At 37.7% G+C, this 230,686-nt stretch carries 205 protein-coding genes, 9 pseudogenes and 3 riboswitches (1 of these 217 cut by a window edge); of the genes and pseudogenes, 66 read left to right on the top strand and 148 right to left on the bottom strand.

Annotated features, from left to right (window positions below; genetic code table 11):
- On the bottom strand, nucleotides 1–240 hold the 5' portion of the coding sequence (locus tag H1D32_RS08375; RefSeq protein WP_261177820.1) for a spore coat protein. It extends 102 nt beyond the left edge of the window; 240 of the gene's 342 nt are visible here — the first part of the coding sequence; it begins with the start codon at nucleotides 238–240; its stop codon lies off the left edge, out of view.
- Nucleotides 241–251: 11 nt separating this feature from the next.
- On the bottom strand, nucleotides 252–527 hold the full coding sequence (locus H1D32_RS08370; protein WP_261177821.1) for a hypothetical protein: 276 nt from the start codon (nucleotides 525–527) through the stop codon (nucleotides 252–254).
- A 351-nt stretch (nucleotides 528–878) separates the two neighbouring features.
- Between H1D32_RS08370 and H1D32_RS08365 the strand changes: the two are divergent.
- Nucleotides 879–3,217, top strand: a pseudogene (locus H1D32_RS08365) (3-hydroxyacyl-CoA dehydrogenase/enoyl-CoA hydratase family protein).
- A 30-nt stretch (nucleotides 3,218–3,247) separates the two neighbouring features.
- Nucleotides 3,248–4,423: pseudogene (locus tag H1D32_RS08360) on the top strand (acetyl-CoA C-acetyltransferase).
- Here H1D32_RS08360 and H1D32_RS08355 read toward each other — a convergent pair.
- Both H1D32_RS08355 and H1D32_RS08350 read right to left on the bottom strand, forming a co-directional pair.
- Nucleotides 4,327–5,508, bottom strand: coding sequence for an acetyl-CoA C-acetyltransferase (locus H1D32_RS08355; RefSeq protein WP_261177822.1), 1,182 nt, complete (start codon nucleotides 5,506–5,508; stop codon nucleotides 4,327–4,329). The pseudogene H1D32_RS08360 and the gene H1D32_RS08355 overlap by 97 nt on opposite strands.
- Nucleotides 5,509–5,538: 30 nt before the next feature.
- Nucleotides 5,539–7,934: pseudogene (locus H1D32_RS08350) on the bottom strand (3-hydroxyacyl-CoA dehydrogenase/enoyl-CoA hydratase family protein).
- A gap of 308 nt (nucleotides 7,935–8,242) precedes the next feature.
- Between H1D32_RS08350 and H1D32_RS08345 the strand changes: the two are divergent.
- From H1D32_RS08345 to H1D32_RS08330, 4 genes are all read left to right on the top strand, one after another.
- Nucleotides 8,243–8,518 (top strand): hypothetical protein, encoded by a 276-nt coding sequence (locus H1D32_RS08345; RefSeq protein ID WP_261177821.1) that lies wholly within the window; start codon nucleotides 8,243–8,245, stop codon nucleotides 8,516–8,518.
- Between the two features lie 11 nt (nucleotides 8,519–8,529).
- A complete protein-coding gene (locus tag H1D32_RS08340) occupies nucleotides 8,530–8,871 on the top strand; it encodes a spore coat protein (RefSeq protein WP_261177820.1) in 342 nt (113 codons plus the stop codon).
- A 329-nt stretch (nucleotides 8,872–9,200) separates the two neighbouring features.
- The gene (locus H1D32_RS08335) at nucleotides 9,201–9,476 is read left to right on the top strand and encodes a hypothetical protein (protein WP_261177819.1); all 276 of its coding nucleotides are present in this window, start codon (nucleotides 9,201–9,203) and stop codon (nucleotides 9,474–9,476) included.
- A 96-nt stretch (nucleotides 9,477–9,572) separates the two neighbouring features.
- Nucleotides 9,573–10,145, top strand: coding sequence for a methyltransferase family protein (locus tag H1D32_RS08330; protein ID WP_261177818.1), 573 nt, complete (start codon nucleotides 9,573–9,575; stop codon nucleotides 10,143–10,145).
- 318 nt (nucleotides 10,146–10,463) lie between these two features.
- Here the strand turns inward: H1D32_RS08330 and H1D32_RS08325 are convergent, their stop codons facing one another.
- The 12 genes from H1D32_RS08325 to H1D32_RS08275 form a co-directional block, all read right to left on the bottom strand.
- Nucleotides 10,464–10,904, bottom strand: a complete 441-nt coding sequence (locus H1D32_RS08325; RefSeq protein ID WP_261177817.1) for a hypothetical protein — start codon at nucleotides 10,902–10,904, stop codon at nucleotides 10,464–10,466.
- A 180-nt stretch (nucleotides 10,905–11,084) separates the two neighbouring features.
- Nucleotides 11,085–11,249, bottom strand: a complete 165-nt coding sequence (locus H1D32_RS25645) for an anti-sigma-I factor RsgI family protein (protein WP_483861126.1) — start codon at nucleotides 11,247–11,249, stop codon at nucleotides 11,085–11,087.
- 673 nt (nucleotides 11,250–11,922) lie between these two features.
- Nucleotides 11,923–12,222 (bottom strand): sigma factor, encoded by a 300-nt coding sequence (locus tag H1D32_RS08320; RefSeq protein ID WP_261177816.1) that lies wholly within the window; start codon nucleotides 12,220–12,222, stop codon nucleotides 11,923–11,925.
- A 322-nt stretch (nucleotides 12,223–12,544) separates the two neighbouring features.
- The gene (locus tag H1D32_RS08315; protein WP_261177815.1) at nucleotides 12,545–12,679 is read right to left on the bottom strand and encodes a hypothetical protein; all 135 of its coding nucleotides are present in this window, start codon (nucleotides 12,677–12,679) and stop codon (nucleotides 12,545–12,547) included.
- Between the two features lie 50 nt (nucleotides 12,680–12,729).
- Nucleotides 12,730–13,311 (bottom strand): DUF5667 domain-containing protein, encoded by a 582-nt coding sequence (locus H1D32_RS08310; RefSeq protein ID WP_261177814.1) that lies wholly within the window; start codon nucleotides 13,309–13,311, stop codon nucleotides 12,730–12,732.
- A 150-nt stretch (nucleotides 13,312–13,461) separates the two neighbouring features.
- The gene (locus tag H1D32_RS08305; RefSeq protein WP_261177813.1) at nucleotides 13,462–13,827 is read right to left on the bottom strand and encodes a hypothetical protein; all 366 of its coding nucleotides are present in this window, start codon (nucleotides 13,825–13,827) and stop codon (nucleotides 13,462–13,464) included.
- Between the two features lie 29 nt (nucleotides 13,828–13,856).
- Nucleotides 13,857–13,939: riboswitch (cyclic di-GMP riboswitch) on the bottom strand.
- A gap of 469 nt (nucleotides 13,940–14,408) precedes the next feature.
- Nucleotides 14,409–14,663 (bottom strand): hypothetical protein, encoded by a 255-nt coding sequence (locus H1D32_RS08300; RefSeq protein ID WP_261177812.1) that lies wholly within the window; start codon nucleotides 14,661–14,663, stop codon nucleotides 14,409–14,411.
- Nucleotides 14,664–14,944: 281 nt separating this feature from the next.
- The gene (locus tag H1D32_RS08295; protein ID WP_261177811.1) at nucleotides 14,945–15,448 is read right to left on the bottom strand and encodes a hypothetical protein; all 504 of its coding nucleotides are present in this window, start codon (nucleotides 15,446–15,448) and stop codon (nucleotides 14,945–14,947) included.
- Between the two features lie 178 nt (nucleotides 15,449–15,626).
- Nucleotides 15,627–16,736 (bottom strand): cytochrome D1 domain-containing protein, encoded by a 1,110-nt coding sequence (locus tag H1D32_RS08290; protein WP_261177810.1) that lies wholly within the window; start codon nucleotides 16,734–16,736, stop codon nucleotides 15,627–15,629.
- 1,586 nt (nucleotides 16,737–18,322) lie between these two features.
- On the bottom strand, nucleotides 18,323–19,264 hold the full coding sequence (locus H1D32_RS08285; RefSeq protein WP_261177809.1) for a F510_1955 family glycosylhydrolase: 942 nt from the start codon (nucleotides 19,262–19,264) through the stop codon (nucleotides 18,323–18,325).
- 104 nt (nucleotides 19,265–19,368) lie between these two features.
- Nucleotides 19,369–20,718, bottom strand: coding sequence for a sensor histidine kinase (locus H1D32_RS08280; RefSeq protein WP_261177808.1), 1,350 nt, complete (start codon nucleotides 20,716–20,718; stop codon nucleotides 19,369–19,371).
- A complete protein-coding gene (locus H1D32_RS08275) occupies nucleotides 20,696–21,406 on the bottom strand; it encodes a response regulator transcription factor (protein WP_261177807.1) in 711 nt (236 codons plus the stop codon). The genes H1D32_RS08280 and H1D32_RS08275 overlap by 23 nt, the downstream gene beginning before the upstream one ends.
- Before the next feature lie 147 nt (nucleotides 21,407–21,553).
- Here H1D32_RS08275 and H1D32_RS08270 point away from each other — a divergent pair, with 147 nt between their 5' ends.
- Together H1D32_RS08270 and H1D32_RS08265 are read left to right on the top strand one after the other, a co-directional pair.
- Entirely contained in the window at nucleotides 21,554–21,859 is a 306-nt protein-coding gene (locus tag H1D32_RS08270) for a hypothetical protein (protein ID WP_261177806.1), read from the top strand.
- A 111-nt stretch (nucleotides 21,860–21,970) separates the two neighbouring features.
- A complete protein-coding gene (locus H1D32_RS08265; protein ID WP_261177805.1) occupies nucleotides 21,971–22,489 on the top strand; it encodes a ferritin-like domain-containing protein in 519 nt (172 codons plus the stop codon).
- A 45-nt stretch (nucleotides 22,490–22,534) separates the two neighbouring features.
- Here H1D32_RS08265 and H1D32_RS08260 read toward each other — a convergent pair whose 3' ends face one another.
- Both H1D32_RS08260 and H1D32_RS08255 read right to left on the bottom strand, forming a co-directional pair.
- On the bottom strand, nucleotides 22,535–22,903 hold the full coding sequence (locus H1D32_RS08260; RefSeq protein ID WP_261177804.1) for a response regulator transcription factor: 369 nt from the start codon (nucleotides 22,901–22,903) through the stop codon (nucleotides 22,535–22,537).
- A gap of 299 nt (nucleotides 22,904–23,202) precedes the next feature.
- Nucleotides 23,203–25,661 (bottom strand): annotated as a pseudogene (locus H1D32_RS08255) (heavy metal translocating P-type ATPase).
- A 354-nt stretch (nucleotides 25,662–26,015) separates the two neighbouring features.
- Here H1D32_RS08255 and H1D32_RS08250 point away from each other — a divergent pair.
- Complete coding sequence (locus H1D32_RS08250; protein ID WP_261177803.1) at nucleotides 26,016–26,486, top strand: hypothetical protein; 471 nt, start codon at nucleotides 26,016–26,018, stop codon at nucleotides 26,484–26,486.
- 210 nt (nucleotides 26,487–26,696) lie between these two features.
- On the opposite strand, the gene H1D32_RS08245 is transcribed toward H1D32_RS08250, so the two are convergent.
- The 5 genes from H1D32_RS08245 to H1D32_RS08225 form a co-directional block, all read right to left on the bottom strand.
- The gene (locus tag H1D32_RS08245) at nucleotides 26,697–27,248 is read right to left on the bottom strand and encodes a TVP38/TMEM64 family protein (protein ID WP_261177802.1); all 552 of its coding nucleotides are present in this window, start codon (nucleotides 27,246–27,248) and stop codon (nucleotides 26,697–26,699) included.
- 32 nt (nucleotides 27,249–27,280) lie between these two features.
- Nucleotides 27,281–27,490 carry a hypothetical protein gene (locus H1D32_RS08240; protein ID WP_261177801.1) on the bottom strand — a complete coding sequence of 70 codons (210 nt, stop codon included), beginning with the start codon at nucleotides 27,488–27,490 and terminating at the stop codon, nucleotides 27,281–27,283.
- A 20-nt stretch (nucleotides 27,491–27,510) separates the two neighbouring features.
- On the bottom strand, nucleotides 27,511–27,741 hold the full coding sequence (locus H1D32_RS08235; RefSeq protein WP_261177800.1) for a hypothetical protein: 231 nt from the start codon (nucleotides 27,739–27,741) through the stop codon (nucleotides 27,511–27,513).
- 33 nt (nucleotides 27,742–27,774) lie between these two features.
- Nucleotides 27,775–27,978, bottom strand: a complete 204-nt coding sequence (locus H1D32_RS08230; protein ID WP_261177799.1) for a hypothetical protein — start codon at nucleotides 27,976–27,978, stop codon at nucleotides 27,775–27,777.
- 809 nt (nucleotides 27,979–28,787) lie between these two features.
- Entirely contained in the window at nucleotides 28,788–30,158 is a 1,371-nt protein-coding gene (locus H1D32_RS08225; protein WP_261177798.1) for a 4Fe-4S binding protein, read from the bottom strand.
- Between the two features lie 143 nt (nucleotides 30,159–30,301).
- On the opposite strand from H1D32_RS08225, the gene H1D32_RS08220 reads away from it, so the two are divergent.
- Nucleotides 30,302–30,574: a hypothetical protein gene (locus tag H1D32_RS08220; protein WP_261177797.1), complete on the top strand. Its 273-nt coding sequence runs from the start codon at nucleotides 30,302–30,304 to the stop codon at nucleotides 30,572–30,574.
- Nucleotides 30,575–30,936: 362 nt separating this feature from the next.
- Here the strand turns inward: H1D32_RS08220 and lgt are convergent, their stop codons facing one another.
- The 8 genes from lgt to H1D32_RS08180 form a co-directional block, all read right to left on the bottom strand.
- Entirely contained in the window at nucleotides 30,937–31,764 is an 828-nt protein-coding gene (gene lgt / locus H1D32_RS08215; protein WP_261177796.1) for a prolipoprotein diacylglyceryl transferase, read from the bottom strand.
- 274 nt (nucleotides 31,765–32,038) lie between these two features.
- Nucleotides 32,039–32,665, bottom strand: coding sequence for an NAD(P)/FAD-dependent oxidoreductase (locus H1D32_RS08210; RefSeq protein ID WP_261177795.1), 627 nt, complete (start codon nucleotides 32,663–32,665; stop codon nucleotides 32,039–32,041).
- A 206-nt stretch (nucleotides 32,666–32,871) separates the two neighbouring features.
- Nucleotides 32,872–33,291, bottom strand: a complete 420-nt coding sequence (locus tag H1D32_RS08205; protein WP_261177794.1) for a disulfide oxidoreductase — start codon at nucleotides 33,289–33,291, stop codon at nucleotides 32,872–32,874.
- Nucleotides 33,291–33,974, bottom strand: a complete 684-nt coding sequence (locus H1D32_RS08200) for a DsbA family protein (protein WP_261177793.1) — start codon at nucleotides 33,972–33,974, stop codon at nucleotides 33,291–33,293. Before H1D32_RS08200 ends, H1D32_RS08205 begins: the two co-directional genes overlap by 1 nt.
- A 312-nt stretch (nucleotides 33,975–34,286) precedes the next feature.
- Nucleotides 34,287–35,720 carry a UDP-N-acetylmuramoyl-L-alanyl-D-glutamate--2,6-diaminopimelate ligase gene (locus tag H1D32_RS08195; RefSeq protein WP_261177792.1) on the bottom strand — a complete coding sequence of 478 codons (1,434 nt, stop codon included), beginning with the start codon at nucleotides 35,718–35,720 and terminating at the stop codon, nucleotides 34,287–34,289.
- A 147-nt stretch (nucleotides 35,721–35,867) separates the two neighbouring features.
- Entirely contained in the window at nucleotides 35,868–36,341 is a 474-nt protein-coding gene (locus H1D32_RS08190; RefSeq protein ID WP_314733375.1) for a class D sortase, read from the bottom strand.
- A 185-nt stretch (nucleotides 36,342–36,526) separates the two neighbouring features.
- The gene (locus H1D32_RS08185) at nucleotides 36,527–37,879 is read right to left on the bottom strand and encodes a penicillin-binding transpeptidase domain-containing protein (protein WP_261177791.1); all 1,353 of its coding nucleotides are present in this window, start codon (nucleotides 37,877–37,879) and stop codon (nucleotides 36,527–36,529) included.
- Nucleotides 37,880–37,908: 29 nt separating this feature from the next.
- The gene (locus tag H1D32_RS08180; RefSeq protein ID WP_261177790.1) at nucleotides 37,909–38,586 is read right to left on the bottom strand and encodes an NTF2-like N-terminal transpeptidase domain-containing protein; all 678 of its coding nucleotides are present in this window, start codon (nucleotides 38,584–38,586) and stop codon (nucleotides 37,909–37,911) included.
- 538 nt (nucleotides 38,587–39,124) lie between these two features.
- Here H1D32_RS08180 and H1D32_RS08175 point away from each other — a divergent pair.
- On the top strand, nucleotides 39,125–40,213 hold the full coding sequence (locus H1D32_RS08175; protein ID WP_261177789.1) for a YjgB family protein: 1,089 nt from the start codon (nucleotides 39,125–39,127) through the stop codon (nucleotides 40,211–40,213).
- 85 nt (nucleotides 40,214–40,298) lie between these two features.
- Here the strand turns inward: H1D32_RS08175 and H1D32_RS08170 are convergent, their stop codons facing one another.
- The 7 genes from H1D32_RS08170 to H1D32_RS08140 all read right to left on the bottom strand — a co-directional run bounded on the left by H1D32_RS08170 (nucleotide 40,299) and on the right by H1D32_RS08140 (nucleotide 48,265).
- Nucleotides 40,299–42,461: an Ig-like domain-containing protein gene (locus H1D32_RS08170; RefSeq protein ID WP_261177788.1), complete on the bottom strand. Its 2,163-nt coding sequence runs from the start codon at nucleotides 42,459–42,461 to the stop codon at nucleotides 40,299–40,301.
- Nucleotides 42,462–42,659: 198 nt separating this feature from the next.
- A complete protein-coding gene (locus H1D32_RS08165) occupies nucleotides 42,660–43,979 on the bottom strand; it encodes a cytochrome c3 family protein (protein ID WP_261177787.1) in 1,320 nt (439 codons plus the stop codon).
- 131 nt (nucleotides 43,980–44,110) lie between these two features.
- Complete coding sequence (locus H1D32_RS08160) at nucleotides 44,111–45,079, bottom strand: 6-bladed beta-propeller (RefSeq protein ID WP_261177786.1); 969 nt, start codon at nucleotides 45,077–45,079, stop codon at nucleotides 44,111–44,113.
- Nucleotides 45,072–45,809: a tetratricopeptide repeat protein gene (locus H1D32_RS08155; RefSeq protein WP_261177785.1), complete on the bottom strand. Its 738-nt coding sequence runs from the start codon at nucleotides 45,807–45,809 to the stop codon at nucleotides 45,072–45,074. Before H1D32_RS08155 ends, H1D32_RS08160 begins: the two co-directional genes overlap by 8 nt.
- A gap of 17 nt (nucleotides 45,810–45,826) precedes the next feature.
- A complete protein-coding gene (locus H1D32_RS08150) occupies nucleotides 45,827–47,026 on the bottom strand; it encodes a NapC/NirT family cytochrome c (protein ID WP_261177784.1) in 1,200 nt (399 codons plus the stop codon).
- A gap of 136 nt (nucleotides 47,027–47,162) precedes the next feature.
- Entirely contained in the window at nucleotides 47,163–47,495 is a 333-nt protein-coding gene (locus H1D32_RS08145) for a hypothetical protein (RefSeq protein WP_261177783.1), read from the bottom strand.
- 95 nt (nucleotides 47,496–47,590) lie between these two features.
- Nucleotides 47,591–48,265, bottom strand: a complete 675-nt coding sequence (locus H1D32_RS08140) for a cytochrome c3 family protein (protein ID WP_261177846.1) — start codon at nucleotides 48,263–48,265, stop codon at nucleotides 47,591–47,593.
- 543 nt (nucleotides 48,266–48,808) lie between these two features.
- Between H1D32_RS08140 and H1D32_RS08135 the strand changes: the two genes are divergently transcribed.
- The 9 genes from H1D32_RS08135 to H1D32_RS08095 all read left to right on the top strand — a co-directional run bounded on the left by H1D32_RS08135 (nucleotide 48,809) and on the right by H1D32_RS08095 (nucleotide 59,860).
- Nucleotides 48,809–49,093: a hypothetical protein gene (locus tag H1D32_RS08135; RefSeq protein ID WP_261177782.1), complete on the top strand. Its 285-nt coding sequence runs from the start codon at nucleotides 48,809–48,811 to the stop codon at nucleotides 49,091–49,093.
- 299 nt (nucleotides 49,094–49,392) lie between these two features.
- Complete coding sequence (locus H1D32_RS08130; RefSeq protein WP_261177781.1) at nucleotides 49,393–51,042, top strand: two-component system sensor histidine kinase NtrB; 1,650 nt, start codon at nucleotides 49,393–49,395, stop codon at nucleotides 51,040–51,042.
- A gap of 484 nt (nucleotides 51,043–51,526) precedes the next feature.
- Complete coding sequence (locus H1D32_RS08125) at nucleotides 51,527–53,281, top strand: two-component system sensor histidine kinase NtrB (RefSeq protein ID WP_261177780.1); 1,755 nt, start codon at nucleotides 51,527–51,529, stop codon at nucleotides 53,279–53,281.
- 410 nt (nucleotides 53,282–53,691) lie between these two features.
- Nucleotides 53,692–54,285 carry a DUF5317 domain-containing protein gene (locus tag H1D32_RS08120; protein ID WP_261177779.1) on the top strand — a complete coding sequence of 198 codons (594 nt, stop codon included), beginning with the start codon at nucleotides 53,692–53,694 and terminating at the stop codon, nucleotides 54,283–54,285.
- 338 nt (nucleotides 54,286–54,623) lie between these two features.
- The gene (locus H1D32_RS08115; protein WP_261177778.1) at nucleotides 54,624–56,267 is read left to right on the top strand and encodes a bifunctional diguanylate cyclase/phosphohydrolase; all 1,644 of its coding nucleotides are present in this window, start codon (nucleotides 54,624–54,626) and stop codon (nucleotides 56,265–56,267) included.
- 287 nt (nucleotides 56,268–56,554) lie between these two features.
- Entirely contained in the window at nucleotides 56,555–57,130 is a 576-nt protein-coding gene (locus H1D32_RS08110) for a sigma factor (protein WP_261177777.1), read from the top strand.
- A 451-nt stretch (nucleotides 57,131–57,581) separates the two neighbouring features.
- A riboswitch (cyclic di-GMP riboswitch) is annotated at nucleotides 57,582–57,666 on the bottom strand.
- 215 nt (nucleotides 57,667–57,881) lie between these two features.
- Complete coding sequence (locus tag H1D32_RS08105; protein ID WP_261177776.1) at nucleotides 57,882–58,034, top strand: hypothetical protein; 153 nt, start codon at nucleotides 57,882–57,884, stop codon at nucleotides 58,032–58,034.
- Nucleotides 58,035–58,206: 172 nt separating this feature from the next.
- Nucleotides 58,207–59,226 carry a 4Fe-4S binding protein gene (locus tag H1D32_RS08100; RefSeq protein WP_261177775.1) on the top strand — a complete coding sequence of 340 codons (1,020 nt, stop codon included), beginning with the start codon at nucleotides 58,207–58,209 and terminating at the stop codon, nucleotides 59,224–59,226.
- A gap of 418 nt (nucleotides 59,227–59,644) precedes the next feature.
- Nucleotides 59,645–59,860, top strand: a complete 216-nt coding sequence (locus H1D32_RS08095; RefSeq protein ID WP_261177774.1) for an acyltransferase — start codon at nucleotides 59,645–59,647, stop codon at nucleotides 59,858–59,860.
- Between the two features lie 79 nt (nucleotides 59,861–59,939).
- Here the strand turns inward: H1D32_RS08095 and H1D32_RS08090 are convergent, their stop codons facing one another.
- The 9 genes from H1D32_RS08090 to H1D32_RS08055 all read right to left on the bottom strand — a co-directional run bounded on the left by H1D32_RS08090 (nucleotide 59,940) and on the right by H1D32_RS08055 (nucleotide 67,208).
- Complete coding sequence (locus H1D32_RS08090; protein WP_261177773.1) at nucleotides 59,940–60,530, bottom strand: TetR/AcrR family transcriptional regulator; 591 nt, start codon at nucleotides 60,528–60,530, stop codon at nucleotides 59,940–59,942.
- Nucleotides 60,531–60,709: 179 nt separating this feature from the next.
- On the bottom strand, nucleotides 60,710–61,204 hold the full coding sequence (locus tag H1D32_RS08085) for a DoxX family protein (RefSeq protein ID WP_261177772.1): 495 nt from the start codon (nucleotides 61,202–61,204) through the stop codon (nucleotides 60,710–60,712).
- A gap of 285 nt (nucleotides 61,205–61,489) precedes the next feature.
- Complete coding sequence (locus tag H1D32_RS08080; RefSeq protein WP_261177771.1) at nucleotides 61,490–62,044, bottom strand: transposase; 555 nt, start codon at nucleotides 62,042–62,044, stop codon at nucleotides 61,490–61,492.
- A gap of 386 nt (nucleotides 62,045–62,430) precedes the next feature.
- Nucleotides 62,431–62,940, bottom strand: a complete 510-nt coding sequence (locus H1D32_RS08075; RefSeq protein WP_261177769.1) for a DoxX family protein — start codon at nucleotides 62,938–62,940, stop codon at nucleotides 62,431–62,433.
- 412 nt (nucleotides 62,941–63,352) lie between these two features.
- On the bottom strand, nucleotides 63,353–64,471 hold the full coding sequence (locus H1D32_RS08070; RefSeq protein WP_261177768.1) for a S1C family serine protease: 1,119 nt from the start codon (nucleotides 64,469–64,471) through the stop codon (nucleotides 63,353–63,355).
- Between the two features lie 12 nt (nucleotides 64,472–64,483).
- The gene (locus H1D32_RS08065) at nucleotides 64,484–65,527 is read right to left on the bottom strand and encodes an FxLYD domain-containing protein (protein WP_261177767.1); all 1,044 of its coding nucleotides are present in this window, start codon (nucleotides 65,525–65,527) and stop codon (nucleotides 64,484–64,486) included.
- Nucleotides 65,467–65,643 carry a zinc-ribbon domain-containing protein gene (locus H1D32_RS25340; protein WP_396126161.1) on the bottom strand — a complete coding sequence of 59 codons (177 nt, stop codon included), beginning with the start codon at nucleotides 65,641–65,643 and terminating at the stop codon, nucleotides 65,467–65,469. Before H1D32_RS25340 ends, H1D32_RS08065 begins: the two co-directional genes overlap by 61 nt.
- A 184-nt stretch (nucleotides 65,644–65,827) precedes the next feature.
- Nucleotides 65,828–66,343 (bottom strand): DoxX family protein, encoded by a 516-nt coding sequence (locus H1D32_RS08060; protein ID WP_261177766.1) that lies wholly within the window; start codon nucleotides 66,341–66,343, stop codon nucleotides 65,828–65,830.
- A gap of 349 nt (nucleotides 66,344–66,692) precedes the next feature.
- The gene (locus tag H1D32_RS08055; RefSeq protein WP_261177765.1) at nucleotides 66,693–67,208 is read right to left on the bottom strand and encodes a DoxX family protein; all 516 of its coding nucleotides are present in this window, start codon (nucleotides 67,206–67,208) and stop codon (nucleotides 66,693–66,695) included.
- Between the two features lie 596 nt (nucleotides 67,209–67,804).
- On the opposite strand from H1D32_RS08055, the gene H1D32_RS08050 reads away from it, so the two are divergent.
- From H1D32_RS08050 to H1D32_RS08040, 3 genes are all read left to right on the top strand, one after another.
- Nucleotides 67,805–68,554 (top strand): ZIP family metal transporter, encoded by a 750-nt coding sequence (locus tag H1D32_RS08050; protein WP_261177764.1) that lies wholly within the window; start codon nucleotides 67,805–67,807, stop codon nucleotides 68,552–68,554.
- 308 nt (nucleotides 68,555–68,862) lie between these two features.
- Entirely contained in the window at nucleotides 68,863–70,065 is a 1,203-nt protein-coding gene (locus H1D32_RS08045) for an IS4 family transposase (RefSeq protein WP_261177763.1), read from the top strand.
- A 327-nt stretch (nucleotides 70,066–70,392) separates the two neighbouring features.
- Nucleotides 70,393–71,850 (top strand): D-alanyl-D-alanine carboxypeptidase family protein, encoded by a 1,458-nt coding sequence (locus H1D32_RS08040; protein ID WP_261177762.1) that lies wholly within the window; start codon nucleotides 70,393–70,395, stop codon nucleotides 71,848–71,850.
- 36 nt (nucleotides 71,851–71,886) lie between these two features.
- On the opposite strand, the gene H1D32_RS08035 is transcribed toward H1D32_RS08040, so the two are convergent.
- The 8 genes from H1D32_RS08035 to H1D32_RS08000 all read right to left on the bottom strand — a co-directional run bounded on the left by H1D32_RS08035 (nucleotide 71,887) and on the right by H1D32_RS08000 (nucleotide 77,794).
- Complete coding sequence (locus H1D32_RS08035) at nucleotides 71,887–72,288, bottom strand: hypothetical protein (protein WP_261177761.1); 402 nt, start codon at nucleotides 72,286–72,288, stop codon at nucleotides 71,887–71,889.
- A 93-nt stretch (nucleotides 72,289–72,381) separates the two neighbouring features.
- On the bottom strand, nucleotides 72,382–73,266 hold the full coding sequence (locus H1D32_RS08030; protein ID WP_261177760.1) for a peptidoglycan recognition protein family protein: 885 nt from the start codon (nucleotides 73,264–73,266) through the stop codon (nucleotides 72,382–72,384).
- A gap of 318 nt (nucleotides 73,267–73,584) precedes the next feature.
- Nucleotides 73,585–74,397, bottom strand: a complete 813-nt coding sequence (locus tag H1D32_RS08025; protein WP_261177757.1) for an SGNH/GDSL hydrolase family protein — start codon at nucleotides 74,395–74,397, stop codon at nucleotides 73,585–73,587.
- Nucleotides 74,397–74,891: a VanZ family protein gene (locus H1D32_RS08020; protein WP_261177756.1), complete on the bottom strand. Its 495-nt coding sequence runs from the start codon at nucleotides 74,889–74,891 to the stop codon at nucleotides 74,397–74,399. The genes H1D32_RS08025 and H1D32_RS08020 overlap by 1 nt, the downstream gene beginning before the upstream one ends.
- Before the next feature lie 183 nt (nucleotides 74,892–75,074).
- Nucleotides 75,075–75,302, bottom strand: a complete 228-nt coding sequence (locus tag H1D32_RS08015; protein WP_261177755.1) for a hypothetical protein — start codon at nucleotides 75,300–75,302, stop codon at nucleotides 75,075–75,077.
- Between the two features lie 289 nt (nucleotides 75,303–75,591).
- Nucleotides 75,592–76,359, bottom strand: a complete 768-nt coding sequence (locus H1D32_RS08010) for an SGNH/GDSL hydrolase family protein (protein ID WP_261177754.1) — start codon at nucleotides 76,357–76,359, stop codon at nucleotides 75,592–75,594.
- A gap of 20 nt (nucleotides 76,360–76,379) precedes the next feature.
- On the bottom strand, nucleotides 76,380–77,216 hold the full coding sequence (locus H1D32_RS08005) for a hypothetical protein (protein WP_261177753.1): 837 nt from the start codon (nucleotides 77,214–77,216) through the stop codon (nucleotides 76,380–76,382).
- Nucleotides 77,217–77,353: 137 nt separating this feature from the next.
- Nucleotides 77,354–77,794, bottom strand: coding sequence for an SRPBCC family protein (locus H1D32_RS08000; RefSeq protein WP_261177752.1), 441 nt, complete (start codon nucleotides 77,792–77,794; stop codon nucleotides 77,354–77,356).
- A gap of 223 nt (nucleotides 77,795–78,017) precedes the next feature.
- Here H1D32_RS08000 and H1D32_RS07995 point away from each other — a divergent pair, with 223 nt between their 5' ends.
- The 6 genes from H1D32_RS07995 (at nucleotide 78,018) to H1D32_RS07970 (ending at nucleotide 85,086) form a co-directional block, all read left to right on the top strand.
- A complete protein-coding gene (locus H1D32_RS07995) occupies nucleotides 78,018–78,998 on the top strand; it encodes a L,D-transpeptidase family protein (protein WP_261177751.1) in 981 nt (326 codons plus the stop codon).
- A gap of 414 nt (nucleotides 78,999–79,412) precedes the next feature.
- A complete protein-coding gene (locus H1D32_RS07990; protein ID WP_261177750.1) occupies nucleotides 79,413–79,913 on the top strand; it encodes a VanZ family protein in 501 nt (166 codons plus the stop codon).
- A 268-nt stretch (nucleotides 79,914–80,181) separates the two neighbouring features.
- On the top strand, nucleotides 80,182–82,095 hold the full coding sequence (gene asnB / locus H1D32_RS07985) for an asparagine synthase (glutamine-hydrolyzing) (protein WP_261177749.1): 1,914 nt from the start codon (nucleotides 80,182–80,184) through the stop codon (nucleotides 82,093–82,095).
- A 157-nt stretch (nucleotides 82,096–82,252) separates the two neighbouring features.
- A complete protein-coding gene (locus H1D32_RS07980; protein WP_261177748.1) occupies nucleotides 82,253–83,524 on the top strand; it encodes an IS4 family transposase in 1,272 nt (423 codons plus the stop codon).
- 370 nt (nucleotides 83,525–83,894) lie between these two features.
- Entirely contained in the window at nucleotides 83,895–84,452 is a 558-nt protein-coding gene (locus H1D32_RS07975) for a hypothetical protein (RefSeq protein ID WP_261177747.1), read from the top strand.
- Nucleotides 84,424–85,086, top strand: a complete 663-nt coding sequence (locus H1D32_RS07970) for a transposase (RefSeq protein WP_261177746.1) — start codon at nucleotides 84,424–84,426, stop codon at nucleotides 85,084–85,086. The genes H1D32_RS07975 and H1D32_RS07970 overlap by 29 nt, the downstream gene beginning before the upstream one ends.
- A 446-nt stretch (nucleotides 85,087–85,532) precedes the next feature.
- On the opposite strand, the gene H1D32_RS25335 is transcribed toward H1D32_RS07970, so the two are convergent.
- The 10 genes and pseudogenes from H1D32_RS25335 to H1D32_RS07925 form a co-directional block, all read right to left on the bottom strand.
- On the bottom strand, nucleotides 85,533–85,640 hold the full coding sequence (locus H1D32_RS25335) for a putative holin-like toxin (RefSeq protein WP_396126165.1): 108 nt from the start codon (nucleotides 85,638–85,640) through the stop codon (nucleotides 85,533–85,535).
- Nucleotides 85,641–86,069: 429 nt separating this feature from the next.
- Nucleotides 86,070–87,475 (bottom strand): annotated as a pseudogene (locus H1D32_RS07965) (alanine/glycine:cation symporter family protein).
- A gap of 352 nt (nucleotides 87,476–87,827) precedes the next feature.
- Nucleotides 87,828–90,014: a P-loop NTPase family protein gene (locus H1D32_RS07960; protein ID WP_261177745.1), complete on the bottom strand. Its 2,187-nt coding sequence runs from the start codon at nucleotides 90,012–90,014 to the stop codon at nucleotides 87,828–87,830.
- Nucleotides 89,987–90,550: a tetratricopeptide repeat protein gene (locus tag H1D32_RS07955; protein ID WP_261177743.1), complete on the bottom strand. Its 564-nt coding sequence runs from the start codon at nucleotides 90,548–90,550 to the stop codon at nucleotides 89,987–89,989. Before H1D32_RS07955 ends, H1D32_RS07960 begins: the two co-directional genes overlap by 28 nt.
- Nucleotides 90,551–90,933: 383 nt before the next feature.
- Nucleotides 90,934–92,718: a dynamin family protein gene (locus H1D32_RS07950; RefSeq protein ID WP_261177741.1), complete on the bottom strand. Its 1,785-nt coding sequence runs from the start codon at nucleotides 92,716–92,718 to the stop codon at nucleotides 90,934–90,936.
- A gap of 14 nt (nucleotides 92,719–92,732) precedes the next feature.
- Entirely contained in the window at nucleotides 92,733–94,721 is a 1,989-nt protein-coding gene (locus H1D32_RS07945; RefSeq protein WP_261177739.1) for a dynamin family protein, read from the bottom strand.
- 15 nt (nucleotides 94,722–94,736) lie between these two features.
- Nucleotides 94,737–95,246: a hypothetical protein gene (locus tag H1D32_RS07940; protein WP_261177738.1), complete on the bottom strand. Its 510-nt coding sequence runs from the start codon at nucleotides 95,244–95,246 to the stop codon at nucleotides 94,737–94,739.
- Between the two features lie 20 nt (nucleotides 95,247–95,266).
- Entirely contained in the window at nucleotides 95,267–95,686 is a 420-nt protein-coding gene (locus H1D32_RS07935) for an SMI1/KNR4 family protein (RefSeq protein WP_261177737.1), read from the bottom strand.
- Nucleotides 95,676–96,680: an HNH endonuclease gene (locus H1D32_RS07930; protein WP_261177736.1), complete on the bottom strand. Its 1,005-nt coding sequence runs from the start codon at nucleotides 96,678–96,680 to the stop codon at nucleotides 95,676–95,678. The genes H1D32_RS07935 and H1D32_RS07930 overlap by 11 nt, the downstream gene beginning before the upstream one ends.
- 666 nt (nucleotides 96,681–97,346) lie before the next feature.
- On the bottom strand, nucleotides 97,347–97,502 hold the full coding sequence (locus H1D32_RS07925; protein ID WP_261177735.1) for a hypothetical protein: 156 nt from the start codon (nucleotides 97,500–97,502) through the stop codon (nucleotides 97,347–97,349).
- 310 nt (nucleotides 97,503–97,812) lie between these two features.
- Between H1D32_RS07925 and H1D32_RS07920 the strand changes: the two genes are divergently transcribed.
- The gene (locus H1D32_RS07920; protein ID WP_261177733.1) at nucleotides 97,813–98,811 is read left to right on the top strand and encodes a processed acidic surface protein; all 999 of its coding nucleotides are present in this window, start codon (nucleotides 97,813–97,815) and stop codon (nucleotides 98,809–98,811) included.
- A 32-nt stretch (nucleotides 98,812–98,843) separates the two neighbouring features.
- Nucleotides 98,844–99,434 carry a class D sortase gene (locus H1D32_RS07915; RefSeq protein WP_396126160.1) on the top strand — a complete coding sequence of 197 codons (591 nt, stop codon included), beginning with the start codon at nucleotides 98,844–98,846 and terminating at the stop codon, nucleotides 99,432–99,434.
- Nucleotides 99,435–99,555: 121 nt separating this feature from the next.
- Here the strand turns inward: H1D32_RS07915 and H1D32_RS07910 are convergent, their stop codons facing one another.
- The 3 genes from H1D32_RS07910 to H1D32_RS07900 all read right to left on the bottom strand — a co-directional run bounded on the left by H1D32_RS07910 (nucleotide 99,556) and on the right by H1D32_RS07900 (nucleotide 102,188).
- Entirely contained in the window at nucleotides 99,556–99,741 is a 186-nt protein-coding gene (locus H1D32_RS07910; protein WP_261177731.1) for a hypothetical protein, read from the bottom strand.
- Nucleotides 99,742–100,029: 288 nt separating this feature from the next.
- Nucleotides 100,030–100,710 carry a hypothetical protein gene (locus tag H1D32_RS07905; protein ID WP_261177730.1) on the bottom strand — a complete coding sequence of 227 codons (681 nt, stop codon included), beginning with the start codon at nucleotides 100,708–100,710 and terminating at the stop codon, nucleotides 100,030–100,032.
- 1,016 nt (nucleotides 100,711–101,726) lie between these two features.
- Nucleotides 101,727–102,188 (bottom strand): hypothetical protein, encoded by a 462-nt coding sequence (locus tag H1D32_RS07900; RefSeq protein ID WP_261177729.1) that lies wholly within the window; start codon nucleotides 102,186–102,188, stop codon nucleotides 101,727–101,729.
- 137 nt (nucleotides 102,189–102,325) lie between these two features.
- Between H1D32_RS07900 and H1D32_RS07895 the strand changes: the two genes are divergently transcribed.
- From H1D32_RS07895 to H1D32_RS07875, 5 genes are all read left to right on the top strand, one after another.
- Nucleotides 102,326–102,523 (top strand): hypothetical protein, encoded by a 198-nt coding sequence (locus H1D32_RS07895; RefSeq protein ID WP_261177728.1) that lies wholly within the window; start codon nucleotides 102,326–102,328, stop codon nucleotides 102,521–102,523.
- A gap of 567 nt (nucleotides 102,524–103,090) precedes the next feature.
- Entirely contained in the window at nucleotides 103,091–104,380 is a 1,290-nt protein-coding gene (locus H1D32_RS07890) for an SGNH/GDSL hydrolase family protein (protein ID WP_261177727.1), read from the top strand.
- A 415-nt stretch (nucleotides 104,381–104,795) separates the two neighbouring features.
- Nucleotides 104,796–105,572 carry a hypothetical protein gene (locus H1D32_RS07885; protein WP_261177726.1) on the top strand — a complete coding sequence of 259 codons (777 nt, stop codon included), beginning with the start codon at nucleotides 104,796–104,798 and terminating at the stop codon, nucleotides 105,570–105,572.
- 235 nt (nucleotides 105,573–105,807) lie between these two features.
- A riboswitch (cyclic di-GMP riboswitch) is annotated at nucleotides 105,808–105,893 on the top strand.
- Nucleotides 105,894–105,966: 73 nt separating this feature from the next.
- Nucleotides 105,967–109,182, top strand: coding sequence for an EAL domain-containing protein (locus tag H1D32_RS07880; protein WP_261177725.1), 3,216 nt, complete (start codon nucleotides 105,967–105,969; stop codon nucleotides 109,180–109,182).
- 85 nt (nucleotides 109,183–109,267) lie between these two features.
- Nucleotides 109,268–110,323: an endonuclease/exonuclease/phosphatase family protein gene (locus tag H1D32_RS07875; RefSeq protein ID WP_261177724.1), complete on the top strand. Its 1,056-nt coding sequence runs from the start codon at nucleotides 109,268–109,270 to the stop codon at nucleotides 110,321–110,323.
- 410 nt (nucleotides 110,324–110,733) lie between these two features.
- Here H1D32_RS07875 and H1D32_RS07870 read toward each other — a convergent pair whose 3' ends face one another.
- Together H1D32_RS07870 and H1D32_RS07865 are read right to left on the bottom strand one after the other, a co-directional pair.
- Nucleotides 110,734–111,162: a hypothetical protein gene (locus tag H1D32_RS07870; protein ID WP_261177723.1), complete on the bottom strand. Its 429-nt coding sequence runs from the start codon at nucleotides 111,160–111,162 to the stop codon at nucleotides 110,734–110,736.
- Complete coding sequence (locus H1D32_RS07865) at nucleotides 111,159–111,941, bottom strand: DUF5667 domain-containing protein (protein WP_261177722.1); 783 nt, start codon at nucleotides 111,939–111,941, stop codon at nucleotides 111,159–111,161. The genes H1D32_RS07870 and H1D32_RS07865 overlap by 4 nt, the downstream gene beginning before the upstream one ends.
- A gap of 522 nt (nucleotides 111,942–112,463) precedes the next feature.
- Here H1D32_RS07865 and H1D32_RS07860 point away from each other — a divergent pair.
- The 4 genes from H1D32_RS07860 (at nucleotide 112,464) to H1D32_RS07845 (ending at nucleotide 115,308) form a co-directional block, all read left to right on the top strand.
- Nucleotides 112,464–112,889 (top strand): N-acetylmuramoyl-L-alanine amidase family protein, encoded by a 426-nt coding sequence (locus H1D32_RS07860; RefSeq protein ID WP_261177721.1) that lies wholly within the window; start codon nucleotides 112,464–112,466, stop codon nucleotides 112,887–112,889.
- A 32-nt stretch (nucleotides 112,890–112,921) separates the two neighbouring features.
- Entirely contained in the window at nucleotides 112,922–113,215 is a 294-nt protein-coding gene (locus H1D32_RS07855) for an N-acetylmuramoyl-L-alanine amidase family protein (protein WP_261177720.1), read from the top strand.
- 86 nt (nucleotides 113,216–113,301) lie between these two features.
- Nucleotides 113,302–114,552, top strand: coding sequence for a cell wall-binding repeat-containing protein (locus H1D32_RS07850; RefSeq protein WP_261177719.1), 1,251 nt, complete (start codon nucleotides 113,302–113,304; stop codon nucleotides 114,550–114,552).
- 54 nt (nucleotides 114,553–114,606) lie between these two features.
- Nucleotides 114,607–115,308 carry a hypothetical protein gene (locus tag H1D32_RS07845; protein WP_261177718.1) on the top strand — a complete coding sequence of 234 codons (702 nt, stop codon included), beginning with the start codon at nucleotides 114,607–114,609 and terminating at the stop codon, nucleotides 115,306–115,308.
- 245 nt (nucleotides 115,309–115,553) lie between these two features.
- Here the strand turns inward: H1D32_RS07845 and H1D32_RS07840 are convergent, their stop codons facing one another.
- Both H1D32_RS07840 and H1D32_RS07835 read right to left on the bottom strand, forming a co-directional pair.
- The gene (locus H1D32_RS07840; protein ID WP_261177717.1) at nucleotides 115,554–116,678 is read right to left on the bottom strand and encodes a heparan-alpha-glucosaminide N-acetyltransferase domain-containing protein; all 1,125 of its coding nucleotides are present in this window, start codon (nucleotides 116,676–116,678) and stop codon (nucleotides 115,554–115,556) included.
- A 23-nt stretch (nucleotides 116,679–116,701) separates the two neighbouring features.
- Nucleotides 116,702–117,454, bottom strand: coding sequence for a PIG-L deacetylase family protein (locus tag H1D32_RS07835; RefSeq protein WP_261177716.1), 753 nt, complete (start codon nucleotides 117,452–117,454; stop codon nucleotides 116,702–116,704).
- A 344-nt stretch (nucleotides 117,455–117,798) separates the two neighbouring features.
- Here H1D32_RS07835 and H1D32_RS24920 point away from each other — a divergent pair, with 344 nt between their 5' ends.
- The 3 genes from H1D32_RS24920 (at nucleotide 117,799) to H1D32_RS07820 (ending at nucleotide 120,409) form a co-directional block, all read left to right on the top strand.
- A complete protein-coding gene (locus H1D32_RS24920) occupies nucleotides 117,799–118,212 on the top strand; it encodes an ureidoglycolate lyase (RefSeq protein ID WP_314733377.1) in 414 nt (137 codons plus the stop codon).
- Nucleotides 118,213–118,261: 49 nt separating this feature from the next.
- Nucleotides 118,262–118,852: a fumarylacetoacetate hydrolase family protein gene (locus H1D32_RS07825; RefSeq protein ID WP_261177715.1), complete on the top strand. Its 591-nt coding sequence runs from the start codon at nucleotides 118,262–118,264 to the stop codon at nucleotides 118,850–118,852.
- Between the two features lie 495 nt (nucleotides 118,853–119,347).
- Nucleotides 119,348–120,409 (top strand): endonuclease/exonuclease/phosphatase family protein, encoded by a 1,062-nt coding sequence (locus H1D32_RS07820; protein ID WP_261177714.1) that lies wholly within the window; start codon nucleotides 119,348–119,350, stop codon nucleotides 120,407–120,409.
- 862 nt (nucleotides 120,410–121,271) lie between these two features.
- Here H1D32_RS07820 and H1D32_RS07815 read toward each other — a convergent pair.
- The 5 genes from H1D32_RS07815 to H1D32_RS07795 form a co-directional block, all read right to left on the bottom strand.
- Complete coding sequence (locus H1D32_RS07815; protein WP_261177713.1) at nucleotides 121,272–122,339, bottom strand: SPFH domain-containing protein; 1,068 nt, start codon at nucleotides 122,337–122,339, stop codon at nucleotides 121,272–121,274.
- 21 nt (nucleotides 122,340–122,360) lie between these two features.
- The gene (locus H1D32_RS07810; protein WP_261177712.1) at nucleotides 122,361–123,212 is read right to left on the bottom strand and encodes a TPM domain-containing protein; all 852 of its coding nucleotides are present in this window, start codon (nucleotides 123,210–123,212) and stop codon (nucleotides 122,361–122,363) included.
- Nucleotides 123,212–124,237 (bottom strand): TFIIB-type zinc ribbon-containing protein, encoded by a 1,026-nt coding sequence (locus H1D32_RS07805; protein WP_261177711.1) that lies wholly within the window; start codon nucleotides 124,235–124,237, stop codon nucleotides 123,212–123,214. The genes H1D32_RS07810 and H1D32_RS07805 overlap by 1 nt, the downstream gene beginning before the upstream one ends.
- A gap of 360 nt (nucleotides 124,238–124,597) precedes the next feature.
- Entirely contained in the window at nucleotides 124,598–125,269 is a 672-nt protein-coding gene (locus H1D32_RS07800; RefSeq protein ID WP_261177710.1) for a PspA/IM30 family protein, read from the bottom strand.
- A 288-nt stretch (nucleotides 125,270–125,557) separates the two neighbouring features.
- A complete protein-coding gene (locus tag H1D32_RS07795) occupies nucleotides 125,558–127,066 on the bottom strand; it encodes an LA2681 family HEPN domain-containing protein (protein WP_261177709.1) in 1,509 nt (502 codons plus the stop codon).
- Nucleotides 127,067–127,382: 316 nt separating this feature from the next.
- Between H1D32_RS07795 and H1D32_RS07790 the strand changes: the two genes are divergently transcribed.
- Nucleotides 127,383–129,230 carry a sialate O-acetylesterase gene (locus H1D32_RS07790; RefSeq protein WP_261177708.1) on the top strand — a complete coding sequence of 616 codons (1,848 nt, stop codon included), beginning with the start codon at nucleotides 127,383–127,385 and terminating at the stop codon, nucleotides 129,228–129,230.
- A gap of 204 nt (nucleotides 129,231–129,434) precedes the next feature.
- On the opposite strand, the gene H1D32_RS07785 is transcribed toward H1D32_RS07790, so the two are convergent.
- Nucleotides 129,435–130,211 (bottom strand): transposase, encoded by a 777-nt coding sequence (locus H1D32_RS07785; RefSeq protein ID WP_261177707.1) that lies wholly within the window; start codon nucleotides 130,209–130,211, stop codon nucleotides 129,435–129,437.
- A 524-nt stretch (nucleotides 130,212–130,735) separates the two neighbouring features.
- Here H1D32_RS07785 and H1D32_RS07780 point away from each other — a divergent pair.
- On the top strand, nucleotides 130,736–130,900 hold the full coding sequence (locus H1D32_RS07780) for an acyltransferase (RefSeq protein ID WP_261177706.1): 165 nt from the start codon (nucleotides 130,736–130,738) through the stop codon (nucleotides 130,898–130,900).
- Between the two features lie 164 nt (nucleotides 130,901–131,064).
- Here the strand turns inward: H1D32_RS07780 and H1D32_RS07775 are convergent, their stop codons facing one another.
- The 11 genes from H1D32_RS07775 to H1D32_RS07725 form a co-directional block, all read right to left on the bottom strand.
- The gene (locus H1D32_RS07775) at nucleotides 131,065–133,419 is read right to left on the bottom strand and encodes a putative bifunctional diguanylate cyclase/phosphodiesterase (RefSeq protein ID WP_261177705.1); all 2,355 of its coding nucleotides are present in this window, start codon (nucleotides 133,417–133,419) and stop codon (nucleotides 131,065–131,067) included.
- 10 nt (nucleotides 133,420–133,429) lie between these two features.
- Complete coding sequence (locus H1D32_RS07770; protein WP_261177704.1) at nucleotides 133,430–134,008, bottom strand: hypothetical protein; 579 nt, start codon at nucleotides 134,006–134,008, stop codon at nucleotides 133,430–133,432.
- 1,194 nt (nucleotides 134,009–135,202) lie between these two features.
- The gene (gene cysI, locus H1D32_RS07765) at nucleotides 135,203–136,921 is read right to left on the bottom strand and encodes an assimilatory sulfite reductase (NADPH) hemoprotein subunit (RefSeq protein WP_261177703.1); all 1,719 of its coding nucleotides are present in this window, start codon (nucleotides 136,919–136,921) and stop codon (nucleotides 135,203–135,205) included.
- 18 nt (nucleotides 136,922–136,939) lie between these two features.
- On the bottom strand, nucleotides 136,940–138,661 hold the full coding sequence (locus tag H1D32_RS07760; RefSeq protein WP_261177842.1) for an assimilatory sulfite reductase (NADPH) flavoprotein subunit: 1,722 nt from the start codon (nucleotides 138,659–138,661) through the stop codon (nucleotides 136,940–136,942).
- A gap of 10 nt (nucleotides 138,662–138,671) precedes the next feature.
- A complete protein-coding gene (locus H1D32_RS07755) occupies nucleotides 138,672–139,391 on the bottom strand; it encodes a sirohydrochlorin chelatase (protein ID WP_261177702.1) in 720 nt (239 codons plus the stop codon).
- Entirely contained in the window at nucleotides 139,388–140,164 is a 777-nt protein-coding gene (gene cobA / locus H1D32_RS07750) for a uroporphyrinogen-III C-methyltransferase (protein ID WP_261177701.1), read from the bottom strand. Before cobA ends, H1D32_RS07755 begins: the two co-directional genes overlap by 4 nt.
- A gap of 128 nt (nucleotides 140,165–140,292) precedes the next feature.
- On the bottom strand, nucleotides 140,293–140,892 hold the full coding sequence (cysC, locus tag H1D32_RS07745) for an adenylyl-sulfate kinase (RefSeq protein ID WP_261177700.1): 600 nt from the start codon (nucleotides 140,890–140,892) through the stop codon (nucleotides 140,293–140,295).
- A gap of 12 nt (nucleotides 140,893–140,904) precedes the next feature.
- Nucleotides 140,905–142,053: a sulfate adenylyltransferase gene (gene sat / locus H1D32_RS07740; RefSeq protein ID WP_261177698.1), complete on the bottom strand. Its 1,149-nt coding sequence runs from the start codon at nucleotides 142,051–142,053 to the stop codon at nucleotides 140,905–140,907.
- Nucleotides 142,054–142,058: 5 nt separating this feature from the next.
- Entirely contained in the window at nucleotides 142,059–143,117 is a 1,059-nt protein-coding gene (locus H1D32_RS07735) for a sulfate permease (RefSeq protein WP_314733374.1), read from the bottom strand.
- A 15-nt stretch (nucleotides 143,118–143,132) separates the two neighbouring features.
- Nucleotides 143,133–143,849, bottom strand: coding sequence for a phosphoadenylyl-sulfate reductase (locus tag H1D32_RS07730; RefSeq protein WP_261177697.1), 717 nt, complete (start codon nucleotides 143,847–143,849; stop codon nucleotides 143,133–143,135).
- A gap of 79 nt (nucleotides 143,850–143,928) precedes the next feature.
- Nucleotides 143,929–144,099, bottom strand: a complete 171-nt coding sequence (locus tag H1D32_RS07725) for a YezD family protein (protein WP_261177696.1) — start codon at nucleotides 144,097–144,099, stop codon at nucleotides 143,929–143,931.
- 227 nt (nucleotides 144,100–144,326) lie between these two features.
- On the opposite strand from H1D32_RS07725, the gene H1D32_RS07720 reads away from it, so the two are divergent.
- Entirely contained in the window at nucleotides 144,327–145,091 is a 765-nt protein-coding gene (locus H1D32_RS07720; RefSeq protein WP_261177695.1) for a glucose 1-dehydrogenase, read from the top strand.
- Nucleotides 145,092–145,165: 74 nt separating this feature from the next.
- On the opposite strand, the gene H1D32_RS07715 is transcribed toward H1D32_RS07720, so the two are convergent.
- Nucleotides 145,166–145,765: an NAD(P)-binding protein gene (locus tag H1D32_RS07715; protein WP_261177694.1), complete on the bottom strand. Its 600-nt coding sequence runs from the start codon at nucleotides 145,763–145,765 to the stop codon at nucleotides 145,166–145,168.
- A gap of 602 nt (nucleotides 145,766–146,367) precedes the next feature.
- On the opposite strand from H1D32_RS07715, the gene H1D32_RS07710 reads away from it, so the two are divergent.
- A complete protein-coding gene (locus tag H1D32_RS07710) occupies nucleotides 146,368–147,807 on the top strand; it encodes a L,D-transpeptidase family protein (protein WP_261177693.1) in 1,440 nt (479 codons plus the stop codon).
- A gap of 276 nt (nucleotides 147,808–148,083) precedes the next feature.
- On the opposite strand, the gene H1D32_RS07705 is transcribed toward H1D32_RS07710, so the two are convergent.
- The 9 genes from H1D32_RS07705 to H1D32_RS07670 form a co-directional block, all read right to left on the bottom strand.
- Nucleotides 148,084–148,197: a YjcZ family sporulation protein gene (locus tag H1D32_RS07705; protein ID WP_261177840.1), complete on the bottom strand. Its 114-nt coding sequence runs from the start codon at nucleotides 148,195–148,197 to the stop codon at nucleotides 148,084–148,086.
- A gap of 249 nt (nucleotides 148,198–148,446) precedes the next feature.
- Complete coding sequence (locus tag H1D32_RS07700; protein ID WP_261177692.1) at nucleotides 148,447–149,271, bottom strand: protein-glutamine gamma-glutamyltransferase; 825 nt, start codon at nucleotides 149,269–149,271, stop codon at nucleotides 148,447–148,449.
- 333 nt (nucleotides 149,272–149,604) lie between these two features.
- Entirely contained in the window at nucleotides 149,605–150,819 is a 1,215-nt protein-coding gene (locus H1D32_RS07695; RefSeq protein ID WP_261177691.1) for an acyltransferase family protein, read from the bottom strand.
- A gap of 427 nt (nucleotides 150,820–151,246) precedes the next feature.
- The gene (locus H1D32_RS07690; RefSeq protein ID WP_261177690.1) at nucleotides 151,247–152,131 is read right to left on the bottom strand and encodes a glycosyltransferase family 2 protein; all 885 of its coding nucleotides are present in this window, start codon (nucleotides 152,129–152,131) and stop codon (nucleotides 151,247–151,249) included.
- The gene (locus H1D32_RS07685) at nucleotides 152,128–152,718 is read right to left on the bottom strand and encodes a glycosyltransferase family 8 protein (RefSeq protein WP_396126164.1); all 591 of its coding nucleotides are present in this window, start codon (nucleotides 152,716–152,718) and stop codon (nucleotides 152,128–152,130) included. The genes H1D32_RS07690 and H1D32_RS07685 overlap by 4 nt, the downstream gene beginning before the upstream one ends.
- Nucleotides 152,715–152,915 carry a glycosyltransferase gene (locus tag H1D32_RS25330; protein ID WP_396126163.1) on the bottom strand — a complete coding sequence of 67 codons (201 nt, stop codon included), beginning with the start codon at nucleotides 152,913–152,915 and terminating at the stop codon, nucleotides 152,715–152,717. Before H1D32_RS25330 ends, H1D32_RS07685 begins: the two co-directional genes overlap by 4 nt.
- Before the next feature lie 361 nt (nucleotides 152,916–153,276).
- Nucleotides 153,277–154,743 carry a glycoside hydrolase family 32 protein gene (locus tag H1D32_RS07680; RefSeq protein ID WP_261177689.1) on the bottom strand — a complete coding sequence of 489 codons (1,467 nt, stop codon included), beginning with the start codon at nucleotides 154,741–154,743 and terminating at the stop codon, nucleotides 153,277–153,279.
- Nucleotides 154,744–154,763: 20 nt separating this feature from the next.
- Complete coding sequence (locus tag H1D32_RS07675) at nucleotides 154,764–156,143, bottom strand: sucrose-specific PTS transporter subunit IIBC (RefSeq protein ID WP_261177688.1); 1,380 nt, start codon at nucleotides 156,141–156,143, stop codon at nucleotides 154,764–154,766.
- 261 nt (nucleotides 156,144–156,404) lie between these two features.
- Entirely contained in the window at nucleotides 156,405–157,226 is an 822-nt protein-coding gene (locus tag H1D32_RS07670) for a PRD domain-containing protein (RefSeq protein ID WP_261177687.1), read from the bottom strand.
- Between the two features lie 214 nt (nucleotides 157,227–157,440).
- Between H1D32_RS07670 and H1D32_RS07665 the strand changes: the two genes are divergently transcribed.
- Nucleotides 157,441–158,649 carry a glycosyltransferase family 2 protein gene (locus H1D32_RS07665; protein ID WP_261177686.1) on the top strand — a complete coding sequence of 403 codons (1,209 nt, stop codon included), beginning with the start codon at nucleotides 157,441–157,443 and terminating at the stop codon, nucleotides 158,647–158,649.
- Nucleotides 158,650–158,711: 62 nt separating this feature from the next.
- On the opposite strand, the gene H1D32_RS07660 is transcribed toward H1D32_RS07665, so the two are convergent.
- The 4 genes from H1D32_RS07660 to H1D32_RS07645 all read right to left on the bottom strand — a co-directional run bounded on the left by H1D32_RS07660 (nucleotide 158,712) and on the right by H1D32_RS07645 (nucleotide 163,449).
- Nucleotides 158,712–160,217 carry a glycosyltransferase gene (locus tag H1D32_RS07660; protein WP_261177685.1) on the bottom strand — a complete coding sequence of 502 codons (1,506 nt, stop codon included), beginning with the start codon at nucleotides 160,215–160,217 and terminating at the stop codon, nucleotides 158,712–158,714.
- A gap of 61 nt (nucleotides 160,218–160,278) precedes the next feature.
- A complete protein-coding gene (galE, locus tag H1D32_RS07655) occupies nucleotides 160,279–161,292 on the bottom strand; it encodes a UDP-glucose 4-epimerase GalE (protein ID WP_261177684.1) in 1,014 nt (337 codons plus the stop codon).
- Between the two features lie 450 nt (nucleotides 161,293–161,742).
- Nucleotides 161,743–162,993: an MFS transporter gene (locus tag H1D32_RS07650; protein WP_261177683.1), complete on the bottom strand. Its 1,251-nt coding sequence runs from the start codon at nucleotides 162,991–162,993 to the stop codon at nucleotides 161,743–161,745.
- Between the two features lie 84 nt (nucleotides 162,994–163,077).
- Complete coding sequence (locus tag H1D32_RS07645; protein WP_261177682.1) at nucleotides 163,078–163,449, bottom strand: VOC family protein; 372 nt, start codon at nucleotides 163,447–163,449, stop codon at nucleotides 163,078–163,080.
- Nucleotides 163,450–163,771: 322 nt separating this feature from the next.
- Here H1D32_RS07645 and H1D32_RS07640 point away from each other — a divergent pair, with 322 nt between their 5' ends.
- Nucleotides 163,772–165,346, top strand: a complete 1,575-nt coding sequence (locus H1D32_RS07640; RefSeq protein ID WP_261177681.1) for a M2 family metallopeptidase — start codon at nucleotides 163,772–163,774, stop codon at nucleotides 165,344–165,346.
- A gap of 397 nt (nucleotides 165,347–165,743) precedes the next feature.
- Here the strand turns inward: H1D32_RS07640 and H1D32_RS07635 are convergent, their stop codons facing one another.
- On the bottom strand, nucleotides 165,744–165,857 hold the full coding sequence (locus H1D32_RS07635; RefSeq protein WP_261177680.1) for a putative holin-like toxin: 114 nt from the start codon (nucleotides 165,855–165,857) through the stop codon (nucleotides 165,744–165,746).
- A 461-nt stretch (nucleotides 165,858–166,318) separates the two neighbouring features.
- On the opposite strand from H1D32_RS07635, the gene H1D32_RS07630 reads away from it, so the two are divergent.
- Together H1D32_RS07630 and H1D32_RS07625 are read left to right on the top strand one after the other, a co-directional pair.
- Nucleotides 166,319–166,555, top strand: a complete 237-nt coding sequence (locus H1D32_RS07630; RefSeq protein WP_261177679.1) for a hypothetical protein — start codon at nucleotides 166,319–166,321, stop codon at nucleotides 166,553–166,555.
- A 38-nt stretch (nucleotides 166,556–166,593) separates the two neighbouring features.
- Entirely contained in the window at nucleotides 166,594–166,989 is a 396-nt protein-coding gene (locus tag H1D32_RS07625) for a hypothetical protein (protein WP_261177678.1), read from the top strand.
- 253 nt (nucleotides 166,990–167,242) lie between these two features.
- Here H1D32_RS07625 and H1D32_RS07620 read toward each other — a convergent pair whose 3' ends face one another.
- Nucleotides 167,243–167,923 carry a hypothetical protein gene (locus tag H1D32_RS07620; protein ID WP_261177677.1) on the bottom strand — a complete coding sequence of 227 codons (681 nt, stop codon included), beginning with the start codon at nucleotides 167,921–167,923 and terminating at the stop codon, nucleotides 167,243–167,245.
- Between the two features lie 231 nt (nucleotides 167,924–168,154).
- On the opposite strand from H1D32_RS07620, the gene H1D32_RS07615 reads away from it, so the two are divergent.
- Together H1D32_RS07615 and H1D32_RS07610 are read left to right on the top strand one after the other, a co-directional pair.
- Complete coding sequence (locus H1D32_RS07615; RefSeq protein ID WP_261177676.1) at nucleotides 168,155–168,853, top strand: hypothetical protein; 699 nt, start codon at nucleotides 168,155–168,157, stop codon at nucleotides 168,851–168,853.
- Nucleotides 168,853–169,590, top strand: coding sequence for a hypothetical protein (locus H1D32_RS07610; protein WP_261177675.1), 738 nt, complete (start codon nucleotides 168,853–168,855; stop codon nucleotides 169,588–169,590). Before H1D32_RS07615 ends, H1D32_RS07610 begins: the two co-directional genes overlap by 1 nt.
- Before the next feature lie 100 nt (nucleotides 169,591–169,690).
- On the opposite strand, the gene H1D32_RS07605 is transcribed toward H1D32_RS07610, so the two are convergent.
- On the bottom strand, nucleotides 169,691–169,972 hold the full coding sequence (locus H1D32_RS07605; protein ID WP_261177674.1) for a hypothetical protein: 282 nt from the start codon (nucleotides 169,970–169,972) through the stop codon (nucleotides 169,691–169,693).
- A 360-nt stretch (nucleotides 169,973–170,332) separates the two neighbouring features.
- Nucleotides 170,333–173,650, bottom strand: coding sequence for an InlB B-repeat-containing protein (locus H1D32_RS07600; protein ID WP_261177673.1), 3,318 nt, complete (start codon nucleotides 173,648–173,650; stop codon nucleotides 170,333–170,335).
- 307 nt (nucleotides 173,651–173,957) lie between these two features.
- Here H1D32_RS07600 and H1D32_RS07595 point away from each other — a divergent pair, with 307 nt between their 5' ends.
- Complete coding sequence (locus H1D32_RS07595) at nucleotides 173,958–175,877, top strand: WD40 domain-containing protein (protein ID WP_261177672.1); 1,920 nt, start codon at nucleotides 173,958–173,960, stop codon at nucleotides 175,875–175,877.
- Nucleotides 175,878–176,289: 412 nt separating this feature from the next.
- Here the strand turns inward: H1D32_RS07595 and H1D32_RS07590 are convergent, their stop codons facing one another.
- The 11 genes from H1D32_RS07590 to H1D32_RS07540 all read right to left on the bottom strand — a co-directional run bounded on the left by H1D32_RS07590 (nucleotide 176,290) and on the right by H1D32_RS07540 (nucleotide 189,068).
- The gene (locus H1D32_RS07590; RefSeq protein WP_261177671.1) at nucleotides 176,290–176,685 is read right to left on the bottom strand and encodes an SMI1/KNR4 family protein; all 396 of its coding nucleotides are present in this window, start codon (nucleotides 176,683–176,685) and stop codon (nucleotides 176,290–176,292) included.
- Nucleotides 176,682–177,245 carry an HNH/ENDO VII family nuclease gene (locus H1D32_RS07585; RefSeq protein WP_261177670.1) on the bottom strand — a complete coding sequence of 188 codons (564 nt, stop codon included), beginning with the start codon at nucleotides 177,243–177,245 and terminating at the stop codon, nucleotides 176,682–176,684. The genes H1D32_RS07590 and H1D32_RS07585 overlap by 4 nt, the downstream gene beginning before the upstream one ends.
- Nucleotides 177,242–180,493 carry an ATP-binding protein gene (locus tag H1D32_RS07580; protein WP_261177668.1) on the bottom strand — a complete coding sequence of 1,084 codons (3,252 nt, stop codon included), beginning with the start codon at nucleotides 180,491–180,493 and terminating at the stop codon, nucleotides 177,242–177,244. The genes H1D32_RS07585 and H1D32_RS07580 overlap by 4 nt, the downstream gene beginning before the upstream one ends.
- 18 nt (nucleotides 180,494–180,511) lie before the next feature.
- Nucleotides 180,512–181,096 (bottom strand): hypothetical protein, encoded by a 585-nt coding sequence (locus H1D32_RS07575; RefSeq protein WP_261177667.1) that lies wholly within the window; start codon nucleotides 181,094–181,096, stop codon nucleotides 180,512–180,514.
- Nucleotides 181,083–183,386 (bottom strand): dynamin family protein, encoded by a 2,304-nt coding sequence (locus H1D32_RS07570; protein ID WP_261177666.1) that lies wholly within the window; start codon nucleotides 183,384–183,386, stop codon nucleotides 181,083–181,085. The genes H1D32_RS07575 and H1D32_RS07570 overlap by 14 nt, the downstream gene beginning before the upstream one ends.
- 2 nt (nucleotides 183,387–183,388) lie before the next feature.
- Complete coding sequence (locus H1D32_RS07565) at nucleotides 183,389–184,171, bottom strand: dynamin family protein (protein WP_261177665.1); 783 nt, start codon at nucleotides 184,169–184,171, stop codon at nucleotides 183,389–183,391.
- Between the two features lie 14 nt (nucleotides 184,172–184,185).
- Nucleotides 184,186–184,557, bottom strand: a complete 372-nt coding sequence (locus H1D32_RS07560; RefSeq protein WP_261177664.1) for a hypothetical protein — start codon at nucleotides 184,555–184,557, stop codon at nucleotides 184,186–184,188.
- Between the two features lie 1,429 nt (nucleotides 184,558–185,986).
- Nucleotides 185,987–187,711: a methyl-accepting chemotaxis protein gene (locus H1D32_RS07555; RefSeq protein WP_261177663.1), complete on the bottom strand. Its 1,725-nt coding sequence runs from the start codon at nucleotides 187,709–187,711 to the stop codon at nucleotides 185,987–185,989.
- A gap of 259 nt (nucleotides 187,712–187,970) precedes the next feature.
- On the bottom strand, nucleotides 187,971–188,468 hold the full coding sequence (locus tag H1D32_RS07550) for a hypothetical protein (protein WP_261177662.1): 498 nt from the start codon (nucleotides 188,466–188,468) through the stop codon (nucleotides 187,971–187,973).
- Nucleotides 188,469–188,557: 89 nt separating this feature from the next.
- On the bottom strand, nucleotides 188,558–188,707 hold the full coding sequence (locus H1D32_RS07545) for a DUF7713 domain-containing protein (protein ID WP_261177661.1): 150 nt from the start codon (nucleotides 188,705–188,707) through the stop codon (nucleotides 188,558–188,560).
- 55 nt (nucleotides 188,708–188,762) lie between these two features.
- Nucleotides 188,763–189,068 (bottom strand): DUF7686 domain-containing protein, encoded by a 306-nt coding sequence (locus H1D32_RS07540; RefSeq protein WP_261177660.1) that lies wholly within the window; start codon nucleotides 189,066–189,068, stop codon nucleotides 188,763–188,765.
- Between the two features lie 183 nt (nucleotides 189,069–189,251).
- Between H1D32_RS07540 and H1D32_RS07535 the strand changes: the two genes are divergently transcribed.
- From H1D32_RS07535 to H1D32_RS07525, 3 genes are all read left to right on the top strand, one after another.
- On the top strand, nucleotides 189,252–189,464 hold the full coding sequence (locus tag H1D32_RS07535) for a DUF1659 domain-containing protein (protein WP_261177659.1): 213 nt from the start codon (nucleotides 189,252–189,254) through the stop codon (nucleotides 189,462–189,464).
- Between the two features lie 37 nt (nucleotides 189,465–189,501).
- Complete coding sequence (locus tag H1D32_RS07530) at nucleotides 189,502–189,717, top strand: DUF2922 domain-containing protein (protein ID WP_261177633.1); 216 nt, start codon at nucleotides 189,502–189,504, stop codon at nucleotides 189,715–189,717.
- A gap of 79 nt (nucleotides 189,718–189,796) precedes the next feature.
- Nucleotides 189,797–189,979, top strand: a complete 183-nt coding sequence (locus H1D32_RS07525; protein WP_261177658.1) for a YvrJ family protein — start codon at nucleotides 189,797–189,799, stop codon at nucleotides 189,977–189,979.
- Between the two features lie 369 nt (nucleotides 189,980–190,348).
- Here the strand turns inward: H1D32_RS07525 and H1D32_RS07520 are convergent, their stop codons facing one another.
- From H1D32_RS07520 to H1D32_RS07460, 13 genes are all read right to left on the bottom strand, one after another.
- On the bottom strand, nucleotides 190,349–191,431 hold the full coding sequence (locus H1D32_RS07520; protein WP_261177657.1) for an MFS transporter: 1,083 nt from the start codon (nucleotides 191,429–191,431) through the stop codon (nucleotides 190,349–190,351).
- A 71-nt stretch (nucleotides 191,432–191,502) separates the two neighbouring features.
- Nucleotides 191,503–194,853 carry a GH36-type glycosyl hydrolase domain-containing protein gene (locus H1D32_RS07515; RefSeq protein ID WP_261177656.1) on the bottom strand — a complete coding sequence of 1,117 codons (3,351 nt, stop codon included), beginning with the start codon at nucleotides 194,851–194,853 and terminating at the stop codon, nucleotides 191,503–191,505.
- Nucleotides 194,854–194,856: 3 nt separating this feature from the next.
- Complete coding sequence (locus tag H1D32_RS07510) at nucleotides 194,857–197,022, bottom strand: glycoside hydrolase family 3 N-terminal domain-containing protein (RefSeq protein ID WP_261177655.1); 2,166 nt, start codon at nucleotides 197,020–197,022, stop codon at nucleotides 194,857–194,859.
- Nucleotides 197,023–197,470: 448 nt separating this feature from the next.
- Complete coding sequence (locus H1D32_RS07505; RefSeq protein ID WP_261177654.1) at nucleotides 197,471–198,079, bottom strand: YesL family protein; 609 nt, start codon at nucleotides 198,077–198,079, stop codon at nucleotides 197,471–197,473.
- A gap of 33 nt (nucleotides 198,080–198,112) precedes the next feature.
- Nucleotides 198,113–198,634, bottom strand: coding sequence for a hypothetical protein (locus H1D32_RS07500; protein ID WP_261177653.1), 522 nt, complete (start codon nucleotides 198,632–198,634; stop codon nucleotides 198,113–198,115).
- Between the two features lie 12 nt (nucleotides 198,635–198,646).
- Nucleotides 198,647–199,486 (bottom strand): carbohydrate ABC transporter permease, encoded by an 840-nt coding sequence (locus H1D32_RS07495; protein ID WP_261177652.1) that lies wholly within the window; start codon nucleotides 199,484–199,486, stop codon nucleotides 198,647–198,649.
- 14 nt (nucleotides 199,487–199,500) lie between these two features.
- The gene (locus H1D32_RS07490) at nucleotides 199,501–200,391 is read right to left on the bottom strand and encodes a carbohydrate ABC transporter permease (RefSeq protein WP_261177651.1); all 891 of its coding nucleotides are present in this window, start codon (nucleotides 200,389–200,391) and stop codon (nucleotides 199,501–199,503) included.
- A gap of 206 nt (nucleotides 200,392–200,597) precedes the next feature.
- A complete protein-coding gene (locus H1D32_RS07485) occupies nucleotides 200,598–201,938 on the bottom strand; it encodes an extracellular solute-binding protein (RefSeq protein ID WP_261177650.1) in 1,341 nt (446 codons plus the stop codon).
- A gap of 53 nt (nucleotides 201,939–201,991) precedes the next feature.
- A complete protein-coding gene (locus H1D32_RS07480; RefSeq protein WP_261177649.1) occupies nucleotides 201,992–202,999 on the bottom strand; it encodes a LacI family DNA-binding transcriptional regulator in 1,008 nt (335 codons plus the stop codon).
- Between the two features lie 219 nt (nucleotides 203,000–203,218).
- On the bottom strand, nucleotides 203,219–203,392 hold the full coding sequence (locus H1D32_RS07475) for a hypothetical protein (RefSeq protein ID WP_261177648.1): 174 nt from the start codon (nucleotides 203,390–203,392) through the stop codon (nucleotides 203,219–203,221).
- A gap of 475 nt (nucleotides 203,393–203,867) precedes the next feature.
- The gene (locus H1D32_RS07470) at nucleotides 203,868–204,008 is read right to left on the bottom strand and encodes a hypothetical protein (protein ID WP_261177647.1); all 141 of its coding nucleotides are present in this window, start codon (nucleotides 204,006–204,008) and stop codon (nucleotides 203,868–203,870) included.
- A 548-nt stretch (nucleotides 204,009–204,556) separates the two neighbouring features.
- Entirely contained in the window at nucleotides 204,557–204,931 is a 375-nt protein-coding gene (locus H1D32_RS07465; RefSeq protein ID WP_261177646.1) for a hypothetical protein, read from the bottom strand.
- A complete protein-coding gene (locus H1D32_RS07460) occupies nucleotides 204,931–205,713 on the bottom strand; it encodes a hypothetical protein (protein ID WP_261177645.1) in 783 nt (260 codons plus the stop codon). Before H1D32_RS07460 ends, H1D32_RS07465 begins: the two co-directional genes overlap by 1 nt.
- 544 nt (nucleotides 205,714–206,257) lie before the next feature.
- Here H1D32_RS07460 and H1D32_RS07455 point away from each other — a divergent pair.
- The gene (locus tag H1D32_RS07455; RefSeq protein WP_261177837.1) at nucleotides 206,258–206,419 is read left to right on the top strand and encodes a YvrJ family protein; all 162 of its coding nucleotides are present in this window, start codon (nucleotides 206,258–206,260) and stop codon (nucleotides 206,417–206,419) included.
- Between the two features lie 115 nt (nucleotides 206,420–206,534).
- Here the strand turns inward: H1D32_RS07455 and H1D32_RS07450 are convergent, their stop codons facing one another.
- From H1D32_RS07450 to H1D32_RS07410, 10 genes are all read right to left on the bottom strand, one after another.
- Complete coding sequence (locus tag H1D32_RS07450) at nucleotides 206,535–208,133, bottom strand: xylulokinase (RefSeq protein ID WP_261177644.1); 1,599 nt, start codon at nucleotides 208,131–208,133, stop codon at nucleotides 206,535–206,537.
- 69 nt (nucleotides 208,134–208,202) lie between these two features.
- Nucleotides 208,203–208,898: an L-ribulose-5-phosphate 4-epimerase gene (gene araD / locus H1D32_RS07445; protein WP_261177642.1), complete on the bottom strand. Its 696-nt coding sequence runs from the start codon at nucleotides 208,896–208,898 to the stop codon at nucleotides 208,203–208,205.
- Nucleotides 208,899–209,509: 611 nt separating this feature from the next.
- Complete coding sequence (locus H1D32_RS07440; protein ID WP_261177641.1) at nucleotides 209,510–210,049, bottom strand: D-lyxose/D-mannose family sugar isomerase; 540 nt, start codon at nucleotides 210,047–210,049, stop codon at nucleotides 209,510–209,512.
- Nucleotides 210,050–210,060: 11 nt separating this feature from the next.
- Nucleotides 210,061–210,948, bottom strand: a complete 888-nt coding sequence (locus tag H1D32_RS07435) for a class II fructose-bisphosphate aldolase (protein WP_261177640.1) — start codon at nucleotides 210,946–210,948, stop codon at nucleotides 210,061–210,063.
- 16 nt (nucleotides 210,949–210,964) lie between these two features.
- Nucleotides 210,965–211,978, bottom strand: a complete 1,014-nt coding sequence (locus tag H1D32_RS07430; protein ID WP_261177639.1) for a carbohydrate kinase family protein — start codon at nucleotides 211,976–211,978, stop codon at nucleotides 210,965–210,967.
- A gap of 32 nt (nucleotides 211,979–212,010) precedes the next feature.
- Nucleotides 212,011–212,184 carry a hypothetical protein gene (locus tag H1D32_RS25640; protein WP_314733373.1) on the bottom strand — a complete coding sequence of 58 codons (174 nt, stop codon included), beginning with the start codon at nucleotides 212,182–212,184 and terminating at the stop codon, nucleotides 212,011–212,013.
- The gene (locus tag H1D32_RS07425) at nucleotides 212,165–213,025 is read right to left on the bottom strand and encodes an ABC transporter permease subunit (protein ID WP_314733372.1); all 861 of its coding nucleotides are present in this window, start codon (nucleotides 213,023–213,025) and stop codon (nucleotides 212,165–212,167) included. Before H1D32_RS07425 ends, H1D32_RS25640 begins: the two co-directional genes overlap by 20 nt.
- The gene (locus H1D32_RS07420) at nucleotides 213,012–214,517 is read right to left on the bottom strand and encodes a sugar ABC transporter ATP-binding protein (protein ID WP_261177836.1); all 1,506 of its coding nucleotides are present in this window, start codon (nucleotides 214,515–214,517) and stop codon (nucleotides 213,012–213,014) included. Before H1D32_RS07420 ends, H1D32_RS07425 begins: the two co-directional genes overlap by 14 nt.
- A 159-nt stretch (nucleotides 214,518–214,676) precedes the next feature.
- Nucleotides 214,677–215,624 carry a sugar ABC transporter substrate-binding protein gene (locus tag H1D32_RS07415; protein WP_261177638.1) on the bottom strand — a complete coding sequence of 316 codons (948 nt, stop codon included), beginning with the start codon at nucleotides 215,622–215,624 and terminating at the stop codon, nucleotides 214,677–214,679.
- Nucleotides 215,625–215,759: 135 nt separating this feature from the next.
- Complete coding sequence (locus H1D32_RS07410; protein ID WP_261177637.1) at nucleotides 215,760–216,530, bottom strand: DeoR/GlpR family DNA-binding transcription regulator; 771 nt, start codon at nucleotides 216,528–216,530, stop codon at nucleotides 215,760–215,762.
- 1,233 nt (nucleotides 216,531–217,763) lie between these two features.
- Here H1D32_RS07410 and H1D32_RS07405 point away from each other — a divergent pair.
- The 3 genes and pseudogenes from H1D32_RS07405 (at nucleotide 217,764) to H1D32_RS07395 (ending at nucleotide 219,376) form a co-directional block, all read left to right on the top strand.
- Complete coding sequence (locus H1D32_RS07405; protein WP_261177636.1) at nucleotides 217,764–218,162, top strand: cell wall hydrolase; 399 nt, start codon at nucleotides 217,764–217,766, stop codon at nucleotides 218,160–218,162.
- Between the two features lie 100 nt (nucleotides 218,163–218,262).
- Entirely contained in the window at nucleotides 218,263–218,727 is a 465-nt protein-coding gene (gene gerQ, locus H1D32_RS07400) for a spore coat protein GerQ (protein WP_261177635.1), read from the top strand.
- A gap of 158 nt (nucleotides 218,728–218,885) precedes the next feature.
- A pseudogene (locus tag H1D32_RS07395) lies at nucleotides 218,886–219,376 on the top strand (hypothetical protein).
- Between the two features lie 171 nt (nucleotides 219,377–219,547).
- Here H1D32_RS07395 and H1D32_RS07390 read toward each other — a convergent pair.
- Nucleotides 219,548–220,164 (bottom strand): annotated as a pseudogene (locus tag H1D32_RS07390) (NUDIX hydrolase).
- 367 nt (nucleotides 220,165–220,531) lie between these two features.
- Between H1D32_RS07390 and H1D32_RS07385 the strand changes: the two are divergent.
- The 5 genes and pseudogenes from H1D32_RS07385 to H1D32_RS25325 all read left to right on the top strand — a co-directional run bounded on the left by H1D32_RS07385 (nucleotide 220,532) and on the right by H1D32_RS25325 (nucleotide 223,268).
- Nucleotides 220,532–220,750 carry a DUF1659 domain-containing protein gene (locus tag H1D32_RS07385; protein WP_261177634.1) on the top strand — a complete coding sequence of 73 codons (219 nt, stop codon included), beginning with the start codon at nucleotides 220,532–220,534 and terminating at the stop codon, nucleotides 220,748–220,750.
- Nucleotides 220,751–220,782: 32 nt separating this feature from the next.
- Nucleotides 220,783–220,998 (top strand): DUF2922 domain-containing protein, encoded by a 216-nt coding sequence (locus H1D32_RS07380; protein ID WP_261177633.1) that lies wholly within the window; start codon nucleotides 220,783–220,785, stop codon nucleotides 220,996–220,998.
- A gap of 77 nt (nucleotides 220,999–221,075) precedes the next feature.
- Nucleotides 221,076–221,258 (top strand): YvrJ family protein, encoded by a 183-nt coding sequence (locus tag H1D32_RS07375; protein ID WP_261177632.1) that lies wholly within the window; start codon nucleotides 221,076–221,078, stop codon nucleotides 221,256–221,258.
- A gap of 620 nt (nucleotides 221,259–221,878) precedes the next feature.
- Nucleotides 221,879–222,646, top strand: a complete 768-nt coding sequence (locus tag H1D32_RS07370; protein WP_261177631.1) for a Na+/H+ antiporter NhaC family protein — start codon at nucleotides 221,879–221,881, stop codon at nucleotides 222,644–222,646.
- Nucleotides 222,598–223,268: pseudogene (locus tag H1D32_RS25325) on the top strand (Na+/H+ antiporter NhaC family protein). Before H1D32_RS07370 ends, H1D32_RS25325 begins: the two are co-directional and overlap by 49 nt.
- 346 nt (nucleotides 223,269–223,614) lie before the next feature.
- Here H1D32_RS25325 and H1D32_RS25320 read toward each other — a convergent pair.
- From H1D32_RS25320 to H1D32_RS07335, 6 genes and pseudogenes are all read right to left on the bottom strand, one after another.
- Nucleotides 223,615–224,033, bottom strand: a pseudogene (locus H1D32_RS25320) (M15 family metallopeptidase).
- A gap of 317 nt (nucleotides 224,034–224,350) precedes the next feature.
- Nucleotides 224,351–225,373, bottom strand: a complete 1,023-nt coding sequence (locus H1D32_RS07350) for an Ig-like domain-containing protein (RefSeq protein WP_261177628.1) — start codon at nucleotides 225,371–225,373, stop codon at nucleotides 224,351–224,353.
- 690 nt (nucleotides 225,374–226,063) lie between these two features.
- Nucleotides 226,064–226,351 carry a TcaA NTF2-like domain-containing protein gene (locus H1D32_RS25315; RefSeq protein ID WP_396126162.1) on the bottom strand — a complete coding sequence of 96 codons (288 nt, stop codon included), beginning with the start codon at nucleotides 226,349–226,351 and terminating at the stop codon, nucleotides 226,064–226,066.
- Nucleotides 226,352–226,491: 140 nt separating this feature from the next.
- Nucleotides 226,492–226,677 carry a hypothetical protein gene (locus tag H1D32_RS07345; protein WP_261177627.1) on the bottom strand — a complete coding sequence of 62 codons (186 nt, stop codon included), beginning with the start codon at nucleotides 226,675–226,677 and terminating at the stop codon, nucleotides 226,492–226,494.
- Between the two features lie 83 nt (nucleotides 226,678–226,760).
- Entirely contained in the window at nucleotides 226,761–230,339 is a 3,579-nt protein-coding gene (locus H1D32_RS07340) for a S8 family serine peptidase (RefSeq protein ID WP_261177626.1), read from the bottom strand.
- Nucleotides 230,336–230,515 (bottom strand): S8 family serine peptidase, encoded by a 180-nt coding sequence (locus H1D32_RS07335; protein ID WP_261177625.1) that lies wholly within the window; start codon nucleotides 230,513–230,515, stop codon nucleotides 230,336–230,338. The genes H1D32_RS07340 and H1D32_RS07335 overlap by 4 nt, the downstream gene beginning before the upstream one ends.
- Nucleotides 230,516–230,686: the final 171 nt, after the last annotated feature.

Raw genomic sequence — 230,686 nt, 5'->3', positions numbered from 1 at the left:
CCAACCTTTTTTGAACATCAAGTTAAATAACTGACGTTGACAGTCTTGTGTTTCGTTAAAAATTTGATTTAAGTCTTGATACAAGTGTTCATGGCTAGCTTCATTCATAGCAACACTATAGGCACCTGTCAGGTACTTTTCTGTTGCAAGGCAGTCGTTAATAAAATCTCGATCGTTCATTTGTGGTGTTTTTTGTACCTGAGTTTCAGGATTTTGAATCTTCATGTTTTGGTTGTTCATTTCATTTCCTCCTATTGCAATTGGCTTTGCGAAGGTTGATTTGGATTTTGTAAATGACTAATTATTTGTTGGTAATGGCGTTGGTGCATTTGACCAGTTTGTTCTAAGGCCATTTTAATTTCTGGGTCCGTACATTGTTGTGCGAAGAAATGAGCTTTTTTCATTGCTAATAAGTTCCAGCTCAACATATCAGAAATGTAAAATTGGTCTTTTCCTGTGATGATCGTTGGTGGCTGTGGCATAATATTTTGTTGCTGCATCTGATTTGACTGCATTTGTTGTTGCATCTTAGTTACCTCCTTATGAAATGAAAGACTTGCTTTCGCTTTATTGTTTGTAATTGTAAAAGAACTATCCTCGCTATATTTGCAAATGGAGTAAAATGATTTAAATACGTATTAGCGGTGTCGGAGCATTTGGATAAAAAATTCAAAATAAATGAAATTTTTCTGAAGTTTATATTGCACAATTTTGTGAAATCTTTTATAGTTAAAATGTAAACAGGTAGTAAAATTTTATAAAGCATAGTTGTGCAAAATTTTTTCTTCAAAAAATGAATGAGTATTCATTCAAAAGAAAGAAGGAGGTACTTATGATCGGGAGAAATCGGTAAAGTAGCTATTTTAGGATCAGGGGTTATGGGATCTGGTATTGCCGCGCATTTAGCGAACATTGGTATACCAACATTGTTATTAGATATTGTCCCACGTGATCTTACAGAAGAAGAAATGCAAAGAGGGCTTTCCTTACAAGATATGCAAGTGCGTAATCGTTTATCTCATAGTGCGATACAAAAATTATTAAAACAAAAGCCAGCGCCACTTTCTGAAAAAAGCCATATCAACCTCATTGAAGCAGGGAATATGGAAGATGACATGAAGCGTCTGAATGAAGTTGATTGGATTATTGAAGTTGTTGTTGAAAATTTAGAGATTAAAAAGAAAGTCTTTGCCCAGGTCGACGAATACCGTAAACCAGGAAGCATTGTCAGTTCAAATACATCTGGAATTTCCATAGAAGCAATGGCAGAAGGACGTTCCGAAGATTTCCGCAAGCATTTCCTTGGAACTCACTTTTTTAACCCACCTAGATACTTAAAATTACTTGAAGTCATACGTACAAGAGAAACAAGTGAAGAAGTTTTTCAATTCATGAAGCAGTTTGGCGAAGATGTTCTTGGGAAGGGCGTTGTTGAAGCCAAAGACACTCCGAACTTTATTGCGAACCGAATTGGGACCTATGGTTTATTAGTGACTGTGGACCAAATGGTTAAGGGTGGTTACTCGGTAGGAGAAGTTGACTCTGTAACAGGACCTGCCTTAGGAAGACCCAAAAGCGCAACATTCCGCACGTTAGATGTCGTAGGGTTAGATACCTTTTTACACGTAGCAAAAAATGTTTATGACCAAGTTGACGGAGTAGAAAAAACGGTCTTTGATCCTCCACAATTCATGCGTGACATGGCTTTGAAAGGTTGGTTAGGTAGTAAATCTGGTCAAGGTTTTTTCTTAAAGAAAAAAGGAGCAAACGGTAGTGAAATCCTTGAACTAGACTATAACACAATGGAATACGTTCCAGGTAAAAAGCTAAAAGCTCCATCAGTTCAAGCAAGTAAGCAAGCCAAAGGTCGTAGCGAAAAAATGAAAGCGCTTGTATATGCCAAAGATCGTGCCGGCGAACTTGTATGGAACATTTTGAAGCCAGTTCTTATTTATTCTGCTGAAAAGGCAACAGAAATCGCTGATGATATTTTAGCAATCGACCAAGCGATGAAGTGGGGCTTTGGTTGGGAGTTAGGCCCATTCGAAACGTGGGATGCGATTGGCGTTGAAAAATCAGTGCAACGTATGGAGGCAGAAGGTACTGAAGTGCCTGCTTGGGTAAAAGAGATGCTTGAAAAAGGTTATAAATCTTTCTATGAAGGACGAAATCGTTTTTATCATCAGGGAGAATATACGCAAGCGGCAGAAAATCCAAAGGTCATCCATATTAAAACACTTAAGGATAATAACCGTGTGATCAAGAAAACACAGGTGCTTCACTAATTGATCTCGGTGATGACGTAGCCTGCTTAGAATTTACGTCCCCGAATAACTCTATCGGTCTAGACGTATTACAAATGATTAACTACTCGATTACAGAAGTCGAAAAGAATTACAAAGGTCTTGTCATTAACAACCAAGGCAAGAACTTCTGTGTCGGTGCAAACTTAATGATGATTTTTAATGGAAGCACAAGATGATAACTTCTATGAAATTGATATGGTTGTCCGTCAATTCCAAAAAACAATGGCGAATATCCGCTACTCAGCAAAGCCAGTGATTTCTGCACCATTTGGCATGACACTCGGTGGTGGTACAGAAATTTGTTTACCGTCAGCGCGCATTCAAGCGTCTGCTGAAACCTATATGGGATTAGTTGAAGTTGGTGTTGGTCTAATTCCTGGTGGTGGCGGAAACAAAGAACTCTATTTAAGACTTTTAGAAGGCTTACCAGAAGGCGCACAAATTGATTTACAAGCAATTGCCAATCGTACCTTTGAAACATCGCGATGGCAAAGTATCAACATCAGCACACGAAGCAGCAAAACTTGGGTTTATCCGACCGCAAGATGGCATTAGCATGAATGGTGACCACTTGTTACATGATGCTAAGCAGCACGTCCTTCATTTAGCAAACCAAGGCTATCAACCACCACAACGAAGAAAATTCCAGTCGTTGGTGAAAGTGGCTATGCAACCATGCTTTTAGGAGCAAAGACGATGCAATTTGGTGGCATGATTTCTGAACATGATCTAAAGATTGCCCAAAAACTAGCCTTTACGATTGCAGGAGGTAGAGTTCCAAAAGGCACTCTTGTCGATGAACAGTATCTCCTAGATATTGAAAGAGAAGCGTTCTTAAGCCTTCTTGGAGAGCCGAAACTCAACAGCGGATGTCACATATGCTCACAAAAGGGAAACCGTTACGTAACTAATGTGCGAGTTCAAAAAGGAGGGATGATATCGTGAAAGAAGCGGTTATTGTTGCAGGTGCGAGAACACCTGTCGGAAAAGCAAAAAAAGGAACCTTAGCTAGTGTTCGTCCTGATGACTTAGGGGCGTTAACTATTAAAGAAACGCTTAAACGAGCTGGGAATTTTGATCCTAGTAGAATAGATGATGTCATTATTGGTTGTGCAATGCCTGAAGCTGAACAAGGAATGAACATGCCAGAAATATTGCCGCACTTGCAGGTGTGCCAGATACAGTACCAGCGATTACGATTAATCGTTATTGTTCTTCAGGATTACAAAGTATTGCGTACGGAGCAGAGCGAATTATGCTGGGTCATGCAAGTGCCATTTTAGCAGGGGCGCAGAAACGATGACAATGATCCCAATGGGTGGTCACGTGATAGCACCAAATCCAACACTGGTTGAAACAGCTCCGGAATACTATATGGGTATGGGCTTCACCGCTGAGGAAGTGCTCGTAAGTATGAAATCAGTCGCGCTGACCAAGATGCTTTTGCAGTAGAAAGTCACCGCAGGGCAGCCAAGGCTATTGAAGAAGGAAAGTTTGATGATGAAATCGTTCCTGTAGAGGTTACCTTACGTTCTGTAGGTAGTGACAATAAGCTGAAAGAAAAGAAAATCCTATTGCGAAAGATGAAGGAGTTCGAATTGATACGACTCTTGAAGGACTTGCAAAATTACGACCAGCCCTTTCATCCAAAGGAACAGTTAAGCAGGAAATGCTTCACAGATGAGTGACGTGCAGCTTCTGTTCTTGTCATGGATCGTGAAATGGCTGAAGCAGAAGGATTAACTCCTTTAGTGCGCTTCCGTTCCTTTGCAGTAGCAGGTGTCCCCCCACAAATCATGGGGATTGGTCCTGTTGAAGCCATTCCTAAAGCCTTAAAACTTGCAGGCTTAGAGCTATCGGACATTGGTTTGTTTGAACTAAACGAAGCATTCGCTTCCCAAAGTCTACAAGTCATCCGACACTTAAATCTTGATATGAACAAGGTTAATGTAAACGGTGGAGCCATCGCTCTTGGGCATCCACTAGGTTGTACTGGAACAAAACTAACACTTTCATTAATTCACGAAATGAAACGTCGTGGTGAACAATTGTGTGTTGTAACAATGTGTAACATTGTTACAACACCAAATTGTTCACCACGACGTTTCATTTCGTGAATTAATGAAAGTGTTAGTTTTGTTCCAGTACAACCTAGTGGATGCCCAAGAGCGATGGCTCCACCGTTTACATTAACCTTGTTCATATCAAGATTTAAGTGTCGGATGACTTGTAGACTTTGGGAAGCGAATGCTTCGTTTAGTTCAAACAAACCAATGTCCGATAGCTCTAAGCCTGCAAGTTTTAAGGCTTTAGGAATGGCTTCAACAGGACCAATCCCCATGATTTGTGGGGGGACACCTGCTACTGCAAAGGAACGGAAGCGCACTAAAGGAGTTAATCCTTCTGCTTCAGCCATTTCACGATCCATGACAAGAACAGAAGCTGCACCGTCACTCATCTGTGAAGCATTTCCTGCTGTAACTGTTCCTTTTGGATGAAAGGCTGGTCGTAATTTTGCAAGTCCTTCAAGAGTCGTATCAATTCGAACTCCTTCATCTTTCGCAAATAGGATTTTCTTTTCTTTCAGCTTATTGTCACTACCTACAGAACGTAAGGTAACCTCTACAGGAACGATTTCATCATCAAACTTTCCTTCTTCAATAGCCTTGGCTGCCCTGCGGTGACTTTCTACTGCAAAAGCATCTTGGTCAGCGCGACTGATTTCATACTTACGAGCAACTTCCTCAGCGGTGAAGCCCATACCCATATAGTATTCCGGAGCTGTTTCAACCAGTGTTGGATTTGGTGCTATCACGTGACCACCCATTGGGATCATTGTCATCGTTTCTGCGCCCCCTGCTAAAATGGCACTTGCATGACCCAGCATAATTCGCTCTGCTCCGTACGCAATACTTTGTAATCCTGAAGAACAATAACGATTAATCGTAATCGCTGGTACTGTATCTGGCACACCTGCAAGTGCGGCAATATTTCTGGCCATGTTCATTCCTTGTTCAGCTTCAGGCATTGCACAACCAATAATGACATCATCTATTCTACTAGGATCAAAATTCCCAGCTCGTTTAAGCGTTTCTTTAATAGTTAACGCCCCTAAGTCATCAGGACGAACACTAGCTAAGGTTCCTTTTTTTGCTTTTCCGACAGGTGTTCTCGCACCTGCAACAATAACCGCTTCTTTCACGATATCATCCCTCCTTTTTGAACTCGCACATTAGTTACGTAACGGTTTCCCTTTTGTGAGCATATGTGACATCCGCTGTTGAGTTTTCGGCTCTCCAAGAAGGCTTAAGAACGCTTCTCTTTCAATATCTAGGAGATACTGTTCATCGACAAGAGTGCCTTTTGGAACTCTACCTCCTGCAATCGTAAAGGCTAGTTTTTGGGCAATCTTTAGATCATGTTCAGAAATCATGCCACCAAATTGCATCGTCTTTGCTCCTAAAAGCCATGGTTGCATAGCCACTTTCACCAACGATGGCTGGAATTTTCTTTCGTTGTGGTGGTTGATAGCCTTGGTTTGCTAAATGAAGGACGTGCTGCTTAGCATCATGTAACAAGTGGTCACCATTCATGCTAATGCCATCTTGCGGTCGGATAAACCCAAGTTTTGCTGCTTCGTGTGCTGATGTTGATACTTTTGCCATCGCGATTGTTTCAAAGGTACGATTGGCAATTGCTTGTAAATCAATTTGTGCGCCTTCTGGTAAGCCTTCTAAAAGTCTTAAATAGAGTTCTTTGTTTCCGCCACCACCAGGAATTAGACCAACACCAACTTCAACTAATCCCATATAGGTTTCAGCAGACGCTTGAATGCGCGCTGACGGTAAACAAATTTCTGTACCACCACCGAGTGTCATGCCAAATGGTGCAGAAATCACTGGCTTTGCTGAGTAGCGGATATTCGCCATTGTTTTTTGGAATTGACGGACAACCATATCAATTTCATAGAAGTTATCATCTTGTGCTTCCATTAAAATCATCATTAAGTTTGCACCGACACAGAAGTTCTTGCCTTGGTTGTTAATGACAAGACCTTTGTAATTCTTTTCGACTTCTGTAATCGAGTAGTTAATCATTTGTAATACGTCTAGACCGATAGAGTTATTCGGGGACGTAAATTCTAAGCAGGCTACGTCATCACCGAGATCAATTAGTGAAGCACCTGTGTTTTTCTTGATCACACGGTTATTATCCTTAAGTGTTTTAATATGGATGACCTTTGGATTTTCTGCCGCTTGCGTATATTCTCCCTGATGATAAAAACGATTTCGTCCTTCATAGAAAGATTTATAACCTTTTTCAAGCATCTCTTTTACCCAAGCAGGCACTTCAGTACCTTCTGCCTCCATACGTTGCACTGATTTTTCAACGCCAATCGCATCCCACGTTTCGAATGGGCCTAACTCCCAACCAAAGCCCCACTTCATCGCTTGGTCGATTGCTAAAATATCATCAGCGATTTCTGTTGCCTTTTCAGCAGAATAAATAAGAACTGAATGGCTTCAAAATGTTCCATACAAGTTCGCCGGCACGATCTTTGGCATATACAAGCGCTTTCATTTTTTCGCTACGACCTTTGGCTTGCTTACTTGCTTGAACTGATGGAGCTTTTAGCTTTTTACCTGGAACGTATTCCATTGTGTTATAGTCTAGTTCAAGGATTTCACTACCGTTTGCTCCTTTTTTCTTTAAGAAAAAACCTTGACCAGATTTACTACCTAACCAACCTTTCAAAGCCATGTCACGCATGAATTGTGGAGGATCAAAGACCGTTTTTTCTACTCCGTCAACTTGGTCATAAACATTTTTTGCTACGTGTAAAAAGGTATCTAACCCTACGACATCTAACGTGCGGAATGTTGCGCTTTTGGGTCTTCCTAAGGCAGGTCCTGTTACAGAGTCAACTTCTCCTACCGAGTAACCACCCTTAACCATTTGGTCCACAGTCACTAATAAACCATAGGTCCCAATTCGGTTCGCAATAAAGTTCGGAGTGTCTTTGGCTTCAACAACGCCCTTCCCAAGAACATCTTCGCCAAACTGCTTCATGAATTGAAAAACTTCTTCACTTGTTTCTCTTGTACGTATGACTTCAAGTAATTTTAAGTATCTAGGTGGGTTAAAAAAGTGAGTTCCAAGGAAATGCTTGCGGAAATCTTCGGAACGTCCTTCTGCCATTGCTTCTATGGAAATTCCAGATGTATTTGAACTGACAATGCTTCCTGGTTTACGGTATTCGTCGACCTGGGCAAAGACTTTCTTTTTAATCTCTAAATTTTCAACAACAACTTCAATAATCCAATCAACTTCATTCAGACGCTTCATGTCATCTTCCATATTCCCTGCTTCAATGAGGTTGATATGGCTTTTTTCAGAAAGTGGCGCTGGCTTTTGTTTTAATAATTTTTGTATCGCACTATGAGATAAACGATTACGCACTTGCATATCTTGTAAGGAAAGCCCTCTTTGCATTTCTTCTTCTGTAAGATCACGTGGGACAATATCTAATAACAATGTTGGTATACCAATGTTCGCTAAATGCGCGGCAATACCAGATCCCATAACCCCTGATCCTAAAATAGCTACTTTACCGATTCTCCCGATCATAAGTACCTCCTTCTTTCTTTTGAATGAATACTCATTCATTTTTGAAGAAAAAATTTTTGCACAACTATGCTTTATAAAATTTTTACTACCTGTTTACATTTTAACTATAAAAGATTTCACAAAATTGTGCAATATAAACTTCAGAAAAATTTCATTTATTTTGAATTTTTTATCCAAATGCTCCGACACCGCTAATACGTATTTAAATCATTTTTACTCCATTTGCAAAATATAGCGAGGATAGTTCTTTTACAATTACAAACAATAAAGCGAAAGCAAGTCTTTCATTTCATAAGGAGGTAACTAAGATGCAACAACAAATGCAGTCAAATCAGATGCAGCAACAAAATATTATGCCACAGCCACCAACGATCATCACAGGAAAAGACCAATTTTACATTTCTGATATGTTGAGCTGGAACTTATTAGCAATGAAAAAAGCTCATTTCTTCGCACAACAATGTACGGACCCAGAAATTAAAATGGCCTTAGAACAAACTGGTCAAATGCACCAACGCCATTACCAACAAATAATTAGTCATTTACAAAATCCAAATCAACCTTCGCAAAGCCAATTGCAATAGGAGGAAATGAAATGAACAACCAAAACATGAAGATTCAAAATCCTGAAACTCAGGTACAAAAAACACCACAAATGAACGATCGAGATTTTATTAACGACTGCCTTGCAACAGAAAAGTACCTGACAGGTGCCTATAGTGTTGCTATGAATGAAGCTAGCCATGAACACTTGTATCAAGACTTAAATCAAATTTTTAACGAAACACAAGACTGTCAACGTCAGTTATTTAACTTGATGTTCAAAAAAGGTTGGTATTCGTTTGAAGCTGCAGATCAGCAGAAGCTCAATCAAACGTACCAACAATTCCAAGGATATACAAATCAGTTCCCTTATAACGGAAATACGATTTCGTAACATTTTAAGGACTTGCTCCCTATAGCAAGTCCTTATTTTATTGATAATACTCTAAATTCTGAGAAATTAGTAATATTTTTTGTAAAATTAACCCTATTTTTGTTTTTTATTGTTATAATAGAACTTGCGAGTTTGAAAAGCGGAAGGCGCCCGTTTAGCCCCGACTAGCAAATGTTCTTTCACCCCAAAGTGGCTTTTTCACTTTTGGGTGGAAGGTTATTTGACCTCGAGGGGGCTGGGCCCCTGTAGCTAGACATTAAATACTAAAAACTATTATATACTTAATTGTCAATAAAAAAGTGTTTCGAAAAGGGAGCGATCGGTACGTCATGAAGGATAGTAAAATATATGCCTCAATGATTTTAAGCATTTTATCCTCCAGCAAAGACAAACAATCAGCTTTTAAAGCTGTTCGACAAAACTTTGCTTTTCAGGGAACCTTGCGTATGGAAATTGAAGCGCTGTTTGAAGAATATAAAAACAGTGAAAGTCATTTAATCGTCGAATTCATGAACATCATTGAGCAGTTTGATCAAAATGCCTATCCATACATAGCGAATATTACATTAAAGCCATCTAGAAGAGAAGAGTATCACTCCTCCTAGAAGTTTTATTATACATCTCTACACTATACTCTGTTTTTTTGCAGGGTATTTTTTGTTGTTCGAAATTCTCTGGGATGGATAAAAACTGAAACGATAATGCATATTAACTATATGGATAGAGACATTATTATTTTTACCATCGCTGTTGGACTATGGATGATACAATTTATTTTATTTAAGGATCAATTGAAAAAGGAGGATCGGAGCGGAAAAGACGGAAGTCTGACTTTATTACAAGCTGGCTTTCTATTGTGCGTTTTTACTAGTATTACATTTTCGAATTTGTATACTGGTGAGGAAAGTATATTGATAAAAAAAATAAGCATTGTCTTACTAATAAAAGGCATTTTTATTCGTTATTGGGCTTACTATGTCATGCGTCAGTATTTTACAAGAACAATCCAACCGCATAAAGACCGTCCCCTCATCAGTTATGGTCCTTATCGGTTTGCAAGACATCCGTTTCATGTCGGACTATTCCTCATCACATTAGGTTTGTGCTTATTTATCTGTGGAAATGTCATTGCTGTTTTCATTGTCTTTCCTGTTTTCGGGAGTATCTTGCATTATCGAATGTCTTTAGAGGAACAGGTGCTAAGTGAGAAATACGGAGACATCTATCAAGGGTGGTGCCGCCATCGATTTCGTTTGTTTCCGTTTCTTTATTAAAGGCTTATTATTGCTAAAAAATGAAAAGGTTTTCAAATGAGTAAATTTGATAATTACCTAAACCGAGCTATATCAGTCTAAATGTAGTTGCGTAAATAATGAATGATGAAATGCATTAAAAAACTTCTAAAATCAAATAAGATTGCCACAATTGTTGTTTAATTAGCAACGAATGTAGGCAGTCTTTTGTTCATTTAATTTACAATCTCAAATTCTTCTGGTTTAATCCCCCTGTAATAATTTCAAAAATGAATGCCCAGTTACCACTTTGGTAACTGGGCATTCATTTTTTATTATCTTAGGCTGCCAGGACTCTTCTTAGGAGGTCCATTCACAGGTTTCTTCGGTACAATTCTTTCCGACTTTTTTCCCTTGGTTACCTTGATTTTTATTGACTTGATCAGCCTTACCTTGATTTTGAGTTCGATTACTATTAAGGTGAGAATTGTTTTGAGCACCGTTGCTCTTACCTTTGTTTTCTGCAACACTGGCATTTTTCCCATTGTTCGTTTTAGGATCTTTTTTCTCATTGTTAGACTGCGATTCTTTTTTATCTTTGTTTGACTGAGGATGTTCCTTTTCTTTGTCTCGATTACTGTTAGCTGGTGGATTTTCCTTTTTACGTGTTGGTTTCTGTTCAGGTTTTTGCATCTTTCTTAACTCTGAAACAGTTTTACCTTTACCTTGCTCAGCAGTATCGATCACTCCATCTTTTTCAAGCTTTTTTAGGTAAACTAACTTGTTGACGGAAACATTCATAGTTTTTTGCTTCCTCATAAGTAGCAAGATTATTTTGAGATAGCTGCACCTCAACATCTAAAGANTTGATTGATGTAAGGATGGATTGCTCGATTTCTTCGAACACGGCTTCTTTCCCTTCATTTAAAGTGACGACTTGCCGTTTCTAAGTATCTATTTTCCTCACTTAAGTAACCCTGCTCAAAGGAATAAGCCATGATTTTTTCTAAAGCTACTACGTCTAATGAATTCCCTTTTATATTTAACGATGAAAACTAANTCCACACCTTCTTCGTTATACCCTGAAGTTTCGGTAACTTTCATTTTTTCATTTAAGACTAGCTCAATACTCGGATTGATGTCCATGGCAATACATAGGCATAGTTCTCCTGTTGTAACGGAAATAGTGCATAAGTTAGNATNGCTAGAAAAAAGACTTGCAGCAAACCGACATATATTTCAGCCATGGCGTCTGCTTTTCCACATGGATATAGCGTTTCACCCAAAAGTGGCGGGTGTAGCATGAGAGGCTCTTGAAACGTTTTTAAAAGTCCCATTTTCACAAAGCNACACAATAGCATCTTCAGTAACTTTTACAACGATTCCTTGGGTACTATTCCTCCCCATTAACTCCCACCTCCTATTATGAATGAATTGACCTAACTGTGTCCACTGCGGATTTAGCTTTACTAATATTAATGTTACTATATATTTTCGATGACGCTCAATTGTTTTTGCACGATAGCCAGTATTTTTGACAAAGAGTGTTGTTGGAAATTGCTTTTTCCGTAAAAAATTGTGCAACACAATCATCGTCAGTTACGAATCTATCAGCCATCTCAACTAAATTTTCACGAGTACTCTCGGTGTTTTGGAGAATACTTTTCAAGGTCTTCGAAATTAATTTGATACTGACNTAAGGGCCATACTTAATTCCAATATTTCTTCTACTAGATCGTNGNTTGTTTTTCTTTTCGAATTGCTGCAGCGACNTCTCTACTTCAAATGGAGATGTCAACGTTATCTTCATAATACNCGTTCATCGATAAGTGCTTTTCATTCTTTTCTTTCTAAAAAAGTCAATCAAGTCTCGTTTAATAAGTAAGTAAACATAATTTAGGAAGGTTCTTCCCTTTGATGCATCATACGTATCAATCGCCTTGTTTAAAGCAATCAAGCCAATGCTAGCCTCTTCTTCGCTCCAGCTCACAAACTTCTTACAAATGTGGCCAACAGTATTGAGCACGTAAGGCTTGTAATGAGCAATTAATCGTTCGCGAACGAGATCATCTCCATTTTGGGCACTGGTTGTTGCTTCAATGACCTCAATGTTTTCCATCCCCACGCCTCCTTTATCAAACTGACATTGCTATCTATAATACTATCGCTTGATAAAGGATTTAATTCAAGTGAAATGGGCTTTTACATTTAATTACCAACATTTTAAATAGGTAGGGCTAATGAACTATTGATACGACCTAACAATTAAAATGATCATATCGTATATTTTTAAAAAAGAGGCTAGAGACTGTGATATATTAGATAATAATACTTATAAGCAAACGATTGTCACTGCAAAAACAGTAAAAAAGAACGATGAAAGAGATTGACTGAGTGCTAAGGATTATCTTCAGTTAGTTAGTTTTTCCATTTAGCTTTTTCTACGGCACGTTTTGCTTTTTCAGCTCCTTTTTCTTGAGCTTTATTCGCCTTTTTAAGCCTTTCTCTGCTTTTTCATTTGCTTTTTTCATCGCTTTTTTCATCGCTTTTTCTGAGCGTTCCTCAGCTTTTTTCACTTTTTTGTCTGCTTGATATTGTTTCTTTTCAGCTTTTTCAATCGCTTTTTCTAAATGCTTTCGCTTTGCTCTGTTTCATCCTCTTTTGCTTCAACAAACTCATTCTCACTAATAATCTCTTCAATTTTCTTTAGTTCCTGCTTCCAACGCTTACCGGCTTTCAGCATGGCTCGCTCTTGGTTTTTTAGGGCTTTTCTAATTCCAGCCTTCGCTTGCTCTGGTAAATGGTCACGCTCTAGTAGCGCGATTAAATTCTGACTTCTTTTTTCTATAATTTCATTAATGATTTCTCTAAGTTCGTTTACGTCTTCACCTGCTTCTTCTGCAGAAGCCGTTACATTTTCAGTAGCTGTAACTACCTCAATAAAATCTGTAACTAAATGTTCAATCTCCTCTTCATTACCTTCAGTTGCCACTTCCTCTAAAACGATTAGGCGTCTTTCAGCAAATTCATCATGAAGTAGAACCTTTTCAACTTCATCCTCAGTTAAGTCTGCTGTCGCTTGTTCAATTAATCCAATTGTTTCATATAAATCTGATGTAATGTCCAAGCTACTATCATTGTTTGCCAATACCGTTCCNCNCNTCGCTAAACCACCTACTAGGACCAATGTTGATACGACTTTTTTCATGCTCTTAACCACTCCCTGTTGCATTAATAAAATTTAATATTTTCACGAAAAGTCTCAATTTTATCTAGGTTCGCTTCATACGTTTCATTAGGCGTCAACACCGTAATAATCACATACCGATCAGGTTTTTCTTCAACCCATACTTGAGTTCTAATGCTTTCCTTGTCTGTTCGTTTTCCACGAAATGAAATTCAGACCTTCACCGATTACTGTTACTTCTCCTGCACCAGCGAGTAGCTGTTTCTTTATTTCTGACACTCTATAAGCTTTAGGAATAACTGAAATAATTGCCACTAGCTTCTCGCTGTTGAACTGGACATTTTTAGCAGTCTCTTTCTCAATTTGCCAACCATCTGCTGTTTCAATATAGATACCCCACTCGGAATTTTCATAAAAGTAATTCGAGGCATCCTGCTCGTTGTCGTTGGTATTCACTTGTTCTTCCGTTGCTTTGCTACAACCTACTAAAGCTAGGAAAATGATGATGAGAAATAAATGTACTGCCTTTTGACTCATAAAAGCCACCTCAAATTCACTGAATATCTTATGGCAACTGGCTGACATAGGCTTCCCCTTAGTCCCTATAGCTTTGCGTCACCACCTTTCAATGGCTTTGCCTTTAACTTATTTTCTTGGTCTCGTTTATCTATACGGGAGATTTTTTATTTTTGAGGGGGAGAGAAATTTTTTTCGAAAAAATTTTAAGCACTCATTATAAGGTTGAGGTTATACGATACATGTAACCTAGAGAGTAATTAAAATTAATCGCTCGTTTCTAAAAGATTGTTGCTATTAGCTTTCGTAAAAATCACAAAAGCCGGATTTTTACACAAAATACTAAGAATTCACCACTAATTTAGTAAGTATTGCTCTTTTCTTAATAAATTTATTGGGTGATTTCTTCATCTAAGGTATTTTTCCGATATTTTAGAGTAAAAAGCAACAAGTTTTTTTGTGCGACGAGTAACCGCAGGAGCAATGTTTACGAAAAGAGCCTAAAATAAAAGGCACATAGATAAACTCTATGTACCCTTTATGGTGCTACTTTCTTTTTTTATATAACTTGCGAACCGCACCAAAAGCGATAAAGCCACCATTTATTGCCGCAAAAGTTCCAAGCAAAGCCAAGTTTGCTCCTGTTTCTTCATATTCATGATCATGTCCATCATCACCATGACCATGACCATGATCATCTTCGTCATCATGACCATGGCCCTTTTCTCTGACAGCCAAGGCGCGCTATCAACATCATGACCATCATCATCTTCATCACCATGAGCAAACACTTGAAGTGGTAGTATAAGTAGAAAAATGAAAAATAGTACTGAAATCATTCTATCTCTGTTTTTCATTCCTTCTCCTCCAATATTTTGTATTATATAAGCCAATTTCAAAATTCCAATAGATCAGCGACTAATTTAGTGGCGGGAAAATGGATGATGAAACTTTATTATTAATAGAATANANAGAATGTGTGAAGAAACTAACAAGAAAGTTTGGATAAATTGATACATTCCTGTGGCAATGTTTTAAACAAATCTTTTTATCTAGAATTTCGAGCTAGGGACATCCCAAAGCTTTCGAAAGTCGCTCCTACGGTACGAAAGATCAAGTCGAAGGCCTGTATCCTCTATTAGAATATTTTCACGGCGTTCTTGATAAAAATGTCTCTCTTATCTTCAAAAGTCGCCACCCATACAAAACGATTTTCTGTAGCAAAGTAGTAGTTATCTCGTTCCGTTCCGAACGCATATTGTACATTCCTATTGCTAATCTCTTTTTCATGATGATTAATGTACAACTCACTATTTTCAACAAATTCAAGCATATCTTCAAATAACTTTGGCGGTAGCTCTACGAGATTCGTTTCTGAAATCCATACGATTGCGTAAGATCCCCTCTGGGTTTGGTATTCAAGTACATAGGCTTCATCGAGATCAACTTCATCGCCATGTAATTGGTTCATGATTTGTTTTGCTTCTTCGCCTTCAATTTTATTTGTTAAATAATAAGCACCAATTGTATCGGGTATATGCCCATCATGTGTGAGCGACTCATCTGCCAAAAATAATGATGAAATTCCGACAACCATCGCAATAAAAGCTATGACGCCAAACGCTATGAATATCTTTTTCATTACTTCCCCTCATTTCATTAATCATTAGTAAACCTAGCTTTAACTTATAAATCTATCTATTAATAGTATAGACGAAAATTTATCGAGAAAATTTGAAGAAATTAAGACAATAATTTGGCGAATATGAAAAAAATAAAGGTTGTCTCATAAAACTTTGAGACAACCATTTTTTGGCTAGCTAGTTAATCGAAATTCCATTTGGGTAATAACCTACTTCAATTCTCGTTGTTTCTTCCAGAGTTTCTAGATCGACAACCGAAACAGTATCCTCAAACATATTTGTTACGAATGCATAGCGGCTATCTTTTGAGATAACAATGCCATGAGCGCCTTTTCCTAATTGAATTTCTTTAACAACTTCTAAGGTTTCAAGACTTACAATCGTAATTGTATCTGACGGAGCATCTTCACTCCCTTGGTTTGCTACGATCACATACCGGTTATCGTAGCTAGCGTACATTTGCACTGGCCCCACACCAGTATCAATTAGCTTCATTAATTCTTGTGTCGCAACATCAACGACAGCTAGTTGATTATCCAAATGCAAACCAACAAATGCATACTGACCATCATGTGAAATCCCTGTTTGAACAGCACCATTACCAACGACGACGCGGTTTACTTCTTCTTTTGTTTCCAGATCAACAATGCTCATATCAGCACTTTTCATATTTGCGATAAAAACAAATTTTTGATCCACGGAAATGCGAAGACCATGTGGATATTCACCAACCGGAACCGTCGCTAATTCAGCACTCTCACGATTAATAATGGTTACCGTATTATCTCCAGAATTACTTACAACAACAATATTTCCATCCTGAGTCGTTGATACATGGGCAGGGTGATTACCTACCTCATACTCCTCTACCTTCTGTAATGTATTTAAATCATATGCAACTACCTTTTCTAGGTTGTCATCATGTCCATGACCATGTCCATGTCCGTCTTTATCATCATGCGGCGGATTGATCGTAACCCAAACTAACTCTGTTTCAACATTGATTTCTACATTATGAGCCTGACCATCTAGCTCGATGATTTCTTGTCTTTGTTCTGGATAATAGATCAGAGATAATGTTTCATCTTTTTCGTTGGCTACCACAACAACGTAGCTCTCTTCTACTTCTACCCCTACCTCTATAGTCGGTTCTGTTTCAACTTCGGTCGCACCTTCGACCTTCTCTTCTTGAATTGATCCCGTTTCTGTTTCCTCACCACATGCAGCTAAAAGTAATATTAAAGCTAAAACTGCTATCGTAGTGAACCATCTCATTGATGTTTTCATTGTTAATGTCCCCCTTTAGTATGGTATGTCTTAAGTATAAAAAGAAGGAGCACGACTCGAAGTGAGAAAGGTCACTCTGAGAAAAACGATTACCCACGTTGTCAATAATCCCTCAATCTTTCCACACAGTTTCTTGATAGTTTTTGGGTATTGCATGGAATGTCTCGTAATTTGTGAAATCAGTCGCACAGAACTCGTTTATGCCGCCGTTTTCTCCTAATTATTGTAAAATTCAGTCTCGTAAAACTCGTTTATGTACCAACTTCTCCTAATTATTGTAAAATTTAGTCTCGTAAAACTCTTTTATGTGCCACTTTCTCCTAATTATTGTAAAATTTAGTCTCGAAAAACTCGTTTATGTACCACTTTCTCCTAATTATTGTAAAATTTAGTCGCGTAAAACTCGTTTATGTACCAACTTCTCCTAATTATTGTAAAATTTAGTCGCGTAAAACTCGTTTATGTACCAACTACTCCTAATTATTGTAAAATTTAGTCTCGTAAAACTCTTTTATGTGCCACTTTCTCCTAATTATTGTAAAATTTAGTCTCGAAAAACTCGTTTATGTACCACTTTCTCCTAATTATTGTAAAATTTAGTCGCATAAAACTCGTTTATGTACCAACTTCTCCTAATTATTGTAAATTTCAGTCACGTAAAACTCGTTTATGTACCACTTTCTCCTAATTATTGTAAAATTTAGTCTCGTAAAACTCTTTTATGTGCCACTTTCTCCTAATTATTGTAAAATTTAGTCTCGTAAAACTCTTTTATGTGCCGCTTTCTCCTAATTATTGTAAAATTTAGTCTCGTAAAACTCTTTATGTATCAACTTCTCCTAATTATTGTAAAATTTAGTCTCGTATCGTTTATGTACCACTTTCTCTTAATTATTGTAAAATTTAGTCGCGTAAAACTCTTTTATGTACCACTTTCTCCTAATTATTGTAAATTCCAGTCGCGTAAANCTCGTTTATGCGCCGTTTTCTCCTAATTATTGTAAAATTTAGTCTCGTAAAACTCGTTTATGTACCACTTTCTCCTAATTATTGTAAAATTTAGTCGCGTAAAACTCGTTTATATACCGACTCCTCCTAATTATTGTAAAATTCAGTCTCGTAAAACTCGTTTATGTACCACTTTCTCCTAATTATTGTAAAATTCAGTCTCATAAAACTCGTTTATGTACCGACTTCTCCTNNTCATTGTAAAATTTAGTCTCGTAAAACTCGTTTATGTACCACTCCCTCCTAATCATTGTAAAATTCAGTCTCGTAAAACTCGTTTATGTACCACTTTCTCCTAATTATTGTAAAATTCAGTCGCGTAAAATCCACTTATGTAACCCAGCCCCGTAATTTTTATAAATCCAGGTTGCGTAGAACCTTATCTACTTATACGTTCCTTCAAAAACAACGCTGTTTTCGCAATTTTGTTTACTTATGTGAAAGCTAAGATTTCACTACTTATTGCTCTTTTCTGGATGAATTGTTCAACTTAGGGATTTATCTAATTATCTTTGGTTAAAGCGCCAACATCAAAAAGAGCGTGAATTATCTAATTCACGCTCCATCCTCTTATTCACTTAAAAATTACCTTCTTTAAGCAATGTTTCCCATGTGCCTCCATGGTCAGTTGTTTCTAATAGGTTATTTTGAAAGGTGGCTACAGTTACAGCCGAAGACTCAACATCCACTACGATATAGTTTACTGCGTCGGCTCCTAAATAGAGATCGTACGTGATAACTTCCTCACCGTTTAAACGATATAGTCCATTCTCACTTGCTTCATAAAAAACGACTTCTTCTTCACCAAGAACGGTTAGTGCGGTAAAATAACCGTCGAATTTTTTTACCCAATCTACGCCACCGTTATTGGAATAAAATAAACCTTTACTCGTCGCTGCATAAGCAATCTCACCATTATTTGGGGCTACCCCTAAATCAAAGAATTCATCATGACTTAATGGTAAGCCTTTTGTTTTGAGTACTTCCCAGGTAAATCCTTGATCAGTAGACTTCAGAATTGCGTCACTTTTAGCGTCAGAACCGTATCCTAAAAGAATCGAATGATCACTCGTGGCTGTTAGCCCATGAAAATCAATCATTCCATGTAACCCACGAACTTCCCACGTTTGGCCAAAGTCCTCACTCCAAAGAAAACCTAATGGATTTGGCAATTTACTTCCTTCTCCTGGATGACCACTTGTCATTAATATATCCGTGCCAGAGACAACTGAATATCCCATTAAATCAAATCTCTCGCTCCCAACAAAATGAGCTTCTGTAGACTCTTTATCGTATTCAATTAATCCGTAATGACTTGCTAACAATAGTTTGTTGTTATCACTCGGGTGTTTTGAAAGCCCATGAATATGTGAAAAAGATGTAACCTGTTCTGGATTTTCTACTTGCGCACCAATAACGATGGGTTCGCCTTGCTTAGCCTCTGAATCCGAACCACAAGCTGAAATAATGGCAACGATACTAGCTAACCCTAGTGTTATTAATAACTTTTTTGCTTTCATGACTCCATCTCCTTTGTCTTAATTAATGAAAGTTTAACAAGAAATCATGGAGAAACTATTAAGAAACTATAGTTAAAATGTGACAAGGGAGGTTCTATGATTTTTCATTCACTTTTTGGAAGACTAACAACTACCTTAGTTCCTTTAGTTTGTTCACTTTCTATCATTATCTTTCCTTTATGAGCATCCACTAACGCCTTCACGATCGAGAGTCCAATGCCCACACCGCCAGTTTTTCGATTTCTTGATTTTTCGCCGCGGTAAAAACGTTCATAAATATGTGGCAAATCTGCTTCTGAGATACCTTGACCATTATCTTCGATGATAAAATGGACCTCATCATCCTTTTGCTTTGTTGTTAACGTAACCGTTCCACCTTCATTCGTGTACTTCAAAGCATTATTTAAAAGGTTGATCAGAATTTGATAAAAGCGGTCCTGATCTGCGTGAATAAATAGCTCAGGTTTTGCTTCTTCAATGTGTAGTCGAATTCCTTTTTCCTTGAATAGAGAATGAAAGGAAACGTTCAATGACTGCAAGGCATCCCTCAAGTTAATATTCGTTAGCCGTAATTGAATTTGTGGGTTCTCCGCTGCAAGCAATTTTTCTAAATCATCAACTAAGCGTACTAATCGCATTAACTCTTGATGTCCTTGTTGCAATCGTTCTGGCGTCGGCTCCCAAACCCCATCTAAAAAAGCCTCAATTTGACTTCTTAGAGTTGCAAGTGGTGTCCGCAACTCATGTGCAAGATCATTGGTAAATTGTTTTCTTAATTTCTCTTGATTGCTTAAAGATAAAGCTAAATCATTAAAAGACTTTGCTAGCTGATTTATCTCTTCGACTTGATTATCCTCAGGAATTCTAATTTCTAGGTTGTTTTTCCGTAGCTCACCTGTAGCCATTGAAACTCTGCGTAAACCTTGACTAAGCTTTTTCGACAGAAGGTACGAAATCAAAATTGAGATCAGGATCATTGTAAGTGCTGCAACGACAATGTATTTATTAAACTGCTGTAAAAATTGCGAATCGATATTTACATATTCTCTTGGAAAAAAGACAAGTAATGTGCCTATTTGTTGATCATCAACCGTTATACTGTAAAGATCACGATCGAGATTTTCAATCCTAGGCATTTGCATCATATGTAAATGCCTAGCCGAATCAATAATGAGTGTATCATTTTCATCATAATATTGAAAAAACAATTGATCTACCATTGCATGTTGGTGGAAAATAGGCATCATTGTCTCGCCTGTAATTTGTCCCAAATTGTGGTACTCCTCTTCTAACCTCTCAACTACCGCTGCAACTTGTTCCGTACGCTTCGTTTCTAAATATTCATTAAAGCTCCCAGTAAAACTATACTGGATGACTCCACTCACGAAAATAATTCCACCGAGCGAAACAAGTAGAAAAAAGAACATCAACCTAGATTGAAGGGTTCGAAACATCTAATTTACCTCCAAATTTATAGCCCATCCCAAAAACAGTAATGACATATTCAGGATTTTTGGTATCGGTTTCGAATTTTTTTCGTAAATTTTTGATATGAACATCAATGCTTCGCTCATACCCTTCATAGCTTTCACTTTGCATCTTATCAAGGAGGTCTAGGCGGCTATATACACGTCCAGGATATTCGGCCATCGCTACTAGTAATTTAAATTCATTTGGAGTCAAAGTGATTTCGTTACCCTTTACCCGTACTTCTTTTTTTAAGAAATCTATCATTAGATCTTTATCGTTAAACGATAGTATATCTCTGCCACTTGCTTGCTTTGTTCTTCGTAAGATCGCTTCTACACGAACAACAACTTCACGAGGGCTAAAAGGTTTTGTTAAATAATCATCAGCCCCAATAACGATCCCATTAATTCTATCCTCTTCTGCTGTTTTTGCGGTAAGCATCATGATTGGTACATCACTCGTTTCTCGAACTCGTTTACAAATTTCTTCTCCCGAAAAATCCGGTAGCATTAAGTCTAGAATTAGAAAGTCGGGATTTACATCTCTGAACGTTTTCAACGCTTGAGATCCACTTAAAGCTGAATAGACGACATAGCCCGCTCGCTCGAGGTAGGCCTTTATCACATCTATAATCATTGGTTCATCGTCAACGACAAGAATTTTTAGCGCCAAAGTGAACACTCCCTTTCGCTTAGTTGGTGAAATTATAGCACACTCATGAAAAAAATAGAGAATGTACATAACATTACTATATATTCTTCATAACTTCTTTACATCCTGTGGTTACAATGTAAGTAGAAATAGAAAAGGAGATGGTAAATGATGAAAAAGAAAATGATTGCGGCAGTAACAGCAACAGCATTAGTTTTAGGGATTGGATCAGTAGCTTTAGCAAATTCAGACGATGTTTTTGAGAACTTCAATTTCAAAGACATGTTACCATTTATGCAAGAAATGCATCCTGACTTAGAAGACGAAGAATTAGAAGAAATGTTTAATCGTTGCCATGGTGAAGATGGCATGATGCAAGGCCGAATGGGTGGCATGATGCAAGGATTGATGAAGAGTGGAAACATCGAAGGCATGAAAAACTTCATGAAAAACAAAGGTGGAACAGAGTTGTAAAAATAGAATAGGTATTATCTCCCCGGAGATAGTACCTTTTCTACTTTTTTAGTATGCTTTTTTCCTTTATGTTAAAATAACCAGTGACACATAATTGAAAGGAGTATTCCGATGAAAACAAAAACTAGCTTTATCTTTATGTTCTTTCTCATTTCACTTTTTTCAGTGACAGTTAGCTTTGCTCAAGATCCAATACCCGAGAACTATGGAGCAAAGGGAGCGCTTGCCGACAGTACGATCACCTTAGAAGAGGGATTGATTTATGCACTTGAAGATGAATATCTTGCCCAAGCAAGATATGATGCCATTCTTGAGAAGTTTGGTGACATAAGGCCCTTTAATCAAATCAAACGTGCTGAGCAAAGGCACATCGCCGCCCTGCTGCCGCTATTTAAGATGTATAAGGTGAGTGTGCCAGAGAATGTGGCAAAAAAATATGTAATTCCACCTAATACACTAAAAGACGCATTCTTATCTGGGGTTGATGGTGAAATTGATAACATCAAAATGTATGAAAAATTGATTACCATTGAAAACCTTCCAGAAGATGTTAGAGCTGTTTTTCAAAACTTAGCTGATGCCTCAATAAGACATTTAGAAGCATTCAAACGTGGGTTAAGTGGTCAATAACAAAAGTAGAGCAAAGGAAAAGCAGCTTCCTTTGCTCTGTTTTTATTAGTGCTTCTTAACTAATTTATAAATTTTTGCAATGACTTCATTTGGCTCAAATGGCTTAACAATATAATCATTTGCACCCAAGCGCAAACCTTCCTCAATCCATTCTGTTTCTCCAAGTGCAGCGATCATAATAATAGAAACATCGTTCCCATTCCTCTCGCGGATTTTTCTTAGTATTTCAAATCCAGCTTCTGTTGGGGTCATCATATCTAGAATAATTAAGTTGAATTTTTGGACGGTTAGTTTCTGTAAAGCGTCAAAACCTGTTTGAGCTAATTCAATGTGGTATCCTGAAGGCTTTAGACAGACTGTTAGAAGATTTCGCATCTCTTTTTCATCATCAACAATTAAAACCTTATAACCCATTTTCCCCACTCCTATTAATGTTTTATACTAAGGCTCGTTTCGAACCTATGAATTGAACTATTTAGTACTCTTTTCTAGTTCAGAACGGAAACTGAAAAAATACTTTACAAACCTGTTCGTAAAATTCATATATAAAACCTTTCATAATAATAACTTACCTTTGTTTTATGGAAAAAGTATGAAGATTGTAAGAAAGGATTTCGAAATTAAACTGAAAAATTTAGGTTTAAAGCTTCTTGAACAGGCACAACAAAAAAACATGCTTGATCGTTTCTGCGACTCAGCATGTTTTCTTGGTCCTAAATTGACTTAAATTTTCTTAAGCGTAAAGTATTTAATACAACTGACACTGAACTAAAGGCCATTGCAGCTCCTGCTAGCATTGGATTTAAGAGAAGACCAAAGACTGGATATAACATCCCTGCTGCCACTGGAATTAAGATAATATTATAACCAAAAGCCCAGCCAAGGTTTTGCCAGATCATCCGCATTGTAGCCTTTGATAGTCTGAGTGCAGTAACAACACTCATGATGTCTCCACGCATTAACGTGATATTGGCAGTCTCCATAGCTACATCGGTCCCAGTTCCTATCGCAATCCCAACATCAGCTTGAGCTAAAGCAGGAGCATCATTAATACCATCGCCAACCATAGCAACGACATTGCCTTCTTCTTGAAGTAGCTTTACTTCTTTCGCTTTATCTTCTGGTAATACCTCTGCAATAAAACGGTCCACTCCTGTTTCCTTGGCAATTGCCTGAGCCGTTTTGTAATGGTCACCAGTTATCATTACAACTTCTAGACCCATTTTTTCATTTCCGCTATTGCTTTTACCGAATCTTTTTTCACAGTATCAGCAACTGCGACAACACCTACACATTGGTCGTCAATCGCGACATACATTGGTGTTTTGCCTTGCTCAGCTAGAGTTTCGGCATATTCTGTTGCTTGGTTGAGCTCTATTTTCTTCTCACGCATGAGCTTTAAGTTTCCTACATACACTTTTTTCCCTTCAATAGTCGCTTCGATTCCATGGCCAACAATTGCCTGGAAATCTTCAGGTTCTACGAGGCGCAGCTTTTGTTGTTTTGCCTCTTGAACAATTGCTTCACCTAGTGGATGCTCAGATGCCGTCTCAACTGAAGCAGTAATTGCCAGTAGTTCAACCTTTGAAATCGTCGAGGTCTCGATAATATCTGTTACCTTTGGCTTTCCTTCAGTGATTGTTCCGGTCTTATCTAAAACGACAATATTCGTTTTATGAGCTTTTTCTAAACTTGCTGCATCTTTAATTAAAACGCCATTCTCTGCACCCTTCTCCGTTCCTACCATAATCGCAGTTGGGGTCGCTAATCCTAATGCACATGGACAGGCGATGATCAATACCGCAATAAATGTAGTAAGTGAAAAGATCAATGCAGGTTCCGGACCAATCAGATACCACACCACTGCAGAAACTGTTGCCATAATTAACACTGCTGGAACGAAGTAAGCCGAAATTACATCAACTATTCGTTGAATTGGCGCCTTTGACCCTTGTGCTTCATTGACCAAACGAATAATTTGGGCAAGTGCAGTCTCTTTCCCAACTTTTGTGGCCCGGAAGGTAAACGAGCCTGATTTATTAATTGTCGCTCCAATGACTTCATCGTCAATCGATTTTGTTACCGGAATTGATTCACCAGTAAGCATGGACTCGTCAACTGACGATTTCCCTTTAATTACAACCCCATCAACTGGAATCCGCTCTCCTGGTTTTACAATAATTTCATCCCCGACTAGCACTTCTTCAATGGGTAGCTCTAATTCCTTGCCATCTCTAATTACCTTCGCTGTCTTCGCTTGTAAATTCATCAGCTTTTTGATCGCCGTCGATGTTTTTCCTTTTGCCTTTGCTTCGAAATAGCGCCCTAGTAAAATTAACGTTGTAATTACCGTTGTGACGTCATAGTATAACTGGTATGGGAAACCCATCGTCGATAAAGTCTCTGGAAATAAGGTCATCGCCCCACTATACACCCATGCGGAAGTTGTCCCCATGGCAACTAACACGTTCATATCTGCAGATTTGTTCTTTAGAATTTTGTAGCTATTTCGGTAAAATCTCCAACCTGGTACAAGTTGAACGTAAGTGGTTAATAAGAGTAACATAAAAGGGTTAGATAATAACTCAGGAACCCACGCACCCCAGCCTTCCATCATATGTGGAATACTTCCTATTAATACGATGCTAGTGACAATCGCACTAAATAGAAAATCCTTTTTTAGTTTTCGAGACTCCTTTTCTTGTTCATCCAAAGCCTGATCTTCGTTCAATTCGTCTAGTAACGCCGCTTCATACCCAAGCTTTGTGATTGCCTCAATCACGCTTTGCGATTGAAAGTTACTCGTCACCTGAACTTGTGCTTGGTGAGAGGCGAGATTTACAGTGACGTTCTCTACCCCTGGTACTTTTGAAATAACTTTTTCAACACGATTCACACATGATGCGCAGGTCATTCCCTTAACTGAATATAGGTACTTTTTCTGATTGATATCAGTTTTTAATCGCGCCTCGTATCCCAATTTATTTATCGATGCAATGATTTGTTCCTCATTAGTATCTGCTGGATTATATTTGACCTGAGCTTGATTTGTAGCCAAATTTACACTTACTGACTCTACACCATTTACTTTTTTGATCGCTTTTTCAACACGGTTTACACAAGATGCGCACGTCATCCCATTAACTGCAAATTCTTTTATTACTTGGTTCATAACCGACACTCCCTTTAGTTTTATGGGGGTATTATTTTTTTGATGTATATTTCTTTGTTAACTAAAGACTTTCAATAATTTATTTTCTATACCACCAAGGGGTATAAATGCATTATAAAAGACAAATATCAAGAAATTATGAAGTTTTTGTAACACCTACGCGAAATTTCCTAATGTCGTATTTCCATAATTCAAACTTGTACTAATTCCCTCAATTTTTACATACCCATTATAAAGATAGGAGGGTGATTTCTTGGTATCAACGACAATTCTGTTATTTATTTATGGACTTATCGTCATCTGGATTTTTAGCTTCATCTTTTATTCAGAAAAAAACTATCTCATATGGCTGGTATGATGATTGCGATGACTGTTGGAATGGTACTTGGGTTATCTTTTGGAACGATCATGGGCTTAATGTATCCTGAACATTTCTTTGTCATTACCGTTATTAGTATCTTATTTGGCGCAATCACCGGAACGATTGCAGGTTTTCCACTTAGTATTATCGCTGTATTAGATGGATTCTTATCAGGAGCAATGGGCGGAATGATGGGAGCAATGCTTGGGGTCATGGTTTCTAGTACCCAAATGAATAGTGTCATGAATGTTATGATTGTTATCTCTGGTGGCGTTTTATTTATGCTATTTTTAATGATGCAAGGTGAACTTAGCTTCAAAGAAAAAAACTGGAAGAACTTTTTCTTTGGCAAGCGATTACCCCTTTTCCTTGTCATTATCCTAGCTTTTTATTTAACACACCATTATTCTTTGCCGACCCAGCACGAAAATAATGACCACTCTATTCATCAACATGATCATTAAGCGAGTGAATAAAATGAAAGAAGTGTCCACGAGCGGTGTCTGACACCCTTCGTGGACACTTTTACTACTTTTTCCGACTGGAATGGACATTTATTCTATTTCAAACCATTCCTATGCCTTTCTACTTGAGATACAACTAGGAGAGTAAATAACGATAACATAAGCCACCTTCTTTTTTAAAAAGTAAATTTTTGATTTTCATGCTTTAACTTAACTTCTTTTCCTATTGTTTTTAAAAGCAAGAAATACTAAATATAGCCCCACTCCAACTAAAATTACTTTTCCCTGCCATGTCCATTGCGTAACTTGGTAAACGGAATAAGCTTCAATTAATAAGGCTGGAACTTTCCCTAAGGTACTAGCCATAGCAAAAATAATAAATGAAACTTTGCCTATCGAACTAATAAAAGTAACTAATCCTGAAGGGACAAATGGTAATAGTCTTAAGGATAAAATTAAATAAAAAGCTTCTTTGCCCTGTTTCCAAAGTAACATTTTGGCCTTTGGATACTTTTCCACCGTTACAGTAGAGAGCTTTCTAAAGCCTTTTCTATAGAGTAAAAATGCGACAATTGCTCCAATTGCTTCTCCTGCAAATGAAATAAGCGTTCCCTGCCAGAACCCAAAGAATATGATGTTAGCTCCCGTTACAAAGAAGCTCGGGATGACACCAAAAACGGCAACTATGACATTTATCAAAATGCTCAATATGATAGCATAGTTTGAATATTCTTCAAAAAATAAAACTATATTTTCTTCCATAACTGCTCCTTAAAACTCGAATTAATTACGAATTAATTTGTCTTTTTGATTCCGTGTAGTTCCTTAGTTAATTGATTGTTTTGTTCAATTAATTTTGCTAATCTATTTTCTAAATCATGAAGCTCATTACTTGTTTTACTATCATTTTGACATTTACTTTTCTTTGCAGCTGAAATTGATCTCCAACAAAAATATAAGCATATCCCTTTTAGTATCACTATTAGTAACAGAAATGCACTCATAAGACCCCTCCTACAAAAGCTTATTTGTGTTTTAGGTCATTTACCTCATTTTGTAAAAGTTGATTTTGTCTTTCTATTCTCTCAATTTTTCTTTGAAGGTCTTCAACAGTAGGTGACTTGCTTTCATTTTCTCTGCTTAATTTATTTCCATTCTTTGAACAGCATCCTCCACCACTTTTTTTCATCAAAAACAACATACCTATTAAAATAATAATAAAGATAATATTTAGATAGTTAGATCCAAGCTCCATTTCATTTCTCCTTCCTAATTTAAGGTTTGAGTTTTATCTAGAGCGTTTCAACCGATCAATTTCTTCTAACAATTGCTCATTTTGCTTCATCAATTTATTCATATTCTCCTGTATTTTTTCAGTCTGAGCTTTGTCCTTTTGCAAATCGTTGTTTTTTGTTCCTTTCATAACGAAGTAAAGCAATCCTCCCATCATTAATGGACAGGCTAATAGGGCAAGAAACGCTAAATTATCCATAATTAAATTCCTCCTTAATGGCGCTAATAATCAATTATGAAACTCATTATAATTTTAAATTGTTATGAAAGTATGGAAAAAGGGTGAACAATATTTTGATTTGGGATACTGAGATATTTCTGGATTACCTTAACAATCTACAATTAGAACAAAATAACGAAAACAATGAATTATGAAGTTCATTAACTAACATAAACATCTTGCTATACAACATTTTGCAACCTAAATCCAACCATAAAAATATACAGGGCTTTGGGCACCGAATACCCGCAGGAGCTATAGAGGTTGGTGCCCTACCTAGTTTCAGATGATTTAAACCTGAGATTTTAATAGAAAAATGGGCAAAGTATGATCCTTTTCTAAACGATCCTGTAGAAGGAAAGTACCAGTTTAGCCTTGAACCTGGTAAATTTATAGGTCAATTGACGATAAATTAAAGCCATTACAAGCGTAAAGGTGGTATCTCTTATTTGAGATACCACCTTTACTAGTTTTCTTGGTGCTTATTTTTTACAAGAGCACTGCTTGTGACCATTTTCGCTACAGCAGCCCTTCCCTTTTCCACAACAACTGCTTTTAGTCTCTTTCTTAAAGATGACTTTGATGAAAGAGAAAGTCAAAATGAGTAGGACTACAATCACGAAAATGTTAATAGATGTCGATATAATTTCCATTTTTCACTACAACTCCTATCCAAAATGGTGTCTGACACCGTTCGTGGACAATTCCACTAATTTTTCCTTCTGGAATGGACATTAAATACTAAAACGGGATCTAATCTCATGTAAGTCGGATTTCGAACTTACCTATTAATGCACGCGGTGATCCATTGGTAATGAGAATAGATAGAAATTGATAATACCAAAGATGAGCATTAATAAGTAGAATGGCCATAGCTGTTTGAAGGACTTTTTCTTACCAATACGGTAAACTGCGTAGATTGATAACCAAGTACCTACAGCTACTAAAATAAATTGGAAGATCTGTACAGTTCCATCAGAAACTACTGCTAAATCTCCAGTCTTGTAAACTCCAAATAATCCAAGTGTATTGTAATACAATGCCTTCGTTTCAGTTAATAGATGGAACAAATTATGTCCTAAGTGACCAGCTAGGTCAATTGGAATGTACGCATAGCCAAAACGAATGAAGTTATCCTTCGTTGTTGTATCAAGATATGTCTTTGAACCTAATTTTGACGCATACCAAAGCATTGCAATTGGAATAATCATCGCGATAATAAAGGCGATTGTAAAGTTAACGTTGAAATTACTAGTTCTTGTAACAGTTCCGATTCCATTTAAAATCGTGTTCCAAACTTCTAACATCGTTACGTTTTGAACCAATACGATCCCCATAATAACCGCTGCTAAGAATGATTGCTCAAGCATTGGTTTCTTAATACCCCAAAGCTCCATTGTTGGTTTTCTTGGTGAAATTCGAATTGATTCATTCGGACAGTTTTTCACACAGTCCCCACAAAGGTTACATTCTGCACTATTGTCCATTGTTCTTACAAACTGAAACATGTTACAGGCTTCTGCCTTTTCGCTTCCTTTATAACAAGCTTGAGTTTTACAAGTTCGACAGATGTCTGGGTTTCCTCTTAACTCTAACATCCCAGCTCTTGAATAGTTTCCTGCTAATCCACCAAGGAAACAAAGTGACTTACAAAATGTTCTTCTTTCGTAAAAAACAGATGTCACGATAACCATTGTTAAAAGTAATAATAGTAAAATTCCTGACCCTCTTGGAGAATGCACCACTCCGAAAATATGGTCTGCCCAAGTAATCGCGATAAAGGTAATATCAATTAACCAAATACCATACTTTTTTAAAAACTTCGGCATCGGACTTTGACTACCAACTAACCGACGAACAATATCACTTATTTTCCCGAACGGACATACTGCACACCAAAACCGACCTACTAAGATGAATAAAATTGGAACAATCGGCCACCAAAGGACCCAAGTCATCGCAGTTCCCCAATTTCGGTGCGGATTAACTGTTCCTGTCATTAATTCAAAAACGATCAGACCAAAGAACGCCATTCCTAACCACTGAAAGATACCAGGATACCACTTACTTTTAATGAATTTATTGATGAATGGAATATCTAAGAAGTTAAACGGTTTTTTAGGGTTTGAAGATGGTAATTTTTTTTCTGGTAAGGCCATTATTTCACACCACTCTTTCTTTTCTTATTGATTTTGCGAACGGCTCCAAAGAGCATAAAGCCACCATTAATCGCGGCAAATGTACTTAAAAGCGGAATGTTGGCTCCAGTCTCTACATACTCGTGATCATGGTCATCATCCCCATGACCGTGATCGTCACCATCCCCGTGGTCATCCCCTTTGCCGTGGCCGTGATCGTCAGCCTCATCGTGACCATGGTCATCGCCTTCATCATGGCCATGATCGTCATCTTCACCGTGGCCATGACCGTCATCTTCGCCATGACCGTGGTCATCAGCTTCTTCACCATGCCCGTGATCGTCATCTTCGTCGTGGCCATGGTCGTCATCTTCATCATGACTGTGATCGTCGTCGTTTTCTTTCTTTGCTTCGGTTTTCTTCTCATCATCATGTGAATGTTTCCCGCCTTTTTCATCTGCAAAGACTTGCATAGGTAGTGTCAATAAAAGAATGAAAATAAAACCTGTAAAACTCTTAACCTGTTTTTCATTTCTTTTCCTCCAATTTGTTTTGTTTACAAGATAAAGATTAAAGGAAATTTATGAAGAAACATTTAAGAAAGTTTGTATATCTAGCAAATATCTGTGAACGAAATTTGCAGAAACTAAAAAAATGTAACGTCTATCACATTTTTACTAACAATTACTTATTCGAGTGAATTTCATAATTCATTTAGCATAAATTTACTAAGAAACTCCTTAAACAACAAAAAAAGCTTCCACAACATCAAATGACATTGAGGAAGCATGTAACTTGCTTATCCTTGAAGCAAATAGTAAAGAATAATAGAAACTAGTGTTAAAACCCAGATATAAAACCAAACCTTGGCAATTTCATATCTTGGTACACTAGGTGAGACAATAACCTTGGTTGTTTTCTTTCGATAGATCATTAAGATCACTACAACGAAAATCCCAGCTAGGCTCATGACGTGGCTTACGCTGATCAATCCGTAAAGAAGCGGATTATCCCTGAAGAACTCAACAATCCCTCTTATTGTCAAAAACCCTATTAAATAATGAAAAAACACCTGCCCATGGTAGGCTGTACTCTGTAACCTTAACCACAAGTAACCAAACAACAAGTAATTTAGAGTAAATTCATAGGCCTGAGCTGGATGTAACAATACTCCATCAACTCTAATTGCCCATAACGGATCACTCATGGTTGGTACTCCAAAAACATCACAACCTATTCTACTAATTCCTTGAGCTAAAATGATGAATGGTACAGCTATGTCCAATGTTCTCCAGATCGGAATTTCCTTTTTCTTTAAATACAAAATTCCAACTAGTAATCCTCCAAGTAGACCACCATGGATAGAAAGTCCACCATTATGGATGAGTATAATTTCTATTGGGTTAGATAAATAGTAGGTAGGATTATACACGAGGACATAAACTAATCGGGCACCAACTACTCCTCCTATAAATGATACCAGCACTACATCTAATAATACTTTTTCATTTAATCCTTTACTTTTAGCCACCTTTAGAAAAAGATACAAGCCTACTAACGTACCAACTGCTATCATCATACCGAACAAATAAATATTGATTGGTCCAACACTAAATAATGGTTCCACCCTAAATTCCCCCAAAGTTCAATTATGACTTAATGTTTACCAAGCTAGAAACGCTGCCCCTCCCCCTACTACCTTTAAAAATATAGCGCTTCCGGACTTTCTTAAAAATTTGTTTTAGGTTTATTTTAATACTAAATTGTCAGGAAAGTATGGAGTAGGAGTGAATATTTTATGTTAAATTTGTTTTATTTATGAGTAAACTTAAGTAGTCGTATAGGTTTTATGTAATTACTTAAACAAAAAATCCCAGAGAGTATCTCTCTGAGACTTTTCCTTATACAGATACAGCTTTTTTCAAATTTTCAAAGCCGTACCGATGAATAAATTTAGCTAATTTTTCACGCTTTCTGCCATTGTTTCGATACACTTCTAAAACAGCGTCAACCAAACGATATAATTCTTCTGGCTCTAGTTGATCTTTTAGCAATACCCCAGCGCGGGCATCTTCACCTTTGGCTTGACCCCCAACATACAGCTCATAGTGGTCATTACGCTTAATGACCCCAATATCGTTTATGAGAGGTTCGCCGCAAGCATTGGGACAACCCGTGTAAGCAGGACGTAACGTAAATGGTACTTCCTGACCTGCGATACGCTTATTCAATTCGATAGCTACAGGCATTCCTTCTTCATCTGCACCTTGGCAAAAGTTACAGGTCCGAAGGCTTTTAACATAAGGACCAACCTTGTAAACTGAGAAGCCAACTGCTTCTAAAGCTTTTTTTGCTGTCTCTACGTTCTCTTCTGCAACTTGAATAATCAACTGTTGAAAAGTGGTTAATTCAATTTCGGTATCTTCGTCTAGATAAGTGCCTAAGGCAACCAGTTGCTTTGGGGTTAGTTTTGCACCAAAGCCTATTCCTCCATTAACAGCTAATGAAACCATTTTTGTCGTGCTCATTTGTTTTTCCCCCATTCGTAGTTGATAGAACTAAATAGTGAAAATAATGAATGATGAAATTCATGACGTTAGTAATATTATTTGGCTCGAATACTTGGTTCTTCACGCTTTGCGTGAAGCTTTTGAGAATAAATAGGCAACTGGGACAAATAAATTTCTCCCAAAAAGGTTAAAGACGACCTAATACAACGAATTTAAGCACCCTTTTATTTTGAAAGTTTTTTGCTGATTAATAAAAAAACAGTAATCATCACAAACGCAATAAGTGCTAAAAACGGAATCGTAATAAACCCTAACCAGTTAATCCAGGCTACATCACAAGGAATACCTTGTGAGCAAGGTTTTACACTCGCAAACCCTGGCACTTTTTCCAATAAATAATGGTAAAACGAGATTGAACCTCCAACAATAGAAAAAGGTAAAGCGTATTTCGTAATTTTTAAATCATTTGTATAAGCAGCAATCCCTAAAATGACTGCTAAAGGATACATCGCAATCCGCTGATACCAGCAAAGTTGACAAGGAAGAAACATGCGAATTTCGCTAAAATATAAGCTTCCTAATGTAGCTACCACAGCTACAAACCAAGCAAAATAAAGGAACAACGCAGAACGAGAAACGGACATTAGTTCCCTAATCCCCCTTCAATTAGCTGTTTGATTAATTCATAATCAAACGGTTCTTCAACAAATGTTCCATTAATAATGATACTTGGTGTAAACGGAATATCTAATTCCTCAACTAGTTGATCATCAAGAAGGACTGCATCTTTGTAGGTCATATTTATGATATCTTGTTCAAGCAGTTCGAGATCAAGATGAGGAACTGCTTTTTTCGCAACCTCCATCACCTTTTCAACTGTGATCCATGGATCATCATGATTTTGGATCGATGGTTGTTCTTGATAAAGGGCTTTGTTAAACTCCCAGAACGCCTCAGGATCTTGATTCCAGACTGCCTCACCTGCTAATGATCCTAAAAACGATTCATCACCATGGAACAATACATTTACATATGAAAATGTAATCTTTCCAGTATCAACGAAGTCTTTTTTCAATAGAGGGAAGATCTGTTCGCCCCACATTTTACAAGCTGGGCATTTGTAGTCGGCAAACTCAACAACAGAAACAGAAGCATTTGGATCACCTATTGTTGGTTGATTTTCGATAGAAGGATGATTAACTAGAATTTTTCCATCAGTCGCTTGGTTTTGTTTACTATTTATAACGACGATCGCGCTTACTAAGATAATAATGACAACAGTGATTAATACTAATGGCTTCATCGGATTACTTTTTGCCTTTGACATTTTCCCACCCCATAGTGATTAAATATTATTTAACATAAGCTATTATACTACCAGAGGCAAATAAATGCATTGGAAGTTTCCTAGAGAATCAAACGAACTATAAATGAGAAAAGCGCAAGCCCCCTGGGTAGCCCCGACAAAAGCTACTGACCTCGTTCACAACATGTGCAACTTCTAGAGTTACTTCATGCGGCTTTGCCTCGAGGACCTTCTGGACCACAGAGGCAGCATTTAAGTGACGAAGGTTCTCGAGGGGCTGGGCGCCTGAAGCTAGACACAAAAAAAGACATAAATCACTTATGTCCTTTTCATCTATAATAATTTTTCTAGATAGGAGATGGTTTCTTGATCTGTATTGCTAGGGATTGAAAAACTTTGTTGGTATTTTTCTGGACCTTTTCCGGTTATCAGAACAGTGTCCACATGGTCGGCTGTGTCCCAAGCATATTTTATTGCTTCAGTCCTGTCTAAAATTACTTTACATTTATTCTTACCAACCTTTGAGATTAAGTTATTGATTTCAAAAACCATTTCTTGAAGATCTTCACCGTTTAAATCATCTAAGGTAATAATTACTTCATCACTAAGTTCGACAGATGTTTCAACCATTGTCATTCTTTTTAAACGATCACGTTTGCCACGAAAGCCAAAAATATGGAGAAGCCTGCCACTTGTCATATCTCGTGATGTATGCAAACAATGGGCAATTGCATCAGGGCTATGTGCGTAATCTACGATTAACTTAGCTTTTTCAGGGTGTTTATACTGTTCAAACCTACCTGGTACCCCGGTAAAGGTTTTCAAGGCTTCTGCAATAACAACTGGCTCGATCCCTATTCTTCGTGCTAATAAATACGCTTGCATCGTATTCCAAACGTTATGAATTCCTGGCAGTGGAGAACAGAGAGTATGTTTACGGAGACCTTCCCTTATTTGGAAGGTAGGCTTCTCTTGACTTTCCATGCTTAGCAATTGTAGATCATCATCCTCTTTTTCACCAAATGTCGAAGTTGTGATTCCCTCTGCCTTTAAACGTTCCTTTAATTTAATCCCCCACGGTGAATAACTTCCGATAATCGCTTCACCATTTTTTTTCAACATTTTGAAAAGCTGGGCTTTAGCGTTAAAGTAATTATCTAAATTACCATGATAATCGAGATGATCATGGCTTAAATTTGTAAAAAGTCCGTAATCAAATGACGTTCCTTCCAATCTATGTTGTACAATGCCATGGGAAGAAGCTTCCATCACAACATATCGATCATTGCTTTCAAATAATAATTTTTGCAACAAGGTAGAATCAGGGGTTGTATTAATTGCAGGTACCTTAGTATCGTTAACAGTATGCTCAACCGTTCCAAAAAGAGAACAGCTCTCACCAGCAAAACTAATGATATGTTTGATTAGATATGAGGTTGTCGTTTTTCCGTTAGTACCAGTAATACCGATTACTGTATGCTTTTTCGATGGGTACCCATAAAAGTTCGCAGCTAATAAACCAATCGCCTGGCGCGAGTTAGTCACTTGGAAATATGGTACTGAGAGATTACTCAAAGGCTTCTCCCCTACAACAGCAATGGCTCCTCTTTTTATCGCATCATCAATAAAGCGATGTCCATCAACAGCTGTTCCATCTATTGCTACAAAGATATTTCCTTCTTCTATCTGTTTTGAATTAGACTGCACCCCAGTATATGTAAAGTTACTAAAAGCTTTAACTAGGTCACTCAAGGTAATTGGTGTCATATAGTAACGTCCTTTGAAAAGATATAGATATATCTTCACCAAACGAAGCTAAAAATAAACAAAAACTATGCCGGCAGCAATTACCTTTAAATTAAAAAAACACCATTCCTCCTTCAACTAAGGGTTAGTTGAAAGAAAATGGTGTTTTTATTTATTTCTTGGCTTTGCCTCAATAATATACCGCTGCGGTGCATCACCAACATATTGAAACGGATAACATGTCGATAAAACCAAAACTTCCTCGTCTAAGTCGAAATTAATGACTGTTGTATCGTCAGCATCAACGATATACGTATTGACGATTTCGTACGAGAATGACCCATACTCCACATCAAGCTTAATTTCATCACCATGGAGAAGATTACCTAACCCTCGAAACACAGTATCTCTGTGCCCTGACAAAAGGATTTGCCCGTTTTCACCAGGATATTTCGTCCCAATATAATGGCCTACCCCTTTATTTAATTGCTCATCATCTGTTCCAACGATAATCGGAAGATCTTTTTCTAGCTTTGGAATACTAATGATTCCAATAATATCATTTAATTTAGGATTAAAAACTTTTGGGGTATTACGCTCATTACTTACAATTTCTTTAGCTTCTGAAAGAGTTTTGGTCACTTGTTTGTTTCCATCCCAAATTAATAGCCACTATAAGCCACAATACTAAGGCCTGCAAAAAGTAATAATCTTGTTAACCATTTTAATATCATAGTTACCCTCCGACCTAGTTTAGATAGTTATAGTATAAAGGACAACTTCATGGATGTGAAGTTCAATCTAATCTACCAGGGGAGCTTGATCGTTTATCGCGAAAATACCTCTAAGAAAGCCTCTTTAACTTTTGTAACCACGAAACCGCTACCGCCACGGTTTTCAATGTTGTCGACCATTAGCAAAACAAGTAATTCGGGATTGTCTGTATTCATAGCCACAAACCAACCTGTTTCTCGCCCTTTTTCACCTTGCACTTCTTTGTGTTCAGTCGTACCAGTTTTCCCGGCAAGAGGGATGTCTGCCATTTTTGCTTTTGCTGCAGTTCCTCGTGGATGATGAACGACATCCTTTAAACCTTCTAAAATATAGCTCGCGTTCTCAGGTGCTACTAACCCTTCTTTCCAATAGGAAAGTTCACGATCTGTTTTTAGTAAGGTAGGTTTTGGAATGGAACCTTCATTTACAAATGTCGTATATAGCAACGCCAAATGTAACGGTGATATAAGCATTTGCCCTTGTCCGTAACCGGTATCGGCAAGTCGCATTTCGGAATCTATTCTTTCATTGGCAATTTTTGATTTGGTTAATGGATATTCAAAAGGTAATGAATCATCAAAGCCAAATTCTCGCAAGCCAGCTTCAAGCTTTTCTATTCCAAGTTCGATGGCCATTTGCGCGAAATAAATGTTGTCGGAGTAGACTAGGGCATCTGTTAGATCGACATCGTGATTTGGGTCAGTAACTCGTCTGACACTATAATTTCCCCACGTTGAATCTTTTTGCCAGATATGACCTTCAATCGCTCTTTTCTCATTGGTATCCCATCCATCTTCTAAAGCAATCGCAGCAATCATCGGTTTAATCGTCGAACCTGGTGTAAACGTATGAGTAAAGCGATTAAGTAAAGGCTTTGCTGCATCCTCCAATAAGTCAGTACGCTCTTGTGAAGACATACCTAATACGAATTTGTTTGGATCATAGGTAGGACTACTGACCATTGAGAGTACTTCACCAGTTAACGGATGGAGCGCTACGGCCGTACCAACTTCGCCTTCTAGTTGCCTATATAAGGCTGTCTGTACCTTACTATCAATTGTTAAATAGATGTCCTCACCATTAGCTGCTGGTTTTTCAGCAACAACATCCTTTTCCACTCCTGCTTCCGTTTCGATCCAAATCTTCCCACCTAGTTCTCCTCTTAGTTTTTCTTCATAAATCAATTCAAGACCTGCTTTTCCAATCATCGAGTTCGCAGTATAACCTTTATCTTTATGCTTTTCTAGTTCCTCTGCTGTAATTTCCGCGAGGTAGCCTGTTAAATGTGCCGTTGCCTCATTGTAAGGATAGACTCTAGCTTTTTTCACTTGATAGGTGACTCCTGGAATATTCATCAGTTCTTCAAGTAATTGTGTATCATCTCTAGAAATCGCTTTTAGTGGCACAAATAGATCTGGTTTGACCCAAGACTGGTTTAGCTTTTTTCGATTTCTTCCACAGATAGTTGCAATAGATTACTAGCATCTTGAAGTGTTTTTTGCTCGTTTTCAGGAAGTCTATCTGGAACAATCCCCATATTAATGACTTCACCATTTACAGCTAGGCCAATATGGTTTCTATCAAAAATCTCTCCTCTAGTAGGATGCAGGGTACTAAGTCTTACTTTATCTCCTACCTCTAACGAATCGAAAATCATTGCTGGTGTCCAATTAAGGCGCCAATATTTTTCCTCTCCCGCTTCGGTTTCTTCAATCTCTAACGTCATTAAAACCTCTGATCGAAAAGAGACTGCACCAGCAAATGTATCCATTTTTTTATCATATGTAATAAGCTTTTCAGTTTCAGGTTCTTCTGGATCCACAGGAACTTCTTCTTCCACCATTTCCTCAACGAACATCGTTACTGTTAAATCCTTTGCACGGATATCCTCATAAATTTTTGCATTTCTCTCCAAAAATTCATTTTTAGCAAACAGTTCTTTTGCCTGTGTGGAAAGCAGTTCATACATCTTCTCATAATTCCCCGCTTCCCAATAGGCAGCATATTCTATAAATGCTTCTTCTGCTGTCGGTTCCTCTTCATTTTCTGCCGAACACCCTAATATGCTAATAATAAGTACTGAAAAAACGACGTAGCCAATCTTCTTAATCATTTGTATCCTCCTTTAAAATTAAGGCTCTTTTCGTAAACATTGTGGCTTTTTAACCTAAAATAATTGAAAAAAAACCACCTTAGATGAAGAAATCTCCAGTAGAATTAGTAAGAAAAGAGCAATGCTTACTAAATAAATAATGATATCTTAATATATATGTGTAAAAATCCGGCTTTTGGGATTTTTACGAAAGCAACAAACTTTACGAAAAAAACCAAATCAAAAAAAACAGATCACAACTTGAAGATATTTCCATTATACTAAACCATACCTTGATATTGAGAGTGAATTTAGGCTTTTCTATGGACAACTGAATGAATTTAAAAGCAAAATTATTATGAAAGTCACGAAACTATATTTGAACCATATTCTTTTTGACCTTAAATTATGAGTTAACCTTTTGGTTGGTGTGGCTGATTTATTAGAATTACGTAACTTAATCTACTAGTAAAAACTATAACTCTTTCTATCATTCCAACATTTAATAGAATAAATACCTGTAACTCTGGGTAAAATTAATAGAGAAAGAGGTGGTTATGTGAAAAAAACAACAATATTGATATTTTTGCTCTCATTTCTAGTTGGTTGTTCAAATGATCTAACACCACTCGATGAAAATGTAAAACAAACGGCTTCCATACAAACAAACCAATTAGACCCTTATCTACAGAAACAAAACGACACTTGGATAGATCGAATGGTTTTAGAACAAAACTCTCATTTTTCCTTCCGGGTAAAAGCTCGTGAAAACGAAGATTATGTTATTTTTGTTTTGGAAAGTGATCATTCATACCGGTTAGCTCTTCTAAAAGAGGGGGAAGATCAAGGACTCGTCGAAGAGGATATTGAGGTCTTTTTCCCGGATGAGAGCTTGGTTCTTTCTCGTTCATTCCAGCCTGAACAATTTCTTGTATTCATGCAGGCGGATCAAACAGGTCTTAACATGGCAGAATTGTTTTATGTCGCTGATGGCAGGATAGAATGGATAACAAAAAATACGAAACTATTTTTCTCAGATACAAATATCAAACTGATTAAGGAAAATACATTTCAAACGGTCAGTTATAATGGAGATGAGTGGAAATTTACGACTTGGGAATTGAAAAACAATAAATTGCATGATATTGATGCCACGCTTTACAACAATACTCATGATCCATACGGATTGCTGAAGGGCGAATATTGGTTTGAAATTTGGAACGAAACACCCGAAATGTTTTTAGCGTATCAAGACCTAGAGCTAACCAAGGGTTGGATAGCCGTTGCAGCTATGGGGCAAATGGTTGGAAGTCCAGTAGCTATCGGTGACTCGAAACAAAAGCTAGTCGAGGAACTAGGTCAACCATTTGAAGAAGGTTACTATGAAGGTGGGCCATACTTTGGCTACAGTAACTTCATGTTTATTTTTGATGAAGCAGAAAAAATAACTCACATTGCTATGAATGGCAATCGCATTAAAAAGACGTTAAATGAGGTAAAAGAAATAGTAGGTAAGCCAGATAAAGAAGGCTTTAATGAAATGACCGAAGAAGTATTTTTTCAATACACTGTCGGTAACTATCTTCTGAAGTTTAATGCCAACCCTCATGACGGGATGGTTGTAGATGTTTGGGTGTATGAAAGATAGAAAAAAGGCTCTCAACTATGAGAGCCTTTTTAATAATTTTAAATGAGATTTTAAAGATTGGGATAAATTGCTTGAACCATATCGCCTAATTCCCTCGCTTACTCGGTGAATGAACAGCCTCCATAAAGGTACGTGAAGAACCGCCGTGGCAATTTGAACAAGCACTTGTACTTGTAGGTAAATGGGCATTTATCGTCGATCCTGAAGCATTTTTTTCTGGTAACCCTACAGTTATACCATAAAGCTCAGTTTCGTTGTTATGACACGATAGGCATAGGGTTCTCTGGTTTAAGTTTGCATTTACCCCTGCATTTGGCCAGTTTTCTAAGATAGTACTACTTTCCGTATTATGACCAAGATCCTTCTTTATTAATTTACCATTATTCGCGTTATGGGTTTCATGACAATCAGCGCAAGGCATATTTCCATTTAATAAACTGCCATCCTTAACTTTATCCATTAGGATATAGTGACCGGAATTGGTATTTTTATAAAACTTTTCAATATCTGCAATTGCCTTATTTACACCTTTGTATTTCGCGGCGTAATCACTATTATGACAACGTAAGCACAGTTGGTAATCATCAGCTGACCCATAGTGATTTTTATCTTTTAAATCACTTGAACTTGTGTTCCGATTACGGTAGGTATATACCGCATACTGATTAGCATTTAGTTTTTCCCCTAAGTCATATTCATGGCATGACTCACATAGGCGTTCACTGCTGTCAATTTTCCCAACACCGTCTGCGTCTTTAACACCAGTATGATCAAAGACAAAGTGGTCTTTTAAAAGGTTTGGATTACTAGCGTGTGATTCTAAATGAACATTATGGCAGTTCCCACAGGATTGACTGACAACTGCTCCGTCCGCTTTTCGAACTACTTGTTTATTGTGATCTGATTTTTTCCCTTGGTGATTATTCATGTTACTAGCGACAGTCCCATCATGACAGGCCATACAGTATCCGTTAATAACATTAGGGATATTTGATGGATCTATCAAATTATTTGGATCGTCAATTAGTTCTAAGTTCCCTTGTTGCATTTTAGGCTGTGAAGCCATATGCGTACTATGACAAAGTTTACAAGTGTTTGTATTCTCTAAATAACCGCCATGTGGACTTCCTACACCCGAGTTATTTTTCGTAGTAAATGACCAGTTGCGTTGATGAATTAGATTTCCAGCCATATCAGTTATTTTTGGATTAATAACAACAAAATACTTTGTACTTGCTTTTAGATTATTATTGGGTGTAAATGTTAGAATTTTTGTTGCTTCATCATAAGTAACTTTTCCTGGGATTTTTGTAGAATTACCTCGCTCATATAATTCAATAGGATCCTTGGTAAGGATATTATTAATATCCAGGTTAGGATCAACTAGTTTAAGCGTAATTTTACTATTAAAATCTATACCTGTTGAATTATGTTTAGGAGTAAGATTAGCAGTTGAAACATACGGTCTTGTTTTGTCGTATATAAAGGAGAACTCTTTGGTTTCTCCTACATTTCCAGCATAATTTGTTACTTTAATGATAAAGGTATGATCACCTTCTACTAAATCATTTAACAAAAAAGAAAATACTCCATGATCATTTGCAACTACACTATGGATCTTTTTTTCAACTTCACCAATTACATGATATAAATCAACAGTATTCCCTATTTCAGTACTACCTTCGATAAGTGCCTTATTAACATACTCACCATTTTGTAATGGTCGACTAATTTCGACTGTTGGTACGGTGCGGTCTACTTTAAATGTAACATCATTTGAGATTAGCAATTCTGATCCCGTTACTGTTGCTTTGATTGTATATTCCCCTTCTGGAAATATGAAATTACCATTCACTTTTTCAGAAACATCAAAACTATGTTCCCAAGCTCCATCCACTAGTTGAATTGTTCTGGTTAACTCTTTGGAAAAAGAACCATTATCAGAAACAATAAGAGTTAACTTTTCCTCTGCCCCAACTACACTTTCCACTTCACCAGTTACCAATATCAACTCATTAAAGAATGATCCACCTAAAGGGTTTATAGTAATAACTTGTTGTTCCTCAACATTTTGTAAAACAACAATCCCGTTATTCCCTGTTTGTTCCGGATCATTTTCTCTTTCAGTTGGCTCTACTTCATTACCCCAAGCAACTATTGTTGTGGGTGCCAATGGATTGATATATAATAATATAGTAAAACAAAGAAATAACACGAGGCTTTTTCGTATTTCCCTTTTTTGCAACATCTTGAATCACCCTTTAATGTTTTGATTACCTACTAAAACAATATAGTTGTGACATTTCTTACAGCATATCGTTTCATATTGTATTATTATGGGTATTATAATAAGTGACTAAAGTACAAAACATCACGATCCATACTTTAGTCACTCGGTATTATATTGCTTAGGCTATCAATTAGTTGCTGCTAATTGGTAGTCTTTTTATCTTCCAGCTGGCATACCAGTTTTTGGACGGTCATTTGTAACTTTACCATCATGTACTACATTTGTAGCTTTTGATGAGTTGTGACAAGCCCAACAACTAGAACTTCCAACAAACTTCTTAAGTGAAGAGTTTGTATCATTCATATGGCTTTGTGCTTGTTGTAAAGTTAAGCCACGATCTCTTTGTAGTGAGAATACACTATTACCATTAGCATCAATCATTAAGTTAGCATCTGTACCATGTGCGTAGTGACAACGAACACATGTGTAAGAAGAACTGTTTGTTGTATGACCATAGAAAGACTCTCCGCTATGAACACTTGTGCTTCCACCAGACTTAACTAAGTAATCTGAATGACAGCTTGAGCAAAACTCAGATAATTGAATACCAGCCATGTTAGGAACCGTTGCTCCATTCACAACTTTTGTACTTTGCCAGTACTCCGACTTATTAGCTGGTGCTTCAACATAATATGCACGTTCTACATCAACTTTTGCAATATTGTTAATTCCAGCACCTGTAATGTTTGGAACCAATCCAGGTACATGGTTTGTAGTAGCATTATTGATATTAGCGTTTATCGTAACATCAGCCGTAACTGTTGTACCAATTGCAGTTTTTGGTGTAACTTTCATCCAAGGAGATTTGTCTTCAACCCAGTAAGTTGTGTATTGACCCTTGTTAGAGATTTGTACTTTTCTCTTTAAAGTTAATTTTCCTTCAACATTATGGAATACAAACTCTGGACCGTTGTTATCGATCGTAGTTACCACAGGAACATCCTTTAATGCTCTACCGCCTTGTTCTACTGGTACACTCACCATTCCATTTGGATTATTAGAAAGGTATCTACCTACTTTGCTACTATAAGATCCATGAGCATTATGACAGCTATCACAAGAGAAAGTTCCTTGCCAGTTACCAGGTGCATCCGGGTTAGTTGTTCCACCTGGTGCAGCACTGATTTTAACTACAGAACTTGATAAGTGGGCACTCATACTGCTTGAAGCTCCAGCAAATGTACCTGTTACTCTTGCAGTATGACCTGCAGCATTTGGACTGTTTTCATTGAAAACTGACTCCGTTGCAGTACGGTTTACTGAACGGCTTCCTGTCGTACCATCATGACAACTCATACATGTTTGGTAGACATCATTTTTATTTAGTAATGACTTTGCATCTGCTTGGTGAGTATCATGACATCTAAAGCATGTGTTTGTATTTTCAGTGAAACCGCCATGCAATGCAAAACTTGGTGTTGCAAAAAACGCTAACGCAAACAATAAAAAGAATAAACTAATTACAACTTTCTTCATGGTTTCCCCTCCTTGATTTTTTTCCTATAGTTTGTAATCTTTCTATACAGATGCTTTTGTTCACCACCTCCTCAAATTACTTAGTATTGTTTCATTATGTTTCTTATAGAATGTAAGGTCTCGAAAGCGCCTTACCTGAAAACAGAAATTCTAAGATTTAGGGTATCTGTTACATACACATTATCTTTACTGTCAATAAACAAACCATTTGGTAAGTACAGTTTACCTGGTTCTTGACCATTACCACCAACGGAATATAAATGGTTTCCTTCTAGATCATAAACCTCTACATAGTCGGTCATATTACTGACAACATAAAGCTTTCCTTTGCTGTCAATTCCAATTCCCCTTGGATTAACCAAACGTCCATCATTATATCCTGGTGTTTGTTCCCCAATTCCACGTAGGAACGTCCCTTCCTTATCAAAAAGCTGAATTCTATGATTAACAGTATCAACAACATAAATGTTACCATCTTTATCAACAGTGACTGCATTTGGTGCTGATAATTGACCATCTTCACTTCCTGGTTCACCGACTTCAAGAAGTAAATCACCAGCTAAAGTAAAGACAAATACTTTGTGCGCTTCAACGTCTGTAATGTACACCTTTTCATCGATAATACGTAAGCCTGCTGGTGATTTGAATGTACCGTTTTCAGTGTACTCTTCAGCAAAGTACTTAATAAACTTTCCTTGCTCATCAAAAATTGAAACTTTACTATGGTACATATCCGCAACATAAATATTCCCACTAGTATCTACAGAAATTCCATATGGAAACTCGAATTGCCCAGGATCATAGCCCATTTCACCAAAACTAAATAATTGTTCACCTTTTAAGTTAAAAACATGAACCTTTTGATTATTTGTATCCGTTACATACATATTTTCAGCTGTAACAAAAACATCCATTGGTCTACCGATTGGATCTTTATAGCTAGCATAAACTTGACTTGCTGGTTTCGTTTCTGAACTTTGATTTACCGTATTAACACCGGTTGGTAATGCTTGAGCTTGGTTTGAAAAGATAAATCCAAATACACCCGCATTAATTACGACAATTGATGCCATTAGGATATATACCGCTAGTCTATTCATCTTTATCACCTACATTTTTGAGTTCTTTTTGAACACGCTCTAAAGCATCGATTGCCTTTTGGAATAGAGGATCATAATTTAATACATCCTTAAAGATCTCACTAGCATTCTCGTAATCACCCATATCTTCGGCAACTAGACCAATTTGAAAGATAATATTAGCGTTAGCTGGTGCAAGACGATTGGCTTCTTGAAATGAAGCAATTGCTGCATCATACATGTTGAGATGACGCTGAGCTATCCCCATTTGTAGGTGACCTTTAAAATCAGCTGGTGCAATTTGAACTGTTTTATTAAACATTGACAAAGCTTCGTAGTATTTCTTTTCGTCTAGGTAGACAAAACCAAGATTGTAATATGCGTCAAAATAATTCTCGTCGATATCTATGACATATTTAAACTCGTTAACCGCTTGGTTGTTGTTGCCTTTTAGAAAGTGCGTGTATCCTAACACAATACGATCCTCTAAGTTTGCCGGATCATTATTTACCTTTTCTTGGTAAAACTCTAATTGTTCATTAATCCTTTTCATGTCTTCACTATTCCAAAAGTAGATATTTCCTAATGCCACCCCTCCACCGGTGCTAAATAATAGAGTAATTGTTAATAGTCCGATGGTTTGCAGAATAGTAAACTTCTTTTTGAAGTGTGACTGTTTTTCAGTTTCGTTATATCTAGTATTCTTCGTTTCAATTTCAGGATCTTTTTTTCTATGACTGTCTTGTGCCATACTAATTCCCCTCCCGATTAATCTTTTCTATTCGCATCGACGTGACATGAGGTACAAGTTTCTTCAACATGACAACTTAAGCATGTACGTTCAAATTTCTGTGTTGCTGATAAAGGTGTTGGATGTCTTTGCTCCCAGTTTGGATTGTGTCCACTAGGGTGGCAGGATGCACAAGTAATATTTGAAATTGTATTCTGTGTGTAACGATCATTCTCATGACAAGTTAAACATTGTTGCTCATTCTCGCTCACACGTTTACCATGATTTAAAAAGTAAGTGGCACTTTTATGACTCTCTGGACGTTCACTGTGACAATCTGAACAGAAAGTATTTTGTTTCGCATACTGCTGGACCGTCATACTCTTATCAACTGGATCAGTGGTTAAAAACTTTGTATATGATTTCTGCTCTTGAAGCTCTTTAATCTTCTTTTCAGACATATAGGAATGACAGCTATCACATGATAAAAGGTCTTTCTCCGCTAAACTTCCATGTTGTTTAGTAACAAAATCCTTTTCTTTATGATCTGTTGGAAGCATTCCAGTTGTATGGCACGTTTCACAAGTTAAAGGTGCCTGTTTCAGTTCATGACAGTCCATACATTTTTCCATTTGTGGCTTCACGTATTTAGTATCTGTCATAAAATGATTAGCTAAATCTTCATCCCAAAGATCAAAATCAGTTCTATATGTGACTCGATTTTCAGAAACTTTCCCATGTGCTACACCAGCATGACAGGTAACACAAAAAACTTCTTTCTCGTCATGTATCAGATGATCAACAATAATATCCCCTGATGCTGAGACATCTCTTGTTCCCATGTTGTGACACTTCTGACAGTTTTCATTCGGTATCAATTCTTTCATCCTGATTGGTGTACCATAAGAATCAGTAACCATGTGGTACAGTTCATATAGACCACCGATTTTCGCCTCGATCTTCCCTTCGATACCTGATTTAATATGACAGTCCTTACAATCAATCGAACTATGAGAAGAAGCTTCCCATGTCAGTGCTTGTGGAGTCATCATATGGCAGCTTGAACAAAAAGAGTTTGTTGATGTTGCGTTAACACCTATATTTACCGATAGAGCCAAACCGATGACTATAATAAGTGCAATTGTAGCAACTTTAATTCTTTTAAGACTTTGCCTATATTTGTCGTCACCTTGTAATTCTTCACGTTGTTTTCTTTCTTGCTCCTGATCTTTATCCAATGTGTCGTCACCTCGCTTTAATACTTTGCATCTACCAAACGTTGGTAATATCGGTAGAATGAACAACAAGTTTCCATGGTTTCATTTTGTATTTACTATGAGGTAGTGGAAATTATCGTACTAATTTAGTATCACCTTATCTTTCGGTGTATCCAGGTATTTTTTCACTATGGCAGGTAAAGCAGAATGGAGTATTGCGAGATTCACTTTCCGCAATCTTCTCATCTGGTATATATGTCTTTAAATCTACTTTATCTGGGTCTAGTAACTGCTCCATCGTTTGAGGTCGTACTCTTCTAATCCATTTCTCTTCCTGATGACAGGTAATACACTGATCTAACTCTTCAATTGCATTGGCTTTATGATTTTCATTCCAATCTACTTGTTTGTGATGCGTTGGAGTAGTTACTTCCATGTGACATGTCTGACATTCCATTGAAATTTCTACGTCCCCGACTTGCTTTGCCACTACCTTCAAAATTTGGTTAGATGGAATTGCTTCATATGACTCATCCAAATAATTAGGCGGGATTGTTACTGCGTAATGCTTATCCGTCCAAGGCTCTAACCTTCATTGTACTGTTGGTGGCATTCGATACATGTTCCCATGTTCGGTCTAACGTAATCCAAGGTAACTAGTGCTTCTGCATTTTCCATTTCCCAATAATCAAATAGGTCATTTGTATTTAACCCACGTTCTACAACCTTGGCGTGAGCGATTCCGCTATGGCATGTAACGCAACTGATGTCTTTGTTCACGTGTTTGTCATGCGCCACAATTAAATCTCCTGTTGGTGTTACATCACGGTTTTCTGAATGGCATCTTAAGCAAACAACATCTCTCACTTCGTGTTTCACATGAATTGGGTTAGGCTGCGTTCTTGTTACATGGCGATAAACCTCTTTTAGCGCCATGACCTTTCCCTTCATTGTTTGCGGCAATCCTGGTTCAATATGACATTTTACACATTTCAATTCACTATGTGTTGTTGAATAGTGCGTAACGTTTTCTGGCGCCATTTCATGACAGGTGTTACAAAACGATTGCGTCGACGTTACCGCGAGTGCCCCATATGTAGAAAAGGCAATCCCGAAAAATGCAATAATTAGAACAAGCAGCAGCTTCCATCTATTTATTGGGTCTATCCAGTTAATTGATCTGAACCAACTCCACGTTCTTTTTAAAACACTTTTTTTCTTACTCCCCATCTTCTCGTCATTTCCCACGGTTGTGTTCACCTCACTCAAACTTTACTTCCTACAAAAACCGTTAGTGGTTACTTACCTTCTTTCTACTCTTATACTAATCCATAATTGTGGTATGAAGTGGTGAAAAATATGTGAACTGTGTATTTGTGTGTGAAAATGTGAATGAAATGTGAATGGAAACATTTGTAATGTTTTAATAGTAGAAAGGATAAAATGTACGAAAAAACGAACAATTCCATCTTTTTGGGTATATTGTTCGTCTTTTTAGTAAAATCCTGACATTTCTACTCATAGTTCAACAAAATTTTTAGGTAAAAGGATATACAAGCCGTTTTGCATTTGGGCAAAATATTTACACCCTAGTCATTTGCAGAAATTTGCTAGCATAAAAGAACAATTGTACACTATGTGAAATATCACAGTTTAAAAACATATTTCCGGAAGTTAATTGTATAATTGTGGTGAATAACTTTTGATAAACACTTGTAGTTGGAGATACAAATCTTGTTCAGGTAGTTTTTATTTTTGCATTTTTACATATTTAAAACTTTTTAGTTCAGGGAGGATACAACCATGATATTTGTGTACATCATTCTATTGATTTCATTAACTTTTAGCTTTTCATATTTACTCGGAAATGGATGGGAAATTTTAATAGGTTGTACCGAACAAGAGGAAGTAGAGGAAATATATAATGTTTATCGAGACTTAAAAGATCATAAGATTGCTTGCAAACTTAAAAATATGGAGCAAGAAATCTTCCTTAATAGTGTCGTTTTAAATTTACTCGTTAGAAAACGCGATCTCGAAAAAGCAAAAAAGCTGCTAAAGCAGCGCTCTAAAACACACTGTTTATAGATTTTTTACAGCAAACTTTAGGTTACATGAGCAAACTCTCTACCTATCTTCTTATCTGCCGTTCGAGCAAGCCTTTTATGTACCAGTTATGACTTCATTCTAACTTTTTCGCACTTACTTTATGTAAATATACATAATTGAGGTCATGTTGCTTATGGTATAATATCTTTGCCTAGTTATTGCTAAATGTAAACTAGAGTCTACCTGATTAGGATGACAATAACGTTATGATAAGTTTCACTGATATTAAAAAAGTCCATATTTACCTATTCTTCATTTTTTTTATTGGATGTAGTTTATTGGTTATACATGACATCTACTTCCCTATGGCAGTCTTTTTTGATTGGTTGCTATTTCTATCATTACTTGCAGCAATTCTTCTCTTAAATAAATATAAGATACTTCTCCCTTATAAAGGGAACTCGCTTTGCATGGATTCTTCTATCTATTTAGCCTCATTATTTATATTTGGTTTAGAGCTAACCTTATCCTTACTTTTTTTAGGGAGTCTAATTTACGCTATTCTTAACTCTAAAACAGAGTGGTGGAAACATTTATTTAATTTTTCGATGTTTGCAATTATGATTAGTAGTTCGTATTATATTTTTAGTTTTTCAGGTGGAGAACTTGGTTCAATTAATCTAGCAAGTACCATTCCATATCTATTGGCAATGGCCATTTACTTTATAATTAATACAGGAATTGTTAGTATGTATTTTAGATCCAATTCCGAGATGCTTTTTTTTTCAATATATAAAGAGATTGGCCAAGAGGCAATCGGAAATTACATCATTACACTTGCCCTGGCCTTCGTTTTAGCCATTCTTTTAGAAAGCAATCCTATCTTTGGAACAGTTATTTTCACATTCGTTATTGTTCTGTCATCTATGGCATTTATAAAATACTTTCATTTATACGAACAAATGTCTAACGATAAGGTCTATCAAGAGCAAATCCTACATTCGATCCCAATAGGAATTATTACTGAGGAACACAAAACTTCAGAGTTTTTTCTTAACTCCACAGCAAAGTCATTATTAGAATGTGATAAAAATAAAATTAGGCATTTATCTGCCGCAGATAAAAGTAAAAATGAATATTTTTGGTCAATTTTTTCATCTGAAAAAAGCTGTCAGAACGTCAAGGTTCCCTATAAAACGAATGACAACCAGCATCTACTATTAGTTTCCCAATCTCCTTTATATGACCAGAACAATGTATCTATTGGGAGAAATTTTTATTTTATCGATATTACCGATACAGAAGAACTAGAACAACGAATGCATCAATCTGAAAAATTAGCGGTTTTAGGTGGATTAGCGGCTGGGGCTGCCCACGAAATCCGAAATCCCTTAGCGGTAATTCACGGTTTTCTGAGCTTAATGAGAGACTCTTTTTCGGAGAAGGAACAAAAGAAGTTTTTTATTCCATTAATGTTAAGTGAATTTGATAGAATTAACCTTATCATCGAGGAAATGTTATTGCTCGCTAGACCTAGTAGTCCGAAATTTAAAGAGGTGAGTGTTTCGGATATTATTTCAGAAATTCCTGATTTCTATAATCAGTCCCCTATAGGAGAACAAATTCAATTTAAGATTAACTTAGATGAGACAACATTGCTTCTTGATGAAAAACAAATAAAACAAGTTTTATACAACCTAATTCGAAATAGTTGTGATGCGATGAATGGAATTGGAACGATCACCATTTACTCAAAACTTGATAAGGATACCTATCGTTTGTTTATCCAGGATACTGGGCCTGGAATTGCTAAAGACCTTCAACAGTCAATCTTTGATCCATTCTTAACGACCAAGGAAACAGGTACTGGATTAGGTCTAACAATAGTCCAAAGAATTATTGAAAATCATCAAGGTAGCATTCGACTATACTCAAGCTCTGAAGAAGGTACTACATTTGTTATATCCCTTCCACTTATAAAAACATAAGAAAACGTAAGATTAAAAGTATTCCATTGCGCCTGAAGCTAGACGTCAAGTACTAAAAACTCTTATATATTCTTAACTTATAAAAGAACAGTCCTCTTACGTAAGAGTGACTGTTCTTTTTATGTGATACTTGTAGGCAAAAAAAACACCTGATCGGCCCACCATTACTAAATTCCAGATATATTTCTTATGTTTTTTCAAATCTAAACATCCTTCAACATTTTCCGGGAAATGTTGCGTTTAGTTTTTATCTGATTTTCCCATAAAATGACGGAACTGGCCGGTTAAGGTATGGCCAGCTGACTAATAATGGCCTTATCACCCTTAAACTTTAGGTTGTTCGATTACGCAATCCATTTTCAATAAGTTTTTCTGAGTAAAAAGTTAGTAAGCAAAGCTTTTATGGTATAATTTTTTTAAAACTTATACTACCTAGTGACTGCTACTGCACTAGAATCTACTACAGTGGGATGGCAATAATATTATGTTTAAAACAATCACGAAGCCTTATCTTTTTATATTCATCGTTTCTCTAATTGGATGTAGTTTATTTGTTCTACATAATAACTACTTACTTAATGTAAATGATTGGTTGTTATTTTCGTTATTAACGATAGCTATCATTCTATTAAATAAATATACGATTCTCCTACCACATAAGGGGAATTCACTTTGTATGGATACAGCCATCTATATAGCCGTGCTGTTTATATTTGGATTAGAAATGACATTATCTTTACTATTTTTTAGTAACCTTTTATTTGCAATTTTTAACCGGAGAACTGTCTGGTGGAAACATGTATTCAATTTTTCGATGCTTACAATCATGGTTACTTGCTCCTATTATGTTTTCATTATTTCCGGTGGACTGATTGGCTCCATCAATTTAGCTAGTACGCTTTTTTATGTACTATCATTAGTGGTTTATTTTTCGATTAATATTCTTGCGATAAGTCTATTCTTTCTATTAAGTAACCCCTCGCTTGGTAGTTTATTGGTTGTACTCAAAGAAGTTGCTCAGGAGTCAATTGGGAACTATATTGTTACACTCGCCTCGGCATTTGTTTTAGCAATTATTTTTGAAAATAATCCTCTCTTTGGAACATTTATTTTTACGTTTGTGATCATTTTGTCATCATTGGCATTTATAAAATACTTTCATTTATACGAGCAAATGTCTACTGATAAGATATATCAAGAACAGATTCTCAATTCGGTCCCAATAGGAATTATTACCGTTGAAAACAAAACTTCCGAGTTTTTTCTTAATTCCACAGCAAAGTCTTTATTAGATATTGACGAAGACAAAATAAAAGGTCTAGCCGAGAAAGATAAAAGTGGGAATGAGTATTTTTGGTCAATTTTTTCATCTAAAAAAAGCTGTCAGAACGTCAAAGTTCCCTATAAAACAAATGAAAGAAATCATTTGCTACTTGTATCCCAATCACCTTTGTATGACAAAGACAGGAAATCAATTGGGCGAAATTTTTACTTTATCGATATTACCGAAACAGCAGAACTAGAACAGCGGATGTATCAATCTGAAAAATTGGCGGTTTTAGGTGGATTAGCTGCTGGTGCCGCGCATGAAATTAGAAATCCATTAGCAGTTATTCATGGTTTTTTAACATTGATGAAGAAATCCTTTTCAGAGCGACAACAGGAGAAATATTTTTTACCGTTAATGTTAAGTGAATTCGATAGAATAAACCTAATTATTGAGGAAATGTTACTCCTTGCTAAACCTGGTAGTCCAAAATTTAGAGAAATAAGTATATCGACAATCATTTCAGAAATTTACGACTTCTATCATCAGTCACCTTCTGGAAACGAAATTCAATTTAAGGTTAATTTAGTTGATGTAGCTTTGCTTCTTGATGAAAAACAAATCAAACAAGTCTTGTACAATCTAATTCGAAATAGCTATGATGCGATGAATGGAAATGGGTCAATCACCATTTTTTCCAAGGTTGAAAAAGATACCTATCGGTTGTTTATCCAAGATAATGGTCCTGGAATTCCTAAAGACCTTCAACAGTCAATCTTTGACCCGTTCTTAACAACCAAAGAAACAGGTACCGGATTGGGTCTGACAATAGTTCAAAGAATTATTGAGAATCATCAGGGGTCTATTCAATTATCTTCAAGCTCTGAAGCAGGAACTACTTTTGTAATTTCATTGCCGTTGATAAAGACGAAGACGTTAGCGACCGAGTCACCTCTACGTATGATTGAGTAAGAATGAGCTCTGAAGAAAAATCTATTAATTCAGTTTGTGTAAGGCTCCCCTTATGTAGTGGGAGCTATTTGCTATGAGAAATTGTAACTCACTCTTTTGGTAAAAACATCCCATTATGGGATTAAAGCACTTAAAATTTTAGGTAAATAGATCTAAACAAAACCATAATATAACAAAAACCGTGTTATTTTATGAGTTTTAAGTCCTGTTGTTTGGATAGTTAGTTGTAAAGACACTAAGATATTGGTAAAATATGTAGGAATATAAAGGAAATTCTCGTTTTTTTAAATATTGAAACAGTGTTTTTATTGATTGAATTAATTTAGAATAACAACCTAGATAATCTACTCATAATTAACATTATTTTGTGGGAAAATTTCATAAAAAAAAAACTTATTGTAGGTGTACGAATGGTCTTTGACGGAATTTTAATATCATTAATTGTCGGTTTTCTTCGCAAAGGTAATTTACTAGGTATAGCTAATCTAAAGCTGAATGCGGGGTTTGTATTTCCTTTGCTTCTAGCAATTCAACTATCAATCTATGTATTTCAAAGTAGATTTGAATTTCTTACATTAATAAGCGGATATCTATTTATTGCTGTTTACTTGTTTGGAATGTATTTTTTATGGTTAAATCGGCACCATCATGGCTTCATCTTAATCTTTGCTGGAGTATTTCTAAATTTTTTAGTGATGGCTTTAAACGGGGGAAGAATGCCAGTTTCTATGGAAGCTGCATTGGTTTTGGATCCTCATTACATTGATGTACTAAAAAATAGCGTTTATGGAAAGCATACATTATTGACTGAATCTACTAGGCTAGCTTTTCTTGGTGATGTCATTCCAATAACTAGTCCCTATCCCAAAAGCCAAGTAATAAGTATTGGCGACGTTTTTATGAATATTGGCGTATTCTTTTTTATTCAACATCTTATGCTAAGTCATAAAAAAATAGATATATCAAATCCTGTATTAAGTAAAGGAGGTGAAGTTCATGGATAAGCAAAAAGTAAAACTTACTTTACTTAACATTTCTATCATTGGTGCTCTAATACTTACATTTACATCAGGGTTTAGAATTTTTTAATAAAAAACAATTAATGGGAAGCAGAAATGCTTCCCTAAAAAAATATATGAGTGTGAGTGCAAATGACAAAACTAACAAATTTAAATTTATACATTATCACGGTAATTACACTTGGAGCATCTTCCTTTTTTTTACACACTGATTTTTCTAATCTTCTCACTATGGATTGGGCTATTTTTGTTTATTTGGTACTTTCAATTATTTTTTAATAAACTGTAAGATTATTCTACCACCAAAAGGAAATGCCTTAACAATGGAATCAGTCGTCTACTTAGCATCCCTTTTTATTTTTGGACTTGAGACGACATTATTTGTTTTGTTAGTTGGTAACCTTATTTTTTCCCTATTAAATCCAAAGATTTTTTGGTGGAAGCATTTGGTTAATTTTTGTAATTATTCATTAATGACTATTGGTGCCTATTACACCTTTTATTTTATTGGTGGAGAAATTGGTTCACTTCATTTGGAAAAACTACATGTTTATGTGTTAACCCTTATTGCATACTATGCAATTAACGTTACATTAGTTGGATTGTACTTCTTAATTTCCACTTCAGAAGATGTTTTCAAGATATTTAAAGAGATTATCTCGCAGACATTATTTGGTTACTTAAGCACGTTAGTAATGTCTGTTGTTTTAGCGAGTTTAATTATTTCTAATGAAAAGCTTGGACTTATCCTTTTTACCGGAGTTATAGGTCTTTTATCTATAGCCTTTAAGCAATATTACAATTTATTTGAAAAGGTAGCAAAAAAAGCAAATACAGATAGTCTAACGGGACTATATAATCATAGCTATTTTAAGGAAGTTTTAAGTGATCTGTTAAAAGATAAGAAAGGCTTAAAGATGAGCCTAGCACTTCTTGATATTGATGACTTTAAAAAGTACAACGATTACCATGGCCATTTGGCAGGCGATGAGCTTCTTAATTTCATAGGAACACTTCTAAAGAATGGGTGTAATGAAAAAGAATACTTTGTTGCTAGATATGGTGGGGAAGAATTTGTCATTCTCATGGAAAACGTTGAAAGTTCAGAGGCTATCATATTTTTAAATAAGTTACGAAAACAGATTAATGACTCCTATTTTTCTGGAGTTGAAGTTTTACCACATGGTTGCCTTTCATTTTCATGCGGTATTATCGAAACTGATGAGAGTGTCTATAACTCTGCAGAATTGATTGGAAAAGCTGATCAAGCGATGTATTACGCAAAATCACAAGGAAAAAATAATGTTCAACTTTATGATAGTAATCTAGTCTCCTATACCCTTTTAGAACATGAAAAGGAGTTAGAATTACTAGAACAACAAGTGAAAATTTTCCTCTATAAAGATGTGTATACATATCAGCACAGTAGACGCGTGTTCCAGTACGCTAGAGATTTCGCTTTTAAATTGAATTTAAGTGACTATGAAAAAAAATTGCTAATTTCAGGTGCACTTATTCATGACATTGGAAAATTAGAAATCCCTCGGGATATTATCAATAAAAAAGGTAAGCTAGAGCCTTTTGAATGGGAAATTATTAAAAAGCATGTGACATGGGGAAAAGAAATTATTGCGACGAATAAAGAACTCCATGACCTGATCCCACTTGTCGAGCTTCATCATGAAAGATACGATGGCAAAGGCTATCCATATGGTTTAAAAGGTGAAAGTACGCCAAAACTTGCGAGAATATTGTGCATCATTGATTCCTTTGACGCGATGACAACCGAAAGGCCTTATCAAGCAACCAAAACATTTGATGAGGCGGTAAAAGAATTACAACGATGTGCTGGAGCACAATTCGATCCGAATTATGTTCCGCAATTTATCGAAATGATAAAACAAAACTACCCTGAGAAATTCGAAGCAGAAACTGTGCAAGACGCTATTCGTCCCAAGCTTGCATAATTGGTATGAAACCACTCAAAAATGAGTGGTTTTTTTTGCGTTGGTTCTGAGGCAATAATTGATGTTAGTAATGATTATCCGCCACTTTCGTTGTAGCTAAAATATGGCCAAATTTAAAGTTTCAGCCCTCAAACTTCAAGTTTGGCCTAGTGAAACTTTAAATTTGAGCAGGTATTTTGCTCGAAACTTAAAGTTTAGTGAAATGACAGTTACTTACTTCTTCAAGATAATAAGGACAACCGCGGAATATTTGGAAGGCGCGCTTTCCGCCGGAGTTGTTCATGAAGATGAATGTCAATGAATTATCGTTTGAGGAGCTTGTTGTAAAATTTGAGCCGCTTATTAAAAAGCAAATAAAGCAACTAAACTATCTACACCAATATGATGAGCTGTATCAAGTGGGGTTAATCGCCTTGTGGGAAGCAAGCATAAAGTTCAATGAATCGAAAGGGCAGTTCCCAGGATACGCAAAGAAGTACATTCGTGGCAAGCTACTGAACTTTCTCACTCAAGAACGAAAATATCAGCAACGATTTCAATGCTGCCTAGAACCGGAAATGGTCGAAAGCATAGTAGCAACAGTAGAACCCGTACAAGTTTGTTTTCCAATCAATCGTATGCTACCTTTTCTTTCAAAGACAGAACGAATATGGCTCATAGAATTTTATGAGCATGGAAAAGGCCTTACCGAGATTGCTAAGCAATATAACGTTTCAATAGACACAGTAAAAACCTGGCGAAAACGCGCCATACTCAAACTACAAACAAACCTAAAAACTAGCGAACTACTAGACCTTTTAGGGGAGGGAGCCTTCGGAGGGGGTCTCGGAGGGGGTCTGACCCCCAGTGCTTTAAAGCGTTAAAACATTCTCGAAAGTTCACTTTCTCTATCAAGTCTAGGTAGCGCAAAATTGATTTACATTCTTAATGGTGAAAGTGAACTTTCTTTGGGGCTACTTGTAAATAGCCTCCCACAGGAAAGTTCACTTTCTCTTATTGAAATCAGCTAGTGCAAAATAAAATAGATTTACATCTCTGATGGAAAGTGAACTTTCTTTGAGTCTGACCAACTAAACTCACTAAATATAAAAATACCAGCGCGTGATTAGGACACGGCGCTGGTACTGCTTTTGATTAGTTTGCTTGAGTGAAACAAAGCTCTTTGGAAGAATATCTCCTTCATTTTTGGATCAAGACAATCTTTGTAAAGAGTGTAGTTATAATTCATCAAAAACTTGTGCCAACAAAGCCTAAAGAAATTCAACTCTACATTCTCCTCCTCATTTTCACATTAAACGTCGAAGGTTTTAAGTATTCGGTAGCTGGCTGGCGTATCATTAAGACTTAGCCCCTATAGCTTTGCGCCCTTCATCTTTCGTTGAGGTTGCCCTTTCGTACGTAATAATGCAAACTGAATTTTCACCGTTGGTGTCTTTATCGCGAGTTTAGGTCTAAATAACTGATGTTACTCTTATTTTGCCAAAAGCAACCAAATTCAAACAGTATCTTTTGACCTATTTTGTCTATTTTTGTAGAAAAATAGTAGTGGTAGTAGTTTACTATATTATAATATAATAATTTGGTAATTATTTATAATTTTGTAATTAGGAGGACATGATGTTACATCAACTTACGCAAGAGAAATTGCTTTTCATCCTTAAAGAAGCACAAAAACTTGGAGATACAAACCACAGTTTAACTTCTAAGGATTTAGTTAAAGAGATTGAAAAAATGCTTATCATTCAACCTAAAGTTAAGTCAATCTAACTGACATTACTATACATATGTTTATTAAACTACTGGTGTTTTTTCAGTAGTTTTTTTACTTTTTACAATAAAAACTTTCATAAGATTGCCCCAACTCGCTCAATATTTGTGATGTTTGTTACAAAATATATCTCCTGCGTTCCCTATAATAAAAAAATGGGAGGGATATAAAATGAATTTAGAAACCACATTTAAGAAGCCTCTAAAGAAACGACTAAAAAAACAACCTGTGCAACTTGCACGCAACGCTACACAAATCTTATTTTCACTGTTTCTTTTATATATAGGCTACCGCTTCTATCAATTTTACTTACACTTTGCGACCTTTGGATTGGAACCATTTGTTGAAAGGCCTGCAGCAGTTGAAGGATTTTTACCGATTAGCGCCCTTGTCGCATTAAAAGTTTGGCTTTCGACTGGACATTTCGATACGATCCACCCTGCTGGCCTTGTTTTATTTACTTTCTTTGTAGGTTCAGGGATCATATTTAAAAGGATTTTTTGCAGTTGGATGTGTCCGATTGGAACAATCAGCGAATTTGTTGGAAATATTGGTAAGAAGATTTTTAAACGTAATTATAATCCACCTAGATGGCTGACATGGTTCCTATACCCGTTAAAATATTTAATTCTATTCTTTTTCGTAAAAGCTATATTAATCGACATGCCTGCATTTTTTGCCTATGAATTTTTAAATAGTACCTATAATAAAATATCAGATGTTAAAATGATGTTATTTTTCTTAAATATCTCTGGTGTTGCATTTACAGTCATTCTTGTTTTACTATTACTCTCACTATTTATTAAAAATTTCTGGTGTCGTTTTCTATGTCCGTACGGTGCGTTTATAGGACTCGGATCAATTTTTACGCTAACAAAGTTCCGTCGAAATGAAGCTAGTTGCATCGATTGTAAAGCTTGTACTCGCGCCTGTCCAAATGGAATAGACGTAGCGACTAAGAAAGCTGTTCTAACACCTGAATGTACCGCCTGCATGCAATGCGTTGAGGCTTGTCCTGTTAAAGACACATTAGACATGACCGTTGCAACAAAGAAAGTCAATAAATGGATACTACCGGTTGGTTTTTTTGCTTTATTTTTTATCGTTATATTTTATGCAAAAATGACAGGACATTGGACAACAAACATTACCTACCTTGAATTTAAAGATTTAATATTCTTTCTTGATTAGCCTTGTTGAAGATCCAAGAGTCATTGCACTGTGCAATGACTCTTTTTGTATGAGGCTGTTTTCATAAACTTTGTGGCTTTAGAGCTTTCCAAGTCGAATTTTAGAAAAATGCCCCCGAGAACTTGATATATCATGCCTTTTCTAGCTATTCGTGAAGCAGCTCTTCTTTGAGAGCACTGCTCCTAAGTTTTTAGGTATGGGAAAGTTACTCATACAAACTGACACCATTCCCTAAAAAAACTTGTCCACCACTGACAAATTCTAACACTTTATTCACAATGGCAAATGATATATTAAAAGAAAAGCGCAAGGCTCCTACAAGTAAATGTTCTTCCAACCAAAAGTGCTTTTTTAAATGGGCTGGAAGGCATGCGCTATTTAAATTTTTCTAAAAAAAAGAGTATGAGGTGAGCGACGAATGTATTTTCACTATTTATTAGATGCAACGTTAGGTCCCCGTGTAATTTATTACGTTATTGAATGCTCTGTTTGTGGTTTTGATGAAGTATATTTTAAATCGCCTGAAAGTGGAGAGTTACTAGGAAGGGCTTGTGCTAATTGCAATTGTTTTCAAAAGTTTGATTTCGATAAAAATGTAGGTAAGAAAACACAATTACATCATAAATGCTCTTAAATTTTTAAGCGAATGAACTAGTAAACACACCCTCTATGCCCTTAGATAACATGGAGGGTGTGTTACTTTTTTTATATGGTCAAACTCCAGATTTAAATAGTTTAACGCTACTTTCAATAAACTCAGTTTCATTCATCGGTGAAACCTCTTCGCCGGCAACAAACTGTGCCATGAAGAAACCTAGGTTCACCCATAAAAACGACATTACATTAGCCTCAATGTCATCCCCTTTTATCTTCTCTCTTCGCTTCATTTCACTTAGGTATCGAAGCAAATATTCCTTTAAGATCTTCGGATTTTCAGCAGCCTTCCGACCAATTTCAGGATGGAAGTGGCGTTCTTGAAACGAAAGTATAACAATTTTTTTATTTTGATTCATATATTTGTGATACATTTTTGCAATTAAGGTTAAATCATGTTCTAAATCATAAATAATGTCTTCTTCAAATATTTTCTTCATACAAAAATTATAAGAATACTTCTCTACAGCGGCATCCAAAATTGATTTTTTGCTGCCAAATCTACGAAACAGAGTCATTTCACTAAATCCTGCTGCTAGTGCAATCTCCTTCATCGTGACTGCTTTATAACCCTTTTTCTCCATCAAATTTATCGCCGCTGATAATATCTTATCTTCAGTTGACGGTAATACTGCTTGATCTTCAACCATGATTACTCCCCCTAAACTACAACTCGACTAAATAATAACTTACATTAGGAGTATTCTTCTGTGACATTTAATACGAAAAGCACGAATTCACAAAATCAACACGTGCTTTTCGGCACTTTAACGCTTTAACTGACTGGGGGTCAGACCCCAATTGACACATTTATGCTGCAGCCTTTTGCTCACGCTGTTTTTATTTTAGAAATCATATTTTTTAGATATGGCATAACCCAACGGTCTCCACCGAAACGGCCAGCGTTGTAGCCTGCGAATAAGATGAAGATAGAAAGTAATACCATCCATGGATTAGAAGAGATAGTTCCTGCAAACATGAATGAGAAATTCATGACTACACCGAAGAATGCTGCGTAAGTTGTTAAAACTCCAAGAATTAGTCCAAGGCCTACTAGTACTTCTCCCCAAGCAACCATGATGCTAAATAGTTCAGCGTTTGGAAGTGCAAAATTTTCTAGGAATGCAAGATAAGTTGGGTAAACTACTTCTCCATGACTCACGACTGGATTATTTACTGCTCCATTGAGGTAGCCCCCTGCATTAAACGGGTCCCCTGTTACTTTTCCCCAACCTGCTGATAGCCAGCTCCATCCAAGATATACACGTAATACTGCTAATAAACCTGCTGCTATTTTGTTGTTTCTTAAGAAATTCATGACCATAACCGATCATCTCCTCATTGTTGTTTTATTGAGATAGTGAGTGATCGAGAAGTAAAAAAATTAAGCCGTTTAATCGAATAGTTCGATTAAAGTGAAGTGTGTTTGTGATCACTAACTATCTTCACTTATAGTATATAATGAGTTTCATAGTTCTGACTGTCCCACCTGTGAACAAACGATTGTGAAACGGTGAACAATCTGTGAATGAACAATCTAAATAAAAGTCCACCTTTATCTTTAAGAAATACTTGGACTAAAATGGACCTTCATTCGTGCTTTTTATAGTTAAAACTGGTCAGTCGGTTTTAATATACTCTCAACATAATATTTGTAGGTTTCTTTTTGGGAGTTTTCAAAATAAGCTAAGGTTTTTTCAGTGGATATATGAGGATTTTTCGAATCAGATATAAATGCTTGATAACTACTCCACGGATAATCCTGGGGACGCTCCACCATTTTTGCCTCTACCGGATTTAGATGAATATACCTACTCGCTTCTAGAAAATATTGTGGTGTATCAATTATTTCTGCTCCGTAACGTCCTTGAAATAGGTGTCCAACTAACTCATGCCGTTTATTAAAATAGATTGCATATCGGGAATTTATCATTTTCATAATTTCCTTAGGGTGATGGTCGATTGTTTCTAATAGAAGATGAATGTGGTTTGACATAAGACAATATGAGTGGAGGATAAAAGGGTAAATAGCGCGGGTTTCTTCTAGTATTTTTAAGTACCTATTTCGATCTTCATCATCATAAAAAACAGCTTCACGGCGGTTGCCACGGTTGGTAATATGGTACGTTGCCCCACCAAAATAAATCCTTAATTTTCTTGCCAAATCTAAATCGCCTCCTTGAACATTTTTCAAATTAGTAAATTCAACACTACCGCTGATTTTCCTCCTTTTAGAATGAAATAATTTACACTTTGCCAGTGCATTGGGGGCGCACCCCTCCCCCATGAAGGTTATACTTGATGTAATTATAATTGAACAAGTTATTAGATAAAGGAAAGTGAACTTTCGAAGTTATAACTATTAATTACAGGGTAAACAAAGTTAACTTTCACCGACACATGTGTAAATCCTCGGACAACTAATCAAATAATAGATGTAAATTTAAGAGGCTAAACTCTACCGGGTGCTTCCAACAAAAAACACGAGCTCCTTTTGAGCTCGTGCTTTAACGCTTTAACTGACTGGGGGTCAGACCCCCTCTGACACATTTAAGCCTTTTTGCTTATGCTGCCTTTATTTTTAGAAATCATATTTTTTAGATATGGCATAACCCAACGGTCTCCACCGAAACGGCCTGCGTTGTAGCCTGCGAATAAGATGAAGATTGAAAGTAATACCATCCATGGATTTGTAGATATAGTTCCGGCAAACATGAATGCGAAGTTCATGACTACACCGAAGAATGCTGCATAAGTTGTTAATACTCCAAGAATTAATCCAAGTCCTACTAGTACTTCTCCCCAAGCAACCATGATGCTAAATAGTTCCGCGTTTGGAATTGCAAAGTTTTCTAAGAATGCTAGGTAAGTTGGATAAACTACTTCTCCATGACTCACGACTGGATTATTTACTGCTCCATTGAGGTAGCCCCCTGCATTAAACGGGTCCCCTGTAACTTTTCCCCAACCTGCTGATAGCCAGCTCCATCCAAGATATACACGTAGTACTGCTAATAAACCTGCTGCAATTTTGTTGTTTCTTAAAAAATTCATGACCATAACCGATCATCTCCTCATTGTTTTAGTTTTTTTTGATAGTGGGTGATCGTTGGTTTGCTACAGTGTTTATCCGTATGATCTCGGATCGTGTTGGTTAGTGACCACTAACTATCTTCACTATTAGTATATAACGCTTAGTGCAGTTGTGACTGACCTACCTGTGAACAAATAGTTGTGAAACGGTGAAGAAAGTGTGACTATGAAGGATATTTTTTTACGATTTAAATAGCACACAAAAAGCGCGAGTCCTTCACGAACTCACGCTTTAGTACTTTGATTTCATGGGGGTAATTTAGAGAGGTCACTTTCTAACAATGATTGCACAATGGCGAATTATATTTAAATCTAGTAAGGTGAGAGTGAACGATCATATAGGCCCCCTTAGCCATTTAAAGCAAAAATAAAATCAAAATTACTCTTCATCTAAGATTTTCATTTTGTCGTTTTCAATACCGATCTGGAAATGGACTTCGTGTATGTTTCCAGTGATTTCGCCATTTCCGACACGTTCGAAAACTTCTAACTCAACACTGACATTGACAACATCATCAACCATAGTAGTTTCTGTACCAAGGAGATCAACGGCATAGGTTGTTTGATAGCTAGCTCGAAAATCATCATAGGTTACACTCGATTGCCAGTCACTCCCGAGAAGCGAATAAGCAGTGACATAATCATGGTTTGTGATACTTTCAAAAAAGTAATAAACAAGATAGCTTGCTTCCTCTTCATCTAGAAGCATTCGATAATAGCTGAGTGGCTCTTCGGGGTATTCACCATCGGACCATGCAGTTACAAGAGACCAAATATTTTTAATTGGTATCGAAAAACCGATGACCTCCCCTTGGTATGCTGCGGAATTTATGCCAATGACCTCTCCAGTTGCCGCTAGCAGTAATGGACCTCCACTACTCCCAGGGGCAATCGGTGCAGAGATTTGATAGACTTTATCAAATTGGTAGGGTGGTAAAGCGAAGTCTCGATTGGTGGCACTAATAATCCCTGTAGTGACCGTGTTTTGAAAGCCACGGGGGCTGCCCATAGCAACCACCCCATCACCGACTTCTCCCTGATATTCAAAAGCAATATTCATAGGTTCGAAAGTCTCAAGCTCTGGAACACGAACAACCGCAACATCAATGACTTCACCAACACCAATAACCGTTCCGTAATACGTTTGGGTATCAGGCATGCGAACAAGGACAGTTGAAGCACCCTCCACAATGTGGGCATTGGTAATAATGTCGCCCTTATCATTGTAAAGAAAACCTGAACCTAGTTCACCATCCTCTCGCTCAATTTGAACAACGTTTGGCTGGTTTTTACGAATGACTTCTTTTAAATCGATACTACTCTCGTTAATAATCGTTCCCGCCACTTCTACCCTTTCACTATGCTTAATTGGTGCTAAAGCGGATATGCCGTTGCCACTATATTTTTCAAAAAATTGGTCTAAATAACGAAATCCAGTGATCGCACCAAATAAGATGAATATTGTTAGTAAAATTGGAATCCTACGGCGATTAGTCATCGCTTCCCCTCCTTATTGGACCGACCAGTATTTCTCAACAATCTCCACATGATCGACAGTTTCAGAGATTAATAGAGTTTCCTCAAAAAAACCTATCTCATTTGGCAATAATAAAACTGGAGCCACCTCCGCCCAGCTAGATTTAAGGCCATTGCCGTCTTCATTAAAAATTGTATAGTGAATATCTATTTCACTAATGGGCCTAGTACCAATATTTTTCACTTCGCCCCAAACGTGCAGCTCACCATTGGCCTCATCATAATTAAATTCAACCGTTAACGGCTTTATTGCTTTTGTCCAGTTAAAATTATCTTCCTCTGCTGCCCTCGCCCTTGCTTTTTCAAGACGTTTTTGCTCTTCTTGTTCGTAAGCGGTGCGGTCTTTTTTGACGTTTTCTTTATACTCCAGAAGCTTTTCATTTGTTGGATCATAAAATAGACCGCGATCAAATTCAACCTCAGCCTCTGTGAACTGATTTTTTTGCATGTATTTTTCACCAAGGTTGATTGCTAAGTCAATGACTTCGCCTTTTAGAAGGTCGACCATGTTCATAGATGCCTCACTCGAAAAACCACTAAGTTTATCTATTAGTCCTGCTAAATCCTCTAGGGCTTGCTGAGAGCTCCTTTGGTCGACACTGCCTAGAATTAACTTGGCCGAATTGAGCGTAAGCTTTTCTTTAAATTGTTCAAAAAAAGCCCCTTCTTCCTTCCCTAACTCTTTCTCTAGTTCTTCTAAAACCTGTAATCGTTCCTCAAACTGCTGTTTTTCACTTATGTCTGCAGCAGTTTCTATTTGCTCCTCATAATGTAGGCCTCGTTCAATTACTTCAAGATTAAAAACTGCCGCTAAATGATTCGGCCGTTTCTGCAAAGCTTGCTCAAAGTTATTTTTTGCACCTATCAGGTCTCCTTCAAGAGCCTTTACTTCACCGTTTTTCACCAAGGCCTCGACATCATTATTTATATTTGTTTCATAGATATAAAAACTTGAAATCACTGCAATAACCAAAAGAAATGTAACAGCCGGGAGTAACCAAATGAGCTTTTTGAGCAATTTTCCGTGCTTGCCCCAGACAGATTTTCTATGTTTAATTTTGACCCACAATGACTACAAAAATGACTACCTTCATGTATACTTGTCCCACATTTATGACAATACAAAATACGCACCTACCTTCGGAACAAAACATCCTCATTATCCATACGTACTAGTGCTCTTTTTTTAGGGGGGCTAGCTGAAAAAACTGATGAAATCGATTTCCAATGAGCGTTTTCCATAAACACATTTTGGCTATATTAACTTCAATAACTTTAACGCTTTAAATGACTGGGGGTCAGACCCCTTTTGACACATTTATGCTGCGGCGTTTTTACTTACGCTGCCTTTATTTTTAGAAATCATATTCTTTAGATATGGCATCACCCAACGGTCGCCACCGAAACGACCTGCATTGTAGCCTGCGAATAAGATGAAGATTGAAAGTAATACCATCCATGGATTTGAAGAGATAGTTCCTGCAAACATGAATGAGAAATTCATGACTACACCAAAGAATGCTGCGTAAGTTGTTAATACTCCTAGAATTAGTCCAAGGCCTACAAGTACTTCTCCCCAAGCAACCATGATGCTAAATAGTTCCGCGTTTGGAAGTGCAAATTTTTCTAAGAATGCAAGATAAGTTGGGTAAACTACTTCTCCATGACTCACGACTGGATTATTAACCGCTCCGTTTAGATAGCCACCTGCATTGAATGGCTCACCTGTTACTTTTCCCCATCCTGCTGATAGCCAGCTCCATCCAAGATATACACGTAATACTGCTAATAAACCTGCTGCTATTTTGTTGTTTCTTAAGAAATTCATGACCATAACCGATCATCTCCTCATCTTTTAGTTTTTGAATTGATAGTAGGTGATCGGAGGTAAGAAAATAAAACCGTTTTAATCGAATAGTTCGATTAGAGTGTGTTTGTGATCACTAACTATCTTCACTTATAGTATATAATGAGCTCAACATGTCTGACTGTCCCATCTGTGAACACTTAATTGTGAAACAGTGAACAATCTGTGAAGAACAATACCCTAAGGGATCAAGATCCTGGTAAGATCGGAGTTATTGATTACTCGAAGTATCTATTGTAAGCATTAAAAAACGAGCTCATTTGAGCTCGCTCTTTAACACTTTAAATGAATGGGGGTCAGACCCCAATTGACACATTTATGCTGCGGTGTTTTTGCTTATGCTGCCTTTATTTTTAGAAATCATATTTTTTAGATATGGCATCACCCAACGGTCGCCACCGAAACGGCCAGCGTTGTAGCCTGCGAATAAGATGAAGATTGAAAGTAATACCATCCATGGATTTGAAGATATAGTTCCTGCAAACATGAATGAGAAATTCATGACTACACCGAAGAATGCTGCGTAAGTTGTTAATACTCCAAGAATTAGTCCAAGACCTACAAGTACTTCTCCCCAAGCAACCATGATGCTAAATAGTTCCGCGTTTGGAAGTGCAAATTTTTCTAAGAATGCAAGATAAGTTGGATAAACTACTTCTCCATGACTCACGACTGGATTGTTAACCGCACCATTTAAATAACCCCCTGCATTGAATGGCTCACCTGTCACTTTACCCCAACCTGCTGATAGCCAGCTCCATCCAAGATATACACGTAATACTGCTAATAAACCTGCTGCAATTTTGTTGTTTCTTAAAAAATTCATGACCATAACCGATCATCTCCTCATTGTTTTAGTTTTTTTTGATAGTGGGTGATCGTTGGTTTGCTACAGTGTTTATCCGTATGATCTCGGATCGTGTTGGTTAGTGACCACTAACTACCTTCACTGTTAGTATATAACGCTTAGTGCAGTTGTGACTGACCTACCTGTGAACAAATAGTTGTGAAACGGTGACCAAACTGTGAATAACCAAAAGGCAATTATGAAAGGGCTTTGGAAGGTCTAGATATTTCCTAAAAGCAACTAAACGTTTGATTTATTCTCATGTTATTTAATCCTTCCCCCCTTTAAAGCTTTACACTTTAGCTGAATGGGGGTCAGACCCCAATGAAAGTTCACTTTTACCATTAAGAATGTAAATCTATTTTGCGCTACCTGAACTTGATAAGAGAAAGTGAACTTTCGAAGTTTAACTATTTACAGGGTAGACCCCAAAAGATAAATAAGCAGTATATTTTAGTGGAAATTTCAGAAGCTATGTGTGATATGTTTTGATTTATTTTTTTATTGAGGCTTTTTCTTTTCCTAGCTGCGACTATGAAATTTTACATTAAATCATTCTAAATTTAGGAGGCTTTTTCCACATGTGGAACGCCCTGTTTTGGGGAACTCTAGCTGCTTCAGCTACACTATTTGGAGCAGTTTTAGCTCTTAAGTTTTCAATACCAAAAAGAATAATTGGTTACATTATGGCCTTAGGTACTGGAGCGTTAATTGGAGCCACGACTTATGAGTTATTAGAAGAGTCTTTAGAAATTAGTGGATTTACAGAGGTTGCTATCGGTTTTTTAGGAGGTGCCTTGGTATTTACACTTTTGGATTATCTCATCTCCCATAAAGGAGGCCATCAAAGAAAAGAGGTAGAACGTACTGTTAAAGATACAGAACAAACAAATGACGGAAAAACTTCCGGGATGGGGATTTTTATTGGAAGTGTCATGGACACATTACCTGAATCTGCGATGATTGGAATGAGTTTAATTGGTGGTAGCTCTGTTAGTTTAGCGTTAGTTGTTTCTGTTTTTATAAGTAATATTCCGGAAGGTCTTTCGAGTAGTGTCGGTCTGCAAAAAAGTGGATTTTCCAAAAAGAAAATACTGATAATGTGGCTCTTGGTTGTCTTTTTCTCAGCATTATGCGCGCTTGCAGGTGCTACATTGCTAGATGATGCATCAAATAGTATAAAGGCGATTGTTAGTTGCTTTGCTGGGGGAGCGATCATCGCGATGATTGCCTCTACGATGATGCCAGAGGCTTATAAAGAAGGCGGACCAACTGTTGGATTTGTCACATCAATCGGTGTTTTTATCTCTTTATGGCTTCATCATTTGTAAAAGAATATTGCGTTTTTTAACCAGCAAAACTTGCTGGTTTTTTTATTTGGTAGAATTGAACAATTTTTAACGGGTAGACTTCCATGAAAGTTCACTTTCACCAATAAGTTAGCTTATACATGGAGCACCCACTCCATTTTAATGCTTTAAACCACTGGGGGTCTGACCCACTAGCATTGCATGACTTGAAAAACCTCTCAAATTTTCAAATATTAGTATTTACAGACATAAAAAAAACTCCTATTGTAGAAGATGAGTCCTTGTTTCGTTCCCTAAAACAAAACAAGTCTACTACAAAGGAGTTCCTAATGAATAATAAAAGTATAGGACGGGAAATGCTCATTTGTCAATGCTTATCACTACTGCCAACTGAGGATTTTGATTGCCCCTTGATAGATTACGGAAACTATAAGCTTTCTACAAAATCTTTATTGAGAATTTTCGTATCAGCACAGTTAGATAAATGGAGTTCATATGCCCATATGGAAGAAAAGTTAAGAGCTTACCCAAAATTGTGTAAGGAATTAGATATTAAGGATATTAGCGGATCTCAGCTAAGCCGACGTATTAATGATCTGCCGACAGAATGGGTTCAAAAAATATTCGCCAAAGTGGTTCAAAAAATTAAACAATTAACTGACACATGCAAAGGGCTACCAAGTGGTATTGGGAAATTGAGCATTGTTGATTCAACTGAAATCAAGTTACCTGAACGTTTATGCGATTGGGCATACATATCGAAAGATTATAACGCAGTCAAAATGCACACTAGGCTATCTGTTGTTTCTCCAAACGTGGCTTTTCCAGACAAAATCCTGCCTTCGACAGGTACAGTAAGTGACTCTGAAAGTTCTGATGCGCTAATTGAAGAAAATGATACCACCTATGTAATGGATCGAGCTTATCCATCAAAAAAGAACTTAATGGACTGGCAGAAAAGAGAGATTTCCTTTGTCGTTCGTATAAAAAAGAATCTTAGATTATATACATTACAGGAATTTAAGCCAACTCATCCGTCTGTCATTCATGATGCAAAAGTTTTATATGGTTTATCTGAAATACCGATAAGGTATATTGAATTTTTAGATGAGAAAGGTAGGTCTTATAGGATTTTAACAACAAGATTTGATCTAACAGACCTACAAGTAATGGAAATTTACCGTAATCGTTGGATTATCGAATTATTCTTTAAGTGGATTAAACAGCATCTGAAACTAACAAAAATCTGGAGTACGAAACCACAAGGTATTTGGAATCAGATGTTTCTTGCTCTAATCGCATTTGGATTATCTCTAATTATAAAGCTTCAGTCTGGATCAACAAAAACGCCATGGGAATTCTTTCGCCTTTTACAAACCTTCCTTTTTCACACAGTCAGTTCTTTTTATAAAGAGCTGCATCGAAAAAAGAAAAGAAAGTCAAAAGGAAGACAAAAAGTACCTATTCCATTACCGAAGGTTATGCCCAGCTTTGGAACAGTCGCCATGGTTAAAGAAAAAATAAAGAATTAATATTATATGTAAAAAAAGGGAACGAGGTCAATTTAATACCCCATTCTCCTTTTTTCATTTCGTCCTAAAAACATATTGTTAAAATTTATCATTTATTTAATTAATATACTATCATGCAACGCTAGTGGGTCTGACCCCCAACCTATTAATGCTTTAAACCAATGGGGGTCTGACCCCCAACCTATTAACGCTTTAAACAACTGGGGGTCAGACCCCCAATCCAAGCCCCCCAATCCAAGACCCCCAATCCAACCAAAAATAAGTTCTACCAAATCCTCTTGATTCATATTAAACTATTAAAAGAGCTATTTATGAGGAGGTGCAGATGTGACTCGATTTATTACTAACGGTTTAGCCACTTTCTTTTTTCTGTATATGATTGTTACAGCTGGTACTGCCTTTGGACAAGGTCCCCAAACAAAGACTATTGATGTAGAATTATATCCCTTTTCAATTAAAAACGATCATAATGAAACAACTGCCTCTCACTCTATGTTTACGTTTCAGGGCAAGAGCTACTATCCTCTCTCAGAAATTGTCAATACGTTTAATGGTAGTCTTTCAATAGTTGACCCGCAGGATATTTCCATAAAAGTTCAGCCGCTGTTCGGCGACCATTATCATGCCTACGCTCTTGATCACTTATTCGTGAATGAGCAAAAAAAACCTGCGCTGACGTTTAAGGAAACCGTTGATGCCGATGCAGCTATTCTCATCGAATCCAATACGGGGAATGTGTTATTTTCAAAAAATAGCAGGGAAACCTTATACCCAGCTAGTACAACTAAAATTATGACTGCCTTACTTGCCTTAGAATACGGCAACCTAGACGACATTGTGGTTGTATCTGAGGACGTTTTGAATATTCCCTATGATAGTTCAAGGGCCCACATCAAGCCAGGTGACGTCATGACACTTGAACAACTTTTGTACGGGATGATGATCCCATCAGGAAATGATGCGGCAGTTGCGATTGCCATTCATATTGCAGGCTCAGAACAAGCCTTTGTTGAGATGATGAATGAAAAGGCCAGTCAGCTTGGGGCAAGCAACACACAATTTACAAATCCCCATGGCTACCATAACCCAGAACAATATACGACAGCTGAAGACCTAGCAAAAATAGGCTTTGAAGCTGCTAAACTTAAACATTACATTCCGCTAATTAGTACAGCTAGATACAGAGCCACCTTTAGCAACGAAGAAGGAGAAACTGTCATCCGGAATTGGCGTTCGACTAATCAACACATTAGAGAAAATAGTCTTTTTTATAACCCTGAAATTACTGGTGGCAAAACTGGCTTCACAACTCCTGCAAGATATACGCTAGTTAGCTATGCAAGTAAAGCTGGCTATGATTATGTTGCAGTCATTTTAAGAGGTCGGCCAACTGAGCGGTACCTAGATACAGAGATACTCTTTGAAAGAGCTTTTGCTGAAAGAGAACGCTACAATGAGAAGAATAAACAAACGATTCATGTATCGTACCATCCTGCAACAATGACCTTTGGCAATAAAAAAGTTATTTCGAAACAGCCACTACTGCTGTATAACAATCAATTTTATATCCCAGAAGAACAAGTCGAAGAAATCTTTCAACAACTAAATGAAACAGCAAAACTAACTAAATCAATTAAGCAACTTATGTTTCCAATGGTTAAAGACGTTCAAGTAAACAATCGAAAAATCTTTATTCCAATGCATTCCTTGTACAGTTTGTTTGACTTCAGAAAAAGTGACCTACAGATACAACCACTCTCTTTTATCACATTGGACAAAAAATGAAAGCACCGCTCAGGATAAAATCTGAGCGGTGTCTTGTTAACTTAATAAGTCTAAAGCAATATCTGAGAGCCTATGTCTAATGACTAACTGTACTTTTCTTGCTTTTTCGTGACTATCTATTAAGTCTTCTGCTTGTTTTTCCCAAGACAAGTTCATTTCTTTTTCTAGCTTTTTGACTTCTCCTTCGATTAAAAGCCTATGGTTGTCATATAACTTTATAGCAAACACTTCATCTTTAAATTCTTCTGGTAATCTGTAATTTAATTTGTAAAACCATTCTTGAAACTTTTTATTACCAATGTTACTTCTCTCTTCTAAAGTATTCATTATTTCTTCAACAAACTTCTGATTAAAACCCATTTCACACAACTTGTTTTGAATGTTTTCCAAAGTAATACTGTCTAATAAATTTTTAAAACCAAATATTTTTTTGAGCATTCTTTTCCTCCACAAAAAAATTCTTCTATATAAACATCATAAATCTTTCATAAAAAAAGTATACGAAACTGCTAATTCGTATACTTTTTAAGACTAAAATAGTCTTTCCCAGGTTACGGGACCGACAATTCCATCGACTGTAATTCCTTGTTCTTGCTGAAAGTTGCGGACGGCGCGTTCAGTGATTAGTCCGTAAATTCCATCTGTTGTAACGCCGAGTCTTTGTTGAACCTGTCTCACATCTTCCCCGCGCATATATGGAGATTGTAAGCGTAGAAGTCTCGAATACTCTGGACTCGAAGAGCTATTATTTATCACAGCCCATGTGTTTGGTCCGACAATTCCATCCACGGTTAAACTATGCTTTTGCTGAAAACTGCGAACGCCCTGCTCCGTTTGTGGTCCAAAAATTCCGTCAACAGTTACCCCCACGGCACGTTGGACCTTCTCTACGTCGTCCCCTCTCATATAAGAGCTTCTTAACCGCAGCGTCCGCTCAGACCCCGACTGACCGCCACCACTACCTGAACCAGCTAATTCAGCTCGAACTCTATCCATATCTGTACCTGGACATCCTGTTGACTGACCTGAGAATTCGTTATGGCCAAGTACATCATCCACTGATATATTAAATCTTTCCAAATTGTACTGAGCCCGCTCTCTCCACGCACTTTCCTGAGCATCCGTAAATGAACCTTGGCCAACTAGACAAATGTTATAGATGGAAGTATTGTGGCCACCAACGCCGTTTGTTACTACATTGGCATCATAACAAAGCTGAACCGTACCATCGGGTAAAATAATTTCATGGTACCCACCAGTCGACCACCCTAAATCCTTCCATCGTCCATTCCAAAATGTCCAAAAGTCACCAGACTGAGTTGCCGAATGATGTCTCGCAATCTGGGTTATCGATGACACGGATCTAGTAGACGATCTTTTCGGAGTTTGATCTCTGATGTCTTCTATTTTTGCCATTAACAAAATTCCTCCCTTTATTTATCAATAGTGGCATCGCTCTAGTTATCTTATTCAACTATTACATTTTCGGTATTACTCGTACCTAATTCTAGTAAAAATAGGCAAATGAGAAAAGCGCAATCGCCCTGGAAAAAGCGAAGTGTGCTTTTTCTTTGGGTAGCCAAGGAACTTCCTCGGGTTACTTCTCTGCTTTGCGACGAGCAAGGTAGCTAGAAGCGCATTCAGGCAGCAACCTCGCTGAAGCTAGACAATAATTACTAAAAACGGTTACACTTTCTAATCAAAAAAAAACGCTATGGAAGCGTTTTTTGGCTGTTATTCATTAGCGAAAGTTTTTAAGAGGTATTTTGCCCATAGACTATGTCCTTCTTGATTAGGAACCGTGTCCTCTTCCACTAAAAGGTCTTTTAGTTGTTCTTCTGTCGGATCTGGCCAAGCCTCCCAATGGTCGATGAAGGCTAGTCGATTCGTTAAGCTATGCTCCTTCACACGCTCAACCTGTTGTTGAAAAAAGGTTGAACCGTAAATTGGGTTTGATGGCTGAATGAAGATACTGAGATCCTCATTATCTCGTGCTGCAGCCCGAACGATTACATCAATATGATAGAGTGTATCTTCTATTCTCGCATAGCCGTTATCATTCCATATGAATGGCTCTAAAATGAATATATCGGGTTGTAGCTCGGCCACTTCTAAATGATGATTATTTCGAACAATATCAAAGGTATTTTTCGTTCCATAAGCTAATGTCGTTACTTCAAATAGCTTTTGACCGTACGTATCATTTACCAGGTCTTGAAGCAGTTCAGGCCACGGCACACTTCCTTCGACACCTGTTAGAGCGCGGGAGCCCATAGCAACAACTTTTAATGGTTTTTGTTCCGCTAGTGCATTCAATATTTTCTCTTTTAATGGAGCTTGTAGATTGCTTACTAGCTTTTCAATACGTTGCCTTTCATTCTCCTCTGCTTGCCTTTTTTCTTCTGCAAGCTTAGCGTTATACAGTTCAAGCTCTGCATGTGCATTCTCTGCAGTCAATTTTAACTTATTATCGTACTCGATCTTTCCGAACAAAAGTCCAGTTCCCAAAAGAACCATCAGCAAGACCATAAGAATAATTTTTTTCATCACAATCTCCTAACTTTTCTACTAAAAATAAATTGAGCCAATAAAACTCCTACTAAACCACCAATACTGTCTAAAATCACGTCTTCTACAAGAGCGGTGCGGTTTGGGGTTAAATATTGATGAACTTCATCTGAAATAGCATATAAAACAACAATTAAAAGGCTGAAAATGAACTTGTACCTTCTAATATTTATATAGTGAAATAACCGATAAACTAGAAACCCTAAGACAAGGTACACAAAGAAATGGGCTCCTTTTCGGATGAAAAATTCAATAAAGCCTGCGACCCCTCGTGTTTCGATACTTACCTCAGATCCCGCATATGTAATGCTAACATCGCCTGCGATTTGCTCGACGAATTCTAAATCAATATTTTCAAGTATTGTTGGGCGCAGATCTTGCTGTTCATACGGCTGTGATGACGCAACAAAAATGACGATTGCCCAAATGATTGGCGGGAGCCAATAGTATGCTTTCCTAACTATATTTTTCAAAATAACCTCTTCCCTAAAAAGCATTATTAACAATTATATAATAAAAAACCTGAAACAACTACCATTAATCGACAAAAATAGCAAAAGGAAGGCAGTCATTTTATCGACCATCTTCCTTTTTAATGATTAACATACAATAAAAAACTTAAAACAAGCAAAGTAACATCCCATTTTCAGCTAACATTAAACGATTTTCACACTCTTCGATAAATGGCCTGTAAAGCATTTGGGACATTGATATGGAATTGTTGTTGTCTTTGGCGAGGCTTTTATGCTCGGAATGTCATCACCAAGAAATGCTTTCGTTTGTTTGTCCCATAATTCTATTTCTGATTTCCCATTGCAAGTTGGACAGATGACGTGCTTCTCCTTTTTTAAAGTACTTTTTCTTTGCAAAAAATTTAATAGCATTATTACTACTCCTTCTTAATTCTTAGTCTACTATAATTTTACTTTTTCAGTTTAATATGGCCTAGGGCTAAAAGTATGGTTGTTTTAAAAGATTTCCAGTTTAAGATCACCTACATTTTATCATTTTTCACTATAATTATATTTAAATACATTCATATAATAAATAATTTATTACTATTGAAACCGTTAATAAATACTGATATATCAATATATACAAGCATTATAGCAAATTCAATCTAGAGATTTTTTCCCCTCTATAAATACAAAAAAGAGAACACAGACTTTAGTCCTAGTTCCCTTTTTTATTAGCTATGAAATAATTGGTTATAAATTCGGACCAATGCTTATGTCCGTCCAGGTTAGGTTGATTATCGGTTAAGTATCCAAATTCCGGCCAATTCGACCAATGATCAAAATATAAATACCCCTTTTCACTTACATGAGCTTCTAACTTCTCTACCTGAGCTAGGTAATAACCTTCATCATACATAGGATGTGGCGGTTGGACAATCACTACTAGATCATCAGAATTATTCTTAATCTCGTTAATGATACTATCTAAATTTGTAAGAGTGTCTTCGATTAGATAAATCCCATTATCGTTTAATAAAAATGCATCAATAATAAGTACATCCGGTTCTTTTTCTAAAATAATATTATAATGTTGCTCATGAACAAACTGATACGAACTTTTATCATTATACTCAACCACTGTTAAATTAAATAAATCATCTCTATAATGGGTATGTAATTCACTTTCAAAAATATCATACCAACGGGTTGCTATTTGGAATTCACTAGAAACAATAACTATGTTAACTTTATCATTGTTTTCAATAGCTTGGTATACTATGTTCGCTAGGTTTGTATCCATATTTTTAGTTAATAACCGTTGCCTTGCACGTTCATTTTCTAACTCTTCAATTTGAGCATGTTCTGTTAATACCTCTTTTGCAGCTAAAGCAGTTGTTTTTACTCTATGATCGTAAAAGTGTTTACTCGCAATAATCGTAAATATCGCTATAAAAATACACAAGACAATCATTACCTTTTTCATTTTCTCACCTGCCAATTTCTTTATTTAGAGAAAAAGGAGCCCAGCCACCTGAAAAATTGAGCTATTACAGCTGTAAAATGTTCTTTAGGTGTATCTTCACTCTCTACTAACTCATCTACTTGCTCTTCCTCCACTTTATCGACAACAGTAGTAATCTCAATATCTTGAACAGAAAGAGCCTCATCTCTATGTAACAAGAATTCCTCCAATTTTAATACAAGAATTTCATAGTCCTGGTGTAATTCAATATGCTCGCTCTTGAAAAATTGTTGCAACTCTTCCACCTGCACATGAGTAAGTTTTATTGCTAGATCAAAAAAAGGATTATCAGAATATCTAGCTAAAGAAGCCTGGTCCGGTTCATTATACAAAAAAATTGAGAGGATATTTCGTAAAATATAGGTATCAAACGATGTTACATAATTTCCGCCATCCTTGCTAAATGTAGATAATACGTAATCAATAAGTTCCTCCTCGATTACCTGCTGTTCAGTTGACTCTTGTTGAGGGATAGGTATAACAATATTTGTTACCTCTTCAACTTTTCTTTGAATCTTCTTCTCTGGAGTTGTAGTCTCTTCTGAGTTTTGTTGTTCTTTTGGTGTTTCTTGCTTATCATTTATCTTTTTTTCAACCTTTTCAGGCTCTACTATTGGTGGTGTTTTTTTCTCTTTTTCTTTCGGTGGTGCTTCAGGCTCCGGTTCCGGTTCTGGTTGTTCTGGCTGTTCCGGTTCACCCTCATTTTCATCTTCTGGATTTTCAATTGGATCTTCTGTATTTTCTTCACTTGACGCATAGTACGAAAAGAAGAACGTAGAAAGGAATATAAAACTAATTATGAGTAATATTTTTCTCAATTTAATTCCCACCTAACTGTGATTATCTATAAATTTCATTATAATACAAAAATTGCTATTAATCTTCAAAATTTTTATTAACATACGAATAGTCGAAAACAAAAAAGTCGAGCAATATTTGCTCAACTCTTTCTTGCTTAGCTGTTTTCTAATTGCTTTTTAGCATTCTCAACTGTTTTTTGAAAAGCCTTCTCCACCCTTTTTACCAAAAGAGTTGAAGTAAGCTTTGTAACCCCGCCCTGAGTTTCAACATTTGCCGTTGCTCGTCTCGTAAACTTTGTTTTGCCACCTAGATCCTCATAGACATTGGCAATCTCATGTTGAAACGGTTTTTCAGCCCGACAAATGACATGTTTATTTTTCTCATAGTCAACGACTTCAGCAACCGTCTCCATTTTTTTACCCAACATTTGATTTGTAATTTGAATCACTGAACCAGGCTCAGTATAGTTACCAGACACGACCTTCACTTCGACTACACCTTGTTCCCACTTCGGTCTGTTCTCAAGGTTTTCAATATAAGCAAAAACTTCAGTAATTGGTTTGTTGATGATCACACTATACTCCACCGTCTTCATAAAAATCCCCCCACCACTAAGCTACTCATTATGATCATATGACTTGTTTTGCGGTTTCATGATTATTTCAATAAGACATGTAACAATTACCAAATATTGGCGTCTAATGGTGTAGAGAACGAAAACAGCACGGCAAAATAAACGCAATTATTCCATCCTAACTTTTCAGATAATGCTGTTTCCAACAACACATAGAGGTTTCATCATCGAGGAGGGTTTTATTATGAAAAAGCTAGTAATCTTTTCAATTATCATTTGTTTCTTTTTTTCATTTTGGTTGCCTCAACCAACAAACGCATCATCTGGGCAACTAATTATTATTAATAAGGCCAGTAATGAGCTGGCATACTATGAAAATAATAAACTCAATCGCATTTTTAGCGTTGGAACGGGAAAAAGTGCGTCACTAACACCTGAAGGAAATTTCAAGATTGTTAATAAGATTGTCGAGCGACCTTATTACAAAGACAATATTCCAGGTGGAGACCCGAAAAATCCACTTGGAGCTCGTTGGCTGGGACTAAATGCACGTGGAACCTGGGGGACTACCTATGCCATTCACGGAAATGCGAATCCAGCTTCGATCGGTGGTTATGTTAGCTTAGGCTGCGTTCGAATGCATAACGACGAAGTCATCTGGCTTTTTGACCAAGTTGCAATTGATACACCTGTTGTGATTGTCAATTCTAGCAGTTCCTTTGACAATATCGCCCTTGCAAACGGCCATAAAATTACCGCTTCAACAAAAGGTTCTGCACCAACCATCAACAAAGGTACCGTCCTGCAACTAGGTTCAAAAGGCGATCAAGTCAAGGATTTGCAAAACACTTTAAAAATACTAGGTTATGACCCTGGGGAAATTAATGGTAGTTTCAATGAAAAAACTGAACTCGCAGTTCGAACATTTCAACATGAGCACGGTTTACTTGTTGATGGAATCATTGGTGGCCAAACAATAAGAGCGTTACGTAATCCACCGAAAAAGGTTGCAGTTGGTGCACCACCACCAAAGCAAGAAGAACCAAAGCCGACCACACCAGAACCGCCCAAGCAAGAGCCAACCGAGCAACAAAAGCCTGTCACTCCAGTAGCACCGAAACCCGATGTGAAGGAAGTCGAAAAAATACAAAATAACCTAAAAAAGTTGGGTTACTACATGGGAGAAGTTGATATCATCTGGGGTAACTCAAGATCGATTAAATAATCTTCAGAGTTTTCGTCTAGGGGAATGCTTATCTGCAAAATTAATCAAACGTTTAATTAAATTTAATAATAGGTGAAGAGGCTGTCCAGTTCGGGCAGCCTCTAGTGATTTGCGGACCTACCTTTGTATTGGAGTTTGTGACAAATGATTGAATAATGTGACGGTTTGATTGTATAACTTCAGTTTTTGATAGAATAATGCCGGGAAATGATAGGGTAACTCTGGGAAATGAATGAATGACTTGTAAGGAGGCCAAGTGAGTATGAGCTCGTACACCCTCTCTTTACTTATTTAAAACAAACTGGGCATAAATCCATCGTTAGTTAGAAGGTCATCTGGAAGTAGCTATGCTAAAACCAGAGAATAAAAACTGCATTCATTGTCTAAGCTAGGGTACTAGAAAAGGAGGGCAAAATGCGGTACGTACTTCCACTAATTATTGTATTCTCTCTTTTAATTATTACTTTTAGTTTAATGGCGCAATTGGACGGCGCGCCTATTCGATCGTTATATGAAGAAGAGGCTTCCATGCTTTTTTTCCTTGACTCTACTAGCTCTTTCTATGATGTATATTCATTAAAAGATAATTCTTCCTACTTTCAAATGCGAAAACTCGGGCACTTTGTAGCCTACGGGTTCCTCGCAACAGTAATTTATCTACTTCTGATACCTATTCAAAAATTCTTGCTCCGTGGGCTACTTGCTTTTGGTTCCGCTAGCATCATTGGACTCATTGATGAAGTACACCAACACTTCTTAGTCAGTCGCAGCGGTAGAATTTTGGATGTTTATATCAATACGGCCGGAAGCTTCACTTCTGTTCTTCTTCTTGGTATCCTGATTGTTCTTTTTAGAATGCTGAATAAGTTTAAGAACGCCTACTTCACAAAAAAGCTCGATAATAGATCCGCTTAACTATGAATACATACAAAATTAATCAAACGTTTAATTAAAAATAGCTAAAGATGGTCAAAGAGTTCCCCGAATTTTCTTTATCATTGGTATCATAGGGGTCTGACCCCCACCGTATTAACGCTTTACTCCTTTAACTGACTGGGGTCAGACCCCACTAAAAAATATTTTCACCTCCTGAAAACTTTTTCTGCATTACTCAGGTAGTTAGTGTAGAAACAGTTTTGATCAACAAAAAACTACGGTAACTGTTAGTATAGGAGGAAAAAAAATGTGCGGTTTCGTTGGAATCTTAAGAAATGAAAATGTTGATAAAATCAACTCGGTTATGTGGGATGAGGCATTACAGGCGATTAATCATAGAGGACCAGATGCTACTGGTGAATACAAGGACACTAGCGTCGAGTTTGGCTTTAAACGATTAAGTATTATTGATTTGGAGCATGGAAATCAGCCTCTCTCCTATCTAAATAGATATCATATTATTTTTAATGGGGAGATCTATAACCATGTGGAATTACGGAAGGAACTAACTGAGATTGGCTACAGCTTCCAAACGATGTCAGATACGGAAGTAATCCTGGCATTGTATGCTCACAAAGGTACGGAGTGTGTACATGAGCTAAGGGGAATGTTCGCTTTTGCGATTTGGGATACAGAAACTGAAACCTTATTCGCTGCTCGTGATTCTTTTGGGATCAAACCGTTTTACTTTTTTGAAACAGAGGAACGACTTTTCTTTGCGTCCGAACAAAAATCAATAAAAATATTGACCGAACATCATGAACTATCTCAGGAAAATATCCAGCACTATTTGACCTACCAATACGTGCCAGAGCCTCGGTGTTTATCCAAAGATATCCATAAATTAAGCCCAGGTCATTTTTTAATAAAAAAGCAGAATGAAAAGGCAGTGACCTCGAGCTATTATAAAAAATCGTTCGCACCACTCGATTTGAATTTTTCAGAGTTTACAACAAAAATCAGAATGGCTCTCGAAGATTCAGTTGCCAAACATATGCGCAGCGATGTTCCGGTTGGAGCATTTCTATCTAGTGGAATTGACTCTACGACCATTGTCGCCCTAGCAAAAGAACATAACCCTAATCTTAAAACGTTTACTGTTGGCTTTGAAACTGAAGGTTTTAGCGAAGTAGACATTGCGAAAGAAACGGCTGAAAAATTAGGTGTGGAAAATATTCATAAGTTAATTACTCCAGAAGAGTTCGTCGGTGAGCTTAAAAATATTATTTGGCATATGGATGATCCAGTGGCAGACCCTGCTGCTGTTCCCCTCTACTTCGTCGCCAAAGAAGCAAGTAAACACGTAAAAGTCGTGCTTTCAGGAGAAGGTGCAGACGAACTTTTTGGCGGTTATAACATCTACCGAGAACCGCTTGCTTTAAGTTGGTTTGAGAGGTTACCAAAGTGGCTCAAGGTTATGATGAACAGACTTGCGTTAACTTTGCCAAATGGAGTAAAAGGAAGAAGCTATATTTTAAGAGGAACGACACCTTTGTCAGAGCGTTATATCGGGAATGCTTATATGTTTTCAGAACAAGAAAAGAAGCGGATCCTATCCAATTATAGACCGAACGGGGCTTTTACTGAGGTGACAAAATCACTGTACCAGGATTCAAAACAGTATAATGAAACCTCCAAAATGCAATACATCGACCTACACACATGGCTTCCTGGGGATATCCTAGTGAAAGCGGATCGCATGACAATGGCCCATTCCTTAGAGCTGCGTGTTCCATTTTTAGATAAAGAGGTTTTTGATGTGGCAAGACAAATCCCTGACCATATGAAGATTTCACATGGTACAACGAAATATGTATTACGAGAAGCCGTTAAGGGGCTTGTTCCAGACTCTGTGTTATACCGTAAAAAACTTGGTTTCCCAGTTCCAATTCGGCATTGGCTACGAAATGAGCTTTATGATTGGGCCAAGGACGTAATCAAGTATAGTGCTACAACAGACCAAATTTTCAACCGCTCTGAAGTATTAGCATTGCTCGAAGACCATGCGAGCATGAAAACAGATAACAGTCGGAAGCTTTGGACCGTCTTATCCTTCATGCTCTGGTATTCACTTTACGAGCAAGCCGACAGCTTAACTGTTTCTGAAGCCATTCAAATCGATCCTGCAACTTACAAACCTGCCGTCAGCCTAGGAGTTTAGTTGGTGGGGGTCTGACCCCAATGTCATTAACTTAAGTTTACAAAAAATGTAAAGGTAAAATAAATAAAATCTTATGTTCTCTTGACTTTTAAAATCACCACAATAATCGATTTGAATACCAATTACTAGGTATATCTTTCGATTAAGTGGTGATTTTTTGCGAAAAAGTAGGTTTTTAGAAGCAGTTAAATTAACTCAGGAAGTGTTGGATGATTTTATTTTCATGTGTGAAGCAAGGGCTAAACCGGGTTATTTTACTCGTGTGGGGAAAAATAAGTTAAGTTTTAAGACTACGATTCTGTTTATGTTAAATTTCGTTAGGAAAAGCCTTCAATATGAGTTGGATAACTTCTTCGAAGTGATTGATAAGGAGAAGGTGGCAATAAGCAAGCAAGGTTTTACTGCGGCAAGGAAGAAGATTAAACCTGAAGCATTTATGTATTTATTCAATATGATAGCGGATTGGTTTTACGAACAGGGTAGCTATAAAACCTATATGGGATATCGATTATGTGCAATAGACGCTGCTATTTTGGAGATAAATAACTCTAAAAAATTAAGGGATGTCTATAACTCAGCGAAAGGCACGTCGGTCGAGCTTGCACGAGGAATGACATCCTGTATATATGATATCGAAAATAACATAATAGTTAAAGCATTAATTACAAAATGTACAGCACCAGAACGAGAAGTAGCCACACAACTGATAGAAATGTTAAGAAAAAGTGGATCTAAGAATGATTTACTTCTCTTCGACCGTGGATATCCTTCCATTGACTTTTTCTTTTATTTGATGAGTGTTCATACCAAATTTGTCATTAGAATTCCTAATAATTACTACAAAAATAAGATAGATTCAACATTAGCTGATCAAACCATTAGGTTTGAAAAACAAGGAAGCGAGATTACTTTAAGAGTCATAAAGTTTGAGTTAGATTCTGGGATCGAGGAAATATTAGTAACCAATTTGATGGACACATCGTTAGATGTGAAGCACTTTAAGTCACTATACTTTAAACGTTGGGGAATTGAAGTAAAATACGATGAGTTAAAGAACAAGTTAGAAATACAGAAATTCACAGGCGATTCCAAGGAGACTATTGAACAAGATTTTTATGCTTCAATGTTCCTAGCAAATATGGTCTCATTGGTTAAACAAGAGGCAGACGAGCTAATAGAAATAGAACATTCGATGAAGAAGCTCAAGCATCAATATACTGTAAATATCAACATACTTATTGGGAAACTCAAGGACAAATTACTCGTAATACTTCTAGAAACACTTGAGGAGCTTCGGCTAATAATGTATCAAAAAATTTTAAAAGAAGTTATCCGAAATAAGGTTCCGAAAAGGCCTGGAAGGAAATTTATACGTCGAAAAAGCTTAAAAGCGAACAAAAATTGTATGAACAGAAAGACTTGCATCTAACTAAAAAATAACAAAAAAATAAAAGCCAGGGAGATGAAAAAAATTTAAATATCATCGCCCGGGCATCCTATTGTCTTTTTTAGTAGTTTTATACCAAATTCTTAACTAAATTATCTTACTACATCTAGAGCAGCTTCTATTTGTAAATTTCTGTAACACTAAGTTGATGACATTGGGTCTGACCCCCATCACTTTAACGCTTTACTCCTTTAACCCACCGGGGGTCAGACCCACTAGCATTGCATGACTTGAAAAACCTCTCAAATTTTCAAATATTAGTATTTACAGACATAAAAAAAACTCCTATTGTAGAAGATGAGTCCTTGTTTCGTTCCCTAAAACAAACAAGTCTACTACAAAGGAGTTCCTAATGAATAATAAAAGTATAGGACGGGAAATGCTCATTTGTCAATGCTTATCACTACTGCCAACTGAGGATTTTGATTGCCCCTTGATAGATTACGGAAACTATAAGCTTTCTACAAAATCTTTATTGAGAATTTTCGTATCAGCACAGTTAGATAAATGGAGTTCATATGCCCATATGGAAGAAAAGTTAAGAGCTTACCCAAAATTGTGTAAGGAATTAGATATTAAGGATATTAGCGGATCTCAGCTAAGCCGACGTATTAATGATCTGCCGACAGAATGGGTTCAAAAAATATTCGCCAAAGTGGTTCAAAAAATTAAACAATTAACTGACACATGCAAAGGGCTACCAAGTGGTATTGGGAAATTGAGCATTGTTGATTCAACTGAAATCAAGTTACCTGAACGTTTATGCGATTGGGCATACATATCGAAAGATTATAACGCAGTCAAAATGCACACTAGGCTATCTGTTGTTTCTCCAAACGTGGCTTTTCCAGACAAAATCCTGCCTTCGACAGGTACAGTAAGTGACTCTGAAAGTTCTAGCGCTAATTGAAGAAAATGATACCACCTATGTAATGGATCGAGCTTATCCATCAAAAAAGAACTTAATGGACTGGCAGAAAAGAGAGATTTCCTTTGTCGTTCGTATAAAAAAGAATCTTAGATTATATACATTACAGGAATTTAAGCCAACTCATCCGTCTGTCATTCATGATGCAAAAGTTTTATATGGTTTATCTGAAATACCGATAAGGTATATTGAATTTTTAGATGAGAAAGGTAGGTCTTATAGGATTTTAACAACAAGATTTGATCTAACAGACCTACAAGTAATGGAAATTTACCGTAATCGTTGGATTATCGAATTATTCTTTAAGTGGATTAAACAGCATCTGAAACTAACAAAAATCTGGAGTACGAAACCACAAGGTATTTGGAATCAGATGTTTCTTGCTCTAATCGCATTTGGATTATCTCTAATTATAAAGCTTCAGTCTGGATCAACAAAAACGCCATGGGAATTCTTTCGCCTTTTACAAACCTTCCTTTTTCACACAGTCAGTTCTTTTTATAAAGAGCTGCATCGAAAAAGAAAAGAAAGTCAAAAGGAAGACAAAAAGTACCTATTCCATTACCGAAGGTTATGCCCAGCTTTGGAACAGTCGCCATGGTTAAAGAAAAAATAAAGAATTAATATTATATGTAAAAAAAAGGGAACGAGGTCAATTTAATACCCCATTCTCCTTTTTTCATTTCGTCCTAAAAACATATTGTTAAAATTTATCATTTATTCAATTAATATACTATCATGCAACGCTAGTGGGTCTGACCCCCACAACTTTAAAGCGTTACCTAAGTAAAGAAAAACTACTTAAGTCAAGCACCGATGAAAGTACACATCATCATCAGCTACTGGGACGTTCCTTAGGGTCCCGCTAATTGCAAACACTATTTACACTCATGTATAATTAAAGGAGAATTTAGCTGAATGTAAAGTGACCGAGCGCTAGAACGCTCGGTCAATGTAACTACCTGCTGCAAGTAGTAGGGTCGAAGAAATTCCATAAGGCTCTTTTCTAAAACATTGACAACCTTCCATAAAGATAGTCACCTTACTTTGGCGAGCAGGTGGCTATTTCTTTTTGTTTACATAGACGACAATAGTGATGATCAGACTTAGGACCGCAATTAACAAAGAGTTAAATTGTGCTACTAAAGTAAATGCTTGATATGTCGTTATCTACCTCACTCCTTTCAGAGAAAGTTCCGCCACCATCTTGTTTTGGATAGTTACTAGTTCATTCTAACAAACATACGTTCTTATTTATACCAGTCTAATGAACTAAATGAGATTGATTTTTCGACAAAATTGCATGGGGGGAGCCGCTTAGGCTAAGTTGTGTAAATAGCATGTGTTAGAGAATGTGAACGTTTTTGGGCTCTGACCGCCCCGGTTATATACCAGCCTTTTTAGATATCAATAATCTACTGAAAGAGAAAAGGAGCCTATCATCTTTTGATAGGCCCCATTGAAAGTTCACTTTCACCAACACGAATGCAAATTGTACTAAAGGATTTTTTTAATAAAAGTAAGTGAACTTACCTGTGAGAGTCTATTTACAGGGTAGACCCCTTTTTATGTGTTTAAAGACAAAGGTTTTTTACTCGATTACTTTGATGCTTCTGTTTCGTCTTTCCAGCACTCTACATTTTCTAGTCCTTCAATACTTGATGCGTAGAATACAGGGTCTTTGCCCGCTTTTTTCTGGGTGATGTAATCTTGTAAAACTTTAATTGCAATCTTTCCAATTAATAAAAGGGCAATTAAGTTCACCGTTGCCATTAAAGCCATAAATAAGTCAGCTAAATCCCAAACTAGACCCATGCTTGCAACCGATCCAAAGACAACCATTCCTAGTACAGCTAAGCGGAAAACCAGTAGAACAGTTTTATTTTCCTTAATAAATCCAATGTTGGACTCACCATAATAATAGTTACCAATAATCGAGCTAAAGCAGAACAATAAAATGGCGATCGCAACAAAAATATTAGCCCATGAACCTACATGAACACTCAATGCTGCTTGTGTAATTTGAATTCCTGTCATTCCTTCTTCAGGAGTACCCGCTAAAAGAATAATAAATGCGGTTGCACTACAGATTAAGATTGTATCTACGAATACCCCTAACGTCTGAATGAACCCTTGCTTAGCAGGGTGACTCACGTTAGCTGTTGCTGCAGCGACTGGCGCACTACCCATCCCAGCTTCGTTAGAGAACAAGCCGCGTTTTACACCATTCATAATCGCAGCACCGATCCCACCACCGACCGCTTGTTCTAAACCAAATGCACTCGATAAAATCAAACCAAAAACACCTGGTATTTCGCGGAAGTTCATTACCACTACATAGATAGCTATTAGAAGATAAAAAATGGCCATGAATGGAACTATGATTTGAGTAACTTGTGCAATCCGTTTAACTCCACCAAAAATTGTAAACCCGACTAAAATTGTGATCACTACTCCAACTAATAGTCGATCTAACCCAAATGCTGTTTCGAATGCAGCTGCAATTGTATTTGCTTGAACAGAGTTAAAGGCTAATCCAAAACAGAATGTAATTAAAACAGCAAATAAGACACCCATCCATCTCTTACCAAGAGCGTTTTGCATATAATAAGCAGGTCCACCTTTAAAGCCGTTTTTATCTTTTACTTTGTAAACTTGCGCTAACGTACTCTCAATAAAACTTAATGCAGCTCCAAATAATGCTACAATCCACATCCAAAATATTGCCCCAGGACCTCCTAAGGTAATTGCGATTGCAACCCCAGCTAAGTTACCAGTTCCAATTCTTGATGCAGCACTAATCGTAAACGCTCCAAATGAGGAAACACTCTTCTTGTTATCCCTCGTTGAAGGGCTTTCCTTCAACAATGTAAACATTCCTTAAAATGGGTTATCTGAACAAAGTTTGTCCTAAACGTAAAATAAATCCCTAAACCAACAAGTAATACGATTAATATGTACGACCACATAATCGTATTACCCCAGTTAATGATATTCTCTACCATATGTACACCTCTTTTATTTTTTGATTCAACCTCTTTTGTTACTAGATCATTAGCAGAAAGATAACCAACCTCACTTCATAAAAATTTCCACTATCCTTATCATGAAAGGATAAAATTAAATTATACAGTCAAATCCGCAAAAATCAACGAAATTTGTCGAAGAGGTCTTTGAGTCTTTGAGTCTTTGAGTCTTAGGGGTCTGACCCCCACCGCTTTAAAGCTTTACTCCGGTGGGGGTCAGACCCCAAGAAAAGACCCCAAGAAAAAATAATAAAACAGGAGCTGTCGTATGACAACTCCTGTTATTTGTGCCCGAATATTGGTAATTACATGAGGTACAGTATTTTATTTCTTATGCAAAGGACGGGCTCATATTGATTTCTTTTTGCAGCAACTCGTTTTGTAGCAGTCTTACTTGGAAAAGAGTAATCGGATCGAGATAGTTTTCAGGATTAGCTTTTAACCGTTTTAAGGTATCCTTTTTATCTTGGATATCTTGTTGTTCTTCCTCAATGGTTTCGTGTAAAGCACTGAATGATTCTTTAAAGAACATCGCAATATCACGTTCTAACCCTTTTTCGAACATTTCAAATTGGAGAATGAACTGATTAGTAACAGTTGCTGCTAACTTTTCATAATCCTCCTTTTCAATTAACTTTTGATACATATTCGCTAGTACCGTCTTGTTCGTGCCAAAGGTTCCAAAGAGCTTTCCAGCACTTTTTACAACCAATTGTGACGGGGTTGAGCGATTTAAAATGTTCATTGTTTCTAATTGTATCCCATTCGATAAACGGTTTGCATCACGGGTCCAATCATCAAGAACCTTAAAATCACAATTTAGCTTTAAACGCTCTACACCGTACAAACGATCAAAACCTTCACTTATTTCATCTAAATAGTCCTGACTAAGGAAAAACTCCTCGCTAGATAATTCAATCCAACCCTGAATTGCTTTTGTAAATCTCGGGAGGATTGTATGTTGTATATAATTTTGAATTCTTTCATTCATCTCTTGGTTAAGTTCAATATGAATTTTTCGAAAATCACTATCTTCTTTAACTAAGGCTGAACAATCTCTAACTAATTTCGGGATAGCCATTTTCAGATCCAGCCTTATATCTTCTTTTATCGTATGATAAGAACTTTGAATCACTTTTACTTTCTCCTTTTCCAAGTCGCTAAGCTGATGAACCGCTGCATTTAATTTAGAGACGATATCTTCTTTCCATTGGATAACCTCGGTCATCTCATTTTCAATTTCTACTCGTCTTTTTATTAAATACGTAAGAGCTTCACGGATATAGAATAGTACCTTCTTGTTGCGCGTTTCCATGAGCTTTTTGTGATGAAGAGCTACTTGGATGAAGTCGGATAATTCTTCAGCTTGCTTGCTGCTCTTATTATGTGTTGAATACGGAAAAATTCTTGCTTTTGGAAAATACTCAAAAATTCTCGTACGAATTTCCTCTACAATCTTAGCTACCTCTTGCTCATGATAAATCGAATCCGTCCTTAATAAAAAATGGACCGGTAAATTGTGTACCTGTTCTTGCATTTTCAGTAAAAGATCACGTTCTCTATCTGTAAAAAGGGTCGTCGCTGTTAATACAAATAACAACCCATCCGCTAATTGTAAAAAAGGATAATCTTTACTGCGATCAATATCAGGAATATCCATGAATGCTACTCGATTTTCCACTAAAAATTTATTTGGCATCTCAAAGTGAACAAGTGACTGGGTTTTCACTTCTTCTTCCTGTTTCATATCAGAAAAATCAACAAGACTCAATACCGGTAGTGTGTCTTGTTCCGTAATTTCACTAATTTGAATATCTTCAGAGTTACGATACACAACCATTGTTGAAGGTGGAGCTGCGACGATATTGCCTCCAAGGATAGAATTCAGAAACGAAGTCTTTCCATTCCCCGCCATTCCCACAACCAAAAGATGGCTGGTTTGTAGGTCGAGCACTTTTTCGACCGCCCACTTCAAACGATGGTCAATATCTAATTCATTCGTTTTCGACCACGCTACAATTTCATCAAACATCTCAATATTCTGTTCGATCTGTGCTGGATCTTTTTTCGCATGCAAAAGTATTTGTTCTGCTTTTTCTACATCCAACGATCCTTTAAAAAATTCATTCCAGGCAACGACTGCTGTTGCAGCAAATAAAGATTGCGAAGCACAGGCTAGTTTTAACCAATTTGTAAGTAAATTTGGAACAAGATCTGAAATCTCTTTTATCAAATATTGTCCATTTATTAATGAAAAATAAGTCTGATGATATTTAGTTGAAACCTCATGCCATGTAGCAGAAGGTTTCACATCTAACTTTAGGAATAAACGATTGATTTCGCTAATCCATGAAAAATATAATTCCTCTTCTTCATAGCTATTCCATAACGAGACGACAAGCTTTTCAAAGCTTTCTTGATCGACATTATATACAACTTCTAAAAGCGTCGAAAAATAGTGAGGCGGAACTGACTTTGTTAATTCCTCATCTATATATTTTTTAAGATAGTAAACCATTCTAACCGCTCCGTACGAATGGCTTCATTTACCACAAGCTCGATTGCACTACCCCAGTCACGATACTTTTCAAAAAAAGTTCGAGCGACGACTGTTACATTTGGATAGTCTGGATTTAAGGTGACAGCCCTCTTAATAACATCAGCTGCAAAATCTAGTTTTTCTTGTTCGTTGTATATTGAAAATAAATTCAAGGCCACCTCAGAACGCAAAGTCAAACTCTCACTTTTGACCGATTGATAGAGGTCAATAGCTGTTGGTACTAAACCAAGTTCATAATATGCATCGGCCATATTTTTTATTGCCCACTGCTGCAAGTCGTTATGTACCTGCTCCCACTTGAAAATAGCCGCTTCAAAATCTTTGTTGTGGAAATACATTTCGCCTTGTGAAAAGCGAATATACGACAGATCTGACTCCTCATTGTTTTTTTCACTCATAAATAAATGAGCTAGAAATTCTAGTGGATTATTCTCTTGATCTATAAGTAAGCTTTCATAATACTTTTTTTGGATCAGCTGTTGTTCTACTATCATGTTTTACCCCCAAATTTGTATTTTCGTTGCGTGATTTAAACTAGTATCTTTCCTACTTCAAAATCACCCAAACTTTTAATAGCCTCCCATTATAGTAGCAAATCTTTTATTTACATAGGTTTCAATTATATTTCATTTTCACAACAACCCTTTTGGGGTCTGACCCCCACCGCTTTAAAGCTTTACTCTGGTGGGGGTCAGACCCCAAACGTTGACCCCAAACGTTGGTATTTTAATATATTTCATCTCCCTGGCTTCTATTTTCACTTATAGTACTTCTTCAAAAGTTAGATTCCAGTCTTTCTGTTCATACAATTCTTGTTCGTTGTAAAGCATTTTTGCAAAAAAAATAACCACCCACCCGGGCAGTTATTTCTATTGCATTAGACTGGCATTGGCGCCAATCTTATCGTATAGCGCTGAATGCCATGCTGAAGCTCAGCTAGGGATTGTTCTGTCCAGTTTTGGCAGAGGCTGTTACAGAGCTTGTGGTAAATTTCATCTGCTACATGGTTACTTTGTAATTTCAGCTGTTCTGTCATTTTGGGAATAAAAGTTTCACTCAATTGACGCTTAATATCTTTGATGAAGCCCTCAACTTCTGCCTCGTATTTCTGTTTCGTGCTTTTGTAGGTAACAATTTTTGCCACCGCTCCAGTTACTGCCCCAATGATTAAAACTGGTGGAAGCATGGCAGCAAGGGCCGTTCCTAAAGAAACGCTTGCCGCATAAGGACCAAGCCAAGCGACGTAAGCAGCAGCCGATGCTCCGTACGCACCTCCAATAGCTGCACCTTTCCCCATGCCTTCCTTCAAGAAATCCTCGCCCGTTGGCAGGGTCTCATCAAGTTTGGCTAGTTTGTAGGAAAACTCCTGCTCATGACTTTTTTCAAATTGGTTGGCTTCGAGGATTACCTTATCGTTTAATTCGCGAATTACTTGCTGCCATTTCATTTGAAATTCTTCATTTAACTGAGCATATTTTTGCTCAAGCTGCGCCTGTACACGTTCAGGGGCGAGGGAATTGACGATCAACTGTTTAATTTCTTCCTTATCCGCCTTTTTCGATAAAAGCCCAAGGTTACTCACCTTCGTAAGGATTACGTCTCTTTCCGTCTCAAGAAATTCACCATAGAACCAGTTCTTCAAACTGATCTCAAGGGATTCTTTTATCCCTTGATTGTGGTAAACCAAGTCCTCTTTTCTTGATTTCATTTGCTGTAACATGAAGTCGATTTCTTTTGAATAGCTTTCATGAATGATTTTATCCTGATAGAGAAGAGCGTCGGTTGAACGCTGAATGCTTTCAGCTTGAACCTTGGTATCATCCCGTTCAATATTCTCCTCTAGGTAGCACAGTAATTCTGGGAAATGAGATCGTTCAAGCTTTGCTTCATCATTTTCAGTAATGCCTTCATAAGCAAGTTGAGCAGAAATAGGTAGCACCTGTTCCGCAAAAATATCGACTCGATTTTCCAAATAATCAACCAATCTCATCGGATCGGTTGTTACTTCATCGATTTTATTAACAAGGGCAACAATCGGTTTTCCGAGCATGGCAACTTCTTCAAGTTTCTCCTCAATATCGGCCTGTCCAAGATGATTCCCATTAAATACCCAAAGGACGACATCTGATTCTTGAATATATGCCTCAGTTCTCGCGGCATTTTCTTCTCTTACAGTCGCAAGACCCGGTGTATCCACAAGCTTTAACTTCTGCAAGTTCGCAAGAGGGAAGCCTAGTTTGACATATTTCGTTTTTTCAAAATAGTCCTTATCTCCTCGCTTGTTCTCAAGAATGGTAAAGATCTCTTCAGCACTTCCACTAATCTCCTCTGCTTCACGGACGATTGTCCCCTTCGGCTCAGAGTGATGACTGATTTCAATAATTGTCGCTGTAGCCTCTGCCACATTCACTGGTGATACTTGCCCTCCTGATAACGCATTAAGTAACGTGGACTTTCCAGCCTTTACTTCCCCCATGATCACCACCTTTAATGGAGAATTTACCTTCTCAAGTAACATTTCAATATGCTCCTCAGCCTTCTCTAAATGTTTACCATTCGCTTGTAATTCAGGTAAAGCCTTACCACTTTGTTTCAGTTTCCGTATCGGCGAGGTATGTAACGTATTTTTCGCCTCAAGTACATATGTTTTTAGATCCACCATTTTCCCCTCTTTCATTACGCTTTTTTTGCTTTACTGATACGATCCTGAAGGATTAGTTCTTTTACAGAAAGGGGTTCAACCTGTTTATCCATCCTCGTTTCTACTTCTTTGATCAATACCAAGATCCGTTTGGCCTCGTCTGATGGCCCGTAGAGTGATGAAAAGGACTCTTCACTAAAAGTCTCTAGGGAATTCCCAATATGTCTTGCTAAATCCTGCACTCCTTGTTGAAGGTCTGTCGCCACTTTATTGGCTGAATCGGTTAGCGTCTCTTTCAGGTCACTCTTCAAACCACCAAGTTTAAACTGCTTCGCAATCCACTTGGTTAACCCTAATGCGCCAGCAATCCCTCCTAATAAGAGTCCAATTGGTCCTAAAAATGCCGCACCGATTAAAGCAATCCCAGTACCTGAAGCAAAGCTAATTCCATCTGTATCTAACCGCCCCGCTTGAAGCCCTACGTAAAAATCCGGTGTGTCCCCCTCGTGGTGGGGCAGTGCCTGAAAATCAAGATGCTGATATTCCTTAAACCAGAGCTTATGTAAGTAGTGTTGGTTGATGGTGTCCATCTGTTCACGTGCTTGTTGTTGGAGTGAGTTAATGTCCCGAGCGAGACTTTCACTTTCAAAAATCCGATCCTCTAAAAAGTGACGCTGACTATCCTTCCCTTCAATGTCAAATAGCTGCTCAGCATAGCGGTCAATGTTTGCTTGCACAGATCTTTGGTACTGATTGATAAGTGTGTTTATTCGTTTGGAGAACTGTTCCGTTTTCTCAGCCAACTCCTCGTCAAGATGAAATAATTGCTCGGATTTTCTAGCTTCATCCTCAATCAGTCTTTGTTTGAAACCTGAAAAATGATATTTAACACGGTTTGCCAACAGCTGAGCCGCTTGTACTTTTCGGGCAATTTGAATTTGCTTACTCCGTTGCAAAAAGCGCTTTTTGATAACGTCATTAAGGGCTGTAACTCCACTTTGTTCAACCAGATACTTGTCGTCCGACATTATTCCTTCAAACGCCTGTTTTGCCGAAATAGGAATGATCGCTTCAAAGACGCCTTGATAAATCTCATTTGCTTCTTGAAGAATTTGTTGAACACTCTCCTCGCCGCCGCGCTCACGAATGACATCAATTCGGTTAAGCACGCCAATCATATTTTCGGCCTTTCCGCCCACTGCCTCTAGTGAATGGTCTAACTCTTCTAGTAGCTTTCTTGAATTCCCGGCTGAAATGACCGTGGCATCTAATAGCCAGAGGACTCCGTCTGCCTTGTGGTAGTACTCCTGGATATTGACCTTCATCTCACCCATAATCTTTTGCGAGACACCCGGCGTATCGACTAAGTAAAAGTCCTTTAGCAAGGCCGACTGTTCGACTCCCCAATGAACCTCTGTAACATCAGATTCATAGAGGTGAGTCTGGCTTAGATATTGCTTATACTCTTTTTTCTCTATGGCAGTCTTTAATTCTCGCATGACCTCTTTATACATTTTGTTAACGAGCTTCTCTGAATCAAGCCGCTTTTTTTCTTCACCTTGAATGACCATTTCAGCATCTTGCTTGGTCAAGAGGTTTTTTCTTCCGTCCTTAAAAACTATGATCGCTTTATTCTTAGGAATATGGCGGTTAAACACGTCAATCTTCCATGTTTTCGGAAGCTCGTCCATCATGGCTAATTCCTGTTCCATTAAAGCATTCAGTAATGTCGATTTTCCGTACTTTCCCATCCCCATTGCAAAAAGCATGAACGGTTCATCAAGTCCTTTGGCAACTCCCTCAAACTCACTAGCAAACTCGTTCAATGGCTTGGTAATATCCTTTAAAAGCTTGGCATTTTGATAGCCGGGAGTTTTTTGAAAGGTCATTTGGGCTATTTTTAAATACTTTCCATAAGACTTCAACTGCCTGGCAAGATGCTCACGTTCTTGTTCCTCACGGCGAACGAGAAGCTCCTGATAAAGTTGGTCAAATCGTTCCACTTGATTTGCTGTTGCAAACATCCCGTTACCCCCGATCTATCCAAAGATGACATATAGTAAGATTAATAATGTTGCGGCGTTAAGCCAGATCAGAATTTTGGTTCTTTTTTGCATGTCCTCCGCTTGTAGATCAAAACTACTTTTTAAACGGCTTATCTCTAGGTTGACATTCTCTTGAACCGACCGAGACCTGTCCTCGACCATCTTTTCAACCTGCTTACCTGTTGACGTAAGCTTATTCGATAGCTTGTTCACTTTTTCATCCAACTGCTTAATTTGTTCGAGTCCTTCACCATTTCTTTTTTGCAACTGTTGAACCATTTCTTTTAGTTTATCGTAGTGATTTTGCTCAGATTGGCTTAAGGTCTCGATCTGTTTATATAAATCACTTAGTCTATCAATATTACTAGTAAGCTCCGGAAGTCTTTCAGACAAGATTTTTGAGGTCGCATCTAACTTTTCCATGATACTTAACTCCATGACCTCTCCACTTACTTCTGCAATTAACTGTTTAAATTCATCATACATATTAACGGTCTGACTCATGTCTCCACCCCACTGTTTGTCTAAAATAGTTTTCCTAAAAATTCTCTAAACGAATCTGCAACAACTTCTCCATGTTGTGTCTCATGATGCCAAAAAGAGATTGAGGGTTCGGTTTCCGGTGTTCGAAAGTGAAAACAGAAATAGTTCCCAAACGGATCACTTGCAAAGGCGAGCAAATCGTCTGGAAGCTGGCCATATAGCCATTCACTCACATCCTTGATCCCACCCTTTGTTGGGTGCACAGTCAAAAATGTCTTGATTACACGTTCCTTTCCTGCAGTAGTCTTGATGACATTTGGCCTTGGCCTTGCTCCATTATGTTGTTTGACAAGCTGTTTATACGCTTCTGGAAACGAGACATGAAAATGAGTTTCAAGCTGAGCTAGAATTCGGTCTGTGGCTACTGCTTTTTCAAATTTCCAGTCAATCTTAACGGGCATTTGCGCCACCTCCCCAAATCGAGCGTCCACCACTATGTCCTGATTTTGCATGAACTTCTTCATCAACTAGCTGTAATTTGCCTAGTTGTTCATGGTGATGCCATGTATAACCATCAGGGGTGTCACCTGCGTAAATTTGTTCGAGTTGTTCTGTAGAAAACTGGCTTGCAAGTTCAGCGTCCTTGCTCACCGCATCAACCAACTCACTGTTTGCATAAGAGAAATGGCGATAGTCACTGCTTTCATACATATCATCCGGCAGCTCAACCTCGGCGACCGCATCAAATACCGGAAATACCCCAACTACTTCATTTCCATTTTCCAGTTCAACCGTTTGTGCCTCGTAAGGAACACCGGTTTCAGGATGTAACTGACCAGCAAGGTGGCTGTTATGTGTTATGAGAAAGTCGCCATTTTCCGCTGCTGACACATCGTCCCCTTCAATCAGATCAAATACGGAAATGGCGACTGCGCCGACAACGACAATCTTGCCTACTCCCTTTAGTCCAGTAACTGCCTTCTGATAATCCTTCGTGTAAACCCCTTGAACAACGGCTGCACTATTTTTCAACGTGAACGCCGTTGTCTTATAAACCGCTTTTACCGTCCTCCCAGCAGCTTGAGTATATTCAGCAAGCCCTCCATAAATATCCGATTTGTTTCTCATTACAAGGCCTTGCGCAGTTTTCCAGGTTCCCTGCCCCACTTGTCCAGCTAGATCACCACTGAATCTTGTCGCCCCATGCAGACTTTTACCTATATCATCTACAAATGGACTCTTCGCCTTTTTACCAATGTAGCTAACAGGAGTTCCAATCACACGACCAGCCACATCGCCACCTTTTTCCGCATAGGTATGAATAAAACCCTTGCCAGTCACATCTTTTAATTCCCTGTCTTTTTCATCAAAGTCATCATAGAGCTTCTTCGCAGTTTTCAATGTCTTTTCAGTTCCTGATTTCATTTGTTTCATAAACCAATTATTTTCAGTCATAACATTTCCACCTCACTTTTTTTGCTTGATTAAGGTGTTTAAACATATATTTTGAGAGAGTTACGTGATTCCTCAACGCTATCAGATTGTATACAAAACCAAACAACTACCTGTTACTCGATTATACCCAAGACGTATTTACTATACTATGACTCTTTCTATCAAAAAGCATATTATCTATCGACAAAATCCAACACACTTCGAGCGATTCCTCTTCTGTGCAGATATTTCTAGAAAGAAAAGCGAGTTTATTATACATACCTATAGTGGTACGAAATCTATTTTGGACTATAAAAAGTAGGTTTTGGACAGAAGCTACAGGACCACTAGCACCTTTTCAGTCACCAATCATAACTATAACAAAGAGCCTACCATTATTAGTAAAAGTAATGGTAGGCTTTTTGTATGGTACTAGGTGTCTGCCTCAAGTGAAAGTTCACTTTCACCAACACAAAGTGTAAAAATGATTGAAGAAGGTAGAGCTATAGGGCTATTGGGACTCTCTTTTTATGGCTCTTTTCGTAAACATTGTGGATTGATGGACAGTAATTCAGTAAATAATCCATATTTCTACGTTAAAAACCATCGAAGGTTAGAAAAGATGCCCACGAGACCTTGATATATCCTAACATTACAAAGCAACAATCTTTGAGAGAACATCCTTTTTTACTTACCCTCTCTCATAGAGTATCTGTTTATTATATACCCCTTACGTCTATACATGTCTAAAACCCACTGCCGTTCATTTAATTCTTTGACATAGACTCTCCCTTTTCTATCCACTCCGCCATACTCTTTTCTCCTCTGCCAAAACCACCTCATGACATCTCCTCCTTACTTTTTAATTTGGAAAAAGATTGGCTTTTGGTTCTTCAGTTTAATACTCTATTAGTCACGCTAACTATAGCTTTTTTATAGCATATTCAAGTAATCTTGTTTCATGCTGGCAAAACTATAGTCATTAATAAAATTGAAAATTGGGGTCTGACCCCCACCAAGGTAAAGCTTTAAAGCGGTGGGGGTCAGAACCCCCCATCTAGCAAGCGAAGTATTAGAAAAATTTTACTATTCAAACTACAAAAATCGATTTATAATAATCTAGTAATTTATCTAAATTTTAGGAGGAATTTGCTTGAAACGTTTGCTGTCTTTATTTCTAGTTTTTACTCTTGTTTTTTCAGCTTTACCTATTTCAGGATTTGCAGCAATGAATGAAAGTGATCTTGAAGGCTATCTTACTGAATTAAATTGGACTAAAGAAGAGTTAGAGGAATATTTAGACTTTTATCTTTTAACTTTAGAAGATTTTGAGTCAGTTGAAGAACTACGTATGTTCTTTGGCCCTATCTTAACTGACGAAAATTTACAACAATTATTGGAAGAATTCAATCTGACTTTAGAAGAATTAGAAGAATTACTTGCTGAATATGGCGAGAGTTTAGCAGATTATTATTTTTATAATGATCTGGAGTATGCAATCTACTTTTATCTTGAATACGAAGGGGATTTTGAATACGAGGACATCATGTTTGATATCTTCAATGAAATCGGCTTAACAGAAGAAGAGTTAGATAGACTATTCTCTCATTTGTTATCACTTGATATTGAAAATCCTGAATTTGAAGCGAAATTATTAATTATTCTAGAAAGACTTGAAGCATTCGAGGCATATGTTGATCTAGAAAGCGCAACTGATTTAGAAGCTGAACAAATTGCTGAGCTTGCAGCAATTTTTACTGAATTACTACATTTATTTGAACTTGAAGCAAAATTTTTCTTTGTTAAAGGTGACGAAAAAAAACCAGTTTCATTAGTACAATTAATGAAAATGCAAACATCAAATGGTTATGATTTACTGATTGAATTTTATAACCTACAAGGAGAGTTCCTAGCTGACATCCTTTTAACAGCTGAATTATTTGGAGTTGACCTTATCGTTGACACAGGAAGCGATTTAGAGAAAATTGTAAAGAAAGAAAAAGCGAAAGCTAAAGATCCTGTAAAAACAGAAAAAGGTGCAAAGCTTCCGAAAACTGGTACTAACAATCTTCAAAATTCACTATTAGGTTTATTAGCAGCATTTGCTGGGTTCATCTTTTTCCGTAAACTTCGTGTAAGAGGAAATGCATAAATGAATAGGCAAAAAAGAGAAGAATCAAGCAATTGGTTCTTCTCTCCTTCTCTATTTGTATCATTACCGCTGGGCTCTGGTTTAGTGGGACGAATGGCTATAAATTTTTAAAGGGCTATTTGCTATTTAAAACAGGGAACATCAATGTTTATGAAGAATTAGATGAGACCATTGAAGTGGTGAAGGCTAGTAAAATAGAAGAACAGGAGCTGTATCCAGAACGACCTCGTAAGGGAGATATGATTGGAAACCTTTATATTCCAAAACTCGATGCCAACTTACCAATTTTTCATGGGACAGATGAAGATGAACTTGAAAAAGGTGTCGGTCATTTCATGGGAAGTGTCTTGCCTGGCGAAAACGACAACTCCGTTTTATCTGGGCATCGTGATACTGTTTTTAGACGCCTAGGTGAAGTAGGAGAAAATGATCTCTTAATCGTCACTACTTCTGCCGGAGAATTTACGTATAAAGTAAAGCGAGTAAGAATTGTAGATGAGGATGATCGTACGGTAATTGTCCCAAGGCCTAGACCAACCTTAACTTTATCCACCTGTTATCCGTTTGACTTTATCGGTTCGGCCCCGGAACGCTATATCCTTGTTGCAAATCTAGTAAAATAAGCGGTAGGTAAAATAGTAACGACGTATATTTGGGTATACGTCGTTTTTTCTATTTTGTAACTTATGTAGGTTACTAGCTCTAACATTCATAACTGCCATTCGTAAAAATAGCCCAGTCTTTTTAATTTCTTCTTCTACCAACGAGTAGCCTTGTCAGCACAACAGAAACTAGTATTGGAGAACTAATAATGGCTGCCCTCAGGTATTCATTTAGAGAAGGGTCAAAATACCAAAGTAATAAGTATATTAGCGCTGAGGCTACTGCATAAATGGATAAAGCTAATATTAACCGCTTACCTGTACTCATACTACTTCCTCCTACATAACGTTGAGAATTAACTTGACTAACACTTACCAATTTCTCTCAATTCATTATACTCGAAAAGGACACTACTGAACAAGTTTTGGGTGATTGTTGTCTTACATCCACTACTTTAAAGATTTAAATTACTACACCGACTGCGCTACATGTTTGAGAATATGAATATGGTGACTAGTTACTATGAAACAAAACTAAGTGTCTATTTTAATGAAAAGCCCTATCCAGGTCATTGGATAGGGCTTTGCTTAGAGTAAATAGTAATATATTTACCATCTATCCTTTCAAATTATTTAGAGGGTTACCATCCGGGTTTGACCGATAGTAACCGCCACCCTCTTCAGCTGATAACTGTGTATTGGGATTTCCATCGCCATCTCTGTAGTAGCCTGACACTTCTGTTCCGTCTGCTCGGGTATATCCCTCGACATAGTGAGGCTCTACGTGGTGGATATCAGGGTTACCATTGGTAGCCACATTCATAGCTTCACCCTCAGTTAGGGTAGGATTTGCAGTTTCCGCACCATCCACGACATCAATCACACCAATCGCAATTGCCCCAATGGCTACGGTTGTGGCAAGTCCACTTGCACCTTTTTTAACCTTATTCATATCGCCATCAATTGCACCTACAATTACTTCTCCTGTATTTTCCACTGCATTTTTTGCAGTAACTATTACACCCGTAGCAGTGCGACCTACCGCGTTTCCGATATCACTAAGTCCTTTATCTCGTTGGCTAGGGTCATCGTGCCAAATACCACTCACTGTATTAACTGTTCCATCTGCTACTTGCCCAACAGTATCTCCTGCGAAAGTTGACGCCTTTTTTACACCATCACCGATATCTTCTAATATTTTCGCTCCAGTGATCTCTCCGACAATTTGTATTGGTGTACCCAATACAGTTCCAGCTATCCCACCTAACCCTTTTCCAATCTCACGAAAAAATCCCATGTAATTCCCTCCATATGTAAACTTACTACTAAAACAATTAATTAGTATGAGTACTATTGTACTAGTAAAAAACATAAAACTTTGTCGAAATTTAGTGAGTCTTACAAATTTATGTATTTTATTTTGACCAGTACTAACGTTAGTTCTAGTAATCCGTCATTTTGCCATGAGGCTAATTAGTTATCTTATCAATCTCTATTTATAAAATTAATTAAACGTTTGATTAATTTTCTGAGTGTCTTGTGACAGACTTAAAAACTAAAAAAACGCTACCATGAGAATGGCAGCGCAGAAGATTAATTAGACAATATAAAGACAGCAAGCTAAAAAGGATAAATACTAACCAATTCTAGTACTCAGCAAATTGTTGAATTCGGATTATTTTTGGGGGTAATGGTGGATGAGTAGAAATTGCTTGGCAAAACCAAACGAAAAAGCCTGTTTCATTTTTAGAGTTACGTATATAATTTACAATATCTAAGCCAAAAAATAGACGTCAGCGATAGCCAGGATGGTAATAGCATTAATTGCATTTGTTGGGTTTGAAATATAGGCTCCAGCTATTCGGTCACACGTATATGCACAAGCTCTAGAATATGCATTGGATCCACACTGCTGGTAAAATGAGTGTTTACTTTGTTACATGCTATCTTTTAATATGGTTTTTTAACGTAAAATAGTTGGAAAAATTCCTTAGATGAAGATATCACTCAATAAATTGAGTAAGAAAAGAGCACTACTTATTTAATAAGTTGTGAAATCTTAGTATTTTTACGAAAGCAACAAACTTTGCGAAAACAGCCTTTAATATAAACAAGTTCATGAGCGATCACAAAGTCTAATTTCTTCGAGATACCCTTCTTTAGAAATTCAACAATATTTGTATACCTACCAAAAATTTCTATTCAAGCAATAAAAGCATACCCAAGATCAAATATGGAGTCTATTTTGATTTTTAAAAAATAAAGCTCTGCAATGCAGTAAAACAACATCATTGCAAAGCTTTTGTTCAATTCTCAAATCCCTAAACTTACCAAAAGTTTATCCTCTTTCACTTTAATCTTTTTTATATTTCCAATCGGCATGGATTTAATTTGGTCAATTTCATTTAGATTAAGTGCTACTTTTTTATTTTCATAGGATAACAAATTAGGTTTATTAAATAACCTTCGTTTCATCCATTCTTGATTAATAGGTTTCATGTTTAAAATATCAAAGTATATAATTCTCTTTACAGATTGTACCGGAATGAGTTCAATCCTGAAATTTATGTTTAGTAACAGCCTTTTTTGCATACCGCTGATAATTATTCGTTCATTTATAATCTTTACATCTAGGTTTGTTACTTCTGGTAAATGCTGCTTTTCCAAAATCTTTAAAAGCTTTTGAGAAGTAATTCGAACAGTTATTGTTCTTTCGTTTATGAACGATGTTAACTCTCCAGTTATCCCATTTAGTAGTTCCTTAATTTTCATCACATTCCCCCTCCCTATGATTAAACTATATTCATTAGAATTACTTTGCATTCGCTGATCTGAACTTTCGAGCGGATAAACTATGATGTCTGCTTTATGCTATAATTTTAATACTGAAAATTGTGATAGGAGGGTGTCTAGTGAGAGACAAAAAGAAGCTAGGACTGATCGGTGTACTAATCTTTGGTGGCCAATTTCTATTTCAGTTGTTACAAGACAACTTTTTCATTGAAACTTTAATCATAGCGATATTATTCCTTTTCCTTTTTCTCTACGGTGTCATGAAGGAAAAGAAAGAAAAAGGGAAGCCTGTGAGCCCATCTAAAAAAAGAAGATAAATTTTTAGCGGTAAATTGTAAGCCTAGCAGAGAGTGTTCTCTGTTGGGCTATGCTACATTACTTTTCGGAGGGAATGTGACTGACGTGGTGCGCCACCCCAAAAAATAAAAGGAAATTTCCCCCACTCTTATTTTCCTGCTCTCATCGAATATCGATTTAATATATATCCCTTACACCTAAACATTTCTAATACCCACTACCGTTACGATCCATCAACCTAAAGCCTTCTTTTCTCCTTAACCATCTCATTGAATCTCCCCCTTAGCCCGGTAAAGCATATTTCATGTTCGTCAAACAGAGGTAATCTACGACAGTAAAAATCACTCTTTGACAATATTGCCACTGACCATTGGAAAAAATCGGATAATACACGCTATCCCTTTCCGTTCATTGTACATTCAACTAGATTTATCTGAGTATCAGCCGTAAATACGACAAATTCATACAATCTTCGGGTGGTGAACGCTCCATTTAAGTCGAATGGTTTCGATTGATTATTCTGAATATTTCGAAGTATAATTTGATAGATTCAAAAATTACATTTAATAGAAGGAGTGGCCTTGAAAGTGAAAAGAATAGTGCATTTATTTCTTATCATGGTTTTAATCAGCAGCATGTTCGCATCTATGGTTAGCGCAAATGAGGATTTAGAGAAATTATCATTAGTTGCTTTAGGTGATTCAATTACGTTTGGGCACAACCTAGCTAATCCAGCAAGTGAGGCTTTTCCTAATTATATTGGACAAGGACTGTTCGATGTAACCAATCTAGCTTATCCTGGGTGGACTTCTTCACAATTACTAGAAGCACTCCTATCTAACCCTGCTTATACTAGTTCCCTAAAAGAAGCAGACCTAATTACCCTGAATATTGGTAATAACGATTTATTGCAAGCAACGGAATTCGGAAAGATTGTCACTGGTCAAAAGGAACTTAATCCTGTAGAGCTAGCCCAAGCAGTAGAACTCGCTTCAGTACAAATCGCTCAGAACTTAGAACAAATTTTCGGGATAATTCGTTCTCAGTCAGAAGCGCCAATCTTATTTTACAACATTTATAACCCTACAGTACCGGGACCAACCGAATTCGAACAAACCTTTTACTATCTTGCAGGGCAAATGGCACAATTGGTTAATGAAGAAGTCATCCATAAGTTTCATTCACCTGATTACGGTATTTTCGTTTTAGATGCGTTCTCTGCTTATGAAGGAAAACAAGCTCAATACTTACTTCCACAAGACATTCATCCGAACTTAGAAGGTCATTATGTATTAGCGGATTTAGCCAACGCTCTCTTAGCAGAATTGTTACAGCCACCAGTCGATGCAGAATTAATTCTTGAATTAACAGCTTCTACCACAGAAGAAACAACTGGTCCAGTGACTATCTCTGTCAGCGCAAATTATGAACTAGTAGTAGCAATGTGGCTTGCTGGTGATAAAAATGTTACTGAATTTGCAACAGAAGGAAATGAATTTGTCGGTGAGTTTGAAGTTACTAAAAATGGAACTTATACAGTTTTTGGATTAACTGCAGAAGGACTCGTAGGAATAGGCTACATTACGATTGAAAATATCGTAGAAGAAGAGCCTGTTGTTGAGGAACCTATTGAAGAAGAACCCGTTGTTGAAGAACCTATTGAAGAAGAGCCTGTGGAAGAAGAACCAATCGAAGAGGAACAACCAGTAGAAGAAAAAGTGACACCTCCAGCGAAAGAGGATAAAAAACTAGGATCTGGTAATAAACTACCAAATACGGCTACACCGTTATACAACTACCTTCTACTTGGATTTGGATTACTTTTGATCGGATCTCTTAGTATGTATGCACAGCATCGTAAAAAAAGTAACTTTTAAGTAATTTATTTTGAGCAGTCTTCGTTTAGAAGGCTGCTTTTTTCCCCTATTAACCATTCCCTCCAAGTTCCCCTTCACAAGAAAAATCTATCTAAAATTAATCAAACGTTTGATTAATTTTGCACTAGGACTTTTACAATTAAAAAGATCGCTAATCATTGGGCAATGATTAGCGGTCCTTTTGTTTGTTCTAACTTTCACCATTATGGAAGTTAACTATAGATTTCCCTTAATACGACCAATGATAAGAAGTAAACTTTCGAACTGAAACTATTTACAGGAGATACCCCTCCGCTTTAAAGCTTTACCTCGGTGGGGGTCAGACCCCAATGAAAGTCCCAAACATTTTCGAATAGGACATTCTAGCAATCTCATAAACTTTATAAAAACAGAAAGGATTTGAGATAAGGTGTTCATGGCGAAATATTTATCTGCTAATCAGATCAATGTCAGGCATCAATATTTGCCAACTCGTAACACTGCAAGTAAGAAACTCCCTATTCTACTAAAATCAAACCGGCCACTAATACATGTTTTCAAGGACAAGATTGGAAACTACTTTTTGTGGAAAGGTATTGAGGTTTACCAAACCTTAAAGGTACTAAATTCAACTCTGAAAATTCCATGCCAAATACATCAAGGACCAGCCAATGAATATCAGTGGACACTTAAGCTCCTTCAATCTTGTTATCTGGAAAATAGTTATTGGAAAGTGAAAATGGAATTAATTAGGAACTTACTTAATGATGATAAAAAGACTGCGGAACAAATATCTGAGGATAGTGGGATTGAACTGAAGGAAATAAAAAAATACCTTATTCAACCTGATGTTCCGGATGACTATAAGGAACTCGCAATTTCAAACGGCAAACACACCCTAGTAAACAGTATATGTAATAATAAAAAACTAACCGATGAATGCAAAACATTACTTTATGAAGCGGTTTTCCACTATTCTACTCCTATAACTTTTGAGCAATATAACCTCTTTAAGAAATACATTAGAGACGGATACCAATTTGATCCTTCTGAAGCTGGTTCAATGGTGAAACTAAAGGAGATTGTTAATCAAAATGCTGCGTTAATTTATTACTGGTCTTCACTAAATTCTGGCAGGTATTACTTATATCCAAGGCTATATTTTAAAAGAAAGAATGACGAAATAACTAAAAAAACCAATCTATTAAGTTAGCCCTGTAGAGAGCCCTCTCCACAGGGCTAATTTTTGAGAATGAGTTTCCCCTGCTACGGGGTAGCTTTACTGCTTTACCGCTTCACTCCCCTGGGGGTCAGACCCCCATCCCCCCTCCCATCCCCTATCCCGCGACAAATTTCACAAATTCTGTCACCAAAACTTAAAATTATGTAGTGAATTAGTCCCTAATCATGGTATATTTATGTAAACAAAGATTTCCATTCATAGTTAAATATAGTAAAGGCAAAACTGCGGAAACGCAGTGACGCAAAGCTAAAGGGGCTAAATCATCGATTGATATGCCAGCCAGTTACCGTATAGTCAAGTAGACCACAATCTAACATACCCTTGCTTACGGGTGTGTTTTTTTCATATTTAAGGGGGATAAATCGTGCAGATAAGTTTCATTCAACAAGAGAACCAACAACTAGAAGTTGAGCAATCTCACTTTATTGTAGAAAAAAATAAGATTGTAGATATAAGTTCCGTTCTTGCATGTAACTTTAGATATCGCAAAGAACAATTGATTGGCAGGAATTATCTTGACTTATTCGATCAGCAAGACCAACGATTTCTTATCAACCAATTAAATAACGTCTCCTCCCCTTTTGTCGTTAGAGGAATAAAAAGTGATGGAACCTTAATTTCCATTGAGATAACCAAATCGATACCAATATGCCTTAATGGCAAGAATTATACATTAGTTCAAGCAACCGAAAAAAACACACAACAATTAATTAACCTTGAAAAACAACAGATAAAAATGCTTGTTCATGGTCTCCCTATCGCAACTATCATACTCAATTTAGATAAAAAAATAGAGATATGGAATGAAGGTGCAGAACAACTATTTGGTTGGAAGGCATTAGAAGTTGTCGGTAAAACGCTACCATTTCTGAAAGATGGTGATGAATTTCATAGCTTCTTTGAGCTTACAACCAAAGGAAAATCAATTTCAAATCGCGAGATTACTCGGCAGAGAAAAGATGGTTCATACGTTGATTTATGGATTTCGACAACCCCCTATTATAACTCTGAAGGAGTGATTTGTGGGTACGTAGCTCTTTACCAAGATATAACTGATAGAAAAAAAAGTGAGCAGGATATTCGTGATATAAAATATGCACTGGACCAATCTGCTATCGTCTCTGTAACGGATGCAAATGGGAAAATTTCTTATGTAAATGATAAATTTTGTGAAAAATATCAATACCCGCGAGAAGAAATGCTTGGACAGGACCATCGAATTATTAATTCAAGATACCATTCGAGTCAATTTTTTCAGGAACTTTGGGGTTCTGTAGCCAAAGGAGAAATTTGGCGGGGTGAAATTAGAAACAAAGCAAAAGACGGTACAATTAGCTGGATGGATGCAACGATTATCCCGTTTCTTAATGAGAAAGGTGTGCCTTATCAGTACATTGCAATTAGAAGCGATATTACCGAACGCAAGAAGATAGAAGAAGAAATGATCTATAAACAAGAGCAAATTCGCCTTGGGGAAGAACGGTTATATTCACTAGTTCAACACTCCAATGATCTAATCACGATCGTTGATCAAAACGGAATTATCACCTATCAGAGCCCGTCTGTTGAAAAGTTAGGCTATAAAATTGAAGATTTGCTTGGAAAATACGTATTTGATTTAATCCACCAGGAGGATAAGCCATTCGTCAAAAATGACTTTCTTTCAGCTTTAACTAATGTAGAAGGACAAACAGCGTTTGAATGTCGTATTAAACATTGCAATGGCTCATGGCGCCACTGTTCAGGAACCTATACGAATTTCCTTAACGAACCAAGTATTAACGGGATTGTCATTAATTACCGCGACATCACTGAAACTAAAGATGCATTGCAGACAATCGAAAAAATGTCCTACCATGATTTTTTAACAGGACTTCCTAACAAGAAATTTTTTGAGATGAAATTTAATGAAGCCCTTGAAGAGGCCAGAGTACACAATACACAATTGGCTTTAATTCATTTAGATGTAGATCGATTTAATAGTATTAATGAGACACTAGGAAATGAGATTGGTGACCAATTATTATGCGAAATAGCTAACCGATTAAAATTTACTACTGAAAAAAATGGTCTTCTTTCCAGAAATGTTGGAGATGAATTTTTTATTATTGTTCCTCAGATTAGTGATTTTCAAGTAATCAGTACACTTGCTAACTCAATAATTGTATCATTTGATTCACCTTTTTTAATTAACACTCACGAAATCTACTTAACAACAAGTATCGGTATTAGTATTTATCCATTTACTGGAGATACAGTGGTCGGACTCTCGAAAAATGCTGCTATCGCTTTACAAGAAGCGAAAAAAAGAGGAAAAAACAATTTTCAGTTTTACTCCTCGACAATGAATTTACATTCCTACAAGACTTTCACATTACAAAATGACCTTAGAAGAGCACTAAGTAGTCAGCAATTTATGCTAGAGTATCAACCTCAGGTAGATGTTAAAACTGAAAAGATCATCGGGGCCGAAGCACTTATCCGTTGGAATCATCCTCAGTGGGGAAAAGTTCCACCACACGAGTTTATTGCCATTGCCGAAGAAACTGGATTAATTGTTCCGATCGGAGAGTGGGTGTTAGAAACAGCATGTTTTCAAAATAAAAAGTGGCAGGAACTTGGATTACCTCCAATAACAGTCTCTGTAAATATCTCTCCGCAGCAGTTCATGCAAGAGAATTTGTTCGAAAAAATTAAGGCGATCCTTGAAAAGTCGAAGTTGGATCCAAAATATCTCATGATTGAGCTGACAGAGACTTCATTAGTTAGAGATGAAACAGCCGTTTTTTCAACCGTAACGAAATTAAAGAACCTTGGAATAAAAATTGCCATTGATGACTTTGGCACGGGATACTCCTCTCTTAACTACTTGAAAAAATTTAAGTTTAATTGTTTAAAAATAGATAAATCATTTATCAAAGATCTTACTGAAGATTTAGAATCTAAAGAAATTACGTCTACCATTATTAAGTTAGGGAAAGTTCTGAAAATGGCGATCGTTGCAGAGGGAGTAGAAACTTCGGAGCAACTCTCCTGTGTTCAAGCTTTAGATTGCGATTATGTTCAAGGCTATTATTTTTATAAACCAGTACCGAGTAAAGAACTTGAACAACTGCTGTCAAACGGTAACAAAAAAACAATTGCATATACTGCACCAGAGGTTGTTCAAAATAATCGTCGCAAATTTTATCGCATAGAATTTAAGCATCGGTTGCGTGCCGATATGACGATCGTAAACCTTGGTGGTAAAAATGTAACCTTAGGGACCACAAAAGTTTTAATAGAAAATATTAGTGGTGGTGGCTTACGTTTTTTTACAAATGTAAGACTACCAGTTCGATCAGATCTTATCCTGAATTTTAAGTTGAAACTAAATAACCAATCAATTGACCTCCTTGGTTCTCTAGTCTGGACCAAGGAAGTTGATAATGAACTACACCAATATGGACTGGAATTTTCGTTACCTAAAAACAAACAATCACAACTTATAAGTCTTCTAGATACAGTTCAATCAAGCATTAATAATGAGATGTATCAAGAAGTTGGCGATTTTGTAATGAATAATGAGATTCTTATGTAGTGCCAGGGACATAAAAAGAGCACTAACCGTGTATGATATGGTTGGTGCTCTTTTCCATATTTTATAACTAAAGGATGATTTAGGAATGGTAAAAATAGTCTTTGGGTTGTCTGCTCTTCTTTCCATCCCGGTTATTTTTTTATCGGTCATGTCTATCACACATAACACCCCTGACCCAATTACTCCATTGAAAACTGAAAATAATCAAGGGACTATTATGCAAACCAACAACCCATTTTCCATTACAACTTTTAATATTGGGTATGCTGGTTTAGACGAAGACCAGGATTTTTTCATGGATGGCGGAACGATGTCTCGGTCCCGTAGCAAAGAACAAACGTTGATTAATTTAGAACAGATGGGTAAATTTTTACGTAAGCAAGATAGTGATTTTATCTTTCTACAAGAAGTTAATATAAAGGCAACGAGAAGCTTTCACATTAATCAAAACGAATTTTTCGCTAGTCTTTTAACCAATTATAGTTCAACTTTCGGTATGAACCATCAGGTAAAATGGATCCCTATTCCGATTAAAAAACCGATTGGTTCCGTTTATTCCGGACTTGTCACAAAATCTAAATTCTATACGAGTTCTAGCTCAAGGTATCAATTACCCGGAAAAGAAAAATGGCCAGTAGAACTCTTTGGTTTAGATCGTTGCTTTATTGAAAATCGAATTCCAGTGCAAAGTGGTAGCGAATTGGTATTACTGAATGTACATCTCTCCGCCTATGATAAAGGCGGGTTCATACGAAAACAGCAGCTAGACTTCCTCCAAACTTATATTGGTGAAGAATATGAAAAAGGAAACTACGTCATTGTAGGTGGGGATTGGAATCATGTCTTGCCAAACACCGATCACCTCATGTTTAAAACGACGGAACAGGCACCTTTTTGGCTACAAGATCTTCCTGAGGAGTTTACACCAATGAATTTTACATGGGCAAGTGACCCCACAATTCCAACGGTTAGAAATAACGCCTTTCCTTACCAAAAAGGTATGAACTTCGTCTCTATTATTGATGGTTTCTTAGTATCTCCCAATGTTGAGATTGTAGAGGTAAATGGCCATGATTTAGATTTCAAACATAGTGATCATAATCCAGTCGTCGGAACCTTCATATTAAAGGCTCTTTTCTAAAACATTGTTGCTATTTAACCTAAATAATTGGAAAAATCCCTTAGATGAAGACATCACCCAATAGTTTGAGTAAGAAAAGAGCACTACTTACTAAATAATTAGTGAAATCTTAATTTCACGTGTAAAAATCCGGCTTTTGGGATTTTTACACGTGAAAAACTTTGCGAAAAGAGCCATATTAAAAGAGAATAAAAGGCATCAACAAACCTGAGAAAAACCACATTTCGCGAGTCCTGAAAATTAATCAAACGTTTGATTAATTCTAGATCTAGCTGCTTTAACGCTTTACTGCACTGGGGGTCAGACCCCAATAGTCCAATAACCCCCAATAATCACAAAACAGCCCTGCAGAGATCATCTCCGCAGGGCTGTTTATGTGTATTGGACTAATAGTTTTTTATATGTGAATATTACTTTCCAGCTTTCTCATTTTGCTTTTTAGCATTTTGAGATTTATTTTGGTTTTCTTTCTTTGTGTCTTGTTTCTTTACTTCAGGCTTTTTAGCTGCGGCTTTTTCTTGGTTACCACGGTCTTGGTTCTTCGCTTGGACCTTGTTGTTTGCTTTTTCTTGGTTGTTTACTTTTTCTTTAACGTCTTTTGTTGTTTTTTCTTTAACTTCCTTTGTTGCTTTTCCTTTAACGTCTTTTGCTGCTTTTACAGTTGCCACTTCAGCATCTTCTTCTGTTACTACTTCAGCAACTTCCTCTGTTCCTTCTTCAATAACTTCTTCTGTCTCTTGGTTGTACTCTTCTTCTACAATTTCTTCAGTTGCCACTTCTTCTTCGATAACTTCTTCCTCTTGAAGTTGTAGCTTAGCTAGTCTTTTATTAACTTTCATTTCAAGCTTTTCTTGTGCTTTACGATGTTCTTTTGTAGAGACTCTTTTGCTTGAGGGTTTGTTACTTTTTCTAATGCTGCTTGTAGAGCAAGAATATTCTTAGAAAATTTCGCTTCAAGCTCAGCGCGAATTGAAGCTAGTTGATCCTCTTCTTCTGTAGCCTCATCATTTTCAAGAACTTCTTCTTCACCTTCTGTTGTTTCATCTTCAGTTATTTCCTCATCTTCTAATGCCTCTTCACTACCGTCTAACTCTTCTGTTCCCTCTTCTTCAGTACCTTCTTGCTCTTCTGTTGTTTCCTCTGTGTCACCATATTTATCTAATGCTTCTTCATATTTTTCAATTGCTCGTTGAAGAGCTTCGCTAGCTAAATCTACTTTTCCTTCAGCTAGTAGAGCTTCTACCTCTTTAATTCTCTCTTGGCTAAATAAAATTAGTAATTCAGCTTTTTTTACATCGTCAAACGTTAATGCAAGCTTTACAGTCTCTAATACTTTTTTAGCAAAATACAAGAAATCGCCAGGAAGAAGTGCAGGAGTTTCACCTTCAACATCTTCTTCTACTTCAAGAGTTACATCTACTTCTACTACTTCACCTTCAGTAGTTTCATAGATTGAATCCTCATCTGTTACTTCCTCTACTGTTACATCTACTTCTACCTCTTGATTACCTGCATAAACTTGTCCAGTTACCGAAGTAAAGGCTAGAGCCGTTGTGATCACACTAGTCGCTAAAACATTACGAACATTTTTACTAAAACGAATTTTATGTTTTGACATGAAATAATTCCTCCTAAATTGTTTTTCACTATTCTATACGAGGTAGTTTATTTTTTAGGGGGATGTTTTTTTAAAAATTTAAATAGTTACTGCTTCCATCGGTAATTCCATTAAAAATATCCTATTAAGTTGTGACAAAAGCGATTTCGCGAAGCTCGTCAATTATAGTTAGCACACTCAGCGTTCATTAGATCTCCTTTGCTACTTCTTTCTTGAACTAGAAAATAAATTTTAGATTAATATCAAGAAGTCTCACCTTATTAATCTAGTAAACATTTGGTCTGACCCAAATGTTCAATTTCACCAATAAGCGATGCAAATATAGTTGAAAAAATTATTTTAATAGAGGAAAGTAAACTTTTTAAGACAGATCTATTTACAGGGGAGACCCCAACCCTTTATCCTTCCTTCGACATAATAATGTAGAAACGTGGGTGTTTTTGTATTAAGATAGTAATTATATTGTTGTAAATTCTCAATTTAGTATTAGATTGGGAGATTTCACATCTAGGGAGGTACATAATGAAAAAGAAACTTACTAGAGTACTATTTTTATTTGCATTTCTACTACTTATTTCCCCTGTCACTAGTTATGCACAAAAAATAGTAGTCATTGACCCGGGACACGGGGGGAAATTTTCTGGCACCTGTGGTTATACAGGGAACAGAACAGGTTTTTGTGAAAAAGACGCAAATTTATTGGTCGCATTACAACTACAAGACATCCTAAAAAAAACAGATATTCAAGTTCATTTAACACGTAGCACCGACAAGGCGTTTGCATCCTACTTAGCAGATGCTGGTGGTGACTTCGAAAAGCGAATGGCAATTGCCAACGGGTTTGCCAAAGGGAATAATGACAATAGTGTCTTTTTATCAATCCACCATAATGCCCACCCTACGAGCACGTTTGTAAGAGGCATTGAACCTATTACTACGATGGTGTAAATCATTTTAAACCAGAATGGCCCCATGATCCCATGCAGATTACCTACCTCTCAGAGAATAAGAGATTTGCAGAGCTTGTCCATCCGCGCTTAGTCAGGGATTTAGGGCTAATTGACCGCAAAGTGCGTAATGATCAAAGCTTTTATGTGATCCGCAATGCCCAGATGCCAGCTATTCTTGTTGAATTAGGTTTTATGACAAACCCTGATGAAGAAAAACTAATTAAAACTAATAGTTTTCAGCAGAAAGCAGCACAATCCTTAGCCGATTCTATTGTTAATTATTTTAAGGTTTTTGAAGTATTTGATGCTAAAATAAGAAGTTAAGAACTTTTCAAAAACAAGCCGATGCCATTAATTACGCTAAAACCTTTAAAACAAAAGTAACAGTATTTGATAAAGATAAACAAAAGGTGATTTTCACCAATCAACCTACCCATGAAGTTCAACACCGAACAAATGGAACTTTACAAAGTTTCTATAATTTAGAAGATGCAATCAATTTTGCAAAATCAAGAAAAAACACACGAATTATCTCGCTAGACACAAAATGGACAGTCTGGTCTAACTTTTTAACAAAAAAATATGACCTTATCATCAACAACAACATGATTGATAGTTTTTATGATTATAATCTCGCCCACAACGAAGCAAAAAGTAAAACAAATGCAAGGATCGTTAACAATTTAACTGGAGATGTACTCTGGACAAACCAAACAAATAGTAAAGTCACTAGAAATCTCTCAACAGTTAAATTAAGCGGGCAGACTCGTTATATCACTGCTGTTGAAATATCGAAGACATTGTATCCAAACGGCTTTCCAGAAGAAAAAGATCAAAAAGTAGTCATTCTAGCAACAGGTCAAGATGCTGCAGATGGATTATCCGCGGGACCTTTAGCAACCGTTTATGGCAATGCTCCAATTCTACTTACTAGAACCAATGAACTTACCGAAGCTACGAAAAATGAAATCCTTCGCCTTCAAGCTAAGAAAGTCATTATTCTTGGTGGACATTTAGCCATAGAAGAAATTGTTGAAGAGCAAATTATTGAACTAGGACTTGAGACAGAACGAATTAGTGGGCGGACAAGATATGATACAAATCGTTTAATTCTCGAAAGATTAGGTAATCTAAGTGGCGTATTTGTTACATCAGGAAGAAGCTTTGCAGATGCAATTGCAGCAGCTCCAATTGCAGCAGCAAACAATTGGGGAATTGTTCTCAGCCCTAAAAATGACTTCCCTACTGAGTCGTTGCCAATTTTAAATGACAAAGATGTCATTATGCTTGGTGGCCAGTTAGTAATGTCAGATAAAGTTGAAACTACAATTACCAACTATAAACAAAAGAAAAGCGCGGTACGATATGCCGGTAAAACTCGTTATGATACTCTTTCGTTGTTATTAAACCACTTCCGCAAAGAAGTGAACTCAAATCAAATTATCCTAACAACCGGAACAAACTTCCCTGACGCGCTTGCTTCTGCACCGTTAGCAATTCATAGTAAAGCACCACTTATTCTTGTAGGAAATAGTCTGTCTCCTGCTCTTGAGCTATTTCTAATGGAGTATGCTGAAAAAAACGTAGTTGAAGACGTCATTGTCATTGGGGGAATTGTTAAGGACCCAGCTATTAACCAAATCAGGAATGCGATTAGGTAAGAAAACGTAGCTAGACCCTAACTAGCGTTGTCTTTTGGAAAGGAGTAATACAACATGAAAAAATTCATTGGAATCCTTTTAAGTGCATCTCTCCTTTTTGGCTGTTCAAAAACACCAACAATAGAACACTCAAAGGAGAACTATGATACCTTTGAAGAAACTAAAGGAATTGTAGAGGAAACCATCGCTATAGATGAAGAAATTAACGAAGAACCAATAGATACTGAAGATAAGGCTGAAGTAGTAACTGTAGAGAAAGGTGGTCTATTAGACTATCGTCCAAAGGTAGGTAGCAAAATGACCTATTCAAGCGGAGAGGAAGAGCTATTCGTGTATGAAATCATCGCTAAAGATGAGCAACATATCCAAGTATCAATCTTTCTCGGTGGAAATCCAACAACGCAAATTTATAAATGGACAACTAGCGAAATAACACTTCTCTATGAGGAACCAGCACCTTCCGATCCATACAAAAATCGATTAAGTGACTTTAAGCAAATGACAAACCCAGATACACTGATTAACCTTGAGGGTTCTGCCACTTGGCAACTTATTAGTGATAGTGAAGCTGTAACAGTTCCATTTGGAACATTTGCCAATGTATTTGTGATCGAAAAAGTGACTGATGACGTTGCAGACGCAGATACGATTTTCAGAAAATACTTCGCACCAGAAGTAGGACTAATTAAAGAAACATTCGAAGTAACAGGAGAACACGGTTATAAAGGTGAAGCTGTTCTCGAAATTGTTGAATAACCTCTATTAGGGGAAAAAAAGTAACCACTTCTGAGTGGTTACTTTTTATTTCATATGGGTTAGACCAATGAAAGGTCACTTTTACCCTCGGATTATTCTTCCTTAAAGCTTTCGCTGAGATCTATTTACAGATGAGGACCCCATTGAAAAGTCGACTTTCTCCAAATATTGTTGCGCAATTAGTTTTATTAAAGATTGTGAACTTTCAAAGATAATACTTATCACAGGGTAAACCCCACTTCCTATTACGCTCTTACATAAATCTTTTTTCTGTGGAGGAGGATGGCTAGTAAGATCCAACAACAGGATATGAAAATGGCATAAATAATTTTTGGATGTGATGAAAAGTGAGTGAATAGTGCTACTAGATAATCACTAACACGAACTTCTTCCGTAATGAATGGGACATTGATTGCCGCTAATACTCTCGAAATCAGGCCCCTTCCAAAGTAAATAATAAGACTGTTTCTACCAAGTGCTTCAAGAACCGAAACTCCGATAAAACGTTTGTGTGATTCTCTAAATAATTGATCCACTAAAAAATAAATCAAAGCAAACAAGAATATCGTAATAGCAGCAGTGGAAGCAGCGTATGCAGGTGTCCAGATTCGTTTAATAATTGGTGAAAACGTTAGTAAGATCGGAACTAACGATGCAATTCCAATTGCTAGAAAAGCGAGATACTTTGTAGCACCAGTTTCTCTTTTTATAACTAATATTCGTCCTGCTGCATATCCAAATAAAACATTAGAGATAGCACTAAACATGGTCATGATTCCCTCAGGATCATAGCCTCGCCTTCCCTGTTGCCATAGATGATTTTCTGAAAAAATCAATAAATCAATTTTTACCAGCGAATAACAATCTGGAACAAGAGCCCCTCCAGTGCATGAAGCACTAATGATTGAAAGAAGAGCACTATAACTAAATAGCACGAATAAACTTACCGATACAGCAAAAATCCATGAACGATTAATCCAAATCAAAATTACAACAACTAGCCCCACAATTGCATATAGCTGTAAAACTCCTGTTATGCGCCATGTAGTTAGATCTATACTCCAATTTACTAATCCGTTATAGACAAGCCCAATCGCAAACAAAATAATCGTCCGACGAAGCACTTTTTTCCACTTGATCCCGTTTCTGTAGGCGACCGCCATTCCAATTCCGAATAACGTTAAAAATGCTGGAAACAGCATGTCTAACAGTGGAAGTCCTTCCCAACGCGCATGCCGCGCCCATTCATACTCTCCATTACCACCAGGGATGTTACCAAGGAAAATTGCGACCAATATGATAAATCCCCGAGCGATATCTAGGGAGTAAATTCGCCCCAACTTCTTCTGGGGAGTCTTAGTTTCTGTCATAAATAACAATCCCTTTATTAAATTTATTCATCAATTCCATGAAATCTATTTCTGTGATCAGTCAACATTAACTCAAAATGCTGCGGTACAGAAAAAATTCGCCCAACAGCATAATATCCATTTTCTGGGTCCCAAACAGCATAAGCATCAAAGGCTTCTTCAACGATCTGCTCTAACTCTTTTTCTGTGGTCGTTAACTGACCTAGGTGTTCTAACTCAACATAGCGCGGAACAAAGAAGGTAGCATTCTCAACTAAACCATCTTCCTTCAGCTCTCTTAGAGCTTCTCCAGTTGCTTTGTGATCTTTGTGAGGATCATAATAAGTGAACCCATGGTGATAAGCACCAGGGTATTTCGTTTCAAAATTGATCATAACTTCTTTGACATCCGTTGCTTGTAACGCAGCATCTGGATAATCAAAAACGTGTACGTTTTCTTTATCAATATTTAGCTTTGTTAAAGCTAAATGAAATTCCTTCTCTCGTGCATCCATAAATTGTTCAACCGTGAGCGGAGTTCTACCTTCAGCTTCTAGTTTTTCATTTACTTCTCTTCTAGCTCTTTTAGAAGCTCCACCTCTTGTCAAAAGGACAATATGAACGTCATGACCCTCGGACATTTGCTGAAGAATAGCCATTCCCATTGTTAAAACCTCATCATCAGGATGTGGAGCATAAAAAATGTGTGTAGCTTTACTAGACTCTTGTGAACTGGATATATTGAAAACAATCAAACCAACAACCACTAAAAAAGCAATAATAGCTATTTTCTTCATTCAAAATACCTCACTTCCAACTTATAATACTCTTGCAAATAAATGGCACTACTCCATAAGGATAGCTTACTGCGAATCCGACATTTCATTATAACAATACGGCAGTAAACTAGCAATCTAGTACATATTACCTTCTTTTTCGGAAAGCACTTCTACAGTTTACCAATACGTTACACGGCTCCAACGTTAAACAGGAACTTCTTCTTTGCCACAAGTTCCACTAGTATTACCTCCTATTAAGGGAGTTGCGTTGTTCATATTTTATTCCGGTGATGACAGGCACGAATATGATAGGTACAATGATAAGAAAGGAGGATGCTTATGAACATTGTGATACATAATTTATTAAGGAAAGCTTTGCACCATACGGAGAAATCATTGAGGTAAACCCCTTTTCATCAGATACATTCCAAGTAGTTTTATCTGAAGAGCAGGTAAATGGTTGGCGGATTGCTGTCTCCAATCTATCAGGAAAACGGATAGTCAAAAAGCTAGGACTGCATCCGAACACAAGAGAGTCCTTTGAACCGCTGAACGGTGTAGTTGTCATTGTTGTAGCTACAAAAGAAGAACCTGATAATATCAAAGCCTTTCTATTAGATCAACCAGTTTGCTTGTATAAAAACGTATGGCACGCGAACATAGCGTTATCTGCACAAGCTGCAGTAAAAATTACCGAAAATGCAACGGAGATTGAATCCCTCCATCATACGTTAAAAGAAGCGATTACCGTCGGTTTAGTTAGCAGTGATTTTTAGGATGAAATAACAACGTTGTTAATTAAACAAAAGAAAAGGTGATGAACAAATGGGGAAAATTATTGGTGTTGGTCCACATTATCAGTGTTTATTAGAAAGTAAAGGCGTAACTTTAGCAGATAAGCCATTTTTATTTATTAAACCAACGAGCTCAATCATCAAAACCGGCTCAACGATTGAGCTGCCAAGTAATGTTGAGAAGGTCCTAGCAGAGGTTGAAATTGCGATCAAGATGAAGAAAACCGTCAAAAATATCTCCGTTGAAGAAGTGACAGAGTTAGCAGTAATTGATGGCTATGCCATCTGTAATGACGTTACCGCTATTGGCGAAGATCTCCCTTCATTAGGAAAATTGTATGATACGTTTACACCGATCGGCGAGTTTTTCACCATCGAAAACCCTTCAGAAATCAAGATTGAGAGTTACCGTAACGGAGAGTTACAGCAGTCAGCTACCGCATCTGGCATGGGATATAGCATCCCTTATCTTGTCTCCTATATCTCTTCCCTATTCACGTTAGAGGAAGGAGATATTATTTTATCAGGTACACCAGTCGGTGCATTTGAAATTCAAAAAGGCGATACAATCGAACTACGCAGCCCACAACTTGGAGAGGTAAATAATCGAGTGGGGGTCTGACCCCCAGCGCTTTAAAGCTTTACTCCACTGGGGTCAGACCCCCACCCCATTAAAGCATCAAAGCGTTGACATGTGACTGTAGCTTTCTTGCGGACTTAATAATTAATCAAACGTTTGATTAACTTTAATCCCCCAAAAAAAGGAGTCATAATCATGTTGTAATGATTATGACTCCTTTTTCTATTTACAAGACTCAAGATAACTCAAATACTGTGTCTTCACTAAGGGCTACCCCTGTAAATAGTTTTAACTACGAAAGTTCACTTTCTCTTATCAAGTTCAGTAGCTCAAAATAGATTTACAATCTCAATGGTGAAAGTGAACTTTCTTTGGGGTCTGACCCCCAGCGCTTTAAAGCATTACTCCACTGGGGGTCAGACCCCAAAACCCAAAACCACCAAAACCAAAAACCACCAAAACCAAAAATAACCCATATAAATAAATTCTGAAATATTATAAACTATATTTAACAACTAATATTGGAGGGATTTGGAAATGAAGAGGTTAGTCGCCAGGTTTTTCATACTACTCTCTATCCCAATAGTACTTTTCATAGCCTTTTTAGTGTACATGAGCATAACAGATGTAAACCCTGAACCCATCATTCCATTGACAACTGAAGCAAACGAAGGAAGTATTGCTCAGATTAACACTCCTATTTCAATCATTACTTTTAATATTGGCTATGGCGGTTTAGATCAAGCCCAAGACTTCTTTATGGATGGGGGAACAATGTCTCGTTCAAGTAGTGAAGATCAAACATGGACTAACCTAGAACAAATGGGCAAATTTTTACATGAGCAAAATAGCGACTTGATTTTCCTCCAAGAAGTTGATATTAAATCGAGTAGAAGTTTTCACATTGATCAAAAAGAGTATTTTTCAAATTTATTATCTGATTATAGTTCAACATTTGGAATGAATTATCAAGTGAAGTGGGTGCCAGTTCCGGTTACAAAACCGATGGGTGCTGTACATTCAGGGGTTGTGACACTTTCAAAGTTTTTCACTGACTCTAGCTCGAGATACCAGTTACCTGGAAAAGAAAAATGGCCAGTTCAGCTCTTTGAACTTGACCGTTGTTTTATTGAAAATCGAGTTCCTGTTGAAAATGGAAAAGAGTTGGTTTTAGTGAATGTACACTTATCTGCTTATGATGAAGGCGGATTAATTCGAAAACAACAGCTCGACTTCTTAAAAGAATATATGATCGAAGAATATGAGAGAGGAAACTATTTAATTGTAGGTGGGGACTGGAATCATGTCATACCTGGAACGGATCAAAGTGTTTTTGAAACAACGGAAGATACTCCGTTTTGGGTACAATCTCTCCCAGGCGATTTTACACCAGAAGGTTTTACATGGGGAAGTGACATAACAGTTCCAACGGTTAGAAACAACGCATTTGCGTATCAGCCTGGGGTCAATTTCGTCTCAGTTATCGATGGCTTCTTAGTTTCACCGAATGTTGAAATAGCTGAAGTCTACGCTGTTGATCTAGGTTTTGAACATAGTGACCATAATCCAGTCTTAGGGATTTTCATCTTAATGGAATAGCTTTTATCTGTTAGTTTTTATTTTCAAATAACCTTCTAGGGGCCTGACATCAATGAAATTGAACTTTCATTGATGTCAGGCTCGTTATATATCATAGAAGTCTCTTTCAATGGGAAGCATATCTATGAAAGGAGGATTTGACCATGAGCGATAATAAGCAAAATCAAAATAATAAAAATAATAAGAAGCAAAAAAGCGGCAATAAACATAAAACAAGCAGTAGCGCGAATAAAAAGAACGAATTCCACTAAAATCTGAGAAAAGGAGTGCCAATCATTAACAACAAATGAGTGGAACTCCTTTTTTCGTACTTGCTTAACCATTAGTTAAAAAATATTTTAAGACTTATGTTTAATAGTTTAATAGTTTGGTGATACTGTAACTAAGATCAAACAAGGAGCGTGCTAAAAAATGAGTTTACAAGAATACATCGCAAATATTAATCAGATGTTAGAGCTTGCCAAACAAGAAGTACATGAAGATGAACTATTATTAGATCCTTCATATACTAATACTCTTTAGCACCATTTTAATTAGGTCAACCTATACTAAAAGTTTTCTCAAAATATTTATTCGGTAACATATCTGATATATAAATGAGGATGAAACTAAGGCCCCCCTTCTTAGTATCATCCTTATTTATCTTTTTCTTCTTTTGTCATTTGTGTCATTTGGGGTCTGACCCCCAGCGGAGTAAAGTGTTAAAGTGGTAGACTACATAGTGCTGATCTAGTTATATGAAAAGGGAGCAGAGATCATTTTTCAAAATGATCTCTGCTCCCTTTTTTATTATGAACCTATTCTCCTAACCACTTTAACGCTTTTACGTAGTGGGGGTCAGACCCCCATATAGCCCCCCCATCTACACCAACTTATGGCCGCAGTTGGAGCAGAAGTTGCCTTCGCCTGTTTTGGCGCCGCAGTTTGGGCAGAAGTTTGGTCTTGCTTTAGGCTCATCTTGTTGATTTTGCTGCGCTTGGTTTTGGTTTTGATTTTGATTTTGCCCTAGATTTTGGTTGTGCCCTTGACCTTGATTTTGATTTTGATTTTGACTTTGGTTTTGACCTGGATTTTGCCCCTGACCCTGACCCTGGTTCATGTTCTTCATCATTTCGTTGGCGACGTTCATGCCCATCATCATGCCGGCCATGTCAGAGGCTGCGCCGCCGCCTTGGACTTTGCCTGAGGCCATGCCGTCGACCATTTCGACTTGCTGGTATTTGCCTAGGTCACCGATCATGGAGTGTGAAGCAGTTTTGGTAATTCGATTTTGAATTTCCTCAGGGTAGTTGAAGCTCATGACTGTAAATTTCGTAATGGTTAGGCCATCGCCTAGAATGCTCATATCGAGGTCTTCTCGAATTCCATTTGAGATATCAAAGGCATTGGCTTGAAGGTTGAACATGTCTTTGCCTTCTTTTGAAATCCACTTCATTAACAGCTGATCTAACACTGAGGTGATACGCAATTTGATATCGTCGACATAATAGCTATTTTTGATCCCGGCGATCTTATCGATCAAAGCTATATAGTCACTAACTTTTACATTAAACGTTCCATTCGCTCTTATCGGGATCCCGCCAGGGAGCTGCGGATGCGGGATATTGATTGCATTTTTCGTTCCCCATTTGACGATGAATTCCTTCGTATTCACAAAAAGCACTTCCGCGCGCATGCCACTGTTAAAGCCAAATTTGAATCCTTTAAGCGTGGAAAGGAAGGGGATAATTTGCGATTCGATGTCATACTCCCCTTCTTTCTCGAAGATTCCCTCAATTTTTCCCGACCGTAAAAAAATCGCATCCTGACCCGCACGAATGATCAGTTTACTACCTTTTTTAATTTCACGATTGCTCCACTTCCAAAAAATCATATCATCTCGAAATTCTTCCCACTCAACTACATTGGCAAATTGATTTCTAAAAAACATATCGTTCTCCTCACTCCCGTTTTAAAATTTCCCTTTGCTACCGCTGTGGGAATGGCCACCGCCTGTAAAGCCGCCGCCACCAAAACCACCGCCGCCACCGCGGTTGTTATTGCTCGTTGGCTTTTTCGTTTTCGTCACTGTTTTTCTGACGAATGTATCATTTTTTGCGATCAACGCTGAGTTATTGTCGTCTAAATACGTTCTTGCGTTCGTCGTTTTCCTGCCACTAGAATGATAGGCCATAATCCCAACAACGAGAGCCCCGACAATTCCGGAAGCTAGTAGCTGAAACCAAAGCTCAAAAAAGATGTTTTCTTCTGCGGGTGGGTGATAAATTACCTGCGGCGTCTCATTGTAATTCGGCGTTTTAATTGGGTCAGAAGGACGTGGCGCCTCTGGTTCCATCTCCAGATAATACTTCGTTAACTCGATAAATTCCCAAAAGGCCCCGTAAAAATCACCATCGGAAAGGTAAGGTGTAATTTCTTCACGAATCATTTCGGCTCGGTCATTATCAACATACGTCTCACCTTTATAAAAACCGGCGACATACACATCACGCTCAAGCATATCGATCGTTAAAATCACGGTATCTCCATGAGCCCTATTATATCCTAGCCCCTTCTCGTCATAAAAATCGCCCATATATTGCTCAACAGGTCTTCCGTCTGTTCCATTTGTCGTTAGAATAATGATATCTACCTGGGTTTGATCGCTGTACATGTCTGCTAAGGTTTCTAGCTCTTCTACCTCTGTAGCTGTTAACAGCTCTGCAAAATCATAAATTTTTTGTTCGGTCGAGGCCAAAGCCGTTAGTGATAAAATCATTGAAAAAAGAATAAATAAGGAAAGTGTTCGAACGAAATTTTTCACTAAATACCACCTCCCATAAGCCAAGCGATTGTTTTGATGGTAATAAACGTGACACCAGCAACCCCTGTAAACCAAGCAGCCACTTTTCCAGAGCTAATCGGCGGCTTGCCGACAATTTTTCCTGTCTGTCCGTTCATCGCAAAAATATGCTCTTTTTTATCGTAATCATAGCTGACCATCCATACAGGAATCAGTGTGTAGTAGGCGTTTAATGGCTTCGTATCAATGTTTTTACGGCGAAATGAGGTACTCGCGTAGCCATTGATCGTCGATTTAATATAGGATTCTACATAAGTATCAACCCTAGACCTTACTCTTGGAAATAGCTCTTTGTCGTCATAATTATATTTTTCAGCGATATAACCTGCTAAATAAGGCGTGTTAAAATCTTTTAAATTGCGATAATCGTAGGGCTCTAGCTTATCCATCAACTGATCATCCATTTTTTCAGAAGCATCGACCGGAACCTTCAAATACTGAAGATCGACCTTTCGATAAACATCATAATAACTCGTCTCAGTATAGTTGTAATCGCCCTGACTGTACGTTCGTACTCTCGTACATACAGCGTCAGCTTCTCCTTTGCTGCGTAAATCATACAGCCAAAAAGGCACGTACATCCCAGTAATGCTTTTGATCCGATCAGCTGTCATAAAGCCTTTTGGGGTTAAAAGTCCTTTGCGACACCAGGCGACAAACGCATTTTCTGCCTGCTCTTTGCTAATCGTAAAAGGAATTACCTTCAAAGGAGCCAAATTTCCAGACAATCGATCGGCAAGCACAACCCCAGCCCCACAAAAACAGCAGGTCGTCGCTACAGTATCCGCGTCGGTTAAAACGATAGCACCGCAGTTCTTGCAATGATACTCTACCGCTTCTCCTTCCGCAAACTCCTGCGACATAAACTCTTTGGGATATGTATCAATGTTGTCCTCTCTCCCACAACTATCACAAGCAAGCTTTCCCGATTCACTATCAAACTTCATATCAGATCCACAATCCGGACACTTATAATGAATGAGCATCTTTCATCCCTCCTCTATTAGGAAGCGTGGGGACGGTTCTGCTGCTTCCTTCGCCTTACGAAATAAAAAAGCGTAAACGCCCTAGGAAAAAGTGTAGTGCTTTTTCTTTGCTTAGCCCCGACAAAAGTTACTGACCTCGTTCACAACATGTGTTACTTCTAGAGTTACTACATGCAGCTTTGCCTCGAGGACCTACTGGACCACAGAGGCAGCGGCTTAGTGAACAGGAACATTCGACCTCGAGGGGCTGGGCGCCTGAAGCTAGACATAACTTCTAAAACGCTTCTACTTATCTCTTGCAAAAAAGCATGCGAACCGTCCTTGCTTCTGCAAGTCAACAGCTAGAATAGACGTTCTAGCTTATTTCTTTTTTAAGTTATTCTTTAAGGCCTCTAGCTCATCGTCAATGCTTGGTTTAGCATTGTCTGTATCAGTATACTTCGCCATTAAATCATCAATGTCATCCTTAGGTGCATTCAGCTCTGCCATCGCATTTGCTGTATATAGCGCTCGATCGGCCTTCTCTTCCAATCTATCAAGGTCAGCCATTCTTGTAGAGCCACCGGTCATTCTGTTTATTTTTTCTTGCGTTTTCGCCGCAGTAAGCTTTCGTTTAATTTCGTGACTACGGGCTTCTAATTCTTTTATATCGGAATTCAACTTATCATGCATGTCACGCATTTTTTTTGCATTTTCACAGACTACTTCATAAGCATCTTTAAGTCCTTCTTCTCGCAATGCTACCGCTGCTTTTCTCTCTAATAACGCTCTGGCATCCGTTTCATTTCCTAGCTCTAGCGCTCTTTCTGCATACCGTTGCAGCTTATTGATCTCAGCTGAATTTTCATCCAGCGCTCGTTTTGTCCGTTGTTCCTCTGCCATAACCGAAGCCGTTTCAGCCTTCACGTTACCTAAATCACTACGTAGGTCTCGTAAATATTGAGCAAGCATCTTTTCAGGATCTTCCGCTTTTTCTAGCATGGCATAAAAGTTAGCCGCCATAATACTTCTAAACCTCTTTATCATACTCATGTCCATCCTCCCTTTCCAGGAAGCGTGGGGACGGTTCTGCTGCTTCCTAAAGCATTTGATTCACGAAGAAAGCAGCAGAACCGTCCCGGCGCTTTCTGATTACCACCTTATTATTGTATGTAATCTTCATTATTATTGAGTACGCCTAGATGTTTTTTTTCATTGTGTAGTACTACTTTTACGAAACCAATTGGAGAAAGGTTTCAAAAAAAGGAAGCGTCGCGAAGCATGGGGACGGTTCTGCTGCTTCATTTATCTGAGGAAGCACGAGAACCGTCCCCACGCTTCCTACTCTCCCGCTTCGTGATCAACTGCAAATTTAAGGTATAATAAGGCATTACGTGTCTTTTTAGTTAAGTCCATTGTTAATTTTTCTAATTCGTTTAATGATAGGTTGTGAGAATGGAATTCTCCTACTCCAAATTTAATAGAATCTAGGTTTAGTTTAATTCCACTTTCATGATTAAGTAAGGAGTCTGGGTACTCGGTTACTTGGAGGTAGCTATGCTCCATCATATTTCGTAAGTGACTTATTTTTTTTACAAACATGCTCTGTTCAGAGATTTTGTCATACCCGTAGATATCTCTAGAAAGCCAATATAAAGATTGTAATGCATCATTTTTTTTCTGTTTAAAAAACTTCTTTAGTGGCTTATTTGGGTCTTCATCAATAAACCAAATGTGATTAAGACTAGCTTTATTGTTAGGGATGCTAAGGTTATAGAAATGGTTAAGAAAATAGCCGATCTTATCAAAAATCGAATAAGACATCCGATAGACAGTTTTTAATAGATCAGTACGAATGCTATATACGTTCATCCCCTCGTTATTGAATAACAAGTCATTGTCCGCCAAATGGGGTTTTTCTTTTGATTGATGAATCGTATCAAACAGAAGCCATCGTAGTGTGATAAATTCTTGACTTAACGAATTTAAAAAGTTTTGATACACTCTTGAACGGAAAGAATGCGTTTCATTAGGAAAGTTATTGTCACTATATAAGAAGGCATCAACTTGAACCATCGAATGTAGGTCAATGTCATTCGATCCATTTAAAAATAAACGGTTAGCAGCGCACCATTTTCGATAGACCTTCTCTTTTCCTGAAAAGCGGTTTCCACCTTTATGAACGCCGACGTCGTCTATCCCTAATTGTTCATACATATCTTCTGCCACCTTAAAGCGCTGTTGATAAACCATCAAATTATCTTTGTCCTTGATGTTTTCTTTGTACGTCTTTAATTTTTGATGGGCATTATAGATACAATGCATTTTATCTTGGGTTCCTTTTAATAGGGTGGAGTAGAATAATAATCCCCAACCTGTTTGAGGGACCTTTTTTTCGTAATAAAAATCTTCATTTTCAATCATTTTCTCTATAACCGCTAATGCTTCAATCGGTCTACCAATATTCATTAGGGCCTCAGAATATGTAATGCAGATATTATTCCATATTAATGGTGGTATTGTTTTCTCTTCATATTCAGTGAAAAGATTTTCGAGGATAAACAATTGCTGTTGTCTCATTTTGCTGTTCCACTCGGAAGTTTTTTTTGAATGAATGAGGTGTTTTGCAAACCAGTAATCACTTTCAAGTATTTCAGCAATCGGATAAATTTGTTTACCAACAAACTTTCTTTTTAGATATGTAATTAACTCTAGTATTTTACCAGGCAAAGATTCCTTCTTTGTTTCTCTTAATTCGTTTATCAGGTAATCGATTACAGCGATAACTTCAGAAGCCTTAAAATTAGTTAAATTTTTGGCTTGAAGAACTTCTGTTGGATTGAACATCATAAGGTTTCTCCCTCCGATTTAGCTTCAATAAGTGTAAAATATTGGTTACCATATATTATACAAGAATGCTTCGGTAGGGGGAAGCGTAGGGACAGTAATGCTACTACATATCCTCAGAAACGGAATATCACTAGAACCCTCACAAAACATTTCTACTTTCTTGTGGAAATCACCGAACTTAGGTGGTATTTTTAAGGGAAGTAACCAAAGAAGCACAGAGGCACCGGGACGGTTCTGCTGCTTCATTTTGTTCGCCTCGTGAACAAAATGAAGCACGAGAACCGTCCCCACGCTTTCCACTAAAGGGGGAAAAACCATGAAATTATCAAGCATTATTAGTGACGGGATGGTCCTGCAAAGACATGCTGCGGTTGCTATCTGGGGGAAAACTAGAAGCTCCGAGGTAGTGAAGGTATTATTCCTTGAAAAAACATACGAAACACAGGCTGATAGCGATGGCAATTGGACCGTAACACTTAACGATTTAAAGCCAGGTGGCCCCTATCAAATGGTGATCATTGACAATGAAGAAACAACAGTTATTCAGGATATTCTGATTGGTGATGTATGGGTCCTTGGTGGACAATCGAACATGGAACTACCGGTTCGCAGAACTCTTGATTTGTTCTCCGCGGAAATGAAAACGGTCAATCAACCATATATCCGCCAATTTGCCGTTCCACAATTGTACGATTTCCATGCTCCCCAACAGGACTTGGCCGGTGGAAACTGGATTGCTGCCAACCAAACTGATGTCATGAGTTTTAGCGCCGCTGGCTATTTTTTCGCAAAGGATCTCTATGAAACATACGGAGTTCCAATTGGATTAATTATGACTGCAGTTGGTGGAACGCCGATTGAGGCCTGGATTAGTGAAAAAACGTTACGAGAGATCGGTGGCTACGAGGAACGTCTTGCTAAGTTGAAAGATGATTCTTATGTAGCCGGTACGAAACAAAACGACGAAAAACGTAATCATGATTGGTATGAAGATTTAAATGAGCGAGATCTGGGCTTAAAAAAATGCTGGCATCAAGCCGACTATGATACAAGCGAATGGCAAGATTTTGTGGTCCCGAATTCATGGGCAGGCAGTGAGCTAGAAACGGTAAGAGGTTCTGTATGGTTCAGAACAGAGATTAATATCCCTGAAGAGATGCTAAACTGCGAGGCAAAATTAGCATTAGGGACCATCATTGATGGTGACGATACATACGTTAATGGGACATTGATCGGAAATACAGGCTACATGTATCCACCAAGACGGTACCAGATTCCAACAGGACTTTTAAAGCCTGGAAAAAATTCAATTGCCGTCAGGATCATCAGTACTCAAAATATCGGTGGATTCTTAAAAGATATGCCCTATAAACTAATTGCAAATGGTCACGAACTAAACTTAGAGGGCACTTGGAAATATCGAATTGGAGCAGTGACCGAGAGACTGGAGCCACAAACATTTTTTCAATACATGCCATCTGGCGTTTATAACAAGATGATATCACCTTTACAAAACTATAAAATCAAAGGTGTTGCCTGGTACCAAGGTGAGTCCAATACTCCTCAGCCGAAAGGGTATCATAAGCTTTTTGAAGCTTTAGTTAATGACTGGCGTAAAAATTGGGGAATGAACGAGCTTCCGTTTCTTTATACTCAACTAGCGAATTTTGATGCCTGGGAAAAGGGTCAAAGTAATTGGGCAGAGCTACGTGAAGAACAACGGAAGGCCCAAAATATAAACAATACAGGAATGGCCGTGACGATTGATATTGGTGAACACAATGATTTACATCCTCAAGATAAGAAGACCCTTGGGCAGCGACTCGGCTTATGCGCTAAAAAACTAGCTTACGACGAGAACATTGTCTATAGTGGCCCAATCTATCAGAGAATGGAAAAGACTGATGATGCCATTTGTTTATATTTTGACCACGTTGGTAGTGGACTGACTTCGCGAAATGGTGAACTAAAGCAGTTTATGATATGCGGTGAAGATGGTCATTTTGTTCCAGCAAATGCTGTCATCTCTGGCCATAATGTTATTGTCAGCTGCGAGCAAATCAAGCAACCTCAGCAGGTACGCTACGCATGGTCCGACAACCCCGCTGGCGCAAACCTCTATAACAAAGAAGGCCTACCCGCATCCCCGTTTACTACTGAGTAGGAAGCGCGGGGACGGTTCTGGTGCTTCCTCGTAGCCCTAAATAATGAAGCACGAGAACCGTCCCCATGCTTCAAAAAACAAAAAGGAAGAATTAATCAAACGTTTGATTAATTCTTCCAATGTACTTCTCAATAGCAAAAGGAAACCCTGTAGCTTGATTTTTTCTTTTTGCTGTTAAGGAAGCGTGAGAACCGTCCCCACGCTTCATGCTTTAAAAACTAAATTTGGCGAAATGCCTAGAATTCTTGCAATTTGGCGTTGTGAAATACCATTAATCTGTTTTACTTTCCGAAGAATTCCATCTCTTTCCAGCCGAGACAAACTCTTAACTTTTGCTATTTCCAAGGTACCTAACAACTCTTTCATTAGTTGGCGTGCCTCAACATCTGTTAATCTTGTTTTTCCAGGTTCATCTAAGCATTGATCATTGTTTCTTCTTTCATTTAGCCCCTTAAATCTTTCTGTAGCAGCTTCTTTATTGGCTGAAAGCAAGCTAAGTATATAATCTCCATCAAGTAAATACTTTACTGATGAGATCGGTTGACCATAATAGGAACGACAACTACTCCACTTCCATTCGTCAACACGTTTGGCGATGCCTGCCTTTACTGGATTTTGATGAATATATCTCACAACGACTAGTAAGTACCTAACCGTTTCTACATTCTCACTTTTGAAGCGATCCTGAAAAAGATGTCCTGTTGTACCATACTTCCAGTTATAGTACCTAACATAACTAACACCGATCCGTTTCATAGTAATAGAAATAGACTCATCACCTTCTTTTAAAAGAAGATGGACATGGTTATTCATTAAGCACCAAGCATAAACATCCATTCCTGCCTTTCGTTTATTTTTACCAAGAATATCAAGAAACCTCATACAATCTTCCTCATCATGAAAAATTTCTTGTCTATTCGCTCCCCTCAAGATAATGTGGTATATTTTGCTGTGACTTTTCACCCTCGCTTGACGAGGCATATTGACCACCCCTTTTCTATGGACATACGTTCTTTGATTCTTTTAACCTAGTAGCCTCCTTCTTTCTTGTCTTTAATTAGTAATAGCAGTATTAACTTTTTGTGTTTCAGCAATAGGTTAGTGTTTTCGATGGGGATCTGATTACAGAATTCATTACAGAGGTATAACGCTCTCAAACTTGCAAATGGAATCGGTAAAGCGTGGGATTTCGGTAAATTGGGATTTGAACAGCTAGGGAATAAAACAAGAATGTGATGGACTTCAGTTGAAGGAAACCTAAATGAGGAATACTGTCTTAAGTTTAGTAATAGGGGGCTGAATCTTTACATTTATCATATACAATTTTATAACAAATTTCACCATTTTTTTCGGAGCGTGGGGGAGCGTGGGGACGGTTCTGCTGCTTCCTCTGGTCTATGAAGCAGCAGAACCGTCCCCATGCTTTTACCCATGCTTTATACAGGTTATATTCTCCCCACTACTTGTATATAAATTAAGTAACTATCTATTAAGGTGGAGATGGAATGAACTTTGAACTATTATTAGATAAATTACTTGGCCAGAGGGAAATAATTCATGAAGTAGAATGTAGTGTCTGCGGCGATTTTGAAACATACTTTAGAGATCCTATTACAAAAGAAAACCTTGGTAGAGCTTGTGAACATTGTGTTTACGTTGAAAAATTCTAATACATATTAACAAATGCAAACAATATAAATAAGATGCGAAAGAACCCTGTAGAGCTTATCTCTACAGGGCTCTTTCTTTCGTTTTAAGCTTGATTGGAGCTCGCCCCAATTAATCTAAGGAAGCACCAGAACCGTCCCCACGCTTCCTACTAAGCTCGCCCCGATTAACCTAAGGAAGCACCAGAACCGTCCCCACGCTTCCTTGCTTCCTCTGGGGGGAGAGGGGGGCTGATCAGGAATCCTTGGATTTCGTCGCAGTTTATTTGTTGAAGGAAGGACTTTTGTGTTTCGGTTTCAACACCTTCAGCGATTACTTTGAAGTTCAACCCTTTTGCCATCATTACGATTAGTTTAACGATTCCGTCATTTTTTTCGCTTGTGTTCAATAAGGAGATAAATGAGCGGTCAATCTTTAAACGGTCGATTGGAAATTGACTCAAGTATTGTAATGATGAATAACCTGTTCCAAAATCATCGATTGCGATGTGGAACCCCATATTTTTTAGTTGTGTTAACTTAGTAATTGCATCCTCTGTGGATCCCATTGCCATACTTTCTGTGATCTCTAATTCTATATTATCGGGATTAGCTTCTGTCTCAGAAAGAATTTTTGCTACTGTGTCAACGAAATTACACTGCTGAAATTGCAGTGTAGAGATATTTACAGCTACTCTTAGTGGTGGGAACCCTTGTTTTTCCCATTCGACGGATTGTTTACAGGCTTCGCGCAGGACCCATTCACCTATTGGGAGGATAAGTCCTGTTTCTTCTGCTAGTGGGATAAATTCTGCAGGTGAAACAAATCCTTGGCTTGGTGATATCCAACGGAGTAGTGCCTCTACCCCGACTAATTCACCGGTCTCTAACAATATCTGAGGTTGGTAATATAACACAAACTCTTCTCGTTCAAGCCCTTTTCTTAAAGAATTTTCTAGAGCCATCTGAGGCTCGATGTCCATGGTTTCGTTATATAGTTTAAAGTGATTTTTGCCATTTTCTTTCACCTTATACATCGCAGTATCTGCCTTCATGAGAAGTGCTTCGAAGTCTTCTCCATGCTCTGGATAAATAGCAACTCCTATACTAGGAGTAACATGAATTTCCGCACCAGAAATATCATATACTTCTCGCAGTGTCTCTAGGATTACGTGTGCCCTTTTCTCGATTCTTGCCATATTGACGTTTTCTAGTATGATGGCAAACTCATCACCGCCAATTCGGCATACCAATTCATTTGGCCGCATGACAAGGTTTAGTCTCCTACCAACTTCTTTTAATAATAAGTCTCCGAATGAATGCCCAAGACTATCATTAATTTGTTTAAATCTGTCTAAATCAAGTAATAAGAAGGCGATTTTTTTTCGACTAGAAGAGTTTGAGTTTATTATCGCACGGGACAATCTTTTTTCAATATACCGCCTATTAGGAAGGCCTGTCACGACATCATGAAAAGCCAAGTGTTCCATTTTGTTCACCGTTTCTACTAACCGATCTGTTCGCTCTTTTACTTTTATTTCTAATGCTTCATTCAAGTTATTTAAATCAGTTACCAATCTATCATTATCTAGAAGTGTAAAAACCTGTCTTAAGATCACAAGTAATATACTTAAAAATAAACCTAAAACAATCGACGTACTATCCTGAATTTCCGAAATAGCATAAATGGAAAGGAAAATAACGCCTAGATATGGGAAGCTATGCTTTAAGAAGTTATTTTTTTTAGGCTTTAGATCAGCAACTGTGGAATACTCATCTTCAGATTGATTTTCGTGATAAAGTCCTGCTAGTCCCAGTAAAAATACAGATAAGATCCATAATGGTTCAGATAAACTACCAACTGTATAAATGTTTTTGACTGTTAAGTATGAAAAAATCAAATCAGCCATAATTTGCACTAAAAATCCTGCCACAAGTAGATAGGAAGTGATTTTAGTAAAAATGGCCTTAGAAGCAATCATAAGACTAAGAACACCAACTAAAACTCCTAAATCTAAGATTGGATAAAGTAATTCAATAACTAAAAAGGAATGCTCCGTGTTATTTATTAGTGGGTTCATAATAAAAAACCAAATAAATGTTGTTGCAACAGACATCACGATTAATATATCAAACAAGAAACGTATTGTTAGCAAGTTATTTTTTTTCATGACGTTCATCATCAACAAAAGGGCAACAAAATAAAAGATATTTTGAAATATCCAAAACACCTTTGGTAAAAGGGCTTCTTCAGCTCCAACATTCAACGTAAAATGGTAAAAAGCCCAAACAAGGATTCCTAATAAATAACTTAAAATTCCTAACCCTAAGAAAAGCCAAAACCTTCTTGTTCTTCCTTGATCATTTTTATAAGTAACCATAAGCCAACCAAAGGCGGTGAGGCAGGCAACAAGTTGCAATACTGCCACACCCCAGTCTAGGATGACCAGATTATTTTGAAATAGATAATTCCAAGAAAGATTTAAAACAATGAAAGTAGCAATGAATAGATACGCAATTTTTTTATCTTTCTTGTTAAACATGCTTTTCTCCTTAACTTGTAACATATATAGATTTGCTCAACTCCGGATTCACAGATAGTAACCATGGAAACCTTTGTTTCTCAGTATAAATAAGGTTTGGATAAACAACTCCTGGAATAACATAATCACCTTTATAGTAAAATGGTTCCCCGACAGCTTCCACTGGAATTTTATAAAAATTTTTTAAAGCCTTAAAAAAGACCCTTTCAAAGAGACCAACACAAGATTCAATTTTGTAGACTTCTGAATAACCGACGAATAATGATATTAACCTCTCAAGATTTTTTCCGCGGTGTTGCTTCAGTATAGAAACCTTATCGATCTCCCTCACTTTTTCTGGATTTCTAGCAAGATGGTCTATTTTATGAAAAGGAAATACAGTATTGATGTAGTTCTCCTTGGTAGGATAATAGGGCTTGAATTCAATCGTACCAATATGGTGCTTTTCAGAATTACGAATGATAAATTGATCCGCTTCTGTTGAAGATAGGTCTAACATATAGCCTTTCTCTAGCCAACATTCCATCCAAATTTGATTAAAAGAATTCAAATCCGCTACTGTGCTTACTTTAATATAAATTGTTCTCATCCCCTATACACATTGTTTGTACTTTACGATAACTAATAGATTACAAAAAAAGTATATTACATAGAGTAATCAATCTACTAATGTCTATTATACTATTTTAAGGGAAGCATGGGGACGGTTCTCGTGCTTCATAGATTATGCAAGAGGAAGCACGAGAACCGTCCGGGAATTCTGAAAAAGTCACTTTTTAAAAATGAAAAATGTTGAAAGAGAAAGCGCTTCTAAGCAACGTTTGTTATATAGGAGGAAATTTATGTACTTCCGTAAAGAGCATTCACTCCAAAATGATTACTTTTTCACTGATTCCAAACGGTCACTTGCTTCCTTATATCAAATCCATTCGCTTCATCACTTAATATCCTACTCTCACTTAGCCCGGTCGTAGCTTGTATATCTTTTATACATCGCTTATCAAATTCACTTAAATCAAACCACTACATCGAAACGTATAATATTTCGTTACATGTAAATAGCATAGAAATTGAATGCGCACCACCAGCATGCCTTTTTAGCACTATGTTTTTCACCAAATACTATTTATAAATACCTGCTTCAATAATAATTCATTTACCCTAATTTTACTATATATTACAGAATTTTCACTCACGTTAGTTAAATATGTCGAAAGGAGGAAGCATGGGGAAGCGCGGGGACGGTTCTGGTGCTTCCTCCGGTTCTTAAGAAGCAGCAGAACCGTCCCCGCGCTTTCTTATTAGATAAATTACTTGGACAAAGAGAAATAATTCAGGAAGTAGAAAATGGTGTCTGCGTCGACTTCGAAACCTACTATCGGGATCCTATTAACAAAAGAAAATCTTGGTAGAGCTTGTGAACATTGTGTTTACGTTGAAAAATTCTAATACAAACAAACAAATGCAACAATAGATTGCGAAAGAGCCCTGTAGAGATTTATCTCTACAGGGCTCTTTCTTCGTTCTAAGACCTTGGATGAAGCTCGCCTCGATTTATCAAAAGGAAGCTTGAAAACTGCCCCCCGCGCTTCAAGGCTTTAAAGCAGTGGGGGTCAGACCCCAATGAAAGTTCACTTTCACCAATACACAATGTAAATATGATAGAACAACCCATTAGATATAAGAAAGTGAACTTTCGAAGTCAAAACAATTTACAGGGTAGACCCCGCTCCCCCCCCCGAAAGGAAGCACGAGAACCGTCCCCACGCTTCCCCCACGCTTCCTACGACCAAAAATCTCTGCCGTCGAGCACTTTTTGTACGATCCCGGCGCGGATGGTATAGTCACCGAAGTGCTCGCCGTCGTGGCGTTCTTTGGCATAGCGGGCAAGAAGCAGACGTAGTTCGCGTAAAATCTCTTCTTCACCGATATTTTCGCGGTATAGTTTACTTAGGCGACTTCCGTCAAAGCCTGCACCGAGATACATGTTGTATTTGCCAGGCGCTTTACCGATAAAGGCAATTTCACCGAGAACATGGCGGGCACATCCATTGGGGCAGCCTGTCATGCGGATCGTAATTTCTTCGTCCCTTAGGCCATTTTCATCCACAATTTCTTCAATTTTATCGATAAGAACTGGTAAATAACGTTCAGCTTCAGCCATCGCCAAGCCACATGATGGCAGAGCCACGCACGCCAGTGAGCTGCGGCGAAGTGCAGAATAGTGCTTGCCGTCGGTCAAGCCATAGTGGTCAATCAGCTCTGTAATCTGTTTCTTTTTCTGGCTTGTGACATTGGCAATGATCAAGTTTTGATTGGCAGTTAAGCGAAACTCACCATTATGTACCTTGGCAATTTCACGAATGCCCGTCTTTAGCTTGTAATCACCATTATCGGCCACTCGGCCACCTTCTACAAACAACGTATAGTGCCATTTTCCATTACCACCCTTCAACCAGCCGTAACGGTCACCGTTGTGGTCAAATTGGTAATGTTTCTCTTCATCCAAACTCCAGCCAAGGCGGCTTTCTAGTTCAACTTTGACTGTTTCGAGCCCTAGGCGGTCAACTGTGTACTTGAAGCGAGCATTTTTGCGTTCGGAACGGTTTCCATAGTCACGTTGGATCATAATGATTTTTTCGGCTACATCATAGATTTGTTCTGGTTTACAAAAGCCAATGACTTTCGCTAGCTGCGGATACGTCTCCTTGTCACCATGCGACATTCCCATCCCGCCGCCGATAGCCACGTTAAAACCCTTAAGAACACCGTCCTCGATAATAGCAATAAAACCAAGGTCCTGAGAAAAGACATCAACGTCATTCGAAGGTGGAACGGCGATTCCGATCTTAAATTTTCGCGGCAAATAAAGTGGACCATACATCGGTTCAACTTCTTCCACTTCCGGTGAACCAGCGACCTTTTCCTCATCTAGCCAAATCTCATGATAAGCCCTTGTTCTTGGTAACAAATCATCACTCAAGCGTTTCGACCATTCGTATACTTCGGCATGAATGTCTGATTGGTAAGGATTGGCGTTACACATGACGTTGCGGTTGACATCACCACATGCTGCAATCGTATCCAACAGTGCTTCATGTATTTCCTGCATCGTTTGTTTCATGTTCCATTTTAAAATGCCATGCATTTGAAATGTCTGGCGGGTCGTCAATTTCAACGTCTGGTTTCCGTATTTTTCAGCCAGATCATCCATTACCAGCCATTGAGCTGGGGTTGCGACACCACCTGGCATACGGACGCGAAGCATAAACTGATACGCCGGCTCTAGTTTTTGCTTTTGGCGCTCATTACGCAGATCGCGGTCATCCTGAAGGTAACTTCCGTGAAATTTCATCAAACGATTGTCACCATCTGGGATCCCAGCGCTAATCTGATCGAGCATCACTTCTTTTAAAGTGCCTCGTAAATAATCACTTTTTTCTTTAATTTCTTCGACATCGCTTGGCGTTCCAGCCGGTGCTGTTAACCTTTTATTCACCATTTTGAAAAACTCCTTTCATCAGTAAACGTCCCGCTGGTACCGGTTTTGCTTTTTCAGGTCGGCAAGATAAGCTTCCGCTTGTTCTCGCTTCATGCCACCTTCGATTTCAATAATTGTCAGGAGAGTCTCTTGGACGGCACGCGCCATCTCTTTTTTATCACCACAAAGATAAAATACGGCTCCTTCCTGAAGCCACTTGAATAGTTCCTTGCTCTCTTCAAGCATGCGCTGCTGTACATAGACTTTTTCAGCGCTGTCTCTCGAAAACGCGACATTCATCTTTGTCAGAACTCCCTCTTGTAACCATTTTTGCCACTCAGTTTGATAAAGGAAATCCGTCACAAAATGCTGATCACCCAAAAATAGCCATGACTTTCCTTTAGCCCCGATCTCTTCCCGTTCCTGCATAAAGGCGCGGAAAGGCGCAACACCCGTCCCTGGTCCGACCATGATAATTGGCGTATCTGGATTCATTGGTAACTTAAAGTTTTCGTTAGGTTGAGTGAAGACTCGAACCTTATCTCCTGGCTGTAACCGTTCTGCACAAAACGTAGAGCAGACGCCTTTCCGTTCTCTTTCGTGTGCCTGATAGCGCACGGCTCCGATTGTCAAATGCACTTCATCAGGATTAGCCGCTTGGCTACTTGCAATCGAATAAAGACGAGCGGGGATTTTCCTGAGAATGGAGACAAATTCTTGCGCTGTGTCGCCCCATCGACCATACTCACGAACGATATCAAGGAGATCGCGTCCTTCAAGGTACGATTTTAAACTTTTTTCACCTAAAAGCTCACTTATCTTTTCATTCTTTAAAAATTGGTTGATCTTCTCAAGCAACGGTTTTGTTACAACTGTAATTTCAAAATAAGTAAGCAGTGCTTCCTGAAGCGATACGTCTCCCTGAACGATTTCATTCGGGTCCCATTTCAATTCCTCTAAAAGCAATTTTACAAGAGCCGGATCGTTTTCTGGGAAAACCCCAAGACTATCTCCCGGTTTAAACGTGAGACCTGAACCTTCTAGTGACAACTCGAGGTGGCGCGTCTCTTTGTTTGAACCTCGTCCGTTTAGATTTATATTTTCCAGCACTTCTGCATGAAATGGGTTTGTTCTTGTGTAGGATATTTCAGGTTTTACTATAGAAACATGTCGCTTTTGCGTCTCAGCTACGCTACCAAGAACACCTTCAAGCCATTCGCCTGCTGGACCTTCATAATCAAGATCGCAGTCAATACGTTTATATAGCCGCGTTGCCCCAAGCTCTTCCAAGCGAGCGTCAAATTCCTTTCCCGTCTGACAGAAAAATTCATAAGAGCTATCTCCAAGCGCTAACACAGAATAGTGAAGATCTTCAAGCTTTGGTGCGCGTTTGCTATGAAGAAACTCATGGAAGGTGAGTGCGTTATCGGGTGGCACTCCTTCTCCGTGGGTACTGACGATCAAAAGCAGGTTTTGGATTTTTTTTAGATTGGTAGGTTTAAACTCGCTCATTGACGAGACGGTTACTTCGATACCATTCTCTTCAAGAAACTTGCCTGCCTTTTTTGCTAATCCCTGAGAATTTCCCGTCTGCGATCCATAAAGAATCGTTACTTCTTTTTTCGCCACTGGACCCTCTGCGGACGCAGCGAGATAGCCACTTAGCCAGATTTTTTGCGTGTCTGACAAGCTTGTCAAAAGCGAATGAAGGAGCTCGACCTGCTCCTGATTAAACGGGCTGTTTGTTACCTTAAGTTGCAACATTTCCACCTCACAAATAATTATTGATGACAAGATCCACAAAAACTTGATGACCGCTCAAAGGACCGGTTTGAAGGATCTGTTTTCCTTCGGTTTGCCTATTCTCAATTTTTTTCGTTACTTCGCTACTTAGAAGTCCGTGAAATAATAGATAGGGTACGACAAACACCCTCCCTACCGTTTTTTTGGTCAACATCTCTAGCGTTTCAGCAAACCGCGGTTCGGCAGCTGCTAAATAACAAACTGCTACCTCTTTTAGGCCAAGTCTACTTTTTACTCCTTTGGCAATCTTTAAAAAGTCAGCGTGGATTCCCGGCTGACTGCTTCCTCTACCAACGATCAACAAGCGGTCTTCAGGAGCTAGGTTACCAGCAAGATCTCTGACTAACTCAGCGATCGCATCAAGAATGGTTTCCTGTACTCCAAAAGGGGCCTTTACTTGGACTTCAACCTGAGGAAAGCGTTCCTGTAACGCTGTTAGTACGTTCGGGATATCTTCATTAATGTGACCTGCCGCCAATAGAAACAGCGGGATCACCGTAATCTCTGTAGCGCCTTGCTCGACACACCGTTCAAAACCTTGTTCAATAAGAGGTGACGATAGCTCAAGAAAACTCATTTCCTGAATTGGTACTGCGATCTGACTTTTCACCTTCTTGTAAAAAGCGATGGCCTCCTCGGCACCTTTTTTTGAACGTGTTCCATGGCCAATGTAAAGGATTGCTTTCATCCGTGGACCACTGGCAGATTTGTGACTATCTCTTCTTGAAACCAGTTCAATTTTTTATGGAGGGTAACGACCTCCCCAATGACAATCATGCTTGGATTTGCAAGCTTCGCGGCTTTTACCTTTTCTTCAATCGTAGCTAGCGTCCCTACGACTGTTTGCTGATCACGTAAGGTTCCCCAATGAATGAGCGCAATCGGTGTTTGTGGTGATTTCCCATGTTGAATTAACCGTTGCGTAATCGTTGAAAGCTGTGAAACGCCCATATAGACACAAATGGTGTCCACCGCTTTTGCCAAATGGGACCACTGGTGCTCTGCTGCGACATCGCCTACTTGATGTCCGGTAATAAACGCAAAGCTCTTACTCAAGGTCCGATGAGTAACGGGAATTCCGGCATACGCAGTTGCCGCAATTCCAGCTGTGATACCAGGGACAATTTCAAAAGGCACGTTATGTTTACTACATTCCTCAGCTTCTTCCCCACCTCTTCCGAAGACAAACGGATCTCCTCCTTTTAAGCGAACGACCTGTAAGCCTTTTTTCGCATATTTTACGAGGAAGTGGTTGATTGTCTCTTGTTTCATCGTGTGGTAGTTTGGTAGCTTGCCACAATATACGAGCTGGGCCCCATCTTTCGCATGCTTGAGAAGCTCACGATTGACAAGCCGATCATAAAGGATGACATCCGCCTGCTGCAGATATCGCAATCCTTTTACCGTAATTAAATCTGGGTCTCCTGGACCCGCACCTACTAAATAAACCTTGCCAACCATGGCTCTACCACCCTTTCATAGCCTAAGGCTCTTTTCGTTTAATGTGTTGTATCAGATAACTTTACTTAGCCAAGTGGCAAGTTAGAAAAGCTTGGTGTGATGCCTTATACTGTTTGAAAACAACCTAATTAAATCATTTTTTTAACGCGAAGATATTCTAAAATTTGGTCCACAGCTTCCGGTACGGATAATTGATCCGAACGAACCGTAATTTCCGGTTGTTCCGGAGCCTCGTAGGGCGAGCTAATTCCGGTAAACTCTTTGATTTCACCACGACGAGCTTTCGCATAGAGCTGCTTAGGATCACGGCGTTCGCATTCTTCTAGTGAGCAGTCGACATAGACTTCGATAAACTCGCTTTCTGCAAATAAAATTCGGACCTGGTCTCGGTCAGCGCGAAATGGAGAAATGAATGCCGTGGTGACGACTGTACCACTTTCGACAAATAACTTCGCCACTTCGCCAATCCGCCTGATGTTTTCCTTTCGATCATCGTCGGAAAAGCCAAGATCACGGTTGAGCCCATGGCGGATATTATCGCCATCAAGGACAAATTCCTTAATTCCCAGCCGGTACAATGCACTTGATACGGCATTGGCAATTGTCGACTTTCCAGACCCTGAAAGGCCAGTAAACCAGAGGACGCAACTTCCATGGTCATTTTTTGTACGACGGTCTTGCTTTGTAACAGTTGTTTCATGCCACGTAATATTCGTCGCTTTTGACATCGTTTCTCCTCCTTATACCGTTGTCGCTTCCTTCATTCCTTCGATTAACACCTCAACGACTTCTTTTCGACTAAAGGTTGATGGTGGCAACGTACCAGAACGAAGCATTTCTCTTACTTTGGTCCCTGACAAAATGACACGGTCCTCATTACCGTGAGGGCAGGTTTTATCTGAAGCCATGCCTTCACATTTCGTGCAATAAAAGCTATGTTCAAAGAACAATGGCTTGATGCCAAGCTCATCTTCAGGAAATTCGCTAAAAATATGCTGCGCATCATACGTTCCGTAATAATTACCGACACCGGCATGGTCACGGCCGACAATGAAATGAGTGCAGCCAAAGTTTTTACGGGCAATCGCATGAAAAATCGCTTCTCTTGGACCTGCATAACGCATCGCCGCAGGATACACGCCAAGCTGGACCCGCTCCAGAGGGTAATAATTCTCCAGCAGAACCCGGTAGCTTTTCAACCGAACATCGGCAGAAATGTCATCAGACTTTGTTTCTCCGATCAGTGGATTGACGAAGAGTCCATCAACCGTCTCAAGGGCGGCCTTTTGAATGTATTCATGGGCGCGGTGGATCGGATTTCTTGTTTGGAAACCAACAACTGTTTTCCAGCCCTTTGCTTCAAACAACTGCCTAGTTTCAACGGGCTCTAGCCAGACATCTCCAAAAACACCTTTTTCCGGTTTTTTAATAAGGGTGACGTTACCAGCAACGTAGACCGGCCCTCTTTCATACAGTCGTTTGACACCAGGATGACTAAGCTCCTTTGTTTTATAGACCTCGATCGCTTCTTTGTCTAAATCAGGTTCATACCATTCGGAAACCTTGATCACTCCGTATGCTTCATTTTTATAAACAAGCGTAAGCTCTTCTCCTACGGTAAGCGTTGCCGCCGTTTCATAGGAAACCGGAAGTGTCACTGGGATTGACCAAATCGTATTGTCAGCCAGACGCATCTTCGTGACAACAGATTCGTAATCGTCCTTCCCTAAAAATCCAGTTAACGGACTGAACAGCCCTACGCCAATCAATTCAAGATCACTTAAAGCGATTGCGTCAATTTCAAGTTCTTTTTCGATATGGGTTACCTGATAATTCGGATCAAATAATTGAATAAGTTTTCCTCCATGAGGTTTCGGTAAGAATGACATATCTCTCAATCCCTTCTAAAATTCAGTTCTCTTACTGTTGCTCTTTTTAGTAACGATAGAACACCGAACACTGAAATTAGCACTCCCACCATAGCAATGATTGGGTAGACATTTTGCTCAATGAACAATTGAATTAACGTGTATGAAAGCACCATCGAGATCACCGGTGAAACAATCCATACGGTCAGCATCTGAACGACTATATCTTTTTTTAGTACTGCCATCCCATGTTTGGCAAAACCGATCCCGATAATTGAAGATGTCGTAATTTGAGTTAGCGGAACTGGGATCCCTAGCATCGATGCCCCAGTCACAATCGTTGCTCCTGTTCCAGAGATCACGCAGCCCTCTTCTAGCTTGAGCGTCGTAATTTTTTTTCCGTTCGTTTCAATCACTCGATGTCCAAGCAAAAGTGCTCCTAAAGCTACGAATAATCCGCCCCAAAAGATACCACTCTCAATCGAGAGGATGCTGGCACCAACCAGCGGGCCAACAGCATTGGCGACATTGTTCATTCCGGCTGAAAAAGCTTCAAACATACCCAAAAGTACAACAAGGACTGACAGAAACGGAACAGCTTTCGGTGCCTCTAACCATTTTTTAATCCACCTCTGTTTTAAGAGAGTGGCGGCTGCGATCGCGATACTAAAAGCGAGAATGGGCGTGATCAGCCAAAAAGAAACGATCCAGACGAGTTTGCCGAGATAGATCGACTGATAGACCATCCCCGCACCAACGACAGACCCAACCGTAACTTCACTTGTTGAAAGTGGAATTCCAAAAATATTGGCTAAAAACAAGGACAAGGCAGCGGTCGTGATCACGATTAAAGAAATGTTCACCGTAAATGTACTAGACGGGACAATCCCGCTTCCCATCGTCTTAACGACCTCCCCACCTCCAAGCCAGGCACCAAAAAAGACAGCGACCCCGCATAGGAGCAAAGCAATTGTTTTTTTGACAACACCTGATCCATAGGCAATTCCCATCGAAGCTGCGGCACCACTTGCCCCGATGTTCATCGCAAAAAATAACCCGATTGTAATAGCCATAATTGTCAGCAAATGAAACGTCCTCCTTTAGCGGTCGTGCAATCCACACTCCGTCTTGCTCGTTCCTACCCAACGCCCTGCACGTGTATCACCATCAGCTGCTACAGGCTGAGTACAAGGAAAACAACCAATGCTCGGGTATTGCTGGTCATGCAAGCTGTTATAGGGAAGATCTTTTTCTTTGATGTAGGTCCAAACATCATCCCACGTCCAATGAATCAACGGACAGATTTTGATATTTTCAAACTTCTCATCTTTATTTACGAATTCCGTCGATGCCCTTGTCGGTGACTGTTCCCTCCGAAGACCTGTAATCCAAGCTTTTTTTGCCGTTAACGTTTCTTGTAACGGAATGACCTTGCGGATCTGGCAGCATTGGCTAGGGTTTCGCTTCCATAACGCTGATCCATAGTCGGCAGCTTGTTCCTCGAGACTTAACTGTGGTTGTTTCCGCTCAATTCGTAGTGTTGGGAAACGGGCTTCGATTTTGTCAATAACCTCATAGGTTTCTAGGAAGTGTAAACCTGTATCTAAAAATACAATCTGGGCAGCTGGTTTGACCTGATGGATTAGATCAAGCAAAACAATGGCTTCTGCCCCGAAGCTAGATGCATAGACTAGCTCTTCTTCTGAATACGTTTGGTAAGCCCACTCTAAAACCGAGCGCGCTCCTTTGGTTTCATCACTGTAAGGAAACGCAACTGAATTTTCACTCCAATTTTGATAAGTTAATGCTATTGCCATCACTACGAACCTCCTTTTTTACATATAAAAAAAGACAGCCTGCCACCGCTATGGTGGAGACCGCCTCTAGTTTATCTAGTCAGCGCTGTTTATTTGATTGAAGACGAACCTTTTCATTTTTATCAATTTGCACAATCTTGCCATCCTGGACAACGAGTGTGATCGATCCGTATTTCAACGTTTCGAGCATTGCCTCGATATGCGCAAAAACTTCTTTTATCTCATCTGCTTTCAGCTGATTCGCCCCCATTCAATAAAAATTGATTGTCACTGCTAATAAATGAGTTTTGTTTTGTTGAAATTAATCCTACCATACCCATAGGTTTAATGTAAATAAGAAAATTGAAATTTTTTTGGAAGCGTGGGGACGGTTCTGGTGCTTCCTGCTGTCCTATGAAGCACCAGAACCGTCCCCATGCTTCCCCCATGTGGTAATATAAATGAAATGAAGGCATCATTTATGAAGGAAGTGATCATATGAACAACTTATTCAGTGTACAAAACAAGGTTGTATTAATAACAGGTTCAACGCGTGGCTTAGGGCTGAGTCTAGCTAAAGGATTTGCGGAGGCCGGGGCTTTTGTTGTCATTAATGGAAGAACCAAACACGATGTCGATGAGGTCGTAAAGCAAATTCAACATAAAGGTGGAAAATCAGCAGGTGTAGCCTTTGATGTAACAAACAGAGGCGCAATCGAAACAAACATAAAGAAAGTCGAGGCTGAAGTCGGCCCAATACATGTGCTTATTAATAATGCAGGAATACATAGACGTGCTCCGCTAGAAGAACTACGCGATGAAGACTGGAAGAAGGTCATCGATGTAAATCTCAATTCTGCTTTCTACGTTTCTCAAACAGTCTTTCCCTATATGAGAGATAGAAGAAAAGGGAAAATCATTAATATCACTTCGTTAAATGCAGAGAAAGCTCGTCCAAATATCGGAAACTACTCTGCTGCTAAAGGTGGATTGAAAATGTTAACAAAGTCTATGGCGACAGAGTGGGGGAAATACAACATCCAAACAAATGCGATTGGACCTGGGTATTTTAAAACAGATTTGACGGAGGCTCTTGTTAACGACCCAGACTTCGACCGTTGGGTAAAAAGCGAAGTCCCTCTACAACGCTGGGGCATTCCAGAAGAATTAATCGGTACAGCCATTTACCTCGCCTCCGATGCCTCAAATTACGTTAACGGACACACCGTTTACGTAGATGGCGGTTGGCAAGCGTCTCTTTAGGGGGAAGCGCGGGAAGCGTGGGGACGGTTCTAATGCTTCCTGCTGTTAGGAAGCACCAGAACCGTCCCCGCGCTTCATTCTAGCATTAGTAAAAATTTTTCTCGTTCCTTGATTGAGTCTTTGTATCTCTCTTCAGTAGCTTGCTTAAGCAATCCTCGTTTATCTTCTATAGAACAGGCACTATGTTTAATTTTCAAGCGGGCATGATATAAAAACTCCAGATACTCCTCATACGATTCATCATAGCGCTCGTTTAATTCGTCACGGATTTTTTTTGCTAGCATTGGGCTTGCCCCACCTGTTGCAATGCTGATTTGTAGTTTGCCTCGGGTAAAAGTTGCGGGGATATGAAAATTTCCTATTTCAGAATCTGTAACTACATTCACAAGCTTTGAATCTTTTACTTTCTCATATATCTCCCGGTTTATTTCTGCGGAGTTGGTGGCAGCTATGATCAGGAATGCCTCCTGATAATCAATGGGTTCTACTTCTTTTAGACGAATTTTTATTTTCCCCTCGAGAAAGATCTTCTCAATTTCTGGGCTTATTTCAGGGCTGACAACCGTAACATTCGCTTTCGCTTGTAGGAGAGGGCCAAGTTTAATAAAAGCAATCCTTCCCCCACCCACAACCACACACGGTTTACCTTCCAATTTCAGAGTGACTGGATACATAATAATCTGCTCCTTCGTGGAAGCAAAGGTTTTAGTGCTTCCTGAATTTATATGTATAAGCAATAAACAATTCCCTTATTTATCATACTATATCTATGTAGGCTGAGGAAGCGCGGGGACGGTTCTGGTGCTTCCTGCTGTCTATGAAGCACCAGAACCGTCCCCGCGCTTTAACTTTTCTCAAAATATCCAAGCGAGCATTTGGTACACTTCCGGCCTAATAACCCAAGACATTGATGACAAATACGGTAGCCACAAGTACCACATACGTTCCAGTTCCAATAATTTGAAAACTGAGCTCGACATTCCTGACATGGTAGTAACATAACTAACCCTCCTATCAAAAATAACTTTGAGTGGTGGCAAATTTTTTTAGAGGAAGCAAGAGAACCGTCCCCATGCTTCCCCTTATATCATATGCCATCCCTTCATAGATTGAGAGAAATAGGGGCGGTTGTTTTGTTATTCCTGCTGCCACGAGCGCACAAATAGGAAGCATCAGAACCGTCCCCATGCTTCCTGCGTAATAAAGTTGTAATAATTACGGGAAATAATGTAAACTTAGAGTAGATAAGGATGACGATGTTATTGGGGGAATATTAATGGGGGAAGCTGTAGAGCAATTAGTGGAAGAAACTACTCTTTTACAGAAAAAATGGTTTAGAGACTGGAAGTTTATCATAGCCGGTATCGTTATCATTATTGTACTCATAATTGGGGCACTGAGTTTTTATCAGGCAACTCACTTTAATGAAAATAAGAAAATTAATGACGTAGACGTCAGCGGCCTGACGGCTAAAGGTGCGCTAAAAATGTTACAAACATCCATTTTAACAAACGAAGTCTTTATTGGAGATCAACTAATTTTCGATGGATTAGATACGCAGATGGCATTTACAGAAAGTGACCTACCAGAAATCAAAAAAATATTAAAAAGTCAGTGGTCATTTTTCCCTACCTTTGAGACAATAAATTTTTTATTAAAGCCTAGCGAACAGGACCAATACCGCACTAATTTTTTAAAAAATGAACTGGAACAAACGCTCATCTCAATTAATCTAGATTTAATAGCTCCGATAGATGCGTACGTATTTTTAGAAAAAGGGGAAATTATCGTTTCTAAAAGCGTTGAAGGAAAGCAATATGATATTAATAGTTTGTTAGAGGAATATGATATGCAGGAATATACGAGTGAGATCCACCTGACCCCTGTTTACCTACAACCTATAAAAGAAGACAGTGAAGTTGTAAAACAACAAGAGGAAACATTGAAGGAATTCCTTTTGCATACCGTTGACTATACGGTGCAGGACCAAGTTCATTCTTTACTGGCTAGCGAACTTGTGAAAAATGCCTCTTTAACAGAAACTATGGAGGTTTTAATAGACGACCCAAGTGATATTAAAAATAAACTTGCTGAAATTAATGACGCACAATCGACATTGGGGAAAGATTTTACCTTTAAAACTCATTCTGGTTCAGTTATCTCGGTTAAAGGAAAAGGGTATGGCTGGGCCCTTGATGTTGAAAAAGAAACAGCACTCATTCAAGAAGCGTTTGAACAAGGTGAAAAATCGATTTCCGCTTCTCATATTTACGGAAATGGCTGGAGCAATGAGGGCTTTGGCTACGAAACTACGGTAAACTACGGCATCGGAGATACATACGCTGAAGTGTCCATTAAAGATCAACGTATTTGGATTTACAAAGATGGAAATTTAGTCGTAACTACGAATGTGGTTACTGGAAGGAAAAGTACAAAAGAAGATACATTACCAGGAGTTTGGTATATTCTCTATAAACGGACACCATACACGCTTACAGGCACATCGGTAGACGATAATGAATATGCAATTGAAGTCGATTATTGGGCACCTTTTACAAACAGTGGGCAAGGATTCCATGACGCCAGTTGGCGAGAAAACTGGGCGAGCAATGCCTATCTCACAGCAGGTTCAGGCGGCTGCGTCAACGTCCCCCCTAGTATGATGAAAAAAGTCTACGAAAATCTCAAAATCTATCAACCAGTTGTTGTGTATTAGGAAGGAAGCGTGGGGACGGTTCTCGCGCTTCCTGCATCTTACGAAGACGAAGCATGGGCGTGGCGGCTACCTTCATCATTTCATTAGTTGTCACAAAACACAAAAACAGCCCTGATGAGAGTTCCACTCTCATCAGGGCTGCTTCATTTATCAAGAATTTTGATGGTGACGGTCACCAAAATTAACCCTAACTATTCGCCACTCTTAAGGGGATTCAGCCCCACATTGGATTAGGAAGCAGGAGAACCGTCCCCACGCTTCACCCGTGCTTCATTCTTAGCATTTAGGGAGACTACATCCTATAATGACTAATAGAATAAACAACACCAGAATTAATAGAAAACCGTGCCCATGAGTAGGAGCAGCATAACCATATCCGTAAGCAGGCATAGCATAATGTGGCATAGGTCCATCCATTACGCCAGCCACCATATTAGGAGGTACATTTGCTCCAGCCATCATATTAGGGGGTACATTTGCATACATATTCTCGCACTTCCTTTCGGGTTAGTAAATTACACTACATTATACTCACCTAGTTGAAATATGAACCTGTCTACACATTAAATGGGTGAATGTCACCTATTACCGATTCACGGGGCATCCCTCTTTGGTAACGAAAGCATCCTTACAAACGAATTAGACATTATTTAGGTAAAACTGATACTGAATACTGGAGATGGAACAAAGATTATGATGTATGACAATTTTTGAGCTGCGACCACTATGCGAAGTTAAAAGCTTATGCATTGTTGTAGGAGAAATTCTTGTGATTAAATTTTCTAAGTATGCTGGCCGCATACTTTCTGGAAATCTTTGTGTATTTAAAAATTCTATCATCTGTTCAGCAGTAAGTATGCCAAACCCATGACCATAAAACGTATCATCGCTCAAAACGACGGCGTTTTCTCCTCGATACCATGGTGCATTTGGATGAAAGTCAGGATTATTAAAATACACAACATCCCCGGGCAAAAAATGATCCGAATAAAAGAAGTCAATTTCTAATTCAGGCTCTGTATGCCAACTGTATAAATAAATGTTTTGAAAAATAGAATCAAAACGACGTCTCCCAATACTTTTTAAGATGGCCTGGTAATAGATAATGATGATTGCAGTCGCGCATTCAAACCCATAAAGGGTACTGTTCTGATAAATGTCCAAAATAGCATCAGATGGTCGCACACCTGGCCTCAACAAAAAACCTCCAGCATTTGTCAAAGTCCAATAAGTAGGGTTACAACGAGCATTTTCAAAAATGGTAAACGCAACTTGACTCGCATTCATCTCTTTAGCGCTTTCCATAATATTTTTTCTAATGTTAATTTCAAATCTAAGTTCATTCATAGAAGGATAGGCAAACAATTCAGGAGAATTTAGCATCTCTTGAATGATTACGCCTTCTACCTCTCCGAAGTCCATAATACCCTCTAGTGAAAACTGCCTTCCAGCTACTTGTATCATGTCATACCCCATTTCATTTTTAACTGTCTTTTCTTTGAATTATATATATGTTAGAAGCGTGGGGACGGTTCTCGCGCTTCCTCCACCAAATGAAGATAAAGCATGGGTGCGTGGCGTCTTCTTCCATTCTTTAATTATTGTCACAAAACACAAAAACAGCCCTGATGAGAGTTCTCCTCTCATCAGGACTGCTTCATTTATCAATCTTTGGGTGGTGACAGTCACCAAATTTAACCCACTCTCTCTATTCATCACTCTAAGGGGTTTCACCCCACATTGGGTTAGGAAGCAGCAGAACCGTCCCCACGCTTCAAACGGGTTGTCCTTTTTTTCCTACCCTGGAATACTTTCCTTTCTAATTTGCTTATTTCTTTCACGATTTATAAATGCATTTGTTTTGGATTCTAAAAACTTTCGAACCTTTGGTGTTTGAGCTTCCGTTAGTTTAGAAAAGAGATATGCAATGATGCATAAAAGGGTCACAAGTAACAATTCAACTATAAAGGAGAAAATCGTTGGCTGTAAACCACCATAACCGTTCATCGCTCCCCACCGGTAGACCATATTAATGATTGGATAATGAATGACATAAAGACTGAATGAAAATCCTGCAATCAATCTTGAAAATTTCCCTAACCAACCGAGATCCACATTATGAAATTTGGTAAATGGAACTTGCAACAGTGAATAAACAAAGAAACCAAACACTAATGCAATAAATATGTCCACAAAAATTAAGTCCGTCGTCCACTCATTCGTAAACAGTCTCCCAGTCATTACTAGAGGTCTAACCACACTAGCAACTATGACTAATATTAGTGCAATAATCGGTACATACCAGCGTTTTAAGATATTAATGCTAGGTAATAAAATTACAACAGTACCTGCTAACCATATAAAGAAGTAGGAGTTCATCCTAGTTCCAATGGAGGAAACGATGAGAACTGTGATGATTAAGTATATAGCCTTTTTCATTTTCCCTTGTTTAGAAAACAACAAAAGGATAAGTGGGAATAACATATAATACCAAAATTCGTAGCTAAGACTCCATAATGGATAATTTGTTCCATATGTCCCTACAAATACATTTTGTAGGAAAAATAAATTACCTACAAATTGAGTCAGGTTTGTAATAGCATCCCCATACCTTTGAAACTCAAAGAAGTTTGCGGTTAAACCATCTAAAATAAAGGTAAGTATTAATGCAGGTATCAGCACTACATATAATCTTGAAAAACGATTTATCAAATAAGATTTCCATGCCCACTTCCTCTCATAAAAAGCTTTCAGGACAGATCTTGAGATAAATACACCACTAAGGACAAAGAAAATGATAACCGCTGGCCCACCTAACATATTTAGTAGGTGAAGTAGTTGTACAAATATAGTTGGATTTTCCACGTTGCCGTATCCCACAAACAATCTTGAACTTAAATGTTCCATAACTACCAAAATCGCTGATATCCCCCTAATAAAATCTAAATAGATAGAAACATTGCCCTCTAACAAATTATTTGTTTTTAAAAAATTAGAGTATAATTTTCTCACATTGACCTTGACCTCCTCCTGTAGTATTTCGCCATTCATGTAGCGATACATACTCATATATCGTTCTTTATTATACACCAAACTGTTCGTTATAGCGAATTAATTATTATAAAAAAGCTCTACCTTTCTTAGACACTGCTAATAAATTTATAAATATTATCTATGATAAGGCTTTCCATACCTCAAATGATTAACTTTCCGAGTACAATCTAACTGTATATGAATACATTAGGAACCGCTTTTTTAGTAGAAACAAACAAAAGTAGCCCTGATGAGAGTTCTCCTCTCATCAGGGCTGCTTCATTTATCAATCTTTGGGTGGTGACAGTCACCAAATTTAACCCACTCTCTCTATTCATCACTCTAAGGGGTTTCACCCCACATTGGGTTAGGAAGCAGCAGAACCGTCCCCACGCTTCCCCACGCTTCATTTTTCATTCGTTAAGGTAAATAAATCGTTTAGTTTGCCTTGACGTAAAGCTTCCTGGTAGTAAATATTTTTGCTAATTGTGTCTTGGTGCTCTTTTGCAAATGACAAAAACTGAGTTGTATGTTCAGGTTTAAATTTTAGAAACGAAGAGATATTTCTAGCTACAGCAAAAACTATTTCTTGTTGGTAGCGAGGATTTGCTCTCGCTAGCAATCTTCCCCATGAACGAATAACCCCTAACGTTTTGAGATTGTTACTATTAGTGATAGAACCAGAACGGAATTTATAGTAATAGAGAGGCTCTCTGAGATAAGCTGGAGACTTAGCATTTGTCAACAACAACGGAATGGTAGCAAGATCCTCATACCAACCTTCCGTATACAGAAGGTCTTTATCAAATAATTTCTTATTAATAAGTTTATTGCAGGAAAACGCAGTGTCGGTAGAATACAAAACTGCTTGCTGATGGTCGAAAAAACTACCTGTAAAACCCTTTAGTACATGGCTTTTATTTCCTTTATGAATTTTAACGTAATCACAGATTATAAAATCATGGCCTTTAGTAGCCAACTTGTATAATTTCTTAAACATACTAGGGTCAACCCAATCGTCAGAATCAACAAATCCCAAATAATCGCCTTTGGCTTTTTTTATTCCGTAATTACGTGCGATACCTGGCCCGCCATTTTCCTTCACTATTGGTACGATCTTAGTCGGGTATTTCTTATGGTACTTATTAATAACTTTCTGGGAATCATCAGTAGATCCATCGTTTACTATAATGATTTCGATGTCTTCTAAGGATTGGTTTATCAATGAATCTAAGCATCTTTTTAAATATTTTTTTGTGTTGTAAACCGGTACAATAATGGAGACTTTCATAGATTTTGACTCTCTTCCCACATGGATGATTTCAGATACTTGAAGTACTCTTCTTTATAACGTATATCTGAGTTCCAGGGTTTGCGCCAACCACAAAAGTGGATAATCGCTGGCTTTACATGAGGAAACTGGTCCCAATGGTAAGTCGTATAATTCCACTTGTAGTCAAGTTGGTGCCACTCATTATGAAGAACAGCATTCAATGCATCTTGATCCATAAAGGTTAGTTTTGGATGACGCTTTAAATAATTTACTATACGCTCAGAAACTCCATCCTTTCTCCATTTTTTTAAATTCAATAACAAAACGCCTGCATTAAAATATCGGGATCTTTTAGATATGCCTAATTCTTTTTTTAATCTTCTTCTTCTCCCTGAACCAAACATGCTAGACTCATCGACTGCAGCTAGAATATACTTCTTGATATCGGTATTCCATAATTCACTGATGTCTTTTTTAACAATAAGGTCACAATCAAGATACAATACTTTTTTTATTTTGCTACTGAGTAATTCTGGTAGGAGAATTCTAAAATATGTTTCTTTGGTAATGTAACCAATTGTTGAATCTGTCGGAAGTTCCCTCAGTAATTCCTCATCTGGCGTAAGAAAAGTAATTTTTTTTTGAACCTGCCCGTGACCTTGTTAAGCCTATATTTATTATCGCTTGATATACCTCCATCAATAATATAAATATTCAAAATTTCTCTGTTTTTTGTGTTTTCAAGAAGGGAGTTTAACATCACTCCTAAATGCTGAGAATATTCATTGTTCGACGTACTCACAATATTCACTACCTATCTCTCCTTAATCCTCATTTTTATATAATATGTTATTGCATGGATGTTGACAGTATTTTGTCTATGGAAGAAGCATGGGGACGGTTCTCGTGCTTCCTCGATCAAACGAAGAAGAAGCATCAGTGCGCGGCGGCTTCCTCCATCCTTTAATTAATTGTCCCAAAACACAAAAACAGCCCTGATGAGAGTTCTCCTCTCATCAGGGCTGCTTCATTTATCAAGAATTTTTATAGTAACTTTCTCCAAAATTAACCATCTCTTACTATTCACCACTGTTTAGGAATTTCAATCCCACATTGGATTAGGAAGCAGTAGAACCGTCCCCGCGCTTCCCCCCACTCACCAGTTAGGAAGCAGCAGAACCGTCCCCACGCTTCCCCAAATCCCACTTCTCAACACTAAACGAGCACTCTTTTGATGCGCCGAATGTAATCGATCGCTGGGAGGCTGCTGGGTAGTATCTTGCTGTGAAAACTTCTTCGCCGCCGTTAACAAAAACTTCGACCGATGACGTATCAATGTAGATGGTTAATGAATCCAGCTTCTCAAGAATACATTGGCGGTTTTCAACTGTACCATCTACATAGCTTTTTCTTTCTAAAGTGAATACGCCGTTTGAATAGACGATCCTAGCTGCATCATGAATGGCAATTTCAAACCACCCTTCAACCAGAGAAATGTCATTTACACGTAATTCCACCGCTCTACCGTTTACCCCTTCTAGTTCCCGCACTTCATTCCTTAAGGTAACACGATGGGACAAAGCTTCCCCAATACGAAGTCCTTCCAACTCCTCCACCGGCAATTGGTACAGCTTATCGCCCACCATTTTTAATTCCCTAGGCAGGGTCATATTATGAAGCCACTGGTATTCAACCGTCGGGTGATCCTGTTCGTTTTGATCCGGGACACTCATCCAGGCAAACATAAGTCTTCGTCCCTTGGAGTCCTCGGTTGTTTGTGGTGCATAAAAATCAAATCCTCGATCCAACTCCTCAAATTCACCATGATCATACGACTTACCCTTTGGATCAAAATAACCAACCACATACCCTGACTGATAAACATTTCTGTATTTCATACCGTCGGGCTTAAGCCCCTGAGGAGAGATAATCAACATATCTTTTTCACCTAGAGAAAACAAATCAGGGCACTCAAACATATAGCCAAAGTCCTTTAAAGGTCCTTTCCCTCCTCCGGCTAAATCTCCCTCGTAGCTCCAGGCTGTTAAATTGTCCGATGAAAAAAGAGCGACAGCCCCTTTTTTATCGAGAGTTTGCGCGCCAACTACCATATAGAATTGATCATCCTGCTTCCAAACTTTTGGGTCACGAAAATGTGGCGTGTAGCCCTCGGGCAGCTCGACAACTGGTCCCTTCTTCTCTACGTTAACACCATCTTCAGAAATCCCGAGGCATTGATAGGTTTCGCGATTTCCATTTTCGTCTTTGACGTTTCCTGTGTAAAAAATATACATTTTTCCGTCATGCTCGATGGCACTTCCGGAATAGCAACCATTTTTTTCGTACCACTCAGAAGGAGTTAGAGCAATCTCCTCTTCTCTCCAATTGATGAAGTCCTCGGTGGAAACATGTCCCCAAAACTTTGCGCCATGACCAGTTTTAAAAGGCATCCACTGATAAAAAAGGTGGTATCTCCCGTTCCAGTGAATAAACCCGTTCGGATCATTTAACAAACCGACAGGGGGCATTATGTGATAGTGAAGTCGATAAGGGTCCTTGTTGACCGTTTCTTTATACTTCTCAACGGATTCATAGGCTCTTTCTCTTAATTCACGATCTTTAGTAGACATTCTCTTCCCCTCCACTGCTATTATTTTGCAACTTCTTCTTTCCAGCCTAAAACCCAGGCGCCAACAAAGGCCACTACAATTGCAATTAAAAAGCCAATTCCATAGTTAAGAGGGTCTTGCGCAATCGCAAACATTGGAATACCTGTTAAACCAATCCCGTTTGCCATTACTTGCGTGAACACAACGTAAAATCCACCTAAGGCTCCGCCGATCGCCGCAGCAATAAACGGACGTCGGTATCTCAAGTTAACCCCAAAGATCGCTGGTTCTGTAATTCCTAAAAATGCCGAAACAGCAGCAGGAAGCGCAATTCCCTTCATTTTTTTATTCCTTGTTTTGAAAAAGACAGCTAATGTTGCTCCACCTTGGGCAACGTTTGCCATCGCCCAGATTGGCAATAAGAAGTTTCCACCGACACTGATCAGTAATTCCGCTTCAATCGCATGGAAGCTATGGTGTACCCCCGTTAATACAATCGTAGAATACAATCCACCGAAAATGAAACCTGCAACCGGACCTACTGTATTGTAAAGGAAGTCTAATGCCGTTGTTAACCCATCACCAAGCGCCCGCCCTAGAGGACCAACAACTAACATCGCGATAAAACCTGTAAAAATAACGGTTAAAAATGGCGTGACAAGCAAGTCAACCATATTAGGTACGACCTTGCGCAATCCTTTTTCAATAAGAGACATCATGTAAACCGTTAATAGAACAGGAATAACTGTTCCTTGATACCCAAGCATCTCAACACCAAAGCCTAAGAAATCAAGTGTTGAAGGTTCGGCATTGGCAAGTCCCCAAGGATTTAATAATGCCGGGTGAGTCATAATTCCTCCGATAACCGCACCTAAATACGGGGTCCCACCAAATTCTTTTGCAGCGCTAAAACCTATTAATATCGGTAAAATAATAAATGCAGCAGACGAAAACATGTCTAGTAAAATAAAAAGTCCACTTTCAGGATCGACCCAGTTGTAGGTTCGCATTAATCCAAGAAGTCCCATTAACATACCCGCTGCTACAATCGCTGGGATAATTGGAACAAAAATATTTGAAAGAGTTCTGGCAAAACGGGCAAACGGATTCAGTTTCTTTTTGGCAGCGTCATTGTGAGAAACCTTTTTGTCTGTCTCTTCATCCACCCCTGACACCCCTGCTAACGGAGCAAAGTGGGTAAATACTTTATTGACTGTCCCCGATCCAAAAATAATTTGAAATTGACCAGATGTCGAAAATGCACCTTTTACCTCATCTAACTCTTCAATCTCTGCTTTGTTTATTTTGCTTTCGTCATCAATCACAAGACGGAGCCTCGTAGCACAATGTTGTGCACTAATGACATTGTCTTTTCCCCCTAAGAGGGTAATCAGCTTTTCAGCTATTTCTCGGTGATTCATTTTTGTTTCCTCCCCTATTATATAATGGCTGTTTTCGCATAGATAAAGCTGTAACAGCAAATAAAAAAGACCTAAAACATACGAAAGGGCACATAGGTAGAGAATCCACCTCTATGTTCTTTCATACATTTTAGGTCTTGCCTGCTTAACCAGTCACAATCCCACAATATGCGATTTGTACTTCATATTCTACCTAAAGAAAGCGTTACCGTCAAGAGGTTTAAGGAAGCGCCAGAACCGTCCCCACGCTTCCTCGCCTCCTTATAGTAATCGTTGGAAGTGAAGTGTAATATAGGCAATTTGTGATGGTGGGAACTCAATCCCATATTCTTGCTTAATGTAGTCACAGATTTCCTCGGCATAGTTATAGGCTGTTTTATATTTATCTTTGATGAGCTTGAACATATCTTGGTCAATTGGTTCAAACGAACGGTCTTCTTCGAGCCTAGCTAAAGCAAAGCGCAAATGCGTGATCAAGCGCTGGTAATCTATACTTGATTCATCAATTTTTATCGTTAACTTTTCTTCTAACTTACTGATAAAATCATTTAATACTTCTGCTTTTTGCATCGTTTCACTCATAGATTTGCTACCCATTTTTGCGGTGTGTATATGAAGGGCAATATGCGCAACCTCGTCGTTAGGAATTTCAATCCCGAGCTCTTTTTGAATTTCTTCTTTTGCCCATAAGCCTATTTCAAATTCCTTTTTATATAACAGCTTAATTTCATTCTTAAGCTTGTTTTGGATCGTAAATCCCTGTTCCAGCCTTTCCAATGCAAACGATAAATGATCCGTAAGGGCGATATGAATATGGTCATTTAAGGGTTGCTCTAAATACCCTTCCGCATAATCAATCACTTTTTCCGCTAGTTCGATGTGTTTTTCCGGCAATGTAGCTAAGAGTTGCTGAAATTTTTCAGAGGATTGGTCCCGTAAAATAAACACCTTTTCAATTTTATGCTTCGGGATGATATCATTCTTCCGTTTTTGAAAAGCAATACCGTTCCCCATAACAATTTTCTCTTTCTCACCATCAACGACAACAACGGCATTGTTATTTAAAATTCTATCTATACGCATTTGGAAACTCTCCTACCATCAACTTCATAAAATAATATCCATACATGCATTAAACCATGATCAATTATTCGAAGCAACAAGGGAAGCGTGGGGACGGTTCTGCTGCTTCCTCGCGCCTTCCTTCAATTTCTTTATTTTGCTTTTATAACCAAGTACGAAAGTATAACTTATGAATAGTTTAATAAAGAGAATGGACTAGAAAGGAGTTTTTAGAATGGCTATTGAGGTTAGCGTGATTATTGTATCTTATAATCGTTATCCACTAAACAAACTCACACTTTATTCACTTAAAAAACAAGATTTTGATCTGTCAAAAGTTGAAGTAATTTTTGTCGATGATGCTTCTACGGACCGTACGCCTACTTTAGAAAAATATCGTTTTCCTTTTACATTTCAATATGTTCGTAATTCGCAAAATCTCGGTCGAGCCCGCTCAAGGAATGTTGGCATTCAAAAAGCCAGGGGTAAAGTTCTATTATTTCTAGATGCTGAGGCAATTGTCGAACCGAATAATATCTCACTTCATTATGCTTATCATCAAAAATATAATAAAGCCGTAGTTACTGGAGGTAATTTTTATAAGTTATACAGCTATCTCCTGCCTGAATTTAATGAATGGGAAAAACAAAGCATCGAAAAATTCATGCACAAGAACGAAAAGTATAGAAAGAAGGTCCTAAAAAGGCTGACAATTTCCACCAATGACTTTTCTAGTATTTTAAACACTACAAAGCCAGTAAAAGTGATTGGTCGAAGAGACATTAAAAGATATAAAACACTTCGAAAGCTTAGTGAACCCAAAATATACGAGTCGCGAATTATTAAAAAACTAGGAAACAAAGTTGAAAATTATCACTTATCATGGCTTTACTGTATTGGCCTTAATAAATCAGTAAGAAAAAGCTTTATCGAAGAAGTAGGTAGTTACGATGAAAATTTCCAAGGTTGGGGAGCAGAGGATTATGAATTTGGTTATCGCCTAACAAAAGGAGGAGCAATTTATTTTGCCGATCCAAATATCTATGTTTACCACCAGGAACATCCGGTTGGACCAACCAGAGACTATGAAGCAGCAAAAAACATCGTATATTTTCAAGAGAAACATCCGGATATAGATGTATGTATTAAATCCTTACAATTCATTAATTTGGATGATGCAAATGTTTTAGAGGATGCTGTAAGAGACTATTATCGCCTAGAGGAAGGTTTTCAATTATTCAAAGATACAATTTTAAAAATGTTACAAGAGATACCAAAAATAGTGTCAAATAATGATCTACCTATAAGCAATCTACTTGAGAGAGTTGGTATTTCATATAACACTGAAACTAGCAATCAGCTTATAAGAGAAAGGGATTTAATTGCTTCAAGTGGAAAATGCGAAACTTTGGTTATGGCCTTTGATAAACTTACTTCATTATAAAGTCCACTTTTTTTAAAAATAGGATGCCATAGACTTGGCATCCTATTTTGGTTTAGATTTAATTAGGTCTTAAATATTCTCTTTGCATATCTTTGATAGTACTTTTTCAATGGATGGTCGGAATTCCACGGTTTATTCTCACCGGTGTAGTGAATAATTGCCGGTTTTATTTTTAGTTTCGGAATATGGTCTGTCTGATAATTCCATTTGGCCTCCAATTCAAACCATTGATTATAAAGGACAGCGTTTAGCACATCTTGAGCACCATACTTAATTTTATTAGAGTGCGTATTGATAAAGTTACTAATTTTATCCTTTATCTCAAGATCTCGCCATTTCTTTAAGTTAATTAAAAGGACACCAGCATTAAAATATTTGGCTTCTGCTGGCATCAGGAGATCACTATTCCTGGTTTCCATTACGGAAAAATCCTCGACTGCACCTACTATAAATGGGCTGATATCGGTGTTCCACAGCTCAGTAATGTCTTTTCTAACAATAACGTCACTATCTAAATAGAGAACTCTATCAATAGTCTCATCAAAGAAATCAGAAATAGATAATAGATAATAGTTTTCTTTAGTAACATGATCAAATGTCTTTAACCTACGATACATTGCCGTATCTATTTTTTTAAAGCGAATTTTTGCTTTATATTTATTCACAACTTTCTTTAACAAGGACTTATTTTTTCTTTGGATGTTGCTATACATGACATATATTTTTATTGGATTTTCTGATTTTTTCTTTTTTAATAATGATTTCAACATGACAGCAAGATGTATTGCGTAGTTGTCGTCTGTTACAGTAACAACATGAATTGTCGTAGCCTCTTGATCTCTAGGCTCAATTGTCTCGTTCAAATATTTGTTCTTTACATCCCTAATTACGTTATTCATTTTCTCTTTATCGAACTTTGCTTGAGAGTAAATTTCACCTAAATCCAAATTGTTTTGTCTATTCGGATTATTTTCATAGCCTACAACCGGGTGCCATAAGTGATTAACAGTATGCTCTAATCTCTTATAAGGGCCACAAATAGTACTAACTGCACAGCTGAAAGCTTGGTCTTCTCCGCCCCAGCCTAAAAATCTTTCATCAAAACCCCCAACCTCCAAAAAACTTCTGCGACTAATGACGTTTATACCTCCAACCCAATCAAAGTCGTAGTCTTTAGTATCAACTAACTCGAAATCTGTTATCTCCAAAGGCCAAGTTGGTGTCTCTTTTACCAATACTCTTGAATTTTCTTCAGATATTCTTTTTATATATTTGTAGGGTATTACCCAAGGTGCATTTCCTATTTCTATATGTTCAATTGATTCCTTGATAACGTTTGGGTCGCAAAAAATATCTGCATCTACTAAAACAAATATATCTCTCGTTGCTTGCTTTGCAGCATTGTTAATGGCCTGAGATCTATTAAAAAGATCATCATTAGAAATCCCTACACAAATTTCAGCTTCTGGATAAATATTTTGATAAAATGTCTTGATCCAATTGAAATTAATATCTCTAATACCATGGTCAGGTTTATAGGGTATTAGAAACGAGATATTCTTAAACATTAACACACCTCCTAGTTGTAATAATGGAAGCATGGGGCATGGGGACGGTTCTGCTGCTTCCTTAGGAAGCGGCAGAACCGTCCCCGTGCTTTTGCCATCTCCAAGAATCTTCACACATTTCCTCTAGACTTTTTGTTGCCTCCCAATTTAGCTCTACTTTTGCTTTTGATGGGTCTGCGTAACAAATGGCAACATCTCCGGGACGTTTGTCTACAATTTTATAGGGAATTTTTCTTTGTGAGGCTTTTTCAAATGCTTTAACAATTTGTAGTACGCTATAACCCTTTCCTGTTCCAAGGTTGTACGCCTCCACCCCTGCAGCAGAACTGACTTTTTCTAACGCCTTTATATGGCCCTTCGCAAGGTCAACTACATGAATATAGTCTCTGACTCCGGTTCCATCAACCGTAGGATAATTGTTACCAAATACTTTTAATTCAGCGAGCTTACCAACCGCTACCTGAGTTATATATGGCATAAGATTGTTTGGAATTCCAGCCGGCTCTTCACCAATACGGCCACTTTTGTGTGCTCCAATAGGATTAAAATACCGTAAAAGAGCAATACTCCAATTCGGATCTGATACGTAAAGGTCACGGAGAATTTGCTCAATCATTAGCTTTGTCTGCCCGTACGGGTTTGTTGCATGTAGTGGAAAATCTTCAGAAATTGGTACGCGCTCAGGCATTCCGTAAACAGTTGCCGAAGAACTAAATACGAGTTTTTTCACGTTATACTTTTGCATCAATTCACAAAGAACCAATGTTCCAGTTATATTATTTTGATAATAGCGAAGCGGCATTTCTACAGACTCACCTACAGCTTTTAATCCGGCGAAATGAATCACAGCGTCAATCTTATGTTTTATAAAAACTTTTTCAAGTTCCTGAGAATTTACAAGATCCACCTGATAAAAAGTAACATCCTTCCCTGTAATTTCGTTGATCCGTTCTACTACTTCTGCTTTGCTATTCACTAAACTATCTATAATAATCACGTCATACCCCGAGTGAAGAAGTTCAACACACGTATGACTACCAATGTACCCCGTACCTCCCGTTACAAGTATCGACATTGCCACTACTCCTTTAGTGTTTTCTATCTCATCCTTGTATTGTATGTTTGAGAGGTGTTTCTTGATTGGTTACTAGTCTAGGAAGCGTGGGGAAGCGCGGGGACGGTTCTCGTGCTTCCTTATGAGGAAGCAGCAGAACCGTCCCGGCGCTTCCAAAATCAAAAGCAGCCCTTATGAGAGTTACACTCTCATAAGGGCTGCTTCATTAGTCAAAAAACCGTTTCTTAATGGTGAAAGTCACCAATTAACTAGTAAAAGTGGAGTTTGCAATAGCAGTTATTAACGTCGAAGTCAAAGCCTTACCCACTTACCTATAGAAAAAATTAATCAAACGTTTAATTAAAACTAAGAGGACCTAATATTTTCTGTAATTAACCGATTAACTTAAAACATTTGTTAAAAAGGAAACCGCTACTTTTCCCACCACTCTTACCTCGTATCAGCTCCTATTTAGGAAGCACCAGAACCGTCCCCACGCTTCCCTGCATCGAGTAACACTTGGTTTCGGCCTAAAAGAATAGCAAGGATGATAATGAGGACTCCGGTTCCTATTAACAACCATTCAATTTTGATAAAGTCGGCTATTGGACCGAATATTATCATTCCTAGTGGCATCATCGAGGTCGAGATCATCCCCATTACACCAAATACTCTACCTAAATAATCTTCTTCTATTTTCTCCTGTAATAAAACGGTCGCTGGTGTATTAAAAATTGGCATCGCAAGTCCGAATAAAGCCATGAAAACTAGATAAACCGAAAAGTGCGGAACAATACCGAGCGCAAACGTACAGGCTCCCATAATGACACTGGCAAATCCCATCGTTTTAACTTTATTTTGAAAGCCACCCCAGGAAGCGATCACACCTCCCCCTACCATCATCCCAATGGAGAACGCAATCTCAATTGCCGTCAGTCTCCACACGTCTTCACCAAAGCTTCGTGCCACTTGTAACGGTGTCAAAAACGCTGCTGGTGCCATTAATACAAAAAAGACTGCAAAGAATAAGAAAAATTTCTTTAAAAAAGCATTATTATTCACGTAATGCAACCCTTGTTTAAAGTCACTAAAGTAGCTTGTTGTTTGTTTTTCCGATGCCTTCTCATGCACAGCAATTTTTAAAAAGCCAAATAGCGTAATAATGGCGATTGCTGCCGTAATGACATCAATAAAGAAAATGATTTCAAGCGAAGTCAAAGCCAAAAGCGCGGCACTAACCATTGGTGATAGGAACATAATCACAGCTTGAATACTACCATTAATTCCATTTATCTTTGTCAGTTTATCCTTTGGTACAATTTGCGGTAGAATAGCACCTACAGCAGGCGTTTGAATCCCTGTCCCAAAGGCACGAATCGCCGCCATTACAAAAAGCAGCCAAATCGAATCAAAGCCAAGTAAAAAGAGAATCGCAAGGATTAGTGTCGCTACAGCGATAAGTCCATCTGCGAAAATAATCAGCATTTTTCGATTGTAGCGATCTGCCCAAACACCTGCAATTGGCGATAAAATAAAGGTTGGTATAAAACCGCAAATGATGTACAGCGTCATCATTAAACCTGATCCTGTCGTTAGCGTTACATACCACATAATGGCATACTGAACGAGAGACGATCCAAAAAGTGAAATCGTCTGGCTAGTAAGGAAGAGAGTTATGTTCCTTAACCATTTCTCCTCGAGATTATTATTTACTGTATTCACTTTCTACCCACTCATTTCTAAGGAAGCGTGGGGACGGTTCTCGTGCTTCCTTATCAGGAAGCAGCAGAACCGTCCCCGCGCTTTCTAACGATGTTGATCGATTAAAATTTGGTTGCCATCTGGATCTTCTATTGTAATAAATGCAGGCCCTTCTGTTGCTTCATCAGCTTCTTGTATTAATTTAACACCCTTTTCCTTCAACTCTTTTTGTAGTTCTCGAATATCTGTAAAATCTTCTAGATTTTCAGCATTTTGATTCCATCCTGGATTAAATGTCAGGAGGTTTTTCTCAAACATTCCTTGGAAAAGACCAATCACTGTATGTTCATTCTTCATGATAAGCCAATTTTGATTAATGTCCCCGCCTAAAGTTTTAAACCCCAATTCCTCGTAAAATGCTTTTGATCTATGGATGTCTTTTACACTTAAACTTACAGAAAATGCTCCTAGTTCCATTGTATCTCCTCCTCGTATATTGATCACATATAAGTTCTATTTTAACCAGATATTCCCTTCTTTACCTAGTTTCTTTTATATTCATGTGGAAATCTGTGCTAATTAGCCTAGGAACAGTAGAACCCGCGCACTCCCCAAGTCATAGCAAAAGAACCAGGTACGTATCTCATACCTGGTTCTATGTCCATCATTCATAGGATGAGCTATTCAATTTTGAGTTTTATCTTTTTAAAGGAAGCAGCAGAACCGTCCCCGTGCTTCCCTAGCAAAAAAACTATATAATAGAAATTGGGAATCTATTTTTTCACAGGGAGGAAAAGAGATGTCAGTTCAAGAGTTTTTAAATGAGCAAAATACGAAGATTAAAAGTCTACATCAAAACATTACTAATGCCAGCTGGATGGCCCAAACTACCGGGGAGAAAGAGTGGGCGCAAAAGGTTGCGGAGGCGCAAACGGAGTTTCGTACACATTTTTCAAATCCTGAAGCATTCCAAGCGATCCAAAAGTTTTTAACGGAAACAGAATTAACTGACCTAGAAAGAAGACAATTAGAATCGCTTCTAAGTACGTTCAGGGAAAATCAGCTTCCTAAGGACATTTTAAAAGAGTTATCACAACTATCCGCTGAATTGAATCATATGTTTAATACCTATGAACCTGAAGTAAATGGAAAGAAACTTTCAGCCAATGACATTCGCAATATTTTACTTAATAGCATGGATTTACAAGAGCGTGAAGACGCTTGGAAGGCTTCAAAAGAAGTAGGAAAAGTCGTTGAAGAAAAGCTACTAACGCTTGTTAAAACGAGAAATGAAGCAGCTAAAGCTGTTGGGTATGCCAACTATCATGAAATGTCGTTTGAAAATCAAGAATTAGATCGCGAAGAAGTCTTTTCGATTTTTCAAAAGCTGATTGATCTTTCAGATAGCACTTTCCGACAATTGAAAAACCAATTAGACGAAGAGCTAGCTGCGAAGTTCGGGATTGCGGTTTCTGAATTACGACCATGGCATTATGTAGATCCTTTCTTCCAAGAAGCACCAGCTTCTGAGGAAACAAATCTTGACCCATATTTTAAAGGTCAAGACATCGAGAAGCTTACGGCGGATACATTTGCTGCCATGAACATTCCAATTGAAGATTTGTATGCAAAAAGTGATATGGATCCACGTCCTGGGAAAAATCCAACAGCCTTTTGTATGGACATGGACCGTAACGGGGACACTCGTGTATTATGCAACAACCAGCCAAACGCCTACTGGATGGGAACGATGCTCCACGAATTCGGTCACGCAGCCTACTTTAAATACTTAGATAATGAGCTTCCTTATATCCTAAGATCGCCGGCACACACCTTAACAACCGAAGCGATTGCGATGTTATTTGGGAAAATGACCGAAAATAAAGAGTGGTTAGAAACGTTCGTAAAGCTTGATAAAGATCGTTTAGAAACACTTGCACCAGCCCTTGAAAAATATGAGCAGTTAAAGATGCTCATCGCAGGACGCTGGATTATTACGTTCGTATTTTTCGAAAAAGAACTATACGAAAACCCAGATCAAGATTTAAATGCACTATGGTGGAAGCTAGTGAAAGACATTCAATTAGTTAACCCTCCAGAAGATCGTAATCTACCAGACTGGGCAGCAAAAATTCACTTTACCCTAGCACCTGTGTACTATCAAAATTACTTACTAGGCGAGCTAACTTCTGCTCAGCTTCACCAACATATTAAAAACGAGGTTTCTGAACAATTTTTCAATCCAACAGTTGGGAACTTTCTAAACGAACAGTTCTTTAAGCCAGGCTCCAAATACCACTGGAACGAAAAGATTGAACGAGTCACAGGTCAAAAGTTAAATCCACAATACTTTGTCGATGCGTATTGTAAATAGTTTCTGTATTGTGGGGTCTGACCCCCAGTCCGTTAAAGCGGTAAAGTAGGACAAACCAACAAAAGAAAGCAACTCTACTGAAAAACTATTTTCATAGAGTTGCTTTTTATTTTGAAGCATGGGGACAGTTCTGGCGCTTCCGCAGGAAGCAGCAGAACCGTCCCCATGCTTCAAACTTTGGAGATCCAACGCACAGGCATTAGATCCTAAGAAATTATTGCTGTAGCAGCAATGAATGAGGTATACTTATATTAGAAAATATACACAATAAAAAAGTGACTGAGTGCAGAAACACTCAGTCAATGCAACAACACATGCCGCATGAAGAACGGCTGACCTTATGAATTTTGATGTTTAACAGCAGAAATAACCGCTAATCCATTGGTCGTGGGGGCGGTTATTTCTCTTTTCTATTGGTGACGAGTGTGATTATTGCTACAATCGCTGTTATTGTTATTATAAATAACATACATAGTTGAATTGCCATGTTCATTGCTTCAAAAGTCACCATGATTACCACCTCCCTTCGGGAGATGGCCAACCGCCCATCCGCTTTATGTGTTGCACCTTAATTATAACAAACACTAGTTCTCATAACTATCATTCTATTACATTATTTAACCTACATTCTTCGACAAATCTCGAGTAGTTACAGTGACGAATCACAATGGATATAATAATTTAATCCACGGGAATAAGTACTATAAAAAAACTATCTCATAAATGAATGAGGTACCTTTTTTCATTTGCATATTAATAAGCATGGGGACGGTTCTGGCGCTTCCGCAGGAAGCAACAGAACCGTCCCCGTGCTTCCTGCGGTCCTTCAGTTGACTTTGGTATAAATTCTAATTATTGTTAATTTATTATGTAATTGAAATGGAAGCGATGTTTGTGAAAATCCGCATTATTGTGCCACTCGTAATACTACTATTAATAGTTTTAACTAGTTGTCAAAAGGAGCAGTATAAAATGATAAGGATGAATTATGGAAAATACCATTTTCCCGAAAAACTGGAACATGTCATTGAATTGCAAAAACAGTTAGACAAAGACGGTTTATTAGAACATGGAGATTTATTAGGTTATTATTTTTCATACGATGGTCTAGATTCACGTTATTTAAATACACCACTTGATGTAATATCATTGCTAGACCTGGGTCAGATGGTATCCATTATGGCTTTCTCACTGATTTCGGAAAAGTAAGCGACTTAAGCAATGCTTATATTGTACGTGTCTCTCCAATGGACTTTGACGCCCCTGTAAAAATTGTCGCAAGAAATTTTCACGATTTTTTGAGAATCATGTCCTTTTCTCCAAACGCTCTTGATATTTTTGATATATCTACAAATAAAAGTGAATTTAAAGAAACTACTGATTTTAATAATGAAAGACAAGCAAAAGTCCGTGAAATGTTCACTCAAAAATTTCAGCTCGAACCAATAGACTCTTTATATGAATATTTGCAGAAAGTGAAACAGGAACGAGAGAACGAGATTGTTGTAACAACAGAGGACGGTATCGGAGTTGTTAATCAAAATATAAACCTCGAAGTGAAGCACCCTCCTATTTTTGATTTTGAAAAAGAGGAAAATTTAACAATCAATAATGTAAAACTCTTTTTGAAAACTCAACGTTAGAATCAAAATTAGTATTCTTGCGAGATGCTCAATCTAAGGGTTTACTATTTGATAATGAAGAAGTTAAGCTGTACCTCAAAGAGCAATTACGTTCTTTAAATTTACACGATGAAGCAGAAAGATTATCTTATCCAGAATAAGCTTTTTAATAAGGTTATAGAATTGCCTTTTCTAATAAAGCATAGAATTTTTAATAAGAAAAGGGACGGTTCTGGTGATTCCGTAGGAAGCAGCAGAACCGTCCCCACGCTTCCTAGACTCCTAACATTTCACTTAGGGTGTAGCCAGAATCAAGGATTGTTCGACCATTAGAGCTTAAGTAAAACTCTGTTGCACTTGTATTAAACCCTTGGTAACTTGCACTCGTTTGAGAGGCGGGACTAGAAACATATCTAGCATTGGTTATCGGGCCATTTACTTCAGAAGCACTAAAAACAAGTATCGAACCCTCATTAATTCCTACAGCTGCCGCTTGTGGATTTCCATTTAAAGACGGAACTCTTTGTTGCGTTCCAATTCCACTTGTAATAATTAGTGGTGGACCTGATATCGACCATACATTAGCCTCATTACCAGGCACTTCACACACCGTGATGGTATCACCTGTCCAAGTCATGACCAATCCGAAAGGAGAAACGTACTTATTCCCTGGCAGTAGATTTGAGGTACCTGAGGGGGCTCCGTTTAATCCAGACGTAAGTGGAATCGCACCTGTCGGATCGCAAGCAGGTAGCAGTGTAGGTGGAAATACCGGTTTGTTACTACAATGCAAAACCTCTTTGATATAACGTATTGATTCAGCTAAACGACACTCCACTTGCTTTAAATTTCCGCAACGAGCATCTTGGCGTGCTTTTTGCAACTTGTCGATTAAACGATCTAACTTCTTGTTACAATTTTTCTTATCGCAACCTCCACAGCAATTACATCCCATATAATCAAATCCTTTCATAGATTCGGATATAATATAATATGCATTCCTCCAACGATTTGTGGGGACAAATTACTTTATTTTTGGTAAATTAGGTATAGCTTCCATATATCGGCAGTTCCTACTGCCAATGAGACTAATCATATTTGAACTAATAACTGGTTGTGACGGACGGTTCTGGTGATTCCGTAGGAAGCAGCAGAACCGTCCCCACGCTTCCTAGGAGGGTTATATTTGTTTGATGTTAATATTATTGAAGTTTTTGGGACTATTTTTTCATGGGGTTTGGTGATATTTCTTATTTACTATTATTATCAAAAACAAGAGATAAAGCCGAAAATCTGGAAGGCTATTATCGCAACATTGATAGGGTTATTTGTTTTTTCTTTTAACTTTCCCGTGTTGGGTACGATTTTTAAAATTCCAATTTTACCTTTAGGGGTCTGGATTTTACTTTGGTATGCCTCTAGTAGAGGGTCATGGGGAAAATACCGTCGTTTTGCATGGCTTGGTTTTTTTGCTAATTTTATTTTTCTTGCAACTACGATTTTAACTGTTCTGCTTCATCATGCTGTTTATCCGAAAAGTGATCTCGCAACATTTGTTGCATCTTATGAAGATGCAGCTATTCTTCCACTCCACCCTTCCGCAAAGGAAGTAACACTTGATAACGAATTGCAGCACCTGCTCACAACATTCGTGGAAGAGCCAATTAATAGTGTAGAGTGGTATAACGGAATGTTTGAAGTAGAGCCTAATGAAAGGGAGGAACAATTTCCTTATTACCTAAGTGGGACTTCTTCAAAATGGGGAAGTGGAATTCCTAAGATGATTTACGTTGAAAAAGACGGAAAAGGTATTTTAATAGATTCCTCTGAAAAACAGCGCTATTTTCGCAGTACTCAATCGCTTTTGAAAGGTGGCAATGAGTAATGAAACAGAAAAAAATCTGGATCCCTACAAGTATTGCTATCTTACTCGTAGTTATGGGGAGTAGTTATTTTTACTTTTTTTCAAAACCAACAGAATTTCTACCCGAGAATGTCCTAATTGAAAGGATCAATAGCTTTTATCCTAGCCATGAAATTGAAGTCCAGGATGTCGTTTTTTTAGGAGATACACATGTGTTTGTTCCGTTCATTTCAAATGGACGTCATGGTTCAAGTTTTTGGATATGGAAAAATCGAAGTTGGGAGCTCGGTGAAATTAATACTATTCAACAACCTTATGTTTGGAAGCTTGACCCGAAAGACCCCTCCAAGTATTTTGTCGTTTGGAATATCGCTGTGGACAACGATATGAAGGAGTTTGATATTTACTTAGTGAATAAACGAGGCTATCGGGTAAGTTATGATGTGCATCACTATTCACCAAGAGTTCAGCTTAGCTTTACTGTGGATTACGAAACAGTAGAAAATTCCTACGGTGTAACTACATTACCGAATGACTGGATGACTTTTCTTGATTCTTTTCTAAAGGTAGAGAATTCAAAACAACCAGATCCATCAATCTTTAGTTTTTTCCAGCCGAGTAGCGTCTATTTCGCGTGGATGCCATACGATGAGAACCGTGAAGTGAGTTTTCCAAACTCGCCAAATGGAACGGGACATGGATTCGGAGAACACCACTTACAATATTTATCTACCATACCGGATTATGAGTTAGAGTAGTTTTTTGGAAGCGTGGGGACGGTTCTCGTGCTTCCTCATCTAGAAAGCTAGAAACCTGATGAAGCAGCAGAACCGTCCCCACGGTTAAATTCCCCACGCTTCATGTTTCACTTTCAATCTGACTATATTTTTCTATTAATCTATTTATTTCTTGAACTCCTTGTCGATTTGTAACTAAATGAAGTTTATTCTGAATAAGGTCTAGTATAAATATCTGTTCTTGATATTTGTTTTGTAAGAGACTTAATTCTCTTGGATTTAATCTATGGTTTGTATTTTCATATAACATTTTTAATAATCGATTTTTAATTTCCAACTGCTTATTAACACTTTGATGCAACTCTTTACTTGTAATTTCGTTTAAAAATAATATCTTTTTCATAATATTTTCCCTTCCTTACATTAGCTAAAATCCTTTTACAGTAGAGATCTTCCTTTAGTATATTATTCTAAACATGCCCTCTTCCTTCTTAAAGAAGCTCTACAACGCTTTCTCCGTTCAAAATATAGTGGCGAAATCGTTTATTTTGTAGGTTTCTTGATTTTCCCCATAAAGGTTGTATTGGTGTGAATGGTTATCTGTCCTGGGGAAATACTTGTATATTTAAAAATCGAAGCTCCCTTTATTCCTCTCCCAAGTTACACCGACCATCAAAGAAATAACCCAGCAGAGCTATCTCCGCTGGGTTACTTTAAGTTCCCTCACCATTTGGAAGCAGCAGAACCGTCCCCACGCTTGCTACTATTTCCACACCTTTACGCCTGTGTAAGGGCTGTATACTTTTTTTCCGTTGACTGTTCGGTAGGCTCGGATTTTGTAGTAGTATGTTTTGCCCTTGGTTAGATTGGTGTTGTCAAACTTGATCGTGCTGCCGCTTGTAATTGTCTTAACTCTACTGTATGTTCCTGTTTTCGAAGTGGCACGATGGATTTCATAGCCGCTTGCTCCGGATACTCTGGACCAAGCAATGGTTGCGGTTGTTCCATTTTTCTTCGTGACTAGTGGATTGGTTGGTACGGAAAGCACCGATTTTCCACTCGTAACCGTCGAAAATGCACCGTATACGTTCTTTCCGTTGACAACTCGATAAGCGCGTACTTTGTAGTAATAGGTCCTGCCAGTTTCAACGCCCCTATTTGTGTAGGTTTTAGTGCTGCCACTTGTAACGGTACCTACTTTACTATACGTGCCTGTTTGCGAAGTAGCACGGTAAATCTGGTAGCCATTTGCTCCGCTCACTTGATCCCAGCTTATTTTTATTTTATCAAAAGCAGCTGAGGCTACTTTAGGAGGATTTACCTTCGCCAACGTCACTTTGCTATTAACTACAGTTGAATACGGGCTATAGATCTTTTTGCCATCAACAGTTCTGTATGACCTTACTTTGTAATAGTAGGTGCTGCCAGTGGCCAATTCTCTATTTGTATATGTTAAGGTATATGGGCTCGTAATCGTTTTCACCTTAGTATAGGTCCCTGTTTGTGAGGTAGCACGATAAATGATATAGCCCTCGGCACTATCGACTTGCCTCCAGCTAAGCTTAATTTTATTGAAGCTAGTAGGGGCAGCCTTAAGAGATTTAACTGTCGGTAAAACCGACTTTGCACTAAAAACCTCCGAAAATGGGCTATAGATCCGTTGATGATCAACTTCTTTATAGCTTCTAACCTTAAAATAATATGTTTTTCCTGGTTCTAAAAACCACCAGTCAATGTTAGAAGTCGCTGCGTCTAGTCCATAAATAGAGTTATATGGCCCACTTTTCGCAGTTGCCAAATGAATTTCGTAGCCATCTACACCACTAACCTTAGTAAATTGAATATTTATTTTATGATAGTCAACCGACGTTACCTTTACGTTCGAAGGTGCATTTGGGTTCTTCATAAATTTCGCATACACGACCATATCGGAACGAATTCCACCCGAAAAAGTAAATTTATTTTTTAATTCCTTGTCTTGGTACCAACCGATAAACGTATATCCAGTCTTTTCTGGAATGGTCGAACTCCAAACTTCTGAATCATAGTAATATGTCTCAGCAAATAAAACCTTATCATGGTCCATGTATGTGACCGTATAGATCAGTGCCTCATATCGTGCTGTGATCGTTCGATTAGACGTAACATTTGTAAAATTGCCATTCCAACCGATAAATGTGTATCCATCTCTTACTGGAATTGGCGGTGTAGCTGACGAGCCATCCAATACCGTTTCAACCTTGAGAACCGTTCCATCATAGTCTTTAAAGGTCACTTGATAAGTAGCTTGTACAAAAACAGTATATCCAGTCGAATGACCGTTATAGTTAATCGTAATCGACTGATAGCCAGGTTTATTAGGATTAAATCCACTAATCATATCAGGAGTGATAGTTACCTCATACTCATTGCCATAATTCGTATAGGCATGAAGCACTGCTCCTGTTAGATCAAGGAGGTCTCCTTGAACATAATTAGTTTTTTCTGGATGTGAAACAAGAAGGATACTAGTCTCCTTTTCCGCTCCTTGATACTGAGCCATTTGAAGTTCTGGTAGTTTATATTCATTAGTTTCATTGATTATCCATACAGTGTTAAAATCAAAGCCTACAAAAGAGGCGCGTTCCAAGAAGTCATGAAAAGTTAGACTTGTACCTTTGTCTCCTCCTTTTCCAATTCCTCCCGTATGTTTTTCAAGATAATAGGTGTTGGAAATTGTCCCATCATGTTCACCCGCTACTCCACCTTCATAAAACAAAAAAGTACCGGGTAAGCGAAAGATTTGCCCAAAGTTATAGCTATTTTCTATCGTTCCATTTCTACCAATAGCTACTAAACCGCCAGCCTGGTAATTGGTACTTATATCCGCATTATTATACGTTTCTTGAATGGTAGTACTGGAAGCCCAGCCAGCAATTCCTCCCCCATACCTTGTTTGGATTGGCCCAGCATTATAAGCTTGATTAATGATCGTTGTATACGCAGATCCGACAATTCCACCTCCATAAGAACCCGAGATAATCCCACCAGTATTATAAACCTTTACAAAAGAAGTGTTACCTTGGCTGTTACCAGCAATGCCTCCGGAGTAGGAGGAACTACCGGTATTTCTCACTTGGCCACTGTTGCTGCTTTCTGTAATCATCGAAGAGCTTACCCCACCAGCAATACCACCACTGCTTGCACCTTGAGCAGAACTTGTCACGTCTCCTTCATTTCGGCTATGACTAATTGATGATGACCAAATATCTCCAACAATTCCACCACCATAAGAGATTGGAATGACTGTACCTTTATTTACTCCGTTTGTGATAATAGAGTTCGATCTAGCATACCCAATTATTCCCCCTGCATTTTTCGACTGGATCATCCCTTCGTTAGAAGAATGTTGGACCGCTAGCCTGTAAGCTTCTCCAACTAATCCACCTGCAGAATTTTGCGCCTTGATCGTCGCTGCGTTAAAGCTTCCTGACACTAATGATTGTTGGTTGAATGCCGTATTCACATAGCCAGCCAAGCCGCCTGCATACCCTTGAAATAGAGACTGAGACTCCACTTCCCCAGATACTGAAGAGTTGATAATCGTGGCATTATAGGCATACCCCACTAGCCCGCCAGCATAAGAATAAGAGTTTGCATTTTCAAATGACGTATTATTAGCCTTCACGTTCGCATTTACCAACTCAACATTTTTAACTATTCCATTTCTCATATAACCAAAAAGACCAGCATAAATCGTCTTATCAGATTGCATCGATACCCTTAGTCCGCTAATTTGATAGCCATTTCCGTCAAGTTCCCCTGTAAAAGGGGCACTCTCCGTTCCAATCGGCTCCCACCCTTGCCCGTCTCTAAAATATATTCCACCTTCTGACGTTGCCTTTGTTAAATCAAGGTGGTTCATGATAATGTACTTACCGTTTAGCCTTTCACGAACCTTCTCTAAATCCTCGATCGTATAAATTCCCGTATATCCTTCAGGAACTTCGGACTTAAATTTCCCTTCTGCGTTAGAATATGTACCTACTAAAACTAAAAAAAGAAAAGTTAATACAAGACTTTTAAAGACAATACTTTTCATGTACATCCTCCGTTTCATTGATACCTAATGTAGATATTACTTTGCTCCAATGAAACCGAGTACTAAGGTTAGCCTTATCTCCTGTTCTATTAGGTTGCAGAAGTATTCTATTAATCTTAATTATAGTTATTTTTTGTCAATTGGGAAGGGAAAATTAGCGCAGCGTGGGGACGGTTCTGGTGCTTCCCCATTTGGTAAGCTAGATGAAGCGCCAGAACCCTGCCCACGCTTTAGCAGAATTCATATATAATAGAAATTAAGAAAAGTAGACCGCATGAAACCACACATGAACAAGGAGAATTTACATATGCCAATACCCAATTCAGTTGAAGAACTAGATATTATTAAAGGGGAATGTAAGAAAATAGTTAATAGCCGTGCTGCCGCTTCAGGGGCATCTGCATTGACACCCATTCCAGGACTTGATATAGCTGCTGACCTTGCTATTTTCACAGAGATGATACCTAAGATAAATCGCGAGTTTGGATTATCTAGAGAGCATATTAGACAACTCGACAACCATACTCAAAAAATTGTCTATCGGTCTGTACAGAAATACGGTACCCACATCCTAAAACAAACCGTGGGCAAACAATTAAAAGAGGCTGCTTTAAAGGAACTAGGAAAACGATTTATTAAGAAGGAAGCTGGAAAGCAAGCGGTAAAGACTTTGGGTAAGTATATCCCTTTTGTAGGACAAGCAATTTCAGCTAGTATTGGCTATGCGTTAACCCAAAAAGCTGGTAATGATCACATTGAGAGTTGCTATAACCTTGTCCAAAAGATTATGGAAGAACGAAGAAGATATGAATTACTCTTGGCAGAGCGAAGAGAAAGAAGGCTCATAAAACTGAAGAAAATTTTATTCTGGACAGCAGGAGTCACTAGTATTATGTCAGTCCTAATCTTTGTGATGCCAAAATTTGATGTCGCATCACCTGCTTTTATGAATCAAAAGGTCATAGAAAATTCGGATAAAACCTCGATCTCGAGTATAGTAAGTGAACCTCCTACTGAAGAAAATGATAAGAAAAAGGAACCTGCTAATATGTTACCACCCTCTATTATCTTATCCTTACCCAATCCTAAAATTGGTCTTTATCATTCTGAGGAGTTACAAATAGAATTAAAGAATATTCCTGAAGGGACTGCTCCTGAGCTGGTGTTTTCCTCAAGCAATCCTGAAATTGTCAGCGTCAATAAAAATGGAGTTATAACAGGAAAATCGATTGGAAAAGCAACTATTTCTGCCAATGCTTTCGGACAGATAGCAAAAATAAATGTCGAAGTTACCAACATGATTTGGTCAGCAAATATAGAGGATCTGTTGGAAACTGCTCATATTAGCTGGTCCGATGACGGGGAATGGCTCACCATGGACTCCTACCTACTAGACCGTTCTGCCGGTACTATCAAAAAAGAGTTTGTTGGACCACTATTATTTTTACGAGAAGGCTTAGGAGAGTTAGAAGGCGATTACTTGAAAATGTACAATAGTGATTTCAAAGCTACTGATGAAAAAAGGCTTATTCCCCATGATGACTATTACGCAGGGTATGGCCTACTCAGGGATAAATATGATATGAGGGTAACAAACAGTGGTGAGAGGCTTATCTATACAAAGTATGATTACCAAAAGTGTTCCGTAAATCTCACAACAATCCAATCTACATGTTATGACGTTTACCATGTAAGACTTGGTGCAGTAGATATTACACCAGATGACAAAAATGTCGTGTTTGCGAGTGGGGATATTTATGTCATGGATATAGACACTGGAGAAACAATTAATGTCCTAGAAAGCGATTCGTATTATGGTGTAGCTTTAGTAAACCCTAGTGTTAGTAGCAGTCAATTGGCTGCCCTAAATTCTATTGACTACAATAATAATATCGTTGATATCTGGAATATGGATGACGGCTCAATCTCTAATCGATTAGAAGCGCCTGATGCCATTACGGATATGACGTATAACCCTAGTGGTCGTTTGCTTGCGATAAGTTGCAAAAATGGCAGTATTTATATTTACGAAACAACTAATTTTGAATTAGTTGAAACGTTAATTACCGCATACAATGATAGACAACAAAGAGCAAACCAATTTAGCAACGAAGTCTTGAACATCTCCTTTGCCCCTAATGGGCGGGAACTCTTGGCAATCTATTCCGTCTTACTCAATGAGGAGCCAAATGTTATTTTATGGAATGTAAGTGGTAATATCGAGTGATGAACTAAACTCAATCGAGGGGAAGCACGTAAAATCCCTTACCCTTTAGGTGATCAGAGTATTTAATAAACCCTATTCTACGGTGGTAACCTCAAAGGTTCCGCTTATTTAGACAGCAATTAATGAAGTTGGAAATGCGGCTTCCTCTTATCAATAATACGGGTTCTTGGTGATGATTACGTTGTTTTTACTCTATAAAATTGGAAGAGAAGCTTGATCTTCTTAACTAACTGTAACTCAGTTAGCAGTGATCTTATAACAGGGTTTTACATTCGGTGAAGAGTCAAAGAAACATTGAAATATAGGCATAACAAAGAAACCAGAGAGTCCCCTACCTGGTTTCTTTTGTAATCATAGAATAGCTGTGGTGATTATCCAAGAGGAAGCAACAGAACCGTCCCCACGCTTCTTCTTACTTCAAGATTTGACTTTTAATATATTCTTCTGTGGTACTAAATAAATTTGTAAACACTCCGTTTGCATATTCAAAAACATTATCATTTTCGTCTACTACAATTAAGATACCTTCAATCCCTAAATTTTGGATAACAACATACTTATCCAATTCTCCATTTGCTAAGGTACGTTCTTCTTTTGTAGATACGACGACATTCAAATAACCACTCACACCTAAACCAAAAATCTCATCTGTTCCTGCGGAGATTACACCGTATTGTTTAATGATTTCTTTATAAGACTTAGGAAAAGCAACCTGTAAATCTTTTTCCGCTTGTGCAATTACTTCCTCGTCTACCGGGCCTACTGTCGTAATGTCAGCGTTATTTAAGATATTTAATACATCCATCATCCATTACCTCTCTCTTCTAAGACTTGTGCAGCACGCTCTTTCCAATGGTCTTCTCGTTCTTTTTTAAATTCTTGACGGTCTATATCAGATTCAACCGTTTTATCATGTAATATGCCGTCATTGCCTTGCCCTCTATGCTCTTCAACAGTTAATTCCGCTAGTGGAGAGTCTGATTTTTGACCAATATGATGTAGCTCTATGGGTTTTCCTTCAACTAGTGGCGGCAAGCCTTTTTGCATTCTTTCTAAATTTGTCCGCCCTAGACTGTCCACTGCATCATAGTCAATATCCGTACGTTGAAGGACTTCCCGTCCATTTACTTCCCCTTTTTCTAGATTCGCCTCATCATAAATAGCTTTTTCTTCTTCTGATGCCTCATCTAATGCTTCGTCTAACGTTTTAAATTCTTTGGTACCCTCTTTTATCTCCCACTCTTTTCCTTCTTGTAATTCTCCAATAGAGGAATCATCCAACGGTACTTCCTTATAAATCTTATGCCACTTATCCTTATCAGCTATTTCAACTGATAATATTTCTACTGTTTTTACTAGCTCAATCATTTGATTCCTCCTCCCCGTACCGCTTCTATCCAAGAATCATAGATTTCACGTTTGTTCAAGTTTCCGTCCGTATGTAACAAACATTGAATCGTTGCCATTTTATATTCGTGGGATAATCCAGGAATTTGTTTTTCGATGAACTCATATAAATATCGATTTAAGTCCTTAATATTATGACTTTCCCTCACAAATTTTGAGACATTTGTTTTCCCATCCAATAGCTCATACACTACTTTTGATAATTCGCCAAACATATCTTTTTCAAATAATTTACTTTGATAAGATTCATCATGAACTGCTTTTTGAATGGTATGCTTCATCTTTGATGATAGCGTCATTCCCTCAGCGATATGAGATAGCTTTTCTTGCTCTTCAACAACAGCATCACGCACACGCTTTTGTAATAAGAATTTAATGACACTCTTCTTCTTCTCATGGGTACTTATTGTTTGTTCAAGATTAACTTCTTCGTATATTCTTGAACCTTGGTTAAAATAATTGATTTTACATAACACTGGTGCAACCCAATCATTTTGGAACACAACAGATACACCTTGTGGCAATTTAATAATTTCATCTAATTGCTCGTCCTTCATACCAGCTGATTTTCCGATTAAACGGCGATCCGTTTCATCAGGTAAACGCATAATTATTTTCGTATTCGTATTGCGGACTGCTGACATGTCTAACATACTCGGTGATTGATCGGCAATAATAAAGCCTTCGCCAAATGTTCGCATTTCAGCTATTGCATTAGAAAGCATTTCTACAGATTTACCTAATACATTTGAGCTTTCACCTTGTTGTTCTGTGCTTGTTTTTTTTAAAATATTATGCGCTTCTTCTAATACGGTTACGTGCTTCAATGGTTCATTCATCCCATTCGCATTCGCCATTCGGTACTCACTTAAACGCATGACGAGAATTCCCATAATTAACGATTTCGTTTCTGAAGAACCTACTCTGCTTAAATCAACAATGACATTTTGATCAAATAGAAGCTGATTATCTAATTCTTTTGAACAAAAAATTTGACCGTTTATGCCATTTGTTAATGATTTTACACGTGTCACCAGGGATCCTGTGTAATTTCCTTTTGTCTCCGCATCATACGCAGATTTTTGTATGACCTCTTCTAAACTATTTAAAATGTCTTTGAATGTAGGAATGCAATCTTCATGTTCGTTTACTGAGTTTTCTAAATCCCAGCCACATTGTTCATACGCATGGATAATTGCTTCTTTTAAAATAGCCGGCATTGCAGCATACATTGGCCAACACACATTAAAAATTTCAACCAATCGATCAATATGTTCTAGGACGTGAATATCTTCAGGGAATGAAAATGGATTGATTTTTAACAAGGTAGATTTTTTAGGATTCGTTCCTAAAACCGTTACATCTAACCCATGTCCAAAAACATGTTTATACTCACCTTTTGCAGGCTCAATCACTAAAAAGTTTATACCTTGATTTTTTAATTGTAGGAGAATCTCATAGACAGTATTTGATTTACCAGAACCTGTTGAACCCGTAATAAGTGTATGCATCGAAAGACTTTGTAAATCAATTTTCACGCGCGAATTTGTAGGTTGCCCCATATTGTAGATAGAACCTAAATTAATATTGCGTCCTTCTGTTTCACGATAAGTGACAACTTCTTGGGCAAATTCCGCATGTTCAATCACAGGGAATCCATTTATCGATTTACGAGGTAAACTCATATGAATCGCTAATTCTTTCCCACTTACTAGAGATGTTGGCATGATTGGCCATTCAATTCCATTATTACTGTATGTGAACACGGGATGTATGAAGTTTTTAACATAATTCTGGATTTCTTGAGTTTCATGCCTATTTCCAGACCAACTAGATATATGAGATATTTCTACTCCTGTATTCTCTCCTTGCATGAGAGATTTGTAAGTAGCTGCAGCAATATCGGCGGCATACGGTGTATCAGACATAAAATACGCAGCACACTCCCACATACCTAAACTCTCAAATTCTTGAAGTCGTTCTAATTGTTGATCAATTTTACTCAAGTAACTTTGAATCGTTTTATTATGTTGTGTAAGTTGTATAGATTCTGTATTTCCACTTGTTGTCCCGAAAGCATCTGATTGACTTTCACTCGTTGTGTGCGAAACTGCTTCTGACTTGCCAGTAGTTGTAGCCATACTAGTATTATTTGTAGTCGATGTCCCAGTAGTTGTACTCACTGTCTCATGTGTGAAGGAAGCGATTGCCGTACCAGCAAGGCCACCGATTGCTCCTCCAATTGCTCCTCCAATCATCGTGCCTACTCCAGGTACCACACTTCCTACAAGAGCACCAGCAAACGTTAACGCACCAGCAGCTGTTTTACCAGCACTACTTTTACCTGTATTCTTTGAATGATTAGTTGATGTATTAGCAGTTTCTGAAGATCCAACTGTATCTGTAGACGACTCATTTTCAGTATGAGTCGTACCTTCTGTACTCCCTTCAGTATACGTTTTGGTTTTATTAGTAGATTCATTTACTCCATAAGAAACTTGGGTTGTTGCTAATGGAGAAAGCATTGAATAAATATTTTCGTATTGCTTTCTTACCTCTATTAATTGGTTCGTATTCGTCGGATTCGCCAAAATAACCCCAGTGAAAACTTCCCCTTGCATGGTTAGAGCAAGCTTTTCTAAACCTTGAATGAAAGATTGATTGTTCTGCAATCCACTATCCTTGTAATTTGCTACTCCAGTAACTATGGATACAGCATTCGAACCGATTCCATTTAGGACTTCTTCTATCTCATCTTTTAGCACATTTTCCGTTTTAATTCCCGGAAAGTGACCATTCATCGCATTTTTCAGAGTATCATAGGATGTTTTTGTACTCTTATTTTCATTTAAGGAACGAATTCCCATATAGAAGTCCACTTTTGTTCCATCACTATCTACTAAGATAAAAACTGAACTTTCTGTTACTGCCCCTGCATTTAAAACACTTGATAATTTATACGTGGCATCCTCGTCTTTTGCATAAACAATCTCATTAATCTTAAACATTCGTACCGATTTCGCTAGATTTTTTTCTACTAGATGTTGGTCTAACGGTACAATATTCATCTGTTCTAATTTCGAAATATAATTTTTAAGAACAACATCATCTACTACTTCAAAAGCAGTACTTACCTGCTCTTGAAAGGTTTTGAATTTAGGCATGACGAGATCTGTTTTCAAAGTTTCCTCTAATTGGAGTTGAGACATATCGAATACATTCCTTCACTATTTTTTTACTAAATAATAGGTAATCCCACCAATGACACAAGTTGCGATAACTGTAGCACCTGCAAATTTAACAATGGTTGCATTTCTTAATACCCCGAATAAAATCGACGCAGCTGCAACTCCTATAGTCGTAATTAAAGTAATCATTGTTCTACTGTCATTTTTTCGAGACGTTTGAGAATTACTGCTCATTCTTTGATAATTAGTATCACGATATACCGACTGTCTAGTTGATGACGATGGTACTGATTGTACTCCTGGTACTGCAAAGTTTTCTTCAACTGCTAATTTATCTGCGTATACAAAGCGCTGAACTTCTTTAACATGAGCAATACGTTCAGATGAGAAATTGTCGATCAAATCTACTTTTATATCACTAGCATAATCTTCATTCCAACTTGTTTTCCCTTCGAATTTAGTACCATCATGAGGTTCTATTAAACCTGGAATTGATGCCGCATAATCTAACATTTCTTGAAACTGTCGAAATGTAACATCCATTGTTAAACTATTTTTCATCATCAGTCTGACACGAGTAATATCTCGAGCCATTACAGCTTCCTTAAACTTATTTGAAAGCATAAGCTACCTCCTCAATCTCAATGATATTGTTTACTTTTCTTTCAATCTTTTCAAGCCATTCTAGTTTTTGTTTCGATACTTCAATTAATAGTTGAACCGTATCCGCATCCTCTGTGAATTGTGTTAGTTCATTTAATTTATCACGTAATAATTGGTCTACTGTTTCGAATTTGCGATTATAATCAAACTTCAATTTTTTCAGTTCTTCTTTCGCATGTAGTTCGATTGATTTCGCAAGGGTACGTTCATGTTCCTGAATTAACACGACATATTCATCTGCAATTACTTGCGCTTTAATTTTCTCGCGATTTTCGTATACATCTTCAGTCACATATTTTGGTTTCCAGAATTTAAGGAATCCAAAAAAACCCTGTCTCTCACTATTGCGAATTTGCTTTTCTCCAACCTTCACACGCTCGGTATATTTAGCTGCTTCCATGATACGACTTTTCTCTTGTGAGAAGTCGATCTCAGAAGAAATTAATTGGAAAGGTTCAAGGAAAATTTCCTCTGTTTCTAAACCATCAATTAAACTTACAATCTTATTTTTATACTCTTCTAATAAATGCATCGCTGTTTTAACTAATTTGGTATCAATTAGTTTTTCTAACTCCGTTGCTAGTTTCGCTTGGGATTGATTTGCATGATTAGACAAGTTATTGATAAAGGTTTCCGCCTCATGACGCGTAAATTCTTGGTCGATTGTACCTGTTAAAAACTTATCCATTTCCTTTTGCTGTTGACGTAATACCTTTTTCGTTTCATCCTTCACTTCAGGCATAATATCCAACACATCGATTTTCCCTTTAAATTTCTTCGCCTCTTCACCAGAATTCAACTTTTCTTCAATCATGGCAATTTGATGACGAATTTGTTCGTGCTTTTCGGTATTCTTTGCAATTGCATTTTTTGTTTCTTCAAATGCTCTCGAACTTTCTAGTTTTTTATGGAACGTATCAACAACATTTTTAATTTTTGCTGTACGCGCATATTTTTCAACGTACAATTTAATTGTTTCCTCAATCGCTGGGATCCCTGAGTGAATTAAAGCCGTTTCTAAATTCATTATATCGTTATCACCAACTTGGTCTAAACGGTCGAAAATTTTCTTTTTCGTACTGTACGTCAATGTCGCATAGTTCTCTAAATGTAACTGTTGATTACGATTTAGTTTGCGGGCAGTCATTAAGATCTCATCTTCTAAATCCTCATCAATCGTATCCGAGTTTTTCATTAGTTCTCGGATATCCAATGCAGGAAGTGCCGCTGCGGGGAATAAATTTGGATTATGAATATCACGATCTCCCAGATATTTACGAACTTTCTCTAAAGACTGTTGTACGTCATCATCGCCTTTTCGGAAATTATCAATTTTATTTACAACAAATAAATAACGATCTTTTGATTGTTTCCCTCCCACTTTCATACTGTTTGCTACAGCATCAAGTAGTTTAGAATCATCATTAACACCTAATTGTGTCGCATTTAGAATGTATAATACCAATGCTTTAGAAGACTCATCTAAGTTCTTAAAAGTTGTTTTCAAATGATTTTCGTTACGAGAATTGTTTGGTCCTGGTGTATCAATTAATACTAGGGACATTTCCTCATTAGATGTAAATGGTATATCTCCTTCTATATGGATTGTAGATACTTTTTCATCTGCATTTAAACTTGCCATATCTTCTAGTTTTACATCATTGACACTTGTAATTTTATTACCATGTTCATCATAAGCAACTGCATAGAATTCTTGATCATCTGTATCTTTAATTCTAGCAATTGTTGCTGTACATGCTTCTTGACTCGAAGGCATAATCTTACGTTGCAGTAATGCATTAATTAATGTTGATTTTCCAGCACTCATCGTTGCAACAACTGTTATTTCAAATTCACTATTTAATGCTTTCTTAAAAGCATCTTGTAGGTCTTTTGTTTTTAATTCATCAATTGGACCATGGATAATTTCATCAAAAACTTCTTCAATCGCTAGTTCCATATGTGCGACTTCTTTTGCTGGAATATGGGTTAAATTAATCATAATTCCTTTTGCCTTTGCTTCTTCAACAGACTCTTGTAAATCTTCAAAGTCCATTAACGTTCCTTGAAATGTTAAATAAAAACTATCCTCATTACACTCTTCTTGTAACAACATCGGTAGGTCTTCTACCCACTCTTGTAAGCGTTTGTCTCCAACATTCAATTCACTATTATCTGCTACTCGTTCGCCATCAATACGAACGATCGTCTCAAGTTTGTACGGATTATATTTAATAAAAATCTCTGCCATAATTATGCGCCCTCTCCTACTAGTTCGGCTTCTAAATTTGCTATACCACATTGCCTTAATACATTTTCTTTTTCTATAAGTCGAAGTTGTGGGAGGTTTCCAAACCGAGATAAATCCCACTCCTTACGATTAAACTTTCTTTTATACAGGCTTAATTCATCCTCTTCATCTTCATCGATGGCTTGTCCTAATAATTCAATCTTAAATAAATAAGCCGCATAGGCTGAAAGAGGAAAAACTTTAGGATCCTTAAACTTTAAATCTTTGAGTTGTTCAACCACTTTATGAACACTTGTTTCAATCGAGTCTTGCTCTTTTCGAAATTGATCAACTTTATTAATGATAAAAATCATTTTGGAATGATCTACGTGATCTCTCACGAATTCTAAATGTTCTAAATCATCATTGCTTCCTAAATGATTCCCGTTCATCACATAAAGTAGGAAATCAAAATCATTTGTTTGAATCATTTCATGCGTAATTCGTTTATGTTCGGGGTCAACAGAAGAGTTGATTCCCGGTGTATCAATTAATTCCCAAAGGGAGTTATCTCTTAAATGATACATGTTACTCAGAATTTTAAGGTTGGGATTATTTTCATTATGTAGAATGGTAGCTATATCCTTCTTCAATGCAAGCCGCTTATCCAAAAAATCACAGATGACATCCTTTGCCTTTGCATCCTCTATGATTTCATATGTTCTTGCCGTACATGATTCGTTTTTAGTTGCCATTATTTTCCTACCTATAAGTGCATTAATTAATGTTGATTTTCCAGCACTCATCGTAGCTGTAACGATTATTCTCTTTTCTTTTGTTGCCCACTCATTGACGACGTTACAGCAAATCCGCTTAGTCCCAAAAGTTGGTTTAATTCATTTGTTAATTTTTCAGGTCGCTTAGGATAAATTACAAATTTCTTAACCAAGATCGGCAATTCATTCTCATATTCTTTATATCGATGGATATAAAACTTATTTCTCTTCAACTGTATATATTTCTGATTAATAAACTTCATTTCATCAATTGGCTCATTGAAAATACTAGATGCATATTCTTTAATTAACTTCCTAGATATCCTGAAATCTGTTGAGTATTTTTTAGCAAAATAGTATAAAATGGAAAGCCAATTTTCTTTATAACTTTTACTTTCTTCTATCAGTGGAATCACCTACCAATCTATTATCTCCTTCTAAGATGTTTACTATCCCTTATGACCATTCCGACTACTATCCCTGGACCGTGGTATTGATAGACTTATAATCTTTTAGTCATACGACTTTACTAAGTTTCCCACTAAGCCTTTTTGTCTATTACTATTTTACTAAACAATTTACAAGAAACATGTCACTATTTGTCGATGCTTTGTTTCTTTGTTAGAAATTGTAGCAAAGCGCGGGGACGGTTCTGGTGCTTCCATATTTAGAAAGTTAGAAACCTGATGAAGCAAAAGAACCGGCCACGTGCTTCAAGAAAAAACACTAGAAAAAGCGAGATACTTTTCCTGCAAATATGGAGCAAGAGCATTAAACTCCTAACAAAATCAAGCAAATTCTATAATCCGATTTGTATACTGTTTACACACTGATATCTACTAAAATAATAGGCACTAATTTTATAAGCGCCTTCCCACATGTTCTTTTTCAATTATGTCTAGTTTTAATCAAGCGTTTGATTAAATTTGGCCATTACTAGTCACAACCACAAAGCAAGCCTGTAGAGAGACTTTCACTCACGGCTTCTTTGGTACTCTAAAATAAAATAATACATAACATACAAAGTTTAATTGCCATATTCACTGCTTCAAAAGTCACCATGTTTGCATCTCCCTTCAGGAAATGGTCAACCACCAATTTAGCTATGGGGCGTCTATTTGGGAAGCACGAGAACCGTCTGGGACCAGTGGAAAAGTAGTCACTTTCTAAAAAAACTCTCTTTAGGGGGGACATAAATGTCTACCCCTATAACAAACGTTGCTTAGAAGCGATTTTAGGAGCTCATTTTTCTTTCAACATTTTTCATTTGAAAATAGTTGGACTTTTTCAGCCGTCCCGGACGGTTCTGGCGCTTCTAATATAGAAAACTAGTTACCAGATGAAGTAGCAAATACTTAATGTAGAAATTATACAGAATAAAAGTGACCAGGCTCTGGAGCGCCCAGTCAATGCAACACATGCCGCATGAAGAGCGGCTGACCACTTGAAATTTAAAGGTTAAAGAGAAATAACCGCCTATTCCATTGGACGTAAAAAAAGTATCCTATAGAGGACCTTTATAAAAGGTTTTCTATAAAATACTTTTTATAGGGAGTGGTATTTCTCTTTCTATTGGTGACCAGTGTGATTGTTGCTACAATCGCTGTTATTGTTATTACAAATAACACACAAAGTTGAATTGCCATATGCACTGCTTCAAAAGTCACCATCACTACCACCTCTCTTCGGAGATGGTCAACCGCCCATCCGCTTTATGTTTTGCTCTTCCCTTAACTATCATTCTACTACATTATTTAACCTACAATCTTCGACAAATCTCGAGTTGTCACAGTGACGGTTTCCCCTCCTCACCATTTGGAAGCAGCAGAACCGTCCCCACGCTTCTCAATCTATTTTAAATTTATTTACTTGATCTTGAAGTTCTGTAGCAACTTTTAGTAGGTTTTCCGAAAAAGACTGAATATTAGTGATATCCAAAGTATGCTTTTCTATAGAAGTAGAAACGTTGTACACTTGTTTCTCTGCTTTTTTAGCAATTGAAGACATTTCTTCGAAAGAAGCCTGTACTTCTTCTGTACCAGCTGACATTTGCTGGGCTGTAGCATTGAACAAATCAACCTGATTTACTACATGGAGGGCTGAGTGTTTTATCTTATTAAATACTTCAACTGATTCATTTAATAATTTCACACTATTTTCTACTTCCGCAAAAACTTCATCCATATTTTGTACAGAATTTGTTGTTTCTAACTGTATATTATTTACAATGTTCTCTATACCTTTTAAGGAACTGGTTGTTTCCTCTGCTAGTATCCTAACTTCATCAGCTACAACTGCAAAACCTCGCCCATATTCACCTGCTCTAGCCGCTTCAATTGCTGCATTTAAAGCTAGTAAGTTTGTTTGTGAAGCAATTTGAGAAATTACTTTAACAATATTGCTAATTTCTGAAGAAAATACGGATAAATTATTCACCAGTGCCTTTGAGCCTTGAACAGAATCATAGACCAAATCCATTTGAGATGATACTTGTTCTATAGAACGAATGCCTAGATTAGCATCATCTACCGTTAACTGTGATGCGTTAATAACGTCTGTTGCAGTTGCAGCAATATGCTGGACACCTTCTGTTAGCTCACTGATAGCTTGAAAGCTTTCTTCCGAACTTAAAACAGTAGTTTTTGCCCCATTACTTACCTGGTTCATTTCACCAATGATCTGCTCGTTTCTAAACAACGTATTTTGGAAGTTGCTACTTAAAGTTTTAGAAGTATCATGCAGTGTTTGAGTGCTAGTATTGATACTTTTTATCATTGAATTCATTTCTTGAACCATCTGTTGAAAAGCAATGGCAAGACTTCCTATTTCATCTTTTCTCTCTTTCGCTTTAAATGTAACAGTTAAATCCCCTTGTGTAACTAACTTAACCTGATCTTGTAAAATTTTAAGCGGTTTTACTAGAAAGCTAGTTACAACATAAAGTATTAATACGGATAATATAGAGGCAAAAATAGTCAATAATATAGCTTTGGCTTTACTTTCTGATAACAGATTAACTACATTAGAAACATCAAAATCTGCTCCAACTACTCCAATAATATCTCCATGTTGATTTTTAATCGGTGCATAGGCATAAACTAACGTTCCCCACTCGTCGGAAAACGTAACTTCACCAAACATTCCTTCACCTGTATTATAAACATCTATTACGATAGGAAAGTCTTCTATGGTTTCAATTTCACCAAAGTTTGAAGCATTAGGATCGCCAAGAGGCATACCATCAACAACATAAGTAAATTCTTCTCCATTTTCACTATAAACTTTAGTCATCGTATATAAATATGTAAGCCCAGTCATTTCTCTAAGTTCATTTAATTTAGCCCTTAATTCATAATAGTATTCTGAGTTTTCACCCTCAGTTAATACATCTCCAAAACGTTCCACATCTATAGTTCTTACAGCACTTTCGGCAATTGTTTTTGCTTGTAGCCCCAAAGAATATTCAACTACTTCTTCTGAATTGTTAAAAAATAAAAATCCTAATACTGAAACTATGATAATAAAAACAATTGAAAAAAACACCGTTAACTTAGTTTGAATACTTTTCAATTTAATCTTTCCCCCGCCTAATTTAGTGTTATTACTATTTAATATGTTTTTTAAATAAGAGTAAATATACTTTACCAATAATTTCTTCTATACTCAATACAGTTAAATTAAAAATTATTTCAACTTAGAGTACTGCGTGGTGATAGCACCCCTTTTCAAAAAAACCAGGTTTAGGACCTTGAATCCTTTACCTGGTTTCTTTTGAATAGCATTGCTGTGATAAACTATTAGGAAGCACCAGAACCGTCCCCATGCTTCCCTAAAACAAGTAAAAGGACTCTTTTCCTAGGTGATGGGTGTAATCTTGAACTAGTTTTTCTAAGTTTGTGGATCTATCTAGAGTGATCCAGTCATCAACGCTACCTAAATAGCAGAATCTTTCTACCTCAAATATGCGTTCATCTTCGTCGATTAAAACAAAACGTAATTGTGTATCATATTGTTTATATTTATTTAATAGGTGCTTTGGGATTAATCCATTTGCAAATGAGTTATCTACTGTATATATATAAACAATATCCTTCTTAATATCTAGTTTAAAATCTTCTATTTCAGAGTATTTTTCTATACCGTTTTGGATAATCTCGATCTCTTTAGCATCTATGTACTGTTTGATTTTCTTTTTCAAATACACTTTCCCATTAGGCTCTTCATAGATTTCAAATCCCTTTGGAATATCCTCAATATCAGCTGCACCTTTTGATTGTTTAGAGAAATGAAAGGTCGTATTTCCTTTTTTGGTTTTCTTACTATGCAAAAAATAGGTCTCTCCTCTAAAATTCTCATAAGCTACCGGCATGTGTACCCTCTTTTCATTTGTAGTTTGAACTTCAAAAATAGCTGCCACTACTCTACATCATCCGTCATATCAGCCATTTTCACCTGTATCTGAAAACCTTCATAAGCTCTTACCATTTGCCCCAATTGTTCCCATGTATAAGGCTTTCCATCAATACTAACTAATGGCTTATCTTCGTTAGCTTCATCATAGTCCAACCTTCCAATTATTTTATCATTTTTAATAGTTTCTACTTGTTGTCCATTCGGAAACTTATTTATTGTGACATAGGACGTAGTTATCCCATGCTTCACTTTTTTCTAGTAACTGTTGAGTTAATACCCTTTGATTGCAGGCCAATTCACCATGAACAGCAAATTTATAGCCAAATTCCTTATTTTCCTCTGCTTCAATAAAGATACCTACTGGATCAAGTCTTCGTCTAATAGTAAATTCTCTTCTAACCCCTACATAATCGGTAAGCGAAAAAGATCCCGTGGGAAGAGCTAACTTCACATTCAGTATTACAGACATTAGATTGTTGTAGCAATCTAAGCATAACCTCCTGCACTTCATCATTGGCTTGCTTCTTATCTTTTACAAGTTTCACACGTCATGCCTTTTCTCACACTTTTGGAAACAATCTTTCCTAAAAATAAAAATATCAAAACATCAGTATAATACAACTTCCAACTTAATAGAGGTCGCTTGTCCCCCTTTTTCCACTTTCGATGTATTTATATAGTGAAGGAGGTGATAAGCATGGAAAACATCTTACAAACACGTTTAACTTTACACTTTTATGGCGGTGTTGATGGTGAAGGCAAGGAAATCTTCAAAACGAAGACCTTCCCGAATGTTGACAACACAGCCACAAGCGAACAACTGAAGCGCGCAGCTCAAGCATTAGCTTCGCTACAGCAGTACACTCTTGAAACTATTACACGAAACAACCAGTACGATATCTTCAACTAATCTAACAAAATAGCAAAACGAACGGAGGTGATTTAAGATGGCGAAAAAAATTGAACTAATTTTCAAAAATGAAGCTGGAAAGAACGTAGTCCTATCGTTGGACAACCCTTTTGAACCAGTAAACCCAGCATTAGTGGCGCAGGTCATGGAACAAGTCATTGCCGAGAACGCATTTATTTCATCAGGAGGCGCACTAGTAAGCAAGCATGCCGCTAGAATCGTCGAGCGCAACGTGTCTGATATTCAAATCTAGTCATTCTAGAAGCCCCGACCCTTTTTCCTTGTCGGGGTCTTCTTCATTAAAGACAACAATATGAAAGGAGGCAATGAAGATGGAAATATGGCTTCCTCTTATCAGTGAATACGGGTTCCCAGTGATGATTACGTTGTATTTACTCTACCGGATTGAAGCAAAGCTCGATCTTCTTAATGACTCGGTAGCCCAGTTAGCAGTGATCTTACAAGGCAACACACTCGTTGATGAGTCAAAGAAACAGTTCAAATTTAAGGCGTAACAAAAGCAACCAGGTATAGGGTCTAGAATCCTGTACCTGGTTGCTTTTGTTAGGGCATAGCTGTGGTTATTTATCTATTAGGAAGCAGCAGAACCGTCCCCGCGCTTCTTATTCGAACAACTTTTTTAGTCATTCGGTCAACTTCGGCGATTATTCGAACAACTTTTTCAGTTATTCGGCAAACTTTCCACGTTATTCAGCAAAGTAACCCCAAACCACCTGACCCTCACTACGCCGACAGCTTCTTCTCGGCACTTCCACCTTTTCTCCACGCGTAATACAAAACTGGGATCATCAGTATATAGAAAATGGGAAAAATAGCGAATGATATCGGTAGCAATTCTTCTAGATCAAAAAACCGTTTCATTACTAAAAAATGAATATCCCAATAATTCGTCCTAGCCCAAGCGGGATCTCCCTAACTACGATGTAATCTAAACGTTTGTTTTCATACCCTTTGTCTTTTTCAATGGCAGCATAAATGAAAGCATTCATCGACGTCCCGATCATAGTGGACGCGATCGGTTTTATCAGCCCAAAGATAAGCAAGCCAATTATTATTGGAAACACGGATAGAAAAACGGATGCAATAAATAACGCTATTGCCCCAATCGAATAGATTAGAACTCTTCGTTCGGGTTTTGAAATTTTTGCTAGTAATAAAAAGGTAAAGATCGCGACAACTTCTGCACCAAAATTAAATATACCTAACTTCAGTTCGCCCCCAGCTACAATAAAAATCATCATCGATATAAGGAATGTTCCATATACTCCTGAGACAATCCCTTCGCCAAACATGACCAAATACATTCGTTTCCATTCTTTTGAAGGGTTTTTTATTACTTCCCAGAAATAACTTCTTTGTGCTATTGGTTTTCCCTTGATCTTAAAGGAAATAAGAATAGCAAGCACAAAAAACAAACAGGTGACGCTAAAAACTATGAAGTATCCCGCTAATCCCTCAAATTGCTCAATTAATAAACCTGAAAATAAAGGCCCAATTAATCCACCTGCCGTTAGCATCATCCCTTCAACATATAAAAACTTATCTCTTCTTTTATCTGTCGTTAAGTCCAATACAGACATATGTGCCCCGACACTAAATAAACTTACAGCCATCCCTAACATAAATCCTACCAACATGACATAGTTTGCAAGTGATGTTTGAAACAGAATAATTATTAAATAGGTGAATATATAAAACAAAATTCCTACTCTTAATGTCGTCATCGGACTAGTCTTTCGTGCTAAACCTGCACAAATTGAAAAATTGAGCATAATCGACAATGAAAAAGAGAGACTATACATCGCAAGGAGAGTAAAGGTTTCATCTAATCTCCAAAGAAAGACACTAAGAAAGATTCCCGAAAGTGCATTCCCAAATGAAAAAAATGTATTCATAAATAAATACGCTTTTACAGTTGGTGAGAATGATTTAAATAATCGTAGCATGATAGCTCTCCTGACCTATTTGTAAAATTGAGGGCCAGTTGCCGTTAGTAGGCACCTGACCCTAGTAAATATTAAAGAGTTATTTCGATAAGATTGGTTTCATCGGTAAGTTTGCTAGCTAATTCAGCTTCCTGAATATAGAAACCACCTTGGCGATAACGATTGCTTACTTCCTCAGCTGCGACTGCTTCGCCATTAATTCGTACACCTTTTTCCCCGTTAGTAGATAAAATGTATACAAACGTTACCGGACGTTCGTTTAGCCTATAATTAAATGTTAGTCCATCAAATCTTTGCGGTAACATTGGATCAATGACTACTCCCCCTTTTTCAGGACGAATTCCTAAACAGTTCGAGATCAACTGATTCATATAAATTCCAGGGCCGCTCGAGTAAATACGCCATCCGCCCTTCACTTTAACAGAGCCGTCACGTAACTGATCAAAGTTCTCTTGCGCTTCATAACGAGTATTAAATTTACCATCAGAACTACTAAAGTAAGCGTTGCTTTGACGATAATCTGCATTTGGAACAACATCTTTAAGCTTAACAGGATTAATTTTTTGAAGGCCGTCCCAAACTTCCTCTACCTTCCCTAACTTTGCCATCGCCTCAACAAAACGAATATGAGCGTGTACGTACTGTAAACCTACTTCTCTTCCAAAATTGGCTGCAGTTTCTGCACGTTTAAAGTGGTTACTTACACCACCACTGTAATTCGCCGGTCTATCCATTAAACGGACACCATCCGGGCAGTAAAGCTGTTCTTTAATTAATTGATAATGCGCTTCTGCCTGTTCTGGATTTAATAATTCACTAATCATACTACGAGTCATTGGAAGAAGGCGATAATTGATCCGAGTTTTCGTATCATCTGGATGGAGCATGTATTCTACTTTTCCTGGCTCCTCCATGTAAATAAACCCAGGAATCACTTCGGTTTGCAACATATAGCGATTGAAGTCAGCTTCAATTCCAGTAGCTAAAGCTTCTAATTCCGCTGCTTCCTCACCATTGATGTTAGCCAGTACTTGAGCTAACTGCTTAAGTACTTGGTAGGATAATGAGACTGTCCAGCTACTAACCATGTATTTTTTCAATTGTGCATTCGCTGGTTGAAGCGTGTCATCCCAATCACCGTCGCCGTAAGATGAAAGGTGCGTTCCATGTAAGAAATGATTTTTAATATAGTCAATTTGCTTTTTCGCATGGTCCAAAATCGTTGCTTTTTCTTCTGTAAACTCGAAGCTTTCGCGATTTGTATAAGGGACCATTTCTTCTAAAATACTTACATCATTGGTTGTATTTAAATAGTCACCTAACACCTTTAAAGGCCAAACGATAATGTCTCCGTGACTTTCCTCTTGTTGGATTTTAAAATATTGATCGAACATGAACCATTGTGGCCAGTTCCCATTGTCTTCGTATTGGTGAGAATACACCGTTTTAATAATGTCTTTGACGATATTATATTTTTGGGTTGCCATAAAATACTCTGTCGGTCCTTGGCAAACATCACGAGTTCCCCAAGCTGCACCACCGTATTGCTCAAGGCCATGCGGTACAGAGTAATGGACTAACATATTGTGCGTATACCACCAAGCAAGAGAATTCATTTTTTCTAATTCACTCGGAATAGTATCGTTTAATGATAATTCAAAACCATTCATCACCTCACGATAAAAATCACGGTATCGTTCAATTTCAGCATCAATATTTTTCTTCACATACGGTAGATCTTCCCCATGCAGAAGCCCCTGGAATGTCATCGACCATTCGTTAGTTGCTTTAACTTCAAGTACAACTAGTGGTGCTGAAGTTGGTGTAGAATTAGCTACCAAGATGCTTTCGTCACGTAAGGTGTACTCCGCACCATCAACATGAATTCGATACGCCAAATTCGGGTACACTCCGGCACTATCTGAACCTGGTGTAGCAGTGATCGTCAAAATCTGTCCTTCTTTTTCTAGCTGATAAGGCACTTCATACTCGTTGTTATTCATTGAGATCTGATTCGTCACTACAAAGCGATACTTTTTCCCACTTTTCGAACGAACATCTAATTGAACTTCAGGAGTATCAACTGTTGTAAAGTTAGAAATAATGAACGTTTCCGCTTCTGTTTTGTAGTACCAACGTGCATAGTTAAAACCAATTTCAAACAAAGAGGGCATTGTCAGCAAATGATATGTTCCTTCTAATTCAACATAAATACGTTGTCCTGAGGTTTTTGAAACGTTCAATGCATTTCTGGTATTGGTTAACATTTTATTAAAAGATGTGTTTCCTACGACAAGCTGCGAGTTAAACACACCATACATATAAGAAGTTGTCGTAATTGTATCACCTTTAAGCTGATCGTTTTGCCCACTCATCAATATGTGGCCATGTGGACGTTCAACTACTAGCTCTTTTTCTTTTAACACGATATGCTCATGTGTTGGTGTGAAGAAAGATAAGAGACTTTCGTCCTTCCATTCTTCCTGGATACGATTAGGAAATAGTTCTTCTAGGTCTTCCGTAGTTACCGAAATCGTTTGTAGTGGCTTTCCAATTAAATGTGACACCGCAACTTTCTCAGTTGTAAAGCTTCTATCAGCCTTAACCATTTCAACCTGTTCCCACGCCTTTGTTACTTCATCACCAAATTCTAAAGAAGTAATCGCATTTGGATAATCTGGTTTGAATAAGCCGTAAAAGACAAACTGTTTTTCCTCTGCAAGCATCGCCTTTTCAGTTTGTAGCCCTGTATAAGCGAATTCATACTGATAGACTTCGTTTGGAAGAGATGATTTTTGTAACACTTCGGGCTCATTTGTTTCTTTATAGGACAGACCGAAAAATTGGAAGCCGTCAGTCGAATACCCTACCGCTTTCGTCAGTGAACCTTGTTGCAAATAAGGAAAACCACCTGATTGCTTCTGGTTTTGCCTCGAACAAGCGACGTACCCCTTTGAAGCATCTTCGAAAATAACATGGTCAATATATTGCGACAGATACGCTTCATTTGTTCGAACTGCCCCTTTATCGGCAATTCCTACGTCTTGACCATACATCAGATCAACTTCTACATTACTTCCAGTTAAACTTACATCCCAAAACCAAATCCCATGTTCAGTTAAATGAAAAGCAACTTGGTACTCAACTTCTTCGAATGTCCCGTAATAAATCACTTGTTGTTCTCTAAATTGGACTTTACTATTTGAACGAACCCCTAATAGTGGAGCTACTTTTATTTCTCCTTCATGATGCACTCTTACATAAATATTATTAAAGGATCCATCAATTGTATTTGATAACCATTGGTTAATTAATGTATTATCATGGGTTGCTTCATAAAGATCCCCCGTATTTAAAAAGGTAAAACTATAGTTACCTGCTTGAATGTTTTTGTTTTTCGTTGCCAATGCTGTCTCCCCCATTCGTTATTTCTCCAGTACAAAACTTGCGGCCTGTACTTGCTGACTATTTGACCCTACATAGACAAAAAATTCGCCTCGGTCACTCTTATATTCTAAATTGGCGTGATGATAACGTAGACTCTCTTCTGTTATCGTGATTGATACCGTTTTTGCCTCACCAGGCTCCAACCAAATTTTTTCGTATCCTTTAAGTTCTTTTAAAGGACGCACGACTTCTGCCGCCACGTCGCGAACGTAGAGCTGTACGACCTCTTCTCCTGCTACATTACCTGTGTTTTCTACCTGAACAGAAACAGTTATTGGTTCTGTTGGAGTAACCACTTCTGATGACAAGGATAATTCACGATAAGAAAAACTAGTATAACTAAGACCGAAACCAAACGGAAAAAGCGGCTCATTTGGTATGTCAAGGTACTGTGACACATAACGTACTTGAGCGTCTGATGCATCCTTTGGACGACCTGTATTAAAATGATTATAGTAAACTGGTACTTGTCCAACCGAGTGAGGAAATGACATTGTTAACTTTCCTGATGGATTCACATCGCCATACAGTAAATCAGCGATGGCCGCTCCACCTTCCGTTCCAGGAAACCATGCTTCTAGGATGGCATTTGAATGTTCAATTACTCCATGTAAATCAAGAGGACGACCATTAAATAACACGGTAACAATTGGTTTTCTTAAATCCTTGAGCTTTGAAATGAGTGTTAACTGCGCTTCTGGCAGTCTTATATCGGCTCTAGAACCGGCTTCGCCACTCATGTCCGAATGCTCACCTAGGGCTAACACAATGATATCCGCCTGCTCGGCTACCTGAATTGCTTCCTGCCATTGCTCCTCAGTGATTGTATCAATATCAGCACCTTTAGCTGTAAAAAGATTAGCTTGGTCTAATTTTGTTTTAAAACCATCCACTAATGTAACAGCATCCTCTTTAGAGCCTAGCCAAGACCAAGGACCTAAAATATCGCCGTTTACTGCAAATGGACCAATTAAGGCAATTTTCTGCTCAGTGTTTAAAGGAAGTACTTGTTCATTTTTTAATAGAACACAAGATTTCGTTGCTAGTTCATATGCTGATTGACGATGTTCCTCGCTCATCACAAGCTTTTGTTCTAACTCTTCGTTGGCATCGCGATACGGGTTTTCAAATAAGCCTAGTTTATCTTTTAATTTTAAAATCCGAAGAACCGACTCATTAATTATTTCTTCACTAACAGACCCATTGTCTACCAACATTTTTAAATTTTTTACATAGCAGGAAGTCGACATTTCGATATCTACTCCAGCTTCAATTGCTTTCAATGCAGCTTCTGATTCATCAGCCGCTACACCGTGTGGAATCATTTCCTTTACCGCTCCCCAATCGGAAATAAGGACACCATCAAACTTCCATTCATCTCTCAGTAAATCACGCATTAATTGTTTATTTCCTGTCGCTGGTATTCCATCAACCGTATTAAATGCAGTCATGACCATTTCGCAACCTTCATCAAGGGCAGCTTTGTACGCTGGTAAATGAGATTGCCGTAATTCTCTTTCTGACATATTGACAGTATTGTAATCACGACCACCTTCTGGCGCTCCGTAGGCTGCAAAGTGCTTCACACAAGCTGCCACTCGATATGCTTCATTTTCTAAGCTACTCCCTTGAAAGCCACGAACAAAAGCTTTGGCAAACAGACTATTTAAGTAAGAATCTTCACCAGTAGATTCCATTACTCTTCCCCAACGTGGGTCCCGTACTAAATCAACCATTGGAGCAAATGTCACATGAACTCCCGACACAGATGCTTCTTTCGCAGCGATTTCTGCACTCTTTTCAGCAAGCTCTAAATCCCAAGAGCAGCCAATGGCAAGTGGTACTGGAAAAATTGTTTTATAGCCGTGAACCACATCTGCCATAAAAAGTAATGGGATGCCTAAGCGGTTTTTTTTCAAATAAGCTTTTTGGATATTAATGACTTCTTTTGCTCCAGAAGCTCCGAGAACCGAACCACTGTTAGATATTTCTTCTTCATTTAAACCTAGCCCAGCTAAAGGACCTGTGATTTGACCTTCAGATTCTGCTCCTTCAAAAAATGGAGTTGCTAATTGCATGAGCTGTGCAATTTTTTCGTCGAATGTCATTTGTTCTAGTAAATCTTTTAGTTTCGTTTCGTTCACGTTTCAATCCTCCAAGTCTTCTGTCTTTAAGGCTCTTTTCGTAAACATTGCTCCTGCGGTTACTCGTCGCACAAAAAAAACTTGTTGCTTTTTAACCTAGGCTCTTTTCGTAAACATTGTTGCTATTTAACCAAAGATATTTAGAAAAATCCCTTAGTTGAAGAATTCACCCAGTAAAGTAAATAAGAAAAGAGCAATGCTTACTCAATAAGTAGTGAAATCTTAGTGTTCATGTGTAAAAATCCGGCTTTTGGGATTTTTACGAAAGCAACAAACTTTACGAGAACAGCCTTAACCTAAAATAATTGGAAAAATCGCTTAGATGAAGAATTCCCCAGTAGAATAAGTAAGAAAAGAGCAATGCTTAATAAATAGTGATATCTTAGTGTTTATTTAAGCAACAAACTTTACAAAAACAGCCGTCTTTAATGATCACCTCTAACGATTATCAAATGAACCGTTCTTTATCAGCCAACACTCGGCGGTAGATTAACCAAATTTGAAAGTATATGATCGTAGGGATAAATGCCAAAATCCCTAAATAAGGCAACAAAAATACAAATAGCGCAGTTACAAGTAACAATGTGAAAAGTAAGAGTGTCAAACCGATGTGTCTCACAGCAAACATCATACTTAATGCGACGATCCTCTTCGTTGATGCCTGTAACATGACATGAAAAGGAATGATATACACATAAACCATGAATGAAATAATCAGAAGTAAAATGGTGATTGCCATACCAAACGTGGCGAATCCACTATTCCCCTCACCTGTCACTATTGAATAATAGTAGTAGGTTGATACAGCTATTAGACCCCAACCAAAGAAAATTAAATAACTTCTAAAGAAGTATTCTTTGAACCCATGGAAGAATTCTTTCCACAAACCTCCACCTTCTCCTTTTACCCATTTATATAAAACATGGTATAGGGCAAAGGTAGCTGGTGGAATGGTTATCATCGGGAGGCATACAATGACCCATAGAAGGTTTACTAACCAAAACTCTGTAATTGTATCTAGCTTTTCTTTGAATGCAGATTCATAAAAGCCTTTCATTTTCCTTCATTCCTTTTTCATTTTGATCCTTACTTATTGATTTAGTAGTTCCAGCTGCGTTTGGGCTTCTACTCGTATCGTTTCATTTCTGCCAAAGGCATCTATAGCAAGCTGAAAGACCGCTTCAGCCTTCCCGTACTGCTCATTTTCGATATAGAGTTTTCCAGTTTGAATAAGAATTTCCGGCAAATGTCGATTGCTCACGCGAAAATATTGCTGAAACAGGGCAAACCCCTCATCGGCAGTTAACTTGTCATAAATGATTTCGTTAATTTTTTCTTCGGCTTTATAATAGACAGACGGCTTAGGAATTGCCCATTTATTCGCCCACGCTACTAGTACCTGTTCGTATCCACCTGTGTAGACATATTCTCTAAGCTCAGCATCATAATGGTCTCCACCCTTAAGCGCTAACCCAAACTCACCATTCTCAAAACTTTCTGTAGCCTGATCATAAAATCCGAGAGAGTTTTGATAGCTTTCAAACCAAACAAGGCTATATATGAAAATAAAACCGATAATAACAGAAAAAACTGTTATGATAACTTTTTTCATCCTCTCTCCCCCTTACTTCAAGCCTACGCCTGAAAATGCCTCAATAAAGTATCGTTGTAAGAAAATAAATACCCCAACAACCGGTAGCGTTACTAGAGTAGTCGCTGCCCAAAGTTGTTCTAAAAATTGTCCTGGAATCGTTGTCTTAAAAGAATAAAGCCCTAATTGCAATGTATACATTGACTCATCACGTAAATATAAAAGTGCCATAAACAAATCATTCCAACTTCCCATAAACGATAAAATCGCTACAGTTGCCAACACTGGCTTTGCCATCGGTAGAACAACTTTCCAATAAATTTGAAATTCATTTGCTCCATCCACTCTAGCAGCTTCTATATAAGCTGTTGGGATTTGTGTCATAAACTGACGGATTAAGAAAATATTATAAGCACTTACAGCAACCGGGATGATCATTACTTGATACGTGTTAACCCAGCCAAAACCATATAACATCGAGTATGTTGGGATTAATAGTAAAATTGAAGGGATCATCATCGATCCTAGCACAACTTTAAAAATGACATCTCGACCTTTAAATCTCAGCTTACTGATGGCGTACGCTACCATAGAATTTAATAGAACGTTTAATACCGTTACACACGTAGCGATAAATAAACTATTTTTAAATAGCACGCCAATGTTTAAGGCAGTAAAGACCTTAATATATCCAATAATTGTCCATTCCTTAGGTAACGACATCGGATAATGCATAATTTCCGTCCCTGTTTTAAATGAGTTTAAAATCATAAAAACAAATGGATACATGACGACAATAGCTCCGAACGTTAATAAGAAATAGATACCTAGTTTCGATAGGTTTTTCTTTTGTTTTATTGAAAAGCTTGCCATTATGCAAACCTCCTTTACTCATCTTCGTTGCGATTAATAAGCAACCATTGAACTGTCGTTAAGATTAAAATTACAATCGCAAGAAGTAAACCAATTGTAGAAGCGTAACCCATTGACATTTCATCAAAACCTTGTTTGTACAAATAAAGAACTGGTGTCAGTCCAGCATTATAAGGTCCACCTTGTAGATCAAATATCATGAACACCTCTGTAAACATCTGCATTCCGTTAATCACGTTCATTGTCATGACAAATAAAATTTGTGGCTTCAACAAAGGCAACGTAATCTTCCAGAACTGAATCCACCAGCTAGCACCGTCTACTTTTGCTGCTTCGTATATCTGTCTATCGATCGAAAGCATACCACCTAATAGAATGATCATTTGGATCGCGAACCATTTCCAGCTATTAAAGACAGCTAACATTGGCATCGGTAACCACTTTTCAAATGTCCAATACACAGGATTGCTGATGATATTCATTTGTAATAACGCATGCTGTACCGGACCATTGGGACTTGCTAAAAATTCAAAGATAATCATCGCTGCCGCAACTGATGTGACAATAGGTAAAAAATAAATTGTCCGAAAAATTGAAGCGCCTTTCGTGATCTCTTTTAGTAATAATGCTAGTCCTAGCGAAATCACAAATGTAAGAAAAATAAAGATCGACTGGTTATAAATAATATTAAAAATAGATTGCCAAAATAATGGATCTTGTATCCCTCTAACCCAGTTCCCGATCCCTACGAATTGCGCTTTATGCGGTTCAATAACATTTACATTTTGAAAACTCATCTTTATCGCTAAAAACATTGGATACGATAGGAAAATTAAGAAATAAAGAATCCAAGGTAAGGAAAAGAGATAGCCCCACATTGATTCACGGTTTAAAGATTTAAACATTCCAAACCCCTTCCTTCTTAGCTGAACATTAGCTGTAGCTAAAGTTGTTGTTACTGTAAGTTGATTGATGAGCTCGTCCAAAAAATAAAGTGTCAGTCACCTCAGTTACTTTATTTTAGTTAGCGTCAAATTTTCCACTCCTAAAATATTGCGTTACTTGAGATGAGCTGACACTCATGGGGACACCCCATCAAAAGATTGTTTTATTATCTGTCTAGAATATCTCTAGCTTCAGCTGCTGCATTTTCAACAGCTTGTTGAACTGATATTTCTTTTTGAATGATTGATTTAATATAATTTTGTAATAATAAATTACTAATATCATCTAATTCAGCAACCGCTTCGTTTGGAATTGTGTGTTGTAATTGCTGAACGAATGGTTGAATATCCTCTGCTTTAAAGTACTCATCTTCTACTAGAGAGCTTAGAGTAGGTAACTGCTCTAATGCTTTCAGAGACTCTAAATTAATCTCATCTTCCATCATGAATTTAATTAATTCAAACGCTAATTGTTCACGTTCTGGATTGCTTCTGAAAACCATTAAAGAACGACCATCTAAAGTAGACCAATGTGTATCTCCTGCATTTACTACTGGAATTGGTGCAATTCCAACGTCATCACCAATGACCATTGGATGATCTTTTGCTTCTTGTAAATTCGCTTTCCAACCATAACCAAACTGTAACCACATACCTACATTACGGCCAAAGAATTCATTGCCGTCCATTGTTGATGGTGCAAATGCTTGAGCTTTTTCCATAAACTCATAAAACTCTACTAATTTTGCTTCCTCTTTATCAAAGATAATATCAGTACCTAACTCATTAAATAATTGATACTCAGCATTGTTAAAGTTGTAGTAGATTTGGGAATTCATTGTCCAATACCAACCGCCCCATGCTAGAGCTTCGTTCCAAAATACGTTTCCGTAAACATTTGATCCTAGATTGTTAATTTTTTCAGCATACTCTAAATACTGTTCAAACGTTTCTGGAGGACTGTTTGGATCAAGACCCGCTTGTTCGAATAAAGCTTTGTTATAAATCATCATTTGTGTTGTAGCATTCCAAGGAACATAATAACGTCCACCGAAATCTTCGTGGATGTATTGAGGTGCAATACGATCAAACAACTCTTGTGAACCTGGCATATTTTTTAAATCTACAATTAGATTATCTCTTGCAAACTTCGCTGGTTGGTAACCAAATACTCCAACTAATACATCGGGAATATCTCCTGCAGCAATACGCGCTGTCAGCTGTCCGCCGTCTGGCTCTTGTTCAACAATTACATTCACATCAGGATGTAATTCTGTAAACTTTGGCGCTACATAATTTCTAACATGGTCTAAATAATAACCACCTGATGGAACCATGATTTTTATATCACCACTTAAGGCCTTCTCTTCATTTACGTTTTCATCTGTTGAACTTTCGTTTTGTTTTTCATCTGGTTGTGCTTCATTTTGATTATTTCCACCGCACGCTGCCAAAATTAACACTAATAAAGCTAATAATGATACGATACTAAATAAACTCTTCTTCACAATTTTTCCCCCTTGCGTAGTAAGTACATATTTTTTTTATATTCAAACAGAACCTATGGAGTTGTTTTGCTTGGCACTCCACATGATTTCCGAATGATTATTTCCGTCGAAAGTTTATAATACTTTTCGTTCATCTGTTGTTCGATGAGCGATTGGAATAAAATATGTGCAGCTAATGTCCCCATCTCGTATTTGGGTTGCCTTACTGTCGTTAACCCTGGAGTGACATACTCAGCTATCTGAATATCATCAAAGCCAACCACACTAACATCACCGGGAACATTTATCCCCTTCTCTTCAAACGCTTTCAATCCACCTATAGCCATTTCATCATTCGCATAAAAGATCGCTGTAGGTAGATCTCCTTGTGCAATTAACGTTCTAGTGGCACTATAACCACCCTCACGTGTAAAATTACCTGAGATATTCCATTTTGTTTCATAGGAAATCCCATGTTCCATTAATGCTCGTTTATAACCTTCAAAACGTTTCTTGTTATCATAGGAATAATTCGAACCACTGATGAAAGCTACTTTCTTATGACCGAGATTTAACAAATGCTCAGTAGCCAAATATCCGCCTTGTTCATTGTCAACCTGAACCGTTAAAAGTTCCTCACCATCAAGATAGCGATCCAACAACACAATCGGAAATTTTTCTCTTTGTGAAGACTTAATTATGTCATCGCTTACATTGCTAGCTAAAATAATGACACCATCTACACGTTTTTCCTTTAGGAACTTTACAGCCGTTGACTCAGGTCCACCTAAGGAACTACAAGCAATTAAGTCATAGCCATTAGCAATCGTTACTTCTTGAACACCTTTTATTAGTTCTGAATAAAACGGTCCAGATAAATCATTTAAAATCAACGCGATCGTTTTTGTACTGCTCCGTTTCAAATCCATGGCTGCTCCATGTTTTTGATAATTTAATTGTTTGGCAGCATCTAACACCTTTTGCTTCGTTTCTTCACTGACTTTATCTTTCCCATTCAAGGCAATTGATGCGGTCGAAACAGCAACTCCAGCTAATTTCGCTACATCCTTAATTGTCGCCAAAAGTCTCACACCCTTTAAATCTAAGTTCTGAAAAGAAAGCGCTTCAATCGAAACGTTTCGATTACCTTACAAACAAATAATATAACGATTTAAAAACAATGTCAATAGATATTGAACAGATTTATCGAAACGTTTCGAAAGTCTTCTCCTGTTTTTAAAAATGCCTGTTTTCGCATTAATTGTTGTTTTTATAACCTAGCAATAAATAATTCACCAGGTTTACCGGCATTTTTCCTGACTACCTTTGGAATGTGCAGCAATCATTTTGCAGGATTCTCTAGCTGCTCTTTTCCTCGCTTTTTTACATTGGTCCATTTCTGTACCAAATTCAGTGGTGGTTCCTTTATCGCCAGCAGTGTGTGGTTCCTTCCGATTACCATGACGATTAGTCATGATTTCCCCTTCTTTGATTAGATACTTTCTTCCTAGGAAAAGAATTGACTGGTAACTATTTTTATAATGGTTCTATTTTTAAAAAAAATTATTCCTAAATGGAACATAGTTATAACAGATTTTGCTTTAATTTAGTTTGTTACTTACGAAAGCTCTTGAACAACTGACTCGCTTTAGTGTTAAACATATGGGGATATGTAATGCTAATGAGCCTCATGGTATCTCTCGTTCAACCTTCGAACGAATGATTCATAAAGCCAGACAATTGGGGTTTCTCTCGGTATTTCACAGAATGAGGTCTTTGCCACAACTTCTATGTGCTTCACCGCTTTGACGGAGCGTTTGAGGAAAAATTGACAGAACGTAACCACCGAAAAATCCATTATTACCCACCAATCAACCAGACAAATAGACTACATAAACTTGAAACAAAAATAAAAATATACAAGAGCCTCGTCCAGTGCCGTTAGAAGAATTAGACAATACCTACGTACCAAGCCACATTCCAACTGACTTCACGAAAACCGTCAAACCATTCTTTAATCACGCCAAGCAAATCTGTAACCTCTGGGATCGTACCATAATGGCCTATTATCGATGAGATTTGATGATCCAATCGAATAGCTTCTCCCGATCATCTTTAAAGCCTTCAAAGAAACCGTATACCGCTAAAACAAAGACAAATTAAAAAAGAATTCCTCCATACTTCTACGGAAACTTGGCAGGACTATTTGTTGTAGAAAAACGAAAGTTAGTGTCTAAAAAAAGAGGTGCTAGCCGTTAGCTAGCACCTGATTAGCATTTTTAACTTGGCAAAAACTTAGAGGCACCTATACCTATTATCGCTAGAAAAATTAATCAAACGATTGATTAAAACTAAAATAGCTCATTTCAACTGAAACTATTGATAGAATTAATCAAACGTTTAATTAAAAGTAGCACCCTACTCTTTCTCACTATAGTGATTTCATTATTATCTAGGACCAACTACCAAACTTACAATTTTTGGAAAACTTCGGTATGTCACAGTGGACGCCCCTAACAGCAGCCCAGTAAAAAAAACTACTGGGCTGCTCTGTCAAATACTCTCCTTCTACAAATAACAGGTAGTGACTAGAACCAAAAATAAATTTGCTGTTCGGTGGGGGCGCAGTGACAACATATTCAAGGTAGATAATTAATGGTTTGCCGATTGAAATTAGGTAACGTCTCCTTAGATTCTAAGTAAGTTGAAACCCAATAAAATCCTTTGTCTTGAATTTGTGATTGTAAAAATAAGTTACCGCATAGACTAGCTAATTCTACACTGTTTTTCTCACATGCTGTATTCAGAGCTTGTATTAATCCCATTCTTTCCAGGTGCTGCCCATAGTTGTGCTCAGATAGTAATTCCTTTTGTAAACGTAGCTGCTCGATTTTAACCTTGGCTTCGGAAGCAATCCGACTTCTTTCTGATTTTTCTTGCTCTCGAGCAATCCCGTATTTAGTTAATCCATTAATTGCCTCGTTCAATGCCTGAGTAATTATGACGTTTTTCATTACAATTCTCCTAAGGTAGATTTAATAAAGTCCAGAACTTCTTGTGATGACTGGGAAACTTCTCCTTTATATAGAATATCAGTGGAAACAATGATGTATAAAAAAGTTATATAGACCATTCCAAGTTTTTGTGTGTTGCTATAAACTGGTTGGTCAGACATAGCAATTTTTCGATTGACTGCATTCAGATTAATGGCAAGCGTTGTCGTAATAGCGTGAAACTCTTTAATACGAGTTTCTACATAGTCTAGTGCAGTAATACGAAGTTTTAGCTCTTCGTTGGCTTGAAGAATTTCATTTTTTAATATTTTTGCCTCCGATAGGTTACTTTCAGCTTCAAAGGTTCTAAATAATAAGAAAGGCGCGTACAATTCGAAGTTAGTTCTGGGTGCTTCCGGAATTTGAAAGGCATAACGATTTGAGAATTGATCTTTTACGGGAACAAATTGAAAGTAATGCTGTTTCAAATTTTGTAATCGATTGCTAAGAGAGGCGCTAGCAACGTATCGTTCAAATTTAGCCATTTCATTTTGTAAGCAACTTTCTTTTAATGAATGAAAAGCTCGTTCTGTCAGTTGTAGTGATGTAAATTTTCTTTGGTAGCTGTCTTTTGTTTGATTGTAAGTGTGACGTGCTGAAGTTACCATCGAATTTGCCATTCGATTTTTTTCATAAGTTGGGATATAGTTATCTTTCCCTTTTATTACCTCATGATAAAATCCTAAGGTAGCATATTCTCCAAGATCTTTAATATCCTCAAAAATTTCTCTAAGTAGTGACATAGCACCATCCGCCCTCTCATTTAAATGGTAATTATTTACCATAATTGACAGTTTTCTAATCCGAAATACCTAAAAAATGTTCTGGTGAAAAAATTTTTTGCGACCTGGTTTGCTATGTTCTCTAATTCACTAACTACTTAATCTGATGTTTTAGGGACTTATTGATTTAAAGATAACCTTTTTCAATACACACCCACACTTTAGTAAATACAAAAATCTACATTTAATCTCTTACCTCTGACATGAGTAGAATTTTTCCAATAGAAAAGAGAAATAACCACCCCCACGACCAATGGATTAGCGGTTATTGCAACTTTAATCCTTAAGGTTTCAGCCGATCATCGTGTGGCATGTTGTTGCAGTGACTGAGTATTTGGTTCACTCACTTGTGAGTAAGCATGCAGCTAGAATTGTCGAGCGTAACGTGTCTGATATACAAATCTAGTCATACTAGAAGCCCCGACCCTTTCCTTAGTCGGGGGCTTCTTCATTAAAATCGACATTATGAAAGGAGGCAATGAAGATGGAAATATAGCTTCCTCTTATCAGTGAATACGGGTTCCAAGTGATGATTACGTTGTATTTACTCTATCGGATTGAAGCAAAGCTCGATCTTCTAAACGACTCGGTAGCCCAGTTAGCGGTGACCTTACAAGGTAAAACGCTCGGTGAAGAGACAAAGAAACATTTCAAATATAAAGCATAACAAAAGCAACCAGGTATAGGATCTAGAATCCTGTACCTGGTTGCTTTTGTTATGGCATAAGCTGTGGTTTTTTATCTATTAGGAAGCACCAGAACCGTCCCCACGCTTCCAAAAGTTAATTAAGATTGTCTACTGCTGCTCTTTCGATTGCAAGTCCTTTCGTGTACCGTTCCATAAATTGCTCAAAGCCTTTCACATCTCTCGGATGAGGAGACATAGTTTTTACAGACTGGCCCGCAAATACTTTCTGACTTAAATAGTCTTCCAACGTTTCATTGTCACCTCTGTTAACCACATAGGATGCCAGGAGTGCAATTCCCCATGCTCCCCCTTCTCCTGCAGTTTCCATAACGGATACCGGAACATTAAGAGCGGCGGCCATGATACTCTGTCCAACACCTTCTGTTTTAAACAATCCCCCGTGCCCTAAAATTTCATCCAGTTTTACTTTTTCTTCTTCAAGCAGAATTTCCATACCAATTTTCATGGCTCCAAATGCTGTAAATAAATGAACACGCATAAAATTAGCAAGATTGAAATTACTATTTGAAGAACGGACAAACAATGGACGGCCTTCGTCAAAATGGGTCATGTGTTCACCAGAAAGATATCCAAAAGATAATAGACCACCGCAGTCAGGATCTCCTTGAAGGGCTTGTTTAAATAACGTTTCATATAACTTATTTATATCCACTTCCATACCCATTGCTTTTGTAAATTGTTCAAATAGTCCAACCCAAGCATTCAGGTCTGAAGAACAGTTGTTAGAGTGAGCCATCGCTACCAGATTGCCTGTAGGTGTCGTCACAAGATCAATTTCAGGATGAACTTTCGACAAAGCGTTTTCCAATACAACCATTGCAAATGCAGAAGTACCGGCAGAAACATTACCAGTACGCTTAGCTATACTGTTTGTAGCGACCATACCAGTTCCTGCATCACCTTCTGGCGGACAGAGTGGTATTCCGGCCTGGAGTTCCCCTGTAATATCCAAAAGCTTTGCTCCTTCTTTTGTGAGTACTCCAGCACTCTCTCCAGCTACTAAAACCTCAGGTAAAACATCTTCAAGTTTCCATGGTAGATTCTTTGCTGCAACCAATTCATTGAATTGATCGATCATTAGTTGATTATAGTTCTTAGTATTCAAATCAATTGGAAATACACCCGATGCTTCACCAACTCCCAAAACCTTCTTTCCCGTTAGCTTCCAATGAATGTAACCAGCTAGAGTTGTCAGGAAACAAATATCAGAAATATGCCCTTCCTGATTCAAGATTACTTGATACAGATGAGCAATACTCCATCTTTGAGGAATATTATAGTTAAAAAGTTTAGTCAGTTCTGTTGAAGCCCGTTCAGTAATATTGTTGCGCCAAGTCCGAAAAGGAACCAGAAGTTCTCCAGTTTTGTCAAAAGCCATATAGCCATGCATCATCGCACTAAAACCGATTGCACCTACTGAATTTAAGGTGACTCCATATTGTTGTTTTACATCGTTAGCCATCTTTTGATAGCAGTCTTGTAATCCGATCCAGATTTCCTCAACACTATAGGTCCAGATATTGTTTACATAGCTATTCTCCCAATCATGACTTCCAGATGCAATTGGTACATTTCCCTCTCCAATGAGTATTGCTTTAATTCGGGTTGAACCAAATTCAATACCAAGTGCTGTTTTACCATTTTGTATAGCATCCTTAACATCAATACTCATATAAGCTTCCCCCCACTAACACATTAATTTATGGAAGTTTCATATTCTATTACTATTCTCCAAATATAATCACATTTGGCCATAATAGGCATTTGCACCATGCTTACGCAAGTAGTGTCGATCTAATAATGTCTGATCCATAAGTGGTGCGTTTGGATTTATCATGATTGTTTTCCAAGCCATAGTTGCTACTTGTTCTAAAACCACTGCATTATGAACAGCATCTTGAGGGTTTTCCCCCCAAGTGAATGGAGCATGCGAATGAACAAGTACACCGGGTACACTGTTTGGGTTTATCCCATAGGATTTAAACGTTTCCACAATCACGTTCCCTGTTTCCATTTCGTATTCTCCTAGGATTTCCTCTTTTGTCATTGGTCTTGTACATGGAATTTCTCCATAGAAATAATCTGCTTGTGTTGTCCCAAAAGTAGGAATTGGTCTACCGGCTTGTGCCCAGCTTGTAGCAACAGTAGAATGGGTATGAACGATTCCACCTATTTCAGGAAAAGATTTATATAATACCAAGTGTGAAGCTGTATCTGAAGAAGGTCTTAAATCTCCTTCAACAATATTTCCATCTAGATCAACTACTACCATGTCACTGTTTTTCATTTCAGAGTACTCAACACCACTTGGCTTAATAACAACAAGGCCTTTTTCACGATCAATCCCACTCACGTTTCCCCATGTAAATGTAACAAGTCCATGTTTAGGGAGTGCAAGATTCGCCTCGAGCACTTCTTCTTTTAATCGTTCTAACATGAATATCAGCTCCTTCTATGTTTTTTGAACATAACTGGACTGTAAGTATCTGTGTTTTCCGTTATTGAAACTATTTTTATAAACCCAAAAGAACGTGGCGGGTTACAAAAAAATACCGAAAAGAATAGTAGCACTATTATCTTCGAATAAATGAGTTATGTGAATCTGTATCCAGTTACGTTCTAACAATAATATCCATTTTTCCTAGTTATGAGAAAGTGTGTTGAAGCTGGATATCTTCTCAAAGACTTGGCTCGCCAATCTTAATAAGCGTTGTTTTTACCACCATAATCTTTAATAAAATCAATAAAAGCATTAATCCATGATCTAAAGAAAAAGAACCATCAAACCGGTTCGGTCATACTGCTCACTGGTAGTCAAGTAACCTTTGTAGTTATTCTAAAATTAACTGGAACTCCAGTGAACAAAAATGTCCATCAACCTTCTGAAAACCTAATGAGTTTTTGCCAAAATCTGTTTCCATGTCTTTATGTTAGTAATCTACTAATTCATAAATTGCTTAGCCCAAAATCTTATCTGTTTTCAATCTTTCATAAAGACTCTTCAAGATATTCTTATTCTTTTTGGGCATTCTTTTCGGGATCAGCTGGCTACTCGACTTCTGGAATTCTATTAATCCTTGGATCTGTGAATATGTCTTCTTCATCTGTGCTTTTTGTAGAAAACTCTGAAACAACCGCTCCTTCATCACCCGCCTTAAACCAGTGGAGTGTATTAGGGTAAATTGTATATTGTTCTCCTGGGGTCAAGGTAATTTCATTGAATACAGTGTAATATTCTCTATCATCGGAAGGTGGCTGCGTGGCTCTTTCTTTCGTTTCTTCACCTTCAACATAAAGGTATACTTTTCCGTACCTGCATCGGAAGGTTTCTTCTTTTCCATCATCAAAAGCTCTCTTTGGATGTTTATGTTCTGGACAAGTTTGATTTGGTAAGAGGACAAGCTCCTTGGCGCACACAAGCTCTGTATTAACATAGGTAATTAATTGCAGACCCGTTTCTTCGACCTTATTTAACCCGAAATCGGCAACTTCAATATTATCCTTTTCTTCAATTGTAAGAATAATGTTTGCCTTTTCAAACATTTCAATTGCCTTATCTCTGAATCTGTTATATTCATCTCTTTTCATGACTGATCCTCCTAATTAGATTGTAATTGAGTAGATCCATTAGAAAAAATTCTCATTGCTCTCTTTACATCTTCCTTAATAGCATCTTTTGCTACCATCGTCAGATCATGATAAAATATGTTTTCATTTTTATTAATAAAGTCTTTTACAGCATGTGCTCCAGCTCTTGCTGCATAACTATAATAATTAATTTTTCTTACCCCACAATTGATAGCCTTTATATAATCAGTCTCGCTTAATCCAGAACCACCATGCATAACGACTGGTCTTCCGATTTGTTCATAAATAGCCTTTAGTCTTTCAAAGTCTAAGTTTGGTTTTTTTACATATATCCCGTGTACTGTTCCAAATGATGCAGCCAATGCGTCTATTTGAGTTCTTTCTACAAAATCCTTGGCAATCATCGGATCTGTATAGTAATCAGTGATATCACTATTTAGATCCTGTTGTCCTTCAACTGTTTCCTCACCACCGATACCAGATGAAGTGATCACCCCTAATTCAGCCTCTACGGACACATTATGGTAGTGGGCGTACTCGACTACTTCTTTTACTGTTTTGACATTTTCTTCATAACTCATATGAGAGGCATCAATCATCACAGAACTAAAACCCATTTCGATGGCTTTTTTTACGACAGAAAGACTTGAGCCATGATCAAGGTGAACTGTTACTGGTACGCTTGCCTTTCTTGCAAGATCTACTAAAAGTGGCCCAAGGATTTCTAATGGGAGAATTTCGAAGTGTACTTCTGCATGCGACAAGATTATAGGTACCTTTAGCTCCTCGGCTGCTTCAATTGCGGCCCTTGCAGCTTCCAATGTCGGGGAGTTAAAAGCACCTATTGCAAAGTTCTGTGTTTCTGCTTTAGATAAAATTTCTTTTAATGTAACTAGCATTATCTACACTCCTTAGTTAGATTAGTATTTCTTCTCTAGTTGGATATTGTATGAGCATTTCTTGTAGTTCCTCATAGCTTTTTACACCTGAAGTGCTTCCTTCTTCAAATAACGAGGATGCAGCAGCAGCAGTCCCTAACTTCATCGAACTTGGAAGGTCTAATCCTTTTATAGCCCCATAAAGTACACCTGAAACATAAGCATCTCCAGCACCTACCGTACCTTTAATTAATTTACTATCTAATAATAATGATGGAATACTATAAACGTTTTCATCATCCATACCAAAGCTTCCTTCTGGACAATGGATAACAACCCAGTCTTTAACTCCTAATTCTTTTAACCTCTTTAATACTGTTCTTATATTCTCTTTGATTAAACTACCATTAGCTTCCCTTAAGTTTACCCCTACACTTTTGCCAGCCTCGATTTCATTAATAATGCAATAATTTGTATATTTTAAACTAGGTGGAACTATTTTTTGATAACGATCAGAATTTTCACTTACGATATCAATGGAGGTCTTAATGCCATATTCCTGGGCAGTTTTTAAGACCTTTGCCATCTTCGTACCATATTTTGCATCTTCTTTATCTAAGGATTCTAATAATAAAATATAAGCAATGTGTAAGATTTCCGCATCTAGCCCGTTAAAATCGATCACATTTTCATTGAAAAGATGTGAGTTTCCCCGATAATATAAAAAGGTCCTGCTATCGTTGTCCATAATAACATCTGTAAAGGGAGTTTCGCCTATCGTCTTTAATTGTGTTAATTTAATATTTTTATATTCGCCAAGCTTTTTTCTAAGAAACTCCCCTTTATCGTCGTTTCCAACTAAAGAAATAGCTTCAATTGGTAAACTAGGATCAATTTTTGCTAACGTTACAGAACAATTGGAAACGGCCCCCCCCATCGCTCTTCCTATACTATTGATTGATGTTAATTCTGATTTGTTTGGATATTTTTCTACTCTTTTAATTTCATCTACTGCAATGGTTCCTGCTATTGCTATTCCCGTTCTCAACATGTGCCACCTACCTTGTCAATTCACTAAGGGTACTATGCAGTTCTCCGTTTAATAACATCAGCATAAACGGCTACTAAGATAACAACACCTTTTACAATGTATTGCCAAAACGAGCTTACTCCCATTAAGTTCAAACCATTACTCAATACACCTATAATAAGTGCGCCTATAACGGTGCCACCAATTCTACCGTAGCCCCCGCTCATACTTGTACCACCTAGTACAAACCGCTGCAATGGCGTCTAGCTCTGCAGCGTTCCCAGCAGTAGGCTGACCTGAAAACATCCGCGAAGCAAGGACGATACCTGCAATAGCTGCCATTAACCCACTGAAAGTATACGCAAAGAATTTAATTTTTTTTATGTTAATTCCAGAGAATTTAGCTGCTTCAGCGTTACCACCAACAGCATACATGTATCTTCCTAGTTTTGTTTTATTCATGATTAAATAACAGATAATTAATAAAATGACTAAATATACGACCGGCATCGGTATAACACCACCGAGATACCCTGAACCGATAAAGTTAAATTCATCAGACATAACTCGGACTGGCTTTCCATCGGTTATGACATAGGCAGCTCCGCGAGCAATATTCATGGTTGCAAGGGTGACAATAAATGGTGGGATAATTGTAGTTGCTACTACGTAGCCATTCAGTGCTCCGAATAACATCCCCACTAACAACCCCATAGAAACCGCTACCCAAACAGGAGCACCAAAAGTGGCAATAAAAAGTGTTGTAATAACCCCAGTAACGGCCATTATGGACCCGACAGAAAGGTCAATCCCTCCAAGTATGATGATCATCGTCATTGCTAAAGCTAAGTATAGATTGGTAGATGTTTGTCTTAAAACATTTAATAGATTATTAGACGTTAAAAAGGTTGGATTTATAATGGATATAACGATACATAGGACTAGTAAACCGATAATAATCCCCAAATTATCACGTATAAAACTCTTTGTTCCATACGCCAAATCAATTGCGAGATTTCCAAAGAAGTTATTAGCCCTTTTTGGTTCATTTAAATTAACTTGCGCCAAGTTTATCCCCTCCGGTAGCGTAATGCATAATCGTTTCTTGGTTAAATTCTTCTTTATTTAAAATTGCTTGTATTCTTCCATTGGACATAACAGCAATTCTATCACTCATATTTATTACCTCAGGTAATTCTGAGGAAATCATGATAATAGAGACACCCTCTTTTACTAATCGATTCATAATAGAGTAAATTTCTGCTTTTGCCCCTACATCTACCCCGCGTGTTGGTTCATCGAGGATCAATACTTTAGGGTTGGTCGCCAGCCATCTTGAAATCAATACTTTTTGTTGATTTCCACCACTTAAATTTTTTACAATTTGATCGGGAGATGGAGTTTTAATAGAAAGATCGTTTATAAATTCATTCGTCACTTTTCGCTCATATTTATGATTGACCCTAAAGAATTTCATGAAATCTTGAAGGATTTTTATGGTTAAATTGTACTCTACTGATCTTATTAAAAATAATCCCTCTTCTTTTCTGTTCTCTGTCACATATGCAATTCTGTTTTTAATTGCATCGTTCGGATTTTTAATATTGGCTTTAACATCATTTACATAAATATCACCTTTTTCAAATAAATCTAAGCCAAATATGCACTTCATTAACTCAGATCTACCCGCACCAACCAATCCTGCAAAACCAAGGATCTCTCCTTTTTTTAGTTCAAAACTTATATTATCTAGTACACCTTTTTTAGTTAAGTTCTTTACTTCCATTACGGTCTTTCCGTTTTCAACATAATCTCTTACATAATAATTTGTTAGGGATCTACCTACCATCATTGAGATTAGTTTGTCATATGTTGTTTCCTTGGTCGTAACTGTTCCTATATAAGTACCATCTCGCATAACGGTTATCCTATCAGTAATTTCAAATAATTCATTCATTCTGTGGGAGATATACACAATGCCTACCCCTTGTTTCTTCAGCTTCCTAATAGTGTTAAATAGAAAATCCACTTCTTTTTCAGTTAATGAAGAAGTTGGCTCATCCATAATAATGATCTTTGAATTAAAGGAAACCGCCTTTATGATTTCAATCATCTGTTGTTGAGCAACAGTAAGTTTTTTAATAGGGGTCCTAGCATCTAACTGTAAACCAAAGTCTTCTAGAAATTTTTGAGCCTTTTTATACATGGATTTTTCATCAATTAATCCTGCCTTTGTAACATCTTCCCTACCTAGAAAGATATTTTCAGCTATTGATAAATAGGGAACTAGGACAATTTCCTGGTGGATGACACTAACACCTAAATTTTGAGCTATTTTAACATCGTTGATTTCAATTTTATTGTTATTAATAAATATTTCACCTTCATCGATGCTATAAATACCACCAAGAATTTTCATTAATGTGGATTTGCCTGCACCATTCTCACCTAGAAGGGCATGAACTTCACCACTTTCCAATTCAAAATTGACATCTTTCAATGCATGGACTCCAGGGAATCTCTTATTTACTTTTTTCATTTCTAGTAGTTTGCTATCCATTTTATACACCCCACTAAATAAAAGAGGTGACATAACATTCAAAGGCCTCATGTGTGAAAGATATAATAAAAACTGCTTATAAATATCTTTATGTACACTTAAAAGAGGTCATTTTTTTCCGTTAAGTCACCTGCATAATTAAACAATGCTATTTATTGCTTACTGCCATCCGTCTGTACCATATTGATTTACGTTATCTTGGTTGATTAAGAAGGTTTCTACAGGAGTTCTAAATGTGAAATCTTCTCCTTTAAGAATCTTATAAGCTACCTCTACTGATTGCTTTCCAATTGAAATAGGCGATTGTGCACCAGAACCAACAAACGCTCCACCTGTAGCAATTTCAGCTTTAGCATCTGGAGATCCGTCTACTCCATAAACTATGATGTCAGAAATATTTGCTGCCTTAAGTGCTGCTAATGCACCTAATGCTGTCGGATCATTTCCACCCATGATAGCAATAATACCTGAGTGTGCTTGAAGGATATCTTCTGTTAAATTTAATGCCGTTTCTAAATCACCTTTAGCATCTTGTTGCGCAACTATTTCAAAGCCTTTACCTTCAATAGCTTCTAAAAAGCCATCAATTCGGTCATTAATCGAATTCATCGTTGGGCTGTCTAAAATGACAATTTTCCCACCATTCGGGTATCTTTTAACTAAGTCCTCACCAGCAACTCTTCCTGCATTTTTGTTATCGGAACCAACGTAAGCGGTAACATAATCAAAATCTTTAACTTCTGTATCGTAGTTAATAATTGGGATTCCCGCTTCTTCTAACATAACTAGGGCTGGTCTAATACCTTCCCAATCCACCGGGTTTAAGAAAATTGCATCAATTCCTTGGGTGATAAGATCTTCAATTTGATTAATTTGCAATTCTACATCCATAGCCGGATTCATTGTAATTAAAGTATCTCCATTTGCCTCAACACTTTCGCGCACTGCTTCTTCTAACACTTGAAAAAATGGGTTGTTCTGGGTCATAGATGTGTAACCAAATTTGTAACCACCTTCACCTTCACCACTTGCCCCTTCATTGTTGTTACATGCAGCTAAACCAAAGGTTAACAATGTAACTAGTAGAAAAACGATTGCTTTCTTCATTAGTAATGCCCCTTTCAGTCTATTATTTTTTTATATTAAAATCACTTTTGTGATTTAATATCCACCTTATTTCTTTATGTACCATTTATAAATTGATACTAGTAATCTTAGGGATAATATCTGAACTGAATTCTATTAACTACATATGACAATCTCGATACCCTGTTCCTCTATAATTTTCCGATACTCTTTTGGGAGTTCTTTATCAGTAATAATTCGATTTACACTTCCATCCAAATTAGCTATTTTGTGTAGGAATTGATTACCTAGTTTACTATGATCAATGAGAAAATTAACTTCTTTAGAATTTCTCATCACTAGCTTTTTTATTTGGACTTCGAAACCATTCGCATTACTAAATCCTTGTTCGAGGGTAAAACCAGATGCAGATAGGAATACCCTATTGAACGATAAATTCTCGAGACACGCTTCTGCTAATGGCCCTACTAGGGAAGAAGTTGCATCCCTTAAAATCCCTCCAATAACGATCTTTTCTTTATTAACTCCTTGTATTTGCGTTGCTACATTTATAGCATTTGTAACTACTATTAATTCCATCTCACGAGGTAAGTTTTTAACTAAATATGGAGTAGTCGTTCCAGCATCAACAAATATCGCATCTCCATTTTTTACAAACTCCGCTGCCTTCTTACCTATCAAACTTTTTGCGCTTGAATTTAACCCTTCACGCTCATTCAATTCAGGATAATAATCTGTTATAGGGATTGCCCCTCCGTAAGTTCTTTTTAATAGACCAAGTTTCTCCATCTTTTCAAAATCACGTCTAATTGTCATTTCAACTACACCAAACTTTACAGTTAGGTCACTAATTCTTACCTCACCTTTATTTACTAACTCTCTATAAATCCGATCCTGTCTCTCATTTATGTGATGTAGCGATTCCATTTATATTCTCTCCCTAGGTAAAGGTTATGGTTAACAGATAACTACTTGGAAATCCAGATTATTAAATGAAGCAAAAAGTTAAAGTACTAACATTTAGATGTTCGTTACAAACAATACTAACTCGTTCATACTATAATGTAAACACTTACTTTTCCACTTTTTTCCTCATTTTATTCCTTTTTATTACATAATTCGCCTTTTTTTCATTTTCCTACTAATTAACAAAATGTTACTAATAAACATTTGTTAATTTGATCACATACAAAATTAGTGCTATTGTCGATACTTTTGTAGGAGATGGAGAAGCATGGGGACGGTTCTCATGCTTCCATCCAAGAATTAGAAGTAAAAAAGATTTAAAGAAGTTTAATGGCTTTCTCATCCTGAAATCCGGTGTGTAAGTGATACGCTCAACCATTTCAACTACATGACGATTATGGCTGACCTTTTAATATTGATGTTTAATAGCAGAAATAAACGCAAATCCATTGTCGTAAAAAAAGTAGCCAGAACCTTTCCTAAAGGTTTTCTATTGGCTACATTTTATATGGGCTGTTATTTCTCTTTTCTGACGGTGAGAGGTGTGATAATTGCAAGAATTGCTTTTTTGTTTATTATAAATAAATAACATACATAGTTAAATTGCCATGCTCACTGCTTCAAAAGTCACCCTGATGGCCACCTTCCTTCGGAAGGTCCCAACCTCCCATCCGCTTTATGTGTTACCGCTAAATTACTCAAAAATATCGTTCTCTCAACTATCATTCTATTTTAATTTCTGGTTGTTATAGTGACCGATTCATTACCCGGTGGTAAAAGTGTGTCAAGCTCCACCTCTACTTAAATATTAATATAAAGAATGTTTTTTCTAGCAGAGTGACGGTTCTGTTGCTTTCTTTGGAAGCAACAGAACCGTCACTCTGCTTTGCCCCGTCTCCAAGCTCGGTGAAGAGACAAAGAAACAATTCAAATATAAAGAATAACAAAAGCAACCAGGTATAGGGTCTAGAGTCCTATGCCTGGTTGCTTTTGCATTCATTAGGATACCTCCTGTGGTTATTTATCTATTAGGAAGCATTAGAACCGTCCCCACGCTTCCTCGTTATTACCCAATAGGAAGCACCAGAACCGTCCCCATGCTTCCCCGCGCTTCTTAAGTTGGGCGCATAGGCAAGTCACCAAAACTAACTTCAAGCAATAAATTACTTGTATAGGCAAAAGGGGGTGAGAAAAATGGGTAGACGTATAAATCATACTGAACGTGATGTCGAGCATTTAGCAAGGCTCATGTTAGCGGAGGCGATCGGTGAGGGAGCCGAAGGGATGGATTATGTAGGAACGGTTGTGGCTAATCGGGTCGAGGCAGACTGTGAACCGGACTTCAGAAATCTTCGCACTATCAATCATGTCATCTATCAAACCATACCAGGAACTGGAATTCCTCACTTTGAGCCTGTTTTAAATGGAACATTGTATACACAGCGTCCGAATGAAGAAGACCTCCAAAGGGCTAGGAATTTATTAAATGGTCATAGGAGTCCTCGAGCCAGACAGAGTCTGTGGTTTTTAATCCGAGTCCAGGGCAAGCATTCCGCGATCCTTGTACCCCGACGATGCCAAGATCACCCATGACACAGTTCGAATTTGCGCACAAAAATCATTGCTTCTATGTCGGTGTACCGGGCTACTGCCCTGAATTTTATAGATAAAATAATAAGGAGATGAGCTTTTCATGACTTGCGGAAACTCTAGTTATTATCCAATGAACTATTCCCCTAGTTTTTATTCAGATACCATGATGCACAACGGTGCCACACAACAACCTTGGAACTTCCCGGCGGGTATGCCTTCTGGTCCCGCTTATTCAGTGCCAGTGATGCCAATTGGGACTGGGCAGCAGTTACCGACAGGCAGGGTGGAAGAATCGTTTATCGAAAATATCCTGCGCTTCAACAAAGGTAAGATTGGTACATTCTATTTTACTTATCAAGGTAACAATGAATGGAATGCAAGGGTATACCGCGGCCGCATTGAAACGGCTGGCCGTGACCATATCATCATTAGCGACCCGGCTAGCGGTAAACGCTACCTATTGATGATGGCAAATCTCGACTGGGTAGAATTTGGAGAACGAATTAACTATCCTCATACCGAAATTAGTCCGGCTATCCAGGCGACCTTGGATACATCGGACTGATGTTGAAGAACGCTTAAAGCCCGCTGTCAATTAAGCGGGTTTTTAGTTCTGACCGAGGAAGCGCGGGGACGGTTCTGGCGCTTCCTAATATAGAAAACTAGAAATCAATGAAGCAGCAGAACCGTCCCCACGCTTCCTAAATGGAGGTTTAAGTTAATATGATAAATTTTTATTCTTTTCAAGGGACCGTTACCATGATAAGTGATTTTTTACGGGACAAAATAGCGAAGGAGAAGGTTGTTATAAAATAATGACCGTCGAAAATGAATTGGGAACAATAGTAAATTTCGTTATTTCACCTACAACTTTCTTTGTAAATCATCTAGTGGTATCTGTAGGAGATAAAATAACTGGATACTATGATGGAAATGCACCGGTTCCTTTGATATACCCTCCACAATATCAAGCACTTGTAATGGTAAAACTTTTACCTAATCTAAATGTAAAAGTAGATTATTTTGATAGTCAGTTGACGAGTAAAGACGGACAATTACAGTTAAATATATCTCCATATACCCAAATAGTCTTACCAAATGGGCAACCCTTTTCAAGTATCCTTACAAATCGAAATTTAATCGTTATCTATGGCGCTGCTACAAAAAGTATCCCTGCCAAAACTATCCCCTATAAAATAATAGTTTGGTGTTAGAGACGAGACATTTCATTGAAAATTCTTGTTACTAATAATGATTAATATAACATCACTTGTAATAAATCCCTTCTTCAACTCTTCTTCTTCAAGAGTTGAAGAAAAGTAAACAGGAACAACCATTCTTTTGACTGTTCCTGTTGTTCCACTAAAGCATTCGAATGAAAAAAATCAATCAAAATATACTATTTCTTGTGGATTATGCAAATGCTTAAAAGCCAATTTAATTTGTGATTCTGTATTTCTTGCTATCGATAAGGATGGTAAGTTATCTTCAGCAAAGAACTCAACTGCACTCGTTTCAATTCCTTTCGGGGCTGCCCACCAATGATTTCGCATTGGATAAACATCTTGTAAACAGGATATGGCGAAGGAGGGTGTGGATGACATTTTTTATCAAGTACACCAATCAATTTGACTGCCTTTACGTCAAACCCTGATTCTTCCTTCACTTCTTTTATTGCAACTTCACTTGGAGATAAGCCTACGTCACCCCAACCACCAGGTAAAGACCAATCACCGTCAGTATTTTCTCTTACCATTAAAATTTTATTATCCTTAAAAACAACTGCCCTAATATCAATCTTCGGAGTTGCATAGCCAGTTTCATTGGCAAATAACTCTTTTATTTTTGTTTTATCCATATCCGTTTGTTGTGACAATATTTCAATACTTATTTTTCTTATCAATTCAAATCTTTCAAGGTCATAAATATCTTTCGAATATGTTAATCCTGCCTGTGCAATAGATTGTAGTTGTTTTGCCCAATCAAGCCATTTAGCTTCCACCTTTAATCACCTACCAATTCAATATATCCAAATATTACCATAATGCATTTAAGAACTTAAAAAGAATCTTATTATGTTAAGTTATACTGCAGAATGTCACACTTTTTTCTTGGAGTAAGGCACCCGAATATGTACGGTCTAAATTTCAAAATGTTTCATGTATTTAAAAACTTATATTAGTTTTTTATCATTATAGATTCTCAAAACTATGGTTATATATCTTTTACAACAGAAGGACTGAGATGGTAAACAGTCTGTCATTCTTTGGACTGTAATTAGCAGGGTTACGGTTCTTTTGCTTGCTTTGAATCCCTTGTCCCCCTTTTTCACTTTTCGGTGTATTTATATAGTGAAGGAGGTGATAAGCATGGAAAACATCTTACAAACACGTTTAACTTTACATTTCTATGGCGGTGTTGATGGTGAGGGTAAAGAAATCTTCAAAACGAAAACCTTCCCGAATGTTGACAACACAGCCACAAGCGAACAACTGAAGCGCGCGGCTCAAGCACTCGCTTCACTACAAACAGTACACCCTAGAAACGATCACACGAAACAATCAGTACAATATCTTCAACTAATCTAACAAAATAGCAAAACGATCGGAGGTGATGTAAGATGGCGAAAAAAATTGAACTAATTTTCAAAAATGAAGCCGGAAAGAATGTGGTCCTATCGTTGGACAACCCTTTTGAACCAGTTAACCCAGCATTAGTGGCGCAGGTTATGGAACAAGTCATTGCTGAGAACGCATTTATTTCATCGGGAGGCGCACTAGTGAGCAAGCATGCAGCTAGAATTGTCGAGCGCAACGTGTCTGATATCCAAATCTAGTTATATTAGAAGCCCCGACCATTTTTCTAGTCGGGGTCTTCTTCATTAAAAACCTAATATGAAAGGAGGCAATGAAGATGGAAATGTGGCTTCCCCTTATCAGTGAATACGGGTTCCCAGTGGTGGTTACGTTGTATTTACTCTACCGGATTGAAGCAAAGCTCGATCTTCTAAACGAATCCGTAAACAAATTAGCAATGATCTTACAAAGCAACATGCTTTGTGAAGAAACAAGGAAACAGTTTAAAATTAAGGCATAACAAAAAAACAGGTATAGGATTAAGAGTCCTATACCTTGTTTCTTGTATTCATTAGGATAGCTCATCCCTTAGGAAGCACGAGAACCCGTCGCCGTGGTTCAACGCGCTTCATTGAAAATCGAAAGCTAGTTGCTGCAATAGAAGCGCTAGCAGTTGGCTAACACTAGAATAGTAAAGGCCATTTTGTGGTGTATAAATTAATCAAACGATTAATTAATTCTGCCCAAACTATTTTCCGCTTATATGTCGTGTGGAAATTAATCAAACGTTTGATTAATAACTGAATTCCCTACTTCTTTTGAAACGTTCAATAAAATTAATCAAGCATAAAAAAACTAGATCGCTACTCTCTTTCACTATGAGGCTGTTATAATTCACTCTTACTAGATTCAGTGTTCAACCGGTTGGGAAGCACGAGAACCGTCCCCGTGCTTTAATTTTATTGACTTCTATTAAAAACCCCTTTATAGTTTTATATACGTTTTACTTTAACACTTAAAAGCGTTTAAGCGTTTTAGTACCTCAGTGAAATTGTAATAGTTTTAACTATCTTTAGCTGTATGAACGAACTTAAAGTTGTTTAAGAAATTTTTTACGATGGTTAGGAAGGAAGAAGAGAAATGATTAAATTAAGAGGATGGGAAGCTCTCCTTATTGTTGGGGTTATTTTAAGTGTGATCGGGGTTTCGTTAATTCACTACGGCGCACATCCGCATGTTCCGATTTTCATAGTCATTATTTTTATTATTGGGTATGGACTAATAAAACGTCTACCATGGTCTACTTTGGAAGATGGCATTATTAAAGGAATAAAATCAGGTATCGTGCCAATTATGATATTCATGCTAATTGGGGTACTTATTGCTGTCTGGATTGATTCGGGAACGATTCCTACGTTGATAGCGTATAGTTTTCAACTTGTTTCAACTGATTATTTCTTACCAAGTGCCTTCATCGCAACGGCTATCGTTGGAATATCCATAGGAAGTGCATTTACAACAGTCTCTACCATCGGAGTTGCGTTTATGGCCGTAGGAAGTATTCTAGGTATTCCTTTAGCTATGGTAGCAGGAGCTGTTATTTCTGGTGCTTTAGTTGGCGATAAGTTGTCTCCATTATCCGATACAACAAATCTCGCATCATCTATCGCCAAATCTGATTTATTTGAACATATTCGTCATATGTTGTGGGTTGGAATTCCTGCTTTTGCAATCTCACTTATCTTATTTATTATCATTGGACGTACAAACACAACTGTTCATCCTGAAAGAATGGAGGAAATGCTTACTTCCTTACAAGAAGCGGCTATCGTTCATCCCTTTGCATTACTACCTGCTGTATGTATCATCGTTATGGCAATCATGAAAAATCAGCAATACCAACAATGATTCTTGGTATTGTAGTAGGTTTAGCAACATCTATCATTCTACGAGGAGATATAATGATAGCAGACTGGATGAATCTCATTCAAAATGGGTATATATCAGGAGCAGAAAATGAAGAAATAGCTAAAATTCTTGACCGCGGTGGTATCCAAAGCATGATGTGGGCTGTATCTCTTCTTCTATTAACACTAAGTATGGGAGGCTTGTTGTCTGTTCTTGGAGTGATTGAGAGGTTAATTGAATCGATACAAGGAACAGTAAAACAACAGGAAGACTTGTTCTTTCTACCGTTTGTTCAGGAATTGGTATTAATGTAAGCCTTGGCGAACAATATATGTCTATTATTTTAACAGGAGAAGCATTTGAGAAACGCTATAGAGAAATGGGATATTCGGGTAAACAACTTTCAAAAGTGTTAGAGTCAGGTGGAACCGTTATTAATCCGTTAATTCCCTATGGGGTAAGTGGCGTCTTTATGTCAAGTGTTCTAGGAGTACCAGTTCTTTCCTACTTTCCCTTTGTATTTTTCTGTTTACTTTGTCCATTGATTACAATTGTTTATGGTTTTACTGGAGTAAGCTTCTCTAAGAATAATATCGCGAGTATTAAAAGAAACGTTGCTTAATCCAGTGATAGTGGCTTATTCTTGGTTAATTTCATTTAATACCCGGGTACCCAAACCTCTATTTTCTCTAGTAGAGGTTGTGGCTACGGTTCGACCCAACTGTTTTTGTAACCGTAGGAGCAAAGTTTTTTGCGACGAGTAACCGCAGGGAGCATAAGGTTTTGTTTGCGACGAGTAACCGCAGGAGCAGAGGGCGTCTGGAGCTAGACAGAGTTAATATTTGCTAATACTAAAAAAGCAACCAGGTACGGGATTTAGAAACCCAATACCTGGTTGCTTTTGTTTTAGCATATTTGTGGTGACCATCCATTAGGAAGCACCAGAACCGTCCCCACGCTTCCATACGCTACTTCCCATACTTATCCAGATACTCTTTCAGTGTAAGGTTGTTTTTATCGATAAATAATGCGTGTTCTTCCCCTACATAGCGGTAGTGCCACGGCTCGTACATGTAGCCAGTAAGATGGGTCTTTCCTTTTGGATAGCTCATAATAAACCCGTATTTTGATGCGTTTTTAATTAACCATTTTCCTTCTTTGTTTCGGCAAACTTTTCGGTTAAATTGAAGTTTACACTTTTACTAGTGATATCCATCGCTAGTCCTGTTTGATGTTCACTATGTCCAGGTCTGGCACTAAATTTGTCAGTTTCATTTTGTCCGTACCTTTTTACATAGCTTTGATAAATAGATTGTTGTGTTGCGTATGACCGGTATCCTGATTGTGCATATAAAACGATCCCAGCTTTGTTTGCATCACGAAACATTTTCTCTAACGCACGTCCAGCTTCCCTTGTCATTTTTCTTCTTTCCGCTACACTTGTGGAAAATCTTACATTTGGAGTGATTAAGTCTTTTGGAACAAAATCTTTTGGTAACCCGTTCTGTTTATCTACTAATCTAAGTGTTTCAAGACTTCGATTAACAACTGGATATGGAATTTTTTGTTTTAATATATCAGAAAATATACTGTATACCTTTTTTCCATTCACTGTTCGAAATGCTCTAACTTTGTAGTGATATGTTTTTCCAGTAGTTAGGTTCTTATTCGTAAAGTTCAATGTGCTGCCTTTAGTAAGGGTACCTATTTTCTAAATGTTCCATTCTTTGTGTTAGCACGATAAACTTCATACCCATCTGCTCCCGTTACTTTTTTCCATGATAATGTTGCAGTAGATGTAGTAATATTGTTAGTCTTCATATTCGTAGGGGTCGTGGGTAATGCTTTACCGCTTTTATGTTTCGTGTAAGAACTATATACTTTTTTTTCATCAATTATTCGATAAGCTCTAACTCGGTAAAAATACTTTTTTCCTGTGGTAACTCCACTATTTGTAAAACTAGTCGTTGTACCCTTTGTTACTGTTCCAACTCTACTATACTTTCCGTCACTAGTAGTGCTTCGATAGATATCATATCCATCTGCACCAGGGACCCGTGCCCAAGTAATTTTAATCTTATTATAATTAGTAGAAACTGTTTGAATTGAAGAATTGATCACTTTGGTACTCTTAGTTGAACTTATATTTCCAGCACCATCTACAGTATAAACACCAATTTTAGTTCCTGCTTTTTGGGCAGGGATTATAATACTGTATTTGCCGTTTTTAGCAGTTGTTTCACCAATTGTCTCTTTGCCTACCACCGCATAAACCTTTGTATTAGATACTGCATTTCCAGTAACACGAGTATGGTTATTGTATAGTGGATTTACAGTAGGCGTTTTGTCTACAAAACTAGCTTTTAATCTATACTTTGCACTAGTGATTTCATCCCAATTATGAGGGCTTATCCTTATATGATATGTTCCTTTTGCTAGCGCTGTTTCAATTACTATTGTTTCTCCAGCAAAATCCGTGTCTGAGCCACCTAAGTTATTCCCTTTACTATCAAACAGATACATTGAAAAGCCACCTGTTGTATTATCTAATAAAATGGTAGCATTACCGAATTGATTCGTTGTAAATTGATAGGTATGTGTATCGCTACTTAATTCTACCTTTTGAGAGACACCAGATGTAAGAATTGCTCCTTCGGCAAGCGTTACATTACTTTTGAGCAGTGTTAAAAAAAGAATAAATATAATGGCACTTACAATCTTTTTCAATAAATTCACTCCTATAATTTTGCATACTATTATTCTATTATAGGACTTTTCCATAAATGTTCCCATCTGTTCTAAGAGTTTATTATTTTAAAAAAGTTAAAAGTTTGTTAAATCGCCATATTTTACTACCTTTATAAGTTCCCATTACTACCACCTCCCTTTTGGAAATGGTCAACCGCCCATCAGCTTTATATGTTGCTACTTAATCACACCAAACGTTTGTACTTTTAGCTACCAATCTTTTTAAATAAACCTTTACCGACAAAATTTCAGTTTGGTGACAGCCACAATTCAGTCCGTTATGCCACTCTTGTATAACCTTTCGAGCTAAGCCATGCCTCTAGGTACTTCATTTCAAACATTACGATTTTGCAGTGGCTCATGCTTATGTAATCGGTGAGGCACAAAATCAAGTATTAGTAAGTCTAAAATAATACTCTCATTTTGAAAATAGCTCTGCTAATTCATCTCATAGGAAGCAGCAGAACCGTCCCCACGCCTATTACCGCTTGAAAAATTAATCAAGCGTTTAATAAAAAGTAGATCACTATTTCTTTACAATTCTTTCGTCACACTCTGACAAACTTCGGGTTGGTTAGAGCCTGAGATTAAAGGTACCGATGATTTTATTTTTTATGTAGGCTAAGTTCTTACATTAAATGTATAAAAAGAGGCTCCAGGTAGTCAATTTCAATGACTATCTGGAGCCTCTTTACATTTAGTTAGATTTCTTGCATAGTACCACCATTTGAAAGTTTCTTCTCGGTACTCGTAATCAACATATATACCGATTGTCTCCGAAACTTTGATTCTTGCCTCTCCGGGACCCAGTTCTTCTACTTTAATTATATTAAAATTAAGGATTTCTTGTTCTAATCCCCTTACGTAGTAACTAGTTACTAAAGCCTCTTGGCTTTTATATAGTTCACTATTTAACAGTAGAAAAGGAGCAACATTAGAAAAAGAGTTATAATTAATAGCATGCTTGAAGAACTGCTTTTTTTAAGGCCTTTTTTTCAGAGTGTCCTTGATATAGGGACCACTTTACCTAAGTAAAATGATTGTAGCTCCTTTTCTATTACTCTGTGAAACACATATTCGATGATCACCCGAATTTGCTATTTCTTCTTTTCGTTAGAACGTAACGATACGGCTCCATTCTTATAATTCGTACCATCACCGATCGCTCGAACGGTTACCGTGTACACTCCAGGTCTCGTCATTTTTGAGGCAAAATTGTATTGCACAACTGTTGACTTTACTTGTTGAGTCGCAACTAATGTTGAACCTCTGTATAATTTCAATTCGTATTGTTTTGCATTGGCTACACTCTTCCACTTGATTACATCACCGCTCCAGGTCGGTTTTTGTACTTTTCCTAGTGTAACTACTTTTCGTTTTCATTAGAACGTAACGATACGGCTCCATTCTTATAATTCGTACCATCACCGATCGCTCGAACGGTTACCGTGTACACTCCAGGTCTCGTCATTTTTGAGGCGAAATTGTATTGTATAACTGTTGACTTTACTTGTTGAGTCGCAACTAATGTTGAACCTCTGTATAATTTCAATTCGTATTGTTTTGTATTGGCTACACTCTTCCACTTAATTACATCACCGCTCCAGGTCGGTTTTTGTACTTTGCCTAGTGTAACTACTTTTCGTTTTTCATTAGAACGTAACGATACGGCTCCATTCTTATAATTCGTACCATCACCTATCGCTCGAACGGTTACCGTATATGCTCCCGGACTCGTCATCCGTGAGGCAAAATTATATTGCTCAACACCCGCCCCGACTAATTGAGTGTTTACCAATGTTGTTCCTCTGTATAACTTTAACTCATATTGACTTGCGTTCGCGACAGCATTCCAGCCTATGACGTCTCCGCTCCACGTCGGTTTTGAAACCCTGGCTAACGTCACCCATTTTCGATTTATTTCTGATAACAATGATACTTCACCATCTAAATAATCTACTTGATCTCCTATTGCTTGGACAGTTACCGTATATGCTCCAGGACTCGTCATCCGTGATTCGAAATTATATTGCTCAACATCCACCCCGACTAATTGAGTGTTTACCAATGTTGTTCCTCTGTATAACTTTAACTCGTATTGACTTGCGTTCGCGACAGCATTCCAGCCTATGACGTCTCCGTTCCACGTCGGTTTTGAAACCTTCGCTAACGTCACCGATTTTCGATTTATTTCTGATGACAATGATACTTGACCATCTAAATAATCTACTTGATTTCCTATTGCTTGGACAGTTACCGTATATGCTCCAGGACTCGTCATCCGTGATTCGAAATTATATTGCTCAACATCCACCCCGACTAATTGAGTGTTTACCAATGTTGTTCCTCTGTATAATTTTAACTCGTATTGACTTGCGTTCGCGACAACTTTCCAGCCTATGACGTCTCCGTTCCAGGTCGGTTTTGAAACCCTCGCTAACGTCACCCATTTTCTATTTATTTCTGATGACAATGATACTTCACCATCTAAATAATCTACTTGATCTCCTATTGCTCGAACAGATACCGTATATGCTCCAGGACTCGTCATCCGTGAGGCAAAATTATATTGCTCGACACCCGCCCCGACTAATTGAGTGTTTACCAATGTTGTTCCTTTGTATAACTTTAACTCGTATTGACTTGCGTTCGCGACAACTTTCCAGCCTATGACGTCTCCGTTCCACGTCGGTTTTGAAACCCTCGCTAACGTCAACCATTTTCTATTTATTTCTGATGACGATGATACTTCACCATCTAAATAATCTACTTGATCTCCTATTGCTCGGACAGTTACCGTATATGCTCCAGGACTCGTCATCCGTGAGGCAAAATTATATTGCTCAACACCCGCCCCGACTAATTGAGTGTTTACCAATGTTGTTCCTCTGTATAACTTTAACTCGTATTGACTTGCGTTCGCGACAGCATTCCAGCCTATGACGTCTCCGTTCCACGTCGGTTTTGAAACCCTCGCTAACGTCAACCATTTTCTATTTATTTCTGATGACGATGATACTTCACCATCTAAATAATCTACTTGATCTCCTATTGCTCGGACAGTTACCGTATATGCTCCAGGACTCGTCATCCGTGAGGCAAAATTATATTGCTCAACACCCGCCCCGACTAATTGAGTGTTTACCAATGTTGTTCCTCTGTATAACTTTAACTCGTATTGACTTGCGTTCGCGACAGCATTCCACCTAATCACGTCAGCAAACCAAGTTGGTGTATGCACTTGATCTAGGATAGGCAACGAAACATTTCCACTTATCATAATATTATCAATATAAATTCCTGGATTAGTAACTGAGACGTCCGTGTCTAATAGAAAACGCACTTTAAAGTTTGATACTGCGTAAGAAGATGGGATTTCTAGCTCTCGCTGTTCCCAGTCTGTGCTTATATGTCCGTGGTCTGTATATATATAATCCCACGTTTGACCACCGTTGTTACTAATTTGAACACTCATAAAGTCAAAGTGTTGTTCGGTGACTGCATATTGCATCCAACTTAAACTTATCGCTGAATTTCCAGTATTATGTAAATCAATGTTGGGGGAATTTATGAAACTATTTTCATAATTACTATAATCACCGTGTAAGTTAGTTGCCCAGACCTTCGTACCAGAATAAGCAGATTGTGGTCCATTACTCGGAATTCCCCATTGCCATGTTGAATTTGTTCCACCAGCCGTATAACTACCATTGTTGTTTTCAAAGTCTTCAAAATAGAGAACACCTTTATGATTGTGATCAGATGGTAGTGATACCTCGCCATCTCGGTAATTGACGTTATCGCTAATCGAACGGACTGTTACCGAATAAACACCTGGATTACTTAATTTTGAACTGAAATCATATTGTCGAGTACTTGGTCCTACACGTATTGTATCAACCTCAATGCTATTTTTAAGTAATTTCAATTCGTATTGTGCTGCATTAGCAACCCCATTCCAGTTAATTACATCGCCGTTCCAGGTAGGCTTATGAACTTGACTTAAACTAGGGGTACTCCCTGTAATCATAATATTATCAATATAAATTCCGGAAAAATTAATCGCAATATCCGATTGTAAATGAAACCTTATTCTAAAGTTAGAAACGGCGTAAGATGCGTCTAATATATCCCATTGTTCTTCCCAACTTGTACTTATGTGCCCATGATTTCTGTAAATACGGTTCCACGTTTGGCCACCATCTTTACTAATATCAACATTCAAGTAATCAAAATCAAGTTCAGTAACCGCATATTGCATCCACGTTAACATAATCGGAGAGCTAACATTACTTAGGTTTATGTTCGGTGATACGATCGCACTATTTTCGAGATCACTATAATTGCCACCTAAATTAGTTCCCCAAGCTTTTGTACCTGAAAACGCATGGCCCGGACCTGTCGTTGGTACACCCCATTGCCATGTTGAATTAACACCTACAACTGAGTAATTGCCATTATTGTTTTCAAAATCCTCAAAATAGGCGACACCTTTATTTTCCCCATCAGATGGAAGGGATACAGGTCCATCTTTAAAAGACAAATTATCTGCGAGTGCTTGGACTGTTACTGTATAGATACCAGAACTATTCATCATCGAACTTAAATCGAACTGTCGAACACTTTGTCCTACTCGAAAACTATCAACTTCAATGCTATTTTTAAATAATTTCAACTCGTACTGAATCGCATTCACGACGCCGCTCCAGTGAACAACATTATTACTCCAAGTAGGTTTGGCGACTTGGTCTAGAGCTGGTAAGCTTGTCTCTAACCATGAAAAATCTAGCCTCGGTTTCGTAATGTTGTTAGCTGTATCTCTTATATTCACTCCATTATCACTGATGTATGAAAGTAATTGTTCTACTGTCGCATTTGGGTATTTTTGCTTGATAATTGCAAATCCACCTGCAACCTGTGGCGTAGCCATTGATGTTCCATTCAAAATTGATACCCACCTCCAGGAACAGATGAATACACAGGGGCTCCAGGAGCTAATAATGTTAAAAAGTACGAACTGTTAGAGAAACTAGCTACTGTATCACTATTCGTGGTAGCCCCGACACTGATTGCCTCAGGAACACATGCGGGACTGCTGATCGAAATCTTTAAATCCGTCATTCCCCGCTGCAATGACTGTCGGAATTCCTACTGATTTAAGGTTATTTATGATCGCAACCGCGCATCACCACTACAAGGGGAGAAGTTTCTCCCACCACCAAGACTCATATTTGCCGCTGCAATATTATATTGGTTCCTTAATAAAAATACACGCTCTAATGCTTTTATCTG

Source organism: Anaerobacillus sp. CMMVII, assembly GCF_025377685.1.
Classification (GTDB): Bacteria; Bacillota; Bacilli; order Bacillales; family Anaerobacillaceae; genus Anaerobacillus.
This window is presented reverse-complemented; position numbering and strand designations above follow the sequence as displayed.

What these genes read in the sequence shown, in the direction of transcription:
- H1D32_RS07675 (WP_261177688.1), bottom strand. Translation starts at nt 156,143, where the DNA reads ATGAATCACCGAGAAATAGCTGAAAAGCTGATTACCCTCTTAGGGGGA.
- H1D32_RS07990 (WP_261177750.1), top strand. Translation starts at nt 79,413, where the DNA reads ATGCGGTACGTACTTCCACTAATTATTGTATTCTCTCTTTTAATTATT.
- H1D32_RS07770 (WP_261177704.1), bottom strand. Translation starts at nt 134,008, where the DNA reads ATGAGAACAATTTATATTAAAGTAAGCACAGTAGCGGATTTGAATTCT.
- H1D32_RS08320 (WP_261177816.1), bottom strand. Translation starts at nt 12,222, where the DNA reads ATGGAAAACATTGAGGTCATTGAAGCAACAACCAGTGCCCAAAATGGA.
- H1D32_RS07700 (WP_261177692.1), bottom strand. Translation starts at nt 149,271, where the DNA reads ATGATACAAGTAGCTGGAAGGCAGTTTTCACTAGAGGGTATTATGGAC.
- H1D32_RS08090 (WP_261177773.1), bottom strand. Translation starts at nt 60,530, where the DNA reads ATGGTTGAAGATCAAGCAGTATTACCGTCAACTGAAGATAAGATATTA.
- H1D32_RS08240 (WP_261177801.1), bottom strand. Translation starts at nt 27,490, where the DNA reads ATGAGTGCATTTCTGTTACTAATAGTGATACTAAAAGGGATATGCTTA.
- H1D32_RS07785 (WP_261177707.1), bottom strand. Translation starts at nt 130,211, where the DNA reads ATGCCTCGTCAAGCGAGGGTGAAAAGTCACAGCAAAATATACCACATT.
- H1D32_RS07625 (WP_261177678.1), top strand. Translation starts at nt 166,594, where the DNA reads ATGGACTTTGACGCCCCTGTAAAAATTGTCGCAAGAAATTTTCACGAT.
- H1D32_RS08050 (WP_261177764.1), top strand. Translation starts at nt 67,805, where the DNA reads ATGTGGAACGCCCTGTTTTGGGGAACTCTAGCTGCTTCAGCTACACTA.
- H1D32_RS08200 (WP_261177793.1), bottom strand. Translation starts at nt 33,974, where the DNA reads ATGTCAAAGGCAAAAAGTAATCCGATGAAGCCATTAGTATTAATCACT.
- H1D32_RS07725 (WP_261177696.1), bottom strand. Translation starts at nt 144,099, where the DNA reads ATGGGGGCGAATCAGCTGAAAGCAGATGAGATAAAAGAAGTTTTTGCG.
- H1D32_RS08125 (WP_261177780.1), top strand. Translation starts at nt 51,527, where the DNA reads ATGTTTAAAACAATCACGAAGCCTTATCTTTTTATATTCATCGTTTCT.
- H1D32_RS08330 (WP_261177818.1), top strand. Translation starts at nt 9,573, where the DNA reads ATGCATATTAACTATATGGATAGAGACATTATTATTTTTACCATCGCT.
- sat (WP_261177698.1), bottom strand. Translation starts at nt 142,053, where the DNA reads ATGTCATTCTTACCGAAACCTCATGGAGGAAAACTTATTCAATTATTT.
- H1D32_RS08335 (WP_261177819.1), top strand. Translation starts at nt 9,201, where the DNA reads ATGAAGGATAGTAAAATATATGCCTCAATGATTTTAAGCATTTTATCC.
- H1D32_RS08035 (WP_261177761.1), bottom strand. Translation starts at nt 72,288, where the DNA reads ATGCTCAAAAAAATATTTGGTTTTAAAAATTTATTAGACAGTATTACT.
- H1D32_RS07670 (WP_261177687.1), bottom strand. Translation starts at nt 157,226, where the DNA reads ATGCGTATAGATAGAATTTTAAATAACAATGCCGTTGTTGTCGTTGAT.
- H1D32_RS08115 (WP_261177778.1), top strand. Translation starts at nt 54,624, where the DNA reads ATGGAATCAGTCGTCTACTTAGCATCCCTTTTTATTTTTGGACTTGAG.
- H1D32_RS07490 (WP_261177651.1), bottom strand. Translation starts at nt 200,391, where the DNA reads ATGTTTAAATCTTTAAACCGTGAATCAATGTGGGGCTATCTCTTTTCC.
- H1D32_RS08370 (WP_261177821.1), bottom strand. Translation starts at nt 527, where the DNA reads ATGCAACAACAAATGCAGTCAAATCAGATGCAGCAACAAAATATTATG.
- H1D32_RS07800 (WP_261177710.1), bottom strand. Translation starts at nt 125,269, where the DNA reads ATGAGTATGATAAAGAGGTTTAGAAGTATTATGGCGGCTAACTTTTAT.
- H1D32_RS08135 (WP_261177782.1), top strand. Translation starts at nt 48,809, where the DNA reads ATGATATTTGTGTACATCATTCTATTGATTTCATTAACTTTTAGCTTT.
- cysI (WP_261177703.1), bottom strand. Translation starts at nt 136,921, where the DNA reads ATGGTGAATAAAAGGTTAACAGCACCGGCTGGAACGCCAAGCGATGTC.
- H1D32_RS08070 (WP_261177768.1), bottom strand. Translation starts at nt 64,471, where the DNA reads ATGACTAATCGCCGTAGGATTCCAATTTTACTAACAATATTCATCTTA.
- H1D32_RS08055 (WP_261177765.1), bottom strand. Translation starts at nt 67,208, where the DNA reads ATGGTCATGAATTTTTTAAGAAACAACAAAATTGCAGCAGGTTTATTA.
- H1D32_RS07805 (WP_261177711.1), bottom strand. Translation starts at nt 124,237, where the DNA reads ATGCTCATTCATTATAAGTGTCCGGATTGTGGATCTGATATGAAGTTT.
- H1D32_RS07435 (WP_261177640.1), bottom strand. Translation starts at nt 210,948, where the DNA reads ATGCTAGTTACATTAAAAGAAATTTTATCTAAAGCAGAAACACAGAAC.
- H1D32_RS08345 (WP_261177821.1), top strand. Translation starts at nt 8,243, where the DNA reads ATGCAACAACAAATGCAGTCAAATCAGATGCAGCAACAAAATATTATG.
- H1D32_RS08230 (WP_261177799.1), bottom strand. Translation starts at nt 27,978, where the DNA reads ATGGATAATTTAGCGTTTCTTGCCCTATTAGCCTGTCCATTAATGATG.
- H1D32_RS07385 (WP_261177634.1), top strand. Translation starts at nt 220,532, where the DNA reads ATGGAAAACATCTTACAAACACGTTTAACTTTACATTTCTATGGCGGT.
- H1D32_RS07600 (WP_261177673.1), bottom strand. Translation starts at nt 173,650, where the DNA reads ATGAAAAGTATTGTCTTTAAAAGTCTTGTATTAACTTTTCTTTTTTTA.
- H1D32_RS07465 (WP_261177646.1), bottom strand. Translation starts at nt 204,931, where the DNA reads ATGAAAAACGTCATAATTACTCAGGCATTGAACGAGGCAATTAATGGA.
- H1D32_RS07660 (WP_261177685.1), bottom strand. Translation starts at nt 160,217, where the DNA reads ATGTTTAAGAATATCTCGTTTCTAATACCCTATAAACCTGACCATGGT.
- H1D32_RS08105 (WP_261177776.1), top strand. Translation starts at nt 57,882, where the DNA reads ATGATGTTACATCAACTTACGCAAGAGAAATTGCTTTTCATCCTTAAA.
- H1D32_RS07495 (WP_261177652.1), bottom strand. Translation starts at nt 199,486, where the DNA reads ATGGCAAGCTTTTCAATAAAACAAAAGAAAAACCTATCGAAACTAGGT.
- H1D32_RS08260 (WP_261177804.1), bottom strand. Translation starts at nt 22,903, where the DNA reads ATGGGTTATAAGGTTTTAATTGTTGATGATGAAAAAGAGATGCGAAAT.
- H1D32_RS08000 (WP_261177752.1), bottom strand. Translation starts at nt 77,794, where the DNA reads ATGAAGACGGTGGAGTATAGTGTGATCATCAACAAACCAATTACTGAA.
- H1D32_RS07565 (WP_261177665.1), bottom strand. Translation starts at nt 184,171, where the DNA reads ATGAGTGCTGGAAAATCAACATTAATTAATGCACTTATAGGTAGGAAA.
- H1D32_RS07430 (WP_261177639.1), bottom strand. Translation starts at nt 211,978, where the DNA reads ATGTTGAGAACGGGAATAGCAATAGCAGGAACCATTGCAGTAGATGAA.
- H1D32_RS08305 (WP_261177813.1), bottom strand. Translation starts at nt 13,827, where the DNA reads ATGAGTCAAAAGGCAGTACATTTATTTCTCATCATCATTTTCCTAGCT.
- H1D32_RS07590 (WP_261177671.1), bottom strand. Translation starts at nt 176,685, where the DNA reads ATGATGGATGTATTAAATATCTTAAATAACGCTGACATTACGACAGTA.
- H1D32_RS08280 (WP_261177808.1), bottom strand. Translation starts at nt 20,718, where the DNA reads ATGTTTCGAACCCTTCAATCTAGGTTGATGTTCTTTTTTCTACTTGTT.
- H1D32_RS08250 (WP_261177803.1), top strand. Translation starts at nt 26,016, where the DNA reads ATGATGATTGCGATGACTGTTGGAATGGTACTTGGGTTATCTTTTGGA.
- H1D32_RS07905 (WP_261177730.1), bottom strand. Translation starts at nt 100,710, where the DNA reads ATGGGATTTTTTCGTGAGATTGGAAAAGGGTTAGGTGGGATAGCTGGA.
- H1D32_RS08325 (WP_261177817.1), bottom strand. Translation starts at nt 10,904, where the DNA reads ATGAATGTTTCCGTCAACAAGTTAGTTTACCTAAAAAAGCTTGAAAAA.
- H1D32_RS07375 (WP_261177632.1), top strand. Translation starts at nt 221,076, where the DNA reads ATGGAAATGTGGCTTCCCCTTATCAGTGAATACGGGTTCCCAGTGGTG.
- H1D32_RS07995 (WP_261177751.1), top strand. Translation starts at nt 78,018, where the DNA reads ATGAAAAAGCTAGTAATCTTTTCAATTATCATTTGTTTCTTTTTTTCA.
- H1D32_RS07775 (WP_261177705.1), bottom strand. Translation starts at nt 133,419, where the DNA reads ATGTTTAACAAGAAAGATAAAAAAATTGCGTATCTATTCATTGCTACT.
- H1D32_RS07690 (WP_261177690.1), bottom strand. Translation starts at nt 152,131, where the DNA reads ATGAAAGTCTCCATTATTGTACCGGTTTACAACACAAAAAAATATTTA.
- H1D32_RS07955 (WP_261177743.1), bottom strand. Translation starts at nt 90,550, where the DNA reads ATGATAGTAGAACAACAGCTGATCCAAAAAAAGTATTATGAAAGCTTA.
- cobA (WP_261177701.1), bottom strand. Translation starts at nt 140,164, where the DNA reads ATGGTTGGCAAGGTTTATTTAGTAGGTGCGGGTCCAGGAGACCCAGAT.
- H1D32_RS07640 (WP_261177681.1), top strand. Translation starts at nt 163,772, where the DNA reads ATGTCAGTTCAAGAGTTTTTAAATGAGCAAAATACGAAGATTAAAAGT.
- H1D32_RS07630 (WP_261177679.1), top strand. Translation starts at nt 166,319, where the DNA reads ATGATAAGGATGAATTATGGAAAATACCATTTTCCCGAAAAACTGGAA.
- H1D32_RS08100 (WP_261177775.1), top strand. Translation starts at nt 58,207, where the DNA reads ATGAATTTAGAAACCACATTTAAGAAGCCTCTAAAGAAACGACTAAAA.
- H1D32_RS07505 (WP_261177654.1), bottom strand. Translation starts at nt 198,079, where the DNA reads ATGAAAGGCTTTTATGAATCTGCATTCAAAGAAAAGCTAGATACAATT.
- H1D32_RS08270 (WP_261177806.1), top strand. Translation starts at nt 21,554, where the DNA reads ATGATGAAAAAGAAAATGATTGCGGCAGTAACAGCAACAGCATTAGTT.
- H1D32_RS07605 (WP_261177674.1), bottom strand. Translation starts at nt 169,972, where the DNA reads ATGAAAAAGATATTATTTTTAAACGAAATTACAAGTAAAGAGTTGCAT.
- H1D32_RS07520 (WP_261177657.1), bottom strand. Translation starts at nt 191,431, where the DNA reads ATGCTACGATTATTTAAATCATTCTCACCAACTGTAAAAGCGTATTTA.
- H1D32_RS07380 (WP_261177633.1), top strand. Translation starts at nt 220,783, where the DNA reads ATGGCGAAAAAAATTGAACTAATTTTCAAAAATGAAGCCGGAAAGAAT.
- H1D32_RS08235 (WP_261177800.1), bottom strand. Translation starts at nt 27,741, where the DNA reads ATGGAGCTTGGATCTAACTATCTAAATATTATCTTTATTATTATTTTA.
- gerQ (WP_261177635.1), top strand. Translation starts at nt 218,263, where the DNA reads ATGACTTGCGGAAACTCTAGTTATTATCCAATGAACTATTCCCCTAGT.
- H1D32_RS07415 (WP_261177638.1), bottom strand. Translation starts at nt 215,624, where the DNA reads ATGAAGAAAGCAATCGTTTTTCTACTAGTTACATTGTTAACCTTTGGT.
- H1D32_RS07870 (WP_261177723.1), bottom strand. Translation starts at nt 111,162, where the DNA reads ATGAAAGTTAATAAAAGACTAGCTAAGCTACAACTTCAAGAGGAAGAA.
- H1D32_RS07530 (WP_261177633.1), top strand. Translation starts at nt 189,502, where the DNA reads ATGGCGAAAAAAATTGAACTAATTTTCAAAAATGAAGCTGGAAAGAAC.
- H1D32_RS08295 (WP_261177811.1), bottom strand. Translation starts at nt 15,448, where the DNA reads ATGAAAAAGATATTCATAGCGTTTGGCGTCATAGCTTTTATTGCGATG.
- H1D32_RS07945 (WP_261177739.1), bottom strand. Translation starts at nt 94,721, where the DNA reads ATGTTTGCAACAGCAAATCAAGTGGAACGATTTGACCAACTTTATCAG.
- H1D32_RS07710 (WP_261177693.1), top strand. Translation starts at nt 146,368, where the DNA reads ATGGGGGAAGCTGTAGAGCAATTAGTGGAAGAAACTACTCTTTTACAG.
- H1D32_RS08015 (WP_261177755.1), bottom strand. Translation starts at nt 75,302, where the DNA reads ATGCTATTAAATTTTTTGCAAAGAAAAAGTACTTTAAAAAAGGAGAAG.
- H1D32_RS07780 (WP_261177706.1), top strand. Translation starts at nt 130,736, where the DNA reads ATGAACTTTGAACTATTATTAGATAAATTACTTGGCCAGAGGGAAATA.
- H1D32_RS07335 (WP_261177625.1), bottom strand. Translation starts at nt 230,515, where the DNA reads ATGACGGATTTAAAGATTTCGATCAGCAGTCCCGCATGTGTTCCTGAG.
- H1D32_RS08180 (WP_261177790.1), bottom strand. Translation starts at nt 38,586, where the DNA reads ATGATTAAGAAGATTGGCTACGTCGTTTTTTCAGTACTTATTATTAGC.
- H1D32_RS07835 (WP_261177716.1), bottom strand. Translation starts at nt 117,454, where the DNA reads ATGAAGAAAATAGCTATTATTGCTTTTTTAGTGGTTGTTGGTTTGATT.
- H1D32_RS08010 (WP_261177754.1), bottom strand. Translation starts at nt 76,359, where the DNA reads ATGAAAAAGGTAATGATTGTCTTGTGTATTTTTATAGCGATATTTACG.
- H1D32_RS08110 (WP_261177777.1), top strand. Translation starts at nt 56,555, where the DNA reads ATGAATGTCAATGAATTATCGTTTGAGGAGCTTGTTGTAAAATTTGAG.
- H1D32_RS08075 (WP_261177769.1), bottom strand. Translation starts at nt 62,940, where the DNA reads ATGGTCATGAATTTTTTAAGAAACAACAAAATTGCAGCAGGTTTATTA.
- H1D32_RS08060 (WP_261177766.1), bottom strand. Translation starts at nt 66,343, where the DNA reads ATGGTCATGAATTTCTTAAGAAACAACAAAATAGCAGCAGGTTTATTA.
- H1D32_RS07855 (WP_261177720.1), top strand. Translation starts at nt 112,922, where the DNA reads ATGCAGATTACCTACCTCTCAGAGAATAAGAGATTTGCAGAGCTTGTC.
- H1D32_RS07410 (WP_261177637.1), bottom strand. Translation starts at nt 216,530, where the DNA reads ATGGAATCGCTACATCACATAAATGAGAGACAGGATCGGATTTATAGA.
- H1D32_RS08155 (WP_261177785.1), bottom strand. Translation starts at nt 45,809, where the DNA reads ATGGCACAAGACAGTCATAGAAAAAAAGATCCTGAAATTGAAACGAAG.
- H1D32_RS08025 (WP_261177757.1), bottom strand. Translation starts at nt 74,397, where the DNA reads ATGAAAAAAATTATTCTTATGGTCTTGCTGATGGTTCTTTTGGGAACT.
- H1D32_RS07815 (WP_261177713.1), bottom strand. Translation starts at nt 122,339, where the DNA reads ATGTTTTTTAGAAATCAATTTGCCAATGTAGTTGAGTGGGAAGAATTT.
- H1D32_RS07865 (WP_261177722.1), bottom strand. Translation starts at nt 111,941, where the DNA reads ATGTCAAAACATAAAATTCGTTTTAGTAAAAATGTTCGTAATGTTTTA.
- H1D32_RS07795 (WP_261177709.1), bottom strand. Translation starts at nt 127,066, where the DNA reads ATGATGTTCAATCCAACAGAAGTTCTTCAAGCCAAAAATTTAACTAAT.
- H1D32_RS08170 (WP_261177788.1), bottom strand. Translation starts at nt 42,461, where the DNA reads ATGTTGCAAAAAAGGGAAATACGAAAAAGCCTCGTGTTATTTCTTTGT.
- H1D32_RS07730 (WP_261177697.1), bottom strand. Translation starts at nt 143,849, where the DNA reads ATGGCAATAGCATTAACTTATCAAAATTGGAGTGAAAATTCAGTTGCG.
- H1D32_RS07840 (WP_261177717.1), bottom strand. Translation starts at nt 116,678, where the DNA reads ATGACAGAAACTAAGACTCCCCAGAAGAAGTTGGGGCGAATTTACTCC.
- H1D32_RS07595 (WP_261177672.1), top strand. Translation starts at nt 173,958, where the DNA reads ATGCCAATACCCAATTCAGTTGAAGAACTAGATATTATTAAAGGGGAA.
- H1D32_RS07370 (WP_261177631.1), top strand. Translation starts at nt 221,879, where the DNA reads ATGATTAAATTAAGAGGATGGGAAGCTCTCCTTATTGTTGGGGTTATT.
- H1D32_RS07680 (WP_261177689.1), bottom strand. Translation starts at nt 154,743, where the DNA reads ATGTCTACTAAAGATCGTGAATTAAGAGAAAGAGCCTATGAATCCGTT.
- H1D32_RS07860 (WP_261177721.1), top strand. Translation starts at nt 112,464, where the DNA reads ATGAAAAAGAAACTTACTAGAGTACTATTTTTATTTGCATTTCTACTA.
- H1D32_RS07930 (WP_261177736.1), bottom strand. Translation starts at nt 96,680, where the DNA reads ATGACTGAAAATAATTGGTTTATGAAACAAATGAAATCAGGAACTGAA.
- H1D32_RS07515 (WP_261177656.1), bottom strand. Translation starts at nt 194,853, where the DNA reads ATGGGGGAGACAGCATTGGCAACGAAAAACAAAAACATTCAAGCAGGT.
- H1D32_RS08205 (WP_261177794.1), bottom strand. Translation starts at nt 33,291, where the DNA reads ATGTCCGTTTCTCGTTCTGCGTTGTTCCTTTATTTTGCTTGGTTTGTA.
- H1D32_RS08225 (WP_261177798.1), bottom strand. Translation starts at nt 30,158, where the DNA reads ATGGCCTTACCAGAAAAAAAATTACCATCTTCAAACCCTAAAAAACCG.
- H1D32_RS08210 (WP_261177795.1), bottom strand. Translation starts at nt 32,665, where the DNA reads ATGAGCACGACAAAAATGGTTTCATTAGCTGTTAATGGAGGAATAGGC.
- H1D32_RS07940 (WP_261177738.1), bottom strand. Translation starts at nt 95,246, where the DNA reads ATGAGTCAGACCGTTAATATGTATGATGAATTTAAACAGTTAATTGCA.
- H1D32_RS08285 (WP_261177809.1), bottom strand. Translation starts at nt 19,264, where the DNA reads ATGAAAGCAAAAAAGTTATTAATAACACTAGGGTTAGCTAGTATCGTT.
- H1D32_RS07620 (WP_261177677.1), bottom strand. Translation starts at nt 167,923, where the DNA reads ATGGGATGTAATTGCTGTGGAGGTTGCGATAAGAAAAATTGTAACAAG.
- H1D32_RS08085 (WP_261177772.1), bottom strand. Translation starts at nt 61,204, where the DNA reads ATGGTCATGAATTTCTTAAGAAACAACAAAATAGCAGCAGGTTTATTA.
- H1D32_RS07580 (WP_261177668.1), bottom strand. Translation starts at nt 180,493, where the DNA reads ATGTCTCAACTCCAATTAGAGGAAACTTTGAAAACAGATCTCGTCATG.
- H1D32_RS07975 (WP_261177747.1), top strand. Translation starts at nt 83,895, where the DNA reads ATGAATAATAAAAGTATAGGACGGGAAATGCTCATTTGTCAATGCTTA.
- H1D32_RS07500 (WP_261177653.1), bottom strand. Translation starts at nt 198,634, where the DNA reads ATGAAAAAAGTTATCATAACAGTTTTTTCTGTTATTATCGGTTTTATT.
- H1D32_RS07820 (WP_261177714.1), top strand. Translation starts at nt 119,348, where the DNA reads ATGAAGAGGTTAGTCGCCAGGTTTTTCATACTACTCTCTATCCCAATA.
- H1D32_RS07935 (WP_261177737.1), bottom strand. Translation starts at nt 95,686, where the DNA reads ATGCCCGTTAAGATTGACTGGAAATTTGAAAAAGCAGTAGCCACAGAC.
- H1D32_RS08045 (WP_261177763.1), top strand. Translation starts at nt 68,863, where the DNA reads ATGAATAATAAAAGTATAGGACGGGAAATGCTCATTTGTCAATGCTTA.
- H1D32_RS25640 (WP_314733373.1), bottom strand. Translation starts at nt 212,184, where the DNA reads ATGAGCGGGGGCTACGGTAGAATTGGTGGCACCGTTATAGGCGCACTT.
- H1D32_RS07950 (WP_261177741.1), bottom strand. Translation starts at nt 92,718, where the DNA reads ATGGTGGATCTAAAAACATATGTACTTGAGGCGAAAAATACGTTACAT.
- H1D32_RS08095 (WP_261177774.1), top strand. Translation starts at nt 59,645, where the DNA reads ATGTATTTTCACTATTTATTAGATGCAACGTTAGGTCCCCGTGTAATT.
- H1D32_RS08220 (WP_261177797.1), top strand. Translation starts at nt 30,302, where the DNA reads ATGACCGTGATCGTCACCATCCCCGTGGTCATCCCCTTTGCCGTGGCC.
- H1D32_RS08120 (WP_261177779.1), top strand. Translation starts at nt 53,692, where the DNA reads ATGGTCTTTGACGGAATTTTAATATCATTAATTGTCGGTTTTCTTCGC.
- cysC (WP_261177700.1), bottom strand. Translation starts at nt 140,892, where the DNA reads ATGTCAAAAGCGACGAATATTACGTGGCATGAAACAACTGTTACAAAG.
- H1D32_RS08340 (WP_261177820.1), top strand. Translation starts at nt 8,530, where the DNA reads ATGAACAACCAAAACATGAAGATTCAAAATCCTGAAACTCAGGTACAA.
- H1D32_RS07790 (WP_261177708.1), top strand. Translation starts at nt 127,383, where the DNA reads ATGAAATTATCAAGCATTATTAGTGACGGGATGGTCCTGCAAAGACAT.
- H1D32_RS07635 (WP_261177680.1), bottom strand. Translation starts at nt 165,857, where the DNA reads ATGGTGACTTTTGAAGCAATGAACATGGCAATTCAACTATGTATGTTA.
- araD (WP_261177642.1), bottom strand. Translation starts at nt 208,898, where the DNA reads ATGTTAGAACGATTAAAAGAAGAAGTGCTCGAGGCGAATCTTGCACTC.
- H1D32_RS07475 (WP_261177648.1), bottom strand. Translation starts at nt 203,392, where the DNA reads ATGACTAATCGTCATGGTAATCGGAAGGAACCACACACTGCTGGCGAT.
- H1D32_RS08195 (WP_261177792.1), bottom strand. Translation starts at nt 35,720, where the DNA reads ATGACACCAATTACCTTGAGTGACCTAGTTAAAGCTTTTAGTAACTTT.
- H1D32_RS07460 (WP_261177645.1), bottom strand. Translation starts at nt 205,713, where the DNA reads ATGTCACTACTTAGAGAAATTTTTGAGGATATTAAAGATCTTGGAGAA.
- H1D32_RS07715 (WP_261177694.1), bottom strand. Translation starts at nt 145,765, where the DNA reads ATGTATCCAGTCACTCTGAAATTGGAAGGTAAACCGTGTGTGGTTGTG.
- H1D32_RS07405 (WP_261177636.1), top strand. Translation starts at nt 217,764, where the DNA reads ATGGGTAGACGTATAAATCATACTGAACGTGATGTCGAGCATTTAGCA.
- H1D32_RS07665 (WP_261177686.1), top strand. Translation starts at nt 157,441, where the DNA reads ATGGCTATTGAGGTTAGCGTGATTATTGTATCTTATAATCGTTATCCA.
- H1D32_RS08245 (WP_261177802.1), bottom strand. Translation starts at nt 27,248, where the DNA reads ATGGAAGAAAATATAGTTTTATTTTTTGAAGAATATTCAAACTATGCT.
- H1D32_RS08030 (WP_261177760.1), bottom strand. Translation starts at nt 73,266, where the DNA reads ATGGCAAAAATAGAAGACATCAGAGATCAAACTCCGAAAAGATCGTCT.
- H1D32_RS07825 (WP_261177715.1), top strand. Translation starts at nt 118,262, where the DNA reads ATGGGGAAAATTATTGGTGTTGGTCCACATTATCAGTGTTTATTAGAA.
- H1D32_RS07705 (WP_261177840.1), bottom strand. Translation starts at nt 148,197, where the DNA reads ATGCCTGCTTACGGATATGGTTATGCTGCTCCTACTCATGGGCACGGT.
- H1D32_RS08300 (WP_261177812.1), bottom strand. Translation starts at nt 14,663, where the DNA reads ATGAAAAACAGAGATAGAATGATTTCAGTACTATTTTTCATTTTTCTA.
- H1D32_RS08290 (WP_261177810.1), bottom strand. Translation starts at nt 16,736, where the DNA reads ATGAAAACATCAATGAGATGGTTCACTACGATAGCAGTTTTAGCTTTA.
- H1D32_RS07960 (WP_261177745.1), bottom strand. Translation starts at nt 90,014, where the DNA reads ATGGTTTACTATCTTAAAAAATATATAGATGAGGAATTAACAAAGTCA.
- H1D32_RS07755 (WP_261177702.1), bottom strand. Translation starts at nt 139,391, where the DNA reads ATGAAAGCAATCCTTTACATTGGCCATGGAACACGTTCAAAAAAAGGT.
- H1D32_RS07610 (WP_261177675.1), top strand. Translation starts at nt 168,853, where the DNA reads ATGAAACAGAAAAAAATCTGGATCCCTACAAGTATTGCTATCTTACTC.
- H1D32_RS07875 (WP_261177724.1), top strand. Translation starts at nt 109,268, where the DNA reads ATGGTAAAAATAGTCTTTGGGTTGTCTGCTCTTCTTTCCATCCCGGTT.
- H1D32_RS07440 (WP_261177641.1), bottom strand. Translation starts at nt 210,049, where the DNA reads ATGAAAAGAGATGAATATAACAGATTCAGAGATAAGGCAATTGAAATG.
- asnB (WP_261177749.1), top strand. Translation starts at nt 80,182, where the DNA reads ATGTGCGGTTTCGTTGGAATCTTAAGAAATGAAAATGTTGATAAAATC.
- H1D32_RS07575 (WP_261177667.1), bottom strand. Translation starts at nt 181,096, where the DNA reads ATGCTTTCAAATAAGTTTAAGGAAGCTGTAATGGCTCGAGATATTACT.
- H1D32_RS08165 (WP_261177787.1), bottom strand. Translation starts at nt 43,979, where the DNA reads ATGAAGAAAGTTGTAATTAGTTTATTCTTTTTATTGTTTGCGTTAGCG.
- H1D32_RS07420 (WP_261177836.1), bottom strand. Translation starts at nt 214,517, where the DNA reads ATGGATAGCAAACTACTAGAAATGAAAAAAGTAAATAAGAGATTCCCT.
- H1D32_RS07525 (WP_261177658.1), top strand. Translation starts at nt 189,797, where the DNA reads ATGGAAATATGGCTTCCTCTTATCAGTGAATACGGGTTCCCAGTGATG.
- galE (WP_261177684.1), bottom strand. Translation starts at nt 161,292, where the DNA reads ATGTCGATACTTGTAACGGGAGGTACGGGGTACATTGGTAGTCATACG.
- H1D32_RS07885 (WP_261177726.1), top strand. Translation starts at nt 104,796, where the DNA reads ATGGCGAAATATTTATCTGCTAATCAGATCAATGTCAGGCATCAATAT.
- H1D32_RS07645 (WP_261177682.1), bottom strand. Translation starts at nt 163,449, where the DNA reads ATGGAACTAGGAGCATTTTCTGTAAGTTTAAGTGTAAAAGACATCCAT.
- H1D32_RS07450 (WP_261177644.1), bottom strand. Translation starts at nt 208,133, where the DNA reads ATGAGTATTGATGTTAAGGATGCTATACAAAATGGTAAAACAGCACTT.
- H1D32_RS07585 (WP_261177670.1), bottom strand. Translation starts at nt 177,245, where the DNA reads ATGATTGAGCTAGTAAAAACAGTAGAAATATTATCAGTTGAAATAGCT.
- H1D32_RS07910 (WP_261177731.1), bottom strand. Translation starts at nt 99,741, where the DNA reads ATGAGTACAGGTAAGCGGTTAATATTAGCTTTATCCATTTATGCAGTA.
- H1D32_RS07845 (WP_261177718.1), top strand. Translation starts at nt 114,607, where the DNA reads ATGAAAAAATTCATTGGAATCCTTTTAAGTGCATCTCTCCTTTTTGGC.
- H1D32_RS07540 (WP_261177660.1), bottom strand. Translation starts at nt 189,068, where the DNA reads ATGATGAAGTGCAGGAGGTTATGCTTAGATTGCTACAACAATCTAATG.
- H1D32_RS08265 (WP_261177805.1), top strand. Translation starts at nt 21,971, where the DNA reads ATGAAAACAAAAACTAGCTTTATCTTTATGTTCTTTCTCATTTCACTT.
- H1D32_RS07535 (WP_261177659.1), top strand. Translation starts at nt 189,252, where the DNA reads ATGGAAAACATCTTACAAACACGTTTAACTTTACACTTTTATGGCGGT.
- H1D32_RS08160 (WP_261177786.1), bottom strand. Translation starts at nt 45,079, where the DNA reads ATGAATAGACTAGCGGTATATATCCTAATGGCATCAATTGTCGTAATT.
- H1D32_RS07720 (WP_261177695.1), top strand. Translation starts at nt 144,327, where the DNA reads ATGAACAACTTATTCAGTGTACAAAACAAGGTTGTATTAATAACAGGT.
- H1D32_RS07570 (WP_261177666.1), bottom strand. Translation starts at nt 183,386, where the DNA reads ATGGCAGAGATTTTTATTAAATATAATCCGTACAAACTTGAGACGATC.
- H1D32_RS07925 (WP_261177735.1), bottom strand. Translation starts at nt 97,502, where the DNA reads ATGAGGTGGTTTTGGCAGAGGAGAAAAGAGTATGGCGGAGTGGATAGA.